We start from the raw sequence: 225,509 nt of genomic DNA on the forward strand, positions 1-225,509 counted from the left end.
AAGGCGCCACCGACCAGGGCGATGTGCGAGGCGCCGGGCAGCCGCCGCAGTTCCTCGCGGACCGTGCGCCAGGTGTTCTGGACGATGTTGAGCGTGATGTAGGCCGACGTGCCGTGCCCGGCGCGCTCGTGGTCCACGCGGGCGCCGAAGCCCCGGATCACCCCGTCCTCGACCAGGCGGTTGATCCGCGCGTAGGCGTTGGCGCGGGAGACGTGGACGCGGTCGGCGACGGAGCGTATCGAGGCGCGGCCGTCCGCCTGGAGGATTCTCAGGATGTCCTGATCTATGGCGTCCAGCGGGCGCGGCGGGGGCAGAGCCGTTCCCGCGTCCAGTCCCTGGGCCATTTGTTCAGGTGTCATGTCCCCCCGCTTCATCGCCGTGGACGTCCTGCGTTCATTCCAGGCTGTGGAGAACCGTTTGTCCACAGCCTGGAGGGGCCAGTAGCCAAAATGCATCGGCGACCGAACAATCGGTAGGTGAGACGGGTCACAGCCGACACGTCTCCCGTAGCCACTCCCACGAGGAGGTGCCGTCATGACGGTCATGGAGCAGCGGGGCGCGTACCGGCCATCGCCGCCGCCCGCCTGGCAGCCCCGCATGGACCCCGCGCCGCTGCTGCCGGATGCCGAGCCCTACCGCGTCCTCGGCACCGAGGCCGCCGCGAAGGCCGACCCGGACCTGCTGCTCCGGCTCTACGCCCAGCTGGTGCGCGGCCGCCGCTACAACACGCAGGCGACCGCGCTGACCAAGCAGGGACGCCTGGCCGTCTACCCCTCCAGCACCGGTCAGGAGGCGTGCGAGGTCGCCGCCGCCCTGGCCCTGGAGGACCGCGACTGGCTCTTCCCGAGCTACCGGGACACGCTCGCCGTAGTCGCCCGGGGCGTCGACCCGGTGGAGACCCTCACTCTGCTGCGCGGCGACTGGCACAGCGGCTACGACCCGCACGCCCACCGCGTGGCCCCGCTCAGCACCCCGCTCGCCACCCAGCTCCCGCACGCGGTCGGCCTTGCGCACGCCGCCCGGCTCAAGGGGGACGACGTGGTCGCGCTCGCCATGGTCGGCGACGGCGGCACCAGCGAGGGCGACTTCCACGAGGCGCTGAACTTCGCCGCCGTCTGGCAGGCCCCGGTCGTCTTCCTCGTGCAGAACAACGGCTTCGCCATCTCCGTCCCGCTCGCCAAGCAGACCGCCGCCCCCTCCCTGGCCCACAAGGCCGTCGGGTACGGGATGCCGGGCCGCCTGGTGGACGGCAACGACGCGGCCGCCGTGCACGAGGTGCTGAGCGACGCCGTACGGCACGCCCGCGCGGGCGGCGGACCCACCCTGGTCGAGGCGGTGACCTACCGCGTCGACGCCCACACCAACGCCGACGACGCCACCCGCTACCGGGGCGAGGCCGAGGTGGAGGCCTGGCGTGCCCACGACCCCGTCCGGCTGCTGGAGAGCGAGCTCACCGCGCGCGGTCTGCTCGACGGGGCCGCCATCGAAGCCGTACGCCAGGACGCCGAGGCGATGGCCGCCGACCTGCGCGAACGCATGAACCAGGACGCCCCGCTCGACCCCATGGAACTCTTCGACCACGTGTACGCCGAACCCACCGCGCAACTGCGCGAGCAGCGCGAGATGCTGCGAGCCGAGCTGGAAGCCGAGCAGGACGGTCCGCAGGGCCCGGGCGCGGAAGGCGGTCGTCGATGACCACCGTGGCCGTCAAGCCCGCCACCATGGCGCAGGCCCTCACGCGCGCGATGCGCGACGCGATGGCCGCCGACCCGAACGTGCATGTCATGGGCGAGGACGTGGGCACCCTCGGCGGTGTCTTCCGGGTCACCGACGGGCTCGCCAAGGAGTTCGGCGAGGACCGCTGCACCGACACCCCGCTCGCCGAGGCGGGCATCCTCGGCACCGCCGTCGGCATGGCCATGTACGGCCTCAGGCCGGTGGTGGAGATGCAGTTCGACGCGTTCGCCTACCCGGCGTTCGAGCAGCTGATCAGCCATGTCTCGAAGATGCGCAACCGCACCCGGGGCCGGATGCCCCTGCCGATCACCGTGCGCGTCCCCTACGGCGGCGGCATCGGCGGCGTCGAGCACCACAGCGACTCCTCCGAGGCGTACTACATGGCCACCCCCGGCCTGCACGTCCTCACCCCGGCCACCGTCGCCGACGCCTACGGCATGCTGCGCGAGGCCATCGCCTCCGACGACCCGGTGGTCTTCCTGGAGCCCAAGCGGCTGTACTGGTCGAAGGACACCTGGAACCCCGAGCAGCCGGACGAGGTCGCGCCCATAGGCCGCGCGGTGGTCCGCCGCACCGGCCGCAGCGCCACCCTCGTCACCTACGGCCCCTCCCTCCCGGTCTGCATGGAGGCCGCCGAGGCCGCCCAGGCCGAGGGCTGGGACCTGGAGGTCGTCGACCTGCGCTCGCTGGTGCCCTTCGACGACGAGACGGTGTGCGCCTCCGTGCGCCGCACCGGACGCGCGGTCGTCGTCCACGAGTCGACCGGCTTCGGCGGGCCGGGCGGGGAGATCGCCGCCCGCATCACCGAGCGCTGCTTCCACCACCTGGAGGCGCCGGTGCTGCGTGTCGCCGGGTTCGACCTCCCCTACCCGCCGCCGATGCTGGAGCGGCACCACCTGCCCGGCGTCGACCGCGTGCTGGACGCCGTGGCCCGGCTCCAGTGGGAGGCCGAGGGCTGATGGCACAGGTACTGGAGTTCAAGCTGCCCGACCTCGGCGAGGGACTCACCGAGGCGGAGATCGTGCGCTGGCTGGTGGACGTGGGCGACGTGGTCGCCGTGGACCAGCCGGTGGTCGAGGTCGAGACGGCCAAGGCCATGGTCGAGGTGCCCTGCCCCTACGGCGGCGTGGTCACCGCGCGCTTCGGCGAGGAGGGCACCGAACTGCCCGTCGGCGCGCCCCTGATCACGGTCGCCGTCGGCTCGGACGAGCCCGCTGGGTCCGCCGAGGCCGCCGGGTCCGCCGGCGAGGAGTCGGGCAACGTCCTGGTCGGCTACGGCACACGGGCGTCCTCGGGGCGTCGGCGCAGGGTGCGTACGGGACTCGGCGCGGTCCCGGGGAGCACACCGGTCGCGGACGGCTCGCCGGGCACCCCGCCCGCGTACCCGCCCCGCGCGGGCGCGTCCCGTCCGCCCGCCTTCCCCGCCGCGTCGCGCCCGCCCGCGCCGTCCACCCCGGCCCGCACCCCGGACCGCGTGGACGCGCTCCCCGCCCACGCCGACGGCCCCGTCGCCGTCATCTCCCCCCTCGTCCGCCGCATCGCCCGCGACAACGGGGTCGATCTGCGCACCCTGCGCGGTTCGGGCCCGGACGGGCTGATCCTGCGCGCGGACGTGGAGGACGTGCTGCGGGCCGAGGCGGCGGTGCGGGAGCGCCCGGAGGCGGCCCCGGCCGCACTGGTCACCCCGGCCGCGAGCCCCGCGGGGCACCGCATCCCGCTCAAGGGCGTGCGCGGTGCCGTCGCGGACAAGCTCGCGCGCAGCCGCCGGGAGATCCCCGACGCGACCTGCTGGGTGGACGCCGACGCGACGGAACTGATGCGGGCGCGGGCCGCCATGAACGCGGCCGGGGCGCCGAAGATCTCCCTGCTCGCACTGCTCGCCCGCATCTGCACGGCCGCGCTCGCCCGGCACCCCGAGCTGAACTCGTACGTGGACACCGAGGCCCGCGAGATCGTCCAGCTCGACCAGGTGCACCTCGGGTTCGCCGCGCAGACCCCGCGCGGACTGGTCGTGCCGGTCGTCCGGGACGCCCACGCGCGGGACGCCGAGGGGCTGACCGGCGAGTTCGCCCGGCTCACCGAACTGGCCCGCGAGGGGAGGCTCACCCCGGCCGACCTCACCGGCGGCACCTTCACGCTGAACAACTACGGCGTCTTCGGGGTCGACGGCTCCACCCCGATCATCAACCACCCCGAGGCGGCCATGCTCGGAGTCGGCCGGATCGTCCCCAAGCCGTGGGTGCACGAGGGCGAACTGGCCGTGCGTCAGGTCGTGCAGCTCTCGCTCACCTTCGACCACCGGGTGTGCGACGGCGGCACGGCGGGCGGCTTCCTGCGGTACGTCGCGGACTGCGTCGAACAACCGGCGGTGCTCCTGCGCACCCTCTGAACCCGACGGGACCGCGCGCACCCTCTGGGCCCGGCGGTGCTCCTGCGCACCCTCCGTGCCGGACGGGACATACTCGGAGGGTGACCGACAACGCCCCCGCCGACCCGAGTCCCGCCACGTCCCCCGCCCCCGGGACCGACACGCCGTACGACGCCGTCGTGCTGGCCGGGGGCGCCGCGCGGCGGCTCGGGGGTGCCGACAAGCCGGGCGTCCGGGTCGGCGGCCGTCCGCTGCTCGACCGGGTGCTCGCGTCCTGCGCCGGGGCGGCCGGGACCGTCGTCGTGGCCGAGCCGCGCCCCACCGCGCGGCCGGTGCGCTGGACGCGCGAGGAGCCGTCCGGTGCGGGACCGGTGGCCGCCCTGGACGCCGGGCTGCGGCTCACGTCCGCCGAGTTCGCGGTCGTCCTCTCCGCCGACCTGCCGTTCCTCGACGAGGCCACGGTGCTGCGGCTGCTGGCCGCGCTGCGCGAGACCGGCGCCGACGCCGCGCTGCTCACCGACGCCGACGGCCGTGACCAGCCGCTCGTGGCCGCCTACCGCACCGGCGCGCTGCGCGAAGCGCTCGACGCCCTCGCCGCCGAGCACGACGGTCTCACCGGGCTCCCGCTGCGCAGGCTGACCGCCGCACTGCGGCTGACCCGCGTCCCGGACGCGCTCGCGTCCTTCGACTGCGACACCTGGGACGACATCGCCCACGCCCGGGCGCGCATCAGGGAGCATGGGCACGTGCTGAACGAATGGATCACCGCAGTCAAGAACGAACTCGGCATCGACCCGGACGTGGACACCCGGGTCCTGCTCGACGTGGCCCGCGATGTCGCGCACGGCGTGGCCCGCCCGGCCGCCCCGCTCACCACCTTCCTCGTCGGATACGCGGCCGCCCAGGGCAAGGGCGACGCCGAGGCCATCGCCGAGGCCGCCGGGAAGGTCGCCTCCCTGGCCCTGCGCTGGGAGGCCGAGCACAGCGGGGGCGACACCGCTCCGGACGCCGGATGACCGCCCCACGCACCCGCGCCGGGTCGTCCGCCGGGGACGAACTCGACGACCTGGACGTGGAGGAGGCGCTGGCCCTCGTACGGCCCGCGCCGACCAGCCCCGCCCATTCTCCCACCGCGTCCGCCCCGGTCGCCTCCTCCGCTCCCGGGACCGGACACCACCCCCACGGCGGACACGCGGCCGCCACCCCCTGGCCCCGCGCCCGTGAGATCGCCGCCCGGGCCGCCCGCGCCCGCTCCACCCCCCGCCCCGAGCCGGTCTCCGTGCACCTCGCCGACGCCCTCGGCAAGGTCCTGGCGGTCCCGCTGGACGCGCTCAGCGACCTGCCCTCCTTCGACACCTCGGCCATGGACGGCTGGGCGGTCGCCGGGCCCGGTCCCTGGCAGGTGCGGGAGTCCGGAGTGCTCGCCGGACACGCCCCGCAGGAGACACTCACCGACGGCGAGGCCGTGCCCATCGCGACCGGCGCCCGCATCCCGGCCGGGGTCACCGCCGTCCTGCGCAGCGAGCACGGCCGCACCGACACTCAGGGCAGGCTGCACGCCACAGGCGACACGCTCCACGGTCAGGACATCCGGCCGCGCGGTCAGGAGTGCCGCAGCGGCGACCAGCTGCTGCCGGCCGGCACCCTGGTCACCCCGGCCGTGCTCGGTCTCGCGGCGGCGGCCGGGTACGACACCCTCGCCGTCGTCCCGCGCCCGCGCGCCGAGATCCTCGTCCTCGGCGACGAGCTGCTCACCGAGGGGCTCCCGCACGACGGCCTGATCCGCGACGCGCTCGGCCCGATGCTCGCGCCCTGGCTGCGCGCCCTCGGCGCCGAGGTGATCGCCGTACGGCGGCTGGGCGACGATGCCAAGGCACTGCGCAGGGCGATCACCTCCTCGCGCGCCGATCTGATCGTCACCACCGGCGGCACCGCCGGGGGCCCGGTCGACCAGGTGCATCCCACCCTCGCGGCCCTGAACGCCGAACTCCTCGTGGACGGGGTCGCGGTACGCCCGGGCCACCCCATGCTGCTGGCCCGGGTCAAGGACGGACGGCACCTCGTCGGACTGCCCGGCAACCCCCTCGCGGCGGTCTCCGGCCTGATCACGCTCGCCGAGCCCCTGCTGCGCGCCCTGGCGGCCCGCCCGGCCCCCGAGCCGTACGCGCTGCCGCTGCGGGAGCCGGTGGCGGGGCACCCGCACGACACGAGGCTGGTCCCCGTGACGTTGCGCGGCGACCATGCCGTACCGCTGCGCTACAACGGCCCGGCCATGCTGCGCGGGATCGCCGCCGCCGATGCGCTGGCCGTCGTACCGCCGGGCGGCTCTCCGCAGGGTGCGGGGGCGGAACTGCTCGACCTGCCGTGGGCGGCGGGCGGAATCGGGGTGTGTTTCACGTGAAACTTCCGGGCCATGACGCTATAGCCCGCCAGACCGGCGACCATCTGGTGACCCATCGGATCAAGCTCCCCAGGAAAGAGGTCGAGCGTCCGATCCGTCAGGTGGCCAAACGGCTGGTCATGGCGCTGCTGGTGCTGGTCGCGACTGCCTTCGTCGTCTACGCCGACCGCGCGGGCTACAACGACAACTCCGACGGCCCGGTGGACCTGCTCGACGCGTTCTACTACGCCACGGTCACCCTCTCCACCACCGGATACGGCGACATCACACCGGTCAGCGACAGCGCCCGGCTCACCAACATCCTCGTCATCACGCCCCTGCGCGTGCTGTTCCTGATCATCCTGGTCGGCACCACGCTGGAAGTCCTCACCGAACGCACCCGTGAGGAATGGCGCCTGAACCGCTGGAGGTCCACCTTGCGCGACCACACCGTCGTCATCGGCTTCGGCACGAAGGGCCGCTCGGCGATCCAGACCGTGTGCGCGACCGGGCTGAAGAGCGAGCAGGTCGTCGTGGTCGACCCCAGCTCCAAGGCCATCGACGCGGCCACCGCCGAGGGCTACGCGGGCGTGGTCGGCGACGCCACCCGGAGCGATGTCCTGCGCCGCGCCGAGGTGCACAAGGCGCGGCAGATCATCATCGCCCCGCAGCGCGACGACACCTCCGTCCTGGTCACCCTGACGGCCCGGCAGCTCAACCGGGGCGCCAAGATCGTGGCCGCCGTGCGCGAGGAGGAGAACGCCCCGCTGCTCAAGCAGTCCGGCGCCGACGCGGTGATCACCAGCTCCGCGGCGGCGGGACGCCTGCTCGGCCTCTCGGTGCTCAGCCCCGCCGCCGGCATGGTGATGGAGGACCTGATCCAGCAGGGCAGCGGCATGGACATCGTGGAGCGCCCCGTGGTCCGCGCCGAGGCGGGCAAGACCCCGCGCGAGGCCGAGGACCTGGTGGTGAGCGTCCTGCGCGGACACCGGGTGCTCGGCTACGACGACCCGGCCGTCGGCACTCTCCAGCTGACGGACCGCCTGATCACCATCGCCCGCGCGACTCCGGCGACCCAGGTCGCCCCGCACCCGCGCCCGCTGCCCAGCGACTGAGCGGGTCCGGTGCCGGGCCGCCGGACCGGGGAGTAGCGTCGCAGGCATGTATGCGATCACCATTCCCGAACCCGGCGGCCCCGAGAAGCTGGTGTGGGAGGAGGTGCCCGATCCCGCGCCCGGCGAGGGCGAGGTGCTGGTCGACGTGGTGGCCACCGCCGTCAACCGCGCCGACATCATGCAGCGGCAGGGCTTCTACGACCCGCCGCCCGGTGCGTCCCCCTACCCCGGTCTGGAGTGCTCGGGGCGGATCGCCGCCCTCGGCCCCGGCGTCTCCGGCTGGTCCGTCGGCGACGAGGTGTGCGCGCTGCTCTCGGGCGGCGGCTACGCCCAGAAGGTCGTCGTCCCGGCGGGGCAGCTGCTGCCCGTGCCCGAGGGCATCGGCCTGACGCAGGCGGCCGCGCTGCCCGAGGTGGCGTGCACCGTCTGGTCCAACGTCTTCATGATCGCCCAGCTGCGTCCCGGCGAGCTGCTGCTCGTGCACGGCGGCTCCAGCGGCATCGGCACCATGGCGATCCAGCTGGCCAAGGCCGTCGGCGCCCGGGTCGCGGTGACGGCCGGGTCCAAGGAGAAGCTGGACTTCTGCGCCGAGCTGGGTGCCGACATCCTGATCAACTACCGCGAGCAGGACTTCGTCACCGAGATCGAGCGGGCCACGGACGGCGCGGGCGCCGACGTGATCCTCGACAACATGGGCGCGAAGTACCTGGACCGCAACGTCCAGGCGCTGGCCGTCAACGGACGCCTCGTCATCATCGGCATGCAGGGCGGCGTCAAGGCCGAGCTGAACATCGGCGCGCTGCTCATGAAGCGGGGCGCGATCAGCGCGACCTCGCTGCGGGCCCGGCCGCTGAGCGAGAAGGCCGCCATCGTGGCCGCCGTGCGCGAGCACGTGTGGCCCCTGCTCGCCTCGGGTGTCGTCCGCCCGGTCGTGGACCGCGAGCTGCCGATGACGGACGCGGCCGGGGCACACCGGGTGGTGGAGGGCAGCGGCCACATCGGCAAGGTGCTGCTGGTCGCGCCCTGAAAGGGGGGCCCGCTCAGCTCCGCAAGAGGGGGCCCGCTCAGCTCCGCCGCACCCGCAGCCCCACGAACGCCAGCGCCAGGCCCAGACCGATCAGCATCAGACCGCTGCCCAGCGGCAGGATGTTGGCCGGTTCGGCCGGGCTCTGGCCCTGGTTCACGGCCGCGGGGGCGGAGGCCGGGGCGCTCGCCGTGGCGGACGCGGTCGGCGTGAGGGCCGGGGCGTCGGCGGTCTCCGGTTCCTCCGGATAGGCGACCCGGCTCGTGGCGGGCCTGGCGGTGTCCGCCGTGTCGGTGTCCTCCTCCTCGGCCGCCGGTCCGTCCGGCCGGCCCGGCCGCAGCCGCCCCTCACCGGCCAGGCTCCCGGCCCGCGAGGGACCCGGGCGGCTGGCGGTGGGCGAGGCGGAGCCGGACGGCCGGGTCCGCGCGGCGGGGGACACGGTGACGCCCCGGGCGGACGGCGAGGCGGAGGCGGAGGCGCCGGGTGGCGCGGGGGAGCCCGGCGGGGCGGATTGGGCGCCGAACGCCATCACCGTGCCGCCCGCGGGCACGGCCGCCGCCGTGAGGACGAGCAGCAGCCGCACGAGGCGGAGCAGAAGTCGCAGCCTTGGAGTCACGTCGGTGACCTCCCGGAACCCAGTGCCGTGTCCGGCGGCGTGCCCGATGCCGTGACCGGCGGAAAACCGACGGAATCCAGCCTCACATTCGGCGCCCGCGCGGGCATTTCGGGATGGGCCGTCAGGTCTACGGCCGCTCCGTCACGGCGACGTACGACCGCTCCGTCACCGCGTCGTACGGCGGCCCGTCACCCCGTAGTACGGCGGCCCGGACCGCGAGACCGGCGGCGCGAGGGGGCGCGGCGGTGATGGGGTGGGGCCGTGCGCGACAATGACGGCATGGAGATGCCGAGGAACGAACGGTCGCCGGAAAATCCCCAGATCCTCGTCGTGGGCCAGGACGGCACGGCGCTCGGAGGCGGCGGGGACGAGGGCTCCCGCGAGATCCCCGTGACGGAGCAGGTGGAGCAGCCCGCGAAGGTCATGCGGATCGGCAGCATGATCAAGCAGCTCCTTGAGGAGGTGCGCGCGGCTCCCCTCGACGAGGCCAGCCGGGTACGGCTCAAGGAGATCCACGCCAGCTCGGTCAAGGAGCTGGAGGACGGTCTCGCGCCGGAGCTGGTCGAGGAGCTGGAGCGGCTCTCGCTGCCCTTCACGGACGAGGTCGTCCCGAGCGACGCGGAGCTGCGGATCGCGCAGGCCCAGCTGGTGGGCTGGCTGGAGGGCCTGTTCCACGGCATCCAGACCACGTTGTTCGCCCAGCAGATGGCCGCCCGGGCCCAGCTGGAGCAGATGCGCCGCGCGCTGCCTCCGGGCATGTCCCCGGAGGGCGACGACGAACACACGGGCGGCCGCTCGGGCGGCCCGTACCTGTAAACCGGCGGCCGGACCGAACCGGCGGCAGGACCCACGAGGACCACACGGAGAAGGGCCCGGCGGACACCCCGCCGGGCCCTTTACGGCGCACGGTCAGGGGTTGCCCGTGGACACGTTGATCTGGATCTCCACGTCCTTGGGGTCGACGTCGGTGTCGGGCTTGGGGAACTGGTCGGTGACGGCCCCCTCGCCGTAGGTGTTCTCGTCGACGTGGACCTCTTTCACCCGCCAGCCCGCGGCCCGCGCGCACTCCTTGACGGACTTCACGTACTTGTAGCGGAAGTCCGGGAGCCGCACCTTGTCCGGGTCGTTGTACGACTCGTCCGGCTCGGTGCACTCGGTCCTGTCGATCGTCTTGCTGGTGTCGGGCCCCCGGTAGCCCGCCGCGTGCCGGGGGGCGGAGGGGGAGGCGCTGCCGCCGCCCTTCGCCCGGTTCTCGTCGCCGCCGCCCCGCAGGGACAGCGCGACGAGCAGCCCGGCGACCGCGACAAGGGCCACGGCGACCGAGGCGACGACCACGGTCTTGTTGCTCCTGCCGGAGGCCGGGGGAGCCGACGGGACCGGGGCACCCGTGCCGTACCCGGGCTGTCCGTACCCCACCGGCGTGGTCGGGTAGCCGCCCTGCTGCGGATACCCGTAGGAGGGGTTGCCGTACGGGTTCTGCGGCGCGACCGGCGTGACCGGTGCGACCGGCTGGTACGGCTGCTGGACGGGGGCGCCCTGCGGGACCGGGCGGGTCTGGTCGACGGGCGGGAACACGGTCGAGCCGACGCCCGCGCCGCTCTGCACGGGACCGGCGCCCGGCACGATGCTCGGCGCCGCCTGCTGGAGCGAGGCCGCCACACGCAGGCACTCCTCGCGCATCGACTCGGCGGTCGGGAAGCGCTCGTTGGGGTTCTTCTTCAGCGCGCGGGCGACCAGCGCGTCCACCGCCGGGGGCAGCGCGCGGTTGATCGAGGAGGGCGCGACCGGCTCCTCCTGGACATGCGCGTACGCGATGGCCAGCGGGGAGTCCGCGTCGAACGGCAGGCGCCCGGTGACCAGTTGGAACAGCATGATGCCGACCGAGTAGAGGTCGGAGCGGGCGTCCACGCCCCGGCCGAGGGCCTGTTCGGGGGAGAGGTACTGGGGGGTGCCGACGACCATGCCGGTCTGGGTCATGGAGGTGACCCCGGACTGCATGGCCCGCGCGATGCCGAAGTCCATCACCTTGACCACACCGCGCGGGGTCACCATCACGTTGCCCGGCTTGATGTCGCGGTGGACCAGGCCCTTCTCGTGACTGATCTCCAGCGCCGCGAGCACGTCGGCGGTGATCCGCAGCGCCCTGTCGGCGGGCATCGCGCCCAACTGCCGTACGTCCTCGGCCAGGACGGAGCCGAGGGGGCGGCCCTCGACGTATTCCATGACGATGTACGGCATACCGTCCGCTTCGTCCTCGCCGGTGTCGAAGACGGAGACGATATTGGTGTGCGTGAGCTTGGCCACGGCCTGGGCCTCGCGGCGGAACCGTTCGCGGAAGGCCTGTTCGCGGCCGAGTTCGGTGTGCAGGGTCTTGACCGCGACCTGACGGTCGAGCACCGCGTCGTAGGCCAGGTGCACGGAGGCCATGCCGCCCTCGCCGAGCAGGTCGCGCAACTGGTAGCGGCCACTGGCGAGCGCCCGTCCCGAGTACCGGCCCTGTGCGCCGTCCTGGCTCATCTCTCCGTGTCCCCCACTGGCCTTCGCGGTGCGCCGCGGAGCGAACGCGCCGTGCGCGTACCTGCCTTGATCGAATGTGTCATTCCCGGCCAAGTCTGCCCCAGGGCGGTGACACGTCAAGCTCGGTGCCCGTTCCGTGACCGTACGCGAAGGAAGCGTCGCGGAAGCGTTACAGCAGGTGTACGGAGGTCGCACGGAATTTGCACGAGGGTGTGGGGTACCGGTTTCATGGCCGATCCGTCTCGGATCGGCCCCGGTCCAGGATCGGGACCGGCGGTCACCTCGAAGGCTGTAGCGTGGCCGACGGAGACCGTAACAACACCGCTTGAAATGCGGGCAGAAACGACGGCGAGGACCGATGGCACAGACGCACGGCGCCCAGGGCCCGTCCGACGACCCCGAGGTGGTCACGGGCGGCATGTCGGACGCGCCGGAGGCGTGGGGCAACGCCGGACTCGTCGGCGACGGCCGCTACCGGCTGACGCACCGGCTCGGCCGGGGCGGCATGGCCGAGGTGTTCGCGGCCGAGGACATCCGCCTGGGCCGCACCGTCGCGGTCAAGCTGCTCCGCGCGGACCTCGCCGAGGACCCGGTGTCCAAGGCGCGCTTCACGCGCGAGGCCCAGTCGGTCGCCGGGCTCAACCACCACTCCATCGTCGCCGTGTACGACTCCGGCGAGGACGAGGTGAACGGCCAGGCCGTGCCGTACATCGTCATGGAGCTGGTCGAGGGCCGCACCATCCGCGATCTGCTGATCGACGCCGATGCGCCGGGCCCCGAGCAGGCCCTGATCATCGTCTCCGGGGTGCTGGACGCGCTCGCCTACTCGCACCAGCACGGCATCGTGCACCGCGACATCAAGCCCGCCAACGTCATCATCACCGACAACGGCGCGGTCAAGGTGATGGACTTCGGCATCGCGCGCGCCCTGCACGGCGCGCAGTCGACGATGACCCAGACCGGCATGGTCATGGGCACCCCCCAGTACCTCTCCCCTGAGCAGGCGCTCGGCAAGGCCGTCGACCACCGCTCCGACCTGTACGCGACCGGCTGCCTGCTCTACGAACTCCTCGCGCTGCGGCCCCCGTTCACCGGCGAGACCCCGCTCTCGGTGGTCTACCAGCACGTCCAGGACATGCCGGTGCCGCCCTCGCAGGTCGCCGCCGGCGCCCCGCCGGAGCTGGACGGCCTGGTCATGCGCTCGCTCGCCAAGGAGCCCGACGACCGGTTCCAGACGGCCGAGGAGATGCGCGGCCTGATCCAGTACGGCCTGCAGATGCTGTACGACCAGGGCAGCCACACCGGCACCTGGAACACCGGACCGGTCGACGCCCCCGAGGCCCGGCACACCCCGCCCGGCGGCTTCGCGGGCACCACGGTGATGCCCCAGGCCGGCGGTTACGGCGGCGGCACCACGCAGATCCCGCAGCCGATCCTGCCGGGCGGTTACGGCCACGGCGACGACGGCGGCTTCGAGGGCAGCGGCAACCGGGGCAGCGGCCGCGGCAAGCTGTGGCTGCTCGCCGCGCTCGCGGTGGTCGCGGTGGTGGCCGGTGTCGCGCTCGCGCTGAACAACTCGGGCGGGAAGGAAACCCCGAAGGACAAGCCGTCGCCGAGTCACTCCCAGACCCAGGACAAGGACGACAAGGCCACCGAGACGCCCGACGACAACGACACCACCGATACGCCCGAGCAGAACACGGGCACGCAGGGCGGCGGTTCGGGCGGCTACAGCGGCGGCGGTTACCGGACGCCGTCGTACCCCCAGAGCCAGCCCACCACCTCGGACCCGACGGACGACCCCACGGACACCACGGACGGCGGCACCTCCGACCAGGGCACCACCACTGGCAGTGGCACGGACCAGGGCACGACGGCAGGCAGTGGCACGGACCAGGGCACCACCGCCGGCAGTGGCACGGACCAGGGCACGACGGCAGGCAGCGGCACGGATCAAGGCACCACCGCCGGCAGTGGCACGGACCAGGGCACGACGGCAGGCAGCGGCACCACCCAGGGCACCGCGACCGCGGGCAGCGCGGGCGGCGACGGGACTTGAAGGCCGTCGGCCCCGGCCCCCACGACGTCGTCGTGACGGGGCCGGGCCGCCGGGGCCGGGCGCCCGGCCCATGAGGGCCACCCGGCTCGTGACGCCCGCTCAGCCCGTGAAGGCGTCGCAGACCGCCTCGTACTCACGGGTCCACCACGCCACGAGGGCGGAGGCGGCCGGGAACTGGCAGTCGGCGCGGGTGTCACCGCGCTCGTAGTGCCAGCGCAGCATCCAGAAGTCGTTCAGGCGCTCCCACCACACCCGGTGCACGGCCGCCGCCAGCTCCGAGGGCGTGGCGCGGGCCGCACGCCGGTACGTGCGGGCGTACGCCCTGACCTTCGGCAGGTCCAGCGTGCCCGCGGGCCGCAGGAAGAAGATCGCGGCGGCGCGGACCGCCTCCTCGGCGCGCGGCTGCACCCCGAGCCGGTCCCAGTCGACGATGGCGGCCGGGGCGTCGTCGACGTAGAGCAGGTTGAACGGGTGGAAGTCGCCGTGCACCCAGCCCACCGGACCGCCGCGCGGCGGACGCCGTCCCGCGTGCTGTTCCAGCAGGTCACGACGTTCCAGCAGCCGGTGTCTTGCCAGTTCGTCGAAGGCGTCGGCGGGCCGGTGGCGGCTGACGTGGCCGAGCAGGTCGTCGATGAGGGCGTGGGTGTCGGCCGGGTCGGCGCTCTCCACGGGGTGCGGGTGCGTGGCCGGGCGGGTGCGTCCCTTGGGCGGCATCACGCGCTCCAGACAGGCATGCACGGCGCCAAGCAGTGCGCCCAGGCGTGCGCTCTGGGCGCGCGTGAGCTGGCCGCCGTGCCGGTGGCCGCCGTCGATCCAGGGGTGCAGGGCGTAGGCGTGACCGCCGATCACGGCGACCGTGCGGCCCTCGCTGTGGGTCAGCGGCTGGGCGACCGGCACCCCGACCGCGGCCAGCCGCCCGGTGGCCCGGTGGCGCCGCTCGATGGCGGCGGGGTCGGCGGTGTCCGGGTCGAAGTGGTGCTTGAGGAAGTAGTGGCCCCGGGTGGTGCGCACCCGGTACCCCCGGTTGAGCAGCCCCTGGTCGACCGGTTCGCAGGCGAGGGCCGTACCGGCTCCGTAAAGGCGTAACAAGGCGCCAAGTGGGGGCGCGTGGGGCACGGGGGGTGGTACACAAAGGCGCTGCACGCGGCAGATGCTAGGGCACGAAAAGCAGCCGTGAGCTGGGCCTTGTCACAGGCAGTCGCCGCCGATCGCATTCGGTCACACGATGTACCGCCGTGAACTCCGGGGCGGTTTTCGAAGGGCGTCCGGGGAATTCCGGAAAAGGGGTGCCGCGCCCGTGCGCCGCCCATGCCGCGCCCGGCGCCGAACCCGGCGGTAAACCCCGCGCCACGCCCGTGCGCACTCGTGCCCGGAGTCTTCCCGTGACCTGGGTGCGCGGGATAACGTGCCGTTGCTCCGGCCTCCTGCAAGGCTGTGACCAGGGAACTTCCGGACTCTGTCGATTTACTTGGATATCCAAGCAAAATCGCAGGTCAGGTGGGGTTTCACAGAAATGTGGAGCACTGGGTAACGTAAATGTCGCAGGGCGCTCGCCGGGGCACCTGTCACGCCTGTTCCCGGCCGAGTGGCACCCACCCCGTGCCCGGTGGACGTGAACAGGTGGCCGCTCCCCCCGGCTCCGACCGAGCAAGGGGGACCTCAGGCTCACCGGCAACCCCGGGAGCCGGAACGACGGAGGAGCACACGTGACCGTGGACAGCAGTGCCGCGCGCAAGCCGCGACGCGGCGCCGCAGGCAAGACCGGGAAGACCGGCGGCAGCACCGCAGCCACCGGCACCGGGCGCACCACCCGCGCCACCCGCAGCACCGCGAAGAAGAGCACCGAGCCCGAGCTGGTGCAGTTGCTGACGCCCGAGGGCGAGCGCGTGGCGAACGCCGAGTTCGACGCGTACGTCGACGGCATCACCCCCGAGGAGCTGCGCGGTCTCTACCGCGACATGGTGCTCACCCGCCGCTTCGACGCCGAGGCCACCGCCCTGCAGCGCCAGGGCGAGCTGGGCCTGTGGGCCTCGCTGCTCGGCCAGGAGGCCGCCCAGATCGGTTCGGGACGCGCCACCCGCGAGGACGACTACGTCTTCCCGACCTACCGCGAGCACGGCGTCGCCTGGTGCCGCGGGGTCGACCCGGCCAACCTGCTCGGCATGTTCCGCGGCGTGAACAACGGCGGCTGGGACCCGAACGGCAACAACTTCCACCTGTACACGATCGTCATCGGCTCGCAGACGCTGCACGCCACCGGCTACGCGATGGGCGTGGCCAAGGACGGCGCGGACTCGGCCGTGATCGCCTACTTCGGCGACGGCGCCTCCAGCCAGGGCGACGTGGCGGAGTCCTTCACGTTCTCCGCGGTCTACAACGCTCCCGTCGTGTTCTTCTGCCAGAACAACCAGTGGGCGATCTCCGAGCCCACCGAGAAGCAGACCCGCGTCCCGCTCTACCAGCGTGCGCAGGGCTACGGCTTCCCCGGCATCCGCGTCGACGGCAACGACGTGCTGGCCTGCCTCGCCGTGACCCGCTGGGCGCTGGAGCGCGCCCGCGACGGCGAGGGCCCGACCCTGGTCGAGGCGTTCACCTACCGGATGGGCGCCCACACCACCTCCGACGACCCCACCCGCTACCGGGGCGACGAGGAGCGCCAGGCCTGGGAGGCGAAGGACCCGATCCTGCGCCTGCGCCGGTACCTGGAGGCCGGAAACCACACGGACGAGGGATTCTTCGCGGAACTGGAGGCCGAGTCCGAGGCGTTGGGCAAACGAGTGCGCGAAGCGGTCCGCGCCATGCCCGACCCGGACCGGTTCGCCATTTTCGAGAACGTGTACGCGGACGGGCACGCGCTCGTCGACGAGGAGCGCGCCCAGTTCGCCGCCTACCAGGCGTCGTTCGCGGACGTAGAGGGGGGCAACTGAGATGGCCGAGAAGATGGCTCTGGCCAAGGCGATCAACGAGTCGCTGCGGCGCGCCCTGGACGAGGACCCCAAGGTCCTGGTGATGGGTGAGGACGTCGGCAAGCTCGGCGGCGTGTTCCGGGTGACCGACGGGCTCCAGAAGGACTTCGGCGAGAGCCGGGTCATCGACACCCCGCTGGCCGAGTCCGGCATCGTCGGCACCGCGATCGGCCTGGCCCTGCGCGGCTACCGCCCGGTGGTGGAGATCCAGTTCGACGGCTTCGTCTTCCCGGCGTACGACCAGATCGTCACGCAGCTGGCGAAGATGCACGCGCGCTCGCTGGGCAAGGTCAAGATGCCCGTCGTCGTGCGCATCCCCTACGGCGGCGGCATCGGCGCGGTCGAGCACCACTCGGAGTCCCCCGAGGCGCTGTTCGCGCACGTGGCCGGCCTGAAGATCGTCAGCCCGTCCAACGCGTCGGACGCCTACTGGATGATGCAGCAGGCCATCCAGAGCGACGACCCGGTGATCTACTTCGAGCCCAAGCGGCGCTACTGGGACAAGGGCGAGGTCGACTTCGAGGCGATCCCGGCCCCGCTGCACAAGGCCCGTGTGGTCCGCGAGGGCACCGACCTGACGCTGGCCGCCTACGGCCCCATGGTCAAGCTCTGCCAGGAGGTTGCCGCGGCGGCCGCCGAGGAGGGCAAGTCCCTGGAGGTCCTGGACCTGCGCTCGGTCTCCCCGCTGGACTTCGACGCGATCCAGACCTCGGTGGAGAAGACCCGCCGCCTGGTGGTCGTCCACGAGGCGCCGGTGTTCTTCGGCTCCGGCGCGGAGATCGCCGCGCGCATCACCGAGCGCTGCTTCTACCACCTGGAGGCCCCGGTGCTCCGGGTCGGCGGCTACCACGCCCCGTACCCGCCGGCCCGCCTGGAGGAGGAGTACCTGCCGAGCCTGGACCGGGTGCTCGACGCCGTCGACCGCGCCCTGGCGTACTGAGGAAGGTTTCGTGACGACGATGACGGAAGCTTCCGTGCGCGAGTTCAAGATGCCCGACGTGGGCGAGGGGCTCACCGAGGCCGAGATCCTCAAGTGGTACGTGCAGGTGGGCGACAAGGTCACCGACGGCCAGGTGGTGTGCGAGGTCGAGACCGCCAAGGCGGCCGTCGAACTCCCCATCCCCTACGACGGGGTGGTGCGCGAGCTGCGCTTCCCCGAGGGGACGACGGTCGACGTGGGCATGTCGATCATCGCCGTGGACGTGTCGGGCGGTGAGGCGCCGGCGGTGGTCGCGGAGCCGGAGGCTGTTGCTCCGGTTGCCGAGGAGGAGGCCGAGCCGCAGAAGCGTCAGCCGGTGCTCGTCGGGTACGGCGTGGCGGCGTCCTCCACCAAGCGGCGCCCGCGCAAGGGCCCCGAGGTGACGGTGTCCGCGGCCGCGCAGGCGGTCCAGTCCGAGCTGAACGGCCACGGTACGGGCGCGACCACGGCCGCGCCCGTGAAGGAGCGCCCGCTGGCCAAGCCGCCGGTGCGCAAGCTGGCCAAGGACCTGGGCGTCGACCTCGCCACGGTGACGCCGTCCGGCCCGGACGGGATCATCACCCGCGAGGACGTGCACGCGGCGGTGGCCCCGGCGGAGCCCGTGACCGAGGTGCCGACGGCTCCCGCTCCCGCGGTGGTGCCGGTGCCGGCGTACGACACGGCCCGCGAGACCCGCATCCCGGTCAAGGGCGTCCGCAAGGCGACCGCGCAGGCGATGATCGGCTCGGCGTTCACGGCGCCGCACGTCACGGAGTTCGTGACGGTGGACGTGACGCGGACGATGAAGCTGGTCGAGGAACTCAAGCAGGACAAGGAGTTCCAGGGGCTGCGGGTCAACCCGCTGCTGCTGATCGCCAAGGCGATCCTGGTGGCGATCCGGCGCAACCCGGACATCAACGCGTCCTGGGACGAGGCCGCCCAGGAGATCGTGCTGAAGCACTACGTCAACCTGGGCATCGCCGCGGCCACCCCGCGCGGTCTGATCGTGCCGAACATCAAGGACGCGCAGTCCAAGACGCTCCCGCAGCTCTCCGAGGCGCTGGGCGACCTGGTGACGACGGCCCGCGAGGGCAAGACCTCCCCGGCGGCCATGCAGGGCGGCACGATCACCATCACCAACGTCGGCGTCTTCGGCGTCGACACCGGCACGCCCATCCTCAACCCGGGTGAGTCCGCGATCCTCGCGGTCGGCGCGATCAAGCTCCAGCCCTGGGTCCACAAGGGCAAGATCAAGCCCCGCCAGGTCACCACGCTGGCACTGAGCTTCGACCACCGCCTGGTCGACGGCGAACTGGGCTCCAAGTTCCTGGCAGACGTGGCGGCGATTCTGGAACAGCCGAAGCGGTTGATGACCTGGGCGTAGTGAGTGCCCTTTTCACCTGCGGAAATGCCGAGACAGTGACCTCCAGTCACTGTCTCGGCATTTTCTCGGCACCGGTCAGTCCCGGCCGAGCACGTACACCGGCGCCCCGTTCTCCGCTCCGCCGCGAGAGCGAATACAGGCGTGTTTGCGGAGCAGGCGCAGGCATTCGTTGACCCGGCGGACGGTCAACCCGGTGCGGGCCGCGATGGATTCGAGGGGCTCGCGGAGTTCTCCCTTTTCGACGAGGACCGGGGCGATGACGACCGCCACGGTCCAGACGTCTTCCGTCACGGACAGCCGTTCGCGCCAGTCGGCCAGGACGGAGGCGGTGGTGGCGTGGCCGGTGGGAGCGGTGACCCGGGTGAGGGTCAGGCCGTCGAGCCGGTCCGCGATCCGCCCCATCGCGTCCGCGATGGCCTGTTGCGCCGTCAGCGTGGCGTGCTGCGTGGCGAGCATCTCCCTTTGCAGCGCCAGTGATTCGCGCTGTGCGCTCGCCAACTCCGCGTCCAGTTGGAGGTTGTGCGCCTCCAGACGGACGATCGCTTCCGCGACCTGGTCCGGCATCGCGTAGGCGATGGGGGATCCGGGAGCGGTCGGCTGTACCTCGGCCTCTTCGAGAGAGTACGAACCCTCTCGCTGTACGGTCTCGATCACTTCCGCGACCCACTCCTTGAAGGGGGCGCAGGCGGGTTTGGTGCAGGCGTTCACCAAGAGGATCAGACCCTGGAGGTCGATCAGATTCATGTCTCGGCGCCACTCTCTACCTGCGGGAATGCTGAGAGCGTAACCTCCAGTTACGCTCTCGATCGTCTCTCGATGGGCCTCGGGGACATGGTCCGAGAGAGCTTTGCGGGCGTTCGTGTGGCCCAGTTGCCGGCACACATCCACCGCCGGGAACCAATGACTCCCGTCCGGCATCGTCAGCCGACGGACGCGGGCTCCGGTCGCCGCGTACACGAAGTCGCTGATGTCGATGGCCTCGTGGTGTGCGGACGCGTCGGGGCGGTTGCTGGGTTCGTTCATGTGCGTCACCTCCGAGCCGGAACGTAGGGCGGAGGAATTCGCATATGCCAGTTGGGGGACGGGATGTTCACGATTGCGAGGGAAGCGGCGTGATTCCCGGGTTTCGGCCTGGCCGGGCGTGCTAGTGAGAAATGGCCCGCATATGCCAGAGGCCCGCCGCGGCCGGAATGGCTGCGGCGGGCCCCTCTCCCCAGGCTGCGGGTGGCGTTACTTGGCGAAGCCGTAGTTCAGGAGCTTCTTCGCGTCCGTCTCGCGCTGGGAGACCGACGTCGAGGCGAGCACCGTGCCGATGACCGTCTTGCCGTTACGGGTGGCGGCGAAGACCAGGCAGTACTTGGCCTCGGGGCCGGAGCCGGTCTTCACGCCGATGGTGCCGCTGTAGTTGTTGAGCAGCGTGTTCGTGTTGGTCCACGCCTTCATCGTGCGCGTGCTGCCGGTCTTGGTGACCGTCTTGGCCGTGTACGACTTGGTCTTGACGATCGTGCGGAACGTGGCGTTCTTCATCGCGCTGCTGGCGATCTTCGTCAGGTCGCGCGGGGTCGAGTAGTTGGAACCCCGGCCGATGCCGTCGAAGGAGTCGAAGTGCGTGTTCTTCAGACCCAGGCTCTTCGCGGCGGAGTTCATCTTGCCGAGGAAGGAGTTCACCCGGGCGGTGTGGGTGGTGCCCGCGCCGAACTTGTCCGCGAGGACGTAGGCCGCGTCGCAGCCGGACGGCAGCATCAGGCCGTACAGCAGCTGACGGACGGTGACCTTGTCGCCGACGATGAGGCCTGCGGAGGAGCCGTTGTTGGCGACGATGTAGTCGCTGGCGCCCTTCGGGATCACGACCTTGGCGTCCAGGTTGAGGTTCGGCTGCGCCAGCACGACCTTGGCGGTCATGATCTTGGTGGTCGAGCCGGTGGAACGCCGGGTGTCCGCGGCCTTCGTGTACAGCGACGCGCCCGTCGAGTTGTTCATCACATAGCCGCCCGCGGCCACGATCGAGGGCGTGGTGACGGCCTGCGCGGGGGCCGCGGTGAGGGCGCCGGTGGTGAGCAGGGCGCCGGACGTCACGGCGACGGCGGCGGCCTTGCGGAGGCGGGAGCCCTTGATGCCGGTAATCAAAGCGAAATACCTCGATTGTCTTGAATGCCCTGTGAATAGCGGCCTGGTTGAGGTGGCATAAAAGCGTGGCCGCACGTGTGTGACACCCGTGAGCGGTGGATGGTTGCGGGGTGCGGAGAGATTTTTTCCGCCGTCTTTACGGGGCGTCATGACCCGGTCCGCATCATGGACGGCACTCCCCGACGGACACCTGTTGTATCTATCCTGTGGCCATGCAAACGGCCACCAGGCAGCCACCCGCCGCGGAACGCGTCTACGCCCACGTCAAACAAGGTGTCCTCGACCGCAGTTACGAGGGCGGCACCCTTCTCACCGAGGGTGAACTGGCCGAGGCGGTGGGCGTTTCGCGCACCCCCGTCCGCGAGGCCCTGCTGCGCCTGGAGGCCGAGGGGCTGCTGCGGCTGTACCCGAAGAAGGGCGCCCTGGTGCTGCCGGTCTCCGCGCAGGAGATCGCGGACGTGGTGGAGACCCGGCTGCTCGTGGAGGAACACTCCGCCCGCAAGGCCGTACCCGCCCCGCCCGCTCTGGTGGAGCGGCTGACCGAACTGCTGGAGCGGCAGCGGGAGCAGGCCGCAGCCGGTGACTTTGCCGAGGCCGCCGTCACCGACCGCCGCTTCCACGCCGAGATCGTCCGCAGCGGGGGGAACGAGATCCTTTCCCGCCTCTACGACCAGCTGCGCGACCGGCAGTTGAGGATGGGCGTCGCCGTCATGCACTCCCACCCGGACCGCATCGCCAAGACCCTCGCCGAGCACGCGGAGATCCTGGACGCGCTGCGCTCCGGCGACGCCGAGGCGGCGGTCGAGGTCGTGCACCGGCACGTGGGCTGGTTCTCCCACCTGGCGCGCGGGGAGGTGCGATGAGCGCGCGCGGAGACGCGATCGGCCGGGGCAGCGTCCTGCCGGGTGACCCGCCGGGCGGCCGACGCGCGGTCGCCGTGTGGTGCACGGGCGTCGCGGTCTACTTCGTCGCCGTCATCTTCCGCACCTCGCTCGGCGTCGCGGGCCTGGACGCGGCCGACCGCTTCCACGTCGGCGCCTCGCAGCTGTCGACGTTCTCGATCCTCCAACTGCTGGTGTACGCGGGGATGCAGATACCCGTCGGCCTCCTGGTCGACCGCCTCGGCACCAAGAAGGTGCTGGGCATCGGCGCCGTCCTCTTCACCGCCGGTCAGCTCGGCTTCGCCTTCTCCCCCTCGTACGGCACCGCCCTCGCCTCCCGCGCGCTGCTCGGCTGCGGCGACGCGATGACCTTCATCAGCGTGCTCCGGCTGGGCACCCGGTGGTTCCCGGCGCGGCGCGGCCCGATGATCGCCCAGCTCGCGGCGCTGGCCGGCATGGCGGGCAACCTCGTCTCCACCCTTGTCCTCGCGCGGCTGCTGCACGGGCTCGGCTGGACCCCGGCGTTCGCGGGCAGCGCGCTCGCGGGTGTGGTCGTGCTGGTCCTGACGCTGCTGTTCCTCAAGGACCACCCCGAGGGGCACGAGCCGGAGCCGTCCCCGCACCACGGTGCCGCGTACGTACGCCGTCAGATCGCCGAGTCCTGGCGGGAGCCCGGCACCCGGCTCGGCATGTGGGTGCACTTCACCACCCAGTTCCCGGCGATGGTGTTCCTGCTGCTGTGGGGCTTGCCGTTCCTGGTCGAGGCACAGGGGCTCAGCCGGGCGGTGGCCGGTGAACTCCTCACGCTGGTCGTCCTGTCCAACATGGTCGTCGGCCTTGTCTACGGCCAGATCGTCGCCCGGCACCACGCGGCCCGGCTGCCGCTGGCCCTCGGCACGGTCGCCGCGACCGCCCTGTTCTGGGCGCTCACCCTCGCCTGGCCCGGTGACCACGCCCCCCTGGTGCTGCTCCTCGTCCTCTGCGTGGTCCTCGGCGCCTGCGGCCCCGCCTCGATGCTCGGCTTCGACTTCGCCCGCCCCGCCAACCCGCCCGAGCGCCAGGGCACCGCCTCCGGCATCACCAACATGGGCGGCTTCATCGCCTCCATGACGACGCTGTTCGCGATCGGCGTGCTCCTGGACGCCACCGGCGACGACTACGCGATCGCCTTTTCCGCGGTCTTCGTCCTCCAGGCCGTCGGCATCGTCCAGATCCTCCGCCTGCGCGGCCGCGCGGCCCGCCGTGAGCGGGAGCGGCTGGTGGCGAGCCGGGTGGAGACGGTGCATGTGCCCGCAGCGTGAGGAGCGGGGTCGACTCCGGGTGCTGTGAAGGGCGCCTGGGCATGGGGGGGCGCCCCGATGGGGCGGAGCCGGTCGCGCGTGCGGGTGGCGCAGCCGGGGGCGGGCGGCCTCGCGGGCTGCTCGTACCGGGCCACCCTGATCAGGTGCGGACGCTCGTACGGGGTGCCCGCTCTGCCCCGCTCGGGGCCTCGACCTGGCGCCTCGACCCGGCGCCTTGGCCCGGGGCCTCGACCTGGGGCCTCGAACCGGGGCCTCGACCGCCTGGTCGGCCCATGGCGCGGGGGCAACCGCTGGGGGTCGACCCACCGCACCACACCGAGGACACCGCTCCCGATCCCCCGCCGAACCGCCGGAGGCTACGGCGTGATGGTGAAGTTCCGCAGGATCGCCGACACCAGCTCCGGGTCGCCCTCCGTCTTCACCCGGTCCGCGACCGACTCCGGGGTCACCCGGCCGCAGGCGAGCCTGAAGTAGGTCTCCCAATCGAGGGTGAAGGAGGCGGCGGGGCCGAGGGCGGGGGCGGTTTCGAGGGTGCCCCGGCCCTGGATGTCGACGCGGATGGTGCGGAGGAACTCGACGGGCCCGTGGACGTCGAAGACGATGGCCGAACTGCGGGGCGCGTCCGCGTTCTTGGCGACGACCTTGGGCAGCGCGAGCAGGAGCACGTCGCGGGTGACGAGCGCGCCCGGGGAGTCGAGGTTGCCGGGACGGCCGAGGGCGGTGCGCAGGTCCTGCTCGTGCACCCAGACGTCGAACGCCCGCCGCCGCATGGCCTCTTCGAGGGTGATCTCCTTGCCGAACGGCCCGCGCACCAGCGTGCCCGGCTCGCGGGACTCGTTGCGCAGCTGGCGGTTGCGCCGGATGATCGTGTACTCCAGCTCGGACGTCATCTCGGGCGCCGTGTGGTGGCGGCGGACGTCGACCTGCATCTCCATGTACCGCTGCTGCTCGTTGGTGACGTGGAAGAGGTCGCGGGGCAGCGCGTGGATCGGCCGGGGGTCGCCGAGCATCTCGCAGTCCAGGCCGATGACGTGCGAGACCACGTCCCGCACCGACCAGCCGGGGCAGGGCGTGCGCCGGTTCCACTCCCCCTCGACAAGCGGGTTGACCAGCTCGGATATCGCGTCGACGGAGTGGGTCCAGGCATCGGCGTAGGGCTGGAGGGTGGGATGCAGACTCACGGAACGGGAACCCCTCGGCGGTCGGTACACGGGCAGGATCGAACGGCTTGCCGGCGGGCGGCGGCTGCACTCGGCGGTGTCTGGAGACTCCTCCGCTCTCGGCTTCGCGTGAGCGGGGGAGACCCCCAAGTTACGCTGCTCGGAGGCCCCCAGGCAGTGCTTTCGTGTGACGATCGTAGGCCCGTGGGAACGACTCGAATGCCAGGACGGTGGTAGTGTGCGCGCCTCGCTGATCCAGATCGCCGTGGACGAGCGTGAATCAGTGGCTGACCGGCGGCAACGCGCGGTCGCACTGGTGCGCGAGCAGGCCGGTGCGGACCTCGTGGTCCTGCCCGAACTGTGGACCACCGGCGCCTTCGCCTACGAGGACTTCGGGCCCGGGGCCGAGCCCCTGGACGGCCCCACCCACGAGGCGATGGCCAAGGCCGCCGCGGACGCGGGCGTGTGGCTGCACGCCGGGTCGATCCCGGAACGCGACCCCGAGGGCCCCCTCTACAACACCTCGCTCGTCTTCTCCCCCTCCGGCGACCTGGCCGCCGTCTACCGCAAGATCCACCGCTTCGGCTTCGACCGGGGCGAGGCCGTGCTGATGGGCGCGGGCAGCGACCTGGTCACGGTCCGGCTGCCGGACACCACCCTCGGCCTCGGCACCTGCTACGACCTCCGCTTCCCCGAGCTCTTCCGCTCGCTGACCGCCGCCGGTGCCGAGACCCTGGTGCTCCCGGCCGGCTGGCCCGAACGGCGGCGCGCGCACTGGACGCTCCTCGCCCGGGCGCGGGCGGTCGAGAACCAGGCGTTCGTGCTCGCCTGTGGAACGGCCGGTACGCACGCCGGAGTTCCGCAGGCGGGTCACTCGATCGTGGTCGATCCGTGGGGCGAGGTGCTGGCCGAGGCGGGCGCGGGCGAGGAGGTCCTCACGGTCGAGTTCGACCCCGCGAAGGTGGCCGAGACCCGCGAGCAGTTCCCCGCCCTCAAGGACCGGGTGCTCGGCCTGGAGCCCCCGCGCCGCTGAAGCCCGGCACCGGCAACGGCGTTACCCCTCCTCCCGCTCCTTCTCCGCCAGGTGGATCACGCACACCGCCACCGCGATCAGGAGCGCCGGGTCCGCGTCGTCCCGTACGACGTCCACGCCGTAGGTCTCCCGCACCGTCAGCAGACGGCGGGAGATCACGGCGAGGAGTTCGCCGTCGTACTCGATCGCGAACTCGCGGTCGAGGATCTTGCCGCTGACGTCGAGTTCGGTGCCGTCGGTCAGACGGACGCGGTAGTGGTTGCGCAGCAGGGAGAAGTGCTTGCGCTTGACGGTGGCCAGGCCCTCGCCGTCCCGTTCGATCACCATGGTGTCGCGCAGGGCGAACATCTTCTTGTGGATGTCGATCAGGACGCGGCCCTGGGCGTCCTTCAGCTCGAAGGTGTCGCGCAGCCGGAGGGCCTTGCCGTCGACGAGGTAGACCTTGCGGCCCTGGTCGTCCTCGATCCAGTAGTCGTCACCGATGCCGAAGATACGGTCGCGTACGAGGAATCTCATGAGGGACCGCTTCCCCGGCGGGGACCGTTCCTCACCGCCCGGCCCGTCCTCGCCGCCCCGTCCGTCCTCGCCGCCCCGCCCGGCGGACCGAAGCGCCTGCGGTACTCCGAGGGGCTCAGCCCCGTCTCGCGCCGCAGCCGGGCCCGCAGACTGGCCGCCGTACCCAGGCCGCTGCGCGCCGCCACCACGTCCAGGCGCAGTTCGCCGCGCTCGATCAGCCGGCAGGCCAGAGCCACCCGCTCGCCGGTGAGCCAGGCCAGCGGGGTCGTGCCCAGCTGGGTACGGAAGCGGCGGTGCAGGGTGGCCGGGGAGAGGGCCGCGCGGGCGGCCAGGTCCGCCACCGTGAGGGGGTCGCCGAGCCGTTCCTGCGCCCAGGCCAGCAGCGGGCCGAGCGAGCCGTCGGGGATCTCGGGCAGCGGGCGTTCCACGAACTGCCGCTGTCCGCCGTCGCGGTGGGCGGCGAAGACCAGACGGCGGGAGACGGCGTTGGCGATCTCGGCGCCGTGGTCGGTGCGCCAGATGTGCAGGCCGAGATCGAGCGCGGCGGCGCTGCCCGACGCGGTGAGCACGTCGCCGTCGTCCACGTAGAGCACGTCCGGCTCCAGCAGGACCTTCGGGTGCAGGTCCCGGAAGGTGTCCACCCAGCGCCAGTGGGTGGTGGCCCGGCGGCCGTCGAGGAGGCCCGCCTCGGCGAGGGCGAAGGTGCCCGTGCAGAAGCTGACGACGCGGGTGCCGCGCGCGTGCGCGTCGCGGATGGCGTCCAGGACGGCGGGGCGGCGCGGGACCACGTTGTCCGGGCGCCCCGGCACGATCAGGGTGTCCGCCTCGGCCGCCGCCTCCAGGCCCGGCACCCCGGTCAGCGTGAAGAAGCCGTGGTTCATCCGCACCTCGGGGGTGGGCGTGCACAGCGTGACCTCGTACAGCGGCCCCGGCAGGCCCAGCTCCGGGCGGGGCAGGCCGAACAGCTCGGTGGCGACGCCCATCTCGAAGGGGTTGGTGCCCTCGTCCACGATCACGGCGACCCGATGGGGGCGTACCCGGTGCGGGCGCACCGGCTCCGGAGGCTGAGAGGATTCTTGCGCCATGTGCGATTTCTAGCACTCGTGCGGTCCCAGCGCGCGCCCGCAGCATGGAGCCATGGCAACCAGTGAACCCCTGTCCCTGGAGACGGTCCTCGCCTCCTTCTCCGACCGGTGGAGCCCGCGCATCGTCACGTCGGTCAACGACTACGACGTACGGGTCGCCAAGGTGGAGGGCGAACACCTCTGGCACGCGCACGACGACACCGACGAGTTCTTCCTCGTGCTCTCCGGCGAGCTGCACATCTCCCTGCGCGAGCCCGCCGGTGAACGCACCGTGACACTGCCCAAGGGCTCGGTCTTCACCGTCCCGCGCGGCACCGAGCACAAGCCGTACGCCCCCGTCCCCACCGAGATCCTGGTCCTCGAACCCACCGGCACGCTCAGCGTCGGCGACCGGCACGAGGAGATCCCGGACCACGTGGACGCGACGACGGGCCACGCGCTGGACTGACCCCGTCCCGTACGGTCGGCTGTATGACAGCGGAGTCGAAGGCCCCGGCGCCCCGGGTGCAGCTCGCCATCGGCATCGTCCGCCGGGGCGAGGAGGTGCTGCTCGTCCGGGAGAGCCTCGGTGCCCACGGCGAGGCGCTCTGGTCGCTGCCCGGCGGCGGGGTCGAGGACGGCGAGCTGATGCACGAGGCGCTCCGGCGCGAGCTGCGCGAGGAGACCGGGCTCCTGGTCGGCGACCCGGTGCGCACCGCGTTCCTCCTGCACATCGACTCCGAGAGCCACCCCTCCGCACTGGCCGTCGCCTTCGAGATCGACCGGTGGGAGGGGGAGGTCGCGCCGGAGGACAGCGACATCGAGCACGCGGCCTTCTTCCCCCTGGCCGAGGCTCTGGAGCTGCTCGGCGCGCTGGACAGCGCCGTGCAGCGGGACCCGGTCGTCGCGTACCTGAGCGGGGCGGCCGCACCGGGGAGCACGTGGATGTACCGCTACCGGGACGGCGAGGAGACCCTGCTCGCCCGCTGGTGACCGGCCGGGCGCCGAGCGTGACGTCGTACGGCGGTTACGGGGTGTTCGCACGCGAGTGGCACCCTTGACACATGACCGACTCCGCACCTCGTCGTACCCGTGTCCGCGCCCCCGAGCTGATCGGCAAGGGTGGCTGGCTGAACACGGGCGACCAGCAGTACACCCTCGCCGACCTGCGTGGACGCATCGTCGTCCTGGACTTCTGGACCTTCTGCTGCATCAACTGCCTGCACGTCCTGGACGAGCTGCGCGAGCTGGAGGAGCGGCACCGGGACACCGTGGTGATCATCGGCGTGCACTCGCCGAAGTTCGTCCACGAGGCCGAGCACCAGGCCGTGGTGGACGCGGTGGAGCGGTACGGCGTGGAGCACCCGGTGCTCGACGACCCGGAGCTGGCCACCTGGAAGCAGTACGCGGTGCGCGCCTGGCCGACGCTCGTGGTGATCGACCCCGAGGGGTACGTCGTCGCGCAGCACGCCGGTGAGGGTCACGCGCACGCGATCGAGAAGCTGGTCGAGGAGCTGGAGGCCGAGCACGAGGCCAAGGGCACCCTGCGCCGGGGCGACGGCCCGTACGTGGCGCCCGAGCCCGAGCCGACCGTGCTCCGCTTCCCCGGCAAGGCGCTGCTGCTGCCCTCGGGGAACTTCCTGGTCAGCGACACCACCCGGCACCAGCTGGTCGAGCTGTCGGCGGACGGCGAGAGCGTCGTGCGCCGCATCGGCTCCGGCGACCGGGGGCTGGCGGACGGCGCCGCCGAGCGGGCGTCCTTCAACGAGCCGCAGGGCCTCGCGCTCCTCGACGACGGCGCGGTGGTCGTCGCCGACACCGTGAACCACGCCCTGCGCCGCCTCGACCTCGCCACCGGCGAGGTGACCACGCTGGCGGGCACCGGCAAGCAGTGGATGCAGGGCAACCCGACCTCGGGCCCGGCCCGCGAGACCGCGCTGTCCTCCCCGTGGGACGTCGCCGTCTTCGGCGGCAAGGTGTGGATCGCCATGGCGGGCGTCCACCAGCTGTGGACGTACGACCCGGCGGCGGGCACCGTCGAGGTCGCGGCCGGAACCACCAACGAGGGCCTGGTCGACGGCCCGGGCACCGAGGCGTGGTTCGCGCAGCCCTCCGGTCTCGCCGCGACCGAGGACCGGCTCTGGCTCGCGGACTCCGAGACCTCCGCGCTGCGCTGGGTCGACCTGGACGGCCATGTCCACACGGCCGTCGGCACCGGGCTCTTCGACTTCGGACACCGCGACGGCGCCGCCGAACAGGCCCTGTTCCAGCACCCGTTGGGCGTCACCGCGCTCCCGGACGGCTCGGTCGCCGTCGCCGACACCTACAACCACGCCCTGCGCCGCTTCGACCCCGCGACCGGCGAGGTCACCACGCTGGCGACCGATCTGCGCGAGCCGAGCGACGCCGTGCTGGTCGGCGAGGACATCGTGGTCGTCGAGTCGGCCCGGCACCGGCTGACCCGGCTGCGGCTGCCCGAGGAGGCGGTCCGGGTGGAGGCGGTCGCCCACCGCACCCAGCGCGCCGCGACCGAGGTTGCTCCGGGCCGGCTGCTCCTGGACGTGATCTTCCAGGCCCCGGCGGGCCAGAAGCTGGACCTGCGCTACGGCCCCTCGACCCGGCTCCTGGTCTCCTCCACCCCGCCCGAGCTGCTGCTCAAGGGCGAGGGCGCGGACACGGACCTGAGCCGCGAGCTGGAGCTGAACCCGGCCGTCACCGAGGGCGTGCTGCACGTCTCGGCGATGGCCGCGTCCTGCGACGACGACCCGGCCAACGAGTACCCGGCCTGCCATGTCCACCAGCAGGACTGGGGCGTCCCGGTCCGCCTCACCGAGGCGGGCGCGGACCGGCTGCCGCTGGTCCTTGCCGGGATGGACGAGCGCTAGGACTCGCCGAGTTGTGGCCGGGACTCCTCAAGTCCCGGCCCGCTCAGACGCCGTAGCCGTCGCTGTACCCGTCGCGGTGCGCGTGGCGGTGGGGTTCCTCCTCGACGACCGGGGTCGTCGGGGGCACCACCACGCGCCTGCGGCGGGCGATCCCGCTGAACGTGGCCAGCCCGATCAGGCCCGTGGCCATGAAGATGACGCCGACCAGGTCGAGATCGACCCCGTTCATGTGCCAGTCGGTGGCGAACGTGAGGATCGCGCCCACGGCGATCAGGATGATGCAGCCTCCGAGACCCATGAGGACTCGCCTCCCCTTCACGGTTCCGGAATCTCCGGTCCCGCTCGGGTACCCGGCATCAGCCCAACTAGCCCTCCAGGAAAGCCGCGAGGGCGTTCGCGAGGAGGAACGGGTCGTCGGCGCCGCACAGTTCGCGCACGCTGTGCATGGACAGGATCGCCACGCCGATGTCGACCGTGGTGATCCCGTGCCGGGCCGCGGTGATCGGTCCGATGGTGGTGCCGCAGGGCATCGAGTTGTGCGAGACGAAGGTCTGGTACGGCACACCGGCCCGCTCGCAGGCGGCGGCGAACAGGGCGCGCCCCGAACCGTCCGTGGCGTAGCGGTTGTTGACGTTCACCTTGAGGATCGGGCCGCCGTTGAGGCGCGGGTGGTGCGTCGGGTCGTGCCGCTCCGCGTAGTTGGGGTGCACGGCGTGGCCGGTGTCGGAGGAGAGGCAGACGGTGCCGGCGAAGGCGCGGGCGCGGTCCTCGAAGGTGCCGCCCCGGGCGAGTACGGAACGCTCCAGGACGGTGCCGAGCAGCGGGCCGTCGGCGCCGGTGTCGGACTGGGAGCCGGTCTCCTCGTGGTCGAAGGCGGCCAGCACCGGGATGTGCGGGAGCGGGGCGCCCGAGGTCGCGGCGGCGATCAGCGCGGCCGTACCGGCGTGCACGGAGAGCAGGTTGTCCATGCGGGGACCGGCGACCAGCTCGCGGTCGCGGCCCAGGTAGGCGGGCGGCTCCACGGGGTACGTCATCAGGTCCCAGCCGGTCACCGAACCGGCGTCAAGACCGGCCTCCTCCTCCAGGAAGGCGATCAGGTCGCCCTCGCGGACGTCGTCGCCGAGACCCCACACGGGCTGGAGGTGGCGCTGCTTGTCGAGCTTGAGGCCGTCGGTGCTCACCGTGCGGTCCAGGTGGATGGCGAGCTGGGGCACCCGCAGCAGCGGCCGGTCCACGTCGACGAGGACGGTGGAACCTCCCCCAGTGCCGAAAGCCTGGGAGGTGCCCCCACGCAGGGTCAGCCGCCCGGCGAGGCCGAGGTCGCGGTCGAGCCAGGAGTTCATCAGCGGGCCGCCGTAGATCTCCACCGCGACCTGCCGGAAGCCGTGCGCGCCGCTGTCCGGCTGCGGCTTGATCCTGAGGCTCGGGGAGTCGGTGTGCGCCCCGACGATCCGGAACGGGGTGTGCGGTTCGGCGCCCTCGGGGACGTACCAGGCGATGATCGCGCCGCCGCGCAGCACGTACCGGCCACCGGTGCCGGTGCCCGCCGGGGTGTCCCAGGCGTCGGTCTCGGCGACCTGCCGGAAGCCCGCCTTCTCCAGCCGCGCGGCGGCGTTCGCCACGGCGTGGTACGGCGTGGGACTCGCCGCGAGGAAGCTCATCAGGTCGTCGGTGTGGCCGCGGTCGAAGCGGGACGGTGCGCTCATGGCGTTTACCTTAACGACGTGCGCGGGCCCGCTCCCGGCAAGAGGGGAGCGGGCCCGCGGCAGTTGGGGAAGAGCCGGAACGCCAGAACTTAGAAGGCGGCCTCGTCCAGCTCCATCAGGTCCAGGTCGACGGTGCCGGCGACCTTGCGGGCCAGGGTCACGCCGGGCAGGACGTTGGCCGCGAAGAACTTCGCCGCGGCGATCTTGCCGGTGTAGAACGGCTTGTCCTTGGCGGAGGCCGTCTCCAGCTTCTCGGCGGCGACGGCGGCACCGCGCAGCAGCAGGTAGCCGACGATCACGTCACCAGAGGCAAGCAGCAGGCGGGTGGTGTTGAGGCCCACCTTGTAGATGTTCTTGACGTCCTGCTCGGTGGCCGCGAGGTCGGTCAGCATCAGACCGACGATGGCCTCCAGCTCCACGGCCGCCTTGGCCAGGTGCTCGCGGGCGCCCGCCAGCTCCTCGCCGCCGGTGCCGAGCGCCAGGAACTTCTTGATGTCCTCGGCGATGCCGTTGAGCGCCGCGCCCTGGTTGCGGACGATCTTCCGGAAGAAGAAGTCCTGGCCCTGGATCGCCGTGGTGCCCTCGTAGAGGGTGTCGATCTTGGCGTCGCGGATGTACTGCTCGATCGGGTACTCCTGGAGGAACCCGGAGCCGCCGAAGGTCTGCAGCGACTGGGCGAGCTGCTCGTAGCCCTTCTCGGAGCCGTAGCCCTTGACGATGGGCAGGAGCAGGTCGTTCAGCGCGTGCTCGGCCGAGGCGTCCTCGCCGTTCGCCTCCTTGACCGCGATCGCGTCCTGGACGGAGGCGGTGTGGAGGACGAGGGCGCGCATGCCCTCCGCGTACGCCTTCTGCGTCATCAGCGAGCGGCGCACGTCGGGGTGGTGCGTGATGGTGACCTTGGGCGCGGCCTTGTCCATGAAGTTCGCCAGGTCCGGACCCTGGACGCGCTCCTTGGCGTACTCCAGCGCGTTGAGGTAGCCCGTCGACAGCGTGGAGATCGCCTTCGTGCCGACCATCATGCGGGCGAACTCGATGATGCGGAACATCTGGCGGATGCCGTCGTGCTTGTCGCCGATCAGCCAGCCCTTGGCGGGGTGGCGGTCGCCGAAGGTCATCTCGCAGGTGTTGGACGCCTTGAGGCCCATCTTGTGCTCGACGTTGGTCGCGTAGACGCCGTTGCGCTCGCCCAGCTCGCCGGACTCGCCGTCGAAGAGGAACTTCGGGACGAGGAAGAGGGAGAGACCCTTGGTGCCGGGACCGGCGCCCTCGGGACGCGCCAGCACGTAGTGGAGGATGTTCTCCTCCATGTCGTGCTCACCGGAGGTGATGAAGCGCTTCACGCCCTCGATGTGCCAGGAGCCGTCCTCCTGCTGGACGGCCTTGGTGCGGCCGGCGCCGACGTCCGAGCCCGCGTCGGGCTCGGTGAGGACCATGGTGGAGCCCCAGGTCTTCTCGACCGCGATCTCCGCCCACTTCTTCTGCTCCTCGGTGCCCTCCTCGAAGAGGATGCGCGCGAACGCCGGGCCGGAGGAGTACATCCAGATGGCGGGGTTGGCGCCGAGCACCAGCTCCGCGTACGCCCAGATCAGGGACGGCGGGGTGTTGGTGCCGCCGATCTCCTCGGGCAGGCCGAGGCGCCAGTACTCGGAGTCCATGAAGGCCTTGTAGCTCTTCTTGAAGGACGCCGGGACCGGCGCGGTGTTCGTCTCGGGGTCGAAGACCGGCGGGTTGCGGTCGGCGTCCACGAAGGACTCGGCCAGCTCGTTCTCCGAGAGCCGGGTCAGCTCCGCCAGGACGGACTTGGCGGTGTCGGTGTCCATCTCCTCGAAGGGGCCGGTGCCGTAGAGCTTGTCGCGGCCGAGGACTTCGAAGAGGTTGAACTCGATGTCGCGGAGATTGGACTTGTAGTGCCCCATGGTGACTCCGTCAGGTCTCGGCGAGGCACTATCTCCTCGCATCTGGTTCACGTACCAACTAGTAGCTCCGATGATGCTACCCGTCGGTAATAAGAAGCAACCCCGCGGGGGTTCGCTGTGCGGAGGCTCCGCCCGGCCCCGGGGGGTGCCCGCCGGCCCGAGCTCCCGACACCCCCTGGCGCCGGGGCTCCGGCTCGATAGGCTTGCGCGCATGTACGGCTACGACCAGAACGTGGGCGCTCAGCAGCAGTACGTCCCACCGCAGCAGCAGATGCCCGGCGGTGTCGGCGGATACGGCCAGCAGCCGCCGCTCTACCCCGAGCCGTCCCCGCCCTCCCTCGCGGACGCGGTGCGCGCGTTCACCACGGGCTCGATGTCCGCCGAGGACTTCCAGCAGGTGTTCGCCACGTCCAAGGTGTACTGCCCGCGCGGCGACACCCCGGGCTTCCTCGCCCTGCACAACACCCAGCAGCCGGTGATCCCGATGTTCACCTCGCTCAAGGAGCTGCGGCGGTACGCGGGCAAGGAGTCCAAGTACTTCGTGATCACCGGCGCCGAGGTGATCGACCTCCTCCCGACCGGCTACGGCTTCGTGGTCGACATGGAGGGCGAGCACCGGATGGTGTTCGACGCGAAGGCCGTCGAGCAGATGGTCGAGTTCGCGATGCGCCGCATGTACGGCGGCTGACGGGGTGACCCACCCCACCCCGGGCCCGGAGGGAATTTCCTCCGGGCCCTCTCTGTTGTGACTGGCGGAAAGTTCAACGCTCAACTAAAGTGGTCCCACAAGGAGGTACCGACCATGCCCGCAGTGACCGTCGAGAACCCGTTGACGCTGCCCCGTGTGACCGCTCCCGCCGACGCCGTGTCGCGTCCGGTGCTGACCGTCGCGACCGCTCCGAGCGGTTTCGAAGGCGAGGGCTTCCCGGTGCGCCGGGCGTTCGCCGGCATCAACTACCGCCACCTCGACCCGTTCATCATGATGGACCAGATGGGTGAGGTGGAGTACGCGCCGGGCGAGCCCAAGGGCACCCCCTGGCACCCCCACCGCGGCTTCGAGACCGTGACCTACATCATCGACGGCGTCTTCGACCACCAGGACTCCAACGGCGGTGGCGGCACCATCACCAACGGCGACACCCAGTGGATGACGGCGGGCTCCGGTCTGCTGCACATCGAGGCGCCGCCGGAGCACCTCGTCGTCTCGGGCGGTCTCTTCCACGGGCTCCAGCTGTGGGTGAACCTCCCGGCCAAGGACAAGATGATGGCCCCCCGCTACCAGGACATCCGCGCGGGCAGCGTGCAGCTGCTCACCTCCCCGGACGGCGGCGCGCTGCTGCGCGTCATCGCCGGTGAGCTGGACGGCCACGAGGGCCCCGGCATCACGCACACCCCGATCGTCATGGTCCACGCGACCCTGGCGCCGGGTGCCGAGATCACCCTGCCCTGGCGCGAGGACTTCAACGGCCTGGCGTACGTCCTCGCCGGACGCGGGTCGGTCGGCACCGAGCGTCGTCCCGTCCACACCGGCCAGACCGCCGTCTTCGGCACCGGCTCCTCGCTGACCGTCCGCGCCGACGAGAAGCAGGACGCCCACACCCCCGACCTCGAGGTCGTCCTCCTCGGCGGCCGGCCCATCCGTGAGCCCATGGCCCACTACGGCCCGTTCGTCATGAACACCAAGGAACAGCTCATGCAGGCCTTCGAGGACTTCCAGAAGGGCCGCCTCGGCACGGTTCCCGCGGTCCACGGGATGACGGAGACGGGGCCGGAGGCCTGAGCCACCGCCCGCTCGCGAACCCCGCCGCCCGGCAGACAACGGCGTCTGCCGGGCGGCGGCGTTTCGACTTACCGGGTTGGGTCGGTCGGGGGCTCGCTTCTCGACTTACCGAGTCGGGCCAGCCAGGGGGTCACTTCTCGACCCGCCGAGTCGGGCGGTTAGGCGGCCCGCTTCTCGACCTACCGAGTCGGCCGGTTTGGTGGCCCACTTCTCGACTTACCGAGTCGGGTGGTGGGTGGGCATAGGCCGGGGGTCCAGGGGGCGGGAGCCCCCTGGGGCGGTGCGTGGAGGGACGGCGCCTCACCCGCCCGGCCCGCCGCAGCACGACAGCCGAGGCCAGCCCATGATCCGCTGAACAAGTGCAGCTACTGCCCGACCCCGTCCGCCGCTTCGCGGCCTGGTGTGTCGTCCTGCTGCTCATCGCCGGGGTCGGCTGGGTAGGCATCCGGCTCTGCGGCGAGCTGAGGACAGCGGTCGTCCCCGTACTCCTCGCCCTGCTGGGCACCGCGCTACTGGGCCCCCTGTACCGCTGGATGATCAGGGCCAAGCTGAACGCCAGCCTCGCCGCGGCCCTGACCTGCGTAGCAGTCGTCGCCGTGGTCGGCGGCGCCGTCTACATCGTCGTCGCCGCCCTCGTGGACACCGGCGACCAGATCATCGCCTCGCTGAGGGACGCCGCCAAGGCGGTCGCCCGGCACTTCGGAGCCGCGGGCACCGGCCTGGACGACCTCGCCGCCAACTCCCGCAAACTGCTGGAGAAGTTCGGCGGCACTGCGGTGTCCAACGTCATCAGCGGCGTCAGCATCGTCGGCGAGTCCATCGCCATCGCCGTACTCGCCCTGCTCCTCGTCTTCTTCTTCCTCCGCGACTCCCACCGCGCCCTCAAGGCACTGCGCACCCTCGCCCCCGGCGGCACCGCCGACCTGCTGGAGGCCATGGCCCGCCGGGCCTTCGAGGCGGTCGAGGGCTTCATGCGCGGGACGACGCTCATCGCGCTCATCGACGCCGTCTGCATCACCATCGGCCTGCTGATCCTGCGCGTACCCGGCGCGGTCGGGCTGGGCGCGCTCGTCTTCGTCAGCGCCTACATCCCCTACCTCGGCGCCTTCCTCTCCGGCGCCGTCGCCGTCCTGGTCGCGCTCGCGGACCGGGGCTTCGTCATCGCCCTGTGGGCACTCGGGGTCGTCCTCGCCGTACAAGTCCTCGAGGGGCACGTCCTCCAGCCGGCCATCCAGAGCCGTACCGTCCAGATGCACCCTGCCGTGGTGATGCTGACGATCACCGCCGGGGCCTCGGTCGCGGGCATCCTCGGCATGCTGCTCGCGGTCCCGCTCACGGCGGCGTTCTTCGGAATCGTCGGCGAACTGCGGACCCGGTACGACGACAGGACCTAGAGCTCGGACGACAGGACCTAGAGCTCGTCGGACAGGCCCCACTCCACGGCGGCCGCGCCCCCGCCCTCCCCACCCTCCCCGTCCTGCTCGTACAGCTCGAACCAGATGCTCTTGCCCTTGCCCTGGGGCTCGACCCCCCAGGCGTCGGCCAGCAGCTCGATCAGCATCAGGCCCCGGCCCGAGGAGGCCAGCTCGCCCGGGCGGCGCTTGTGCGGCAGGTCGGCGCCGGTGTCGGTGACCTGGACCCGCAGCCGTCGTGCGCCGTTCTGCCCGAAGATCTCGGCGAGCAGCAGCGCGTCCGCGTCGGTGTGCACCAGCACGTTGGTGATCAGCTCGGAGACCAGCAGCACCGCCGAGTCCACCTGGTCCGGGGAGACCCAGTCGTGCAGCAGCTCGCGCAGATACTGGCGGGCCTCCGCGATCCGCTCGGGCTCGTCCTGCGCGACCGACAGCAGCGTGCTGCGCACCCGGGTACGCGCTTTCTCCTCCCGCTCGGGCTCCTCGCCCCGGTACAGCAGCAGGACCGCGATGTCGTCCTCGCGGCGGTCGGCCAGCGGGCCCGTCGTGTGGTGGGAGGACGGCCCGTGCACGCCCTGCACCAGCGCGTCCGCCAGCTCCTCCAGACCGCGCTCGCGGTCCACGTCCGGGACGGCGTGCTCCTCCAGGATCGCGCGGACGCGCCGCCAGCCGCTCTCCATGTCGTGGCCGCCGGTCTCGATCAGCCCGTCGGTGCACAGCATCATCGTCTCGCCCGGCTCCAGGGTGAACCGGGTCGTCGGATAGTCGGCGTCCGGATCGACGCCCAGCGGCGGCCCGCCCGCCGTCGGCCGGGTCATCACCGTGCCGTCCGCCATCCGGACCACCGGGTCGGGGTGCCCGGCCCGGGCGACCTCCAGGCGGCCCGTCGCCGGGTCGGCCTCCGCGTACAGGCAGGTCGCGAAGCGCAGCTGGGTCAGATCCTCGTCGTGCGTGATGCCGTGCAGGAAACGGGAGGCGCGGGAGAGCACGGCGTCCGGGCGGTGCCCCTCGGCGGCGTAGGCGCGCAGGGCGATGCGCAGCTGGCCCATCAGTCCCGCCGCCCGTACGTCGTGCCCCTGCACGTCCCCGATGACCAGCGCGAACCTGCCGCCGTCGGTACTGCGCCCGGTGGCCCCGCCGGGCAGCGGGATCATGTCGTACCAGTCGCCGCCGACCTGGAGGCCGCCGCCGGTCGGTATGTAGCGGGCGGCCACGTTCATGCCGGGTATCCCGGCGATCAGCGAGGGCAGCATGGAGCGCTGGAGGCCCTCGGTCAGCTCCCGCTGGGTCTCGGCGGCGCTCGCCCGCGACAGCGCCTGCGCGAGCATCCGGGCCACGGTGGTGAGCACGGCCCGCTCGTCCGGGGTGAACGCCACCGGATAGCTGAACGCCGCCATCCAGGCGCCCATCGTGTGCCCGCCCGCCGTCAGCGGCAGGAACGCCCACGAGCGGCGCCCGAACGGCTCGGCCAGCGGCCAGGCGGCCGGATAGCGGTCCCGGTAGGAGCCGGGCGAGGAGAGATAGACGGCGCGGCCGGTGCGGACGACCTCGGCGGCCGGATAGTTGGTGCTCAGCGGCATATGGGTGAAGGGGCCGTCGTCGCCGGGCGCGTAGCCGTGATGGCCGATGATCGTCAGCCGCTCGCCCTCCACGCCGAACACCGCGAGGCCGTCCGGGGAGAACCCCGGCATCGACAGACCGGCCGCGACCCGCAGCACCTCCTCCGTGGAGCGCGCCTCGGCCAGCGCCCGGCCCGCGTCCAGCAGGAACGCCTCGCGCGAGCGCCGCCAGTCCCCGGTGACCGCGCTGCGCGCCGACGACGTGCCCGGCGCGGGCTCGGTCACCTCCTGGAGGGTGCCGATCAGTTCGTACGCGTGCCGCTCACGGTCGTACGACGGCTTGGAGCGGCTGCGTACGACCCGGAGGACGTGCCCCTGCTCGTCGATGATCCGGATGCGCACCTCGGCCAGCGTGCCCTCGGCCACCGCGAGCGGCACCACTCCGGTGATCTCGTTCCAGTCGTCGGGGTGCAGCCGGGCGCGGGCCCGGGCCTCGGTGAGGGTGGTGGGGCGCGCGGGGAGGCCGAGCAGCCGTGCCGCCTCCGCGTCCACGGTGACCAGTTCCGTCGCCGTGTCCCAGTGCCACAGTCCGGTCGCGAGGGCGGCGAGGATGTCCCCGGTGGACGGAAGCGGCTCGCCTGTGCGCATTGCCCCACTTTATGAAGAGGTGACCAGGGACTGCCACCGTGGATCGGTGGACGGTAATGGTGAGGAGCCGATCTTGGGGTGCCCGGTACCCTTGACGGGTCCGGGCCCCGTGCCCGTACGCAACCGGGAGAGAGCACTCCCGTAGCCCCGAAACACGAAGGACGATGAACGACGATGCATCGGTACAGGTCCCACACCTGCGGCCAGCTCCGCGCCTCTGACGTCGGCACCGACGTCCGGCTCAGTGGCTGGCTGCACAATCGTCGCGACCTGGGCGGCATCCTCTTCATCGATCTGCGTGACCACTACGGCATCACGCAGCTGGTCGCCCGCCCCGGCACCCCCGCGTACGAGGCCCTGGACTCCATCTCCAAGGAGTCCACGGTCCGCATCGACGGCCGCGTTGTTTCACGTGGAACCGAGAACGTGAACCCCGAGCTGCCCACCGGTGAGATCGAGGTCGAGGTCGCGGAGGTCGAGCTGCTCGGTGCCGCCGCCCCGCTGCCCTTCACGATCAACGCCGAGGACGGCGTGAACGAGGAGCGGCGCCTGGAGTACCGCTTCCTGGACCTGCGCCGCGAGCGCATGCACCGCAACATCATGCTGCGCACGGCGGTCATCTCCGCGATGCGCCAGAAGATGTCCGCGATGGGCTTCAACGAGATGGCGACGCCGATCCTGTCCGCCACCTCCCCCGAGGGCGCCCGCGACTACGTCGTGCCCTCGCGCGTCCACGCGGGCCGCTTCTACGCCCTGCCGCAGGCGCCGCAGCAGTTCAAGCAGCTGCTGATGATCTCCGGCTTCGACCGGTACTTCCAGATCGCGCCCTGCTTCCGCGACGAGGACGCCCGCGCCGACCGCTCGCCGGGCGAGTTCTACCAGCTCGACGTCGAGATGAGCTTCGTCGAGCAGGAGGACATCTTCCAGCCGATCGAGAAGCTCATGACCGAGCTGTTCGAGGAGTTCGGCGGCGGCCGCCACGTCACCTCGCCGTTCCCGCGCATCCCGTTCCGCGAGGCGATGCTCAAGTACGGCTCCGACAAGCCGGACCTGCGCGCCAAGCTGGAGCTCGTCGACATCACCGACGTCTTCGAGGGCTCGGCGTTCAAGGCGTTCGCGGGCAAGCACGTGCGCGCGCTTCCGGTGCCGGACGTCGCGGGCCAGAGCCGCAAGTTCTTCGACGGTCTCGGCGAGTTCGCCGTCTCGCAGGGCGCGCAGGGCCTGGCCTGGGTCCGCGTCGGCGAGGACGGTTCACTGACCGGCCCGATCGCCAAGTTCCTCACCGAGGAGAACGTCGCCGAGCTGACCAAGCGTCTGTCGCTGGCCCCCGGCCACGCGGTGTTCTTCGGCGCGGGCGAGTTCGACGAGGTCTCCAAGATCATGGGCGCGGTGCGCGTCGAGGCGGCCAAGCGCGCGGGCCAGTTCGAGGACGGCGTCTTCCGCTTCTGCTGGATCGTCGACTTCCCGATGTACGAGAAGGACGAGGAGACGGGGAAGATCGACTTCTCCCACAACCCGTTCTCGATGCCGCAGGGCGGTCTGGAGGCCCTGGAGACCCAGGACCCGCTGGACATCCTGGGCTGGCAGTACGACATCGTCTGCAACGGCGTCGAGCTGTCCTCCGGCGCGATCCGGAACCACGAGCCGGACATCATGCTCAAGGCTTTCGAGATCGCGGGCTACGACCGTGACACGGTCGAGGACAAGTTCGCCGGCATGCTCCGCGCGTTCCGCTTCGGCGCCCCGCCGCACGGCGGCATCGCCCCCGGCGTCGACCGCATCGTCATGCTCCTCGCGGACGAGCCCAACATCCGCGAGACGATCGCCTTCCCGCTCAACGGCAACGCCCAGGACCTCATGATGGGCGCCCCGACCGAGCTGGACGAGTCCCGCCTGCGGGAGCTGCACCTGAACATCAGGAAGCCGCAGCCGAAGTAGTAAGCGGTGCGCGTGAGACGGCCCGGCTCCCTCAGGAGCCGGGCCGTCTCTGTTTCCGCCTATTCCTCTACTTGATCGGGATCGGCGCCGTCCTCCAGGAGCCGCTCACCGATGTCGTCGGACCAGTGCTGGGCCCAGGCGCGCAGGTCGGAGACGTCCTGTCGCGTGAGCCCGTACCCGATGAAGTCACCGTCCGGATAGAAGTCGGTTCCCGTCAGCCGCTCCTGCAGCGTGGGCAGATCGAACACGTCGTACGCGTGCCGCCGCCCCAGCTCTTCGAGCTCCGGCAACGAGAACCGCCCGGCCGCGGCCCGCGCGTCGACCAGATCGACGGCCGCGCCCCGGTCGTACAGGGCCCGGATCTTCATGCCGACGGCATCCTCCAGCGACAGCGTGGGCCCGTACTCCGTCAGCTCGGGCGGCTCCCACAGCGCCTCCTTGTGCAGCGCCAGCTCGACGGCCTCCCCGCTCGGCGGATCGCCGACGACCAGCTGAGCGGCGAACGAACCGACGCCCCGCACCTCGACCCTCCGCCCCCGCACCTCCAACGCCCCCGCGAGCCCCCGGGCGATCTCCTCCATCCCCACCCCGCTCTCACTGGCGAAGTCCAGGTTCCGATGCGCCCGCCGCACGATCCCATGCGCCTGCAGGGCATACCCCCCGGCCAGCACGAGCCCGTACGGGGCACCCGCGGTGACGGCATCGGCGAGGAGACGACGGTGGGGGTCGGGAAGGTTCACGGCGTGGCCAAGGGGAGCGTTCCTGTGCTGCTCGGACAGCCTGAACTTTCCCAGACCCGACGCGCCGCCACCCTCCGGGGCTCGGTTCCGGGCCCGGATTTCATCCCTCGGGCGCGTCCTCGGAGACCGTAGTGATCAGCTCTTCCGCACGGGTGACCGTGGGAGCGAGGTCGAGCCAGCGGGCCAGGACCTTCAGATCGGTCCGAGTGGCGATGTAGCCGTGGATCTCGTCGGACATGGGGACGTCACGCAGCTCAAGAATCCTGAGGATCGCGAAGGCCCAGCCCTCGGCGTACCCCTGGGTCCAGCCGGCCTTGTGGTCGGCGCTCCAGCGCTGGATCCGGGCGTTCATGTCGGCCAACTCCGCTGCCGAGATCTCGCCCCTCTGCGCGCGTTCCTTCAGACTCGCGCAGAAGAAGTGCGAGATCTTGACCGGATCAATGCCCAAGGCGAGCTGCAGGGCCATGATCCGGAATTCCCCCGCGAGCTCTTCCTCCACTTTGGTGTTCACACGGGCAAGCTAGGGGCCTTGAGGCACTGCGGTCCGGGTGATCAGGGTGCGTTCACTCTTGCGAGTAGCGGGGAGACGTTCGCGCCGGTGTGGAGGGGCAGGCCGTTCGCTCCAGCCGCTCATATGTCCCGCATCTCGAGGGAGACCTCGGCTTTCTCCTGCCAACCGCCGCCCGCGACGCCCCAGCCGGTGACTTCGGGGCTGATCGGAGGGAGTTCCCAGGGTTCCAGGGTTCCGTTGGTGAGCTCTGCCAGGAACTGGACTGTTCCGCCCGCGTAGTGCCACCAGGGGCCGTTGCGGGAGCAGATGGTGACCGGCCAGTGTTCGGGGTCGTCGCCGAGCACGCTCCAGAAGAACACGTCGCCCTCCTTGGAGTCTCCCCAGGAAATCAGGTTCGTCGGGACGAGCTCCGGGGGACGCAGGTCGGCAGGGTAGTCCGAGTACGGCCCGTCGCCTTCCCCGGCCCAGTCGCCTTCCTCGCCGGGCCAGGGAAGGAAGACGCCCAGGAAGTCGTCCAGCTCGAAGGCCGGGTACCACTCGGCGAGCGCCTTGAAGTCGGACGGCAGCCGCGTTCCGAGGGCTTCCTCGACCGCCTTCCAGTCGAAGACGGCCGGTTCCGACCGGCGCAGGGCCACCAGCCCGGGGACAACGCCTTCCAGCACGGCGATCGCCTCGTCCGGGCCGAGGATTCTGTGCGCCGGCTTCTGGGTGCCCATGAGTTCTTCCATGGACGCAGGCTGCCAGACAGTGGCGTGTGGACGGCGGGGAGGTTCACGGCGTCCGTCCTCTGCCGGCGCTTGGCCGGGTCAGCGTTGTTCCGGAGCCTCGGGGATGTCGGGGATGTCGGCGAAGAGGTCCTCGGCGCGTTCGACGGTTCCGGCGCGGTCGAGCCAGTCGCTCACGCGGGCGGGGTCGGTGCAGGTGGTGACGCGCTTGCGGATGTCGTCCGGGATCGGGATGCCGCGTACTTCCAGTACGCGCAGCACGCCCTTGGCCTCACCCCTGGCTTCGCCCTTCGCCTCCCCCTTGGCCTCGCCTTCCAGGTACGTGCGCTCCAGCAGCGTGCCCCGACCGGGAAAGAAGTTCACGAACGACACGATGTTCCTCCACTTGTCGCCTGCGGGAGTTGCCCCGAGGGCGCTGTCCAAGAACTGACCGATGTACAGAGCGGCGTGGGTGGGCATCTGCGGGAGAGCGTTGCCGAGTGCGTCCAGTATGGCGTCGCCCACCGGGGTATTGGCGTGTGTCAGGGCAGAAAAGGCGGCCAAAGCGGGCTTCTCGGCCGCTGTTCGCGCGTCGGTGATCACCGGAAGATTGTCCGGACCGACGACCAGGGGGTACGTGCGCTGGGCGGTCCAGCCACGCGTCCCGCACTCGAAGGGGCCGGTGGCCCACCTGGCGGTGGGCAGGTCGCGGCAGACGACGAGCAGGAGTACCGGCAACTGGTACTTCGACTGGAGATAGGCGACGTAGTACGGCCAGCTCGCGGACTTGTCGTTGTCGCGGCGTTCCTGGGCCTCGATGGCGAGCAGGAAGTCGTCGCCGTCGGACGGCTCGATGCGCAGCACGGTGTCCACGTGCCGGGCGAGCGGCCGGGTCTCCGTCACGTCCGCGGTGACCGCGTACGTGGCCGCCTTCTCGGGGAAGGCGATGCCCAGCGCTTCGAAGACGGGCGCCAGGATCTCGGGGCGCTCCTCGAAGACCCGGTGCATGCCCTCATGGGCTGATGTGACCATGAGCGCACGTTAGGGGCAGGGATGCATGCTCTGTCCGGGTGAACCGTAGGGGTTCACTCGTTCGAGGGGCGAGGGAACGTTCAGCCGGGGATGGTCGCTGACGTGCGACGGCGCCGACCCGAAAGGGGGCCGGCGCCGTCGGAGGGCTACGTCAGGCGGGCTGACCGCCGAAGCGCTCCTTGTACGTCTCCAGGTCCTCGTCCGTCAGCTTGGCGAAGAGGACCGGGGGGACGGTGAAGGGGGTGCCGGTGGGGACGGCCGAGAGGGACTTGGCCTCTTCCTGGGTGATCCAGGTGGCGGTGTCGGAGGGGAGGGCGAAGGCCGCGCGCATCGCCGCCGAGGAGGCCGGGATGAAGGGTTCCGAGACCACCGAGTAGAGGTGGATCAGGTTCATCGCCGTACGCAGGGTCAGGGCCGCGCCCTCGGGGTTGGTCTTGATCTCCAGCCAGGGGGCCTTCTCCTCCAGGTAGGAGTTGCCGGCCGACCACAGGGCGCGCAGGGCGGCGGCCGCCTTGCGGAACTGGAGCGCCTCCATCTGGGTCTCGTACTCCGCGAGCAGCCCGGCGATCTCCTCGCCCAGGCGCGCCTCCGCCTCGCCGGGCTCGCCGCCCGCCGGGACCTCGTCGCCGAAGCGCTTGCGGGAGAAGGACAGGACGCGGTTGACGAAGTTGCCGAGGGTGTCGGCGAGGTCCTTGTTCACCGTGGCGGTGAAGTGCTCCCACGTGAAGGACGAGTCGTCCGACTCGGGGGCGTTGGCGATCAGGAAGTAGCGCCAGTAGTCGGCGGGCAGGATGTCGAGGGCCTGGTCCGTGAAGACGCCCCGCTTCTGCGAGGTGGAGAACTTGCCGCCGTAGTACGTCAGCCAGTTGAACGCCTTGACGTAGTCGACCTTCTTCCACGGCTCCCGCACGCCCAGCTCGGTCGCCGGGAACATCACCGTGTGGAACGGGACGTTGTCCTTCGCCATGAACTGCGTGTACCGGACGGTGTCGTCCGCCTCGTACCACCAGGACTTCCAGTCCCGGTTCTCCGGGTCCTGGTCCGCCCACTCCTTCGTCGCGCCGATGTACTCGATCGGGGCGTCGAACCAGACGTAGAAGACCTTGCCCTCGGCCGCCAGCTCCGGCCAGGTGTCCGCCGGGACGGGCACGCCCCAGTCCAGGTCACGGGTGATCGCGCGGTCGTGCAGGCCCTCGGTCAGCCACTTGCGGGCGATGGAGGACGCCAGCTGCGGCCAGTCCTGCTCGTGCCGGGCCACCCACTCCTCGACCTCGTGCTGGAGCTTGGACTGGAGGAGGAAGAGGTGCTTGGTCTCGCGGACCTCCAGGTCCGTGGAGCCGGAGATCGCGCTGCGCGGGTCGATCAGGTCGGTCGGGTCGAGCACGCGGGTGCAGTTCTCGCACTGGTCGCCGCGGGCCTTGTCGTAGCCGCAGTGCGGGCAGGTGCCCTCCACGTAGCGGTCCGGCAGGAAGCGGCCGTCGGTGGGCGAGTAGACCTGGCGGATCGCCCGCTCCTCGATGAAGCCGTTCTCGTTCAGCTTCCGCGCGAAGTGCTGGGTGATGTCCCGGTTCTCGGCGGAGGAGCTGCGGCCGAAGTAGTCGAAGGCGAGCGCGAAGCCGTCGTAGACCGCCTTCTGCGCGTCGTGCGCCTGGGCGCAGAACTCGTCCACCGCCAGGCCCCGCTCCTTGGCGGCCAGCTCGGCGGGGGTGCCGTGCTCGTCGGTCGCGCAGATGTACAGGACGTCGTGGCCGCGCTGGCGGAGGTACCGGGAGTACACGTCCGCCGGGAGCATGGACCCCACCATGTTGCCCAGGTGCTTGATCCCGTTGATGTACGGAAGGGCGCTGGTGATGAGGTGTCGAGCCATCGGGGGCTGCTCCCAGGTCGCTACGGGTACGAACCTTGAAATCGTAGCCGACGTGTGTATGCCGCCCGCTTCCCGTTTTACGGGGTGGACGCGGGCGGCATACGGGGAGCTCGTGGTGGTGGGTTCCCTTACGGCGGTTCCCTTACGGGCGCCAGCCCGCCAGTACGCCCTCGTACAGCTCGGCGTCCGTCAGCTCGCGGGGGGTGGGGCCCGCGTGGAAGAAGGACGTGTTCGGGGTCTTCAGCTTGCGGAGGTAGTCGAAGGCCTTGTTGTCGTGCTCACCGAAGGCGACGAAGGAGAAGAAGACGTTCGGGTGGGTCTTCGCGGCGTTCGTCAGGGCCTGGGTGGCGGGGGTCTTCGCGTCCGGGGCGCCGTCCGTCTGGAAGATCACCAGGGCCTTGTCGGCGGGGGTGTGGTGCTTGTCGTGGTGGGCGAGTACGGCTTCCACGGCGGCGTGGTAGCTGGTACGGCCCATGCGGCCGAGGGTGGCGTGCGTGTCGTCGACGGTCTGCGTGGTGTCGGGGGTGAGGTCCGTGGTGCCGTCCACTTCCGTGGAGAAGAAAACGACGTGGACGGTGGGGGTGTCGGCCGGGTCCAGCTCCGTCGCGAGGGCGAGGGTCTGGTCGGCCAGGGCCTGGGCCGAGCCGTCCTTGTAGTACGGGCGCATGCTCGCGGAGCGGTCGAGGACGAGGTAGGTCTTCGCGGGGGTGGCGAGGTTGGCCTTGGCGAGGGCGGTGGCGACGGGGGTCGTCGTCTCGGCCTGGTCCGCCTCGGCTTCGCCTTCGGCGGCGGACTCGTTCCCACCCGCACCACCCGTGCGGCTTTCGTTGTCGGGTGCGGGTGGCCCCTGCGGGGTGTGCTCGCCGTCGGCGGCCTCGGGTTCGGCGGTGGTGGCCTCGGGTGCAGTGGTGGCTTCCGCCGGCGCCGGGTGCTGCTCCGGCTGGGGTTCCGCGTCAGTCGTCGGCTCGGTGGCCTCGGACACGACCGTGATGTCGAGTTCGCTCGCCTCGATCTCCGTGCGCTGCGCGGGCACCTGGGGCGTGGCCTCGGGGATCTCGGGCTCGCTCGGCTCCGCCGGGGCCGTCACCTCGGCCGCGGTCTCGGTGACCGCGACGTTCTCCGGCTCGGCCACGGCCTCCGCGAGGTCCGGCTGCGCGACCTCGGTGGCTGCCGTCTCCGGGGCCTCGGCCTCGCCCGGCTCGGCCGCAGTCGCCGCTCCCGCGTCCTTCGTCTCGTCCGTCTCGGCCGGGACCGCCGACGCCTCGGTGATCTCGGGCTTGTCCGTCTCCGCCGCGGCCACGGACGACTCGACGACCTCGGACTCGTACGGCTCCGCGGTAACAGCCGTCTCCGCGACCTCAGCCTCAGCCGGTTCAGCCGTAACCGTCGGCTCCGCCGCAACCGCAGCCTCGGCCGCAGCTTCCGTGACCTTGGGCTCGCTCGGCTCCGTCGCGACCACGGACACCTCGGTGACCTCGGCCTCGTCCAGCTCACGCGTTTCAGCCGTGACCACCGACGCCTCGGCGATCTCGGCTTCCTTCGGCTCAGCCGTCTCGGTGGCCTCGGGCTCGCCCGGTTCCGCCGTAACCGCTTCCTCCGCGACCGCGGCTTCACGCGGCTCCGTCGTAACCGACGTCTCCGCCACCTCGGCCTCGGTCGACTCAACCGATGCCGCGACCTCAACCTCGTCCGGCTTCGCCGCAGCAGCCGCAGCAGCCTCAGCCGTACCCCGGGTCTCCACAGCACCCGGCTCGGCGGCCAGTTGCCTCGGCACCGTTACGTCGTCGAACGCCGCCGAGACCAGCTCGTGTTCGCGGGGTTCCGGGACGGTTGGCGCATTCTCTGGCTCGGCGGGACGCTCTTTGCGGCGGCCGAACGCGTTCCTCAGGAGAGTGAGAATGCCCATGTGCGCAACCCTTCGCGTGAGTTGATGCCGATCGCTGGCCAGGACGGACACGTAAGGTTAGCGGCCCTGAGGCGCGGGTTCCGGCCGCACCGGGGGTGTCGTCAGTGGGGTGTCGCGATCGCGCGGGCGGCGGCGACCTCTTGGCGGAGCGGCTCGAGGACGCTGTCGGAGGGTCCGGTGAGGTCGGTGCGGACGGCGGTGAGGGTGTCGGTCTGCCGTACGGATTCGGCCAGTTCACGGAGTTGGCGGGCCACGTGCTGGACCTCCGCGGGGCACGGGGGCGGGGCTCCGTGGCGTACGCGGACCCGGGCCGCGGTCGTCGCGTCGACGATGCGTTCCACGGCGACCACCAGCGGCCACCAGGCCGCCGCACGGCGTCCCGTGGGCGGTGGTTCGGTCAGGGCGCGCTGGAACTCCGTCCGGATGGTGGACAGATCGCGGTACAGGCGGCGTCGCATCCGGGTACGGGAGGCGGGTGCCGTGGCCGCGCCGAACGCCGCCTCGACGTACGCCGCCGTGTCGGCGACCGCGTCCGCGAGCCGGTCGCCGACCCGGCTGTGCCAGCTCTCCGGCCACAGCAGATACCCGGCGACGAGCGCGATCCCGCAGCCCATCAGGGAGTCGAGGAGCCGGGGCAGCAGCAGGCCGACGCCCTGGTGGTTGAGGATGTCGGAGAGGAGCAGGATGACCGGGGTGATCGCGGCGGTCTGGTAGCCGTAGCCGCGCGGGGTGAGGGCCGGGACCAGCGGGGCCAGCACCATCATCACCGGGACGTCCCACCAGCCGAGCGGTACTTCGGCCAGCACCGCCGCCGCCAGTACGAGGCCCACCACCGTGCCCAGCGCCCGCAGCAGCGCGCGGGAGAACACCGAGCCGAAGTCGGGCTTGAGGACGAAGGTGATGGTCAGCGCGACCCAGTAGGAGCGGGGGACGGGCACCAGGGAGACCAGGGCCTGGGCGATGCCGATGCATAGGGCCAGACGCAGGCCGTAGCGCCAGGAGTTGGCGGACAGCACGACGTTGCGCGCGGCCCGCGAAGTGCGGGCGCGCAGCGGTACGGCGTGGTCGTCCACCCCGAGCGGGTCCACGTGCGGGGCCGCGACCACCTCGGCGGCGTGCCGCAGCGCGTGGTCGAGGGCGCGGGCGGTCTCCGTGGTCGGCGGGGGCGGCTCGGGCAGGTCCAGCCGGCCGGTGCGGCCCGCCGCCACGTCGTCGGCCAGGCGGCGCACCGTCTCCGGGACCTCCGGCGGCAGCGGCTTGCCGGTGAGGTCGACGGCGGGCGCCGCCTCGATCACCGGCGTGATCGCGTTCAACTGGGCGATCAGCCGGGTGAGTTCCGGGCTGCGCGCGTGGTGCAGGGCGCGGTGGCCGAGCAGGACGTCGTACGCCTGGTTCAGCGCGCGGGTGACGTCGAAGCGGGCGGCGACGTACCGCTCGGGAGGTCCGCCGCAGGCGGCCAGCAGGTCGGCGACCCTGCGGTAGGCGAGGGCGACGGAGCCGCGTTCGGGCACCCCGGCGCGCAGCGGCCAGGCGAGCAGGGCGAGCACCAGGACCAGCAGCCCGCCGCCGGTCATCAGCAGCGGCGCCAGCCACCAGGGGCGGGGCAGCGGCAGGCCCGCGCCGACGACGCAGTTGAGCAGGAGCAGTAGGCCCGACACGGAGGCCACCGTGCCGATGGTCGAGATCATCCCGGAGACCAGCGCGACACCGGTGACGACCCCGACCGCCGGCCAGCCCTGCCCGAAGACGAGCGTGCCGAGGATGACGCCGACGGCGCCGACGAGCTGGGGTACGGCGATGGTGATGACGCGCATCCGGTAGGCGTCGGCGGTGTCGCCGATGACGCCGTTGAGCGCGCCCATGGAGGCGAGCGCGCCGTACGCGGGGTAGCCGAGCGCGAACCCGAGCGCCAGGGGGAGCGCCAGGGCGATGGAGGCCCGGGCCACGGCGGCCCAGTTGACCGGCGCGGGCTGTGCGCGGAGGTTCCGTACCAGCCAGTCGGGAGGGGTGAGGCCGATCGGGAACTCTCGGGACATGCGCCCATTATGGTCGCTTCGCCCGGTGATCCTCCGGTTCCCTGCTCTGCGCCCCCCGGTCCCCCGCTCTACGCGTCCACCTCTTCCAGGAACGCCCCCAGCACCCGGTTGAACTCCTCCGGCCGCTCCAGGTTCGGCAGATGGGCCGCGCCGGGTACGACGTGCAGCCGGGAGTTCGTCAGCGCCCGGTGCATCGCTTCCGCGTCCGCGACCGGTGTGTACGTGTCGTCGGCGCCGGCGATCACCAGGGTGGGCGTGGTGAGGTCGGCGAGCAGTGGCCGGTAGTCGGGGCGGGCCGCGCGGCCGCGCAGGGAGGCGGCGGCGCCCTCGGGGTCGGTGCCGGTCATCATGCGGTGCACGTGCGCCTTGACGGCGGGGTCGGCATACGGGGCGACCATCCGTTCCAGCACCTCGTCGGCGTACCCGGTCATCCCCTCCGCGAGCAGTCGGTCGGCCATGGCGTGCCGGGACCGTACGCCCTCGGGGTTCTCGGGCTCGGGGAAGGTGTCCGCGAGGACGAGGCCCCGGACGCGGGCACCGAACCGCCCCGCGCACTCCATGGCGATCTGCCCGCCCATGGAGAGCCCGGCGAGCACGAAGGCGCTCACCCCGAGGTGGTCGAGGAGGCTCTCGATGTCGCGCGCGTGCCGGGAGAGCGGGACCGTGCCGGGGGTCACCGGCGAGGCGCCGTACCCGCGCAGATCGGGGACGATCACCCGGCGCCCGGCGGAGAACTCCGCGAGCTGCGGGGCCCACATCGTGCGGTCGAAGGGGTGACCGTGGACGAGGACCAGGGGCAGGCGGCCGTTTTCGGGGCCTTTGTCGTCGTATGCGAGGAAGGGGGGCATGGGATCGACCCTAGGAGTCGCGTCCGACTCGGTGCAATGAAATCTTTGCCCTCGGTGCAATGGGAACGCCTGGCTGGAGAGGGTGAGTTGTGGACGGGACACGGGGAGTCGGGAACGACTATCGCCGCATCGCCGACCGGATAGCCGCCGACATCGCGCGCGGCCGCCTGCGGATCGGCCAACGCCTGCCTCCGCAAAGGGCGTTCGCCCGCCGCCACGGCATCGCCGCGTCCACCGCCGAGCGGGTCTACGGCGAACTCGCCCGCCGGGGACTGGTGGTGGGTGAGGTCGGCCGGGGCACGTTCGTGCGCGCCACGGTGCCGGACGCGCAGCCCGGGCACGCGCTGACGGAGACTTCCTGCGCTCCCGCGACGGTGAACCTGGAGCTGAACTACCCCTGTGTGGAGGGCCAGTCGGAGCTGCTGGCCCCCGTCCTCGCCGAACTCCTGCGTCCCGATGCCCTCTCCGAAGCACTGCATCTGCCCGCCCCGGCGGCGGGAACGGAAGCGGCGCGGGAGGCGTTCGCCGGACTGTTCCCCCGGGACTCCCTGTCTCCCGACGGAATCGTCTTCACCGGCAACGCCCGCCAGGCCATCGCCGCCACCCTTGCCTCCCTGGTCCGCCCGGGCGGCCGGATCGGCGTCGAGCCGCTGACGTATCCGCTGGTGAGGGAGGTAGCGGCCCGCCTCGGCGCCACGCTGGTCCCGCTGGCCACGGACGAACGCGGCCCCCTCCCCGCGTCCCTCGCCGCCGCACACCGCTCGGCGCCGCTGTCGGCGCTCTACCTCCAGCCGACGCTGCACAACCCGACGTCGCGGACGCCGGACGCGGAACGCAGATCCGAACTGGCGCAGGCGATAGTGGACTTGGGGATACCGGTGGTGGAGGACCGCGTGTGGTCCTTCCTCCACGAGGGTGACGAGCCGCCGTTCTCGGCGCTCCTCCCCGGCCTCGGCCACGTCGTCGACAGCCTGTCCAAGCGGGTCGCCCCGGGCCTCACCGTGGGCTTCGCCGCCGTACCGCCCGCGCGGGCCGGTGAGGTGGCGCGGGCGGTACGGTCCGGCGGCTGGAGTGCGGGGTCGCTGGCGCTGGAGGCGGCGGTGCGATGGATCACCGACGGCACGGTGGACCGCCTGACGACAGCCAAACGCGCGGACGCCCGCCACCGCCAACTCCTCACCACCAAGGCCCTGTCCGGCTTCCCCCTGCTCACCGCCCCGACCTCGTACTTCGCCTGGTGGCCCCTCCCCACCCCCTGGCGCGCGGACACCTTCACGGCGGCGGCCCGCGCCCGGGGCATCGCGATCACCCCGGGCACGGCCTTCGCCACGTCCCCCGCGCACACCCCGGACGCGGTACGGCTGGGGCTCGGCTCGGTGCCGGAGGGGGAACTGGTGCGGGCGTTGGGGGTGTTGGCGGAGGTCGCGGCGGAGGGGCCCGGTGCCTCCGTCACGGGACTTCCAGCTCGGGAAGTCCCAGGAAGCGGGTGATCGCCTCCACCGTGCGTTCCTCGTGGTCGAGTTCGTCGGCCTCGGTGAGGGGATCGGTCAGATGGGCCTCGGTGAGGGCCGGGAGGAAGTGGTCCGGGGCATGGCCGGCTCCGTCGTCGAGGGACTCGAAGCCGAGGGCGGTGTGGAGGCGGCCGTCGCGGTAGTACTCGAACCAGGGGCCGTGGGCCTTCGCCAGGCACGGTTCGGTGACGAAGACCGCCAGTTCGGCGCCGGGCGGGCACAGGGCGGCGTAGTGGGCGCCCTCGTAGTCGCCGGTGGCCGCGGAGTCCCAGGCGTGCATGTCGTGCATGAGGACGCCCCAGTCGTCGCCCTTGCCGTACGCGCGGGGGCGTCGGTGCTGGTCGAGCAGGCCGCGGGTGAGCGCGTCCAGGGAAGTGCCGCGGAAGAAGACGACGTTGGTCTCCTCGCCGGTCATCGGGCGGTCGTTCATCCAGCCGAGGGGTCCGTGTATCCAGTGCCTCATGGGGCGCACGCTAGGCCCCGGCACTGACAGTGCCCGGCCCTCGGTGCCCCGCGTTCAGACCTGGGCCCGGCCGTCCTCCTGGACCTGGTCCGGGGACGTGGGCGGCCGGTTCTTGCGCTTCTCCTCGGGCTTGCGGGGTTCCTCCGGGCGGGCCCGGCGCCGGGTCAGCCAGGTCGTCAGGGCCACCGTCACACCGAGGGTGAGCAGAAGCCAGGAGACCGTGCGGAGGGTGGCGGTGAGGGTGTCGTAGACGGCGGCGGCGACCGGGTGGGGGACGTCGGGCGGCAGGTCGGCCAGGGTGAGGGCGCGGCCGACGGTGAGGGCGAGGGCGAGCAGGGCGCCGCCGAGGGCCGTGCCGAGCGAGGTCGCGACGATCGCGCGGCGGCGGCTGACGGCGAGGGCGATCCCGGCCGAGGCGAGCACGACGGCCGCCACCGGCAGCCAGAAACCGGCGACTTCCAGCATGTGGTACCCCTTGCGGAACCGGGTCAGGTCGCCCGCCGGGAGCACCGGGACGACGGTGTGCTGGACCGGGATGCGGGCGGCGAGCGGTACGTGGTCCCGGGTGAGCTGCTGCTTGACCCGGGCGGTGACGGGGGCGAGGTCGACGGTGACGGCGGAGCCGGGTGCCCCTGTGGTGGGCCCCTCGTCGCGCAGCGCGCGCAGCACCGCGTCGTGGGTGATCCGGTTGCCGGTGTCCCAGGCCAGCCGGAAGGCCGGGGTGCGGGTGAAGGAGCGGACCGCGTCGCGCACGAAGGGCCGTACCGAGGCGCGTACCGGGCTCATGTCCATGCGCTGGTCCGCCGCGCGCAGGATGCCGTCCCCGACCGCCTCCGCGATGGCCTCCCGTACGTCCGGGTCGGCGGCGAGCGGCGCCATGGTGGTGACGTACCGGCCCGTGTCGGTGAGCGTGTACGCCGCCCAGGCCGCCGTCGCGCCGAACGGCACGAGGAGGCAGGCCAGCGCGATCAGCGCGGCCGACACGACGCTCCGGAGACGAGGGGACACCCTTCCAGGCAAGGGGCGGCGGGGGTGGCGCGCGAGCGGACACGGCCCGTACGGGGGAATCCGTACGGGCCGTGTGAGCCGTGTGGGTACAGCCGCGTGGGCTCAGTGGACGCGGTGTCCTGCCGCGTCCTCGCGGGTGTAGAAGCGGTAGAAGAACACGATGAACGTCACCACCGCGACCGCGATCGAGTTCCCCACCGAGCGGTAGATCGAGTCGCCGGTCTGGCTGTAGAGGAAGCCGAACGAGCAGCCGATGAACACCGCCCAGGCCGCCGCGTGCACCTCGCGTCGCAGCCGGGGGGCCACGGTCAGCAGGGCGATGAGCACGACCGCGAACACGAGGGCCGTGAGGAACCCGAAGAGCAGGTTCCAGCCGGTGATGGGGCCGCCGGAGCGCCGGTTGGCCGCCGCCCAGTAGCCGTAGATCAGCCCGAGCAGTACCGGTACGACGATCCTGAGCATCCGGTGGGTGCGGGCGTCGAGCACGTTGGGCGTCGGCCCGGTGCGGGCCGGGCCGCCCCGGCCGGAGGTACGGGCGCCGCCGGTCCGCGCGCCGGACGCGGGTGCCGCGTGAGCCATGAGAGCGCTCCTCTCGCCTGGCATCCCGCCCGACGTCGCCCGACATCGCGTGACGTCGGGCGGGATGCCGCTCCACACTCCAGATCACACCGGGGGCGACGGCCCGGCAACTCGGCGGGGGCCGCCCGTCCCGGTGCCCGGATGCGCGTGACGTGCGTGCGTGTTTCGCTGAAGCCACGCAGGGCCCGGCCGCCCTGCCGCGGACGGGTTCGTGACGGAGAGGGCCTCGTGGAGCGGATCGACCGCCGGAACCGGCAGCGGGAGTGGTTCCGTGTCGGCGGCTGCGACGTGGCGTGGCTGGTGCCGCTGTCGCTGCTCATGGGCATCGCGGCGGTCGACCTCCTCACCAGTGAGCAGTTCCGGATCGTCTCCTGGATCGTCCTGGTGCCCAGCATCGCGGCCGCGCTGTGCGGGGTGGGGGCGACCGTCGTGTTCGCCCTGCTGTCGCTGGTCACGTACGTTGCGGTGGACACGGTGTACCCGGACCAGTACCGGGCCGGGAACGCCGACTTCGTGCTGGTCGCGCTCGGCGGCGCGCTGGCCGTCGTCGCCGCCGAGCTGCGGGTCCGCCGGGAGCGGCGCGAGGGTCACATGCGGGACATCGCGGAGACGACCCGCCGTACGGTGCTGCGCCCGCTGCCCCCGGGCTGGGCGGGGCTTGAGCACGCGGGGGTGTATCTGGCCGCCGACACCGACGCGCGGGTGGGCGGCGACTTCTACGACATCCAGCCGGGCCCGCACGGCACCCGGGTCCTCGTCGGCGATGTGCAGGGCAAGGGGCTCGGCGCGGTGGAGACGGCGGCGGCGCTGCTCGGCACCTTCCGCGAGGCGGCGTACCACGAGCCCGACCTCGCGACCGTCGCGGACCGGCTGGAGATCCGCATGTACCGCCACCGCGGCCACACGGCCGCGCTCGGCCGCTACGACGGAGAGCGCTTCGCCACCGCCGTCCTGCTCGGCTTCTCGGAACCGCACGGCGACACGGTCGAGGTCATCAACTTCGGCCACGAGGCGCCCCTGGCCGTCGGCCCCCACGGCGTACGTCCCCTCCCCGGCACCGCACGTCTCCCGATCGGCTTCGGCCATCTGACGGGGGACCTGGCGAGCGACCTGACGAGCGACCTGGCGGGTGGTCCGGCCGGCACCCCGGCCGGCGCCTCGGCGGAAGCCCCGGCGGCGGTCCCCGCCCCCGAACTCCATCCCGACGAGACCCTCCTCGTCGTCACCGACGGCGTCACCGAGGCCCGCGACCGCGGCGGCGAGTTCTACGCGCTCGTACGCGAGCTGGACCGGGCGGTCACCCGTGACCCGGGGCGCGCCGCCCCGGACCGGCTGGTGCGGGCCGTGCGGGACGGGGTGCTGCGGCACACGCGGGGGCGGCTCGCCGACGACACCACCGTGTTCGCGGTGCGGCGGCTGCCGGACGCGTCCGGGTAGGCGGACGTCCGCCGTCCCGCGCCCGCCCCCGCAGGGGGGACCTTCCCCGTCCCCGGCGTGCCCCCGGCGCCCCACCGGTTACGGTGCTCGCAGGGTGATCCGAACAGGGGAGGCGTGATGCCCGGAACCGTGCTGTTGCTCGCGGCCGCGCCGTTGGGGCGGGGCCGGCAGGTGGACGCGGCCGGGGTGCTGCCGATACTGGCCGCCGTCGCCCCGGGGGTGCTGTCCGGTACCGACACCGCGAACGTGGTCGAGCTGGCCGACCCGCTGGACCCGCAGGCCGTGCTGACGAGGCTGCGCGCCGCCGCGGCCGCGCCCGGACCGCTGACGGTGTACGTCACCGGGCAGCTGCAGCTCGACCGCCGCCAGCACCTGCCGCATCTGGCGCTGGCCCGCACCACGGCGGCCACCGTCCGGTACACCGCCCTGCCCTGGCACTGGATCAGGGAGGAGCTGCGGCTGCGCCCGGCCGGGGCCACCACGCTCGTCGCGGACCTGCACGCGGACGCCGAGACCTGGGGCCATCTGCTCGCGCACCCGCTGGACTCGGGCCGTACGGCCGAGGTGTACGGCCGGATCGCGCCGTCGGCCGCCCGGCGCGGGATCGCGCAGCCGACGTACATGAAGGCGGTGGCCACGCTGCTGCGCAGCGGGCACCGGCCGCCGCTTGCGGAGCTGCACCGGGCGGCCCTGGACCGGATCGCGGACGAGCTGCCCACGAACCTGGTGCTCACCGCGCCGCCGCGTCCGGCGGGCGACCCGCACGCCGAGCTGACCGCCGCCGTGCGCGCGGGACGGCACGCCGAGGCGGACGCGCTGGCCGCGCACCACCAGCAGGCGGCGGCCCACGCGCGCGGCCCGGCCTCCGAGGACGCGCTGCACTGGGCGGAGGTACGGGCCGACCTCGCGATGTTCGCGGGCGACCCGGCGCGCAGCTGCCGGGCCTGGCTGGACGTGGCCGGGGTGCGGCTCGCCGCCGGGCAGGCGCCGGACGCGCCCGCGGTCGAGGCGGCCGCCGACCGCGCCCACCACCAGTGGGGCCGGATCGACGACCCGGCCCGCGCCCGTGAACTGGGGCCCGCGCTGGCCGACTTGAGGCTCCGGGTGCCGGGACGGCGGGACGGTGCCCTGGACCATGTCCGGCGGGAGCTGCACAAGCTGTCGGAACGTCAGGCCGACGTCACCAGGTGAAGCCCTGCTGGATGTCCATGCACGCGTCGGCCTTCTCGCCGTTCAGCACGGCGGCGCTCTCCGGGACCTTCTTCGGCTTGGGCTTCGGGAAGGTGTCCCCGGTGCGCCAGTCCGCGCCGACGACGAGCGTCACGCCCTGGACGTCGTCCGACTGGCGGGCCCGCTTGAGCGGGATGTGCAGGGCGTCGGCCACGGCCTGGGCGTCGCCCTCCTGGTCGGGGCCGGGGTAGAGCACCTCGGTGTCGGGCTCGGTGGCGGGGGTGGTGTCGGCCGAGGCACCGGAGAAGCCCTGGTTCTGGAGGAGCTTGGTGACGGCCGAGGCGCGCTGGGGGGCCGGGGCCTCCATGGCGGTGCCCGTGCCGTTGCGGACCTGTACGGCGATGTCGGCGGGCAGGGCGGCCGGGTCGGTGGAGGTGGCGGCGGGCGTGGGCTTCTTGCCGGCGAGGCCGGTCAGCGCGTCGTCGTCGCGGACCATGGAGATGAGCTGTTCGGCGTCGCCCGGGGCGGGCACGAGCCGGTTGTGGTCCTGGGCCCACTGCACGGTGGGCAGGGTGGTCATGGTGATGCCGTCGGTGGGCACCTTCTGCAGCTCCATCGACAGGTCGTACAGCTTCTTGACCGTGCCGAGCCCGTCGTCCACGGTGAGCGCGTCGGTCGCGGCCTCCGCGAGCTCGCGCATCTCCGTGGGGTTGCCGAGCCGGGCGTTGGCGCGCAGCTGGCGGACCATGGAGTTGATGTACATGTGCTGGGCGTGGGTGCGGCCGATGTCGGTGCCGTCCTCGAAGCCGTAGCGCGTGCGCAGCCACTGCAGGGCCTGCTGGCCCTTGACCGGGTGGGTGCCCTTCTCCAGCTTCAGGCCCGAGCCGTGGCCGTCGGCGGTGTGCGAGTAGACGTTGTCCTTGACGCAGACCGGGACGCCGCCGATGGCGTCCGCCATGGAGACCACGCCGGAGAAGTCGACCATCATGAAGTGGTCGATGTGCACCCCGGTCAGCTCCGTCCAGGTGGCGACCGTGCAGCCGGGGCCGCCCCGGCCCAGGGACTCGTTCGCCATGGAGAGGGAGAGCGCCGGGTACACCTTCCCGGTGTCCGGATCGGTGCACTTGGGGATCGGGATCATGGTGTCGCGGGGCAGGCTGATCACCGACATGTTGCTGCGGTCGGCCGACAGGTGCAGCAGCATCTGCACGTCCCCGAGGGGCGGGCGGCCCACGTCGCCCTTGGAGCCGCCGAGCTTGAGGTCCGAGGCGGTGTTCCGGCTGTCGGAGCCGATCAGCAGGATGTTCAGCGGGGTCTGGCCCGCGGCGTTCGGGGTGGCCTGCGGCACGGGGGCGTCGCCGAGGTTGAGCCGGGCCTTCTTGATGTTGCCGTTGAGGTGCTCGTAGTAGACGAAGCCCGCGCCGGCGGTGCCGATGACCAGCATCGCGAGGGTGGCCGCGGACCACTTCAGTATGCGGCGCCCGCGCCGGGGCCGTCCCGCGCCCTTTCCGGTGCTCTTGGCGTCCTCGCCCGGCCGGTCCGCGAGTCCTGTCGCGAACTCCTCCGCGCGCAGGCTGTTCGCCGTCATCCCGTGACCTCCCACCCCTGGCCCGGACCCCGGGGCCACCGAAAGAATCGCCCATCGCCGGTCAAGCGGTGGGCGATTGAGCCTGTCGGACAGGCCCTGGGCCACACCGGTCCGGGAGCGCTCACCCTAGCCGCGCGGTTCGCTGTCAACCGTCGGCGGTGAGATATTCCACTCCCGTACAACCGGTGTATTGGGCCTGTTTGTTGGGAAAGGCGCGGTTGGTCTTGGCCACAGTTTTACTTGGAGTTCCTCCGCTGGAGCTTGAAAACCCCTTGCGTGTACGGGCGTTGGGTCACCGCTGGGCGGAACGGGCCGGTGGTGCGGAGGGGGTGTCCGGGGTGTGCGCGGGGCCCGCGTTCGCCGCCACGACCAGCGCCGCGACCGCCACCACGGCTGCCACGACACCCCGGGTGAGGGAACCGTCGGCCGCGTCCCGGCGCGGCCGGGGGCGGGGGAACGCGCCGGTGCGTCCAGGGGCGGCTGATGTACGTCCGGGCACGATGACCTCGTTACGGCGGGTGACGAGTCGGGTACGCGTGAGCCGCCGATTAACCTAGGGCTGCGCGCTCCCAACGACAAGGGGGCCCAAGGGAGTTGGGGAGGACGCCCGATGTGCGAGCGGAACGATCCGGCCGCCGTCGCGGAGGGGTTACGGCGACGCCTGGCGGAGGCCCGCCGCGCGCTGGCCGACGGCGCCGCCGAGGAGGCCGGAGCCTGTTACGCCGCCGTTCTCGCCGAGGTCGAGGAGTACGAGGGGTGCGAGGGGTGCGCGGAACATGGGGAAGGCGAGGAGCGTGCCGAACGCGGGGAACACGCTGAACACGGCGGGCACCGCCTCACCGCCGAACGCGCCGCCGCCCTGCTCGGACTCGGTGAGAGTGCCCTGGAGTCGGGCGAACTGACCGACGCCCTCGGCTACTTCGAGCGCGCCGGGGACCTGCTCGCGGACGGGCCCGCCCCCGCCCGCGCACCGGTCCTGCGCGGCCGCGCCGTGGCGCACTACCTCACCGGTGAACTCCGTTACGCCGTACACCTCCTGGAGTCCGGCCTCGCCGAACTGGCCCGCGCCGAACCGCAGGACCCCGACGCCCTGGTGCTGCTCCACGCCACCGCCATCGGGCCGTACATGGACATGGGCGCCCACCACCACGCCGCCCGCGCCGCCGAGTCCGCGCTCGCGCTCGCCCCGCGGGTGTCCGACCCCGCGCTGGTGGCCCGGGCCCACCGCTCGGTCGCCCGTACCCTGCTCGCCCAGGGGCGGCACGCCGAGGCGGACGCCTCCCTCGCGACGGCCGCGGAACTGTACGACCGCCTCGGGCTGCGCACCGAACTCGCCCACTGCCACTGGATGCGCGGCTACGTCCGTGCCCAGGCCGGACAACTGGCGGGTGCCGAGGAGGAGTTGCGGCAGGCGCTGCTGATGCTCGGGGAGACCCGCGCCGCCCTCTACCGCAGCCAGGTCGCCGTGGAACTGGCCGACGTGCTGCACCGGCGCGGCAGTTCGGGCGACGCCGCCGAGCTGCTGGCCGGGGTGCTCGGGGACTTCTCCTCCGAGCGCGGCGCGGTCCACGCGGCCGCCGCGCACCGGCTGCTCGGCATCATCGCCGAGGACGCCCACGACACCGAGGCCGCCGAGGAGCACTACGTCCGCGCGCTCAGCCTTCTGGAGCGGGCCGGGGCGGCCGGAGATCTGGCCGATCTGTGCCGGTTGCTCGGCGACCTGCTGCGCCGCGGCGGCCGTACGGAGGCGGCGCTGGACGCGTACCGGACCGGGCTCGGCCACCGCACCGCGCCCGGCAGCACCACCCTCGGCCCCGCCCAGCTCTGAGCGCGGTCACACCTGGACGCGCCCCTGCTTGCGCACGTCCGCCAGGCGCAGGGCGCCGATCTGGACGGCGGCCTGCGTCGCGTCGTTCGGCACGTCGCCCAGGCCGCCGTTGGTCAGCGCGAAGGCGTCCTGGCCGACCCGTACGGCGGCCACGTCCAGGGTGAGCAGCACGTCCTGGTCGTCCTCGGTCGTGGTGGCGACGCTGACCCGCAGGCCCTGGCGCTTGTCGCCGACCTCGGGCAGCGGGGCGGCGTTCACCCGTACGTCCTCGACCAGGCCGGTCTCGGTCCTGGCGGTGAAGCGGGCGCAGTCGGCGGGCATCGTGCCGAGCCAGGTCAGCGCGGCGTCCACGTCGGCGGGGCGGCGGGCGGCGATCTGGTAGCGCAGCTGGGCGCCGGTGTCGGGGTCGTCCAGGCCGACGGCGACGCGGGCGGGGGCGCCGAGGAGCGTGTCGGCGTAGAGGGCGTCCAGGAGCGGCTGGCACTGCCCCGCGTCGGTGGTGGCCTTCAGCATCCCGTCCCGCCAGGTGGCCGCGCCGTGTGTCGCGGTCCAGGGGGCGCCGAGGTCGGTCTCGGTGAGGAGCGCGGACTGCGCCTGCGCCTCGGTGAGCACCGCCTTGTCGCCGCCGGGCGCGGCCTTGGAGGAGGCGGGCGGCTTCTCGACGGTCGGCAGCGGCTGCCGGGCGGTCGGGGGGTGCTCCAGACCGAGGGTGGCGCAGCCGCCGAGGGTCAGGACACAGGAGGCGAGGAGGGCGCCGCGCACGGATATCGCACCGGTCCGGGTCGGCAGGGCACCACGGGCGCGTGCGGTCATCGGGGGTGCCTCCTGCTCGCGTGCGGAACGGCTGTTTCCCCCTCACGGCACCACCCCGCGCCCCCTCCCACCAGCGCTCCGGTCCGTCCGGGTGAGTGCGGGGCGCCGCTCCGGCCGACGGGGGTAGGTTCGGTGTCCGCGACCGAGAGGAGCTCGACGTGGCCGAGCGGCCCGCCGTCCCCGTGATCATCGACTGCGACACCGGAGTGGACGACGCGCTGGCGCTGCTGTTCGCCGTCCGGCACCCGGGGCTCGATCTGCGGGCGGTGACCTGTGTGGCCGGGAACACCGACGTGGACGGCGTGGTCCGCAACACGCTGACCGTGCTGGAACGGGCGGGCGCGGCCGACGTACCCGTGGCGCGCGGCGCCGAACGCCCGCTCCTCGAACCCGCCCGGATCGCGCACTGGCACGGCACCGACGGCATGGGCGACCTCGGGCTGCCCGCCCCGGACCGCGCACCCGTCCCCATGGACGCCGTGACCCTGCTGCGCCGCGAGATCCTCGCCTCGCCGCGCCCGGTGACCCTGATCCCGACCGCGCCCCTGACCAACATCGCCCTGCTGCTGCGCACCCACCCCGAGGTGACCCGCAACATCGAGCGGATCGTGTTCATGGGCGGCGCGGTGGGCCCCGGAAACGCCACGGCGGTGGCCGAGTTCAACGTCTGGCACGACCCGGAGGCGGCGGCCGTGCTGCTCACCGCCGGGGTGCCGATCACGATGTACGGGCTCGACGTGTTCACCCGGGTCGTCGTGCCCGGAGCGGACGTACGCAGGCTGCGCGCGAGTGCCGAACCGGGCACCCGGCTGGCCGGCGACCTGCTCGCCCACCGGCCCCCGGCCCGGGGAACCGCGCCCCGGGACGAGGCGGCGGGCGGCCTCGGCGACGCGGGCGCGGTCTGCGCGGTGGCCGACCCGGCGGGCCTCACCACCCGCCGCGTCCCGGTCGAGATCGCCCTCGCGCCGGGTCCGGCCCGGGGCCAGACGATCGTCGACCTGCGCGGCCGCGTCGGGGAGTCGGAACTGCACGACGGCGAGCGGGAACGGCCCTTGGTGGACGTGGGGCTGGACGTGGACGTGGACCGGTACGTGGAGCTGTACCTGTCCACGGTGGAGCGCCGTTAGCGGGATACGGCCGCTCCGCGCATGACTGCGCCCCCGGCAGCCGTGGGGCCACCGGGGGCGGAGTGAAGAGGCGGGCGCCGGGCCCGGTCGTCGGCCCTGACCCCGTCGTCCGGGAGGGCGTCCGGCGCGCACGCCTCACGCCGGGGGCGTTGGGGCGCCCCGTGAGGTCGGTGCCGCGTCGCGCGGGCCGGTGCCGCGCGTCGCGGACGTCAGTGCTGCGTCGCGCGCTTGCGACGGGAGACGACCACGGCCGCCGCGCCCGCCGCGACCAGCGCCGCCGCGGCACCCGCGATCAGCCCGGAGCCGTTGCCGCCACCGGTCTCGGCCAGGTCGCCGGAGCCGCCGTTCGCGGACGGGGAGGCGGACGGCGCGGCCGCGGCGTCCTTGACGTCCGCCGAGGGCGACGCGGAGGAACCGGCCGATCCGGACTCGGCGCCGGTGTCCGTCGCGGCCGACTGGGAAGCGGGCGACTCGGACGCGGGCGCCGCGTCCGACGCGGGGGTGGTGGCCGAGGGGGAGGCGGTCTCGGTCTCGGTCCCGGTCTGCGCGGGCGTCGTCGGGGCCTCCGGGGTCGGCTGCGCCGCGATCGAGCACTCCTTCGTGCCGCCGTTCCAGGCCGCGATCAGCTTGTCCTTGATGACGGCGTGGTCCGGGCCCTTGGGCAGGTCGCCGTGGACCAGACCGTCCTTGGCGTCCAGGTCGCCGTCGAACCGGACCGCGCCCCGGTACAGGTCGACCTGCGCGAAGCAGCCCGCGTCCGGCACGGCGATGTCGAGCGAGTCGGTCCCGCCCGGCTTGACGCTCACGGTGTCGAAGCCGACCAGGGCCTGCTGCCCGGAGGTGGCCCAGGTGGCGCCGTGGGCGAGGTAGGAGGCCAGCGAGGCGGTGCAGGACGCGGCGTCGCCGGCGGCGCGGACCTTGATGTGGACCTTGCCGTCCTCGGTCGGCTTCAGGTTCTGGTCGTCCACCTTGACGGAGGCGAAGAAGCGGGTGCCGTCCAGCGAGAACTCGCACGCGTCGGTGCGGGTCTCGGTTCCGGCGCCGGTGCCCGGGGTGAGGTGGCCGCCGGACTTCCAGCCGTCGCCGCCGGGCGCGTCGTGGGCCCAGGCCCCGGAGGCGGCGGCTACGGAGGCGGCGCACAGGGCGAGCGACGCGGCGCCCGTACCCAGCAGGCGGCGCGCGGTGACACGTCGGGCTATGGACATGGACATCCCATCGGATCGGGGGAGAGCACGCGCGGGGCGCGGAGAGATCACAGGAGACAACCGTGGCCTCGACGGACCCATCGGTCTCGTGCGCCACAGTGTGGAGACATCGTGATCGTCCTTGTGAAAGCTGTCAACCTGCGCTAATGCGCCCGGCGTTCGGGTTCGTGGACCCACCCGGTTTCCGTTTCGGGGCGATGTGGACAGATTCCTGTCGAAGCCCCGCCGGACCCCCGGCACCCCGCCCGAACGGAGCCCGCATGGCACAGCCGTCCGCCGACCTCTCCCCCCGGAACCCCGACTGGTGGCGCCAGGCCGTCATCCACCAGGTCTACCCCCGCAGCTTCGCGGACGCCGACGGCGACGGGCTCGGTGACCTCGCGGGCGTCACCGCTCACCTGGACCATCTGGCCGCGCTCGGCGTGGACGCGGTGTGGCTCAGCCCGTTCTACCCCTCCGAACTGGCCGACGGTGGCTACGACATCGCCGACCACCGGGACGTCGACCCGCGCCTGGGCACCCTGGACGACTTCGACGCGCTGATCGCGGAGGCCCACCGGCTCGGCCTCAAGGTGATCGTCGACATCGTCCCCAACCACACCTCGCATCAACACCCTTGGTTCCAGGAGGCGCTGGCGGCGGGCCCCGGCTCCCCGGCCCGCGCGCGGTACGTTTTCCGCTCCGGCCGGGGTCCGCGCGGTGAACTCCCGCCCACGGACTGGCAGTCGGTGTTCGGGGGCAGTGCCTGGGAGCGGCTGCCGGACGGGGACTGGTATCTGCACCTCTTCGCCCGCGAACAGCCCGACCTCGACTGGCGCCACGACGACGTGCGCGCCGACTTCCTCGCCACGCTGCGCTTCTGGTCCGACCGGGGCGTGGACGGCTTCCGTGTCGACGTGGCCCACGGCCTGGCCAAGGACCTCTCCGAGCCCCTGCGCGACGTGGGCGGCGTCGGCGCCACCGGCGAGGACGCCCTGCCCCTGGTCGAGCCCGGCACCCACCCCTACTGGGACCGCGACGAGGTGCACGGCATCTTCCGCGGCTGGCGCCGCCTCCTCGACTCCTACGACCCGCCCCGCACGGCCGTCGCGGAAGCCTGGGTGCCGGACGCGCGCCGCGCGCTGTACGCCCGCCCGGACGAACTCGGCCAGGCGTTCAACTTCGAGTATCTGGAAGCCGGTTGGGGTGCGGCAGAGCTGCGTGCGGTCATCACCCGCTCCCTCGCCACCGCCCGCTCGGCCGGTGCCTCGGCCACCTGGGTGCTCTCCAACCACGACGTGGTGCGCCACACCTCACGCCTATCGCTCCCGCCGGGCACCGACCTGGACGCCTGGCTGCTCTCCGGCGGCACCGAGCCCCCGCTCGACCCGGTCGCCGCGCTGCGCCGGGCCCGCGCCGCGACCCTGCTGATGCTGGCGCTGCCCGGCGCGGCGTACCTCTACCAGGGCGAGGAGCTGGGCCTGCCCGAGGTCGCCGACCTGCCCGCCGAGGTGCTGCGGGACCCGGTGTGGCAGCAGTCGGGCCACACCCGCAAGGGCCGGGACGGCTGCCGGGTGCCGCTGCCCTGGACGACGACGGGACCGTCGTACGGCTTCGGGCCCGGCGCCGCCTGGCTGCCGCAGCCCCCGTCCTTCTCGGCGTACGCCGTCGAGGCGCAGACCGGCACGGAGGGTTCGACCCTGGAGCTGTACCGCGCCGCGCTGAGGCTGCGCCGCAAGCTGCTGGAGGGCGAGGAGCTGACCTGGGCCCCCGAAACCGCCCCGGACGTACTGGACTTCCGGCGCACCCCGGGCTGGCGGTGCGTGACCAACACCGGCGGCACGGCCGTACCGCTGCCGCCGGGTGAACTCCTGCTCTCCAGCGAGCCGTTGACGGTGTCCGGCAGTCTCCCGCCGGACACCACCGTCTGGCTCGACTAACCGACCGTGGGCGTCGGCAGCGGCTCCGTCGTCGCGCCGGGGACGGTCGACGTGCTGTCGCTGCGGGTGTCGTTGGGCCCGGTGATGCCGTTGATGTTCAGCGTGGAGGAGGTGGGGTTCGGCGGCGGGGTCAGGACCACCTCCGGCTGACCCGGCGGCGGCGGGGGCGGGGTCAGGTTGTCCGTGGGCAGCTTGGGCGGGGTGGTCTGCTGGAAGATGGTCTGGTCGAAGTCGACCAGGCCGGTCTTCTCCATCACCGTGATGTGGTCGAGCACCGTGTCGTTGGCCTGGTTGGCCAGCGCCCGCACCAGCGAGTTCTTGGTGGTGGACCGGATCTTCGCGATGGTGTTGAAGATCGAACCGTGCGTCATCCGCAGGATGTTGGCGAAGTCGGTGTCGAACTGCTTGCCGGTCTCGCCCTTCAGCTGCGTCACGAAGCCCTCCTGCTGGGGGCTCGCGATGTTGGGCAGCGTGATGTTCAGCATCGGGGCGATCTTGCGGCAGGAGGCGTCGAGCGCGGCGTGACCGTCGATCAGGTGCTTGCTGGCCTCCTTGACGCCCGGCGTGGTGCCCTTCTGGAGCCCGATCTGCCCGAGCGGGTACTCCCACAGGCCGGCCGCGCGCACCTTGACCACGAAGTCGCGGTCCTGCTCGGTGAGCGGGCCCCACTGCGTGTTGGCGACGATCCGCGTCTGTGACGCCGTGACGGTGTTGAGGCCGAGCATGCTGGGGTAGGCGAGCGCCGCGAGTGTCAGCGTCATCGCACCGCCCACGAAGATCGTTCCCGTCGCGTTCCGCGAAATTCCCACCGTGCCTCCTGCCCGGTCGTGGTTCCGCCGACAGGCGGTTGGGACGCACAGCAGTACGGATGGGGGAGCCGTTCGTCTCGATGGTCGGGGTAACAATTTCGGTTCGGCCGGGATTGGTCAAACGTTGACCCTTCTCGACAGAAGTTGACCGCCTGCCGGGAGAAGTGGGAAGAAGGCCGCCCCTAGATTCGCCCCATGCCCCCACAGCCACCCGCCGGTCGCCCGGCGGCCCTCCCCGTGCTGCCCTACCGCAAGCCCACCAGGGGACGCGACTACTGGGTCATCGACGACGCGCTGCCCGACCCGGACGCGGTGCGCGAGCGGTGCCTGGCCAAGGACGACTGGGCCAGGGGATACCCGTACACCTCCGAGACCTGGCCCGGACTGCGCGCGATGCCCGGCCTCGAACCCGGTGAACTCGCCCATGTGGAACGGCTGGTGAGGAAGGCGACCGGGGCGGGGGAACTGTGGGTGCAGCGGGCGCCCGGCGGCGGCACCCTCAACCACAACTGCGTCCAGGTGGTCGGCGAGGGCGAGAGCGAGCCCCGTCCGCACGCCGACTCGCGCGCGCTGTGCCGGTACGCGGCCGTGCTCTACCTCAACCCGCACGTGCCGAAGTCCTGCGGCACCAGCTTCTACCGCCAGTCCCTGCCCGGCGGCAGGCTCGGCGGCAACGTCGTCCAGGCCCCGCACAACAACCTCGTCGACGCCCTCGGCACCCGCTTCGTCGCCCCGGACGCCTTCGAGGAGGACGTGGACGTACCCCACCGCTACAACCGGCTGCTGCTCTACCACGCCAACCTCGTCCACAGCGCGACCGGCTACGTCGGCCGGACGCTGGAGGAGAAGCGGATGACGGCGGTCTTCTTCTGGATGGCGTGAGGCCCGAGCCGGACGGTGTGAGGCCCGTGCGCCCGCGTTGAACCGCGGGCTTCGGGGGGCGGCCCGCGCCCGGTGCCGTTCACCCGTTCGGCGTAGCCCCCGTGGTCCCCCGGCCGTACCCGCGTGATCGTCGTAGCAACGACCCTCTCGGGGCGACGACGGCGGAGGTACGGCCATGACCCAGCAGCAGCAGACGCAACCGGCACCTCCGGCCCACGGAGGACTCGCCGAGGGCGGCGCCATCTTCGGAGGCGTCCTGATGCTGATGAACGGCATCCTCGCGATCCTCCAGGGCATCTCCGCGATCGCCGCGGACGACGTGTACGCCCGAATAAATGCCTACGTCTACAAGATCAACCTCACCGGCTGGGGCTGGATCCTGCTGGTGCTCGGTGTCATCGCCGTCATCACCGGCGCGGGCATCCTCAAGGGCCTGGAGTGGGCGCGGATGGTCGGCATCCTGCTGGCCTCGCTGAGCATGATCGCCCAGTTCCTGTTCCTGCCGTACTCCCCGATCTGGTCGCTGATCATGATCGGCATCGACTTCTTCGTGATCTGGGCGCTGGCGACGTACCACCCGGAGCGTCGAACAGCCTGATTCCGCCGCGAAAGCCTCTGGTGCCGGGGGAGTTGAGCCGGTCAGAATCGCGTCGTGGACGAACAGGAAACGACATCGACCGCCCCGGCACCGCAGGTGACCGGACTGCGCCCCGTGGAGACCTCGGCCCGCCTGGCCGGCTGGGCCCTGCTGCTCGCGGGGCTCGGCCATGTCCTGCGCGCCGGGTGGGAGCTGGCGCTCTGGACGGCGGGCGAGCCCGCCTCCGGACCGCCCGACCGGGGCGAGGGAGTGCACCGGCCGCTCAACGGCCTGGAGAGCTCCTACCACTTCGTCACCTCCCTCGCGGCCGCCACCGTGGTGATCTGCGCGTTCCTCTTCATCGGGTGGCTGTGGCGGGTGCGGGACAACTCCGTCGCCCTGACGCGCGAGTCGCCCAAGTACCTCGGTTTCTGGGTGTACTTGGGCTGGGTGCTGCCGGTCTTCAACCTGTGGATCCCGCGCGGCGTCGTCGCCGACGTCTACCGCAAGAGCGCGCCGGGGCGCGATCTGCCCGCCGTGCTCAACGTGTGGTGGGTGCTGTGGCTGATCGGCCTGGCCTGCGGCACCGGCCTGATGTACAGCGACGGCCCCGACCGGCTGATCGAGCGCGCGTACACCGATGTGTGGATGCTGCTCTTCAGCGAGGCGGTGATGGTGGGCGCGGCGGTGGCCGGGTTCTTCATGGTGCGCGCGGTGACGAAGGCACAGCTCGACCGCATCGCCTCGCTCACGGCGGAGCAGCGGATCGAGGGGTAACCCGAAGGCAGTAACCCGCCCTGCGGAGCGAGTGGTTGTGGGCCAGCATGAGGCTGTTGGCCGCATTAGCTCTCTCAGAGGGGGCCTCAATGGCTGTCGAAATCCCCCCGCTCATCAAGCCGTCCCGGCTCAGACACCGGGGCGGTCTGGCGGGCGAGATGATGGCGGAGTTCATCGGGACCTTCGTCCTCATCGCGTTCGGCTGCGGTGTGGTCGCCATGGCGGTCGCGGCGCTGCCCGGCTCCGGCCGGGCAGCCACCACCACGACCATCTTCCTGGCGGCGGGTGACTGGCTGCTGGTCGCCTGGGGCTGGGCCCTGGCGGTGACCTTCGGTGTCTACGTGGCCGGCGGCGTCAGCGGCGCCCACCTCAACCCGGCCGTCACCCTCGCGGTGGCCGTGCGCCGGGGCTTCCCCTGGATCAAGGTGCTGCCGTACTGGTTCGCGCAGGTCGCGGGCGCCTTCGCGGGCGCGGCGCTGGTCTATCTCGTCTACCACAACGCGATCGACACCTTCGACGCCGCAGTGCCGGGCCCCAAGACCAACGGGCACACCCTGGCCTCGTTCTCCATCTTCGCCACCTTCCCGGCGCCCTACTTCCACGGGGGCATCTGGGGTCCGCTGATCGACCAGATCGTCGGCGCGGCCTTCCTGGTCATGTTCGTCGTCGCCATCCTCGACCTGCGCAACCAGGCGGTGAAGGCGAACCTCGCCCCGCTCATCGTGGGCTTCGCGGTCGCCGCGATCGGCATGTCCTTCGGCGCGAACGCCGGGTACGCGATCAACCCGGCCCGCGACTTCGGCCCCCGCCTGTTCACCTGGGCGGCGGGCTGGGAGAGCCTGGCGTTCCCGGGCTCGGTGGCGGGCCAGTTCAGCGGGTACTGGTGGGTGCCGATCGTCGGCCCGCTGATCGGCGGCCTGGTGGGCATCTTCCTCTACGACCTGTTCGTCGGTGACGTGCTCTACCTGCGCCACGAGATGGGCGAACTCCCCGAGCCGGGCCGCAGCCGCCCGACGCGGGTCGACGAGGGCGACGAGTGACCGGACCGCGCGAGGAGATCCGATGGGCCGGTACCGGGCCCGGGCGGTGGCCCGGGCCCGGCTGCGTGTCCGGGTGACGGTGCGGGTGCGGGGATTCCGGCTGCGGGTGCGGATACGGGTCCGGGGGCGCGCGGGGGCGCGGATACGGCTCTGAGGGGGCGCGGCGCGGCGTGGACGGCGGGGACGCGCGTTCGGGCGTTCGTCGTGCCGTGTGATACCCGGCGCGGGTGCGCCACCCGGCGTTCCGGTGGGCGTTGGAGTTCCCGTAGCGGTTCCGCAGGAACGATTTCCCCGTGCGTGCCGCCGTGTTGTCGCACAGCGCGAGGGTTTTGGAGTACTGACGAAGTGTGGGCTTACGCCTCGGGCACCGATCGGGCGTCCACGACGGGCCGTCCGGAACCGGGTGTGCTGATCGGCCGCGCGGCGGAGACGGCCGCACTGCGGGAGGGCCTGGCCCGGGGACGGCTGGTGACGGTGACCGGGCCCGCCGGTGTCGGCAAGAGCAGCGTGGCCACGGCGGTGACGGCCTGCGGGGCCTGGGGTCCGGTGGTCCGCGTCCGCTGCCCCGGCGGCAGCCGTACGGCACCGGGCGCGCTGGCGGCGCGGGTCGCCGAGGCGATGGGCGGCGGCCCCCTGGACGCGCTGGAGACCGGACTCGGCGCGAACGGCCGCCCCACGCTGCTCCTGCTCGACGACGCCGACGCCGTACGCACCGAGTGCGCGGGCCTGGTGCAGCGGCTGCTGATGGAACTCCCCTCCGTACGCGTCCTGGTGACCTCCCGCCAGGCGCTCGGACTCGGCGACGAGCGGGTCGTACGGCTCGACCCGCTGGGCGAGGCGGCCGCCGTGGAGCTGTTCCTCGCGCGGGCCCGGCCCCGGACCGTGGAGGAGTACGGCGTGGTGGCCCGGATCTGCCGGCTGCTGGAGGGCCTGCCACTGGCCGTGGAGCTGGCCGCCGAGCAGCTCGAACAGGGCATGGAAGTAAGGGAGTTGGCGGACCGGCTGGAGCGGGACCAGTGCTGGCTGTCCGCGCCGTCACCCGCGCTGCGCAGGCACCGCTCGCTGCGGTCCGCGATCGGCTCGGCCTATCTGCTGTGCGACCGGGCCGAGCGGGCGGTGTGGAGCCGGGCCGCCGTCTTCGCCGGGCCGTTCACCGAACCGTCCGCCGCGTATCTGTGCTCCGGCGCCGGGGTCGCCCCGCACCAGGTCCCGGCGTGCCTGGCCCGGCTGACCGCCGCCGGGGTGCTGCGGACCCTGGGCGAGCCCGGTGGCGTACGGCCGCCGCGCTACGCCATGACCCGGGCCGCCCGTGACTTCGGTGCCGAACGGCTGCGTGCGGCCGGGGAGTTCAAGGTGGCTGCCACCCGGCATGTGCTGCACCACCGGCGGCTGGCCGAGATCGCCGGGAACCTGTGGAGCGCGGGCGAGCAGCGGCAGGCGGCCCGGCTGGTGCGGGACAACGAGGCCGACCTGTCCGCCCTCGTCGACCACGCGCTCGCGCAGCCCGACCCGCCCGCCGGGCAGGTGGCGGCGGCGCTGGCCGGGGTGGTGGACCTGTGGTTCTGGTGGGTGGTGCACGACCATGCCGAGGAGGGCCGCCGCCATCTGGCCCGGCTGCTGCCCCGTCACCGTGCCGACGACCACCTCGCCGCCCGCGCCCGCTGGCTGGCCGCCTGGCTGAGCGCCCCCGGCGACCCGGCCACCGCGCGCGATCTGCTCGGCCAGGTCTGGCCCGCCGCCGTGCTGGCCGGTGACGACGCGCTGATCGGCCGGGTCAGCCATGTCGAGGGCGTACTGGCGTGGGAGCGCGGCGACACCCGTGCCGCCGCCGACTGTTTCCGTCAGGCGGCCGACACCGTCCCGCCGTACGCCCCCGGCGGCCCCGCCCCGGCCGTCAGCCTCGCCGCCCTGGCCGTGCTCCAGGCCCCGCTGACCCCCGCCTCGGCCGGGCGCGACGCCCGCCGCGCCCTCACCCGGCCCGGGGTCCGCGAGGACGCCTGGGCCACCGCTCTCGCCCGCTATGCCCGCGCCTACGCCGACCACCACCAGGGCCACTCCGGCCGGGCCTGGCACCGGGCGCGCCGCGCGCTGGCCGGTCTGGACCCCCACCCCGCCCCGCTCGACACCGCGCCCGACATGCCCCGAGTCCGGGCTGCCCTGCGCGCGTTGCTGACGGAGATCGAGTCCTCGGCGCCTTCGGGCGTGCGCCCGGCGGTCCCGGGGCCGCGCAAGGGCAGTCCGGTCCTGTGATGCAGGTCACTTAAGAATCTCATAAGACTAAGGGCAACCGTTTACCCACGTAACCGGTCATCTCTGCGAACACACCGATCACTCACGCATCCGAGGTTCGCATGAAGCTCCGCCGTTCCCTGGCTCTGGCCGCAGCCACGGCTGCCATCACCCCCGCTGTGCTGCTGGCGGCCCCGGTCGCATACGCCTCCGACGAGGTGCCGGCGGCCACGTCCTCCGAGTCGACGTCGACGGAGGAGAGCCAGACCACCACCGAGACGACTCCGGGTACGGAGGAGACGACGGCGGGCACGGAGGAGACGACTCCGGGTACCGAGGAGACGGCGAAGGGCACCGAGGAGACCACCTCGGGCACCGAGAAGACGGCTCCCGACACCAAGGCGTCCACCCCGGCCGCGGACGCGTCGAAGTCCACCGACGCGTCGCCGTCCGCGCCGGGGGCCGCCCCCTCGCCGTCCGCGTCGGCCTCCGCGTTCCCGACCGAGTGCGACGAGAACACCCAGCCGAAGTTCGACGACAAGCTGCGCACCAGCCTCTCCGGCCTGCCGTCGAAGATCGTGGCGGGCAGCGGGTTCCACAACTTCAAGCTGAACGTGAACAACACCGGCACCCACGCCTACAAGCGGGTCGACCTCGGTGTGTTCGCCGCGGCCGTGAGCGAGGACGACCTCTCCGACGCCAACCACCTCACCCTCCAGTACAAGGACCCGACCACCGGCGCGTGGACGGACATCTCCCTGGACATGGACAGCGACGACGCGGGCTACCTCGGTTACACCGATGTCCAGGCGAAGGAGTCCTTCTCCATCGACCTGCGCCTGGCCGTCGACGCGAAGGCCCCGGACGGCTTCGGCTTCGCCGTCAGCGTCGGCATGTACGCCGACGACAAGGGCAACTGCGTCCAGTCGAGCGACGACAACTTCTACGAGTTCGACGTCCTCAAGGCCGGTGCCGCCCCCGGCAAGCCGACCGAGGCCAAGCCGCAGGGTGGCCGCAAGCCGCTCCCGGCCAAGCCCGCCGGCAACACCCAGATCTCCCCGCAGGGCCACCTCGCCGAGACCGGCGCCAGCTCGGTCCTGCCGCTCTTCGCGCTGAGCGGTGGCGCCGCCGTCGCGCTGGGCGCGGGCGCGGTCTTCGCCGTCCGCCGTCGCAAGGGCGCCGCTTCCGGCATCGTCGCGTAACCGTCGTTTCCCGACGTCCGGCAGCGCCGTACACGCACACGGGGCCTCGTCCACCCACCGGTGGGCGAGGCCCCGCGCCGTACGACCGGTACTCTTCCCTCCGCCGTCAACCGCGCCACCGTGCCCCTGGTTCCGGCGTTCATCAGACCTGGCCGGACGTGTCGTCAAGCCGTCGGCAGCGTGGTCGTCGTCGTGTGGCTCGGCGTGCCGCCGGGAGAGGATCAGCGTGGGTTCCAGGAGCGAGAGCGAATTCGGTGCGGCGGGAAGCGGGTTGACGAGGGGCGGGCCGGACCCGGCCACCCTCCAGATCCGCCTGGTGGACACCGCGTCCCCGGCTCCGGCGGCCGGGCCGACAGCCGGACCGGCGCCCGAACCGGCGGCCGGACCGGCCAAGAAGTCCGGTGGCAAGGCGGCCGGGCTCCTCAAGTCCAGCGCCGTCATGGCCGCGGGCACCCTGGTCTCCCGGCTGACCGGCTTCCTGCGCACGCTCGTGATGGGCGCGGCCCTCGGCGTCGGCACGCTGAACGACTCCTACCAGGTCGCCAACACCCTGCCGACGATGATCTACGTCCTGGTCGGCGGTGGCGCGCTCAACTCCGTTTTCATCCCGCAGCTCGTGCGGTCGATGAAGGAGGACGACGACGGCGGCGTGGCCTACGCCAACCGTCTGATGACGCTGGTCATCACGCTCCTCGGTTCCGTCACCGCGATCTGTGTGGTGGCCGCGCCCTGGCTCATCCGCCTGATGTCGCCGTCCATGGCGTCCCACCCCGACCAGCTGGCCGTGGCGGTCACCTTCGCGCGCTGGTGCCTGCCCACCATGTTCTTCATGGGCCTGCACGTGGTGATGGGCCAGATCCTCAACGCGCGCGGCCGGTTCGGCGCCATGATGTGGACGCCGGTCCTCAACAACATCCTGATCATCGTGGCGTTCGGCTCGTTCGTCTGGGTGTTCGGCTCGGCCGGGCACTCCGGCATCTCGGCCGCCTCCATCAGCCCCGAGGGCGTACGGCTGCTCGGCATCGGCACCCTGCTCGGCCTCGCCGTCCAGTCGCTCGCGATGATGCCGTACCTGCGCGACTCCGGCTTCCGCATCCGGCTGCGCTTCGACTGGCGCGGCCAGGGTCTCGGCAAGGCGCTGGGCCTGGCCAAGTGGACGTTCCTGTTCGTGCTGGTCAACCAGGCGGGCATGGTGGTCGTCACCCGGCTCGCCACGGCGGCGGGTGCGGCGGCCGAGAAGACGGGCCACCCCGGCACCGGCATCACCGCCTACAACTACGCCCTGCTGCTCTGGCAGATGCCGCAGGCCATCATCACCGTCTCGATCATGACGGCGATCCTGCCGCGCATCTCCCGTGCCGCCCACGAGGAGGACTTCGCGGGCGTCCGCGACGACCTTTCCCAGGGCCTGCGCTCCTCGGCCGTCTTCATCGTCCCGTGCGCCTTCGCCTTCCTCGCCCTCGGCGTCCCGCTGATCCAGCTGCTGTACGCGGGCGCCGGTGAGGAGGGTGCCCGCAACATCGGCTTCGTGCTGATGGCGTTCGCGCTCGGCCTCGTCCCCTACTCCGTGCAGTACGTCGTGCTCCGCGGCTTCTACGCCTTCGAGGACACCCGCACGCCCTTCTACAACACGGTGATCGTCGCCGCGGTCAACGCCGCCGGGTCCGTCGCCTCCTACCTGCTGCTCCCGGCCCGCTGGGCCGTCGCGGGCATGGCCCTGTCGTACGGCCTCGCCTACGCGACCGGCGTCCGCGTCGCCTGGACCCGGCTGCGCAAGCGCCTCGGCGGCGACCTCGACGGCCGCCGCGTCACCCGCACCTACCTCCGCCTGATCGGCGCCTGCCTCCCCGCGACGGTGGCGGCGGGCCTCCTCGTCCGCTGGCTCTCCGGCATCACGACGAACCCCGTTCTCTCCTCCGCGATCGCGCTGGCCGCCGGAGGAACGGTCCTGCTCGTCCTCTTCGCCGTCTTCGCCCGTCTCTTCCGCGTCGAAGAGGTCAACGCCGCTCTCGGCATGCTGAAGGGTCGCCTGGGCCGCTAGGGCCTCTCGTTTGGATCAGGCCGGGCTCGCGGGCCCTGGCACCGCGCCTCGCCGCGTTGTCGTCGGTTGCCATGGCTCCGCCATGACGCCCTCCTCCGCCTTGCGATGCACGGCACCAGACCCCACTCCCTGATCCGGCCTGATCCAAACGAAAGACCCTGAGTCACCAGCCGGTCAGCAGCAGATGGTTGACCAGCAGTGCCGTGACCGCCTGGGCCCCGAGCCACACCCGGGGCCCGGGCAGATACGCGCACGCCGGGAGCAGCCACATCGCGAACGGCAGCCAGATGCGCTCCGTCTCGGCCTTGCTCATGCCCGACACGTCCGCGACGAGCAGGGCGAGCAGGGCCGCCCCGGCCAGGAGCGCGAGCCGGGTGGCCGCCGGGTCGGTGCGGCGGGCCAGGGACGAGCCCGCGCGGCCGAGCCCCGCCGCCGTCGCCGGGCCCGTGATGACCGCCGTACAGGCGAGGTTGGCCCAGATCCAGTAGGCGTAGGGGCGTGTGCCGCCGATGCCCTGGTAGTAGCGGATCACCAACAGGTGATAGCCGGTCCACCAGTTGAAGCCGAGCAGCGTGAACACCACGGGGACGACGGCCAGTCCGGCCACCAGCGTCACGAGGAGCAGCGGACGGGCGCGGACCCCGGCGCGGCCGAGCCACAGCACCGCGAGCGCGACGACGGCCATCAGCGTCAGGCCGTAGGAGAGGTAGACGGTCAGGCCGAGCAGCAGGCCGGAGGCGCCCGCCCACAGCGGTGAGCGTCGGGTGACCGCGAGGGCCAGGAAGGCCAGTCCCCAGGCGGCGGCCGCCGCGAAGTAGGCGTCCGCAGAGGCGCCCAGCCACACCGCGGCGGGCGCGAACACCAGGAAGGGCGCCGCTCGGCGCGCCGTCGGCTCGTCCACCAGGGCCCGCAGCGCGACCAGGACGGCCGCGCTCGCCGACGCGCCCAGCACCGCGCACCAGATCCCCGCCCAGGCCCCTCCGCCGAGACCGATCCGGTCCAGGAGCACGAAGGTGACCGTGGCGGCCGGGGGATGCCCGGCGATGTGGGCGGGCCAGGCACCGGGCGTCCCGCTGACGATGTGCTGGTCGAAGTCGCGCAGGGTGGCCGGGATGTCGTGGAAGCGGCCGATCACCCGCAGATACTCGTTGGGGGCGGTGAGCCGGGTCGCGATCCCGGTGTGCCAGCCGTCGACCAGCGCGAGCGAGAAGATCCACGCCGCCGACACCGCCCAGGATGCCCACGGCAGCACGCGCCAGGACAGCCGGGCCGCGAGCGCGGGGCCGTACGCCACCGCGCCCGCCGCGAGCAGCAGCGCGGCCGGGGTGCCCGGGCCCACGTGCGGGTCCCATGTGGCGAACAGTGGCGGCCAGCGCACGAAGAGGGTGTGCCGGGTGTCCTGGATGTGGCGGCCGACCAGCACGGCGGCCGTCACCAGCAGGACGGCGGCGGTGGCGGCGACGAGGTCGCGGCGGGCCACGGGGGACGCGGGGCGCGCGGAGGCGGGGTGCGGGGAGCGGTCGATCACACCGGCACGCTAGGCCGCCCGCGTGCGCCGGGGCCGCCGTACGGGCCGGATGTCAGCGTTTCGTCATGGGTCGCGCACCCGTTCCGGGGGGTCGTCCGGCCTACGGTCGGATCATGCGCGACCACCCCCGGCTCCCCTCCTCCCCCGCCTTCTGGCGCAGCCCGTTGCGCGGCACCCCGTTCACCGCCGTGCTCGGCCTGGTGCTGCTCGGCGGCATCACCGTCATGTTCGTGACGGGCCTGGTGTCGTACGCGGCCTACAGCCCGGACCTGTCGCCGGTGAACGACACGACCCCGGACAAGGGGCTGCTCGGCTTCTACCTGTTCGACTGGCCGGCCGGTCCGTCCTGGCTCTACCGGCTCACCCAGGGCACGCACGTCACGCTCGGCGTCACCCTCGTCCCGGTGCTCCTCGCCAAGCTGTGGTCGGTGGTGCCGAAGCTGTTCGCGCTGCCCCCGGCCCGCTCCCTCGCGCACGCCCTGGAACGGCTCTCCCTGCTGCTCCTGGTCGGCGGCGGGCTCTTCGAGTTCACCACCGGCGTGCTCAACATCCAGCTGGAGTACGTCTTCCCGGGCTCCTTCTACCCGCTGCACTTCTACGGCGCCTGGGTGTTCATGTCTGCCTTCGTCGTCCACGCGGCGCTGAAGGCACCGGCGGCGGTGCGGGCGGTGCGATCGATGCGGGCGGTGGGGTCGGTGCGTGGGGACTCCGGGGTCGCCGACGAGGCGGGCCTGGCCTCTCCTCGCCCGGCCGAGCCCACCGTCTCGCGCCGGGGCGCGCTGCGGCTGGTCGGCGCGTCCTCGCTGCTGCTGTTCCTGACCACGGTCGGGCAGAGCCTGGGCGGCCCCCTGCGCCGTACCGCGCTGCTCGCGCCGCACGGCGGGGCCGACCCGGGCGGCGGTCCGAACGGCTTCCAAATCAACAAGACGGCCGCCTACGCCGGGATCACCGAGGCCGAGACGAGTGCGGACGCGTGGCGGCTCGTCGTCACCGGACCGGCCGGGACCGTACGGCTCAGCCGCGCCGATCTGCTCCGGCTGCCCCAGCACAGCTCCTCGCTGCCCATCGCCTGCGTCGAGGGCTGGTCCACCGCCGACCAGTGGTGGCGCGGGGTGCGGCTGCGCGACCTCGCCGCGCTCGCCGGGTACGACACGGCGGCGGTGGACCTGCTCGTGGAGTCGCTGCAACGGCACGGCGCCTTCCGCCGCGCGGCGCTGCGCGCCAACCAGGTGTCCGACCCGCGCTCCCTGCTCGCCCTGTCCGTCAACGGCGAGCCGCTGTCCCTCGACCACGGCTTCCCGGCGCGGATCATCGTGCCCGCGCTGCCCGGCGTGCACAACACCAAGTGGGTGGCCCGGCTGACCTTCGGAGACCTGTGATGCCCCGGTTCCGCTTCCCGGTCGGCAGCCCGCTGCAACTGCTGCTGCTCGTCTGCTCGTTCACGCTCGCCGCCTACGCGGGCGTCCGGCTGCTCGCCGGTGACTGGCTCGGCGTGGTCCTGTGGATCGTGGGCGCCGCCCTGCTGCACGACCTGGTGCTGCTGCCGCTGTACTCGGCACTGGACCGGGCGCTGGTGGCCGGGTCCGGCGCCGCCGGGCAGCGCTCCCGGGTGCTGTACGTCCGGGTGCCCGCCCTGCTGTCGGGCTTGCTGCTGCTGGTGTGGGCGCCGCTGATCCTCGGCCTGTCCGCCGACAACTACCGGTCGGCCACCGGGCTCGACCCGGACGGCTTCCTCACCCGCTGGCTGCTGATCACCGCCGCCCTCTTCGGTGGCTCGGCGCTGCTGTGCGTCCTGCGGCTGCGCAGGGCGACGAAACACCGCTCGCCCGCCGCCCACTGAGCCTCCGTCCGCCATCCGGCGCCCCGCGCGAGCCGCAGCAACGCCGGGGCGCCGATCCGCGCCCACGGGAACGGCTCGCCCACCGGTCCCCGTCCCTGAGCCAGGTCCACCACCCGCACCAGGGCGCGCTCGTCGACCTCGGCCGGGCTGGTCTCGGCGATCAACAGGCCCCCGGGACGCAGTAGGTCTCGGACCCGGCGCAGCAGGGCGGGCACGTCACCGCCGATGCCCACGTTGCCGTCCATCAGCAGGACCGTGCCCCAGCCGCCCTCGCCGGGCAGCGGGTCGAACACCGAGCGGCGCAGCGCGCGGCCACCGAGCCGGTGGGTGCGGGCCACGGCGGCCGCGCTCACATCGACGCCGAGTACGCGCTCGCCGCGCGCGGCCAGCTCCGCGACCAGCCGGCCGGGGCCGCAGCCCACGTCGAGGACACCGCCCTCGCAGCGGTCCAGTACGGCCCGGTCCACGGCGTCGGCGCCCGCGCACCAGCGCTCCACCTCCAGCGGCAGCAGCCAGCCGTCGTCGCGCCGCAGGAACAGCGGGCCCCGGCCGGTGCGCAGGGCGGTGGCGTACGGGTCGGAGGCGGCCCAGGCGGGCGGTGCCGTCGTGGCGCTCATGACGCACCGCCGTCCGTACAGTCCGCGAGCCGTGCCGCGAAGGCGCCGTGCGGGACGAGGGCGGCGACCGCGCGGGCGTCGGCGGCGGTGTCCACGTCCCGCAGCCGGGGCAGGTCCCGGACCCGCAGCCCGGCGGCGGTCAGCCGCTCGCGCTGCACGGCCCCGGTCTCGGGCACCGACATCGGCACGCCCCGCAGCAGCGCGGGCTCGGGGCGGGCGAGCCCGAGCGCCCAGAACCCGCCGTCCTCGGCGGGTCCGAACCACGCGTCGCAGTCCGCGAAGTCCACGGTCAGCAGCGCGGGGGTGACCTGCGGGGTGTCCATGCCGATCAGCAGCGCGGGCCCCGCGCAGCGGGCGAAGGCGTCCGCGAGCCGCTCGTCGAGGCCGCCCGCGCACTGCGGCACCACCTCGAACCCGTCCGGCAGCCAGGGTCCGGGCCTGCCGTCCAGCACCAGTAGCCGCCGTTCGGCGGGCGCGGCCGCCACCGCGCGCAGCGTGTCCGCGAGCGCGGCCTCGGCGAGCGCGGCGGCCTGCGTCGGCGGGAACGGCGGGGTGAGCCGCGTCTTGACCCGGCCGGGCCGGGGCTCCTTCGCGATCACGAGCAGCGTGGTCATCGCCGTCCTCCCGCCGCCGGGGTCTCGCGCAGTACGCGGCTCATGTCCCGTACCGCCTGCCAGGTGCCGCGCCAGGTGCCCGTCACCTTGGAGTCGCCGGTGCGCGGCAGATACGGCACGTCGTGCTCGGTGACGCGCCAGCCCGCGTCGGCCGCGCGCACCACCATCTGCAGGGGGTAGCCGCTGCGCCGGTCGGTGAGGCCGAGCCCGAGCAGCGCCTCGCGGCGGGCGGCGCGCACCGGGCCGAGGTCGCGCAGGGCGAGTCCGGTGCGGCGGCGCAGCAGCAGCGAGAGGGCGAGGTTCCCGGCGCGGGCGTGCGCGGGCCACGCGCCCCGCCCCTGCGGGCGCCGCCTGCCGAGTACCAGGTCGGCCCGCCCGGCCCGGATCTCCTCGACGAAGGGCACCAGCAGAGCGGGGTCCAGGGAGGCGTCGCAGTCGCAGAAGCAGACCACGTCGGCGGTGGCCGCGAGCAGCCCTGCATGGCAGGCGGCGCCGAAACCGCGCCGCTCCTCGCGGACGACCGTGGCGCCGAGGGAGCGGGCGATCTCCGCGGAGCCGTCGGTGGAGCCGTTGTCCACGACGAGCGCGCGCCAGCCGGCCGGGACGCGCTCCAGCACCCAGGGCAGCGCCCCGGCCTCGTCGAGGCAGGGCAGCACGACGTCCACGCCGGAACGGGCGGGAGAGGGGGAGTTGGTCACGGCCTTCACCCTACGAACCCGAACCGGGGCGAACCGGACTTCGGCACCTTACGAAACGCGGACGTCGGGGCCGCACCGCGCCCCGCCCGGTGGCGTGGTGCGAGGCTGGAGAACATGCAGCAGCCGTACCCCGCCCACCGCCCAGGACCCGCCTCCGCGCGGCCGCCCGAGGCCACCGGACGGATCCTGGTCGTCGACGACGACCCGACCGTCGCGGAGATCGTCACCGGCTATCTGGTCCGCGCCGGACACCTGGTGGACCGCGCCGCCGACGGCCCCGCCGCCCTCGCCCGCGCCGCCGACCACTGGCCCGACCTCGTGGTCCTCGACCTGATGCTGCCCGGCATGGACGGCCTGGAGGTGTGTGCGCGGCTGCGCGAACGCGGCCCGGTGCCGGTCATCATGCTCACCGCGCGCGGCGACGAGGACGACCGCGTCCTCGGCCTGGAGGTCGGCGCGGACGACTACGTCACCAAGCCGTTCAGCCCCCGCGAACTGGTGCTCCGGGTGGAGTCGGTCCTGCGCCGCACCCGGCCCGCGCCCGCCGCCGTGCCCGCCCCCGCTCCGCTCGCCGCGGCCGGGCTCGCCGTCGACCCGGCCGCCCGCCGTGCCACCAAGAACGGCACGGAACTCGCGCTCACCCTGCGCGAATTCGACCTCCTCGCCTTCCTCCTGCGCCACCCCGGACGCGCCTTCGGCCGCGAGGAGCTGATGCGCGAGGTGTGGGGCTGGGACTTCGGCGACCTGTCGACCGTCACCGTCCACGTCCGGCGGCTGCGGGGCAAGGTCGAGGACGATCCGGCGAACCCGCGGCTCATCCGGACGGTGTGGGGAGTGGGGTACCGGTTCGAGCCGGTCGGGTCCTCCGAGGCGGAGGACGGTTCCGGCGGACCGGCGGGCCGTGCTGCGGCCGATGGGTCCGATGGATACGACAGGGCCGACGAGTCCGACAGGGCCGCCGGGCCCGCCGCCCGCGAGGAGGGCTGACATGCGCGACATGCTCCTCATCGCCCTCTACGCCTTCCTCGCCGCCGCGGCCACCGGCCTGGCCGGGGCGGTCGTGCTGCGGCTGATCCGGCGCCGCTCGCTGACGGCCTCCCTCGCGGTGGTGGCGGGTGTCGGGGTGTTCGCGATGCTGGCGGGCACCATGGCCGTGGCCTGGGCGATGTTCCTCTCCCCGCACGACCTCAGGGTGGTCACCACCGTCGTCGCGATGGCCGCCGCCGTCTCCCTGCTCACCGCGCTGCTGCTCGGCCGCCGGGTGGTGGCGCGCAGCCGGGAACTGACCGACGCCGCCCGGCACTTCGGGGACGGCGGTGCCTTCGCCGCGCCCGCCGCCCCGGCCACCGCCGAACTCGCCGAGCTGAGCCGCGAACTGGCCGCCACCAGCGCCCGGCTCGCCGCCTCCCGCGAACGCGAGCGCGCCCTGGAGGCGTCCCGGCGCGAACTGGTCGCCTGGATCTCGCACGACCTGCGCACCCCGCTCGCCGGACTGCGCGCCATGTCGGAGGCGCTGGAGGACGGCGTGGCCGCCGACCCGGCCCGCTACCTCCGCCAGATGCGCACCGAGGTGGAACGCCTCAACGACATGGTCGGCGACCTCTTCGAGCTGTCCCGCATCCACGCCGGGACGCTCCCCCTCAACCCGGCCCGGGTCTCGCTGTACGACCTGGTCGGCGACGCCCTCGACGGTGTCGGCCCGCTCGCCCGCGAGCACGGGGTGCGGCTGGTGGGCGACGGGGTGCAGCCGGTGCCGGTCGAGGTGGACGGCAAGGAGATGAGCCGCGTCCTGGCCAACCTGCTCGTCAACGCCATCCGCCGCACTCCCGCCGACGGCACGGTGGCCGTCGCCGCCCGCCGGGACCCGGAGGGTGTGGTGCTGACGGTGACCGACGGCTGCGGAGGCATCCCCGAGGCGGATCTGCCGCGCGTCTTCGACACCGGCTGGCGCGGCACGGACGCGCGGACACCGCCGGCCGGCGCGGGGCTGGGGCTCGCCATCGTCCGGGGGATCGTGGAGGCCCACCAGGGCCGCGCGAGCGTCCACAACATCCCCGGCGGCTGCCGCTTCGAGGTGACGCTGCCGGCCCCGGCCCACTGAGGCCGGGGCGGCCTGTGAGGCGTCAGCGCGCGTGCGCGAACTCCGCCATGCCCTCCGCGAACCCGACCTCCGGCTTCCAGCCCAGCTCGGCCCGCAGCCGGGAGGAGTCGGCGGTGACATGGCGTACGTCCCCGAGCCGGTACTCGCCGGTGACCACCGGCTCAGGGCCGCCGTACGCGGCGGCCAGCGCCCGCGCCAGCTCCCCGACCGTACGGGGCTCACCGCTGCCGGTGTTGTACGCGCTCAGCGTGCCCGGCCGCTCCGGCGCCTCCAGCGCGGTCACATTGGCGGCGGCCACGTCCCGCACGTGCACGAAGTCGCGCCGCTGGCCCCCGTCCTCGAAGACCCGCGGCGCCGCACCGCGCTCCAGCGCCGAGCGGAAGAACGCGGCCACCCCGGCGTAGGGGGTGTCGCGGGGCATCCGGGGGCCGTAGACGTTGTGGTAGCGCAGCGAGAAGGCCGTACCGCCCGTGGCGCGGGCCCACGCGGCGGCCAGATGCTCCTGGGCCAGCTTGGTCGCGGCGTACACATTGCGCGGATCGGCCGGGGCGTCCTCGCCGACCAGGCCGGGCACCAGCGCCCGGCCGCAACGCGGGCACGGCGGCTCGAAGCGGCCCGCCGCCAGGTCGGCCTCCGCGCGCGGGCCCGGCCGTACGTCACCGTGGACCGGGCAGGCGTAACGACCCTCGCCGTACACCACCATCGATCCGGCGAGCACCAGCCGCCGCACCCCGGTCCGGGCCATCGCGGCGAGCAGGACGGCGGTGCCGAGGTCGTTGCGGGAGACGTACTCGGCCGCGTCGGACACCCCGTCGCCCAGTCCGACCCGGGCCGCCTGGTGGCAGACCGCGTCCACGCCGGTCAGCGCCCGGGACACCGCGTCCGCGTCGCGGACGTCGGCGCCGGGATCGTCTCGCACGTCGTACACCACCGCTTCGTGCCCGCGCGCCCGCAGCGCTTTCACGACATGGGACCCGATGAATCCGGCACCGCCGGTGACCAGTACACGCATACGGCCACGCTAGGCCCGCGTGCCGCCCGGCTCCCCTCGTGACGTCCGCACGTCACGACTCCGTAAGGACGCGGCTCACCCCGTCCACCGCCACCCCGAGGCGTGCAGCGCCTCCGCCCGGTCGACGGCGATCTCCACGCGGAGCCGCGCCTCCTGCTCGTCGCGGAAGTCGGCGGTGGCGGTGTGCTGGGTGGAGTGCTTGCGGTAGAGGGTGCCGGGCGCGGACTGCATCCAGCCGGGGCTGACCGCCTCGCAGCTCAGCACCAGGGCGCCGTCCTCGAAGGCGGGGAGCGCGGGCCAGCCGCCGAGCAGCCGGACCAGACCGGTGCGGGCGGTCAGGGTGGTGCCCACCACCGGCATCTCGCCCCGCTTGGCACCGTCGAGGAGCGCGCGGGCGGGCAGTGGTCCGGGCGCCGGGTCGTACGGGCCCGGGACCAGGCTGCCGTCGGGCAGCAGATCCAGACAGGGGGCCACGGTCCAGCCGTAGGCGGGGCGGTCGATCAGGACCTCGATGTCCCGGGCGAGGGTGTCGGGGTCGGGCAGCAGGTCGTCGGCGTCGACGCAGCGCAGGAGGGTGCCGGTGGCGCGGGCCAGGCCCAGGGTGCGGGCGCGGGCGGCGCCGCCCTGGCGGCCGGTGTCCTTGGAGATCCAGGGCGCGTCCGGCACGGCGGTCAGCGGGTTGCCGGTGCGGCCGTCCTCCTGGAGCACCCACTCCAGCAGCCAGCCCTCGGGCAGCCGCTGCCCGGCCAGACAGTCGTGCAGCTCGCGCAGATAGGCGTGCCCGCCGTCGTGGACGGGCGTCAGAACGGTGAGCGTCGGCATGGAACGGCGCTTCCCTTCGGCGGGCTCGGTGGCTCGATGGCCCTGTGGGCCTACGGCTCTACGGACGACGTCGGCGGAACCGCAGCGGTTCCGCCGACCTCATCGTGCCCTCTGCGCCCTGCCCTCGGAGGCGCTGCCCTGCCCTCGGAAGCGGCGGTCAGCCGCGCGGGGATGTTTCACGTGAAACGGGCAAGGTTTCACGTGAAACACCGAACGGGACATCTCCGGCCAGCGTGATCCGGTGCATGACCCGGTGCTGGTCGCCGTAGTCGCGGTTGGCGTAGTGCGCCGTGCTGCGGTTGTCCCACAGCGCCACGTCGCCCGGCTGCCAGCGGTGCCGCACGATGTGCTCGGGCTTGGTGAGGTGGGCGTAGAGGATGTCGAGCAGGCCCCGGCTCTCGTACTCGGAGACCCCGGCGATGTGCGAGGTGAAGCCCGGGTTCACGAACAGGCCCTTGCGGCCGCTCTCCGGGTGGACCCGGACCACCGGATGCTCCACGGGCACGAGTTCGGTGACGACCTCGCCGTCCCAGAGGTTGCCCTTGCCCTGCCGACGCTGGGCCAGGTAGTAGCCGAAGGCGCGGTTGCCGTCGTGGACGGCGGTGAGGGTGTCGAGGTGGGCCCGCAGGCCCGGCGACAGCGACTCGTAGGCGAGCTGGCTGTCCGCCCAGGTGGTGTCGCCGCCGTGCGGCGGCAGGACGACCGCGCGCAGGATGGAGATCGCGGGCGGGCGCCGTACGAAGGTGACGTCGGTGTGCCACACGTCGGAGAAGCCGTTGTCCTGGCTGTCCAGGGCGTACACCTCCGGCGCCACATCGCCGGAGTCGTGCACCGGGTGCCCGGCGGTGACCTCGCCGAGGCGCCTTCCGAACTCGATCTGCTGGGCGTCGTCGAGGTTCTGGCCGCTGACGAAGAGCACCTTGTGCTCGACCAGGGCCGCGCGGATCGCGGTCACCTCGTCGTCGGTCAGCCGGGCCAGGTCGATGCCGTCGATCTCGGCGCCGAAGCTCGGCCCGAGCTTGGTCAGCGGGAGTTGGACGGCGGTGGCGGGAGAATGGTCGCTGGTGATGCTCAACGGGACTTCCTTTCCTGGGGTTTCGGAGGGTGGCTGTGATGGGTGGTGCGACTGTTTCCGTACGGTCGGGATCAGGCGGCGGCGGACTTCACCGCGTGCGAGACCCGCGCGCGCAGCTCGGCGAACTCCCGTGACTCGCGCAGCGCGTCGGCGGCCACCCCCTCGCGCGGGAGCGGCACCGGCAGATCCAGGGCGACGGTTCCGGGGCTCTTGGACAGCACGACGATGCGGGAGCCGAGGAACACCGCCTCGTCGGCGGAGTGGGTCACGAACACGGTGGTCCGCCCGGTCCGGGAGGTCACCTCGCGCACGTCCTCCTGGAGCCGTTCCCGGGTCAGCGCGTCCAGCGCCGCGAATGGCTCGTCCAGCAGGAACAGCGGGTGCTCGGCCGCGAGCGCGCGGGCGATGGCCACGCGCTGGCGCTGACCGCCCGAGATCTCCCACACCCGCCGCCGCTCGGTGCCGCCGAGCCCGACCCGCTCCAGCAGCTCCGCGCGCCGCTCGGCCCGGCGCTCGCGCTCGACGCCCGCGTAGCGCAGGGCCAGATCGACGTTCCCGCCGACGGTGCGCCAGGGGAACAGCCGGGGCGTCTGGAACACCACCCCCGCCGCGTGACCGGGCCGGGGCTCGGCGCCCGCCACCCGCACCGCGCCGCTGGTGGGCCGCTCGAACCCGGCGATCAGCCGCAGCAGCGTGCTCTTGCCGCAGCCGGAGGCACCGACCAGGACCAGGAACTCCCCGGCGGGCACGGTGAGATCGACGGGCCCGACGGCGGTGAAGGCGTCGCGCCCCTGGCCGTAGCGATGAGTGACCCGGTCGAGCCGTACGGCCTCGGCGCCCTCCGTCCGTACGCCCTTCTTGGACTCTTCAAACAGCTCACTCGAGGCCATCGGGCAGTCCCTTCAGATAGAAGGCCGAGCGAACGGCCCGCTCGGTGGGGGCGTCGTCGATCTGCTTCTGACCGGCCAGGAAACGGCCGGTGTCGACGACGTAGTCGAGCAGCTTGCCGGGATGGCCATCGGTGCCGAGCCAGTCGGCGGACGCGACCTGCTCCGGGGTGAGAAAGACACCCTGGGAGAGCTGCGCCCTGGCGTCGGCGGTGCTGATACCCAGCTCGGTGGCGACGTCCCTGACCGAGCCGTCCGGGTCGGACCTGAGCAGCCGCAGGGCCTCGGCCTCTGCCTTGCGCCAGGCGTCGACCACCTTCGGGTCCCTGGCGATCAGGTCGTCCGACACCACGGCGAGGTCGAGCGTGGGCTTGCCCCCGGCGCCGATCTCCTTGCTGCTGGTGAGCTGGGTGCCGGTCTTGCGCAGCTCGTCCAGCGTCGGCAGCCAGACGTACGCCGCGTCGATGTCCCCGCGCTGCCAGGCGGCGAGGATCGCCTGCGGCTGGAGGTCGACCAGCTTCACGTCGGACGCCTTGAGCCCGGCCTTGTCCAGCGCCGCGAGCAGGCTGTAGTGCGAGGTGGACGCGAACGGCGTCGCCACGGTCCGCCCCTTGAGCCCGGCCACGTCCTTGATGCCGAGCTTCCTGCGCGCGACCAGCGCTTCGTTCTCCCCGGCCACGTCGAGCACGAACGCGACCTTGTAGGGGATCGGCGAACTCCCCGATATCCCACGCGCGAAGGGGCTGGAGCCGAGCGCCGCGATGTCCAGCGACTTGCCGAGGAACGCCTGGTTGACGCTCGCGCCCGAGTCGAACTTGACCCAGCTGACCGAGTAGCCGGGCAGCGCCTTCTCCAGCAGCTTTCTGTGCTTGACCAGCAGATCGCCGCTGGGGAAGGCGAAGTAGCCGATGCGCAGCCGCTTGCCGCCGCCCTCGCCGTCACTGGCCGAGGAGCACCCGGTGACGGCGAGGGCGGCGGTGCCGAGCGCACCGGCGAGGAGCAGCCGGCGGGAGGGGCGGGAGAGGGAGGAGGACATGGCGCGACCGTTTCTCTGACGGGGAGGGACAGCGGATCGAAGGAGAGGGAAAGGGGAGTTCAGTCCCGCCCGCGCCACGGCACGACGGCGCGTTCCAGCCGCAGCAGCAGGGTGTCGATGACCAGCCCGGACACCCCGATGGTGATGATGCCGACGAGCACCACGGGGGTGTTGTTGTAGTTGGCGGCGTCCTTGACCATGCCGCCGATGCCGGGCAGCCCGTTCACCAACTCGGCCGCCACCAGGGAGGAGTAGGCCACGCCGACGGCCAGCCGGACGCCGGTGAAGGTCTCCGGCAGCGCGGACGGCACGATCACGTCCTTCACCACGTCCCACCGCGAGGCCCCGAGCGCGCGGGCCGCTTCCACGAGCGCGCGCGGTACGGCCGCGACGGCCGCCGTGGTCGACACCGCCACCGGCGGGAACGCGGCCACCGCGAGCAGCGTGATCTTCGGCTCCTCGTCGATGCCCAGCCAGATGATGAGCAGCGAGAAGTACGCCAGCGGCGGCAGCGTGCGCAGGAAGGTGATCCAGGGCTCGAACAGCGCGCGCAGCGGGCCCACCGTCCCCATCAGCAGCCCGAACACCACCCCGGCGACGATGCCGAGCCCGGCGCCGAACGCGATGCGCCGCAGGCTGATGCCCAGGTGCTCGACGAGCGTCGTGCCGTTGTAGCCGCGCGTCCCGTCGTACGTGGTGGACACGTCGACGAACGCCTTCCACACCTTGGCGGGCGGCGGCACCAGAGTCTCGCTCCAGGTCCCGGCGGCCGCCACCGCCTGCCACAGCGCAAGGAAGAGCAACAGCGACCCGACCGGCAGCGCGAGCCGCCGCACCCGGGACCACACAGCACGCGCACGCCCGCCGTCGGGTACGCCGACGGGCACGGCTTCGGACAGGGAACGTGTCGTGGACACAGGAAACCTCCCCACGGCACCGGACACCGGCGCTGGAGATCAAAAGGGGGCCGAACCGGCCGCGACCCCTTACGGGTACGGCAGGCTCAAGAGCAAACGAGAGAAGAACGCAACGCCGACCGCGCGGGAATCAGCAACATCCGCGCCGGCGGGACAAGTTCAGCGACAACACGCGGCCGGGCGTCGGCACAGGTCGATGACCAGGCGTCGCACCAACGGCTCGTGATTCATGGCGCCCATTTGTACAGCAGCCGCCCCCACCCATCAACAGCCCGCCCACTCCGTGGACAGCCCGTCCCCTGTCGGAGCAGCGCGCTCGCCTTCGTCCACCGGAGCGCGCCGCGCGACCACGACACTCGCGTCCCGCTCCTCGCACTCCACCACCCGGGCGTCCAGCCCCGCGGCGGCGAACACGCCACGCGTGAGCGGAGCCTGCCGCTCACTGGTCTCCACGAGCAGGTGACCGCCGGGCGCCAGCCAGTCCAACGCCCCGTCCGCGACGCGCCGTTGAGCGGCCAGCCCGTCCGGACCGCCATCGAGACTCAGGACCGGCTCATGGTCACGGGCCTCGGCGGGCAGGGTGGCGATGGCATCGCAGGGAACGTACGGAGCGTTGGCCACCAGCAGCTCGACCCGGCCACGCAACACGGCCGGCAGGGCGTCGTAGAGGTCGCCCTCGTGGACGGACGCCCGGTCCGCGAACAGCGCGAGATTGCGGCGCGCGTACGCCGTCTGCACCGGGTCGATGTCGGCGGCGTGCAGCTCGGCGCGCGGCAGCCGTACCGCCAGCGCGGTGGCCAGTGGCCCGGCCCCGCAGCACAGGTCCACGACCACGGCCGCGTCCCGCCCGACCCGCAGCGCCTGCTCCAGCAGGAACTCGGTACGCCGCCGGGGCACGAACACCCCCGGCCCCACCGCGATCCGCAGCCCCCCGAACGCGGCCCAGCCGACGACGTGTTCCAGGGGTTCACCGGTGCGGCGCCGCTCGACCATGCGGTCGACGAGTCCGCCGGACGCACCGGGCCCTGCCGCATCGAGGATCATCGCGGCCTCCTCCTCCGCGAACACACACCCGGCGGCGCGCAGCCGCGAGGCGACGGAGGAGAGGGAAGGAGCGGAACCGAGAGAAAAGGAAGAAGTATCAGCAGCCGTACGAGCGGCATCCAGCAGCGTGTCGTCCACGACGAGCCCTCCAGAAGGGAATCCCGACCATTACCGCGTTGATGGGACTCACCTCCTCGGGCCGTCGCCGGCGGAGTGCCGACGAATACGCGCGCCAACTATAACGACGCCCTCTGCCCGGGGCACCCGATTACCGAGCCCGCCGGACGCCCCTCTGACCGTCCCTCATATCCGCTCACTCTTGTCACAGGCATGCCATACGCTGCCCTCCACGCCACCATCCACGCACCCACACCCGGTGCGAGGGGGGACAGGTGGTGTTTCGTCTTCGTCCGGGGAGCACCGGACATTCCCATGGGGGTTCACATCACTGTGCGCAGGCGCAGCATCTCGATCGCGACGGCGCTCGCGGTAGTTCTCGGTTCCGCGGCCCTGACGGCGGGCGCGGCCGGTACCGCGGCGGCGGACTCCGCCAAGGTCCTGCCGGTGACGTCGGTCGGCGACATGATCGTCGACGGCGCTCACCAGCGCGTGTACGTCACCGACCCGAGCAACGGCAGGATCGTCGTCACCGACTACTCCGGCACCGTGAAGGCCACGCTGGCCGGCCTCTCCGGTGTGACCGGCCTCGCGCTTTCCGCCGACTCCGGCCAGGTGTACGCGGCCGTGAAGAACAGCGACCGGATCATCGCGGTCGACACGGGCACGTACGCCCAGACCGCGAGCTACCCGGTCGGCGCCGCCCCGAGCGACCTGGAGGTCGTGGACGGCCGCATCTGGTTCAGCCAGAACGCCGACTTCGGCTCGCTGGACGTCTCCGGCGCCGAACCCGTCGTCCGCCTCTCCCAGCGCGGCGACGTCGGCTTTTCCGACGGCTACGGCATGTTCCTCGCCGCCGACCCGGCCGTCCCCGGCGTCCTGGTCGTGGGCAACGGCACCAACCTCGCCGTGTACGACGTCACCGCCGACGGCGCCACGCTCCGGGCCAAGGGCCGGATGGAATCCGGCGTGAAGCAGCTGGACCTGACACCGGACGGCCGCCAGGTCCTGACCTCCTGGGGCGCCGGCGACGGTTACTCCATCGGCGCCTACTCCACCACCGACCTCACCCAGGAGACGGGCTACCCCGACGACGCGTACCCGAACGCCGTACGGGTCGCTCCCGACGGCACCGTCGCCGCGGGCAGCTTCTCCTGGTACGAGCCCGACGTCCACATCCACCGCCCCGGCGACCCGGTGCCGGTACGGACCTACGACTTCCCCAACACCGGCAACAGCAGCGGCGCCGACACTCTCGTGGCCGGCGCGCTCGCGTGGGCGCCGGACTCGAGCCGGGTCTTCGCCGTCTCCGAGAACACCTACGGCAGCCTGACCCTGCGCACCCTGACCGACCCGGTCAAGGAGTTGCCCACGCTCACGGTGGCCGCCCCCGCGAAGGCGAACCGCGCGAAGAAGCTCACCGTCACCGGCAGGCTGGCCTCGAAGACGCTCCCGGCCGCGGGCACCGCCCTGACGGTGACCCGTACGGACGTCGAGTCGCCCAAGGGCAGGACGCTGGCCGCCGCCAGGACGAAGGCGGACGGCACCTTCTCCTTCACCGACACCCCGCCCGCCGGCGGCAAGGTCACCTACAAGGTCTCCTACGCGGGCGACACCGCCCACGCCTCCGCCGCCGCCTCCGACGCGGTCACGGTCTCCCGCCAGGCGACCTCACTGAGCCTCGGCAACAACGGCAAGCTGTACGCGTACGGCAAGGACGTCGTCTTCACCGCCCACCTCGGCACGACGTACAAGAACCGCACCGTCTCCCTCTACGCCGACCCCTTCGGCTCCGACAAGCCCAGGAAGCTCCTCAGGACCGCCAAGGTCAACTCCAAGGGCAACGTCTCCGCGACGGTCGACATGACCCGCGACACCACCGTCACCGCCGTCTTCTCCGGCGACGCCCGCTACGCCGACAGGACCGTCAAGTCCGTCGCGTACGCCAGGGCCAGGATCTCCACCGCCGTCTCCCACCACTACAAGACCGGCCGGATCGGCTCCCAGACCTACTACTACTTCCACAAGAACACCGACCCGGTCTTCACCACGACCATGAACTACTACAAGGGCCGCAGCCAGCGCCTCGAGCTCGCGGTCTACTACCAGGGCACCTGGCACCAGACCGCCGCCGAGTACTTCGCCCTCGCCCCCAACGGCACCTCCGCCGTCCGCCTGGAGGCCCCCGGCGAATCCGGCATCCGCGCCCGCATCCGCTCGTCGTACGTCAACGGCACGTCCGGCGACAACGTCAACTCGACGACATACGGGGCGTGGACGTACTTCACGTTCACCAAGTGACCTGATCCGGAACGGGTACGGCCTCGCACACGGCGGGGCTGTACCCGTTCCGGCGTGCGACTACCAGGCCAGCGCGTCCGCCGCGTTGTCCTGCCAGTACGTCACGGTGGCCGCGCTGTTGAAGAAGGCGCCGCCGTTCGGGAGGTTCAGGGTCTTCTCCTTGCCGGTGCCGCCGGCGTTCCTGTCGGTGAAGTACACGCCCAGGGTCTTCTCGGTGCCGCCGCCCTCGCCGTCGGGGGAGTACGTCAGGATGCCGGCGTACGCGGACTGGCCGGGCTTGAGCGTCACCACGGCCTGCGGCTTGGTCTCCTCGGCCCACGCCAGCGGGGCCTGCGCGTCGGCCCCGGCCCGCAGGAAGGGCGCGTAGTGGGCGTTGCAGGTCTCGGTGCCGGTGTTGGTGGCCTTGAGCAGCAGGTGGTTGATCGGGCGGGAGACCTCGGTGACGGTCAACTTGGTGTTCGCCGTGGTGCACGTGACCGTGGACGCCTTGGCGGTGGCGGAGGCGGTCGCCCCGGCGGCCTGGACGCCGACGAGTGCGAGCGCGGCGGCGACGACCATGGAGGAAGCGACGCGGGAAGCGGGACGAGTGGCGATACGCATGAGTCGACTGCTCTCTCTGTGCATGGAGTGTGGGTCCGAGCGCGCCCGGAGCGCGGCCCGTGAAGCGGAAACCGAGCGGGGGCCGTCACCGTGTCCGGCGGGGCTCCGTGCTTGGATGGCTCAAGCCTGTGCCACCCGCCGTCCCACCCGCCATTCCATCGGGAGTTTCGGGACGCTGGGATGCTCGCACCGGCTCTGACCTGGGGAAACGTGACCTCCCTGGGATGCCGAACGGAATGGGGAACCGGTGGGGGCGGCTGACGAGAACGACGGTTTCGCCGCGCTGTTACGCGAGTTGAAGCAGCGCTCCGGGCTGAGCTACGAAGCTCTGGCGAAACGTGCGCACATGAGCACCTCGACGCTGCACCGGTACTGCAAGGGGGAGGGCGTACCGGCCGACTACGCGGTCCTCTCCCGCTTCGCCCGCCTGTGCGGGGCGACCCCCGAGGAACTGGTCGAGCTGCACCGGCGCTGGGTCCTCGCCGACGCGGCACGGGAACGCGGCCGCCGGGCCGCGACGGACCCGGCACCGGACTCCGCGGACGGGACGGCGACGCCGGCGCCGCGGCCACGCGCGGGAGAGCCAGAGCTCGTGCTCGAGCCAGAGCCAGAGCCCGAGCCGGAGACCGCGCCCGCGCCCAGCTCGGCGGACGAGCCCGTGGTCACCCCCACCCCCACCCCCCGCCCGCTCCTCCGAACCGCCCGCAAACGATGGATCCCGATCGCCGCGGCCGTGGCCGCCGTCGTCGCCGTGTCCACCGCGCTCGTGCTCGACCCGAAGGACTGGGGGTCGCAACCGACGGCGGAAACCCGTCCGACCGGCACCGGCACCGGCACCTCCTCCGCCCGCCCGGGCCCCACCGCCCCCACACCACACCCATCGAGGTCGGCGTCGGCGTCGCCGTCGCCGTCCGAACGGCCGAGCAGCTCCCCGTCCCCGGCCTCCAGCACACCCCCCGCCAAGGCACCGGCACCCGGCACGGGCCCGACCCGCACCACCCCCGACGTCCCCCTCACGGTGAGCACCCGCACCTACGGCTGGGACGACCCGCAGTGCGAGGCGAAGTACCTGATCAACCGGCCTCCCGCCCAAGTGGCGCCCCCGGTGATGGGACAGGACGTGCCGGGCTGGGTGACGGCGCACGGCGCCGTGGCCGCCGACGAGCAGCGGGTCGCGCTGACCGTCCAGGGCACCGGTGACGAAACCGTCGTCATCGAGTCCCTGCATGTCGTCGTGGTCGACTCGAGCGCACCGCCCGCCTGGAACGCGTACCTGGGCTCCACGGGCTGCGGCGGGGGCGTGGAGACGAGGTCCTTCGACACGGACCTCGACGCCGTCCACCCCGTCATCGTCCCGAAGGCAGGCCAGCGCGGCTTCCCCTACAAGGTCAGCCGGTCCGACCCCGAGGTCCTCTACATCACCGCCCACGCCGACACCCACGACGTCAGGTGGTACGTGGACCTCCAGTGGAACAGCGGCGGCCGCCAGGGCACCATCCGCATCAGCGACCACGGCATCCCCTTCCGCACCAGCGGCAGCCGGGGCCGCCCGGTCTACGAGTACCTGGTCGGCGGCACCCACTGGTACAAGAACGCCGAGAACTGACCCCACGACGACAGACGGCGAGGGCCCGGGTCGACGACCCGGGCCCTCGCCGTGTACCACCGCGCTCGTCAGCCGACCGGCACGGTCACGGTGCCGGTCTCGCCGTACGGCGAGTAGTTCCCGGCCGCGTCGTAGGAACGGGCCCGGTACTCGTAGGTGCGCCCGTCGGACGGCAGCGCGTCGCAGACGGTGGCCGTGGCGGTGTAGAAGCGCGGGTCGAAGCCCTGGTGCAGGACGACCGACCAGGTGCCCGCCGGCGCCTCGCGGCGCTCGATCTCGAAGCCGTTGAAGTCGCGGATCGGGGCCGGTGTGCTGTCCGACGCGGTCGCCCGGACGCCGCCCGCGCAGATACCGAGGGTCAGTTCGGGGGCGCGGTAGGGGGCGATGCCGTCGGGGATGCCGAGCCAGAGCTCATTGGCGGCGGTGGCGTCGAGCCCTCGCGCACCGTAGGTGGTGGTGCCGCCGTCATTGGTGACGAGGACGCGGTAGTGACGCCACTCGCCGTCGGGGGTGACGGGGTTGGTGGTCCAGGTGTGGCCCTTGGTGGTGCCGAGCTGGACCCAGACGTTGTAGCCGTTCACCACGTCGTAGCTCAGGACCGTGTAGTGGTCGAACTGCGACTCGGTGTTCTGCGGCCAGTTCAGCGTGACCTTGCCGGTCGCCTTGTCGTACGCGCCGGTCAGGGACGTGACGACCGGCAGCGGCCGGACGATGGTGTCCGCGCTGCCCGCCGACGTGTTGGCCGCCTTGTCCGTGGCGCGGACCTCGTAGTAGTACGGCGTGCGGTCGTCCGGGTTCACGAGGGGATCGGTGTAACTGCGGGCGGTGGTCGTGGCGACCTTCGTCCAGGTGCCGGAGTTCTCGGTACGCCGGTAGAGGGAGTAACTCGCCAGATCCATCTCCTTGTTGGCGGACCAGGAGACGGTCGTCCTGCGGGTGGTGGTGTTGTAGGCGGTCTTGACGCCGGTGGGCGCGAGCGGCTTCGTCCGGTCGTACGTGGCCGAAGTGCGGGGCGCGTACGTGTACTTGACCTTCGCGGCGCCGCCCCAGTTCACGTAGTCGACGCGGAGGGTGTGCCTGCCCGAGGGGACGGTGAGGTTGACGCTCCTGGCGCGGGCAGTGTTGCCCGTGCCCGTCCACAGGTCGATCTTGCGGACGTTGTCGAGGTAGACGCGGACACCGTCGGTGGCGGAGGCGGCGAACGTGAACGGGCCGCCGGAGCCGAAGTCGCGGGTCACCGACCAGCGGACACCGAAGTTGTCCGCCGGCATGCCGGAGAAGGGCCTGCCCGACCAGTTCTGGTCGATGGCCCCGTCGCAGTCGGTCCGCACCGGCGAGCCCGAGAACGAGGTGTTCTTGAAGAACGTCCGCTGGTAGACGTTGGCGGAACAGGTGACACCGGCTGCTGCCGCCTGCGGGGCGGCCGCGAGCAGGGTGCCGAGGACGACGGCGGACATGGCACCACCGGTCACGGCGGCGACGAGATTCTTCTGGCGCACGGGGACCTTTCACGCTGTGCGGGCAGGCGTACGGCGTGGAGACCCACCAGGCGGGAGGAAGGTTGCACGCGGCGCCCCCGGCTACCATCGCCGGGTGTTGAGTGAAGGCGGCCCCACGAGGAGGGTCCTGATCACCGGCGGGGCCGGTTTCATCGGTTCGCACCTGGTGCGGGCGGTTCTCGCGCCGGACCGGCCGCTGGGTGCCGTGCGGGTGACCGTGCTGGACAGCCTGACCTACGCCGGGAACCGGGAGAACCTGGACGCCGTGCGGCATCATCCGGGGTTCCGTTTCGTGCGGGGGGACATCACCGACGCGGTGGTGGTCGACCGGCTGATGGCCGAGCACGACGCCGTGGTCCACCTGGCGGCCGAGTCCCATGTGGACCGCTCCATCGCCGCCGCCCACGCCTTCGTCCACACCAATGTGCTGGGCACGCAGACCCTGCTGGACGCCGCGCTGCGGCACGGCACGGAGCCGTTCGTGCACGTGTCGACGGACGAGGTGTACGGCTCCGTGCCGTCCGGCAGCGCGACCGAGCAGCACCCGCTGGCGCCCAGCTCGGCCTACTCCGCGTCCAAGGCGTCCAGCGACCTGCTGGCCCTCGCCTGCCACCGCACCCACGGCCTCGACGTGCGCGTCACCCGCTGCTCCAACAACTACGGCCCCCGCCAGTACCCGGAAAAGCTGATCCCCCGCTTCGTCACCCGGTTGCTGCGCGGCGAGAACGTCCCGCTGTACGGCGACGGCGAGAACGTACGGGACTGGCTCCACGTCGACGACCACTGCCGAGCTCTGATCGCGGTGCTCACCCGGGGCCGGCCGGGCGAGGTCTACAACATCGGGGGCGGTACGGAACTGACCAACAAGGAACTGACCGGCGCCCTGCTCACCGCCTGCGACGCCGGATGGGACCGGGTCGACCGGGTCGCCGACCGCAAGGGCCACGACCTCCGCTACTCCGTGGACTGGTCGAAGATCCACCGCGAACTCGGCTACGAACCACGGCGCGACTTCGACTCCGGCCTCGCCGAGACCATCGCCTGGTACCGCGAGCGCCACGCCCCCTGAACGGGAACGACCGCACCATGTGGCATGGGCGTGTGTTCACTCTGCACGCCCATGCCATTCTCATCGCCCCGAGCGGGCAGGCGTCCGGTCAGACTGCGTCGAGGGCTTCGGCGATCTTGCGGGTCATCTCGGCCATGACGGGGCCGGCCTTGCTCTGGTGGGCCTGGGCGGCTTCGACCGCGACGAGGACGGTGCGGCGGAAGTTGTCGGCCTCGGCGGGGTCCTGCTTGGTCAGCAGGCCCATGGCCGCGGTCAGGGCCGGCAGGACGCGGTCGGCGATCTCGGCCGCGGACCTGCCCGCGAGGTCCTTGCCTTCGGGGTGTTCGGCGAGCACGTGGCCGACCAGGCCGGTCGCCGAGGCCAGGGCCAGGGAACCGTTCTTGGCGATCTTGTGGGGTTTGTCGGTGGCGCCTACGGAGGCAAGCAGCGTGACGGCGCCGTAGGCGGCGATCCGCAGGGTGGTCTCGTCCTGCTCGGTGAGGGTGATGGACACGGCGCGCTCCTTGGAACGATGGGCAGGGTCGATGGGCGTGGGCGGGGCACCCGCCCAGGGGATCTCCGCCCGCGGCGGGTCAGGCGTCGTCAGTCGTCGATCGCCTGGTAGAGCGTGGTCCAGAAGTCGTGCATGAGCCGCACCGGATCCGGGACGGACGCCCCGACCTGGGTGAGCAGGATGCCGATGAGCCCGTTGACCGGGTCGGCGTACGTCGACGTACCGCTTCCGCCGTCCCATCCGAACTGGCCGATCGGTGCGTAGTCGCCGCGATAGGTACGCACCGCCATCCCGAAGCCCCAGCCGCCGTGCTGGCCCTGGCCGTGGGAGATGTGGACGTTGTTGACGGCCAACTCATGGCGGGCGGCCTGCTGTTCGGGCGTGAGGCGGTTGGTGGTCATCAGCTCGACGGCAGCCCGGGACAGGATCCGCTCACCACCGTGCGAGCCGCCGTTCAGCAGCATCCGGAAGTAGGCGTGGTAGTCGTCGGCGGTGGAATTCAGTCCGCCACCGCCACCCTGGAACGCCGGAGGCGCGCTGTGCCGTCCCCCCTCGGCCGCGTCCCACACCACGAACTCGCCGGTCTGCGGGTCGGGCGCGTACAGAGGCGGCAGCCGGTCCATCTGGCCGGCGGGCACATGGAAACCCGTGTCCTTCATGCCGAGCGGTCCGAAGACGCGCTCCCGCAGGAACGTCTCGTACGACTGGCCCGTGACCCGGGCGACGAGCACGCCGAGCAGATCGCTCGCGATGTGGTACTGCCAGCGCTCGCCGGGCTGGTGCATCAGCGGAAGCTCTCCGAGACGGCGGATCCACTCGTCCGGCTCAGGCATCGGCTCCGGCAGATTGGGGGTGAGCCCCCGCTCGAAGACCGTGTTCATGACCGGGGTGCCCAGCGACGTCATATCCATGCCGAGCCCGAACGTGGAGGTCAGCACGTCCCGCACGGTGACCGGCCGCCGCGCCGGCACGGTCTCGTCCAGCGGGCCGTCGAGCCGCTTGAGCACCTGACGGTCGGCGAGTTCCGGCAGCCATTCCTGCACCGGGTCGTCGAGACGCAGTCTGCACTCGTCGAGCAGGACCATCGCCGCCGAGACCGAGACCGGTTTGGACGTCGAGGCCATCCGGAAGATCGTGTCCCGGCGCATCGGCGCGCCACCGTCATGGCGCATCGTCCCGAGCTCCTCGACATGCGTCTCGTCGCCCCGGCTGAACAGCGCGACGGCCCCGGGAATCCGTCCGGAATCGACATGTCGGGCCAGCACGTCGCGCACTCGCTGCAGCCCTGTCTTGGAGAAGCCTCGGTGCTGGTCGGTGAGACCGATGGACATGGTTGTGTGCTCCTTTGACTCAACGGACGGATGGTGGACGCGGTGCTGTTCGCGTCCGGCCTGGAAGTGAGAGTGATGTGTCAGCAGCCGAGCCGGTCGGCGATCACAGCCAGCACCTGCTTCAGATCGCGTGACATGCGGACCTGCAGGCCGATCTCGGCGATCCCGGCCGCGAACCCGGGATGGTCGGGGAGAACCCGGTGGACGCGATGGGTCACGCGGGTGCCGTCGGAACAGGCCGTGACGGTGTGCACCCCGGCGTACCAGCTCCGCACCGCCAGCCTGGACCGGGCCCGGTCCACCTGGATCTCCACCGGCTCCACCGGCCCCGCGAACTCGGCGCGATACGTGTCGGCGCCGGAGTCGGACACGACGGTCATCGCCCCCTGTCGAGCGGCCGAAGCCCTGGCCAGCACCAGCAGGTTGTCGTCGCCGACCCGCCCCTCGGTGACGGCGAGCAGGAGCGCGGCGACCACGGCGACGGGCGCGGCGAGCGTCCCTTGCACCTCCCATGGGGCGGGGAGCGCGTCCAGTTCGGCGAGCAGGGAAGGCGTGGTGTGCATGCGAGAAGGCTCGTCGCGGCGTCCCGCCAGGGACAGCACCTGCCGCGCCCCCGGGACGGGGGACACCCCACCGACACCGGGCTGACCTGCGCTGATCACGTCGGCGTACAGCTGCGTTGCGGGTGTCCCGGGACGGGACGGGACATCCCCCGGGCCGACTGGACATCCTCGGGCCGGCTCCGGGACTGGCTCAGGACACCCGCGCCAGCCCTGAACGCGCCGTCGACACCAGATAGGTGACGCCGTGCGCGACGGCGATCTCCAGCGCCTGCCGGAAGTGCCGCGCCGCGGCTTCCCGGTCGTCCATGGCCAGGCATGCCTCCGCGTACGGGAGGAGGCTGCGCACCATCCGATGAGACTCGCCGGCCTCTTCGAGCAACGCCATGGCCTCGGCGTGGACGGCCATCGCCTCCTCGGTGTCACCGAGGTGGCGCAAGGCCACGGAGACGTCCGTCCGGCTGATGGCCTCCAGGACCGGATGACGGGTCTCCCGGCTGATCGTGACGGCCTGCTCCGCCAGGTCGAGCGCGGTTCGGGCGTCACCCCGGCCGAGTGCCGACCGGCCGAGCACGTCCAGGCACATGCGTACCTTCTGCCGGTCCAGCTCGCGCGCGATCTCCAGCAGGTCCGAGACGACCTCGTGGGCTTTTCCGTACTCTCCCCGCAGCACCAGGGCCCGCCCGAGGCGTACGCCTATGTACACGCGGACGGCGTCCTCGCGGGGTGGCACCAGTCCGGCTGCCTCGCGCAGGAGTTCCATGGCACCGTCGGCGTCGGCGGCGTACAGCCGGACCTCCGCCAGCTGTTCGACGGCCAGGGCTTCGCCGACGACGTCGCCCTCCGCGGCCATCAGCGTGCGTGCCGCCTCGAGCTCCGGCACCGCCTCCTCCAGCCGGCCCACCCGTAGCAGCGCGGCGCCCAGCAGATATCGGTGAGAGGCGAGTATCCGGCGCTCGCCGAGCGCTTCGGCGGCGGGTCTGCTGACCTCGAGCCCGCGGCACAGCTGCGGCATGCCACCGCGCCGCCCGAGGGAGATCACGAAGGCGTACTGGGCGAGCCCGACGGCGGGTTCGTCGACGCGCAGCTCCACGGCGAGCGAGAGCGTCGCGGTGACGTTGACCCACTCGATGTCCAGCCAGTCGAGGGCTTCGTCATGGGAGAGGTCGGGAAGCGCGGGAGGGCGCTGCGACACGATGACCGGTACGGGCACGACGACCAGTTCGATCACCTCCGTCGTGGCCAGCATGCCGCTCAGGTAGTAGTCGGCCAGCCGGGCGATCGCCGGTCCGGGGTCCGCCGCCGCGTCCTCGGCGCGGGCGGCCTGCCGCAGCAGGTCATGCATCCGGTAACGGCCTGCCGCCGACTCCTGCAGCAGATGGACGTCGACCAGGTCCTCCAGCAGGGAACGGGCGTTGGCCAGCGGGATCCCGGCCAGGGCCGCCGCGCCGTACGCATCGATGTCCTCGCCCGGCACCAGGCCCAGCAGTCCGAACATCCGCCGCTGACCGGAGTCGAGCTGCCGCAGCGACATCTGGAACACGTCCGACACCGCCAACTCGCCCTCGCGCAGCCGCTCCACCAAGGTATCGAGGGTCCACGCGGGCCGGTGCCTCAGCCGTGCGGCGGCCACCCGGATGGCCAGTGGCAGGTTCCCGCAGCGGCGCAGCACCTCGCCGACATCGCCAGGACGAGCCCCGCCCGCGGACTCGACGAACAGCGCCGCCGCCTCCTGGGTCGGCAGGACATCCAGCGACAGCGGCTGGACGTCGTCCAGCCCCACCATCCGCCGACGGCTGGTGATCAGGACGAAGCTCTGACCGGCGCCGGGCAGCAGATCACGCACGTGATCGGCGTCGGCGGCGTTGTCCAGCAGCACGATCGCGCGGCATGCTGCCAGCTCCGACCGCCACAGCGCGGCCCGTTCAGTGACCCCGTCGGGAATCCTGCCGGGCGGCACCCCGAGCGCGGCCAGCAGCGCCCGCAACGCCTCCGTGGGCTCGACCGGCTCCCGGCCCGGAGTGAACCCGTGCAGGTCCAAATAGAGCTGGCCACCGGGGAATTCAGCGGTGAGCAGATGCGCCCCGTGCACGGCCAGCGCGGTCTTGCCCACCCCACCCATACCGTCGATCGCCACCATCGTCGTGGTCCGCGCGGCGCCGAGGAGCGCGGCCAGCTCCTCCCCGCGCCCGGTGAACGCGGTGATGTCGTGCGGCAGATCGTTGCGCACAGGCGCGATCGCGGCGGTGACGCTCGGCTGGGACTCGTTCTTGGCCCGCTCCCACACCTCGCGCAGCGGCCTCGGGTCGCGCCCGGCCGCCTTGCACAACGCGACCACCGTCGGCCAAGGCGGAACGGCCTGCCCGGAGAAGTACCGCGACAACGAGGAACTGCTCCCGCGCACATCACGGGCCAGCTCTCGCAGACTCCGCCCGGTCATATCGCGCAACTGCCGCAACTGTCCCGCTAAAACGTCACGCACGCTTGCCAGCCCCCTCCAGCTTCACGCGAGCTTCACGCGCTGATCCTAGAGGGAGCGAAGTCGACCGAGGCTGGTCCCAGGGCACTCCCGCGCAGATCGCGCGGACGGGGACCCGGCGGGGGGCCAACAGAGATCCAGAGGGAACCGCATCCGATGACCAGGAGACGCCGAAAGTCAATGGTGCGGTTGCGGTGCACACCCCGCCCACCGGTCCAGACAACAATCAACCCCCGGGTCAATGACCTGGGGGTTCGTATGGGAGCGGGTGACGAGAATCGAACTCGCGCTCTCAGCTTGGGAAGCTCCGGTCATCTACCGGCGAATTGTCGGGGTGACCTGCGGTGAAGCGGCGCCAGAGCGGGGCTGACAAGCGAATTGATTACCCATCATTCCCCGCTCTTCCCCGCACGATCTGGCACGGGTGTGGCACGGGGAGCTTCCGGCCCGTAGCTCTGCAGTCAGGGGCGATGCACCCGTGACTCAAGCGCACCGCCCCTGCTGCCCACTTCGAGTTGCGACCTCATCCTTGTCAGGTCGATCACAGACGGCTTGGAGATTCGCCGTTGTTGGTGTCAGCCGTTGGTGTCGGAATCGCCGACCTGCCTTGACAAGGCTCCGGTCATCCTCCCGAGCACAACTGCGGCTACCGCCCGCACGATGATCAGAACAGTAATGGCCACGACCAGCCAGGTTCCCTGATACAGGATGTTGGTCATGGTGTCGCCGTTCATTACGCAGCTGATCACGCAGCCGAGAGCCGCTGTCGCGGTAATCACGGCTTTGTTGCGGCCGTCAGTTCCGCGTGCGACAGTTTGGAGCAGGTGACTCACGACAGCAGTCGTGCCACCGCGATCCGGGACGAGCACTAGTTCCTCCCTGATTGTTTCGAGGGCGCGCCCGATGCCTCTTCCCCAAGAGCGGGCGCGCCCTTCGGCTTTGACGGTCCAAAGGTAGGGCACAACCCGGCCAGCAGATTCCTGATCGGCACGTCACGCAGATGTCGACATGGCGGCCCATCAAAGCCGACTCTGGCTAAGCGGAGTTCTCTAGAACTGCGAAACTCCAGGGCCCTGACCTTGCCTTTCGTGACCCCATACCACATCAGTCAGACATGTGATGTCCGAACCCCACCCTTATGCACCCCTAGGTGCATCTCGAATTTCCTGACATTAGATGCTTTATGAGTAGTGCAAAAAGTGACCGAGATCACATAAGTCAATCCCTGAGGTGAGTCCGTGCCAAGACTGTTCAACGGGGTGAGGTCAACCACTCAGGTAATCTATGAAGGCCCATTGCACCTGTTACCTGTGGATAACTCCTGTTGCATCAGGTCGAGTTGAAGCCCACGGCAAGGCAGCTCTCTGGTTGAGCTGCCATTCGCCTAGCGTCTGGCTTTGCTCTCGCCCTCAGCCATCACCGTCCCCAGCTCCCGTCCCGTACGCCGTCGACCCACACACCGTGGAGCGGGCGTGGCTCATGGCGTCCAGGTGGAGCGCGCCACTGTACGAACGACCTGGACGCCATGGGCCGCGTCTGCTCGGCTCTGCCTGGGTCGATGGCGTACGGGACGGGAGCACCCCACGCTCGCCACGACGTGCCCGCGGGCGGGAACGGCGCCCCCTCCATCCCGGTGCCGGCCGGTCCCCCGCCGGGGGCATCGTCTTGACCGTGGTCCGCTCTATGCAGTGCTCGCCTCATGGCCTCCGGCCCTATCCATGTGTGGGCGCGCGTCGGCGCAGCGCGGGCGGAGCGGGCCGAAGGCAGGAGCGTCGTCCGCGGCGGAGCCGGGAAGCGCGCCCGGCGGAGCGCCAGCGCAGCCGGGGCTTGATGAGGTAGAGAAACCTGTAACAGCCCGCGTTGGCTCACGCGTCGAAGTCGTACTCCAGGATGTACGAGGCGGCGTCCAACGTCATTTCGTTGACCTCTACGGGGCGCCCTTCATCCGCGAACGCGGTACGGCAGATGAGGATGACCGGCGTGCCCGCGGACATGCTCAGCCGTGCGGCCTCGTCCTTCGACGGCATCCGGGAGCGGATCTCCTCGCGGAAGTGCACCGGCTTGTGTCCGAGTTCGGCAAGCCTGGCGTAGGTGCCGCCTGGTCCGGTGTCCTCCTGAGTGATCGCGGACCCGGCGACCACCGACATGGGCAGATAGCTGGTGGCCAGCAGCACGGCCTTGTCGTCTAGGACGAAGCGCCGCCGCCTGACGCACACCGTGTCGTCGTCGCCCAGATCCAGGACAGCGCTGATGTGGTCGGGAGCCGTCTCCTCGGACACGGTGACCTGGTCGACTTCCAAGGCGCGGTTCTCGATGTCTGCGGACCAGATGGACCGGCCGCTGCCCCACTGCTCTTGTGAGAGCCGCTGGATGCCTCGGCGTCGAAGCGGGCGGAAGACTCGAACGAACACACCGGCGCCCTTGCGGGCCTCGGCCACGCCCTCGTCGCGGAGCACGCTCAGTGCCTGCCGGGCGGTCATGCGGGCCACGCCATGCGCGGCCATCAACTCGTTCTCCCCCGGAAGCCGATCACCCGGACCGTACTCGCCCGACTGGATCGCCTCGCGCAGGGTGTCCGCGATCCGCTGGTACTTCGGCCGACGGTCGTCGTCGGTGTTGGCCATTCCGGAGCCCTCCTCTCTTCTCTAGACAGCCTAGGCCATAGCTAGGTCGCCTGCTCTTTGCGTGTGACCGCGATCGAGGTCAACCAACATCTCTATACATCTCTCTTGACATCTCTAGACAGGTGACGCCAAGCTGAAGATGTCTAGAGAGGTCGCGAAGGGTGGCCTCCCAGAGCGAGGGATGTGCTGTATGCCGTCGTTCAAGATCGACGTTTCGACCGCTGTGGTGTTCGTGGCGACCGCGCCGACGCCGAAGCTGGCGAACGCCAAGACCGGTGAGCGTGCGATGGACCGGGAGACCGGGGCCCCGCTCTCGACCGTGGGTCTGCTGGTCTCCGACGAGGGAGAGGGCAACCTCTACCAGGTCACCATCCCGGAGACCGGCTACCAGGAGGGTCTGACGCCGGGCACCCCGGTTCGGGTGGTCGGGCTGAAGGCGCGGGACTGGGAGAACGAGTTCAACGGGCAGAAGCGGCACGGGATCTCGTTCCGCGCGGTCGCGATCACCCCGGCGGTCTGACCATGACCGACCTGTCCACGGTGCTGGAGACCACTGGCGTCCTCGCGGGCGCTGGCGGTCTCGGGTACGCGAAGGTGTACGCGCCGCGTGTGTATTGGTCTCTGGTAGGTCTGCCAGTGACTTGGGGCCGGTTCACGGTCTCCTACCGGTCCACGATGGATGTGTGCGGGCTGACGGTTCAGCCGTCCCGCCTGCGGGCGTTCCTGGCCCGGAACGTCGCCCACCGTGAGGTTCTGCCGGTCCCGCCGAAGGTGCGCCGGGTCCGGGGGACCGCGACCGGGCTGCGGGTGACGCTGCGCCTGCCCGCCGGTCTCGAACCGGCCGACCTGGTGGCTGCCTCGGAGCGGCTGCGTCACGCCTGGGGCGTGCACTCGGTGACCGTGGCGGAGACCAAGCCCGGCCACGTCGAGCTGCGGATGACCGGCTATGACGTGCTGCGCCGGGTCCGGATGCCGCGCGGGGCCCGGGCTGACGGGCTGGCGGTTCCGGTGGCGCTGCGGGAGGACGGGACCGCGTTCGTGCGGGACTACCGCAAGGTGCCCATGGCGCTCACCCTCGGGGCGAACAACTCGGGGAAGTCGGTCTACCAGCGCAACCTCATCAAGGGCTTGGCGAAGCTGCCGGTGGCCTTGGTCGGGATCGACTGCAAGCGCGGTGTCGAGCAGTCCGCGTACGCGCCCCGCCTGTCGGCACTGGCGACCACGCCCGATGCTTCCGCGTCGCTGCTGGACGTGCTGGTTGCGGAGATGGAGTCCCGGTTCGACCTGCTGAGTCGACACGGCGTCTCCGACATGTGGGACCTGCCCGCCAGTTTGCGTCCCGTCCCGGTCGTCGTCCTTGTCGATGAGGTGGCGGAGCTGTTCCTGATCTCCTCCAAGAAGGATGAGGAGCGCCGGGAGCGGATCGTCACCGCCCTGATCCGGCTCGCGCAGATGGCCCGCGCGGTCGGCATTCACCTGGAGGTGTGCGGGCAGCGCTTCGGCTCCGAACTCGGACGCGGCGCGACCATGCTCCGCGCGCAGCTCACCGGTCGCGTGGTGCACCGGGTCAACGACAAGCAGACCGCCGAGATGGGGCTTGCGGACGTGGCCCCCGACGCTGTGCTGACGGCCTCCATGATTCCCGCCGAGCGTCCCGGTACGGCGGTGGCCACCGACTCGACCGGGGGTTGGGCGAAGATCCGCACCCCGCACACCTCGCGCACCGAAGCTGCCACCGTGTGCCGGGAGTTCGCCCACCTCGTCCCGGACCTTCCCGCCCTCGACCCGTACCGCCCGCACGTGCCCGCGACCGTCCCGGAGCCGGGTCCGCCGCTGGTCAAGCCGGTCCCGGTCACGGACTGAGAGGGGGCTTCCATGGCCACGCGCAAGAAGATCCCGCCGAAGCCGGTCCCCTGCCCCGACTGCGACGGCAGGGGTGAGGTCACCGAGACCGTTCGCGTCGGCGCCCGCAAGGGCCGCGCCACCGATGACCGACAGGCCGCGCTTTGCCTGTCCTGCCTCGGGTCGGGCGAGGCCCCGGCCGGTGGGGAGTGATCGCCGTGAACCGCCCGATCCGACTCGACGCCGTGCTGATCCAAGCCGTGATCGCCGGGGCGCTGTCCTTCGCTCACCTGCATGACCTGGCCGCTGCTGCCGGGCAGTCCGGGTGGAAGGCATGGGCCTACCCCGTCTCCGTCGACCTCCTGCTGGTGGCCGCCTGGCGTCGGCTGCGCGCAGGCCGGGACCGGTCCTCGTGGACCTGGTTCGCCATCGCGCTCACGGCCTCGCTCGGCGCCAACGTCGCCACCGCGGGCCTGCTCGATCTCGACCAGGTGCCCGCCTGGCTGCGCATCCTCGTCGCCGGGTGGCCCGCGCTCGCGTTCCTCGGCGGCACTCTCCTGGTCCACGCACCCCGACCGGACGCCCCACCCGAGGACTCCGAGCCAGAGGCACCGGAAGTCGAGATGCACCGCACCGACACCACCCCGGCTCCGGCGTCTGCGCCCGCTCCTGCGGAGCTGGCTCCGGCCCCGGTCAAGCCGCCTGCTCCGGTTCCCACGGTCCCGGCGGCCCTGCTCGACCACGCCCGCTCCATCGCGGACGCCCACCGCAAGTCGACCGGCGAGCCGATCACCGCCGACGCGCTCACTGCCCGGCTCGGCCTGCCCGCCCCGACCTGCCACGCCATCGTCACGCAACTCCAACTCTCCTGACCCGGAAGGGAGGTTGATCCCGTGAGCGTGTACCGCCGGTTCCGTGACGTGCGCCGCTTCGGCCCGGTCACCGTCGCCACCTACCACGACGGCCGGGGCCACACCCGGCACACCGCCGCCTGCTCCGCCCCCGGCTGCGGCTTCTCCACCGACTACGCCGACCGCTCCGCCGCCGAACTCGCCGCCCGCACCCACCGCTGCAACCCCTGACAGGAGGACAGACCTGATGTTCACCCCGAAGTACCCGCCCACCGACACCGCCCCGGCCGTGCCCGCCCCGGCGCCCACGACCGCCGCGAACACCCCGGCCACCACCACGTCGACCCCGGCCCCGGTCGCTCCGGCCCCGGCGTCGAACCGGCCGGTGGTTCAGCTCACCCCCGGCAGCACCCTGGCGCTCGTCGGCGGCGGCACCGCCGTGGTCCTCGTCGTCGGCGCCGTGCTGGTCTCCATGCTCCTGGCGGTCGCCATCACCGGCGTCTCCGTCGCCATCTGCGCCGTCGTCCTGCGCTCGCTCGTCAAGGACTCGCACAACCACCGCTGAACGGCCCCCGGAGCGGCCTCGGTCGCCAAACTTCCGCCGCTCCGGGCGCCTTCCCACCTTCCAGATCCAAAGGACCCGAAAGGGAAGCCCCATCATGCCTCAGCACGCCCCGACCCCGCGCGTGTGCCGCGACTGCGACGGCCATGCCTCGGCCATGGTCACCACCGGTACCCGCAAGCTCGACGGCACCCGCGTCCTGCTCCGCGTCGACTGCCCCACCTGCCAGGGCACCGGCCACCTCACCCCGGTCTCCGCGCCCGTCGTGGCGCACGCCGGGAGGTGGCAGGCGTGAAGCGTCCCAGCCGCGCTAACCCCGGGCTTCACATCTCCGCCCCGTCCACCGACGAACGCGCCTCCGGCTACGGCCAGTCGCCGAGTCTGCTGGAGCTGTCCGGCAATGTGCCCAGCGAACTGGCCGGACAGCCGAACGCTTCCTACGCGTGCCACTGCGGCGCAACCGCTGAAGCCTCTGGGGTCCGGGGTGTTCAGGCCGTGGTGAAGAGCTGGAACGACCACGGCCGCGCCTGCCCCGAAAAGACCGAGCGTCCTTGGGAGCGCCACGGACGGCTCCTGCCTCCGCGCTCGAACGAGGGGCGGTGACTGCCGTGGCTCTCCTCGACTGGCGCTCGCCCGAGCACTTCGACCACAGCGGCGACAAGCCGTGCGTCCTCTGCGACAAGCCGACCCCGCTGCGCTCCGACCGCGGCAAGCCCGTCCACAAGGTGTGCGCCGAGCAGTGGATCGACGCCCACGCCGACGGGGAGGATGGTAAGTGATCGACACCGCCTCTCCGGCGGGCCTGGACCCGGCCACCCTCGCTGACGTGCTGAGGCTGGCCGGGTCTCCCGGCTTCGACCGCATCCAAGACCAGATCCGCCGCACTGGTGGCTGCACCGACCCCATCCACCTGCAAGGCTCGACCGTCACCCGCGACGCCTCGACCGGGCACGTCCTGCACCGCTACTCGACCGACACCGAGCCCGGCGGACGGCTCCGGATCGCCTGCGGCAACCGGCGGGCCTCCCGCTGCCCCTCCTGCGCCTGGACCTACGCCGGGGACACCTACCACCTGATCCGCGCCGGACTCGTCGGAGACCCGGACAAGGGCACCCCGCACACCATCCGCGACCACCCGCGGGTGTTCGCCACCCTCACCGCCCCGTCGTTCGGTCCGGTCCACAACCGGCCCGGCACCCGGCCCTGCCGCTGCGGCACCCGCCACCCCGAGGACGCCCCGGAGCTGGGTACCCCGCTCGACCCCGACAGCTACGACTACGCGGGCGCGGTGCTGTGGAACAACCACGCCTCCGACCTGTGGCGCTACTTCACGATCTACCTGCGCCGCGAGATCGCCCGCATGGCCGGGCTCACCCAAAAAGCCGCCAAGGAAGAGTCCCGGGTTTCCTTTGGGAAGGTCGCGGAGTACCAGAAGCGCGGCGCCGTCCACTTCCACGCCGTGATCCGCTTCGACGGCCCCGAAGGGCCCGACGACCCGCCGCCGCCCTGGGCCACCGGCGAACTCCTCGACGCCGCAATCCGCGCCGCCGCCGCCCGCGTCGCCGTCGACGTCGACCCCGCCGGGGACCAGCCCGCCCGCACCCTCCGGTGGGGCGAGCAGATCGACGTACGCCCGATCCGCGCCTTCGGGGACGGCTCCGAGATCACCGAACAGGCCGTGGCCTCCTACGTCGCCAAGTACGCCACCAAGGCCGCCGAGACCACCGGCACCGTGGATCGCCGGATCGGCAACAAGGAAGCGCTCGCTCTGCTCGACGTGCCCGAGCACCCGGCCCGGCTCATCGCCGCCTGCCTCGACCTCCACCCGCTCTACCCGGACCGCAAGCTGCGCGACTGGGCCCACATGCTCGGCTTCCGGGGCCACTTCTCGACCAAGTCCCGCCGTTACTCCACCACCCTCGGTGCCCTCCGCCAGGTCCGCGCCGACTACCGCGCGAGCCAGCAACGCGCCGCCCTTGGCCTGCCCGACCCCGACAGCGAAGAGGCCACCACCCTCACCCTCGCGCACTGGGTCTACGCAGGACACGGCCACACCCCCGGCGAATCCTGGCTCGCCGCCAACATCCGCCGCGAGATCACGCAGAACCGCGAAGTTGCCCGCGAGGAACGGCACAACGTGCCCGACCTGGACTCCGAGGGGGAGTGGTGACCATGGACCGATTGCTCACCGTGCGGGAAGTCGCTGACGTGCTCGGAGGAGAGCGCTACGTACGGCGCCTGATCGAGGAACGGCGGATCGAGTACGTCAAGGACCGCCGGAGGGTCTTCATCGCGGAATCGGTGGTCAAGCAGTACATCGCCTCGCGCACGGTCCCGGTGAGGAGGGCGGCCTGATGGCGAACAACAGGGGCCGACGTCGCCGCTTCGGTGCGATCAGGCGGCTTCCCTCCGGCCGGTTCCAGGCCCGGTATCCCGGACCGGATGGTGTGATGCGTCCGGCGCCTCGGACCTTCGAGACGATGACCGAGGCGGACGACTGGCTTGCCGAGAAGCAGACTGAGGTCCGCAAGGGTGATTGGCGAGACCCAGAGGCAGGCGCGGTCAACTTCCGTGTCTACGCCGACAAGTGGGTTGAGGACCGCGAACTCGGCGTCCTCACGGTCGACCTGTACCGCTATCTCCTCGACGCGCACCTCCTGCCGACCTTCGGTGACGACAACCTGGATGAGATCACCCCTCCACGAGTCCGGGCCTGGCGTACCGAACGGCTCCGCACTGGAGCCAAGACCGCGACCGCGAAGGCGTATCGGCTGCTCAAGGCAGTCATGGAGACCGCAGTCGATGACGAGCTGATTCGTCGCAACCCCTGCCGGATCAAGGGCGCGGGAGCCGAGAAGGCGAAGGAACGCCCCATCGCGACCGTCGCCCAAGTCGATGCCCTGGCCGACGCCATCGGTGTGCGGTGGCGCCTCATGGTCTACCTCGGGGCGTACGGGCCGACCAGGCCGGAAGAGTTGGCGGGTCTCCGCCGCCGTGATGTCGATCTCGATGCCTTGAAGGTCACCATCCGAGTCGCCGAACCCGAGCGGACAAACGGCCGACGCGCCCCCGGTGAGACCAAGTCGGAAGCGGGCGTCCGCACGATCCATCTGCCGTCGTTCCTTGAGCGCGAGGTGCGCTGGCACATGGAGTCGTTCGCGGAAGACGGGCCCGATGGATTGGTCTTCGTCGGGGAGCGCGGTGCGCCCTTCCGTCGCAGCACCTTCGGCCGGTACTGGCGCAAGGCTCGCGCGGTGGTCGGGCTCCCGAGCAACTTCCGCTTCTACGATCTCCGGCACACGGGGCACACCCTCTCGACCCGCTCGGGCGCCACGCTCAAGGACACGATGACTCGGGCTGGCCAGTCGTCGGAGAAGGCCGCTATGCGCTACCAGCACTCCGAGGACGCACGCCAACAGGAGGTCGCGGGAATGCTCGACCGGAGCGTGCGGAAGGCTCGCCGGGCTGTGGCACGGAAGTCGAAGGATCAAGCTTCTGGCACAGATGTGGCACGCGATGACTGAGAGGTATCGAACAGCAAAAAGGCCCGGGTCGATGACCTGGGCCTTTGTCGTGGAGCGGGTGACGAGAATCGAACTCGCGCTCTCAGCTTGGGAAGCTGATGTTCTACCATTAAACTACACCCGCGCAAGACGGACATATCGGCCAAATCGCCTCGATGTCCGAGCGCCCGCTCACTGTACCCCATCCCTCGCTCCGGGTGCCTCGGCATGTGCGTGTCGGGGGCGTATCGCGGTAAGGGGGCGTGAAGTTGGGGCGTACCGTGGGGGGCTCGGAGAGGGCTCGGGTGGGGGCGGAGTGCCGCCTGGAGGGGCTTCCCGGTCATCCCGTAATGTGCCTTTTGTCGTCGGGGTTGATGGCCCGACGAGGCTCCTGGGGAAGGGACTTGAGGGACTTGATGGAACGCACCGTCGTCCGCTGCGTGGACGGCCACGTCTTCAGCACCGCTTCGTTCCCGATGCAGCAGGCCGAGCGGCTCGGCCCCGGCCGGCTTCTGCGGTGCCCGCGGTGCGCCCGGCTCCGCAGCGTCGTACCGGTCACGCTCGAGAAGCGGTAGCGAGAGAGACAAGAGAACAGCAGGGAACAGCAGGAACAGGCGTGAACGCGCGGCCGTCTCCGTCCCCCGGAGGTGGCCGCGTCGCGTGAGCGGCGCGCGCACGCGACCCTCACGATTGTCCGCCCTCCGTACCCCTTGCGTATCCTCGGGACGTGCTTCTCTCAGACAAGGACATCCGGGCCGAGATCGACGCCGGACGGGTGCGGATCGATCCCTACGACGAATCCATGGTGCAGCCGTCCAGCATCGACGTGCGGCTGGACCGCTACTTCCGCGTGTTCGAGAACCACCGGTACCCCCACATCGACCCCTCCGTCGAGCAGGCCGACCTCACCCGGCTGGTGGAGCCCGAGGGCGACGAGCCCTTCATCCTGCACCCCGGCGAGTTCGTGCTGGCCAGCACGTACGAGGTCATCACGCTGCCCGACGACCTGGCCTCCCGCCTGGAGGGCAAGAGCTCGCTCGGCCGGCTCGGCCTCGTCACGCACTCCACCGCCGGGTTCATCGACCCCGGCTTCAGCGGCCATGTGACCCTGGAGCTGTCCAACCTCGCCACCCTGCCGATCAAGCTCTGGCCCGGCATGAAGATCGGCCAGCTCTGCATGTTCCGGCTCAGCTCGCCCGCCGAGCACCCCTACGGCAGCGAGCGCTACGGCTCCCGGTACCAGGGCCAGCGCGGCCCGACCGCCTCGCGCTCCTTCCTGAACTTCCACCGGACCCAGGTGTGAGCATGAGCGGTGCACGCGAGAACCTGACCTACGAGCGCTTCGGCGAGGCCGTCCGCGAGCTGGCGCAGACCATCGCGGACGACGGCTACGAGCCGGACATCGTGCTGAGCATCGCCCGCGGCGGCGTCTTCGTGGCCGGTGGTCTCGCCTACGCCCTGGAGTGCAAGAACATCCACCTGGTGAACGTGGAGTTCTACACCGGCGTCGGCACCACCCTGGAGATGCCGGTCATGCTGGCGCCCGTGCCCAACGTGATCGACTTCTCCGACAAGAAGGTCCTGATCACCGACGACGTCGCCGACACCGGCAAGACGCTCAAGCTGGTGCGGGACTTCTGCCTGGAGACCGTCGCCGAGGTGCGCACCGCCGTCGTGTACGAGAAGTCGCACTCGCTCGTGAAGTGCGAGTACGTCTGGAAGCGCACCGACGCCTGGATCAACTTCCCGTGGAGCGTGCTGCCCCCGGTGCGCAGGCAGGGTGAGCCGGTGACGCCGTCCAAGGACGCCCTCTGAGCCCGGCCGGGGGTCTTCGGCCAGGCTCGGAGGACCGCGTACGGCTCGGTCAGGCGCGGCGCACCTTCACGCCGTTCGCCTCGAAGTCGTAGACGTTGTTGTTGATGCGCAGGCCGTCGACCGCGCCGGTCCACAGGTGGTCGCGGCCCTTGCCGACGGCCGCCGTGTGGATGAGCGGTGCCGCGCCGCCGTCGTTCAGCGAGGCCTTGACCTGCGCGAACGTGCAGGGGGCGGCCTGCGTGCAGGCGGTCTCGCCGCCCGTGAGGAACCAGGTGCCGGTGGTCGTGGCGTCCAGGTAGCCGCTCCAGCGGTCGGTCGTCGTGACCGGTCCCGGCACCCACACCAGCGTGGAGTAGGTGTCGCCGGGGTGGGCGGCGACGTTCGGGTTGATCTCGAACTTGATGTTGGGCAGGTTCCGGTCGCCGCCGTACGTGACGTTCTCGCCGGTCTGGAAGACGCGGAAGCCGACCTGGGTGAGGCCGAGCACCGGGTTGCCGTGGAAGTCGACCTCGTTGCCGAAGTCCACCTTCTCGCTGGGCGGGGTCAGCGAGGTGGAGTTGTCCGCGACCTCGATGCCGAGGCTGCCGGTGCCGAAGGGCGGGCGGGCGGCGGCGCCGGTGACGCCGAACGAGCCGTAGGGGCCCTCCCGCAGGGCGGCCACCGGCGAGCCGATGGTGTTGCGGGTGATCACACCCCAGTGGTCCGCGCTGCTCCCGCCCCCGGTGCCACCGGCGGCCGTGGCCGGTATCTGGAGGGCCGTGGCGGCGAGGGTGGACAGTGCGGCGATCGTGAGCGCCTTTGCGCGGCTCACGCCAAAGCGAGCTTTCACACTCACTCCCTGATTCGTGTCGAAGAAGAGGCACGCACCGGCTCCTCGGCCGGTGCGGCGTTCTCAACGTATCGGGAGATAAATGGACATATCAGCTCTGCATATGCCGAACGAGTGTATGCCGTTCGGGTGTTTCCCGGGCATATGTCCGAGTGTCGGGCTCAGAAGGTGCCGAGCTTCACGATCGACAGCAGCGCGATCAGCTGGATCGCGGACGCGCCCAGCGCCTTCGGCCACGGCAGGTCGTGGGAGCGGGACACCATCAGCGTCAGCAGGGCACCCGCGCCGAGCCAGGTCGCCCAGCCGATCGCCTGGACGAAGCCCGCGTCGCCGCCGGCGAACATCGCGAAGACGAGCCGGGGCGCGTCCGTGAGCGACATGATCAGCATCGACAGGCCGACGGTCGGCTGCCAGTTGCCGTTGCCGCCGAGCTGGCGGGCCAGGGTGTGGGTGACCACGCTCAGGACGAAGATGCTGAGCACCATCGCGACGGCGGTGACCAGCACGATCGGGATGGCGTTGGTCAGCGTCGCGCCGATGGCGTCCGCGCGGGCGCCGTCGAAGCCGAAGACCGCGAGCAGGCCGTAGAGGAAGGTGACGATGAGGGCGGGGCCCCACATCGTGTAGTCGCGCATCCGCAGGAAGGTCTGGTTCGGGGACAGGACGATCCCCTTCAGCAGTTCCTTCCAGTGCAGCGGCGGGCCCGTCGGCCCGGAGGGCTCGGCGGCACCGGCGTGGTAGGTGTCGCCCTGGGTGTAACCGGCCGCGTCGTCGATCGAGAACGCCTGGGTGTGGCCCGGGTTGTCGGCCGCGTACGGGCTGTGCGGCGCCGGGGGCCCCGGGTGGTGGCCGCCGTCGCCGAAGTACTCCGGCCCGTCGGCGGGCTGTCCCGGGTAGCCGTACGAGGGGCCGCCGGGGCCCGGCTGTCCCGGGCGGGGGTACGCCTGCTGCTGCGGGTACGTCGGGCCGCCCTGCGGGTAGCCGTAGGACGGTCCCTGCTGTCCGTGGCGCGGGGCGGGGCCGCCGCCGTACGACGGGCCCTGCGGCGCCTGCTGTCCCTGCGGGGAGCGATTGTCGTGGTCCCCGCGTCCGATCCTGAATCCAGCCACCCGTCGAACGTACCTGGTCCGGGGCGGTCGCGGGCCGGGCCCAGGGGGCTGGGCCCGGCTTTGCGGCCGACCTGTGACATCCCCTAAGGGACCGTCAGGGGGGAATCGGGGGTGGCCGGGGGTTTTCAGTTGGCGAACATGCTGCCGAGCTGCGGGGTGCCGGAGGCGGAGATGCCCAGGTTGCCGACGCCGGTGTAGCGCGAGCCGGTGGCGGTGATCTTCTTGCCGTTGGACGGCAGGTAGGTGAGGGAGCCGTCGCCGCCGTTCTCGGAGGAGCCGACGACCAGGTCGGCCTTGCCGTCGCCGTTGACGTCGTCGAGCTTGACGTCCATGCCGAAGCGGTCGGCCTTCTCGTCGTTCTCCGGGACGCCCGCGGTGCTCTGCGCGAAGGACTGGGCGCCGGAGGCGGTGTTCACCCCGGACTTGGAGCCGTACAGGACGGTGACCATGCCCGCGTCGGCGAACTTGCCGATGTCCTCGAACGGGCTGCCGATCGCGATGTCCTGGTAGCCGTCGCCGTTGACGTCGCCGAGGTCCAGGTCCCAGCCGAACTCGTCGCCCTTCTCGGAGGCGCCGGGGACGTTGCCGGTGTCCTGGTTGATCATGGCAGTCCGGGCGGGGCCCGAGGCGGACCCGTAGGTGATGTTGACGCGGCCGCCGGTGGAGGAGTCGGGGACCGGCGTCCCGTCGGGCAGCTTGGCCCAGTCCCAGCCGGCGCCGCTGACGATGTCGCCGTAGCCGTCGCCGTTGATGTCCCCGATGCCGGTGACGATGCCGGACCTCAGGCTCTTGATGGAGGACGAGGACAGGCCCGACGCGGTGCCGGGCAGCCAGTAGTTGGTGTTCCAGCCGTAGGCGGTCCTGGTCTCCCAGCCGTTCACGATCAGGTCGGTGCGGCCGTCGCCGTTGACGTCACCCGCGGTGAGGTTGATCGGACCGGCGTCGCTGGCCGCCTGGATCGGGACGCCCACGGTGGTGCGGCTCGCGGCCGTGCCGGCGGTGTTGAAGCCGCCCCGGTAGACGTAGAGGACGGAGGACGTGCTGCCGACGACCAGGTCGGCGCGGCCGTCGTGGTCGTAGTCGCCCGCGGCGAGGGTCCGGCCCCACTGGTCGTGGGAGCCGGGGGACGGGTCGGCCACGGTCACGCCCTTGCCGGTGAGACCGGTCTTGGAGCCCCACAGCAGGGTGACGGTGCCGCCGTCGGCGTCGGAGCCGACCTTCTCGTGCGGGGTGCCGACGACGAGGTCGTCGTAGCCGTCGCGGTTGAAGTCGCCGTACGCCAGCGCGTACCCGAACCCGTCGCCCGCCTCGGAGCTGTCGGGGACGTTCGCGGAGTTCTGGCTGAACGTGATGTGCTTGGCGCCGCTGACGCCGGAGGCGGTGCCGTACAGGATGGAGACCTGGCCGGCGTCCTTGAGGCCGGCGACGTAGCCGCCGGGGGCGCTGGTGGCCACGTCGCCGTAGCCGTCGCCGTTGAAGTCGGCGCGCGCGACCCTGACGGAGTCCGCGGCCGTGGCGGGCGCGGCGGCGACGGTGAACAGACCGCCCGTCAGCGCGGCCGCGGTGGCCGTCGCGAGGGCGAGCCTGTGAGGTGCGTACATGCGGTTTCTCCTGCGGCATACAGGGGACGCCGGGTCGGGCATCCGCAGTCGGCTGAAGCCGCCGCCCGCTTCCCCCTCGGTCCGCCCAAGGGGGTGTGCGAGGCGGTCGACGATCATGAGACCGGCCTCAAGGCGCAAGGGTTGTACGTGAGTTCGGGAAAAGTTCGGGCTGCCGTGACCGGCGGGGCCGAGGGGGCGGCCGCGGTCGCCGGTGTCGGGGACGCGTGGCGGGGGCGGCGGGGGCAGGATGGGGGCATGAGCGTAGTCAAGATCAATGTGCTGACCGTTCCCGCCGAGCAGCGGGAGGTGCTGGAGAAGCGGTTCGCCTCGCGGGCCCACACGGTGGAGAGCTCGGACGGGTTCGAGTGGTTCGAGCTGCTGCGGCCGGTCGAGGGGACCGACCAGTACCTCGTCTACACCCGCTGGCGCGACGACGCGGCCTTCCAGGCGTGGATGGAGGGCCCGATGAAGGCGGCCCACCAGGGGACCGGCGGTGGCGGCGAGGGCGGCGAGAAGCACCGGCCCGCCGCGGCCGGCTCGACCCTGTGGTCCTTCGAGGTGGTGCAGCAGGCGGCGCCGAAGGAGGCGTAGTCCTTCTCGCCCGCCGGTGAAACGGACGGCGCCCCCGGCCATGGCTGGCCGGGGGCGCCGTGTCGTTGTTCCGCGGCGGTTACTTCACCGGCTCGGGCTCCGGCTCGTTGGCGGGCTCGTCGTCCTCGGCCGGGTCCACCGGGGTCTTGACCGACTCCAGCAGCAGCTGGGCGACGTCGACGACCTTGATGGACTCCTTCGCCTTGCCCTCGTTCTTCTTGCCGTTGACCGAGTCGGTCAGCATGACCAGGCAGAACGGGCAGGCGGTGGAGACGATGTCGGGGTTGAGGGAGAGGGCCTCGTCGACGCGCTCGTTGTTGATGCGCTTGCCGATCCGCTCTTCCATCCACATCCGCGCGCCACCGGCGCCACAGCAGAAGCCGCGCTCCTTGTGGCGGTGCATCTCCTCGTTGCGCAGACCCGGGACCTTGCCGATGATCTCGCGCGGGGGCGTGTAGATCTTGTTGTGGCGGCCCAGGTAGCAGGGGTCGTGGTACGTGATGAGGCCCTCGACCGGGGTCACCGGGATCAGCTTGCCCTCGTCCACCAGGTGCTGGAGCAGCTGGGTGTGGTGGATGACCTCGTAGTCGCCGCCGAGCTGCGGGTACTCGTTGCCGAGCGTGTTGAGGCAGTGCGGGCAGGTGGCGACGATCTTCTTGGCGGACTTGGGCTTGCGCGACTCGTCGGTGACCTTGCCGTCGTCGTCCATCTCCTCGCCGAAGGCGGCGTTGAGGGACATGACGTTCTCCATGCCGAGCTCCTGGAAGAGGGGCTCGTTGCCGAGGCGGCGGGCGGAGTCACCGGTGCACTTCTCGTCGCCGCCCATGATGGCGAACTTGACGCCCGCGATGTGGAGCAGCTCCGCGAAGGCCTTGGTTGTCTTCTTGGCGCGGTCCTCCAGGGCGCCGGCGCAGCCGACCCAGTAGAGGTACTCGACCTCGGACAGGTCCTCGATGTCCTTTCCGACGACCGGGACCTCGAAGTCGACCTCCTTGGTCCACTCCAGGCGCTGCTTCTTCGCCAGGCCCCAGGGGTTGCCCTTCTTCTCCAGGTTCTTGAGCATCGTGCCCGCCTCGGACGGGAACGCGGACTCGATCATCACCTGGTAGCGGCGCATGTCGACGATGTGGTCGACGTGCTCGATGTCGACGGGGCACTGTTCGACGCAGGCGCCGCAGGTGGTGCAGGACCACAGGACGTCGGGGTCGATGACGCCGTTCTCCTCGGCGGTGCCGATGAGCGGGCGCTCGGCCTCGGCGAGGGCGGCGGCGGAAACGTCCTTGAGTTGCTCCTCGCTCGCCTTCTCCTCGCCCTCCATGGTCTTGCCGCCACCCGCGAGCAGGTACGGCGCCTTGGCGTGGGCGTGGTCGCGGAGCGACATGATCAGGAGCTTCGGCGAGAGCGGCTTGCCGGTGTTCCACGCGGGGCACTGCGACTGGCAGCGGCCGCACTCGGTGCAGGTGGAGAAGTCCAGCAGGCCCTTCCAGGAGAACTGCTCGACCTGGGAGACGCCGAAGACGTCGTCGTCACCGGGGTCGGTGAAGTCGATCGGCTTGCCGCCGGAGGTCATCGGCTGGAGCGCGCCGAGGGCGGTGCCGCCGGTGGCCTCGCGCTTGAACCAGATGTTCGGGAACGCGAGGAAGCGGTGCCAGGCGACGCCCATGTTGGTGTTGAGCGAGACGACGATCATCCAGATGAACGAGGTCCCGATCTTGATCATGGCGACCAGGTAGACCAGGTTCTGCAGCGTGCCGACGCCGAGCCCCTTGAAGGCGAGGACCAGCGGGTACGAGGCGAAGTAGGCGGCCTCGTAGTGGCCGACGTGGTGCAGGGCGCCTTCCAGGCCGCGCAGGGTGTAGATCGCGAGGCCGATGGTGAGGATGACGTACTCGACGAAGTACGCCTGGCCGGCCTTGGAACCCGCGAAGCGGGACTTGCGGCCGGGGCGGGACGGCAGGCTCAGCAGCCGGATGACCATGAGCACGGCGATGCCGAGGATGGTCATCACGCCGATGAACTCGATGTACAGCTCGAACGGCAGGAAGTCGCCGATCAGCGGCAGCGTCCAGTCGGCCTTGAAGAGCTGGCCGAAGGCCTGGGCGAGCGTGGGCGGCAGCGTCAGGAAGCCGATGGCCACGAACCAGTGGGCGATGCCGACGATGCCCCACCGGTTCATCCGCGTGTGACCGAGGAACTCCCGCACCAGGGTCACGCTGCGCTGGTACGGGTTGTCGGTCCGCGTCCCGGCGGGCACGGGCTGGCCCAGTTTGAAGTACCGGACGAACTGACCGACGGCGCGGGCCAGCAGCGCGACGCCGATCACGGTCAGGACCAGCGACACGATGATCGCGGCGAGTTGCATGAGGGGCTCCTGAGGCGGCCTCGAAATTACTAAGCGGTAACTTATGCAGTCCGTCTGAGACTACCCTCATCTTCCGTCGCGATGCAGCCGCGCGCGGGGTGACGTGGATCGCTGAGGGTTGCCTTTCCCTGCCCGGGGGGTTCGGGGGGAGGGGGTTGGATTCTCCCACTTGGGGGCGGGGCGAGGGGATGTGGTCGGCGGGGGGCGGGATGCGGTGCGGGTGGGTGCACGGCGGCTGCCCGGATCGCCTGCCGGGGGTGCCGTCTGGGGGAGGGTTCCGGGCTGCGTGTCTGAAGGGGCCGCGTTCTGGGGGCGCTGGGTTCTCGGGGTGCCGGATTTCGGAGGTGCTGGGCCGCCCCGCAAAGTGCTGAAGCCGCTGCCGGGGGATGGCACCGCGCCGATTCCTGATCCCGGTTCATTGGTGCGGCCGGGTGACATCCGACGCCCATCGGGGTGCGTGCGCGCGACTGGAAAGGGGTCGCACCCTTTCGGTGCCGGTGCCGGTGCCGGTGCCGGTGCCGGTGCGGGTGCCGGTGCCGGTGTGGGTGATCCGCCGACGCTCCGATGCCGGTGAGGGCCCGGACGGGGAGGGGGTCGGTCTCCGCGCTCCCCGGCCCCTCTGTCCGGATGCGCCCTTCCCCGCGGTCGTCTCCCGGCTCCTCGGTCGGGGCGCGCCCTGCCTCTTTCCCGTCACGGACACCTCGCCCTCCGCGTGGACGTGTCCCTGGCGGGGAGCCGAAGGTGCCGGTCGCGGTTTCCGGGTGGAGAGTGGTGGGGGGCGGCCGGCGCGGCCGGGCGTCGGCGGGGTGCCCCCGGTCCGGCGGGACCGCGACCGCCAACTCCCGCACCGGTCCCCGCGTCACGTCCGCACCCACCCCGTACGCCGAGCCGTCGCGCGTCCGCGTGCGGGACCGCCCTCAAGCCGCCTCGTATCCCCCCCCCGCTTTCGGGCGGCACAAGTCGTCCCGCGTCGGCGCCCGTATCCGGCTGTCCCGAGTCGTCCCAGGCCGGCACCCGACCTCAGCCGTCGCGGGTTGCCCCGCGCCCATACCCGCGCAGGGGTCGTCCCGGCCGAGGTCGACGAACCCTGGGCGTCGAGTCGCCGACGCCGCCCCGCGGCCCTGCGGTTCCTCCCGCGTCCGGCGCCGGGGGAGATGTCCCCGCAGTGACGCCCGAACGCTCGCCCCGGCCCACAAGTCACCACCCGCACCCCGTCTCCCCATCGCCCCCGGCTCCCCGGACTCTCCAGGACACGCCCCGTGAAGCGCCCCCGCACACTCCCCCAACTGGGAAGATCGCCCCGACTTGCCCCCGCCCGGAGGGTGTTGCGTGTAGGGGTTGGATAAGAGTTGAGCCGGGTTCGCTCATGTCTGTTGACGCCGCGGGGCGGGAGTGTCACACTTGAGTCCGTTGCACTCAAGTCAGCTGGAGGAATCAACCATGGCACGTGCGGTCGGCATCGACCTGGGCACGACTAACTCCGTCGTGAGCGTTCTGGAGGGCGGCGAGCCCACCGTCATCACCAACGCCGAGGGTGCCCGGACCACGCCGTCCGTCGTCGCCTTCGCGAAGAACGGTGAGGTGCTCGTCGGCGAGGTCGCCAAGCGCCAGGCGGTCACGAACGTGGACCGGACCATCCGCTCCGTGAAGCGCCACATGGGCACGGACTGGAAGATCGAGCTCGACGGCAAGAGCTTCAACCCGCAGCAGATGAGCGCCTTCATCCTGCAGAAGCTGAAGCGCGACGCCGAGGCGTACCTGGGCGAGAAGGTGACCGACGCGGTCATCACCGTCCCGGCGTACTTCAACGACTCCGAGCGTCAGGCGACGAAGGAGGCCGGCGAGATCGCGGGCCTGAACGTCCTGCGCATCGTCAACGAGCCGACCGCCGCCGCCCTGGCGTACGGCCTCGACAAGGACGACCAGACCATCCTCGTCTTCGACCTCGGTGGCGGCACCTTCGACGTGTCCCTCCTGGAGATCGGCGACGGCGTCGTCGAGGTGAAGGCCACCAACGGTGACAACCACCTCGGTGGTGACGACTGGGACCAGCGCGTCGTCGACTACCTGGTCCAGCAGTTCAAGTCCGGTCACGGCGTGGACCTCGCCAAGGACAAGATGGCCCTCCAGCGCCTCCGCGAGGCCGCCGAGAAGGCCAAGATCGAGCTGTCCTCGTCCTCCGAGACCTCGATCAACCTGCCGTACATCACGGCGTCCGCCGAGGGCCCGCTGCACCTGGACGAGAAGCTCACCCGCGCCCAGTTCCAGCAGCTGACCGCGGACCTCCTGGAGCGCTGCAAGACCCCGTTCTTCAACGTCATGAAGGACGCCGGCGTCTCCATCAACGAGATCGACCACGTCGTCCTCGTCGGTGGCTCCACCCGTATGCCCGCCGTCGCCGAGCTCGTCAAGGAGCTGACCGGCGGCAAGGACGCCAACAAGGGCGTGAACCCGGACGAGGTCGTCGCCATCGGCGCCGCGCTCCAGGCCGGTGTCCTCAAGGGTGAGGTCAAGGACGTCCTGCTCCTCGACGTGACCCCGCTGTCCCTCGGTATCGAGACCAAGGGCGGCATCATGACCAAGCTCATCGAGCGCAACACCACGATCCCGACCAAGCGGTCCGAGATCTTCACGACGGCCGAGGACAACCAGCCGTCCGTGCAGATCCAGGTCTACCAGGGCGAGCGCGAGATCGCGGCGTACAACAAGAAGCTCGGCATGTTCGAGCTGACCGGTCTGCCCCCGGCGCCCCGCGGCGTCCCGCAGATCGAGGTCGCCTTCGACATCGACGCCAACGGCATCATGCACGTGACCGCGAAGGACCTGGGCACGGGCAAGGAGCAGAAGATGACCGTCACCGGCGGCTCCTCGCTGCCGCGCGACGAGGTCGACCGCATGCGCCAGGAGGCCGAGCAGTACGCGGAGGAGGACCACCGCCGCCGCGAGGCCGCCGAGACCCGCAACCAGGGCGAGCAGCTCGTCTACCAGACCGAGAAGTTCCTCAAGGACAACGAGGACAAGGTCCCGGGCGAGATCAAGACCGAGGTCGAGGGTGCCATCGCCGAGCTGAAGGAGAAGCTCAAGGGCGAGGACAGCGCCGAGATCCGCACGGCCACCGAGAAGGTCGCGGCCGTCTCGCAGAAGCTCGGCCAGGCCATGTACGCCGACGCCCAGTCCGCCCAGGCCGCCGGTGGTGCCGCCGCCGGTGACGCCAAGGCCGACGACGACGTCGTGGACGCCGAGATCGTCGACGACGAGCGCAAGGACGGTGCCGCGTGACGGAGGAGACCCCGGGCTTCGAGGAGAAGCCCGACGTCCCCTCCGGCGCCACCCCCGACGACGCCGAGCCGAAGGCCGCCCCCTCCGAGGGGGCGGCCCCGGCCGGGGACGGAGCAGCGGACGCGGCCCTGGTGGCCCAGCTGGACCAGACGCGCACGGCGCTCGGCGAGCGCACGGCCGACCTCCAGCGTCTCCAGGCCGAGTTCCAGAACTACCGCCGCCGTGTCGAGCGCGACCGGGTCGCGGTCAAGGAGATCGCCATCGCGAACCTCCTGACCGAGCTCCTGCCCGTGCTGGACGACATCGGCCGCGCGCGGGAACACGGCGAACTGGTCGGCGGCTTCAAGTCGGTGGCCGAGTCGCTGGAGACCGTGGCGGCCAAGATGGGCCTGATGCAGTTCGGCAAGGAGGGCGAGCCCTTCGACCCGACCGTCCACGAGGCCCTGATGCACTCCTATGCGCCGGACGTCACCGAGACGACCTGCGTGGCGATCCTCCAGCCCGGGTATCGCATCGGCGAGCGCACCATCCGCCCCGCGCGGGTGGCCGTGGCCGAGCCGCAGCCCGGCGCGCAGACCGTCAAGGCGGAGGACGCCGAGGAGAGCGCGGCGGACGACAAGGAGAACGGTGGCCCGGAGGAGGGCTGACGTAATCACGAAGGACCGGAAGGAGGGACGTCGGGGATGAGCACCAAGGACTTCATCGAGAAGGACTTCTACAAGGTCCTCGGCGTCCCCAAGGACGCCACCGAGGCCGAGATCAAGAAGGCGTACCGGAAGCTCGCCCGCGAGAACCACCCGGACGCCAACAAGGGCAACGCCAAGGCCGAGGAGCGCTTCAAGGAGATCTCCGAGGCGAACGACGTCCTCGGCGACCCCAAGAAGCGCAAGGAGTACGACGAGGCCCGCGCCCTGTTCGGAGGCGGCGGTTTCCGTCCGGGTCCGGGCGGCGGCGGCCAGTTCAACTTCGACCTCGGCGACCTCTTCGGCGGTGCCGGCGGCGCCGGTGGCGCGGGCGGGGGCGGCGGCCAGGGCGGCTTCGGCGGCGGCATCGGGGATGTCTTCGGCGGCCTGTTCAACCGGGGCGGCGGTGCGGGCACGACCCGTACGCAGCCGCGCCGGGGCCAGGACGTCGACACCGAGGTCACCCTCAGCTTCACCGAGGCCATCGAGGGGGCGACGGTCCCGCTGCGGATGACGTCCCAGCAGCCCTGCAAGGCGTGTTCGGGCACCGGCGACAAGAACGGCACGCCGCGTGTGTGCCCGACCTGTGTCGGCACCGGACAGGTCGCGCGGGGCTCGGGCGGCGGCTTCTCGCTCACCGACCCGTGCCCGGACTGCAAGGGCCGCGGCCTGATCGCGGAACACCCCTGCCTGGAGTGCCACGGCAGCGGGCGCGCCCGGTCCTCGCGCACCATGCAGGTCCGCATCCCGGCGGGCGTCACCGACGGGCAGCGCATCCGGCTGCGTGGCAAGGGCGCGCCCGGCGAGCGAGGCGGTCCGGCCGGTGACCTGTACGTCACCGTGCACGTCGGCGACCACCCGGTCTTCGGCCGCAAGGGCGACAACCTCACGGTCACCGTCCCGGTGACGTTCGCGGAGGCGGCGCTCGGCGGCGAGGTGCGGGTGCCGACGCTCGGCGGTCCCGCCGTCACGCTGAAGCTGCCGCCGGGCACGCCCAACGGCCGCACCATGCGGGCGCGGGGCAAGGGCGCGGCGCGCAAGGACGGCACCCACGGCGATCTGCTGATCACCGTCGAGGTGAGTGTCCCGGGGGACCTCTCGGGGAAGGCTCGTGACGCGCTCGAGGCGTATCGCGAGGCGACCGCGGACGAGGATCCGCGGGCGGAGCTGTTCGAGGCCGCGAAGGGAGACTGAGCCCCAATGGACACACCCGGACGTCGCCGCAATCCTTATGAACTGACCGAGGAGACCCCGGTCTACGTCATCTCGGTGGCGGCGCAGCTCTCCGGTCTCCATCCGCAGACCCTGCGTCAGTACGACCGCCTCGGTCTGGTCTCCCCGGACCGCACGGCGGGCCGTGGCCGGCGCTACTCGGCCCGTGACATCGAACTGCTCCGCCAGGTGCAGCAGTTGTCGCAGGACGAGGGCATCAACCTGGCCGGTATCAAGCGCATCATCGAACTGGAGAACCAGGTCGCCGCGCTCCAGTCCCGCGTCGCGGAGCTGGAGTCGGCCCTGGACGGCGCGGCGGCCACGATGCGCCAGCGTGAGGCCGCCGTCCACGCCTCCTACCGACGCGATCTGGTGCCGTACCAGGAGGTGCAGCAGAGCAGCGCGTTGGTGGTGTGGCGGCCCAAGCGGCAGCAGTCCAGCGACTGACGACCGTGCTCGAAGGGGCCGGAGGGATTCAATCCCTCCGGCCCCTTCGGCGTATCCGAGTACCCGTGTGCCTCAACTGCCAACAGAGGAAGGTAAGTTGGGGCCATTAAGCGACGTGGCGCGGCATCTGGCCGAGTTCGTTCGTTCAGGAGTGCGGAACTGGTGGAGCGTGTGGGGCCGGGGGTCAGAAATTGGTGAAGGGACGGTGACCAGGGTTTACAGGGAGTGGCATCCAGGTGCGCGATCTCTTCACGTTCTAAACGCAGAGTGATGTTGCCATCTCGTTAAGTTGTATTGCTTGACGGCGGGTAGCGCCTCCAAGTTGTCTTTTCAGACACCCGGGGCGGAAGCATCACCTCCGTGGCCCCCTCCTCTTGAACGCACCTGAAGTGAGCCCTCGCATGCGTCGTATCGCCATATCCGTGGCCGTATCCACGATGTCCCTCTCGCTCGCCGGCTGCGGCGTGCTGAACGCGGCGGGGGACGGCGCGAGCGCCAGCCCGACGATGGGTGACAACGTCACCGTCGGACTGCTGCTGCCGGAGAAGGCGAACACCCGCTACGACAAGTTCGACTACCCCATCATCGACAAGAAGGTGGCCGAACTGACCAAGAAGAAGGGCCGGGTCAAGTACGCCAACGCGGACGCGGACGCCGCCAAGCAGGCCGAGCAGATGCAGCAGATGATCGACGACAAGGTCAACATCATCCTGCTCGACGCGGTCGACTCGCACGGCATCGCCCCGCAGGTCAAGAAGGCCAAGGACGCGGGTATCCCGGTCATCGCCTACGACCGTCTGGCCGAGGGCCCGATCGACGCGTACATCTCCTTCGACAACGAGCTGGTCGGCGAGGTGCAGGGCCGTTCGCTGCTGGAGGCCCTGGGCCCGACGGCCGGCCTCTCCGACAAGATCGTCATGGTGAACGGCTCGCTCACCGACCCCAACGCCAAGCAGTTCAAGGAGGGCGCGCTCTCCGAGCTGAACGGCAAGGTGACGATCGCGGACACCTCCGACACCAAGGAGTGGAAGCCCGAGGTCGCCGAGGCCCACATGACCGAGGTGATCAACAAGATCGGCCGCAGCAGCATCGCGGCCGTCTACGCCGCCAACGACGGCATGGCGGGCGGTGTCATCAAGGCCCTCAAGGCCGCGGGCGCCACGAAGATGCCCCCCATCACCGGCCAGGACGCCGAACTCGACGCCGTGCAGCGCATTCTGATCGGCGAGCAGTACATGAGCGTCTACAAGTCCTACCCGGACGAGGCCGAGGCCGCCGCGCAGATGGCCGTCGCCAAGGTCCAGGGCAAGGACATCCAGTTCGACGCCCTGACCCAGGACCACGTGGACAGCCCCACCAACAAGGACATCCCGTCCCAGCTGGTCCAGGTGAGCGCGCTGACCAAGCGCAACATCAAGGACACCGTCGTCGCCGACGGCATCTACTCGGTCGACGAGATCTGCACCACCGGCTACAAGTCCGCCTGCGCCGCCGCCGGCCTCCGCTAGTCCCGGTCCACCCGAGCCCCCTCGAACGCCGTGCCGAGCAAGCCGGTTGGCGCCCCCACCGGCTCCGTAGGCCCTGCTTCCGGGGGCCCGGGCGATTCCGGGTCATACCCGTACTCCGCGCTCCCGGGGGCGCGGAGAGCCGTGTTGCGGACCCGCACCGGTCCGCGCATAGTTGCGCTGCGGAAGTGGCAGCAACCGGGGGTGGAATGGTCGATGGCCGGGCACGCGACGGAGGAGCATCCCCACGGCGCCGACCGGTTGTGCGGGCCGGGGGACCGCGTGTACTCGCTCGCCCTGAGCCGGGGCCGGGTGCCACGCGCCGAGGCCGAACCGGTCCCCTGTCTGCTGGACCTGGCCCTGCTGCACCCCGACCCGGACGACATGGACTGGCTGGTGCCCACCTCCCCGCAGGAGGTCATGTCCCGGCTGCTGCGCGAGCTGTACGACGACGTCACCGAGAGCCGGCGCCGGGTGGGCTCGGCGGTCACCGCCTTCGACCGGTACGCCGGGCTCGGCCGTGAACCGGCCGGCGGTGCCGCGCCCGCCGAGGGCACCGCGATCCGGGTCCTGGACGGACTCTCCCGCATCCAGGCCGCGATGGACGCGGCGACCGAGGCGTGCACCACGGAGGTGCTCACCGTGCAGCCCGGCGGCATCCGGCGCGAGGCCGAGCTGACCGAGGGGCTGCACCGGGCACTGGAGCTGCGCGGCCGGGGCGTCCGGATGCGGGACCTCTACACGCACGTCGCCCGGCACGGGCAGGGGCTCCTCACCTACCTGGAGCTGATGGGCGACGCGGTCGAGGCGCGCAGCCTGGACGAGGTGATTGACCGGCTCATCCTCTTCGACCGCACGGTCGCCTTCATCCCCGCCAACACCGACCGCACGATGGCGCTGGAGCTGCGGCACCCGGCGCTCGTGGAGTATCTGGTGACCGTCTTCGAGCGGCTGTGGCGGCTCGCGATCCCGCTGACCGCGCCGCTGCCCGACACCGGCATCGAGGGCATCTCCCACCGCGAGCGCTCGATCGCCGCGCTGCTCGCCGAGGGCCACCAGGACGCGGTGATCGCCGAGCGGCTCGGCATCAGCGTGCGCACCTGCCGCGCGCACATCGCCCGCCTCTCGGAGACCCTGGGCGCGACGAGCCGTACCCAGCTGGGCGTACGGATCGCCCAGGCGGGCCTGGAGGGGCCCCCGCGCACGGCCGCGGCGGCGGGCCTCGACCGCGAGCTGTGAGGCGGGTACGCGGGGCGTGAGGCGCGCGGGGAGTCGGTCAGTTCTCCTGGTTCAGGATGCCCGACTGGGCGATCAGGAAGCCGAGTTGGGCCCGGCTGCCGCTGCCGAGCGCCTGCGCGAGCTTGGCGATGTGGGCCCGGCAGGTACGGACGTTCATGCCGAGGCGGCGCGCGATGGCCTCGTCGACATGACCCTCCACCAGCAGCTTGGCGATGGAGTGCTGGATCTCGGTGATGCCGTCCGGCGCGGTCTCGTAGGGGGTGCCGGCGGTCAGCGGGACCGCGCGGTTCCACATGAACTCGAAGACCTTGATGAGGTAGAGGACGAGGCCGGGGTGGCGGACCTCCAGGGCTACCTGGCGGTCGTCGCGTATCGGGACGAAGGCGACCGTCTCGTCGCAGATGATGAGCCGCTCCACCAGCTCGTCGATCGTGCGGTACTCCACCTTGCCGGCGGCGACCCGGTCGGCGTACGCCAGGCGCTCGGGGCTGTAGCGGGCGGTGTGCTGATACAGGGTGCGCATCCCCACACCACGTTCGATCAGGGGGCGGTCGCGCTCCAGCGCCTCGATGAGCCGGTGTTCGGGCCGGTGGGCGGTCGGCTGGACGGTCAGCATCTCGGTACGGCACTGACTGGTCGCCAGGTCGATGGCCGCGTTGATGCGGTCGAGCCCTTCGAGGACGGTGATGGAGTGGGTGGGGGGCGTGTCCTGGGCGGTGAGCGACATGAAGGGCTCGAAGGCCTCCGCCAGCTCTATCGAGGTGCGTCTGCGCTCGGTGATCTCCCGCTCGATGGGGTTGAGCCGCTGGGCGAGCGCGACGGACGGGGAGACCGGCCGCAGCCAGTCGGCGTCGTCCAGGTCCGGGTGGAGCAGGGCGAACTCCATCAGACAGGGCGCCTTCTCGGCGTCCGCGCGCGCGATGCGGCCGGAGCGCAGTGCGGTGGCGTAGAGCCGCCTTCCCTCCTCGCACAGTTCAGTGAGCGCATGGGGATGTGTCGTATCCGCCGGATTTAGTGTCAAATCTCCACCCCCCAGGGTCCTGAACATGCAGGAACATGATGCACTGATTGTGTGGCGATGACGTGCCTGAATGAGCCATCGTCTTATCCGACGGGGGAGTGAGGGGACCTTCAAGTGAGGACGAAGCCGACTATGCGTAAGAGAATGCTTCGCTCGGTGATTGTCGCCGCCTTCTCCGCCCTTGTGGCCTTCGGGACTCTGGCTGGACACGCGGACGGCAGCCGCTCCGTGGCGGTGACGGAGACCGTGAGCGCGGACGACTCCGGCACGGTGTACACACCGAACGACAGTAGCTGGGCCTGACATGACGACGCCGCCTGACGACCGTTCCTTCCGGCGAGAGATGGCCACGGCCTACCGGTCCGGCTGGCACTTCATCGACCTGGTCACCGCCCTCCCCCACAGCGGTGACTCGTTGATGGTGACGGTGTTCGGCGAGCCGGTCGTGGTCACCCGCGACGAGGACGAGGGCGTCCGTGCCTACCGGTGCCTGCGCAAGCCGCGCGGGGCGCCGCAGCCGGTGCGGTGTGCCGTCCGGTACGGCATGATCTTCGTCAATCTGGACCAGCGCGATCACCGGCTCACCTCCCCGGAGGTCGCCGACCTGAGAACCACCTCGGCCACCCCCCGCAGTGCCTGACGCGATTCCCCCGTCGTAAAAGATCGCTCAGGCGCTTCCCCCAGCAGCGGCGTCACCGTGACCTGAACACGGTGACGCCGCTGCAGTTTCCGCCGACATCTCCCCGTATGCCCCAACCGGCCAACTGGCCGAAACTGTTCATCGCGGGGTTTCGGCGGGGTGTCCGCCCGGCCCCGCCCGCCGCCTGCCGGCCGCGCTGACGCGCCCGGCCTCCGGCCGCCGGGCCACTGTGCCGGCGAGCGTCGCCACTCCGGCCCTGCCCACCGTCCTGCCCGGTGCCACCGGGGCGCCTTCGGCTGCCCGGACGCCGCGGCAGCGGGTGTCACGGTTCCCGGCGCCGCCGGACGTTCCGCCCCGGCCTGCCGTACGCCGGCCGCCGACCCCGAGGGGTCCCCGAACCGCCGGAGGCGTCCGTCAGGCGTGGCCCAGGGTGCGGTCCACCTCGATCTCCAGCACCACGCGGGTCGGGTTCTCGCGCGGCACGCGGCCGTACCGCTCGGCGTAGCGGTGTACGGCGTCGGCGACGCGGGCCGGGTCCGTCACCACGTGGGCGCGGCCCTCCAGGGTGGCCCAGCGGCGGCCGTCCACCTGGCAGACGGCGACGCGGGCGCCGTCGGGACCGGCGGCGCGGATGTGGGCGGCCTTGGCGGTGGCGGTGTCGGTGATGACGCGGGCGAGGCCGGTGGTGGGGTCGTACGTCACGCCCACCGGGACCACGTGGGGGGTGCCGTCGCGGCGGAGGGTCGTCAGGGTGCACAGGTGCCGCTCGCGCCAGAAGGCGAGGTACGGCTCGTCCTGATTCACGGAGGTCATGACCGAAACCTAGTCAGATTCAAACGACCTCCGCTTAATTGAGTGCACCCGGCTCAAGTTTGTGTACACTGATGAAGTCATCAGTGGAGGACGTGTCGAGGAGGAGAACACGAACGTGGACGCCGAGCTGACCAACAGGAGCCGGGACGCGATCAACGCGGCCAGCCAGCGGGCCGTGACCGAGGGGAATCCGGATCTGACGCCCGCGCACCTGCTCCTCGCGCTGCTCGCGGGGCAGGACAACAGCAACATCACCGACCTGCTCGCGGCCGTCGAAGCCGACCAGGCCGCCGTCCGCACGGGCGCCGAGCGCATCGTCGCGGGCCTGCCCGGCGTGACCGGCTCCACCGTGGCCCCGCCGCAGCCCAGCCGGGACCTCCTCGCGGTCCTGGCGGACGCGGACCGGCGGGCCAAGGAACTCGGGGACGAGTTCCTGTCCACCGAACATCTGCTGATCGGCATCGCCGCGAAGGGCGGCGCCGCCGGAGAGGTGCTCCAGAAGCAGGGCGCCGACGCGAAGAAGCTGCAAGAGGCCTTCCAGAAGGCCAGGGGAGGACGCCGCGTGACCACTGCCGACCCCGAGGGCCAGTACAAGGCCCTGGAGAAGTTCGGCACCGACTTCACCGCCGCCGCCCGTGAGGGTCGCCTGGACCCGGTCATCGGCCGGGACCACGAGATCCGCCGGGTCGTGCAGGTGCTGAGCCGCCGTACGAAGAACAACCCCGTCCTCATCGGCGAGCCGGGCGTCGGCAAGACCGCCGTGGTCGAGGGCCTGGCCCAGCGCATCGTCAAGGGTGACGTCCCCGAGTCCCTGAAGAACAAGCGCCTGGTCTCGCTGGACCTCGGCGCGATGGTCGCGGGCGCCAAGTACCGCGGCGAGTTCGAGGAGCGGCTCAAGGCCGTGCTCTCGGAGATCAAGGACTCCGACGGCCAGATCATCACCTTCATCGACGAGCTGCACACGGTCGTCGGCGCGGGCGCGGGCGGCGACTCCGCCATGGACGCGGGCAACATGCTCAAGCCGATGCTGGCCCGCGGCGAGCTGCGCATGGTCGGCGCGACCACGCTCGACGAGTACCGCGAGCGGATCGAGAAGGACCCCGCCCTGGAGCGCCGCTTCCAGCAGGTGCTGGTCGCGGAGCCCACCGTCGAGGACACCATCGCGATCCTGCGCGGCCTCAAGGGCCGGTACGAGGCGCACCACAAGGTGCAGATCGCGGACAGCGCGCTGGTGGCCGCCGCGACGCTCTCCGACCGGTACATCACCTCCCGCTTCCTGCCCGACAAGGCGATCGACCTCGTCGACGAGGCCGCGTCCCGGCTGCGCATGGAGATCGACTCCTCGCCCGTCGAGATCGACGAACTCCAGCGCTCCGTCGACCGGTTGAAGATGGAGGAGCTGGCGATCGGCAAGGAGACCGACCCCGCCTCCCGCGAGCGTCTGGAGCGGCTGCGCCGCGACCTCGCCGACAAGGAGGAGGAGCTGCGTCACCTCAACGCCCGCTGGGAGAAGGAGAAGCAGTCCCTCAACCGGGTCGGTGAGCTGAAGGAGCGCCTGGACGACCTGCGCGGCCAGGCCGAACGCGCCCAGCGCGACGGCGACTTCGACACTGCGGCCAAGTTGCTCTACGGGCAGATCCCGCAGCTGGAGAAGGAGTTGGAGGCCGCCTCGGAGGCCGAGGAGGAGGCCGCCCGCGACACCATGGTCAAGGAGGAGGTCGGCTCCGACGACATCGCGGACGTCGTCGCCGCCTGGACCGGCATCCCGGCGGGCCGCCTCATGGAGGGCGAGACGCAGAAGCTGCTGCGCATGGAGGACGAGCTGGGCAAGCGGCTCATCGGCCAGCGCGAGGCGGTGCAGGCCGTGAGTGACGCGGTACGGCGCTCCCGCGCGGGCATCGCCGACCCCGACCGTCCCACCGGTTCCTTCCTGTTCCTCGGCCCGACGGGTGTCGGCAAGACCGAACTCGCCAAGGCGCTCGCGGACTTCCTCTTCGACGACGAGCGGGCCATGGTCCGCATCGACATGTCGGAGTACAGCGAGAAGCACAGCGTGGCCCGCCTGGTCGGCGCGCCTCCCGGGTACGTGGGGTACGAGGAGGGCGGTCAGCTCACCGAGGCCGTGCGGCGCCGCCCGTACACCGTGGTCCTGCTGGACGAGGTCGAGAAGGCCCACCCCGAGGTCTTCGACATCCTGCTCCAGGTGCTGGACGACGGCCGCCTCACCGACGGCCAGGGCCGCACGGTCGACTTCCGCAACACCATCCTGGTGCTGACCTCCAACCTGGGCAGCCAGTACCTGGTCGACCCGGCGCTGGACGACGCGGACAAGCGGCAGCGCGTCCTTGACGTGGTGCGGGCCTCCTTCAAGCCGGAGTTCCTGAACCGCCTTGACGACCTGGTGGTCTTCTCCGCGCTCGACGAGCAGGAGCTCGCCCGGATCGCCCGCCTCCAGCTCGACCGCCTCGCGAAGCGCCTGGCCGATCGCCGCCTCACCCTGGACGTCACCCCCGACGCCCTGGCCTGGCTCGCGGAGGAGGGCAACGACCCGGCGTACGGCGCCCGCCCGCTGCGCCGCCTCGTCCAGACCGCCATCGGCGACCGCCTCGCCAAGGAGATCCTCTCCGGCGAGATCAAGGACGGCGACACGGTCCGCGTGGACCGCTTCGGCGACGAGCTGATCGTGGGACCGGCGACGGCGAAGACGCTGTAGGCGCCGTAGCGGAACCCGTGACGCGGGCCCCCGTCCGTACCTTCCGGTGCGGACGGGGGCCCGCGCGTGTTTCACCGACGCCGCCGGGTGTCACTCGCTCATGAGGACTCCATGCCCTGGAAGGCGGTCCACGCCGCCCAGGCGAACCAGATGATGAACAGCAGACAGCCGGTCCACAGGGTCCACAGGACCCATCGCACCACTCTTGGTATGCGCATGGCGGAATCATGCCGGACGGCCGCCGCCGGTCCGGGGACTCCGTGTCCGCCGAGGGCTTACAGGGCGCGGCGGGGCTTGCCAGGGGCCTCCCCTTCTGGGGGAGGATGGCGGTATCCGTACGAAGGGAAAAACACGGTGAGCATCGACCCGTCCTCGATTCCGAATTTCGGGGGCCAGCCCGACCCGCAGCCCCAGGGACCTGTGGGCCCCGTCGTCCCGGATCAGGACCTCGTGAAGCAGCTCCTCGAGCAGATGGAGCTGAAGTACGTCGTGGACGAGGAGGGCGACCTCGCGGCTCCGTGGGAGCAGTTCCGCACGTACTTCATGTTCCGCGGTGAGGACGAGCAGGCGGTCTTCTCCGTACGGACCTTCTACGACCGTCCCCACAAGATCGACGAGAAGCCGCAGCTGCTCGAGACGGTCGACGAGTGGAACCGCCGCACCCTGTGGCCGAAGGTGTACACCCACACCCACGAGGACGGCACCGTCCGCCTCATCGGCGAGGCCCAGATGCTGGTCGGCACCGGCGTCGACCTCAACCACTTCGTCTCCTCCACGGTCAGCTGGGTCCGCGCCGCGATCGAGTTCGACAAGTGGATCGTGGAGCAGCTCGGCCTGGAGCAGGAGGTCGACGAGATCGACGACGCGGAGAAGCCGGGCGAGGACGAGGACTAGTCCCCGCCGGTCCGCACGCGGACTTCGAGGGGCCCGGGGTGATGCCACCCCGGGCCCCTTCGTCGTACCTGCGGCGCTGATTAAGGAACGATTGTTCTTGACTGAACGTTCCTCAACTGGCTACGGTCGGCGCATGGGACGACCAAGAGGGTTCGACGAGGCCGAGGTGATCCGCCGGGCCGCCGCGCTCTTCTCGGTGCGGGCGTACGACGGAACGTCGATCGACGACCTGGTGGCGCACCTCGGCGTGCACCGCAACAGCCTGTACAAGACCTTCGGCAGCAAGCGCGGGCTCTATCTGGCCGCGCTGCGCTGGTCCGTCGAGCACCTCTTCACGCCGTTCGCCGACCGCCTCGCCGAGCAGGCGGGGGTGCGGGGCGCCATCGAGGAGGCCCTCGCCGGTCCCGGCGCGGAGAACGGCGTCGACCTGCTGCTGATGGCCGCGATCGAGCGGGCCCCCGTCGACGCCGAGGTGGGCGAACTCGTCGCCACGGCGTTCGCCGCGCTGGACGGGGCCTTCGGCACCGCCGCGCACGCCGGGGACGACGGTGACTCCCCGGGAGTGGCGGGCGCGGCGACCGCGGTGACCGCCACCCTGCTCGGGCTGCGCGTCCGGGCCAGGGCCGGTGCCTCGAACGACGATGTGCTGCTCGCGGGGACCGCCCTCGCACGGAGCCTCACCTCCCACGGCTGAGCCGTCCCCACCCACCCCGTTCACCGAAAGAGGCCGACATGGCACGCATCACCGTCGAGGGCTCCACCCTGGTCGTGGAGATGGAAGGGCTCGACAAGCTCTGGGCGCTCAAGAGCCGGCTGGACATACCGCTGGCGAACGTCCGGGGCGCCACCGCCGACCCGGGCATCGTCAAGGAGCCGAAGGGCCTCCGCGCCCCGGGCTCCCACTTCCCCGGCCTCCTCGTCGCGGGCTCGTTCCACACCAAGGGCGAGTGGGTCTTCTGGGACGTCAAGGACGGCGCCAGGGCCGTGGTCGTCGAACTCGCCGACGAGCGCTACGCACGTCTCGTGGTCGAGGTCGACGACCCCCGGGCGACGGTGGACCTCATCGAGCGGAGCCTGTCGGCACACTGAGGCCGTGCCCGCTGGTATCCGCCGCTCACATGCCGCGCAGCCGCACCGCGGCCTCGCGCAGCACTGATGGCGGGGGCGCACTAGAAGTCAGAGCACGATCTGAGTAGGCTCTGATTATGTCTAGTGTGCGTCTGGAAGCAGAAACGGAATCCGTCTCCTTCACCGATCTCTCCCGCAACCCCAAGGGGGTCGCGGCCAGAGCGGCCGCCCTGGGGCGTCTCCGTGTCACGCATCGGGACGCGCCGGACATGGTGCTGACCACGGCTGTCCGGGCGGAGCACGACGAGGAGAACCTGACCACCGCCTCACGGCTCTTCCTTGCGCTGATGAAGCAGGACGAGGGTGCCAAGTCGCTTCTTCTCGCGCTTCCTGAGGTGTTCCCCTGGGTGCGGCACCTGGACGCGGAAGAGGTTCGGGCCTTCACCGTCGAGCTTCTCGAAGCGCTGTCGGACGCCGCCGAACTAGGTGCGGGAGAGGCCGTGCATCGGGCGATCATCTCCTGGCGTTCCACGGCTCGCATCAATGCCGATCCCGACCAGCTCAGGGAGTCGGTGCGTGCACTCGATGGTGATGACCTCGGCTCGGTCGAGGTGCGTGGGTGAGCCCGAAGAAGGGTGACCGGGTCAGTGTTCCGCCCCTCGACGGCTGGAACGTCGTCTTCGGCACGACGGAGGCGGTGACCGGCTGGGAGGAGCTGTGCCGTGTCGCGTTGCCGAGCACGCATCGCTGCCTGGACGCCCTCCGAAGCGATCCCCTGTCCCGGTCCAACTGGAGTCGCCAGCATCAGCTACGAGGCAGGCACGCGACCAAAGTATGGAAAGGCTCCGACCTTGAGCAGTGGGAGTACGAGGTCACCAGTGGCGGTCGAGTGCGTTACCTCGTCAGCTCGGAGACTTCCACCGTGATCCTCGTGTACGCCTCGCCGCGGCATCCGAAAGATACCGAGTGAGCCTGAGCCGTTTCTGGGGCGGGACCCGCGAGCAGACCCCGCCCCTGCCCCTCGGCGGACCTCCTTCCACGCGCTCCGTCAGACCGCCAACTGCTTGAGGCGGGCAACCGCTTCTTCCAGCACACCCGTCCGCTTGCAGAACGCGAAGCGGACGAATGGCGCGCCCGCCTCGCGGTCGTCGTAGAAGACGGCGTTGGGGATGGCGACGACGCCCGCGCGTTCCGGGAGGGCGCGGCAGAAGGCGAAGCCGTCCTTCTCGCCGAGGGGGCGGATGTCGGCGGTGACGAAGTAGGTGCCGGCGGGACGGAAGACGTCGAAGCCCGCCTCGGCCAGGCCCGTCGCGAGGAGGTCGCGGCGGGCGCTCATGTCGCGGCGGAAGTCGTCGTAGTACGACTCGGGCAGCGCCAGCGCCTCGGCCACCGCGTACTGGAACGGGCCCGCCGAGACGAAGGTGAGGTACTGCTTCGCGGAGCGCACCGCGCTCACCAGCCCCGGCGCGGCGGTCACCCAGCCGACCTTCCAGCCGGTGAAGGAGAACGTCTTGCCGGCCGAGCCGATGGTCACCGTGCGCTCGCGCATCCCGGGGAACGTGGCCAGCGGGACGTGCTCGGCGTCGTCGAAGACCAGGTGCTCGTAGACCTCGTCCGTGACGACCAACAGGTCGCGCTCCACGGCCAGTTCGGCGATCGCGGCCAGTTCGGCGCGGGTGAGGACGGTGCCGGTGGGGTTGTGCGGGGTGTTGATCAGCAGCAGACGGGTGCGGTCGGTGACGGCGGCGCGCAGCTCGTCGAGGTCGAGCGTGAAGCGGCCCGCGTCGGGCCGCAGCGTGACGGGCACCCGCCGCCCGCCCGCCATGGCGATGCTCGCGGCGTACGAGTCGTAGTACGGCTCCAGGGCCACGACCTCGTCGCCCGGCTCAAGGAGCGCCAGCAGCGTCGCGGCGATGGCCTCCGTGGCGCCCGCCGTGACCAGTACCTCGGTGTCGGGGTCGTACGTCAGCCCGTACCGGCGCCGCTGGTGCGCGGCGATGGCGTTCCGCAGCTCGGGTACGCCGGGCCCCGGCGGGTACTGGTTCCCCCGTCCGTCCCGCAACGCCCGCACCGCCGCCTCCCTGATCTCCTCGGGCCCGTCGGTGTCGGGAAACCCCTGCCCGAGATTGATCGATCCGGTCGCCACGGCGAGGGCGGACATCTCGGCGAAGATCGTCGTCCCGAACTCGGCGAGGCGGCGGTTGAGGTACGGGCGTGCGGTGGAGGTCATGCGGTCATCCTGCCCGGGAACTCAAGTCCGGCTCAAGTTCCCCGGATTTTCTTGACGATCACTCGGGCGTCCCGTGCTGGTTATGGCCGTTCCGCTGGCGTCCTGGCGCGAAGAAAAGGGGATTCACTGTGAATGCCGCATTACCCATTCGTGATCCGGGAGCGACCGTGTGAAGTCTTTCCTGCGAGGCGTCACGCTTCCCGTGTCGGTGGGCGGAGTGTCGTCCGTGACCGCGATGTGGAGTTGCGCGGGACCGGCCGGGTTCAGCATTGTCTCGGCCGGAAAGATCCTCGCGGCGTCCGGATGCGGTGACGGCGGTGGGGTGTTCACCGCCCGGATTCCGCGCGTCCCTTCGCGTGCATCGGCGTGGAAATTCTCGGCACCGGATGCGGTGATCTGGCGGGTCGCTGTCGTGTTGCCGGCCGAGGGTTAGCTCGGGCGGGGGTGCTGCGGGCGGCGGTCGTGTGCGCGTCCCCGTGTGCCGGCCGGGCGCCGGGTGCGGCGACTGCTGCGGAGGCGGCCACCCGGAGTTTTTATGGCGACAAAATGGGCGGTCGGCTCAAGTTTTCCTCAGAGAAAAGAGAACGCGGTTGTCGTGATTTTGCGAGCTCCTTACCGTGTGGCGCACTGGTTCTTGTGGCTCGACGAGTTGGGGGCAGGAATGAAGAAATCCTCGGTGATCAAGGCAGCGATCACGTCGGCGTTCGCCGCAGTGCTGGCGTTCAGTGTGGTCACACCGGCGCAGGCCACGACCACCAAATGGTGCACCCTCATGCAGGGGACCGCGGGTTACGGGTGTTTCTACTCGGACGGCGACAAGTTCGCGGTCCAGGACTACATCGCCGACGGCAAGCGCGTGATTCTCTGGTGGACCCTCATCAACGGCCCGCAGAAGGGCAGGTCGGGGTCCTGCACCGACGCCAATGGCGCCGCCAACGGATTCACCTGGTGCGACTACGACTTCCCTGAGGGCAGCAACTACGCGGTGACGTTCGCGACGACAGCCCGCGACGGAGCGAACGGAGAGGACGAGCACCCGAACTATCCCCTGGTCATCGGGTACGTCTCCGGACACGCCTGACGAACGCCGAGGGGTCGGGAATCGATCGGCCCCGACGACCAAGCCCGGTGCCCGCGGCCTTCTCCGCGGGCACCGGGCTTGACCGTTTCGGGTCAGGTCAGAGGCCGTTTACCGGGGCCAATCCTCAGAAGTTGCTCAACTCTGCTTTGGCCGTACGGCGGGCCGGGCATCCCCCGGTCACCGCGTCGCACGGCGCGGTGACGAGGCGCCCACGGGGGGCCGCTTCGGGGGAACGGAAAGGGGATGACGCCATGGTTGTCGGCATTGTCCTGGTGGTGGCGCTGCTGATCGTCGTGGCGGCGGCGTCGAAGTCGCCGGCGCGGCGGCGCGCGCGGGGGAACGTCTCGCTCGGCAAGCGGCGCGGAGGTGTGGGGTCGCGGTCGTCGTACCGCTCCTCGTCGTCCTCGTCGTCCTCGTCGGACGCCGGGACGAGCTGGTGGGTGGCCGGAAACGACTCCGGCTCGTCGGGTGGCGGTGGCCACCACGGGGGCGGTCACCACGGCGGCGGTCACTCCTGCGGCGGCGGCCACTCGTCGTGCGGCGGGGGTTCGTCGTGCGGGGGCGGCTCGTCCTGCGGCGGTGGGGGCGGTTGCGGGGGCGGCAGCTGAGGGTGGCTGGACGGGGAGCGGCGTAGCCGGGGGCGGGGCGTCGTAGCGACAGTGGGCGAATCGGGGTGCGGCGCGAGCCCCGCGGCACCGGCCGTGACGCCCCACCCCGGCCCACCGTCACCACGCTCCACTCCAGTCCCGCCAACACCCCTCCCCAGGCTCCCGGTCGGCCCCCGGATGGCGTCGTTGAACAGTTGAGCTGTGGGGCCCTCTGAGGGATGGAAACCCTACGAAGTTGGGTAAAAACGCTGTGGCACGGCCACAGTTCATGATTCCCTCTAAATCACCACCGCAGCCCTCGGGCGTCCCAAGGACACCCCCCTCCAGCCGGGCCGAGCGGGCCGACCGCCCCGGTGTCCGCCGAGGTGCGCCGGACTGCCCTCTCCCTCATGCGTGTTAGCGGAGCCGATCCATGCTCACGACCCTGAACACCTCCTACACAGATACGCGCGCTGCCGACCTCGCCTGGGCCCTCGGACGCGAACCGCTCCCGGCCCTGGCCACCCTCGACCTCGAACTGAGCGGGGCGAGACTTCAGTTGAGGCTCCTCGGCGCCTCCCACCAGGTCCTCCTCGAAGAAGAGAACGGCAGTTGCTCGGAGACCGTGGCGTGCATGCCCGGCTCCAGCACGCCCCTCCCGCTCGGCGTCGCCAAGCGGATCGGTGACTGGGAGTACGAGTTCGCGGCGCGCGTGGAGATGCTGACGCCGGGCCAGTTTGCGGGCCGCGCCCAGGAGTTGCTGGCCCTGGTCTCCGACCACCCGCACGGACTGGCCGGTGTCTTCCCCGGCAGCCCGCACGCCTTCACCGCGCTGCTCGCCCAGCGGCAGGGCGGTCAGGTGCACTGGCGCACCTGGCATGCCTACCCGCAGGACGGCCAGTTGGTGGCGACCAGGACCCGCGTCGGCGTACGCGTGCCCGCCGGGCAGCCCGGCTGACCCCGGCCTCAAGTCAACCAACTCTGGCCGCCGTAAACCGATCGCGCTGCCAGACGCCCGAGTTCCACACGTGTGGGTGACGAAGCGTGCGTACGCCGTGACGTAACGTCGCAACGTGATCGAACCCCACGCCCCCGTGTCCCCGGGTGCCCCGCCCTGGGCCGAGCCCGCGTGGCTGCCCGTGCGGCCCGGCACCGGGCGGTTCCTGGTCCTCGCGTGCGTCTTCGTCTGCGCGGCCTGCGGACTGGTGTACGAGCTGGAACTCGTCGCGTTCGCCTCGTACTTGATGGGTGACTCGGTCACCCAGGCGTCCGTCGTGCTGTCCGTGATGGTGTTCGCGATGGGCATCGGCTCGCTCGCCGCCAAACGTCTGCGCTGGCACGCGGCCGTCGGCTTCGGCGCGATCGAGACCGCGCTCGCGCTGGTCGGCGGCTGCAGCGCCATGGCGCTGTACGCGGTCTTCGCGTGGACCGGCGGCTGGGGCGGCGTGTGGGCGGACGGACCGCGCTGTCTGCTGGTCGCGTTCTCGCTGGCCATCGGACTGCTGGTCGGCGCCGAAGTGCCGTTGCTGATGGAGCTGATCCAGCGCATCCGGCGCCAGGACGCGGGCGGCGCGGTGGCCGACCTCTTCGCGGCGGACTACGTCGGCGCGCTGGTCGGCGGCCTCGCCTTCCCCTTCCTCCTGCTGCCGTTCCTGGGCCAGTTGACCGGCGCGCTGCTCACCGGCTCGGTGAACGTGGTCGCGGGCAGCGCCCTGGTGCTCGGCCTCTTCCGCCGCGATCTGAGCCGTCGCGCGCGGTGGGTGCTGCTCGTCGTGGGGCTCGTGGTGCTCGGCGTCCTCGCCTCGGCCGCCGCGCTCGCGGGCGACTTCGAACGGGCCGCGCGGCAGGCGGTGTACGGCGGTGGCGTACGGGTCGCGCTCCAGACCGACGTCCAGGAGGTCGTCCTCGCCGGGGGCACCGACGGCAAGCCGCTCGACCTCTTCCTCGACGGACGGCTCAGGGTCGGCGGCCGGGACGAGCGGCAGTACCACGAGGCGCTGGTCCACCCCGCGATGTCCGGCCCGCACGCGCGCGTGCTGATCCTCGGCGGCGGGGACGGACTGGCCGCGCGCGAGGTGCTGCGGTACGGCGGAGTACGGCGCGTCGACGTGGTCGAGCTGGACGCCGGGCTGCTCCGGCTCGCCCGCAGCGACCCCGGCCTCGCCGCGCTCAACGCGCACGCCCTCGCCGACCCGCGCGTCCACGTCACCACGGCGGACGCGCTCGGCCGGCTGCGCCTCGCCCCCGCCGGACGGTACGACGTGGTGATCGCGGACCTCCCCGACCCCGGCATCACCGCCAGCACCAAGCTCTACTCCCAGGAGTTCTACGGTCTCGCCCGCCGCGCCCTCGCCTCCGGCGGCCGCCTGGTGGTCCACGCGGGCCCGGTCACCACCCGCCCCCGCGTCTTCTGGACGGTGGCGACGACCCTGCGCGCGGCGGGCTTCTCGGCCTCCCCCTACCGCGTCCTCGGCCACGACTCCGGCTTCCCGGCGGGCCCCGACCGCTCGGCCGCCCGCGCCGGCACCCCGCCCGACTGGGGCTACCTCCTGGCCACCCCGGGCCCCTCCCCGCCCCGCCTCCGCCTCACGGGCCCCCGCCCCCGCACCCTGACCCCGGCCGAGCTGACGGCCGACGCCCGGGCGGCCCGCCGTACGCGGATGACGGGACTGGTGGCGTCGACCCTGGCGCACCCGAGGTACTGAGGGCTCCCACCGGGCCGGCCGCATTCCAGGGTGAAAATCCGCGCCCACTCGGTAGGCTCGGGCGACATGGAGCACCAGGTCTTCGTCCCGGTTCCGGCCGACCGGCTCAGGGAGGCCCTGGCGGACCCCGTAAGGGTCGCCCGGGCGGTACCCGGGCTTCAGCAGGACGCCACCGCCGACCCGCTGACCGGCAGGCTGAAGCTGCGCGTGGGCGGGTACTCGGTGACGTACCGGGGTACGGCCGGGGTCACGCGCCACGAGGACGGCAGCTACACGATCAAGGGCGAGGCGACCGAGTCCCGGGGCACGGGCAGCGCGGAGTTCACCGTGACCGTACGGCTCGCGGAGGCCGCGGACGGTACGACGGCCGACCTGACCGCGACGGCGACGACCACGACGGGCGCCCGTACGGCCGAACTCCCCGCGGACCAGCTGACCTCGGCGGCGGCCCGCCTGCTGACCCGTTTCCTGGAGGGCCTGGCCGAGGAGCCGCGGGAGTCGAGCGCGCCCCCGCCCCCGGAGGCGCCGGAGCAGCCGGAGGAGTCCGGCCCCGAGGAAGCGGCCGCCGACGCCCACACCTCCGTCTTCGACACCGAGGTCCCCCCGTCCTCCCTCACCCCCGACCCCGAGGACACCCCTACGGGTTTCACCGCCCCCGCCGAGCCCCCCGCCGGGCCCGCCGAACCCCCCGCCGGGCCTCCGGCGGAAGCCGCGCACGCGCGCCGCACGATGATCGGCCGCAGCGCCGAAGAGGTGGACCACGCCCCGCCGCGCGGCCGCTACGCCCCCGTCCCCGCCCCCCAGACGGTCGCCGCCGGCTCGACGCTCCGCTGGGCGGCTCCCGCCGCCGCCTTCGCGCTCGCCTCCGCGATCGTCGTCACCCGGGCCCTGCGCAAGCGCCGCTGAGACGCGAACGCCGTTGGGACGACGGCCCGTAGACCACGGGCCCGTACACCACGGGCCCGCCGCCCGTACGCGAGTAGGGTCGTCCCGTGAGTGACGAAGACATTGTGTTGGCCGCGGGTGACGCGGAGGTCGTGGTCCGGCCCGGGAAGGGCGGACGGGTCGCCGGGCTGAAGGTCGGCGGCACGGAGCTGCTGCGGCAGGGCGAGCGGTTCGGGTGCTTCCCGATGGTCCCCTGGTGCGGCCGGATCAGGGACGGCCGGTTCCTGGACGGCGGTGTCGTACGGCAGATGCCGCTCAACTCCCCGCCGCACGCGATCCACGGCACCACCCGCGACGGCGCCTGGCGCACCGCCCGCGTCTCGGCGGACGAGGCCGTCCTGACGTACGAGCTGACCGACCCCTGGCCGCACCACGGCAGGGTCACCCAGATCGTGAGCCTCGGCGAGGACAGCCTGACGCTGACCATGGCGGTGGAGACGTACGAGGACTCGTTCCCGGCGCAGATCGGCTGGCACCCCTGGTTCAACCGGACCCTGGGCGGCGAGGGCGTACGGATCGACTTCACCCCGTCCTGGCAGGAGGAGCGCGGCGAGGACCACCTGCCGACCGGCAACCGGATCGATCCCCGGCCGGGCCCCTGGGACGACTGCTTCGGGATGCCCGAGGGCGTGGACGTCACCCTGACCTGGCCCGGACAGCTGGAGCTGAGGCTGACCAGCCGCGAGCAGTGGGCCGTCGTCTACGACGAGCAGGACGCCGCCGTGTGCGTCGAGCCGCAGACCGGGCCGCCCAACGGACTCAACACCGCGCCCCGCCTGGTGACCCCGCTGGACCCGCTGGAGACGTCCACGACCTGGAGCTGGCGCCGCCTCTGAGCCGTCCGCCGTCACGCCGGAGCCGCCTCTAAGCTGGCCGTATGACGACCGACGCACGTGGCGAACTGCTGGAACAGATCAAGGACAAGGCCGTGGTGCACGGCAAGGTGACCCTCTCCTCGGGTCTGGAGGCCGACTACTACGTCGACCTGCGCCGCATCACCCTCGACGGCGAGGCCGCCCCGCTGGTCGGCCAGGTGCTGCTCGACCTCACCGCCGACCTCGACTTCGACGCGGTGGGCGGTCTGACCATGGGCGCCGACCCGGTGGCCGCGGCCATGCTGCACGCCGCCGCCGCGCGCGGGAAGAAGCTGGACGCCTTCGTGGTGCGCAAGGCCGCGAAGGCGCACGGTCTCCAGCGCCGTGTGGAGGGCCCGGACATCGCGGGCCGGCGCGTGCTGGTGGTCGAGGACACCTCCACCACCGGCGGTTCGCCGCTGACCGCCGTCGAGGCGGTGCGCGAGGCCGGTGCGGAGGTCGTCGCGGTGGCGACGATCGTGGACCGCGCGACGGGTGCGGCGGAGAAGATCGAGGCCGGAGCGGGCGTTCCGTACCGGTTCGCCTTCTCGAAGGATGAACTGGGTCTGGACTGACGGCCCGCCACGGCGTGGAATTTCCTGGCCATGACCGCCAGGCCGCCCGCCGGGCCGGGTCTGGAAAGATGGGCACGACGCTGACGTCGTCGCCCCCTGGGTCCAAGTTCAGGGCCGCCACGCAGAACGCCAACCCGCAACACGAGGAGCGGACAGATGCCCATCGCAACCCCCGAGGTCTACAACGAGATGCTCGACCGGGCGAAGGCAGGCAAGTTCGCCTACCCGGCCATCAACGTCACGTCGAGCCAGACCCTGAACGCGGCGCTGCGCGGCTTCGCCGAGGCGGAGAGCGACGGCATCGTCCAGATCTCGACCGGTGGCGCGGAGTTCCTCGGCGGCCAGTACAGCAAGGACATGGTGACCGGCGCGGTCGCGCTCGCCGAGTACGCGCACATCATCGCGGAGAAGTACCCGGTCAACATCGCCCTGCACACCGACCACTGCCCCAAGGACAAGCTGGACGGCTATGTGCGTCCGCTGCTCGCGCTGTCCGAGGAGCGCGTGAAGGCGGGCCGCCACCCGCTGTTCCAGTCGCACATGTGGGACGGCTCCGCCGAGACCCTCGCGGACAACCTGGAGATCGCCCAGGAGCTGCTTGAGCAGGCCCGCCGCGCCAACATCATCCTCGAGGTGGAGATCACCCCCACCGGTGGCGAGGAGGACGGTGTCACGCACGAGATCAACGACTCCCTGTACACCACGGTGGACGACGCGATCCGCACGGTCGAGGCCCTGGGCCTGGGCGAGAAGGGCCGCTACCTGCTCGCCGCCTCCTTCGGCAACGTCCACGGCGTCTACAAGCCGGGCAACGTCGTGCTCCGCCCCGAGCTGTTGAAGGAGCTGAACGACGGCGTGGCCGCCAAGTTCGGCAAGCAGTCCCCGTTCGACTTCGTCTTCCACGGTGGCTCCGGCTCCTCGGAGGAGGAGATCCTGACCGCGCTGGAGAACGGCGTCGTGAAGATGAACATCGACACGGACACGCAGTACGCGTTCACCCGTCCGGTCGCGGGACACATGTTCTCGAACTACGACGGCGTCCTGAAGATCGACGGCGAGGTCGGCGACAAGAAGGCCTACGACCCGCGCACCTGGGGCAAGCTGGCCGAGGCGTCGATGGCCGCGCGTGTCGTGGTGGCGGCGAACAACCTGCGGTCGGCGGGCAACAAGATGAAGTAGGTCCTTGGGGAGTCCGCAGCGACCCCTCAGGGATACCCGTAGTGGACCCGGTGCCTGTTCAGGCACCGGGTCCACTACGTATGTCCGGGGTATATCTGGGTCATGCCCGATGTCCGGCTGGCCTCGTCCAAGGGCAGATGGATCCTGTTCACCACCGTGCTCGGCTCCAGCATGGCCCTGCTGGACTCGACCGTCGTCAATGTCGCGCTGCCCCGCATCGGCCGTGACCTGGACGCGAGCCTCTCCGCGCTCCAGTGGACGGTCAACGCGTACATGCTCACCCTGGCGGGGCTTATCCTGCTCGGCGGCTCGCTGGGCGACCGTTACGGCCGTCGCAAGGTCTTCATGATCGGCGTGGTGTGGTTCGCGGCGGCCTCGCTGCTGTGCGGGCTCGCGCCGAACCCGGCCGTGCTGATCGGTGCCCGCGCCCTCCAGGGCATCGGCGGCGCGCTGCTGACCCCGGGCTCGCTCGCGCTGATCCAGGCGTCCTTCCACCCCGACGACCGCAGCCGCGCGGTCGGCCTGTGGTCCGGGTTCGGCGGTGTGGGCGCGGCGGTGGGGCCGTTTCTCGGCGGCTGGCTGGTGGACGGTCCCGGCTGGCGCTGGGTGTTCCTGCTGAACGTCCCGCTCGCGCTGGTGTGTGTCCCCGTGGCGCTGCGGCACGTGCCCGAGTCGGACGCGGAGTCCTCCGGCGAGGGCGCGCCCCCGGGCCGGTTCGACGTGCTCGGCGCGGTCCTCGGCGCGCTGGCGCTCGCCCTGCTGACGTACGCCCTGATCGAGGCGCGCTCGGCGTCCGTGGGCGTGGTGGTGAGCGCGGTCGCGGGCGTGGCGTCGGCGGTGGCGTTCGTGTACGTCGAGAAGCACCGGGCCGCTCCGATGCTGCCGCTGGACATCTTCTCCTCGCGGCAGTTCACGGCGGTCAACATCGTCACGCTGTGCGTGTACGCGGCGTTCGGCGGCTTCTTCTTCCTCACTGCGCTCCAGCTCCAGGTGGTGGCGGGGTACTCGCCCCTTCAGGCGGGTACGGCCCTGCTGCCGACGACCGTCCTGATGCTGCTGTTCTCGTCCCGCTCGGGCGCGCTGGCCGACCGGATCGGGCCCCGGCTGCCGCTGACGGTGGGTCCGCTGCTGTGCGCGGTGGCGATGCTGATGATGGTGCGGGTGGGGCCGGACGCGGACTACCCGACCGACGTGCTGCCCGCGCTGCTGGTGATGGGCACCGGCATGGTCACCCTGGTGGCCCCGCTGACCGCGACCGTCCTCGCCTCGGTGGACACCGCCCGCGCGGGCGTGGCCAGCGGCATCAACAACGCGGCGGCGCGCGCGGCGGGCCTGATCGCGGTAGCCGCGCTCCCTCTCCTGACCGGCATGGGCCCGGACGCCTACCGCTCCGCGGCCGCCTTCAACCGCTCCTTCGACCGCGCGATGCCGATCTGCGCTGGGGTGCTGGTCCTGGGGTCGGTCCTGGCCTTCACGCTGGTGCGCCGCCGTCCGACCCCGGAGTGCGCGCACCCGGAGTGCCGGACGCACGGAAGCCTCACGGCTCCGCCGCTGGAGCGGGGGGTGAAGTGAGGGGCTCGAAGCCGGGGTTTGGAGCCGTGGTTTGGAGCCGAGGTTTGGAGCCGGGGTTTTGGAGCCGAGGTTTTGGAGCCGGTGTCTTGGGGTCAGGCGCGGCGTGCGGGTCCGCTGGTGAGGGGAAGGACGATGTCGTCCACGATCTCCTCGATCACGTCGTCCGGCACGGGCTGGAGGGTGGTCAGGACCTCGTGGCGGAAGAGGTCGAAGGGCAGGGCGGTGATGCGCGCGGTGACCTTCTCGGCGGGGACCTCGCCCCGGTCGACGGCCCGCTGGAGGATGGTCTCGGCGGTCGAGCGGTCGTTGCCGAGGACGCGTCTGCGCAGCTCGGCGGGGCTTGTGCCGGTCTCCTCGAAGTAGGTGCCGAGGACCGCGGTGAGCGCCGCGAGCAGGTCGACGCGGGTCTCGTTGGCGCGCCGCATCATGGCGATGAGGTCGCCGCGCAGAGAGCCGGTGTCGGGGGCCTCGGTCGTCCGGGTCGTGGCGGCGTGGGTGACGGCCGCGGTGACCAGCTCGTGCTTGTTGGCCCAGCGGCGGTAGAGCACGGGGGTGCTGGTCCCGGCGCGCTGGGCGACGGACTCCACCGTGAATCCCGCGTACCCGCGCTCGGCCAGCTCCGCCCACGCGGCGTCGAGCAGCGCGTTCTCCAGCTGCGGGCCTCTTCGTCGTTGCATGGTTCCCCCTTAAGACGTACTTGCACATCTTACCGGCCAGCCCTACAGTCGAATGAGAAGCACCAGTGCATCTTAAATCCGATGGGAAGGGTGAGCCGGTGACCGACGACAACGCGTCCGCCGTGACGGTCCTGATCGAGATCCACGCCAAGGACGGCGCGGAACAGGAGGCCCGCGACGCCCTGGTCCACGCGATAGAGACCTCGGTGAAGCCCGGCTTCCTCGGCTCCCGCGTCTACGCCGACCTCACCGACCCCGGCGCCTTCTACTCGGTCCAGCAGTGGGAGAGCGCCCGCGCCTTCCACGCCCACATGGCGGAGGCCCGCGAGGGCATGGCCGAGGCGACGAGCATGCTGAGCCGACCGCCGAGGACGACGGTGCTGAGCCACATAGCCTGACCGGCGGCCCGGCACCGGGGGCGGGATCGGTCGCCGTCCCCCGGATACCTGGCCGGTGTCGCACCGGTCCGGCTAGCGCATCAGCTCCTCGTACGCCTCCTCGCTGCTGTCCCGCAGGAACTGGCGGCAGCGCTCGGCCTCGTCCTTCTCGCCGATGGAGTCGGCGGCGCGGGTGAGGGCGGCGAGGCAGCGCAGGAAGCCGCGGTTGGGGCGGTGGCTCCAGGGGATGGGGCCGTGGCCCTTCCAGCCCGCGCGGCGCAGCTGGTCGAGGCCGCGGTGGTACCCCGTCCGGGCGTAGGCGTACGACTCGACCACGCGCCCCGCCTCGAAGGCGTCGTCGGCGAGCATCGCCCAGGCCAGGGAGAAGGTCGGGTACTTGGCCACGACCTCGGCCGGGGCGAGCGAGTCCTCGGCCAGCAGCCGGTAGGCGTCCTCGTTCTCCGGGAGGAGGGTCGGCTCCGGGCCGCCGAGCAGGTTCTTGTGCGTCGTCATGGATGCAGTCTGCCACTGGGGGAGCGGCGCCCACGGTCTCCCTCCGGGGTCACGCCGTCCGCTCGTAGACCGTCACCCGCCGGCCCCGCACCCATTCGTCCGCGACCGCCGTGAAGTACTTCCCCAGCACGTCCCGCTTCACCCTGTCCCGCCGTCCCGACACCGGCCGTGCGACCTTCGGCGCGTCCGTGACCAGCAGAATCCGCCGCTCACGCAGCATCGCGGCCCGTATCCGCCCGGGCTCCGCCTCCACGCCCTTCAACGTGCCGGACTCCACCGGCCCCTCCGTGAGCGCGATGTCCCGCAGCCCCGCGAAGGCACCGGGAGAGACCAGCGCCGTGTCGCGGCGGGCGGCCGGCACGAACAGCACCGCGTTCCCGTCCCGCTTCAACCGCTCGACCCGCCCAGCCACCGCGAACACGTCGTCCACCCGGCTCGCCGGGGACCGCTTGGCGAGGGAGTACGGCAGCAGAGCCGCCACCGCGACGGCCAGGACGACGGGGAGCACGAACGGCGCGCCCCGGGGAAACCGTGGCCGCACCGCCCGCACAGCCGCGCCCAGCCCGGCCCCGGCCAGCAGCGCGAGCCCGAGCTGGCTGAACAGCACGTACCGGTCCAGGAACAGGGGTTTGACCAGGGAGAGGAGCACGAGACCGAGGTGCGGGACGGCGAGGAGCGGGAGTCCGACGACGCCGAGGGAGAGACGGGCGGGGCGGGGGCCGGCGCCTGCCCGGTTCCCGCGAGCCCGGTCCGCCAGGGCCCCCAGGCATCCCACTCCCACCAGCACCGCCGGGCCGATCAGCATGTGCCACGTCAGGGGCGGTATCCACGAGATCTGGGCCGACTGCCGGTGGCTGAAGAGGACCAGGGGAGCGGTACCGGCCACGGCGACGGCGGAAGCCACCGACCAGCGGGCCCATGTGCCGCGCCCCGCCCGGGACAGGGCGAGGGTGAGGGCGTGGGCGGGGAGAGTGAGGAGGGAGAGCCAGTTGAGGAGGCCGCAGAGGAGGATCGTGCCGCCGTAGGCCGTCCAGCGTGCCGTACGGGCGCGGTCGGTCAGCTGGGTCACCAGGAGCAGGGTGGAGATGCCCGCACCGGCGGCGACCAGTGCGTAGGGGCGTCCCTCCTGGAGATAGGACTGCACCGCGGGGAGCAGCCCCAGAGCCAGCCCCGCGCCGAGTCCGGCCCACCGGCCGGCGAGCCGTGCGCCGATGGCCGTCACGCAGGCCGCCGCCACCGCCATCGCCAGGACGGAGGGCAGCCGCAGGGTGGCGGTGCCGGGGCCGAAGCACGTGAAGAGGGCGTGCATCAGGAGGTAGTAGAGGCCGTGGACGGCGTCGACCTGGCCGAGCATGTGCCAGATGTCGGAGGTGTCGCGCAGGGCCACCTGCCAGGTCGCGGCCTCGTCGCGCCACAGGCTGTGCCGCCGGGGCAGTCCCCACAGGCCGAGCGCGGTCGTCCACAGCATGGGGACGAGCCAGAGCGGCACCCGGCGCGGGAACGCGGACGCGGACGTGGGCGCGGGCGCGGTGGTGGTGCCGGGGCGGCGCGTGCCGAGGGAGGTCATCGGCCGGTGCGGGGGACGGAGCGGCCCGGTTCCGGCGTACCGCCGCGCTGCCTCGGTGTCCTGCCTGGTCCCGCCGTACCGCCCGGTTCTGCCGTCCGTGTGCGCGCGTGCAGCATCGCGTTCCCCCGCGTTCCCCGTAGCCGGTCGTTGGCCGTGATCCCCGCCGCGACGATAGGCGATCACGTTCGGCGAGGGAATGAGGTTTCGAGGACGTACGAGGCTCCTGGGACGGCAGGTGGAGCAGACAGCCCTTGCCGTATCCGGGGGGATTGCGCAGGATTCGAGCTGGGGACCGGGGCCCCCGTGCCGGCATCGGCAGGGGCGGACCGCTACCCGTAGTTCGACAGGAGACAGCGATGTCCCAGCAGGCTCACCTCCCTTCCGAGGCCGCTGAGCCCGAGACTCCGCATCTCGATTTCGCGGGCACGACGCCGTACGAGGACTACGTACGGGCCGATGTGCTCACCCACCTCCAGCACACCCTCTCCGACGACCCCGGGGAGATGGTCTTCCTGGTGACGACCCAGGTGATGGAGCTGTGGTTCACGGTGATCACGCACGAGTGGGAGACCGCCGCCAAGGCGCTCCGCTCGGACGACGTGCCGACGGCGACGGCCGCGCTGAAGCGTTCCGTGCGCGAGCTGGAGGCGCTGAACGCGTCCTGGCGCCCGCTGGCGCAGCTGACCCCGGCCCAGTTCAACTCATACCGCTCGGCGCTCGGCGAGGGCTCCGGGTTCCAGTCGGCGATGTACCGCCGGATGGAGTTCCTGCTCGGGGAGAAGTCGGCCTCGATGCTCGTCCCGCACCGGGGCAGCCCCCGCGTGCACGCGGAGCTGGAGAAGGCGCTGCACGAGCCGAGCCTGTACGACGAGGCGGTGCGGTTCCTCGCGCGCCGGGGACATGAGATCCCCGTCCCGGTGCTGAACCGGGACGTGTCGAAGCGGTACGAGCCCGCGCCGGAGGTGGAGACCGCCTGGGCGGCGGTGTACTCCGGTGACCCGGACGCCGACACCGCCCGCCTCGGCGAGGCGCTGACGAACGTGGCCGAGCTGGTGTGGCGCTGGCGCAACGACCACCTGGTGGCCACCCGTCGCGCGATGGGCGCGAAGACCGGCACCGGCGGTTCGGCCGGGGTGGCGTGGCTGGAGAAGCGGGCCCGGAACACCGTGTTCCCCGAGCTGTGGACGGCGAGGTCGTATGTCTGAGTCGAACGAACTGACGCTGGTGGCGGAGAAGTTGGATGCCGCCGACGAACTGGCCGCGCTGCGCGACAAGTTCACCCTGGACGACGTGGTCTATCTGGACGGCAACTCGCTGGGCGCCCTGCCCGCGCACGTTCCCGACCGGATGCGGGACGTGCTGTGCCGCCAGTGGGGCGAGCTGCGCATCCGCTCCTGGGAGGAGTCCGGCTGGTGGACCGCGCCGGAGCGGATCGGTGACCGCATCGCCCCGCTGATCGGCGCGGGACCGGGGCAGGTCGTGGTGGGTGACTCCACAAGTGTCAACGTGTTCAAGGCACTTGTGGCCGCCGTCCGGATGGCCGGGGAGGACCGGGACGAGATCCTGGTCGACGCGACGACCTTCCCCACCGACGGCTACATCGCGGAGTCGGCGGCCCGCATGACCGGCCGCACGCTCCGCGCGCTGACCCCGGCGGAGATCCCGGCCGCGCTCGGCCCGCGTACGGCGGCGGTCCTGCTCAACCACGTCGACTACCGCACCGGCCGCCTCCACGACCTCCCCGCGCTGACGGCGGCGGTCCACGAGGCCGGTGCTCTGGTCGTCTGGGACCTGTGCCACAGCGCGGGCGCGCTGCCGGTCGGTCTGGACGCGCACGGGGTGGACCTGGCGGTCGGCTGTACCTACAAGTACCTGAACGGCGGACCGGGTTCACCGGCGTACCTCTACGTCCGCCGCGACCTCCAGCCCCGCTTCGACTCCCCGCTGCCGGGCTGGAACTCGCACGCGGAGCCGTTCGGGATGAGCACGGAGTACCGGGCGGCACCGGGTGCCCCGCGCGGCCGGGTCGGTACGCCGGACATCCTGTCGATGCTGGCGCTCGACGCGGCCCTTGACGTGTGGGACGGGGTCCAGGTGGAGGCGGTGCGGGCCAAGTCGCTCGCGCTGACGGACTTCTTCCTGCGCTGCGTGACGGAGTACACGGAGCCGGGGCGTCTGGAGTGCGTCACACCGCTGCGGCACGAGGAGCGGGGCAGCCAGATCGCCCTGCGCTGTTCCGACGCCGCCGAGGTCATGCCCCGGCTGATCGAGCGGGGTGTGGTGGGCGACTTCCGCCATCCCGACGTCCTCCGCTTCGGCTTCACTCCGCTGTACGTGGGCTTCGCGGACGCGGAGCGGGCGGCGCGGGTGCTGGCGGGGGCGCTGACGTAGGCGGGGGGCGCTGACGTAGGCAGGTGCGTCCGGGGGCCGCTCGCGGGGCGGCCCCCGGGCCACGCGGAGGTACAAAAACGGCAGGTGCTCCCATTAGGTGACCCTGCGTGACATCCGCATGTCGGGGCATGTGTCCGGCCTGGTACCGTCCGGCCAACGGCGGGGTGGTCGCAGCCGATCCCCGAATTCCGTTCCTTCGCTGAGAGGTTGGACATGCCGGACGACGACGCCGCAGCAGCCCGCGCCGCCGCCGAGGAGGAGTCGGCGTTCGCGCACGATCCGGTCGAGCCGGACGCCACGGCCGCGTACGGGGACCACCCGGACCAGGTGATCGACTTCTACGCGCCCCGGACGGAGGCGGCGGAGCCCCTGTCGGCCCCCCTGGTCGTCGTGTTCCACGGCGGTGCCTGGCGCGCCCGCTACGACCGCCGTCACATCACCCCGTTCGCCGACTACCTGGCCCGGCGCGGCTTCGTGGTGGCCAACGTGGAGTACCGGCGCGGGAGTTCGGCGGACACCGGTCACGAGGCCGGCCGCTGGCCGGAGACCTTCGACGACGTGGCCGCCGCCCTCGACGCCCTCCCCGCGCTGGCCCGTGAGGCGCTGCCGCAGGCGGACACCCGCCGCATGGTCCTGACCGGTCACTCGGCGGGCGGCCACCTGGCCCTGTGGGCGGCGGCGCGCCATGTCCTGCCCGCGGGTTCCCCCTGGCGTACGGACCACCCCGCACCCCTGCGCGGAGTGGTCGCCCTCGCCCCGATCGCCGACTTCGCCCTGGCGGCGAAGCTGGAGGTCTGCGAGAACGCGGTGGTCCAACTCCTGGGCGGACCCGATCTGTTCACCGAGCGCAGTCCCCACGTCGACCCCTCGCTGCTCCTCCCCACCGGCATCGCCACCACCCTGGTCCAGGGCCGCGGCGACGTGGACGTGCCCGAGCCGGTCTCCGAGGCATACGCCGAGGCCGCGGCCAAGGCGGGCGAGGTCGTCGGCCTCACGCTCCTGGAGGACGTCGGCCACTTCCCCCTGATCGACCCGGCGGCGGACGCGTGCGCGGTCGTGGCGGAGGAGATCGCCCAACTGGCCTGGTAGAGAGCCGAGTCGGCGCTCAGGCGGCCGAACCGGGCGCGGCCGAACCGGGCGCGGCCCGGGCCTTTTTCCGCATGACGACCACGATCACCGTGCCGATGGCCGCGAACACGCTCCCGATCCCGCTGAAGATCACCGGTAGCAGCCACAGCGAGAGGAACCCGTTGATCCGCGCGTCCTCGGGGGAGTCCGCGCGGTAGAGCACCTCGACGCGCTCCCCCACCTCGTACGCGGGCGGATTGGACCCCGAGCTGTCGCGGAACGTGTGCTTCTCCCCGTCCTTCGCCGTGAACGCGATCACCGGATACGCCGAGGGCCCACTGCTCTGCCTGTTCCGCGACGACCCGCTGTAGTGACTGTGCGAGCTGCGCCACTCCAGGTCCACCACCGTGCCCGGAGCCCGCTCTGCACTCGACAGGTACGAGGCCGAATCCACCGCCACCGCCACTCCGATGCCGACGAACAGCGTCCCGAACGCGATGAACGCCCACGCTATTCGCCGGAGGATCTTCGCGTCACGCACCTGCTTGTTCACGACACTCCTCTCGTCGGCGGCCCCCGTTGGACCGCCCGGAGTGATTAGACCGTGTCCCCGGGGAAGAGGCGGCGTCGGCCGGTGCCCGGCACGTGCTCCTGCCGGGGCGGCCCGCTATTCCTTGACGGGGTCGGCGCCCGGCCGCTTGACGATCCGGTCGCCGACGGCGACCTCCTTCCAGAGCCGGCGACCGACCCTGACCTTCGTGGACTCGCCGCCGGAGAGGCGGAGTTCGACGAAGTGGTACATGTTCGAGCCGTCGAGCATGCCTCGTGACTTGTCGGTGACGACCCCTTCCCAGGAGTCGTCCTGTCCTGCTTTTCGGGATGTGGACATACGGCGAGCCTACGAAGACGGGCGGCCGCCGGGGCAGTGTCCGGGGGCACCTCCCGGAGATGACACCTGTCATCCAGGAAGCGGACGAAACCGCCGGACGGCAGGGCGCCCCCCTGGTCACACCCCCGCACCCCGGTTAGCGTCCCCCCATGTCAGCGACCTTCGACCCCGCCTCCCCGGACTTCCTCGCCGATCCCTACCCCGCCTACGCCGAACTCCGGGCGCGGGGGCGGGTGATCAGGTACGAGCCCTCGGACCAGTGGCTGGTGCCGCACCACGCCGACGTGTCCGCGTTGCTGCGGGACCGGCGGCTGGGGCGGACGTATCAACACCGGTATGCGCACGAGGAGTTCGGGAGGACTCCGCCGCCGCCCGAGCACGAGCCGTTCCACACGCTCAACGATCACGGGATGTTGGACCTGGAACCCCCGGACCACACCCGCATCCGGCGCCTGGTGTCGAAGGCGTTCACACCGCGGACGGTGGAGCGGTTGCGGGGGTATGTGGAGGTGCTGGCCGACAGGCTCGTCGCGCGGCTGGTCGCGGAGGGCGGCGGGGATCTGGTCGCGGCGGTGGCGGAGCCCCTGCCCGTGGCGGTGATCGCGGAGATGCTCGGCATTCCGGAGGGGGACCGGGGGCCGCTCAGACCGTGGTCGGCGGACATCTGCGGGATGTACGAGCTGAACCCGGCGCCGGAGGTGGCCACGCGGGCGGTGCGGGCGTCCGAGGAGTTCTCGGCGTATCTGCGCGAGCTGATCGCGGCCCGCCGCGCCGACCCCCGCGACGACCTGATCTCCGCGCTGATCGCCGCCCACGACGAGGAAGACCGCCTCACCGAGCAGGAGCTGGTCTCCACCGCCGTACTCCTGCTCAACGCGGGCCACGAGGCCACCGTCAACGCCACCGCCAACGGCTGGCTCGCCCTCTTCCGCCACCCCGACCGGCTCGCCGCCCTCCGCGCCGACCACTCCCTGATCCCGTCCGCCGTGGAGGAGTTGCTCCGCTACGACACCCCGCTCCAGCTCTTCGAGCGCTGGGTCCTGGACGACATCGAGATCGACGGCACCCGTATCCCGCGCGGCTCCGAACTCGCCCTCCTCTTCGGCTCCGCCAACCACGACCCGGCCGTCTTCGAGCACCCCGACCGCCTGGATCTCACCCGCCGCGACAACCCCCACATCTCCTTCAGCGCGGGCATCCACTACTGCATCGGCGCGCCCCTGGCCCGCCTCGAACTGGCGGCCTCGATGCGCGCCCTCCTCACCCGGGCCCCCGCCCTCACCCTGGCGGCGGAGCCCGAACGCAAACCGGGATTCGTGCTGCGCGGCCTGAACGAACTGGTGGTGTCCGCCGTCTGAGGAACGCATCGACCGGAACGGCTGAGGGGTGTGGCGGATGAGTCGGTACCGAAGGGACAGAGCACTGGGGGCGCTGCTGGCGGCGGCCGCCGTCGCGCTGTGCGCCTCCTGCACGGGGGCGTCCGCCGAGGTGGACGGGGGTGCGGCGGCGTCCTGCGCGTATCGCGTCGAGTACGACAAGCGGCAGTACGCGGATGTCGCCCACGCCCGGTTCGAGGTCGGGGAGAGGCTGGGGCCCGCCGTCGTCCCGCCGTGCGACGACACCCCGAACGCCGGGGACGGGCCGGAGTCGCCGGAGCCGAGGGTCGCGTACGCGGTGAAGGGGATCGACCCCCGGGTCGCCATCGCGATCGACGACGCGCCGGAGGGCGTGCTCTTCGTCGCCGTCGATACGAAGGGCGCCCTTCCGGCGGAGGTCCGGAAGCTGATCCGGCACGACTGAGGCCGGGGCCGGATACGGGCTCGTAGTACGGGTGCGTAGTACCTGAGGCGGACCCCCGGAAACCCCTCTGCGAGGGGACGACCGCGGGGTCGGCCGCGGCCTACCGTCTCCCACGTGACCGAGACGACGACGCACCCCCAGACACCGCCCCCGCGCGGCGAGGACAGGCCGCGCAGCCCCGAGTTCCGGCTTGCCGCGGACGCCCTGCGCGGGCTGCGGCAGGACCTGTTCAGCGACGCCTTCGCCTACCGCCCGCTGCCTCCCGCGGGCGTCGATGGTCTGCCGGCACGTGTGCTGCCCGAACGGCTTAAGGAGTACGGGGTGTGGGCCCCGCACATAGCCGTCGCGGCCCTCGGCGGCCTCGCGGCGCTGGTGTCACTGTCCAGCACCTATGACGGCCCGATCGCCCTGCTGTGCGCGCTGCTGGCCCTCGCGCCGGTCCTGCTCACTCTGGCGCGTCCGGTGGCCGCCTTCTGGCTGTCGTTCCTGGCGACGACGATGACCGCGGTGGTCGCGGGCGGGTACTGGGGCTCCTGGCCGTGGACGCCGGGCAGTTTCCTGTCCCACCTGACCGTGCTCACGGTGGTCGCGATCCGCACCCGGCCGCGCACCGCCGCGTGGATGTGGGCGCTCACCGCGATGTACGGCTGCCTCGCGGAGACCGGCTTCGCCTGGCACGAGTCCACCGACGTCGCCCCGATGCTGTTCCTGTCCGCGCTGCTCCTGCTGGCCGTCACGGTCCGGCACACCCGCCGCCAGGCCCGGCGGGAGGTGACCGCCCAGCGGACGGCGACCGCGCACGAACGCTCGCGGCGCACCCTGCTGGAGGAGCGCTCGACCATCGCCCGCGAGCTGCACGATGTGGTGGCCCACCACATGTCGGTGGTCGCCATTCAGGCGGAGGCCGCGCCGTACCGGGTGCAGAACCCGCCGCCGGAGCTGGAGAAGGCGTTCGCCACCATCCGGGAGAACGCGGTGGCGGCCCTGACCGAGCTGCGCCGGGTGCTCGGCGTGGTCCGCGCGGAGGACTACGAGGCGCCGGACGCCCCGCAGCCCACCCTCGCCGACCTCGACACCCTGCTCGCCAATGTGCGGGACACGGGCCTGGAGGTCGGTAGGACGACGACCGGCGCGGTACGCGAACTGCCCCAGGGCGTCGAGCTGTCGGCGTACCGGATCGTGCAGGAGGCGCTCAGCAACACCCTGCGGCATGCGCCGGGGGCGACCGCGCGGGTCGAGATCGCGTACGTACTCGGCGGGTTGGGTGTCCGCGTGGTCAACGGCCCGCCGCCCGCCCCGAGTCTGATCAAGCCCTCGCCGGGCGCCGGCCATGGCATCACGGGCATGCGCGAGCGGGTGACCATGCTGAACGGCGAGATGACCGACGGCCCGACGGACGAGGGCGGTTACGAGGTGACGGTGTTCCTGCCGGTGCCGACCCCGGGCGCCGGGTCCGGCCTGTTCGAGGGCCGGGCATGACGATCCGGGTGGTGATCGCGGACGACCAGATGATGGTGCGCGAGGGCTTCTCCGTCCTGCTGAACGCGATGCCGGACATCGAGGTCGTCGGCGAGGCGGTGAACGGACGCGAGGCGGTGACGCGGGTACGTGAACTCGCCCCGGACGTCGTGCTGATGGACATCCGCATGCCCGAACTGAACGGCATCGAGGCGACCCGGGAGATCGTCGCGGCGGACGCGGCGGCGAAGGTGCTCGTGCTGACCACGTTCGACCTGGACGAGTACGTGTACCAGGCCCTCCGCGCGGGCGCCTCCGGCTTCCTCCTCAAGGAGGCCTCCGCCCGCCAACTCGCCGACGCGGTAGCGGTGGTGGCGTCCGGCGAGGCCCTGCTGGCCCCCTCCGTCACCCGCCGCCTGATCCACGAGTTCTCCCGCCTCTCCGACACCCCCCGCCTCATGCCCTCCGCCCACGCGGCCTACGGCGAACTCACCGAACGCGAGACCGAGGTGCTGGTCCTCATCGCCCAGGGCCTCTCCAACTCGGAGATCGCCGCGCGGCTCGTCGTCGCGGAGTCCACGGTGAAGACCCATGTGAGCCGGATACTGGTGAAACTGGGCCTCAGGGACCGTACCCAGGCGGCGGTGTTCGCGTACGAGGCGCGGTTGGTCACGCCGGGGTGAGGCGGGGTCGCCAACGGCGGAGAGGACCAAGGATGGACATCGAGATCACCCCCCATGCCGGTGCGGGCGCCTTCCGGCTGGGGATGTCGGTCGCGGAAGCGCGTGAAGCGGCGATTGCCCGGGGGCTCTTCCGGATCGTCGCGAGCGACCCGGAGCCGGGACAGGTCCAGTGCTCGCACGACGAGTCCGGGCTGGGTGTCGTTCTCGGGTTCACCAAGGGTGAGTTGAGCGGTGTGGCGCTGTACCGGTTCTTGCGGGAGGACGCGGGTGTACGGGTGCTTCTCGACGGACTCGATGTCTTCCGCATCCCGAGCGAGGACCTCTTGGAACGGCTCGCGGAGCGGGGGCACGCCGTTGAGGAGAACGACCTCGGCTTCGACGCGCTGCCGGAGTTGAAGGTGATCTTCTCGAACGTGAGCAGCTACGAGTATCCGGTGGATGAGGACGGCGACCCGGTCTACTTCGACTATGTGCTGGTGACTTCCGAGGCCGCGGCCGGCCGATAGCCTGCGGGGACCAACCACCGTCCCGTCCCCGAGCAGAGTGCGAGTGTGTGTGCCGTGGTCCGAGACCTGTACAACGTCCAGATACGGCCCGCCGAGGATGCCGTCACCCCGCTGACCGATGAAGAGGAACTCCGTTACCGGAACGTCCTGTTCAGCGAACTCGGCCACCAGATCTCCGAACAGGGCTGGGCCCGCTACCCCGCCCACACCCCGGAGGACCGCCGCCGACTGATCGCGGTCGCCCAGCGGCTCACCGCCCACTGGGGGCAGGAGGTCCTCTTCGAGGCGGAGGACACGACCCGGTTCCGGCTCTACCTGCGGGGGGTGGCGGGATGAGCCAGGACTTCATCCTGGGCGACGAGACCCTGTGGAACCCGTCCAACGGGGCGGCCCGCCTCTTCCGGCGACAAGTGGAATTGTTCGAGGTCGAGTTGGGGCTGCCGTCAGGTATCGGCCCCATGGAATGCGACGAGGCCCGAATCGATCCCGCCCTCTTCGGCGCCTTCGTCCACGCCCTCCTCGCCCGCCACCGCCGCACCAGCCACACCATCATCCTGACCCTCTCCGAAGGCTTCACCGCGACGGTGCTGGCCCTGGCGGAGCGCGCCGGAATCGAGCTGGACTGGGCGGAGTTGGCGGCGATGCCTCGGGGTGCGCGGAGTGACGTGCAGATCTCCGCGGGTACGGGGATGCCGACGCCGGCGGAGCCGGATGCCTGGGCGGCGGCGTTGCGTGAGAAGGCGGCGTACGTGAGCCGGCACATGGCCCGCTGACCGTCCGCGCCTCCGGCCTCCGGCCGGGCCGGTTCCGGCGGCTGCCAGGTGGTCTACAGCTCCACCAGCCGAGGCCGCGCACCCGCCCGCCCAAACGCCAACACCTGGGCGAGCACCTCCCGCATCCGCTCGATGTCCTCGTCCGAGGCGTCGAGTTCGACCTCGATCTCAGGGTCGTCCAGTTCCAGATCGTCCAGCGAGGCCGGGTCCAGCGACACCGTGAGCAGCCTGCCCGACAGGGTGACCTCGCGGACGCAGCCGTAGGCCGTTCCCTGGTCCGGGGTCACAAGGCAGTGGCTGTCGAGACCGAGTGAGACGTTCTGGCGGGACGGTTCGCTCAGGTTGCTCATGAACAGCAGGAAGAAGCCGTCGCCGTCCTCGTCTTCGGCGACACCCGCCCGTATCAGGTCGTTGCCGGGATCGATCTCTGCCACGACGGCATGGGCGATGAATCTGCGAGTCATGGCACGGTTCTAGCAGGAGTGGCCTTCGCACCGTCGGGCCCTCACGAACCCGGGCTCCGGCGGGCGAAGCGCGTGAGCCTGGCGGCGAACTCCTCGGTCAAAACGCGGAGTTCGGGTGGGCCGTCGATGACGAACGGGCTGTCCAGCGAGGCAAGGGCCGCGGGGAGCCAGTCGAGGTGGGCGACGCGTAGGGCGACGTGGGACCAGTCGTCCGGGGGTGAGGGGGGCGTCACGGTCGCGAGGCCGGGGGGCAGGCGGGTGTGGATGTGGGCGGGGGGTGCCTGGATGCGGAGGGTCACCTTGTGGGGGTGCGGGGCGGTGGCGAGGGCGGTCAGGACGCGTTCGGCCGGGGCGGGGGCGAGGGGTGGCTCGAAGGAGCCGGGGAGGGTGCGGGCGTCGGTGATGCGGTCCAGGCGGAAGGTGCGGTCCTCGTTGGAGGAGAGGTCCGCCGCCGTGACGTACCAGCGGCCCGCGTGGGCCACGATGCCGTACGGGTGCAGGGTGCGCTCGCTGCGGCGGCCGTCGGCGGCGGTGTAGCGGATCGAGACGGGGCGGTGATGGTGCACGGCGTCGGCGATCGGGAGGAGGATCGCGGGGTCCGGGGCGGTCGGCGTTCTGGCGGGTGACTCCGTGAAGGCGAGGGAGGCGAGCACCGCGTCGAGTCTGCGGCGCAGCCGCTCGGGGAGTACCCGCCGGATCTTGGCCGTCGCCGTCTCGCTCGCCGTGTCGGTGGCCGCCGCCAGGCCCGAGCGCCGGCCGGCGGCCAGGCCGAGCAGCACGGCGAGCGCCTCGTCGTCGTTCAGCATGAGCGGGGGCATGCGGTATCCGGGGCCGAGCCGGTAGCCGCCGTAGCGGCCGCGCACCGACTCCACGGGTACGTCGAGGTCGACGAGCTGCTGCGCGTAGCGCCGTACGGTGCGTTCGTCGACGCCCAGCCGGCCGGCGAGTTCGGACACGGTCCGGGTGCCGCCCGACTGGAGGAGCTCCAGGAGGGTGAGGACGCGGGCGAGGGGTCGGGGCATGGCCGGAATTCTCCTCCGGATACCGGGCGGGTTCCGTCCGGTATCGGTCGTAGCGTGCGATCACCAGGCCAGCAGCGGCCGCACCTCAGAACCTCAGAGGAGAATCCCGTGCACTTCGTCTCCACCCGCGTCATCACCGACGACGTCCCCCGCCTCGTCCGCTTCTACGAGCGCGCGACCGGCGTGTCCGCCACCTGGGCCAACGAGGACTTCGCGGAGGTGAGGACCCCGTCGGCCACCCTCGCGATCGGCTCCACCCGCACAGTCCCCCTGTTCGCCCCCGGCTCCGCCCGCCCGGCCGACAACCACAGCGTCATCCTCGAGTTCCGCGTCGACGACGTGGACAACGTGTACGAGAACCTCAGCGGCTTCGTCGAGGACTTCGTCAACGAGCCGACCACGATGCCCTGGGGCAACCGCTCGCTCCTGTTCCGCGACCCCGACGGCAACCTCGTCAACTTCTTCACCCCGGGTACGCCACGTGCGGCCGCGCCTGCGTGACCACCCCGGCGCCTACGTGACCACCCCCGCGTCCGCGTGACCACCCCGCGCCTACGACCGCCGCCGTGCGCCGCCGTACTGCTCCTCCGTCACCGCCTCCGCCCACACGGTCTCGGGAGACCCGTCCCCGGTGCCCTCCCACATCGCGATGTGCTCCATGAAGTGGTCCGGGGTGGCGCCGTGCCAGTGCTCCTCTCCCGGGGGACACGCGACCGTCTCCCCGGGGTGGGCCTCCAGGATCACGCCGTCCCGCGTGCCGATCAGGGCGACGCCCGAGACGACATGCAGGGTCTGCCCCACCGCGTGCGCGTGCCAATTGGTTCGCGCCCCCGGCGAGAACCGGACCAGGTTCGCGCGCAGCCGGGACGGCGCCTCACCCGCGACGATCACGTCCCACCACACGTCCCCGGTGAACCAGTCGGCCGGGGCCTTGCTCGTGGCGGTGCGCTTGATGAATTCCATGATTTTCCTTTCGGGTATGCGGACGCGGGAGATCAGGTCGGGAAGGTAGAGGTGGACCGGCGCCGGTCCACCTCGCACCCCGACCTGCGGGAAGAACGACTCCTGCCCGTCGCCGGACGGCGGGGACGCACCCCGCCACTCCACCCATGCAACCCCGGTCCCGCCCCCGCAGCGAGTCACGGACAAGGGGTGTACCACCAGTACATCCCTCCCCCCCCCGCCCCCACGACGTACCGTCGATGACGTGGACAACCGTGCCGAAGTCCGCGAGTTCCTCACCTCGCGGCGAGCGAAGATCAGCCTGGAGCGGGCGGGGCTGCCGACGGGCAGCAGGCGGCGCGTGCCCGGGCTGCGGCGGAGCGAGGTCGCGGCGCTGGCGGACGTGAGCGTGGAGTACTACGCGAAGCTGGAGCGCGGGAACCTGGCCGGAGTCTCGCCGTCCGTGCTGGAGTCCGTCGCCCGGGCCCTCCAGCTGGACGACGCCGAGCGCGCCCACCTGCTGCACCTGGCGCAGGCCGCCGACGGCTCCGACGCGCTGACCCGCCCCCGGCGCCGCGCGACCCGGCAGTGGACGGCGCGAAGCAGCCTCCAGTGGACCCTGGACGCGATCACGGCGGGCCCGGCGTTCGTACGCAACGGCCGCCTGGACCTCCTCGCCGCGAACCCCCTCGCACGCGCCTTCTACGCCGACCTCTTCGACGGCCCCCAGCCCCCGAACCTGGCCCGCTTCACCTTCCTCGACCCCCGGTCCCGGCGCTTCTACCCGGACTGGGAGTACTTCGCCGACACCTCCGTCGCCATCCTCCGCACGGAGGCGGGCCGCGACCCCTACGACAAGGACCTGCACGACCTCGTCGGCGAACTCTCCACCCGCAGCGAGGAGTTCCGCACCCGCTGGGGCGCCCACAACGTCCGCCACCACGGCACCGGCACGAAACGCTTCCACCACTCCGCCGTGGGCGACCTCACCCTCGCCTACGAGGGCCTCGAAATGACCGCCGAACCCGGCCTCACCCTCACCATCTACACCGCCGAACCGGGCTCCCCGTCGGAGGAGTCCCTACGGCTCCTGGCGTCGTGGGCGGCGACGGCGGAAACGGCCACGGGCACGGCCACGGAGGGGTCCCGCACGGCCGGGGAGTGACACCCGGGCCACCTCCGGGGGCGACGCCCGGGCCACCCCCGGACCCCGGATCAGCCCTCGCGCCGCGCGTCCCGGTGTGCCCGCCACCGCTCCATGAGTCCCGCCACGTCCTTCTCGATGAACTCGAAGAACTCCAGCGTCTCGGCCAGCCGCCGCCCCGCAGGGGAATCCGCGCCGAGGGTGGAGACGCCGTCCCGCAACGCCTCCTCCCACCGCTTGATGATCGCTTCGCGGTTGGTGAGGGCCTCGTACCACTGGTCGGAGTGGACGCGGTAGCGCTCGCGGCGGGAGCCGGGTTCGCGTTCGCGGGAGACGAGGTGGACCTGGGCGAGGTAGCGGACGGCGCCGGAGACGGCGGCGGGGCTGATGCGGAGCTGTTCGCCCAGCTCGGCGGAGGTGAGGGTGCCGGTGTCGGAGGAGAGCAGGGCGGCGAAGACGCGGGCCGGCATGCGTGGCACCCCCGCTTCCACGAGCTGCGCGGCGAACCGCTCCACGAAGCGCGACACCACCTCCGGGTCGCGGCCGCCCCCACTCTCCACCTTCGCCTCCGTCATGGCTCCACCCTAGCTCTGCTTTATACGATTCCTTAACTTCACAAATTTCTGAAAGAAGCGTACGTTCGCCTTCATGACGAAGGCCATCACGGTCTCGGGACTGCACAAGTCCTTCGGCCGTACCCACGCCCTCACCGGCCTCGACCTGACCGTCGAGCGCGGCGAGGTGCACGGTTTCCTCGGGCCCAACGGCGCCGGGAACCCCACCACAGGACTAGGGCTCACTTTTTGCCACACATTTACGCGGCTGATTGCCCGGTTTGTTCAGGTCTGGGGATGGTTCGCCCAGGCCCCAACAGTACGGCCAACCGCGCGCGTTGCGCAGTCGTGAGCGGGGGCGAGGCTTCCATAATCGCGTCTATGGCGCGCTGTATGGCTTCCTCCGCGGCTCGCTCCGCGCGGTGCATCTCATCGAGCGTCGAGCCTGCCCCGCGCTCCCCTGCGGCTGTCTCCGTGGCTTCCTCCGGCATCGGTTCCCCCCAGGGTCCCTAGTCCCGTTTGTGGGCGTCCGTGGCACCCCTGGGCGCTACAGAGCGTCGTACGGGGCCGGTTGAGCGTCGCTGCACGGACAGGCGCCCAGGGGGCGGCAAGGCGGGTGCGTGTCGAGCGTCCCCCAAGACGCAAGCCACGTACCCGCCTACCGTGCAATGACAGAGGGGTGCGCAGCCACGGGCGCCACGCCTTATGCGGGACGTTCACCAGTCGCACCCCTTGATGTTGTGATGATTCGGATTCGGTCGCATTAACGGCCCCAGGGTCGCCGGCCGCCGTTCATGCGGGGGTGCGCACTCAAATCCCCACCCGAGTGCGCACACGATTTCGCTTTCTTTTCTAACCCGCTACCTGTGCCCACGTACATCGTCGCGGCTCCGGGGTGCCCCGGGCATTCGCTGATACGCGCCATGTCCTAGCGGATTACCGGTGACAGTCTGGCCATGCAGTGCGCTCTACCGCATGACGGCTCTTCCAACCGGCCCAAGCTATGCAAAAGTCAGGTCCTACCAGGGCTTACGCTCCGGAAGGGCTCCAACACTCTGCCGGGAGAAAGCGCATGTCAAGGGGGGTCGTGGGGTCCCTGTGAAGAAAGTTGCTGACGACTCGTCAACACATAGTTGCCCCTAGCAAGTTGGTAAGAATTTCGTGTGAAGGTTTAAGACTGCACGTCTTGGGGGACCCCCTCTGACCTGCGAACTTAGATGAACCTTTGTCAGGTCATGAGGACAGCAAAGCGCCCCCGCCCGAACGGTTCCGGACAGGGTCCGAACGTGTCTGAGCGGGGGCGCGTGGCTCTCGGCCAGCGACGTCTACGCGTCGCCTGCCATGTGGTCGAACTCGCCCGCTTTGGCGCCTGCGAGGAACGCGCGCCACTCGCGCGCGTTGTAGGCGAGTGCCGGACCGTTCGGCGCCTTGCTGTGGCGCACGACAACCCCACCGTTGTAGGGCGCAGCCTCAACGCAGTCGCCATTGGAACCGGTGAACGATGCTTTCTGCCACTCGACGCCCAGCGTCGAAGCGTCCTCAATTACGTAACTCACGACTTACCCCTTGCGGTAATCGTCTGCATACTTGCGGATTAGCTCGATTGATTCAGATTCTCTGAGAGAGTCCGTAACCATGAGCCGACGAAACAGATTGCTGTATTCCTTGACCTCTCCGGCTGCCTCAAGGAAGCGAGTCGACGTGTACCCCTCTACGTACACAATGTCAGGCTCCCACCTCTCCGGAAAAGACAGGATCACGAACGGGCCGAATAGGGCTGCATGGCTCGCGGCCTTTTTCGGCAGAACTTGAATCGTGATGTTGTGCGGGTATTCCTCGCACAGGTCTAGCAAGTGGTCAAGTTGGTCCGCCATGACTTGGGGAGATCCCAAGACATGCTCAAACACGGACTCACTGATGACGCCCCAGAACATTAGAGGGTTGGGACGCTTGAATACCTCCTGCCTCCGTGCGCGGATAGCTAGCCGTTCCTCGCGCCCCTCCTCTGAAATATCCGGCGTGTGTTGATCCATTACCGCGGACGCGTAGTCAGGGGTGTGCAACAAGCCCGGAATAGCGGTTAGTTGAACGTTGTACGCAGATTCCGCGTCCCCCTCGTACCCGATCAAATCGGCGTACGCGGCAGAGACAGCCCGAACCTGCGTTTCCCAACCGCGCTCATTGCCACGGTGCTTGAGGTGAAGGATGTACGCCTTGAGGCCCTGATCTGTGACCCCGTACAGGGTCAACAGGCGCTCTAGGTCCGCCTCAGAGATCCCCAGGCGCCCCGACTCGATGCGGGATGGCTTGGACGCGCCCCCCTTCCAGTCAAGGGCGCTCGCTACCTCCCGTTGGGACATGCCTGCGTCCTTGCGCAGTCCCTCAAGGACGTGCCCGAGGCGTACTTGACGGGCCGTTGGTTCGTCGTAGCGCCAACCCCGTTCCGTCACGCACCTACCTCCCTTCACCTCTCTGACCTGCGTCAACAGTGTCAACCTTCCAGCCGGCCACGCTAGTTGAGCGTCCCCCATGAGGGGGGAACTTCCCTAGCAACGTTGCAAGGCGCCCCCGCTTGTGCAACATTGCAAGTCGGCCCACGTCCCGTGACCGGACGCCAACCGTCCGCGCACAGGTCCCCAAGCCACATAGGGGTGAGCTATGCCCGAACAGTCCACGCGTCGCCAGTATCCCACCCATCCGGCAGCCGTCGCCCAGGTGCGTACCGACTGCCGCACGTTCTTAGAGGCGTGGGGAATTTCTGACGCTAGCGATTCTGCAAGCGCCATTGTGCTTGTCGTTAGCGAACTCGCGACCAACGCCGTTAGGCACAGTGATTCGGGAATGGCTTTCACCGCGTCCTTTGAAATGTACGGCGAGATATTCCGTGTGGCCGTACGTGACTACTGGGGCGCCACCCGTGGCGAGGAACCGCAGGCGCGCGAGGCGGAGGCGAACGCGGAATCGGGCAGGGGCCTGTTTCTGGTCGAGGAATTTGCGAATCACTGGGGGTGGACGCCAGAGGTACTAGGCAAAACCGTTTGGGCAGAGTTCGAAATCAAGATACCCACACAGGTTTGAGGGCGGCATGTATCGCGTCAGAAACGTGAACGATCCGGAGGGAGTGACCTGCGGCAGCACTGGTCAAGCTATTCGGGCAATGGCGGGAATGGTCCGCGCGCTGGACATGACCCGTGGCGAGCGAGGCGCCTTTGATCGCTGGTTTCACTACCAGAATTACCGGAGTCTGACGCTCGCCCTCTGGGATGGCCGCACCTATGAAATCGGAGTCATGGCGCGAGGCGTGCGGCAACGGTTCGTCATCGAACAACCTCCGCCCCTGCCCCATGAACACCCGACCCAAGCGCCCGTTGAGCGCGAGCTAATCCCCGTTCCCGCGGAAGAACGGGGCGCGCTCAACGGGTCAGAGGCTCCACACCATGGTGCCCCCGACTAGGTGTGTCGAGCCTCGCACGCGCCCAGGTGATTAGGCACCTGGGCGCGTGGTCGCCCCTTCACGGCAGGCAACGCCGTTCGGGGGCACGTCCGAACCTTTGCAAGGAAGGAACGAACGCACAGTGACAGAGCTTATCGGCTGCGCAGGCGCGGTAGTAGGCGCCGTGGCCTTACTGGGTGTGTGGCTCGGCCTCCGCCCGGAGGGGCAGAGCAAGCGCAAGGCAGCGCCCGACGTCGCCCAGGCGCCCAGCGCCCCCGACCCGTACGTATACCGCCTGCCGGACCCCCGTGACGCCCGTTGGCGCCGTTGGTCCCGCAGGGCGACGCTCCGCGTTCATGGGCCGGAACCGTTAATGCCCCTCGCAGAGGAATGGGAGCGCTGGGGCGACGGGGGCGCATGGCAGGGCCCCCACCCCATCCAACGGGCCGTAGAGCACATGGCGCCCTTTGAGGACCAGGGCGTTCCGGTCCGGCCCTATGTCGAGCGGCTACCAGGAAGGCACCGACGCACATGAACGACAAGGACCACGTGACCCCCGTGCACCTGCCGGATGAGGCGGAGTACCTTGCATGGCTCGAACATGCACGGCACTGCAAGCGGGAGTGCCGCACCCTGGGGCGTGACTGCCCGGAAGCCGTCGTGTTGCGCGCGGCCCTACAGCGCGCACGCGAGGCGTCCGCCCCCACATCGAGCTGAACACCTGACGGCTAGCCATTCCGGAGTGCCGACCGAAACCGGGCGAGTAATCGACCTGGGAATAGGCGGAGCGCGCCCCCAGCGCTGGGCTAGGAAGAACCCTGGGGCACACAGACGCTCGCCCCCTTGCCTTGACCTCCGGGCAGGGGGGCGAGTCATTTATGGGAGGGATCATGGACCGTTACAGATGCACGCGATACGAGGAACTTGCCGCTAAATACGACCGACACCGGGGATTCGATGCAGAAAGAGCCGTGAGCAACGAGCGTGATGTATCAGCCCAGTTGGCGGCAGCAGATGTAGGGATGAACAAGCGGTCAAAGGCTCGCGCCCTGCAAAAGCACATGAACTCATGCCCCTTATGCCGGTAGGGAGAGACGATGGACCAGAGGCAAGAAACAGAGTCGACGGAAAACGCCTGCGTCTTTCACCTCTTGGCAGGACGCACGATTGAGCTACTGGCCAACGGCGACTGTCCTTTGTGCATCAAGGCGCCCAGCGATGCGGAACAGGTGGCGTCCCACATGTTCCGCGAGGATGACGACGACGGAGACGACGGAGACGACGGATACACCTGGGCTTAGGCCCAACGCAGAAAAACGCCCCCCTCGCCTGAGCATGGCGAGGGGGGCGTTTCTGTGCGTTGGGTTACCGGGTGACGCTGGGCGCTTCCTTGTCTCCAAAGGGCTGCGCGAGCATGCCGTAGACGGCTCGCACGCCTGCGCCGATGGCTGCACCTAGGGCGCCCTGGGTGAGGCTGTAGCCGGATGCCGCCCAGGCTGCGAGGGCGCCACCCAGGGCAGCCGCTAGCGCCTGTTCCGCGAGCCGTACGAGATACCTACTCATGGTCGTACCTCCCCTGAGTGCAGGGTGATGGTTGTTGCGTTGATGGCTGCCTGTAGGGCGCCCAGGGCGCCGGACACGTCGAGCTGCGCGAGCGAGGATGTGAGGGCGTCGAGCTTGGCCGCAACGTCCTTGAGGGCGGCATTGTTGGCTGCCGCTATGGCACGGACCGCGGACAGTTCCGCCTCAAGGACGCGGACCCTGTTCCCCGTGTCCTTGAGCCACGATTGGGGTTGCCATGTGGCGTTCGTGGCCCTGTCCGGCGCCGTGTCCGGGGCGGCAACCTGATCTGTCTTCCAGACGGCATCAAAGGTCTGTTGAGCGGTGAGCGCCACGCTTCCCCCTCCGGTTGTCGGGTTGTCGGGCGTAGCCGGCCTGAGTCCGTTAGCCCACGTTCGGAGCGCGTCACGAGAGGGGAAGTTGGCAACGTCCCTGTCGATTCCCCCAGCGCTCGAATACTGGTGATACAGCCACGCGTGTTTGATCCGCGGTTGGCCGATCGGGCTACTTGGGTCGGCTATCCAAAGGCCATCACCCGCATAGCTTGTCTTGTCGTGCGTAAGCCAGAACGAAGTATTGCAGTACAGGACTACGCGCTGAGTGGGCGCTAGGCGCTTGCACTCCCGTATGAACCTGTCCTTTTCCTCGTTACTGGGGTACGTCCCATCGGGGGCGGACTCCCAATCACACGCGAGGATTTCACCTGGGCGTGCGCCTGCCCTGCTTACGAAATAAGCCGCCTGCGCCTCCGGGTTGCCCTTCCTCTGGAAGTGATAGAAACCCGTGACTAGCCCTGCCTCGCGCGCCCTCGCAACCTGCGCAGGCATCTTCGGATTCGCGTACGACGTGCCCTCTGTGGCCTTGACAAAAACAAAGTCGAGGCCCTTGAGGTCATACGTACTGGACTGATAAGCGGCGACGTCAACGCCCTTGATGAGATCCGCCATGGGGTCACCTCAATACCGCGGAGAGTACCGCTGTAATGGCAGAGGCAGCGCTCAGCACTGCCGTAGTCGGCAGGGCGTAGCGCCATCTTTCGAGCGCTGTAATGCGCGCCTCATGGGTTGTGGTCGAGTGCGCCTCAAGGGCACGCAAGCGCCCCTCATGGTCCTCTTGCTGCCTCAGAGCGATATCTAGCTTTGTCTCGATGCGCACTAGCAAGAGCTGTGATTCTCCCGTGTCATTCATGCGCCGGCCTCCGCCGCTAGTCGACAATGAACGGTAGGTGTAGGCGGAGGTTCGCCCCTGTATTGATGTTGTCTGACGCCGTTCTGAGAGTGCAGATTCCGTCCGTGCCGCAGACGAAATCCCCGCCCTCGACGCCACTACCCCAAAAGCCTTGAGTAGTGCCCGACGTCGGACGCCAACCGCTAGGTAGGGTGCATATCTGGGTGTCCGCAATGTTGCCGGTTGTGGCCGTGATATCAGCGCCGGACCGTTGGGCATATACGCGTATCTCGATGATGTTTCCAACGCGGTAGCCCGTAAAGTCGTTGAGCGTAAAGCCGCTCGCCATCGAGATTCCGGACGTCGTCTTAGTCGGCCCCGTATCGCCCAGGCGAGCCGCCGTGATGAGCATTCCTGCTTTCCATGTGGTCATGCCGTCCCCCAGTCGAGGGGCACATAGGCCCGATCCCACAGGTGGACGTCTGCGCCTATCACCTGATTCTTGGATACGCCGTTTATCGAGCGCGTCACGGACCAACGCTGTACAACGACGTTTTCAAAGTCGTCGTACGACACAACCGGGTTTGTGTTGGTATTCGAGGCGGACGATATCGACCGCATGCCAACGATCCCGGCGTCTTGAAATGTCGTGTCCGTTACCTGTAGGTCCCAGACATCAGGCTCAGTATCCGTGGCTAGCCATATCTTGGCCTTAAGGCTTGTGCCTGCGCCGTAGAAACGGAGGCGGAACCATGTACCCGCGGCATGCACTAGACCTGTCTTAGTGACAGTGGCTAGCTCTGTTTCCGTGGCGGTTAGGCGTTCACGAATCGACAGGGTCACAGTCTGATCTGTGTTGAATGCCACGCGCGCCGTATAGAGGTTGTCTCCGTCGACATAGCGCGCGACTAGGCCACCCGACAGAAAGCCGCCTGTAGCGAGGGCGCTTGTTTTGACGGATGTGTAAAGGTCGAAATCGTTGAAGACGACAGGTCCCAGCTTGCAACGGCGCGAGACATCAACGGTCGAGAGTGTGTGATTGCCTACGCCACTCGACACGCTGTAGTCACTCGCAACGCCTCCGACTAGTGACCAGGTGCCCCCGACGTCCGCCGTTCCCCAGTCGTTAGAAACGGTACGACCGAAATGGTCGACCTCCGTTCCCGTGCATGTGTTGACCCTTACTCGCTCGCCCTCAACGTTCACATCAAAGGGAAAGTCGGATGGGCTATCGATTGAGTTGACCCATAGCGGACCAGTCTCGATGACGACATACATGTCTGTGAAAGCGGCAGAGGCGTTGGCCACTAGGTGAGATCCGGACGTGTCCGCCCTCGCGGTACCGGCCTGGGCGACATAGGACCAGGGTCCGCCCGGAGTGCAGTTATATGTAATGTCCCATTCGAGTTGCTTGATGACCTCCGTATAACCCTGTACGAGTAGGTCGATACTGTCCGGCGGCAGCCATGACGGAGGATTGGAAACCGTCGCTCTGTCGCCCACATCTGCCGCCGTGACGTCATCAATGAGCGAGGGGCCTGCGGCAAGGTCGACATGCAATGTCGGGTATCGCGCCTCATCCCAGGTGCCCAGGTACAGCAACCATTCCGCAGCCTGGGCAGGTTGGGTGTCGTCGTACAGGTTGAGTTCCTGGGAGTCCTGATAGCGGCCAACTCCGTTGGGGGGCGCCTGCGTTGAGAGGGCGCCCGTAGTGAGTTCGCTTACCGCGGAGGCGCCATCCTTACGCGTAACCGTGATTTCGTTCTTCACTAGTTGGTCATCGTCAACAGGCTTGAACGGAGGGGCCACATGCCCCGCGGTTTGGTAGTTGAGGGCGAGCCGCACGCGCTGATTGAAGAGCGTTGACTTATCCCGGTAAATGAGTCCGGCTGCGGCCCTCTGTTCGTAGAGGATTCCTCCGTCTGCCTCCGCGCAGTCCCTCAAGATTTCGAGGACGGTAGCCGGCCTCTGCGGCCCTTGCTGCGCCTGTATCGACGTGTCACCACAGACAGACATGGCTATGGATTCCTCGCCTGCGAGGCGAGCGAGGCGGACGCCTGCGCGCTCCCCGTTCTGCCCCGTGTCGACGGAGTTGTAAGCGGTCGACTGCGAGGGAGAGAACACGGACACATGCCCAATGGCCATGCTGCCCAACTCCGACGAATAGCCGGAATCGGGGGAGCCGACGCCAACGACCGTGCCGATACTCCCTGAGTATGTGCCGGTTGCCGTTCCGCCTGCCCCGCCAATGTTGGTCCACGTGGTGACGTACGTAACCGTGCCGCCGCTCACGCTCACTCGATGCTGCCAACGGTTCCAACGTCCGTCGCTCAGGTCCGACCCAACGGAGCGCGCGTCATTCACGACTAGCGTTCCATCCTCGTCATAGCCCAGGACGCGAGCGAGCGTGTTACCGGATATCTGTAGGTACCAAGTGCGGACCGTGCCGGTACCGCAGTTGATAACCATGAGCGTGCGGTATGCGGTCGTTGTGGCGTCGAGGTTATAGACAAACTCGACTTGCCAACTTGTCTGCGTCGAGCTGGGCGCAGGCACAATCCCGTCAATGACTGCCCCGCTATTGAGCGTTGGCAGGGCGCTCGATCCGGCCAACGTGCCGTTAGCGGCAAACGTAAGGCCCGACGTCGTCATAGCGGCAATGCCCTTGATGGGCGAATAGGCAACCGTCGAGTTGGCCCCATCTTCCATGGGCCAGTAAGCCAACGGGCCCAACGTCGGAATGCGTCGGGTAAGCGTCGACTTGATAGGACTGTTGCCCTGGGACAGGCGACGCAGGATGCCCGACGCCGTGACCTGCGTATAGACGTCCTTCCCGGACACGTCCCATTCAGCCGGCCACTCGCTCACCTCACCCACGAAACGCACCTTGCGATTGGTGATCGAGGCGTTTCCCGCGAGCGTCCATGTGCGCCCAGCACTGTCACTGAAAGAGGTTGCGCCGGACGCCTGGGCGGAGAAATCCGGGTTGGCAACTACGGTCCCGGCAATGCCGTTCCGTACCTGGGCAGCGTGCACAGAACCTTTGGCAGGACCAAAGACGAACGCGGTTGCGTCGCCTATCCGCAGGGCCGTTGTCGAGTTGAAAATGGACGTCGTACCGGACTGCGTCACGACGTCGCCCAGTTGCACCCATGTACCGCTCAAGGTGTCCGCCGTATAAAACGTGACCGTGTTCCCAGAGGCGCCGTTATCTACGTCGAGCGTCACCCGCACGGCCATGCGTGTATCTGGTCCCGCGGGAAGAGGGATGGTCGAGGACGCGCTAAGCACGTTGCTGCCGTCCGCGCTCCACTCGAAATAGAGCTTGTACCCGCGGATAGCGAACATCCAAGATTTTTGGGGAGACGCCCCCAGCTTGGCTATCAACTCGATGTTCTTCAAACCGGACGTGTCCCCCTGGGGGTCCGTCCAATTGCTCAGCGTCGCATCAAACCGAATGTCGATATCCCCCGTGACATCTAGAGACGCGTCATCCGGAGTAGAGGCATAGTCCCCCGTGGCGCCCGGAAGATCGAGCGCCACGGACCCAGCCATAACCGACACCCGCAGGGGCGTATTACGGCCGATCTTTCCGTAATACGTCCCTACCGGGTTTCGAGGGGAATACTTGCCCGATGTGTTGTTGAGCGTGAGCGTGCAACGCGAGGGGTCAACGTCCTCGCCCTGCGCCGTGCGTCCCCTTGTGATGGTGATGGGATCACGCTCATAGACGTCATTCGAGATATCTGCCCAGGCCCCATCAACGAACAGTTCGGTTTTCGTCGCGAGGGGGGTGTTAGGGAAAGTCACGCGCTCCCCCTCCCTAGGGCTTTCTGTACGTTGCCCCCGGAAATCCGCTGGATTTCTCCGCGCAGATGGTCAATGAGGACAGAGGCCAATACCCGTCCGTCGACTTGCAGGTTGGCCACGATCGGGCGCCCAGGTGCCGCGCCCCCGCCTCCGCCCAGGACAGGCGTAGTGCCGCCCCTCGCAGGCGTAGCCGTGCCCTCGCGGACAGGCTTGACCATGTCGACCGCCCAGCGCCGTAGGTCCGTTTCGAGCCTGGGCGTCCGGCGCTTGATGCCTTGCCAGACTCCGGACGGCACGTGAGCGCCTACCTCATCCGCCATGAGGGTTGAGGGACTGTGAATGCCAAGAGCTTTCTTGATGGCTTTCGCCATGCTCTTAGCTATCTTGGTCATCTGCGCATCAATCTTTTTCTCTTGGGATTGCAGGCCCTTTACAAGGCCCTGCGCAGCCTTAATCCCGGAGTCGTACATGGCGGAGCCGGCCGCGTTCCCCGCGCTACCGGCTGCCTTGGTCAATATCTGCTGTTGCTTGTTTATGTCCTTGATTTGCTGGGCGCTTGCCGTCGAAAGTGCCTGGGCGGATGCCATGCCGCCCTCGACGCCTGCGTTGGCTATCTGCGCCACAAGGGCACCCGACACGCCCTTTTTCTTGAGCGCGTTGAGCAGAGACGCGAACTTGAGCGCTTCCTGAGCTTTCCGCTTCAACCCGTCAAGGATGTTCAGCGCCCCCATTCCGGGTTTGAGATCATCCCCAACCATCGAGGTGATATCAGCGCCCTGCAAAATGTTGCTCTTGACGTTCGCAGCGATCTCGCTACGCGCCTTGATGAGGTCCGCAACCTTCTTTTGCGCAGCCTTGAGCTTGGCCGCAACGCTCGCTTGCTTGTTGGCGAGCGAGATAAGGCGCTTAGAGTCATCGTGGATCAGGTCTAGTAGCTTGCTGCGTTTCTTCCCCTTGGGCAGGGCGTCACGGACAATGTCCGCAATCTTTGTAGCGGCAGCCTTTACCTGTTTCGCGTTGCCTGTCAGTCCAACGACTAGGCCCCTGACTATCCACTTACCCTGAGCGGCAGTGACTTTCGAGGGCGAGAAAATCGAGAGTGCGTTATCGATGGCGCCCTTGATCGTGTCTTTGGCAAAGCTCTTCACCTTGGACCAAAGCCAACCGCCCATGCCCTTAATGCCATTCCACAGGCCCTGTACGACGGAACGCCCCTTGGAATACAGGAGACTTCCCAGGCTGCCTATGCCGCTCGATATGCGCCCAGGCAAGCCCTTGACCCAGGAAACAAGCTGGGACGCTACCTGAATACTGCCGCTCTTTATCCGGCCCCAATGCTTGATGATCAGTCCGGGCAAGGTCCAGTTGAGGAAGAAACTAACGAGCTTCCCAGGTATGCCCTTGACCCAGGACACAACGGCATTCCAGACGCGGACCGTTCCCGACTTGATGGCGTCCCAATGCTTGATGATCAGTCCGGCAATGGTCCAGTTGAGAAAGAGATTCCAGACCTTAGAAGCTATGGACTTGATGTGTCCCCAAAGCCAATTCCAGATTTTCAGGGTCCACTTTTTCACCGTGTCCCAGTTGGCAATGATCAGAACGACCAATGCCACTACGGCAGCGATGATCCAACCAATGGGCCCCATGGCGATAAGCCATTGAGCGGCCATGGTTGCTGCCCAGATGACTGCGCGAGCGGCCATGAGGGCGAACTGAGCGACCGCGGTAACGGCTGCGCGCACGACTGCGGCAACGAATGTACCGATGGACGTGAGGGCGGAGCCGACCCACGCGGCTGCGGTCGTTGCCGCGGAGGCCACGGCAGCCGCAGCCGTACGGGCCATGGCCATAAGGCCAACTCCCATGAGCCGCAGGTAGCCGGCCACGGACCGCCAGAGGGCGCTTTGGCGTACTGTCTCGGCTGCGCTCGCTATGGCCGTGTACGTGGCGTACACGCGTTGTGCTGCCGTCACTGTGACGATGACTGCGGCAACGGCGCCCAGGGCGATAGCAAGGCCCTTGACTAGCCCTGTGTGTTTCATGGCGAATGAGGCAATGGCGCCACCCGCTACCGCGAGTTGGGTTGTCACGGCGCGCTTGAAATGCTCCATTTCCTTGGCCGGACTACTGCCTAGCGTCTTGGCTGCCTTATCGGCTGCGCCGCCCACCTTGCCCAGGGCTGCGGTTGCCTTGCTGGGGTCAATGGAGTTGAGCGCCTTTTGCATGTCCTCCGACTGCGTACCGAAGATGGCCGCAGCCACGGAGGCTTTCTTACTGTCATCCGGGTACTTCCGGAGGGCGTCAAGCGTCTTCTGTAGCGCAGCCGTGGCGCGCGGTCCGCCTGCCGCTACGTCTGCGGCCATCTGCTTTGCGTTGAGGCCCAGCGCCTTGAATCCCGCGGGGGCAGTCGAGGTGATGTCTCGCGCGCGGAGGTTGAATTCCTTGAGCGAGTCTGCAACTAGGTCCGCGTCCCTCGCGCCGCCCTTGAGGCCCTGAGACAGAATGCCCATAGCCGTCTGACCATCGAGGCCCAGGGACTTGAATTGAACGCTGTACTCATTGAACGTGTCCAAAAGATCATCAGCCTTATTGACTCCCTTTTGGAAACCAACCGTGATGATGTCAAGGGCCTCATTGGCATTCTTCGCTAGCCCTGTCTTGAGCATCTGCCCGACTGCGGCAGACACTCCGCCTAGGTCTTGGTCGAATGCCTCTGAGAGCGCCATTACCTTTGTGGTGACGCCCTCTAGTCCGCCCTTGACTTTGGATACGTCACCTATGTTTTGGTAAACGCCCTTGATGGCCTCATTCACATCTGCCGCAGATTCGCCCCAGGCGTTTTGGTAGACGTGCGCGGACACCTTTGCAAGGTTGGCGGCCTCCGCGTTGCCGATGCCCAATTGAGTTTGGAGCTTGGCATTAGCCGCGCTCATATCCATAGCCTGAGCTACGCCCACCCCCAGGGCGCCGGCCACGCCTGCGCCAATGGCCGCGGATGCCGTCGACAGGCGCTCTTGCATACGGCTTAGCGTTGGGCTTGCCTCATCCCGCGCAATCAGCCGGAAGATAAGGGAGGTATCCGACGACACGGATTCACCTCCGTTTCAATTGGGCCTCCGCCTCATCGATTTGCCTGCCGTATTCGTCGAGCCAATCAAGCAACGCGTCCGCTTGCTCGACCGTGAGTAGGTCCCACTCCCAGGGCCGCACGTGCAACAGGTGGGCAGCATTCCCGAGTTGGGTTAGCCTGCGATCGGCAGACTTGCTTTTCCCTCTTCCTCGCTCTCGTCAATAGCCGTGGCTATCTGTTCATCGAGCTGGGCGAGGGTTGCCGCGCGCTCATCACCAGTCGTGTTCTCTGAGACTGCCTCGCGCATCTGGGTTAGCTCTTGCTTGCTGTACTCCAACCGGAGTTCATCCCAGGCGAAATCAACATCGTCCCAACGGATCGTTGGGTGTTCGCGCTTGAGGAACATATAGAGCAACGCCCTACGGCAGAGGGAATTGCCGGACAGCACGGCGCTTGTGAAGTCTGAGAAATCCTTGCCTGTCTTGCGCTCCAACATTTCCCGCTCGGGGCTCATGAGCTTGCGCGGGTTGTACTTGAACCGCTTAGGTTCCTCGGAACCTTCCGGCTGATAGACGAGATACATAGGCTTACTCGCTCCGTACTCTGCTAGCTATCCTGTCGGCCATTTCGTTTACGGCATCAGCTATGGCCGCTTTCGCCTCCGGGGCAACACCCCTCATGGCGTCGTCAAACCAACCGATCTTTCCGAATTGGACGCGCCATTGGCCATTGCCCCATGACTGCGTCCGGAAGCCCTTCCGGGAGTTCATGCGCTTAGGCGCGTTGGCGAAATCTCGGATGCGAGGCGTACGCCTCGCACGGATAGACGCGCCTGCCCCTCGCATCGTCATGTTGACGCGCGGCTGAATGCTCTTGGCGATAGCCGGCCTGAGCTGGGGGCGCGTTGCGGAGCCGCCCGACGGAATCGCAAGGGCGCCGTTCCGGGCGCGCTCAGCATGGGGCCTGAGCGCGTCCCGTAGCGTCTTGGCAAGTTCCTTGCGGAGTTCCCTGCCGTCCGCCTCCGCGCGCATGGCGCGGATGAGATCCCGCAGGCTGTCTTGCGTGACCTCGACGCGTACCGGTCCGTCCGTCATGCGGTCGCGCGGGTGACTGCGCCGGACGTCGGGAAGCTCACGGACTGCGAGGCTTCGTCTCCGACGCCACCCTGAATGGGCTTGAGTTCCTTGATGAGGACGGAGCCTGTCCACTTGGGGTTAGAGGTACCAACCGCGGCAGACGTCGGGCGTACCTCGAACGTGACGACGGTTCCGAACAGGGGCCAAAGGATCGAGTCGAGGGCGGCAGCGGCAAAGTCTTGCTTGAACTCAATTGCAAGGCCACCGCTCTTGAGTCCGCCTATGACTTGCTTCCATCCGGCACTGCCATAAGTCGTGACGTCCTTTTCATCAACCTCGACGGTAAGTTCTGCCTTGCTCGCGTACGCGCTCAGGTCCGTTGCGTTGAGCGATACGAATTCCGACGTGAGGACCATAAAGGCCATGAGGGTTCACCCCTTACACCTGTATGCCGAATGCCACGGCAAAGAGAAATGAGGGAGTCGTTCCGCCGATGGTCCACTTGACGCGGTACCAATCGTCAGTAATCGCCGTGCCATCCGTGCGCAGGATTTGTCCGCTAATCGCGTTCGCCTGCGTGAAAGTGAGTTGGGTGATGGGTGAGGGGAAGCCGCTGCCGTTGTCCGACTCAATGACTACGTCGAGAGTGGGAGTCGTGCCGCTCACGCCCAGGACGTGAAGCGAGGCGTACAGACGTCGCCCGGACGCCACGGCGCCCAGTTGCACCCCTGTGCCTGTGCCGCTCGACGTACGCGCCGTACCGGGCGGGTGGCCGAACTGTCCGCGGACCAGGGGCCACGCGGAGGACGCCTTAGCCTTCCAAGGGGCAATGTCGCCCACCTGTCCGCCAAAGTTGTAATCGGCTCGCAGGGCCCTTACTAGGTACGCGAGATCCCCAACGGAAGCGCCTACCGGCCCCACAGACCATGGGCCCGTACCTCCGATTTGGGACCATGACGCGTCATCAACTTTGCTCGCGTCGAGCGCTTCCCAGAGTCCTTCCCCCATGATCTCTGCGGAGCCTAGTCCGGCCATGACCTCTTTCCAGCCGTTAGAGCCGTAAGTAGTCTTGTCCTTTTCCTCGTACTCTCCGCTTAGCTCGACCTTGTTTGAGGCGCCCGTAAGGTCTGCGCCAACGGCAAACAGACGGACGCCCGTAAGAACGACGAATGACATTTACGCGCTCCCGTCCCCTATCACTTCAATCGTGATTTCGGCGCCTAGGTATTGCAGTCCGTTGTGTTCGTAGAGGCGTAGACCCTGCATGCGCATGACGCGCAAGTCATGGGCGTATCCGTTGAGGGCGGCACTTCCGGGGGCGCCTCGCGCGTCCTCGATGACGCCCTTGAGGGACGCTGCCCCGGAGCCTGAAAGCATGGCGTCGAGTAGCTTTTGCCCCGCGAGATCATCGGCACGACTCACCAGAATGCGAGCCGTGAACGTGACTACGTCGAGCTTGCGTTTCATCACCTTGTCAAACTCAATGGTGTAGTCCGCAATAAAGAAACACGGCTCCGTGATGGCGTCCGGCATGTAGCCGGTACACGTGAGCGAGGCGTTAGGCAGGACTACCGCGGAGGCCGCTAGGGCGAGTTGCGCCCGAACGTTATAGATATCCATGCGTCCCCCTAGAACCCAGGCAGCATGAACCGTTTGCACAGTTCGTAAACGTCAGGGTCTACGCGCCCCACGCGGACGGCTCCCCACTCCGCGGAACCTAGGACGCCCTCCGGACTGTCCTTGCGCTTGTAGAGCCGTAGAGCTTGCAAAATGGTGGCTTGCGTGATCTCGTCCGGCACTGCCGGCCAACCCCATTTCGCGGTTACCTGTACGCGCGCCGTGCCTGTGGTCCCCCAGGTTCCGGAGTGCCGTAGCAACCCGGTTATGGGTAGGCCCAGGGCTACCGCATTCTCAGGCCATGTTTCGTAATCGGTAATCGTCGTGTAGGCGCCCCCGACGTCGCCGGTTGCTACGACTAGCCCGGTAGTCGAGCCGATATCGTCAACGATCAGGAGTTGCCCCGTGTCGTAACTGACAGTCCGAAACTCCGGGTTGAACGTCCTAGCCGTGGCGCTGCTGTCCAGCCAAAACCGCCGACCGCAGTTCTTATCGATGCCCCGCGAGGCTGCCGCAATGGCAGCCGTAAGCAAGGCGTCCCGTGTGGTGTCCGACGTGTTGAGCGCGAGTTTTAGGGTTGCCGCGGTTGTGTATTCGTTGGCCATGGCGCCACGCCTCCGTTACCGGGTTTCGACGTCGCGCTTACGCCTAGTTGCTCGCTCGACAGGGGCAGGCTCTTTTACGCGCTCCGCCATTCCGCAGGCGATAAGCGCTTGCCCCTCTCCCTCCGGAATATCGACAACTGCCCCGCGGCTAGGCCATTCCTTGCCGTTGCGGGTACCGGAGATATCGCCCAGGATGCGAATTCGCATGGTCGTCCCCCGTTAGTCCTGCGCAATGATTCCGGCGCTACGCAGGGCGGCAAGAATGCTAACAACGGCATTGCGTACCGCTACCGCCTCCGCCTGTACGTAAGAGGCTCCGGGCGAGGCAGGATCGGCAACGGCAGCGCCGTGCACATAGCTGTTTGTGTCCTCATCCCATACGGAAGGTGTGGGCATGGTGGTTTCCTCCCTAAAGAAATGGTCCGACCGTACGGGAAAGTACGGCCGGACCAGATAAAGCGACGGATTACGCAGCGCCCTGGAAAACCTTTACGGCGCCGGTAAGGTCGACAAGCGCAGCGTCCGCGCGCAGGAGTGCCCGGAAGGTGACAAGGTCGGACGAGAAAGCGAAATCGTCGGACCGCTCGAAACGGATTCCACCCGCGAGGCGAACGAAATACTGAGACATGTCACCGAAGACGACAGACTTAGCGGTCGAACCGACCGCGGCAACGTTCGGATCGGTCACGATGGGCTTACCCAAGAGCATGTCCGGCGCACCTGCCACTAGCGACGGCTGCCAAATGTACTGACCATCCGTGCCCTTGAACTTGCGGATAGTGGCAAGGGTGGCGTCCTTGACAATCCAGTAGCAGGAAGAGGACGCGCGGTAAGGCGCAATGACCGAATACTGAAGGTCAATCAGGTCATCGGTCGCAATGAGTCCGCCTGCCGTTGCGCCTGTTTTGCCAACGGTGGCGTCCGTGACGATGCCTCGCGGCTGCGCGGTACCGGTACCGGTCACCATGTGCGTTCCGAATGCGTTGCCCAGCGCGCGGCCGGCCTGCATCGAGAGATAACCCTCAAGGTCGACACCTGCGTCTGTGAGGAGTTCCCTCGACACCTGAATAAGCGTGCCGTACTTGAACGCCCCAAGGGTGATCTGACCGAATGCAGGATCGGACGCGGAGATAGTTCCCGCCTCCGTGACGATGGCAGCCGTAGAGTGCGCCGTAGTCTTGGGCACCTGTACCGACTCGCCCGACGTCGTGTTAAGGACGGTCGGGTTGGTCTGGAGTACGGCAGAGGTTTCGATCAGGTGCGCCATAAGCCGCGTGTAGAAATCGGTGGGAACGACGTTGCCGCCTGCGCCTGCCGTGAGCTTGGAAAGCGTGCGGAAGTCGACAGGGCCGTTGGGTACGACGTCGAAATACCGCGCCCCCTCGCCACGCAGGAACGTGCGCAGCTCTTCACTACCCTGCGCCTGCGGACCGTTGTTGGCTGCCTTACGCGGCTCACCGCGGAGGCGGGACATTGCGTCTTCCGCGTCCTTTGCGCGCTGCTCTCCGTCGAGCACGTTCTTAATGCGCTTGTCGAGCGCGTCAAGCTCTGCGTTGAGAGCCTGCCACTCGCCCTCTTCCTCTCCGGAAAGCGCGCGGTTTTCGTCGGCTGCCTTATCGGCAAGCGCCTTTGCCTGCTCCCACACGTTGGCGCGGCGCTCGCGCAGCCGCTTTACAAGTTCTGACATGACGGGACTCCCGTTGGAATGAATGGGGATTTCCAACGGGAGTCCGTAGCGCCCTGCACTCTTATCGAGTGCCTGTGTCCGTCGCCCTCTGCAAACGGAAGTCGCCCGGTTGTTCACCGTGTTACGCGTGCCGACGGGGTTTCCAATCGGCAGACAGGCAGTAGCCGGCCACGGTCGCTAAACCGTCGCGCCATATTCCTTGTTCGGTTATGTGTAAGGGTCCTCGCGCCGTGCGAGTAGAGCCATTCGAGCCGCCGCGCCATATACCTTCTTCTTAGGCGCGCTGGGTCGGTCGGATCGTTGGAAGAACTTTCGGAGTTCGTCCCGCTCCGCCATCGATCGAACTTCCTCGACGTCCGCGCCCACGTGGCGCGCGAGGGAGCGCAGACCTGCGGTTGAGTCGGGATACGCAGGGGTGTTGACGGGGGCAACGTCGACTAGCCGCACCTTGACCAGGGTTCGCATGGGAAAGCCCTGATCGGTCACGCCCCAATCGTCCTCGATGGTCTGAAACGCAAAGCTCGACTTGCGGACGTCGCCACGCTGGACAAGCTCAAGAATGTCGCCACGCGCTTTGGGCGGCTCAACCTCATAGTCAAGCCCTGTGCCATCAATGGCGAGGCTTAGCGTTCCGCCCCCTGTGGAGCCAAGCAACATGTTGTCATCGTGGTTATAGCGAGCGATGACGTCGGGCCATCCGTCGCCCCGACTCGCGTTGAATGCGGCAGGGTTGACTATCTCAACGAATCCGCCGAGATTGTGACTCTGCCGGTTGAAGACTGCGGCATATCCCCCAATGCGCTGCCGTTCCGCGCGTGCGCGCAGCTCGACGGGCACCTTGGTAAACCGCCTCTCAATATCTGCCATGGCGGGAGACTCCCTTTACTACGCAGCTTTGTTGTCGGTTGGTCCTGGGCTAGGGAGTCCGTAAGCCTGTCCCTCGCCATTGGGCAGGGGCGGCAAGTCCTCAAGCGCCCGGATTTCGTCACGGTTCCGCCACCCCTGGTCAAGCGCCATACCGTGAGCCGTATAGCGGTCAATGAGAGAGGTACGGATCATGGCGTCAACGTTGAACTTGACGAACTCCCGCCCAGGCATGAGCCGCGTGAATTCCGTTTCGAGGCGCACAAGCCATGGCCGCAACGTCACGGATACAAGGTGAATCATGTTCTGTTCGGGAGAGCTATAGCTCAGGGGTCCGCCACTGTCGCCCCCTACCATTTCCGGGGGAATCCCGAAGATGGCCGCTATCTGAGTCGCGTTGAGTCGCATGGTTTCGATGAATTGCGACTCTTCCGGGTTCACCTGTAGCGCGTTGAAATCCCAGTCATTACCGAATACGAGAGGCTTGCGTGCGCGCATGGCGGCAGACAAGCGGCCCTGAATCTCTCGCGACTCATCAGGGTTGATGGTCTTTGCGTTGTTCCTCATGGTGGCGGGTGGCGTTCCGCCGTTGTCGAACCAAGAGAGTCCGTATTCCGTGGCGGAGAGACCTACTCCGATGGTCCGTGCGAATGCCTGAATAGGCGACAGGCCAACGACGCATCCCGGCATGACTACCCATGTCAGGTGAATGATGTCTTCCGTCGGCACCTTGTTACCCTGCCAGTAATAGACAGGCAGGGTCGGGCGCGATTCATCTACCCATATCTCATCGGGGTGCAGCCATTCCACCATGATTGGGAAACCCAGGTCATCACGCTTGACGACTAGGCCATACGCGTTGCCTCGCAGGGCGAGGGACACGATGCATTTGTGCAGCCATTGAAAGAGGTTGTCTCTCGCGGCAGGTTCCCAAAAGAGCTGGGGTATGTAACTGACTGCCTCGCGGCTCGCGCCGTTGCGCCGGTATAGCTGAATCGGGAGCGAGGCGACACTATCCGCGAGGATGCGAACGCAGGCGAATAGCGGGATGAGCGATATAGCGCGCTCCGACGTGACGACAGTCGGGCGCCTGGGTCCCCCCGCAACCCAGGGCAGTGACGTGATGGCGCGCGACTCGACAAAGCGTGTCCATGCGCGCCGGAATGATTCCGTGAGTCGAGACATGCGCGCCCCTATAGGACAGAGTCCAAGACGTCGTAATCGGATTGGGCCGCGTCCTCACGTTCGCGCAGGGCCCATAGCGCGTTCGTGGCAGCAACAAGGGGGGAGATATCGACGCTCTCTGAGCGCGAGCGGGACCATGCCCACGCGTCGCCCAGGGGGCGCGTCCTCGCGCCGTTCATAGCGCCCGTGAGGGCAGGCTGATCGATGTGCACCGTTGTGCCTCGACGGACCGCGTCCGCGAACTGTCCGCAGGCAACGGCGACGTCGGGCGTGCGCAACACGGCTAGGTCCCCTACACGCGGCTTTTCAGGGTCCTCCGGGGGCGTTATGCCGTAGCCGGCCAACTCCCCCAAGAGCGAGGCGACAGGGCCTTTGGAGTCAATGCCTATGGCTATCGGCTGCCGCAGCTCCCGCAGGCGAGCGAGGGCGGGAGCCGCCCAATCGGTACCGGGGCGTCGGTCAACAAGCTCGACGTGAACCGTGCCGTCCGGCAGGGGCGAGACTGCGGCAATGGAAGTCCAGTCGCGCAGGGGGGCAACGTCGACCGCGAGGGCGAGCCTCGACGTGTCCGGGCGCGAGTCGGGCCGGACGCAGCGCGCCCATTCGTCCCTGGGAACGTTGGGGTCCGCGGGGGGCCGTGCCTCTTTGGTTCGGTTGAGGTACGCCCGATCGAACTCTGACGCGTCCATGGACTCAAGCTCTGTCCGGATAATGTCCGGGGTGACCGTGTAACCCAGCGCAGGCATGCACGTAAACCACGTGGCCGGATCACCCCGCGGCAATTCGTCCGGGGCGAACCATTCGAAATACGCAACCGCAGGCCACTCGCCCGTAAGCCACGCGCGCTCGATTAGCTCACGGCCCGACTTCCGCTTTTCATTGAGGAACACGCTCGCATCCGTGCCGCCTGCGGACGCCCACCACATCTGAGCATTCGGGCGGGTGAGCATGGCCGGACTCATGGCTTGCTCAACGCGGTCATCCTTATGGGCAAAGCTCTCATCGATCACGCCCAGGTCGAGGGGCGGACCGTGTCCCGCTTTCTCTGTGGTCGACACGATGCCCAACCGGCTGCGCGTCGACTTCCAGATGATTGCCTCATTGCCCGTTGTCTTGCGCGGGTGATATTTCCCCTTGAGCTGCGATGCGTCGAGCTTGGCAAGGAATTCGTCCTCCCACCTCTTCCGCGCGTCTATTCGCGTCTGGGCGGTATAGGACACGTTCTGCCTGTCCCAAGCCATGATCCGGTGAACCATGACGGTAAGGACTGTCTCTGTCTTGCCTTGCTGCCGCGGAACGGAAAGCCCAACCTTGCGATACGCGAGGCGCCCGGTAGCCGGATCGATTTCTAGGGCCACGTCGAGGACGTACCGTTGCCACGGCATGGGCGGGGAGCCGACCAACGCGGCCATCACCTTTGCTGCCTTGCCGCCCAGGGTCGGACGCGCCCAGTTTCGAGGGGTGCCCCACCGCGGAGGACAGGTCAAGCCGTACCGCTCGCGCAGTTCCTCCGCGTAGTCAGTCGGGGGCGCCCAGGTCCCCAAGGAAGTCATCTGCGCCCCCCGCGTGTCCGTCGACCAATTGGCCCAGGGCTAGGCGCAGTTCCCGCGAGAGAGCGGCCATTTGCCGCCCCTCCGGTCCGCCTCCGTCGTCTATCTCGCGCGCTACTCGGTACGCCAATTCGGCAAGCGTCCGTTCGGTCCCTAGTAGCTCCCCCAGGGCGCCAACGTCCGCCCTCACGGCGCTCTCAATGGGGCCCATGAATGCACCCCCCTAAATGGGCGTCGAGGCGCGTCACGGCGCGGCCAACCAAGATCACTCCGGCCGAACTCGCCCCGCGCAAAAAAATGGAAGTTTGGGCCGGGGCTGGGAAGGGCTCCGGCTAAAAGAACGGCTCCGCTCTGACCTGGGCAAACGTCCTACAGAATGCAAACGCGCAGGTCAGAGCGTTGTAATGCGCGTGCGAGGGCGCCGGTTTGGGCTGCGCCTGGGGGTTGTCGAGCGTCCGGCCAAATCGGCAGGTGATTTCGACGGTTGCAAGCCTCTGACCTGCATGTTTGTGCAGTCGAGGGCATATGCCCTGGTCAGAGGGCTGGATGCATCGCGTCGCCCTGGTCCTGGTCCTCAATGACGTCGAGCGTGCACCCCATCTGACCTGCGCCTTTGCGTGCGCGGATGCGCCGGCCTCGCCAATTCGAGGCGGGTTGCTGCGCGTCCTGGTCCTGCCGGTTGGGTAGCGCACGCCCCCAGCTCGACGCGCGCGAGGGGCAATGGTCGGGCCTTGCCGACAGGACCAGGGGCCTAGGTGCGCCGGTACCAATCGATCGAGGTACGCAGTAGGTCACACTCACTGGGGAGCTTGTCCCCCTTGAGGTTGTTGCACTTGCGCAGGCAGGTGGGGCAGCCGCGTACTCCGTGTATGGGCCCTAGGTTGTCGAGGGCGTACGGGTCGCCTCCGCGGCTCACGGGGGTGATGTGGTCGGCTGCGTCTGCGCCTGGGTGTCCGCACCATATGCACGTGTCGGAGGCTGCGAGGACTGCGGCCCTGTTCTGCCGATACCTGTAGTCCGTCAGTTCCTTGCGTCCGCTCACGGCCCACCCCCAGACATGCGTAAGGCCCCTGAGTCATGCGAGGACTCAGGGGCCTAGGCCCTTTGTGTGGCGCTTCCGCTCCGCTCACGGCGGGGAGCTGGGGCGGTTGCCGCTCAGGGGGGCCGTGTCCGGGCATGCCGAACACGGCTCAATCTTCGGTTACGGATTGGTCATCGTCAAGGGGAGTTCGGGGGCGAGGGAATCGAACAGGTGGCGGGGGCGGTAGGGGTGGGCATTCGGCCCCCTCGACGCAATGCGGGGTGCACAGGTGGCGATACCGGGGGAGTTCGTCTAGGTCCCATAGGGCGCCTCTGGGTCCGGGTTTTCCGTAGTTGCGTATTCGCCCCTCACTTGCCCACCTGTGCAGTGTGCCGATTGGGCGACTGGTCCACAGTTGGGCAACGGCGGTATCAACTAGGCGCCTCTTAACGGTCGTGTTCATCAAGGCCCCTCAGATAGTCCTCTATTTGCTGCCATGTGTATTCGGTCCCACATGGCGCGCTCTCGCCTATGCGCCCTATGCAGACGGCTGCGCCATGGTGGAGCTTGAGGGCGCCTGCGCATTCGCCACACACGGCGCCTCGTACGATCGAGGACGGAGGGACGTCATAGCCGAGTGTCTGACGCGCCCTGCGCACCCAACTGCGCATGTCTCGCTTGAGTTCGTCTATGAGCGCTAGGGCCTCGAAATCGCCTGGGAATGGGCTTTCAACCCGTGTTGCGGAGCGTCCTCCGGAATCTGTCGAGGTAGCCGGCGCGGCTATAGCGGCTTGCAACTGAGCGATCAGGGGCGCATGCCGTACGGTCCTCGCGCGCGTCTCTATGGTGCTGGGACAGTCGCACTCTGCCCAGGTGGGGCGTGATCCTGTGCAGTCCTCCGTGTGCGTCTTGACGCGCAACTGATACTCAACGCGCTCATCAAAGCCGTTCACTAGTTGCTCTGTGAGCTGGGCTATGTACTCAAGGTCAGAACTCATTACCTCTCGACTTTCGGGCACGCGTCATGCAGGGCCCATATGTACGTCCCGCATTCGATGCCCCAATAGGCGTCCTGCGGTTTGATGAACTCTCGGCACGCATCGCAGCGCACGCGCCTAGAACGGGGGCGGATCACAGGTGTTGCAAGAGGTTGGGTTGTCCCCCTGCGAGCCTCCGCGGAGACAGAGGGGCGGTCCGGGCGCCCAGTAGCGCTCACAGGGGGTGGGAGAGGGGGCGGAGCGGCCTCAAGGAAGCTCTGAGCGTCCATGGGGTGGCCTGCGCACGCGTGGGCGCCCAGTAGGGGCGTACCGGCTGCCACGTCCCGCGGTGAGGCCACGGTGAGCGCCTGGGCGCGTCCGGCTGCCGTGCGGAGTCGATACACGGTCCGGCCGGACAGGAGTACCGCGCGCAGCTCGACCGCGGAGAGGGGCGCCGTGTCGACTCCCGCCCATGCTCCGGACACGTGGGCCGTGAACACCCAGGCGCGGCACCTGACACAGACGCCCAGCTTTGGCGGAGTATCGATCAGATGTTGAGCCATTCATTCACTCACAATCTGCAACACCTGTCCGGCACCTGTCCTACCTGTCCGCCCCTATAGGGGGGCGGACAGCGGACAGGTAACCGGTGCCGTTTGCGGACAGTTTTAGAAACCTGTCCGGGACAGGTCTGACCTGGGCGTTTGTCAAAACCTGTCCCCATGATCCCGGACAGGTCGAATAGGCACCTGTCCCCATGATCGCGGACAGGTCGAGGCTACGCAGAGTAATTCTTAGTCGTCTGCGAGCGGCAAAGGGGTGTCTGAATCCTGGGCGCTCTTTTCCGGCTGCCTCGACGCCTCGCGCCTTTTTCGATAGGCAATGGCAGGGGCAAGAACAGTGTTGCCTATTGCTATCTCTCGATCTGTGAGCCATGCGCGCATCCTGTCTCTGCCCAGCTCTATGGGCGCGTTGTGTTTGTCGAGTAGTTGAACGGCTGCGCTTATTACAGGGTCGAGCCCTGGGATTCCGAACGTTGCCGCAGCCTCCGGGACCAGGACAACGGAGGTTTCTGGGGAGCCGTTGCGCCGAGTCATGCCGTGTACGGCCACGACGCGCGGGAGTAGGCGAACCTCCGCGGAGTCGTCGTCATCCTTGGTCTTATCGATCCGTACCGATATGACACGGTCCGCGCCCTTGCCCTCTTTCTTCACTAGTAGCTCTGTCTGGACTGCGCCCAGGACGTTGGAGGCTCCGCGGCCATGCTCGCCCACGTGTCCTGTGTGGTGTACGAGCAAGGCGCAGGCGTCCGACTCCCGCGCAAGGCGCTCGATCCTGTTGAAGATCACGGACATGCGCTCATTGCTCGATTCCTCTATGCCGACCGTGGCGCGCGCCTGGGTGTCGACGATGACAAGCGCAGGTCGGAGGCGTTTGCATGCCTCTTCCAACACAAGCCATTCGATGCCGGCCACCTGTATTGGGCGGGGCAGGAAGTGAACGCCAGACATGCGGCAGCCTCTTTCTTGCTCCCATGCCCGGACGCGTTTTTTGATGCCCCCTGCGCCCTCCGCTACTAGGTAGATCACCTCTCCCTTGACGACGTCCCGCCCTGCCCATGGCATGCCGTTAGCGACGCATCCCGCCATGTCGAGGGCAACAAAGGATTTCATCGATCCTGGCTTGCCATTGATGCGCGCGACTGTGCCCCGATACAAGAGGCCATCGATTACCGGGCACAGTTCCTCTATGCCGTCTAGCGCGTCCGTCGTAAGCGTCTCTGACAAGAGAGCGTCGACCATGGCGGAGACGCGCGAGCGTTGTTCCTCTTCCTCGATCGTGAGGGCACGCTCTTTGGCGCGGTTATAGCTAGCTATCTCCTTTGCTTTGTCTATCTCGGCTGCCTCGCGCCTGTGCGCCTCTATAAGGGCCTGTGTTCTATCGTCGGCACTCATAGAGGGGAGCTTGGCGGAGAGGACGCTTACAAGCCTCTGTACGTCCTCATTGAATGACTCAAGCGGAGCGGCCTCCGGGTTGAGTAGCCACCAAAGCGCGAGGCGCGCGTTTACCTCTGATTGGGGAAGCTCTGCACTCCCCTGGGGTTCAATCGACACGGTCACCCCTGCCCCTGCCTAGATGATGGGCGCAGGGATGATCTCTATTCCGGTCCATGCCCAGACGCGCATAGGGCGCTGAGCGAAGAGCTTGTGTGTTTTGGTCCACCTGAAACGGGCGCCTCGATAGTCGATATCGATGCACGCGCGGATGACGAACCTACGGGCAGCATCGGCATTGGACGCAACGCCTCTGATCTTCCCGTTGTCCGAGATCACCCATGCGCCCCCATCGTCGTTGCCGTCCATGCCGCGGCATCCTCCTTTGGCTTCCCTGTGCGCCTCCGTCGATATCGATTACGTGTCTGCGGAACATCCCTTGACGTGATCCGCCCTGCCGCCCATAGGACGCTCACCGCGTGCGCCTCAGACCAGGACATGAGCGGATCGAGCAACCGCCACAGGGCTTGCTTGTGCCCCTTGTGCGGCAGGCGCTCCCCGCGGACCAGGGCGCGCACGTCCTCAACGTGCCTGGGGGAGATCCGGCGCGGCAGGCGCTTAGCCGTGGCCCTGTCCGCCCGGAGGACACCCCGCTTGAGGCCCTGCGCCACGGCTGCCGCGTTGCTCGACACGCCCCACTTACGGCGCAGCTCGACCATGCCGTTGTGAACCGTGTTGGGCGTGACGTGTTCCCGCTCCGCTATTTCCTCGACGCTCAGGCCATCGGCCAACGCCTGTACGTACGTGATCTGTTGGGGATTAGGACGGTAGGCAATCGGATGCCCTCTGACCTTGTAATTTTGGGCGTAGCGCTTGCGCCGGCGGAGCCTTTGCCAAGGGTCCTTGGCCCTGTGCGGCCCGACCCATTCGAGTTGTTCCCACCATGGCCGCGGAGGGGATTTCACGGCCCGTTCCTGCGCCTGCCGTGCGTTGTACGCGCGCTTGCGAGCGAGGGCGCAGGGGCGGCACTTGCGCCGGTACTGGTCCCGTGACTTGTCATAGACGACGTAATAGTTGGCAGGGTCCTCGAATGAGTGCAGTCCCTTGCCGCAAGCCGCTTGTCTAGGTCGAGGCATCCTCTCCCTCTTCCTGTGGTCGAGGCGCAGGCAGGCGGAGGGAGCCTTTACAGGTGACCTCTGCCCAACCGTCGCCCTTGTGGGTCGTGTGCGAGGCGAGGCGCCCGTTAGGGCGCAACTCGACTTCCCGCTTACAGCACTCGCAATAAGCCCAATCAACGTCCCCCAGGTCACCCCTGGGGTTGAGAGTCATAGTCGTTGCCTCCGTCCGGCAGACAGGCGCTCTCGCCCGGAAACAAAACCTCTGCGTGAAACTCGCGGCACTGCCCCACCCAACTAGCGTCCGGCCACGTGATAGCCACTGACCTACCGCAGTCGGGACACGCCCATATCTCGATGGCGCCATGGCTACCGGAGGGAAATAGCCTGTGCACGCTTACCGCTTTCGTCGGGTATTGCGGTTGGCCATGTCTTGCCCCGCCACCAAACGGGCGGACGTTCGCACGTGAATAGCCCTGTCCGGCCGTGGCGCCATGCGCCGTTCCGCCCTGTGGCGGTAGGCCATTTGTTGGTAACCCATTGCTTGAAAATGCGGCATCTCATGGCGCACGGTCCTTTTCCTTGTCTATGAGTCCTCCGGGACACACTTCCCTTACGCGTGCCCCAGGGTCGCCCAGGATGGCCGTAAGGGCGGAAGACAAGAAATGCGGTTCAACGTGGCTTCCCACGATGACCGCAACGTGTCTGTCTCGGCTCTTCCCTGCCACTTGTCCGCAGGCGGGGCAGTAATAGCGGCTAGGCATCCTCGCTCGACTCCGCCCAGGCAATGAGCGTCCGGTAGTCGAGCGCCATAGCCGTTGCACGCTGCCGCTCCAAGTGGCGTCTACTCGCACCCAGGGACACGCGCTCACCCGGTACGCGGTAGTCGAGTTGTTCCGCTTTCAGCTCTAGTTCCGCGGCACGCTTACGGAGTTCGGCCAACACAAGGGGGTGCGTCACAGTGGCCACCCCTCACGCCCGCAGTCGTCGCACCTGCCCTTGAGTTCGCCTGTCGTGTTGGACTCCGCGAACACCTGCCGCCAGTCATAGGAATGCAGTCCGAACACGTGGCAGCGCACCCATTTACGCAGGTGGGCGCAGCCGGCCAAGAGTTGTTCTCTCATGATTCCTCGCCCAACTTCCGGTAGTCCTGGGTGATCCGTTCGACTTTTCCGGCGGCCTCGCGGAGGGCAGAGGCACGATTCATGAACCATATTTCTCTGACCTCCGCCTCTTTCTTTGCCTGCCGGTAGTGGTCCGCCCAGGTGTCGAAAAAGGCAGCCATAGCGCGGATGCGCTCGACTGCCTCATCTGGTGATGTGTGGAATTCCTGCGGCTCATCCATCGGGGCGCCTCCGCCTGGGCGTCCTGCGGGATGCGTTGTTGCGCGGGTCCGGGTTTGGTACCTCTCCGCGGAGATAGGCGCCGTGAGCGCGTGCGCCCTCGATTGCCTGTACGAGAGCCGTTGTGGCGTCGAATGCCTCGCGCACGGTCAACACGCAAAGCTCACTGCCGATGGTGATTACGACGCGTTCCCCATCGTGGTCAATTTTCATTGCACCCCCCGCAGCACAGGGGCTTAGCGGCAATGAACCTGCGGACCAGGGTTGAGCACTCGGGGCAGAGCTGCGCGCTAACTTCCGCCTCCGCGTAACGGTCACGGCCCATGGCAAGGCGCTGCCAACCCTCCGGCAGGATGGAATAAGGCTCCGTGACAGTGACACCGTGCGTTGTGCCGCACCTGTCGCACTTGATTTGGTAGCTCATTGCGCGGAGTCCTCCGGCCATGCGAATCGGGGACTAAATAGGTTGGACAGAGGTACCGCGCGCCACTCGATAGCGACGTCTAGCCGTGCCGCTATGGCCTCCGCAATGGTCAGCCTGAGCGCGTGTTCTACCTGGTCACGGGCCGTTCTGTCATTCCACACAGGCGCCGGCACATGGTTTACCGCCGTGACTTTCTCGCCGTTCCAAACGGCCGTAGCGCGTACAACAACGGAATCGTCGTCAGCCATCAAAACCGCCCCCCTGTCACGAAATGAGCCGTGAGCCACACCATGGCCAGCAACAGGAGAGTCCGCCTAAAGCCAACCCATCCGATACGGCGCTTATCCCGGACGGCAAACCACTTCCATATGTGCTCGCTCAGCGTGTCGCCACGCTCTTTGTTGACCAATGCAGCTAGCTCGACAAGGGCGCAGGCCCCCAAGAGGGACACCCAAGCCCAAGACCAAATGGACATGACTAACTGACCTCCGTTCGTAACGGTTGTGCGACAAAGAAGGGACCAAAGGCGCTTGCAATGTTGCAAGTGGCTTTAAGGCGCGCTAGCTTGGGCAGCGCAAGACAACGACAACGCGGAGGGGCACACGATGAACGACAAGGTTTGGGCAGGCACGGCAACCGGCTCGACGTTCCACGCTTTCCCGGAGGGCAAGGGCCTCTGCAACGCGCGCATCCGGCCGTACCTGCGCCATCTCAACGCGGAAAGCAACCACAAGGACTACCGGACCATGGATGAGGTCAAGGCCCTGGGCGCGGAAGACAGGGTTTGCGAGCGTTGCGCGTTCCGCATGGCGCACCTTGCGCGTAAGGCGGAGGCGGAGGCCAACCCGATTCAGGCGCTCACCCCGGAGGACGCCCAGGCGCTTGCCGACGACAAGGGCCGTGTCCTGTTCGAGGGCAACGCCAACACCCACAAGAAGCCGCAGGGCTTCCCGGAGCCTGTGACCATCGAGCGCGAGGGGCGCGTGTGGGTCCTGCGGAGCGAGGACGGCACGGAGCGGCTGCGGGTGCGGGGCACGACCAAGCTCTATGTCCGGCGCTGCCCGGAGGGGTACGACGACATGCGCGCCCAGGCTCGCGCGGAGGCGGAGGCCCTTGCCGAGTCGTTCACCATGGTCGAGGTTGCCGCCCCCATCGAGGCTGCGGAGCGCAAGGCGGAGGACACAGGGGTTGTCTCGGCGGACGTCACGGCGGCATCGGTTGACGCCTGGGTAAAGCGGGAGTTCCCCGCCCTTGCCCAGCTCGACGCGGACCAGGACCAGGGCGCCAACGAGTATCCGAACGTCGCTCATGGCGACCTTGACGACGTCGAGGTTTCCGCGCAGGACATTGCGGATGCTGCCCTTGCCTCCGGAGAGTGCGAGTGGACCGACGAACAGGTTGCGGACGCTGCCCAGGCGGGAGCGCGTGTTGTCGAGGCTGCGGAGGCGCTTACCAAGGAAGCCGCCCAGGGCGCCCGGTACGCCGTTGGTCAGACGGTCGACTACACCCGCGGGGGCGACGTTCCCGCGGGCATCCCCAACGGGCGAGTTGAGGTCACGCGGGTTGTCGACCATGGCCCGGAGGCGGCATACCGCGAGGGCGGACGCTTCACGTACGTCGTGCGGATTCCGGGCGTGCCCCAGGCGACGCAGGGCGCGTCAGAGGACGAACTGACCGCCATTGAGGGCGCTCCACAGCTCGACGCCCACGCAGTCACCCAGGAACAGGCGGAGGCCGCGCGCGAGGCGGACGCGCGAGGGGTGCGCGCGGAGGCGAAGGCGCGCGAGGCTGCCGCCCTGCGCCTTGAGGCCCTGCGCGGTCCGGAGGTTGAGGCGGACGTGCCCTTTGTGGGCGTTCACCGGAACGTGAGTTACATGATCACCATGGCGCCCAACGAAAAGGCGCGTGCGTCTTGGAAGCGCGTTTCTCTCGCTTCCTACTTCGCTCACCACGTCAAGGCGCACGCCCAGGCCAATTCCGGCAACGGTTGGGACGTCATCGTTGAGGGGTGGACGGATGGCGAACTCAACGTGTTGATGCTGGAAGGCAACCCGCAGTCGACGGAAGAGGCAATTGCCTACGCGCGCACCATGGTTGTTGACCCGTACCGCGAGCGTGAGGCGGACGCCCTCATTTCCGCCTGGGGTTTCTGATCAGTCGCCCCTTACCGGCGCCCCTGCCAATATGCGAGATTGGTAGGGGCGCTGTTGCGCTTAGGGAGTGATCACATGGCGAACACAAAGAGGGCAGGCGTCGAGGCGCGCAAGGACGCGGACCGACCCTGCCTGATCAGTAACACGGTGCGTGACTACCTCTTGTCTCAAGAGCTGGGCGAGGACGCGCGCGGGTTGGTCGAGGGCGCCGTGTGGCGCGAGGACCGTTCCTGTTGGGTGATGGCGTGCCCTCCGTTCTCAACTCTCGGCGAACTAGCGGACGTTGCCGCGTAGCCCAGCTCGACGCACAGGCGCCCCCTGTCGCACGGCGGGGGGCGCTCGCGTGTTCTCTGGCCTACAGCCCTGCATACGGGTTGTCGGGCCCAGGTGAACGGCACTCCTCCACTTGGCACCACTCATGCCGCGGGTGATTCCACGTGCCGCAGTCTGAGCATTCCCAGTAGTCGGAATAGATGTCCTCGCACGGACATAGCCTGTCGTGCAATGCGTGCATGACGTAGCGCAGTAGGTATCTCACGGGTCATCCCGTCCGCCCCTGTAGCCGGTAGGCGCTGCGTATGGTCGCCTCCGCCTGCCTGTGCCCTCCGTCGCCCTGTGCGGCTGCGTACGCGTCCGACAGAGGCTCTAGAACGTCGTCTAGGGGGACTCCGTCCGCGCAGGCTGCGCGAGCCGCCCACAAGAGAGCCTGATTGCGGTTGCCCTCCGTGGCTTGCTCGACCGTGGCGATAAGGCCCGACAGGGCGCCCGTACGCCCAGGCTGCCGGAATGGCGAGGACACCCGTACAGGCTCGCGTCTGCGGCACAACTCGACTAGCCACCCAGGCGCCGGCCTCACGGGCGCGGCATTCTCGGCAAGGTACGCGCCTTTGGTCGTGACGCTGCCTGCGCCCAGGACGTACCCGCCCCACTCGCCTGCGTTACAGCGAATGTCGACTAGGCCCTTGACTATGGATGCCTGCGAGGCTTCCGCGGACCTTATGCCCTGGGGCCACAGGTAGTAATAGTGGCAGCCAAGGGAGCCGGTACAGACGCGGTACGTGTCGTACGCCTCCGCCCACGATCCCCCCAGGGACTCACAGACGTGCCGGAAGACGTCCGTACCGTCAACAAGAGGCCCAAGGGAGTCATGCAGTCCCGCGTACTGAGTACCCGTCAATTGGTACTCACGCTTTGGTATGTCGCAGTCGACCACGATGAGGCCCGATGGCTTGCAAGCCACTCCGATATTCGAGTCTGGCCAACGGCGCCAATAGTCAATGATCCGGCCTAGGTTGTTGGTCGCAGCCTCGCCCCATCGGAGCGTATACGGCTGCCCAGGGGTGAGCGTGTGAGGCGTTTTCTCATTCGGCTCAACCGGAAAGACATGGAAACCGCGCGCCCTCGCCTGTAGCGCGTAGGCAATGAGGTTCACACGCTCACCCCTCTCGACTAGTTCAAGCCCGAACTGAGGACGAACTCAAGGCGCTTGCGTACGTACTCCCGCTCATCCTCCGGAATCGGATATCCGGCGAGTTCGTACACGGGCGCCACGTTCGACGTGAGGAAGTCAAAGGCTTCCATAGGGGAAAGCTCCCTGTTGCGAACCTTGATGGCTGCCTCATTCGCTGCGTGCGTCGCCACAGTGTTTAGGGCGTGCGCGGCAACGCGGCTCAGGTACTCCGTCTTGCACCCCTCGCACTCGATGGCGTCCAACCCTGCGTCTATCAGCGCGTGCAATGTCTGTCGGTCCATGCGTCCTCTTAGGTAAGACACAGGGGCCTGTCCCTCGCGCGACAGGCCCCATGTGTGTTGGTTGTTAGCTCTGTACGGCGGCAAGGGCCGCGTCGAATGCGCTCTTGGATTCGGTCAGTTCCGCGTGCGCGTCCTTGAGATCCGACTCATGGGAGTCGAGGCGCGCGCCACGTTCGGTAAGCCGTTCCATCTGTACGCGGATCTTTTCCCGCTCCGCCTCGACGTCCGTTGCCTCAAGGCGCTCGACGCGCACCTTGGCCCGTTCGTACTTGGCCGCGAGAGTCGGCAGCGTGAGGGGCGCGCGCCCCCGCCTCTTGGGGGCGTTCACCACGTTGTCTGACGTGTCCTCCGCGGTAGCCGGCCCCTCTTCTATCGAGCCGTCCCAGTCGTCATCCTCCGTGTACGGCTCCGCCGTTACCTCCGTCATGTCTACAACCTCCGCGGTTTCCTGTGCCTTACGGCGCCTGGGGGGCATGTGCTCTCCCTTGGTTGAATTACTGGAAGGGTGCGCAGTTCCCTACTCCCTGCGCGTCCGGACGTTTTCCCACCCGCCATGTGGGGGCATGGCCTCCGGCCCGTATTGCTCGGTTACTTAAAGGGGTTGTCCGGGAATGTGGCTGCGATCATCCGCATTTGGTCCTCGCCCATTCCGGCCACGGGAACGCCCTTGCCCATGAGGAACTGAGCGAGGGGCGAGGGCGCGGCCTCCGCGGGTGCGGGAGCTGCGGCAGGCTGCGCCGTGATGACCTGTCCGGGCAGGGCCCCAGGGGGCGCGTACACCTGCGCAGGCTGCGCCTGGGGAGCCTGGGCAGCCTGCGCCTGGGTGTTCTGCCATGGGTCGTACGGGAGCGCCTGAGAGGCGTACTGCGGGGCAGGCGCCTGGGCTACCGGCTGCGGCTCCGCGGCAGGCTGCGCGAATTGCTGAGTCCGCGGGTTGGCGTTCACGTAGCCCGTGGCCATGGCCGCATCCTGCGGGGTGAAATCCGCGAGGACGTACGCCCCATCCTTCTGACCCTGTGAGGGCAACTTGTTGAGGCGTCCCAGGACCATTGACCCAACCATCTTGCGGAGTTGGGGAACCAACCCCTTGCCCCCGATACGCGCCCCCGAGAGCTTTGTAGGCTGCCCTGTCTGGGGGTCCGGCAGATCGATGATTATGACGTCTGCGGTAACGACGTCGGACGTTTCCTGCGTGCCGTCCGGGCGATTGAAAGTCTGGGGCGTACAGGCGTCCGGGTAGATCAGGAACAGGCGCCCCAACCATTGCGGGTTGTCCCTGGGCGCGAACTTATCCGCCTTGCCGGGTTGCTGAAACTGCGGAGGTGTCGTCAACTCTTTCTCTCTCTCATGAGGTACCGATAGGCCCTGTATGCCTGTAGCGGTACGGCTGCGTTACCGATGGCGCGTAGGGCTTCCGTCCGGTCCATTCGCGGAACTCCGGAAACCCAGGCGCGAGGCAAGCCCATGAACCATTCGACAAATCGAGGGGCAAGGCGCTTGCCGCCTCGCGGACCCAGCTCGATGGGCGGGGGCGCAGGCTGCCGAGTGATGCGCTCCCAACGCTCGATTGCGGGGGCGTAGCGCCCCCAATCCGTGACCGTGCCTCCGTCGCCCAGGCGCGCGAGGGCGGTAACTAGGTCGTCACCTCCGGAGCCTGGGCGTTCGGCTCGCGCGTAATCAGGGCCGCGGATGTTGTCGGCTGCCGTTGGCGTCGGTAGGAGAGGCAACGGCAAACCATCGGGTGCGGACGTGCGCGGCTCCCACAGAGGCAGCGCGTAGGCATACCCATTCGAGGTCATACCCGCAGCCGGCCAAGTCTCCGGCAACGACGTCAAGGCCCCTTGTCCGGATGGCTGACACGTTTTCCAGATACGCGCGTCTGGGTCGTATCTCGCGAATGGCTGTAGCGACGTAGGACCAGAGTCCGGAGCGTCTGCCACCTATTCCCCCTCTGTGGCCTGCGTGGCTTATGTCTTGGCAGGGGAAACCCGCCACGATGGTTGTGATATCGGGATGCTCGACCGCTACCGCAGCCCAATCAACCTGGGTCATGTCGCCCAGGTTCACCGCGTCCGGGAAGCGTCGAGCCATGACCAGTGATGGCCAATAGGCTTTCTCGGCATAGAGCGTTACCCGCTCGCCTGTAAGCCGCTCAACGGCGTAATCGAGGGCGCCCACCCCTGAGCAGAGAGACAGGATCACGGGAGTTCCCGCGAGACTGCCCCGCACACGCGGCAAGTCCATGAGAGCGGACCGCGGTTGGCAGGCGTCGAGGTTTCCGCCCAGTCATGCAGAGAGGGCGCCACCCAATGGGTAAGCGCCCTCAACGTGATGAGTAGCCATGCAATCACTTGCACCTATCCGGACCGTGGCGCTTGCCACAACAGGCACGACGTTTCCATGCCTTGCCGTTCCGCCGTTGGTCGTTACGCTCGCCCTTGTGTTTCTTGGGCTTTTGGTTCTGCGCCATATCGCCTACCAATCATCGGGGGAGTCTCCCGCTATCCAGTAACCAACGCGCTGCCTCACGGCCCATATGACGTCCCAGACGCGATAGCGCACACGGCGCCCAAACGGGATGCGGACAGGCGGGGGCGGCTCCGTACCGGGCGGCAACGGCACACCTGCGTCTATTAGTTGCTCGACGCTAACCGGCACGTAGTGCACTACCTTGACGGCATTCATTGACAGGTCGGTTATCTCTATGGCGCCGTGCCGGACAGAGCACAACTCGCAGCCGGTACACAGACCCAGGCGCCATCCGCATTCGGGCGCGTCACCGCTTGCCATTGCATCCCCTCTCGCCCTCGCTATCGCCTGGGGCGTAGAACGGGCAGAAACGGCAGTCATCGGCCATGGGCAATTCACGCGCTACCGCGGTAGCCGGCCCCTCAAGTCCCTTGATGCGCTGGGCTATTCGCTCGACGCGCTCAAGGGCATTTATCGCAATGCTCGGATCGTAAGGTTCCGTCCACACGTAAAGGTCATCAAGCGTGCCTGCCTCGCGCGGCCAACCGATGATTGCAACGTGATCAACCTTTTCGCCCTTGAGGCGTGCGCCATAGGCGTACGTGTGCACCTGTACCCGGTACGTGGGCGAGGGGCCCTTAGTGCTCAGCTTGTCCAACGACCAACGCCCCATAAGTTTATGGTCGAGGAACATGCAAAGCGTCCGGTCGAGCAAGTCACCTGTTCCGTGCGGGACATAGGCGTTGGGGAATTTCAGCGGTACCTCTACCGCGTACCTACCTGTACCGGTATTCGCCCACACAAACATTTCAGCAAGCCCAGCGTGAACGCAGGTGCCAACGAATGAGGCCCAGTTATCACCCCCCGGATTGGTAGGGGGCACCCGCAGTAGGGACATTGCAATACGCCTGTCGCAGGGACTACCAATCTCGCTAGGTCCGAGCGTTTCTTGTTGATTGCGTGCGAGCCTGTTCGTATACGCATAGAACGTTTCCTTGAGGCGTGCGGCAATCTCTCTGCCGTGTTCTGTCATGGGTACGGCTTCCGCGAGGACGCGAGCCGTCCGCGCCGGTTGCTCGAACGGCGGGGCAGGCTGCCGGAACTCAAGCGGCCCAGGCTGCGGAGTCGTCTCCGTCGACACAGGCGCGCTGCCGGTTGCTGGGGCAGCCTCCGTAGCAGCGTCCATCGGAGGCAAAGGGACAGTAGATATCGCGCGAGTCGCTGTCTCTGCGTTCCAACTCTGGGCGTTCCGGTATGCCTCCAGTTGCCGCCTCGCTAGATCCGGGGCAGAGGGTTCGGTCTGGCTCCGCGTAGGTTCCGACGTTGATTCCTCCGGGGCATCCGCAGGTGTCGGGGGCGCATCGTTCGTCGTGCCGTCCGGGGTGGGGGCAGTCTCCGGGCGGGAGTCCCTTGCCTGCGGGGTGTCGTTGCTTGGCTCGCTCGATGGCTGCCGCGTAGTCATCAACGCCTGGGATGGGGTTTTCTCGCACGGCTCCGATTCCTCTCCGCCGTTGCCGGCCTGGGCGTATTCCTTGCCGGACATGGGGCATTCCTCGCTTCCGCGAGGCACGATCAGGTGACGCCCATACCGCCCCTCTTTGTCGAGGATGGGCGTCCGTCCGCATGCGGGGCAGTCGGCATAGTCACGGCCCTTTACCGGCGCGTCTGAGTTGTCCGATGGCCCAGCGTCGAGGACGTGTTTAGGGACGATGACCCCGGACATGTCGCACTCGACGCCCGACGTCTTGTCATGCTTGCGGAACTTGCCTGCCGCAGTCGGGGCAATGTCCTTGCGGCATACGGGGCACCTGTATTTAGCGGCCATACATTGCCGCCAAGTGCTCAACCTCAATGGTCATGTACCGGATTTCGCCCAGCACTAGAACGGGGGTGAGGTACCGGCGACGTCGCCACCCATGCACGCGCCGGACCTTGACCCCCAAATAGCGGGCAACTTCCTCGACGGTCATGAGTTCGCCTGTCGGCTGCGGGGGCGCCTCGCGTTCCTCTCGCGGCTTACGCTGCCGCGGTTGCCTGCGCGTCATTCTTCCGCCCATCTTGCTATGTGGCGCTGCATGATGAATCGCGCCTGTGGTCCTGTGATGGCTATTGGCCCCATCCGGTACCGGCCCAGGTGCGCCGAATCGACGTACCATTTCCAACCCTCCGGAGTGGCTTTCCCTGCGCGCTTATGGCACAGGAGAGGGAGCGCGAGCGGACTACGGCGCTCGACGGTTTCCGTGATGTCCGCCCACCATTTGGCGAATAGCTCTGTCTGCATGTGCAGTTCGTGACGCTGCCGACAGTGAGGGCAATAGGCGCCCTCTTTGCCGTCCTTGACAGAGATGATTACCGGGGGAGCTGCGGACGGTACCGGCTCGACGTCCCCAGGGTCGAAACGACCGCCCAGGGTGTTTCGCCTCGCGTCGAGGAATCCGCAGCTCTCCCGCAACCAATCAACAACGGCAGTTTCAGCGGCAGTCCCCTTCTGTTTGTTCCGATTGGACATGGGCCCCTCTCTCGTAAGCGTGGACAGGCAGGGGGCGCGCTTCCCCTCAACAAACACATCAGTCATTGGGCGCCCTCATGAGGCGCGTTCCCTGTGTTGGCAGTCGCAGCCGGCGCACGCCTCATGGCCGCGCGGCTTAGGCGTCTTGCCTGGGCACCAAAACCCTTTTGGGTATCCATTCCGTAGAGAAATCCTGTGGCGACTCAGGCGCGCGCTACCGGGGCGCGCATAGGCGACTGTCCGGCCACACGTGGCGCATTGGGTCGGAGGCAACTTGCCGTCCGCAGCCTGGGCGCAGGGCTTACAGATCATGGGTGATTCCTTTGGTGTCGAGTGGCGCAGGGCCACAACCCGCCGGACGATGAGAGGCAGAGGGAAATGAGAGGGGTGAGCGCCTGTGCCGGACATGACGCACCCGCTTGAGACATTCGATGGCAGGGACGCAAAGGAAGAGGCGGAGAAAGCCGCGGAAAAGATTTGGCGCCCACGGGCGCAACGCATGGGCTATGACGTCGAGGTGAGGACGGTTGAGCACTCCGCGCGCCGGTACGGCGGCACGATCTATCAGCGCGCCACGTGGGGCGTGTTCCTCGCGCCCCTCAAGCCGCAGGGCGAGGACGCCCAGGGGGAGCCTGCGCAGCCCAGCAACGGCGCGCAGTAGGGAGCGCTAGGGTTTCCCTCAGCAACCGACCCAGGGGGGTAGCCATGGCCGCAGACGACGACGCACAGGCGGAGGCGATACGGCGGATAGTCGACGCCTCGCCCCCGCTTTCGGCGGAGGATCGAGAGAGGTTGGGTGCACTACTCGCCCCCAACGACACAGACGACGACTCGGAGACATGACAAGGGCCCCTGCCGCTCGCATTGGCAGGGGCCCTGTGTCTGACCTACTGGGGATCTCTACAGAGGTCTAGGTCATTCTCTCTGTCGAATCGCCTGTTGGCCGATCCGTCAAAGGTATTCCAGACGATTGTGATTACTACTCGCCTCTCTAGGTTCACGCACAACACGATGCGTTCCGTATGGATCAGGTGGCATCCGTTGTACTTCCGCGAGGCTATCGCCCTCACAGGGCGCTCTATCGCCTCTCGCAGTTGCTCCGGATCTAGGGCCATGTCTACTGCCCGACTAAGCGCGTGATGAGAGAAAGTCCATTCATCTGCGTTCCGTCGTGCGGACATGGCTACCCCTTACGCGGCTTGTGTGTGATTCACCTGCCTCACCATGAATGGAGACAGGTCTATCGGACGTGCGCCCTCAACCTTGGGCGTGATGATGAGTTTGGAGAGGTCAAGTTCTTCCGCGGGTGCACCCTTGGGGCGTCGCCCCATCCGGCGCATTACCGGTTTCAGCTCGATGCGATACAACAGGCGCAGGATTTCCCGCCTGCGCGCGAGTGACAGGCCCTGCCACGTTTCCGCGGCAGCCGCGTGATTGGCTGCGAACGGCGCCAACGGGTCATCCTGTACCGCGTCGACCATTTCCGAATTGATCTCTTCAACGCGCGCGTTGAGCGTTGCGCGTGCCGTTTTCCATTCGGCCATGGTGAGTTCTTTTCGGCCGTACTCTTCCGCAAGCTCTGTCTTGCGCGCCTCGATTTCCGCTAGTTCCTCGCGCAGGGAGTCAAGGTCAATGTCCTTGACAGGCTTGACGAGATCCGCAATATCAGGGCGGGACAGGCGAGCGATCACAACGCGATTCATGAACGCGTCGAGCAAGCGCGCGGACTGACGTCCCCTGCCGCATTTCTTGCAGCGGTACACGTCGACAGCAGTAGCGCTCTTGCGCACAGTGCACGTGACAGGCTCATCCGGGTTGGTCGTGCAATGGGGGCACTCATAGATGAGGCTCCCAAACCATTTGGGGACGTTGCTCCCAGCGGTCCGGCGCGCAGGGTCATTGAGTAGGACGATGAGCGCCTTACGCCTCTCGTCCGGGATGATCGGAGGAAACGCGTTGTACTTGACGATTTCGCCCCTATACACGGCGTGACCGGACACCCGCGGACTCAAGAGAATCTGCTTAACCGTGCGGCCCGACCAATTCCCGCCCTCGAATTCCTTGTTGCCGCGCCGATACTTGCGCTTGTCCTTTGCCGAGACAGTCAACACGCCCCGTTCGTGCAAGGTGCGAATGAGCGCGGACACGTTGCCCTTAGTGGCGGTTAGGTCAGTTTCCCAACCCTGAATCTCTTCCGCCTCTTCCCCGTTGTGCTGGGTCATGTCCAACACGGGGCGTTCCTCGTACACGCGCTCAGCAATAGGCGCTTTGGGGTTGATGCATCGGTTGGTCACGCGCCCAGTGTCGACACCCCACCCGTACGCGCGGACGCCTCCGCCCCATTCACCATTCCTCGCCTGCCGCAGTCGAGCGAGGGCGACGCGCTCACCCTTGTGCGCCGATTCCTTGTTCGCGTCGACAATGTCATGCAGGAAATCAGCCTTACCCTGCGCGCGCCGGAAGTTGTACTCTCCGCCCCTTTGGACGGAGTACAGGCGGACGCCATGCTTAATGCACAGCTCGATGAACATGAGCGCTTCCGCAGGGTCACGCGTCAAGCGGTCCGCGTGCCACACGGTCACAGTGCCGATGACGCCTGCGACCATGTCACGGCACAGGCGGTTGAAGTCTGGGCGCTCGACTCCGCTGTACGCGGAGATTCCGACGTCTGAGTACCTGCGATCGAGGGGGCGCCCCCAGGTGTCGAGCGCAAACGCCTCGTTCTCGTCGTTCTGTGAGTCCGTGCCCCGCCCCGTCTTCTGTTCGTCGAGGCTGACACGGTCGTATGCGACGTTGAGTTTGTCGGCTGACCTGCGGATACTTGGTTCCTGAGTGGTTGCTGTGGCCATGGGGGACAAAGTAAGCCCTAGTCCAGTAGTGGGGAAGTCGACCACCATCCGCGTCCTGCTCGGACTCCTGCGCGCGGACTCCGGTGCCGCGCAGGTGCTGGGCCGCGACCCGTGGACCGACGCCGTGGAGATCCACCGCCGCATCGCGTACGTCCCCGGTGACGTCACCCTGTGGCGCAACCTCTCCGGCGGCGAGGTCGTCGACCTGTACGGCAGACTCCGCGGCGGCCTGGACGAGCGGCGCCGCGCCGAGCTGACCGCGCGGTTCGAGCTGGACCCGACGCGGAAGTGCCGTACGTATTCCAAGGGCAACCGGCAGAAGGTCGCCCTGGTCGCCGCGTTCGCCTCGGACGTGGATCTGCTGATCCTGGACGAGCCGACCTCGGGCCTCGACCCCCTGATGGAGGAGGTCTTCCAGTCCTGCGTGGCGGAGGAGCGGGACCGGGGCCGTACGGTCCTGCTCTCCTCCCACATCCTCAGCGAGGTGGAGACGCTGTGCGACCGGGTCAGCATCGTGCGCAAGGGGCGCACGGTGGAGACCGGTTCGCTGGCGGAGCTGCGGCATCTGACCCGGACCAGCGTGCGGGCGGAGCTGCGCGGGGAGCCGGCCGGTCTCACCGGTCTCCCCGGCGTGCACGACCTCGACGTACAGGGCCACCGTGTCCACCTCCAGGTGGACACCGATCAACTGGACGGCGTCCTGCGGGCGTTGACCGCCGTGGGCGTCCGCTCGCTGACCTCCACCCCGCCGACTCTGGAGGAACTGTTCCTGCGGCACTACGAGGAGGCCCCGGCGGAGGACCGGGAGGACCAGGAGGACCAGGTGGCCGCACGATGACGACCACGGCCCCCGAACTCCACCCGGCCTCCACCCCGGCCGCCCCCGCCTCCACCCTCACCGCCACCCCCGCCCTCCTCCGCTTCGCCCTCCGCCGCGACCGCGTTCAGATCCCCGTCTGGGCCGGGGTGAACGCCCTGATGGTCCTCTCCATGCCTGGCACCCTGAAGGGCCTGTACGCCACGGCGGCCGAACGCGCCTCCCTGCGCACGCAGATGACCGCCAACGCCTCGCTGCGCGCCCTCACCGGCCCGCTGCTCGACGACTCCGTGGGCGGCCTTACGGCGTGGCGCGCGGGCGTGTACGCCGGGCTGCTCGCCGCCGCGATGAGCCTGCTGATCGTCGTACGGCACACCCGGGACGAGGAGGAGAGCGGGCGGGCGGAACTCCTCGCGTCGGCGGCGGTGGGCCGCAGGGCCCCGCTGACGGCGGCGCTGCTCGCGGCGGCGGTCGCGAACGGCGTGCTGGCGTTGCTGCTCGTCGCGGGCATGGCGACGTACGGCGCTCCCGGCGCGGTGGCGCTCGCGCTCGGCGTCGCGGGGACCGGCCTCGTCTTCGCCGGGGTCGCGGCGGTCGCGGCGCAGCTCACGCAGAGCGCGCGGCTGGCGCGGGGACTGACGTCGGCGGTGCTGGGGGCGGCGTTCGTCCTGCGCGCGGCGGGCGACTCGGCCCGGGCGGACGGCTCCTCCGTGCTGACCTGGCTGTCGCCGCTGGGCTGGCAGGAGAACCTGCGGGCGTACGCGACGGAACGCTGGTGGGTACTGCTGCTGTTCGCGGCGGCGATCCTGTCCCTCGGCGCCCTCGCCTTCACCCTCGCGGCCCGCCGCGACCTGGGGATGAGCTTCCTGCCGACCCGTCCGGGCCCGGCCCGGGGGCGCCTGAGCAGTGCCGCCGCCCTGGCCTGGCGCCTTCAGCGGGGCGCGCTGCTGGGCTGGAGCGTCGGGTTCTTCCTGGCCGGGGTGGTCTACGGCGGCCTCACCCAGGGCGCGGCGCAGATGATGGGCGACAACGAGGGGGTACGGCAGATCCTGGAGCGGATGGGCGGCCGCGCGGGCGCCGAGGACGCGTTCCTCTCCGCGATGACCGGCATGCTGGGCCTGGTCGCCGCCCTCTACATCGTCTCCTCGGTCCTCCGCCTGTCCTCGGAGGAGACCTCGGGCCGAGCGGAACCGATCCTCGCCTGCGCGGTCGGCCGTCTCCGCTGGGCGGCGGGCCACCTGACGGTGTCCTTCGCGGGCTCGGCCCTCCTGATGCTCCTGGCCGCGCTCGGCCTCCTGGCGGGCTACGGCCACCGCCCAGGCGCCCTCTTCTCGGCCTGCCTGATCCAACTCCCCGCCATCTGGACGCTGGGCGCCCTGACGGTTTTGCTCTACGGCGTCCTCCCCCGAGCGGCGACGATCGCCTGGGCGGCAGCCGGGGCGACCCTCCTCCTCGGCTGGGTGGGCCCCGCCCTGAACGCCCCCCAACTCCTCCTGGACCTCTCCCCCTACGCCCACCTCCCCAAGCTCCCGGCCGCCCCCATGGAGTGGACCCCGGTAGCAGCCCTCCTGACCCTGACGATCGCACTGACGTACGCGGGGCTAACGGGCATCCGGAGACGTGACATGGCGGGCTGAGGGGCCCGCCCCGGGAGGGCTCAGCCGACCACCGGCTCGTCCCCCTCCACCCGGGGAACACCCCGCGACGGCTGGTTCGGCGGCCCGGGCCGCGCGTGCTTGCCCATGCGCGCGATGCTCCCAGGTCAGCAGCCCGCCTCGGGGCCTCCCCGCGGCACCACCAACCCCCAAGCCCCCTCCGCCACCCGCCAGGTCCGTCGCCGCACCGGACCGGAGGTCACCGCGTCCGCGCGGTAGTGGAAGTTCTCCCCGGTCACCGTGATCGTGCGGGCGGAGGTGCGGACGGAAGGGGTGGAGTCCGCGAAGGGGTGGATCTCCACCGAGGCCAGGCCGTGGCCGGAAGGAGTCACGGAGACCGTCTCCACCGGATGGTCCAGGTCCGTCACCGTCTCCCCGTCGATCTCCACCCGGAGCCGGGCCGCAGGGCGGGACGCCAGGGTGCGGACCAGGGTGCGGTAGGTGGAGCGGAGCCAAGGGTGAGCCGGGGGTGCGCCGACCGGCTCGGGGACGGCCGCGCGGACCGACGCCGGCGGTATCCCCAGGCAGCCGAGGACCACCCCGTCGCTGTCGTCCACCAGGAGGTCCAGGCGCCGCACGGAACCCTCCAGGACCGCCCGCGCCGCCGCGACCGCGCCCGGAGGCACCCCCAGGGACTGGGCGAGCCCCGTCGACCCCACCGGCACCACCGACAGCGCGCAGTCCGACAGCTCCCGGTGCCGGTGCAGGAAAGTCACCGCGCGCACGAGGGCGCGGTCGTCACCGACCACCACTGGCCGCCGCGACCCCCGCCGCCCCAGTACCCGCGCGAACTCCTCCGGACCGTCCGGCAGGCACACCTTCGCCGCCGCACCCGCGCTGAGCACGTCTTTCGCTATCCGGACGGACTCCCCGTCCCCCTGCCGTGCCGCCGGATCAATGATCACAAGGAGCTGTTCGGACGTCGCGGAAGTCGCCACCTCGGTCCTGCCTCGCTTCCTCGGGTAGCATCTTTGTGCAAGAGCCCCTTGCGCTATTGCGCCAGGGGCTTCGTCTATTCCGGGGCATCCGGTCCGACGGGTTGTGCGGCCAATGACGGTCGCGGGCGGTACACGGCGACGAGGCGACGAAACCTCGCGCCCACGCCCCGACCTTGGACATGCCCCGCCCGGAAGGGGTGTACGCGCGTGCCCGCACTTGTGCTGCTCGGTGCTCAGTGGGGTGACGAAGGCAAGGGGAAGGCGACCGACCTGCTCGGTGGCTCGGTGGACTATGTAGTGCGCTACCAGGGCGGCAACAACGCCGGCCACACGGTCGTCGTGGGCGACCAGAAGTACGCGCTCCACCTGCTCCCTTCCGGAATCCTCTCACCCACCTGTACGCCGGTCATCGGCAACGGTGTCGTCGTCGATCCCTCGGTCCTGCTCTCCGAGCTGAGCGGTCTGAACGAGCGCGGCGTCGACACGTCGAAGCTCCTCCTCAGCGGAAACGCGCACATCATCACGCCCTTCAACGTGACGATGGACAAGGTCTCCGAGCGCTTCCTCGGCAAGCGCAAGATCGGTACGACCGGCCGCGGCATCGGCCCGACCTATGCCGACAAGATCAACCGCGTGGGTATTCGGGTCCAGGACCTGTACGACGAGTCGATCCTCCTCCAGAAGGTGGAAGCCGCGCTCGACGTCAAGAACCAGCTGCTCACCAAGCTCTACAACCGCCGCGCCATCGCCGCCGACCAGGTGGTCGAGGAGCTGCTGGGCTACGCGGAGCAGATCAAGCCGTACGTCGCCGACACCGTCCTGGTCCTCAACCAGGCGCTGGAGGACGACAAGGTCGTGCTGTTCGAGGGCGGTCAGGGCACCCTGCTCGACATCGACCACGGCACGTACCCCTTCGTCACCTCCTCCAACCCGACCGCCGGCGGCGCCTGCACCGGCTCCGGCGTCGGCCCGACGAAGATCAGCCGCGTCATCGGCATCCTCAAGGCGTACACGACCCGCGTCGGCTCCGGTCCGTTCCCGACCGAGCTGTTCGACGAGGACGGCGAGGCGCTGCGCCGCATCGGCGGCGAGCGCGGTGTCACCACCGGCCGTGACCGCCGCTGCGGCTGGTTCGACGCGGTGATCGCCCGCTACGCCACGCGCGTCAACGGCCTCACCGACTTCTTCCTCACCAAGCTGGACGTGCTCACCGGCTGGGAGGAGATCCCGGTCTGCGTCGCGTACGAGATCGACGGCAAGCGCGTCGAGGAGCTCCCGTACTCGCAGAGCGACTTCCACCACGCGAAGCCGATCTACGAGACGCTGCCGGGCTGGTCCGAGGACATCACCAAGGCGAAGTCCTTCTCCGACCTGCCGAAGAACGCGCAGAACTACGTGAAGGCGCTGGAGGAGATGTCCGGCGCGCCGATCTCCGCCATCGGCGTCGGTCCCGGCCGCGACGAGACGATCGAGATCAACTCGTTCCTGTAAAGGGACATCGTTCCTGTAAGGGGACATGGGGAAGGGGCCCGCACCGACCGACCGGTGCGGGCCCCTTCTTTCTGCGCGCTCCCGGGTCAGGGGCGCTTGACGTCGACGGTGACCGCCTTCGTCTTCTCGTGGTTCTGGGCGTAGTCCACCGAACGGAACTTCAGCACGTGCTTGCCCTTGCCGTGCACCGTGACGGGTGACGTGTACTTCTTCCAGCCGCCGCCGTCGAGCTTGTACTCGGTCCTGGCCACGCCGGAGATGCGGTCCTTGGCGATCAGGGTGACGCACACGTCCGAGCGGTTCGTGCCGTACCCGGGGCGGCACGGCGCGACGCGGGCCTTGGTGACCGGCGGCTCGGTGTCCAGCGGGAGGTTCAGCGCGGCGTCGCTCGGGGTCAGCTCGTCCTCCCGGGTCGGGGGCGGTACGTCGCCGGAGGCCTGGGTGCGGCCGACGGCGCCGACGCGGAGCAGAAGGTTGTTCCAGTCGTTGAAGCCGGTGAGCGTCGTCTGCTGGCCGTCGTTGTTGACGTCGAAGGAGACCGGCGCGGTCTCGATCATGCCGTTGCAGTTCCAGTCGACCTGGCCGTCCGCGGCGGGCACCATGACGAAGGAGCCGCCGTTGCTGCCCGGGCACCAGTGCCGGACGTCGTAGTTCCCGCTGCTGGCGGGGTACGTCCGCTCGTTGAGGCTGGTCTCGTTGAGCGAGGCGTTCTGGCGGGAGAGGTCGGTGAGTCCGCTGGTGGTCCCGGAGGTCAGACCGAACTGGTACAGGTAGTTCATCACGCTGAAGTACTGCGGCTTGTTGTTGACGTTCTGGTCGCCGCCGTGCTCCAGGTTGAGGTTGTGGCCCAGCTCGTGCATGAACGTGCCCGCCTGCTCGGCGACCGTGCCCACCTGGTTGGCGAAGCTGCCCAGGCTGATGATGAGGTCACTGCCCGGGGTGGGGGCGATGCCGCTGGAGTCGGTGCCGGAGTTCAGGTTGTGGGCCGAGATGGCGTAGTGGAAGATCGGCGCCCGGCCGGTGCTGGTGAAGCCGCCGGTCTGGTTCTTGATCGTGTTGAAGGCGTTCCACTGGTACAGGCCGCCCACCGCGGTGCCCAGGTTGGTCTGCTCGGTGAGCGAGCGGGCCTTGCTCAGGGTGCCCCAGGTCGTGTTGTCCGCGAAGTTCATGATGCTGTCCGGCCCCGCGTCCACGTGCAGGTTGATGCCGGTGGTGGGCGAGTGCCGTGAGTAGGGCGAGTTCGCGAAGGCGTCGACCACCTGCTTGATGGCCGCGGGGGCGAGCGCGTGGCTGTGGTTGGCGTTCGCCATCCAGTCGAGCTGGACGAAGACGTCCGGCTTGTTGACCGTGGCCCCCATCGCGGGCAGGTCGACGAACTGCAGACCCGGCCCGGGCGCGGTGTGGGCGCTGCCGTTGGCCGGGTTGATGTAGATGCCGTTCTGCTTCCAGCTGTCCGGGATGCCGTCGCAGGTCGTGGAGTTGCAGTCGAAGGTGAAGTCGACGGTCGGGTTGAAGCCCTGACCGCCGCTGCGGCTGATCACATAGCCGTTGGGCGCCGACTGGGTGTAGGTGGCGTCCCCGACGACGGGCGCGTCCCAGGTGATCTGGGTGCGGTTGGTCTCCCGGTAGATGTTGAAAGCGACGGTCCCGAAGTTGCCTCGGGGGTCGCCGCAGGCATCGAGGTTCCAGCTGGCCGTGGCGCCCGCGTTGATGCGCTCCGGCAGAGCTGCGGGGCAACCGTTGTAGCTGTTGGGCCCCAGGGTCAGATCGCGGTCGCTGTTGTTGGTGAACCTCACCGTGAGCAGCGTGCCCGCGCGCTGCGCGGCGGCCGACGCTCCGGCCGCCGCCAGGGTGAGCAGGACGACGGCCAGGGCCGTGATGCCCAGTGCCGTACGCCTGTGGTGACGCTGTGTTTGCATGCCCGCACGGTATGGCTACGCTGCGTGTCTGCCCCGTGCGGCTCGTCGTACAGTCACTCTGCTGGCCGCCCACCACGTGCGGGGTGCCGTCCGGCGGGGTGCGATCGGTGGATGAGCGGCGAGCGGGGTGTGCTGTGCCGGGGGCCCTACGGCGGGGAGGGTGTCTCCCCCGGCGGGGGGCCCGACTGTGCCGACCCGGGCGTGTTCGAGGTCGTACGGCAGGGGCGGGCGCCGCTCGTGGTGTGCCCGCTGCATCTGGGGCCGTCGCTGTTGGTGGGGACGGGGGTGCTGTGGCCGCCGGTGATCAGGCTCGTCGGGCGCCCGTGAGGAACGAGGTCCACGCCGTGGTGGAGACGGTGAGGTGGGGGCCGTCGGGGACCTTGGAGTCGCGGACGTGGATGTCGTGGGGGCAGGTGGCGACCTCGACGCAGTTGCCGCCGCCGCTGTCGCTGTACGAGGACTTGTGCCAGGCGTAGGCGGTTTCCAGGCACTGGCCGCCGCTGTCGTTGCTGTAGCTCGACTTGAACCACCGCAGAGTGCTGGTCATGTCCGCTCTTCTCCTGCCAACTTCCGGATAAAGCTCAGCGATTCGTCCGGGCTCATAGCCTGTGACCGGATCTTCGCATACCGGTGGCTGAGACGCGCCACCTTAACCGGATCACTGATGAGGTTGCTCTCGTCCTCAATCTCCAGGTAGACGACGTGTTCGTGATCCTTGGTCACGACCAACACCATGTCGCCTTGGGTGCCTGCATGACTACCCTTCGCGCCCCGGCTCATAGACATCACTTGAAGGCTGACGTTGTCCCGCTCCGCGTCCTCCAAGAGCGCGTACAACTGGGCCCGTTGAATGTCCCAGCTTCCTACTGGTCGTTTGAGCGCCGCCTCGTCCAGGATCAACTCGATCATGGGCGTCGGGTTGGCGCGGTCGAAGAGCGCCTTTCGCGCTATGCGTGCGTCGACCAGCTCGTCCACCGTTGCCTCGGCGAGCGGTGGGTAGCCGCCTCCGATCAGGGCTCGTGCGTACTCCGGAGTCTGGAACAGACCATGGACCACGTACGTTTGGTAGGAGGACAACGTCACCGCCTCCGCCTCCATAAGGGCGAAGTCCTGGAACTGCGGCGGGTACTTCTCCATCAGCATGAGCTTGCGGGCCTTCTCGAAGAGGCCCAACCCGCCACCGATCGCCTTCTCCAGCGCCACCAGCATCGCGTCACTCGCGGGCTGCGCACACGTTTCCATCGCGCTGATGGCGGACGCGGTATAGCCCGTCATCTTGCCCACTTCTTCCTGCGTCAGCCCCAGCTGTTCTCGCAGTGCTTTCGCGAGAGCGGCGACCATGCGCGCCGCACCACCTGCCTGAGCCTTATTCGCCGCCCGCGCCATTGCGGTCACCCCCGGACTCAACCGAACTCAACCGGTCACCATTGCCCACCGCCCGTGCCCGACTGTTTCGAGGTATCGACGGAGAGTCATGGAAAACGGTAGCGCTCGCCACTGACACTGTCCCCATGAATACGCAAAGTCACCTGGCGATCCAATGGCTGCCCACCAGCGGCATCCACCTCCGCAAGGCGGGGGTTCAGTTCGACGCCGTACGGCTGGACGGCGATCCGGGACGGCGTATCGCCGACCGGCTGGCGCGGATGACGGGGGGTGAGCCGGGGCCGGTGGTGGAGTCGGGGAGCGGGCGGCGGAGCGTGTACTTCCTCGTGGAGGCGGGGAGTACGGCGCATCACGCGTGGCCGCCGGAGGTGACCCGGCTGACGAGCGGGCCGTTCCGGGTGAGCTACATCCCGGTGCCCGCGCTGAACGGACCGACGTGGCCGTTGAGTTGGCGGTTTCCTCCGACGGCCCCCGACCGGTTCGTGCACACGATGCTGCTGCGCACGGCCCTGCTGAACAGCCCGGAGGGGCTCAGCTGAAGACGATCATCGAGCCCTGGGCGAGGGAGCGGGTGGCGGCGGCGTGCAGGCCGAGCCAGACGTGCCGTTCGCGGGCGAAGGGGCTGGGGTCGTAGGGCGCGGGCGCGGCGGCCTCTTCCAACTCGGTGGGTGCCGTCGGGGGTTGGGGGGCGGCAGGCGGATTGGCGGGGTCGATGCCGATCGCGGGGGCGATGTGCTCCAGCTCGCGCAGGAGGGAGTGGGTGGAGCCCAAGGGGCCGCCGCCCGCGAGGAGTTCGTCGTTCGACAGCGGGTGCGGGAAGTCCACGGGGACGTACGCGCCCGCGTGGTCGTAGTGCCAGACCAGGTGCGAGTGCTGGGCGGTGGTCTCGAACATCTCCAGCAACTGTTCGTAGTCGCCGCCGAGTTCGTCCACGGGGGTGACGGGCAGACCGCAGACCTGGAGCAGGTAGACGCGGCGCAGGAAGTGCAGGGCGTCGTAGTCGAAACCGGCCACGGGGGCGACATCGCCGGACAGGCCAGGCATGTATGGGAAGACTGGCACCGAGGGGAGCCCGGCGTCGGTCAGCGCGCTGTTGTAGTGCGCGAGTTCCTCGGCGAACGGGTTGTCCGGGGCGTGGCACAGCAAGTCCACGAGAGGGACCAGCCACAGGTCGCAGGCCAAGGAAAGCTCCTCGCACGTGTCGGGGGCGCGTCGGGTGTCACGGGGTTGACAAGCGTAATGCTTGACATCCTTCCTCTCTCAAAAGAGGGGGATTCCGGCCCGGGTGGGTTGAGCGTCCCCGCAGGCGCGCCTTGGACCACGCCATCAGGAGGACCCGTGTCGTACCCGCAACCGCGCACCCCCGAGGAGGGGCTCGCCGACGCGAAGAGGCTGTTGAGCCTCCCGCGCATCGTCGCGATCTGCGGCTCCACCCGCTTCATGGCCGAGATGGCCGAGGCCGATCTGCGGGAGACCAGGGACGGAAGGATCGTCGTCAAACCGGGCTGTGACCTGAAGTCGCCGCACGCACTCTGGTCCGACCCCGCCGAGGCCGAGGCGCTGAAGGCCCGGCTCGACGAGCTGCACCGGGCGAAGATCCGGCTCGCCGACGAGGTGCTCGTGGTCGGCGACTACATCGGGGACAGCACCCGGGCCGAGATCGCCTACGCCCGGTCGCTGGGCAAGCCCCTGCGGTTCACCCACCCCGAAGTCGACCCCGGCGCCTGACTGTTCACCCCTCCCACCCTCAAATCGGGTCGCTCCGGTGCGAGGGCGCTGCTAGCTTCGCCGCCGTGATCGTTTACCCCCTGTGGCATGTGGGCCACCAGAACGAGGCCGGCGAAGACGGTTCGACCGTGCACGTCGACCAAGACGGCGTGTTCTGCGACGAGTTGGACGGCGACGACCTGAAGCTGCTCGGCATCTATTCCAGTGTCGAGCGGGTGGAGGAGCGGCTGCGGCAGGCCCGCCTGCTGCCGGGCTTCCGCGACGAACCGGACTGCTTCTACTACGACCCGTACGAGCTGGACGAGGACGAGTGGACCAGCGGTTTCGTCCGGGTCATGCCGGGGGAGTAGGTGCGGGGCGGAGAGGGGTACCGGGGGGCGCCCCGGCAGAACCATGGAGGACGACGTGTCGGAGCAGGACGCCATCGCGGGGCCCGGCACCGCGCCGACGGCCCCGCGTACGGCGGGCACCATGTTCGCCGCTCTCTACGGCGAGCTGATCCCGTACTCCTGGCACGATCCTGCGTCCGAGCACGACGCGTACCAGTTGTTCCACCAGCGGTCGCTCGCCATGGGGTGGCTCGACGAGCGGGCGAGCATGGGCGAGGCGTCCGGACTCTGGGCCATGAACGACGCCGGATGGGGGCACCCCCGCAACGCCTCCGAGACAGATCTGATCTCGTGGTTCCAGGTCGAGGCCAGTGGAGTGGCGGGTGATCGACCACTCCCCGTACAGCCGTTCCTGCGCTGCGCCTGGGACACCACGGCACATATCGGAACGGTGCGTCTCTCCGCGGCCCAGGTCCTCTTGCCGGTGCAGGGGCTCGACGCCACGGCACGCCCGCCCCAAGCGGCCGTGCCGTCCTTGCAGACGATCGACTGGTTCGGCGAGCACGACCCACAAGCGCGGGCAACCGTGACGATCCGCGTCGACATCGGCCAGGACCCGTCGGTCTCCACGAGCGCGACACAACTGGTCGACTGCCTGGCCCAGTTGGACCAGAGCCTCTTCGGGTTCCGGGCGGACGAACCCGCATCCCCGGACCCCGCCCCCGCCCCGCCCTTCGACGACAGCTTCTGGAACGGGCCCTCCCGCCACGCCCTGACGCTGCGCGGCGAACTCCCCGAGTGGTCCTGTGACGCCGTCGGATGGGTCGCCGAGACAGTCGCCGACTGCGCCGCCCACCTCGGCGTCCGCGCACCCCTGCTGCTCACCGTCACGCGAAACCGAGCTGTTCCGGCGTGAGGGCGTTGTAGGTGCTGGGGCGGGGACGATGTCGTCGCGTTGTCGGTCGGGGGCGGCAGATGTCGGGGGTTTGTCGGCGGGGGTTGGGACGTTGGGTGCGGAGCCTGCCGGGTCGTCCGGCGGGTGTGAACCCCGCGAGGTATCACCATGAGCACGCACGTCACGATCATCGGCGCCGGACTGGGCGGCCTCACGCTCGCCCGCGTGCTGCACGTCCACGGAATCGCGTCCACGGTCTACGAGGCGGAGACCTCCCCGGCGGCGCGTGCGCAGGGCGGGCTGCTCGACATCCGTGACTACAACGGGCAGTTGGCGTTGCGGGACGCCGGGCTTTATGAGGAGTTCCGCTCGCTCGTCCTGGAGGGGCGCCAGGCGACGCGGGTTCTGAGCCGGGACGGCGAGGTCCTGCTCGACCTGCCCGACGACGGCACGGGCCCCAACCCCGAGGTGCCGCGCGGCGAGCTGCGGCAGCTGCTGCTCGACTCGCTGCCGGAGGGCACCGTGCGGTGGGGGCACAAGGTCACCGGGGTCCGCGGCCTCGGCGGCGGACGGCACGAGGTGACCTTCGCCGACGGCACCGCCGTGGAGACGGAGTTGCTGGTGGGCGCGGACGGCGCGTGGTCCCGGGTCCGGCCGCTGCTGTCCGGCGCGACACCCGAGTACACCGGCATCTCCTTCATGGAAACCCAGCTGCTCGACGCCGACACCCGGCACCCGGACAGCGCGAAGCTCGTCTGCGACGGCTCCACGATGGTGCTCGCGCCGGGCAAAGGCGTCCTGGTGCACCGGGAGCGGGGCGGGACCCTGCACACCTGGGTCATGCTCGCCCGGCCGCGCGACTGGTTCGACGGGGTCGACTTCTCCGACTCGGCCTCGGCGCTCGCACGGATCGCGGACGAGTTCGGCGACTGGGCGCCGCGGCTGACCGCGCTGATCGCCGACGGCGACACCGCGCCGGTGCCCCGTCACATCCACGCCCTGCCCGCCGAGCACCGCTGGGACCGGGTGCCGGGCGTGACGCTCCTCGGCGACGCCGCCCACCTCACGGCCCCGAACGGCGAGGGCGCCAACCTGGCCCTCTACGACGGCGCCGAACTCGGCAAGGCCGTCGCCGCGCACCCGGGCGACGTGGAGGCCGCGCTCACCGCGTACGAGCGGGCGATGTTCCCGCGCAGTGCCACGGCCGCCCTTGAGGGGGTCGATCTCCACGAGATGCTGGGCGACGACGCGCCGTACAACCTGATCGGCATGTTCGCGGAGTAGCGGGGGTTAGCGGAGTAGCGGGGTCCCGGGCGGGGGTTACTCCGCCGCCAGCCGCTCCACCAGCGACAGCGAGTGCGCGTTGGCCTCGGCGACGATCGCGCGGGCCGCCTCCGCGTCGCGGCGGGACAGGGCGTCGATGAGGTCCGTGTGGCCCGCCCAGAGGCGGCCGCGGATCTCGTGGGGCTCGGGACGGCGGCGCAGATGCTGGACGGCGCAGACCCAGGAGCGCAGGCGGAGGCGGTGGAGGAACTCGGCGATGTACGGGTTGCCGAACAGCACGCTCAGCTCGCGCCAGAAGCGGAGGTCGTAGCCGACGAGGACGGTCAGGTCGCCCGCCGCGTTCGCCCGCTTCGCCTCCTCGCCCCGGCGGCGGACCGCCGCGAGCGCCGCCGCCGTACAGGGGTCGTCCGGGTCGGCGAACGCCGTGTGGCCGTCCCGCAGCGAACGGAACATCCCCTCCGTGACCAGGCTGCGCGCCTCGATCATGGAGCGGTAGTCGGCGAGGGAGTACTGGGGGACGCGGAAGCCCCGGTGCTGGTCCGCCTCCAGGAGGCCCTGCGCGGACAGGTCGACCAGCGCCTCACGCACCGGGGTCGCGGAGACGCCGTACTGGTCCGCTATCTCCTTGACCGTGAACGCGCGGCCCGGCCGCAGCCGCCCGGCCAGCACCTCGTCGCGCAGCGCGTCCGCGATCTGCTGGCGCAGAGTGCTGCGCGTCACGCCACCGGTGGAGGCCATCGTCCGGGAGTCTCCTCACACGATCGGGCGCGGTCGTCGTACATGCTCGCCGGTCTGTTCACTCTTGTCACTCTTGCTTACGAGCAAGAAACCTTACGCGTTCGATTCCGTCGGCCGGCAGCCGTGGTCCGTCCAGCGGGCCTCACCGTCGACGACGGTGGCGGAGGGTGCGAGACCCAGCGCCCGCGCCACCGCCATGGAGGCCGCGTGACCTGGGTGGATGTACGCGCTCAAGGCGCTCACCCCGCTCGCCCGCAGCCACTCCGCCATCGCCCGCGCCCCCTCCCGCGCGTACCCCTCCCCCTGATACGCCACCCCCGTCACCCACGCCACTGCCGCCTCCGTACCGCCCCCGGGCACATGACTCACCGTCGCCTGCACGGTCCCCACCAGCCGCCCGTCCGTCCTCCGCCGCACCAGCCAGTTCAGCCAGCCCTGCGTGCCGTCGGGGGACTGTCCCTTCGCCTGCCGGGCGTACCGCGCCTCCAGCTCCGGCAGCGTGTCGGGCACCCCACCCGTCCAGACGTGCAACCGCACGTCGTCCAGAAACCCGAATGCCTCGCGCGCGTGCTCCGCGCGGAGGGGTTCGAGGTGGAGGCGGGGGGTGGTCAGGGGGAGCGCGGCGGGCCAGGGCGCGGGGCGCCGGCCTTCTGCCGCAGGGGGCGTCACCGCGGCCGATCCATCAGCTGGGCCAGGCCGTCCATGATGCGGTGCAGGCCGAAGGTGAAGGCGTGTTCGGGGTTGTACATGCCCTGGTGGGCCGCGCCCGCCGCGCTTCCGACGCGGGCCGCGAGGGGGAAGCGGGCGGGGTCGAAGACCTGCGCGAGGAGGGGTTCGTTGGCGGCCCACCACTGCGCGTCGGACATGGCGCTGTCGCGGGCCGCGGCCTTGGTGTCGAGGGTCGCGCGGGCGACGGAGCGGACGAAGTCGAGCAGGAAGGTGAGGGCCGCGTCCATCTCCACGTCGTCGAGGCCCAGGCCGTCGAAGGCGGCCAGTTCGTGCTCGTACTTGGCCATGAGGCCGGGGCCCAGCGGCGGGCGCGCGGTGGACATGGTCGCCACCCAGGGGTGACGGTCGTACAGGTCGCGGTTCTCGCGCGCGACGGCCTCGACCTTCTCGCGCCAGGGGGCGGCGGCACGGTCGCCGCGCGGCATCCGCAGGTACACGAAGTCCAGCATGAGGTCGAGCAGTTCGGCCTTGCCCGGGACGTAGGTGTAGAGCGTCATGGGGGTGACGCCCAGGCTCTGCGCGATGTTCCGCATGGTCAGGGCGTCCAGGCCCGCCGAGTCGGCGAGTTCGACGGCGGCCTGGACGACCGCGTCGACCGTCAGGCCCTGTTTGGGGCCGCGCCGGGAGTCCTCGCGCCCCGGTACGCGCCACAGCAGTTCCAGAGTGCGGGCCGGATCGCTTGCGCCCCGTTGTTCCTTGACCATGGGCGCCATTCTTCCGGCCGAACCCGCCCGGCAATACTCTGTATGCCGTACAGTATACGACGTATAGAGATTGACTCCGGCTACCAGGGCAGGCCATGAAGATCACTTCCAGCGCCATCTGTCTGACCGTCGACGACGTCCCCGCCTCCGCCGCCTTTCTGACCCGGCACTTCGGCTTCGACGAAGCCATGGCCGCCGAGGGCTTCGTCTCGCTGGCCCGCGAGGACGCCCCCAACGTCGTGTTCCTCCGGCGCGGGATCGAGGTGCTGCCCGAGGGCTTCCGGGAGCAGCACGCGGCGGGCGTGATCGTCGCGTTCGTCGTCACCGACCTGGACGCCGAGTACGAGCGGCTGCGGGGCGAGGACGCCCCCATCACCATGCCGCTGCGCGAAGAGCCCTGGGGCGAGCGCCTGTTCCAGGTCACCGACCCGAACGGCGTCGTCGTCCAGCTCGTCGCCTGGGGCGACCCCGAGCACCCGTGAGCCACGGGCCGGCCGCTGAGCACCTGTGACGGCAACGGGCCGACCGCCATGCCGGCGGTCGGCCCGAGCTGTGCGGACGGGCGGCGGACGCGTGGTCCGGCCGGTGTCCTGAGGAGAGGTCAGCCGACCATGAAGTCGTCCGCCGTCTTCAGTGCCGCGTCCAGCGCCTCCAGCCCCTCCTTCAGTTCCGCCTCGGTGATGTTGAGGGGCGGGACGACGTGGGTGCGGTTCATGTTGACGAAGGGCCACAGGCCGTTCTTCTTCGCGGTGTTGGCGAAGGCCAGCATGGGGGCGCCCGACGCGGCGGAGGCGTTGTACGGGATCAGCGGCTCCTGGGTCTCGGTGTCCCGGATCAGGTCCAGGGCCCAGAACATGCCCGTACCGCGCACCTCGCCCACGCTCGGGTGCCGCTCGGCCAGCGCGGCCAGGCCCGGGCGCAGGACCGTCTCGCCGAGCCGCTTGGCGTTCTCGACGATCCCCTCCTCCTCCATCACGTTGATCGTGGCGACGGCGGCCGCGCAGGCCAGCGGGTGGCCGGAGTAGGTCAGGCCGCCGGGGTAGGGGGTCGTGGCGAAGGTGTCGGCGATCTCCGGCGAGATGGCGACACCGCCGAGCGGCACGTAACCCGAGTTCACGCCCTTGGCGAAGGTCATCAGGTCCGGGACGACGTCGAAGAGGTCCGCCGCGAACCACTCGCCGGTGCGGCCGAACCCGGCCATCACCTCGTCCAGGATGAACACGATGCCGTTGCGGTCGCAGATGTCGCGGACCCCGGCGAGGTACCCGGGCGGCGGGACCATGATCCCGGCGGTGCCCGGGATCGTCTCCAGGATCACCGCGGCGATCGTGCCGGGCCCCTCGAAGGCGATCGTCGTCTCCAGGTGCTCGAGCGCCCGCGCGCACTCCTCGTCCTCGGTCTGCGCGTAGAAGCGGGAGCGGTAGAGGAACGGCGCCCAGAAGTGGACGACACCGGCCGTGCCGTTGTCGGAGGGCCAGCGGCGGGGGTCGCCGGTGAGGTTGACCGCCTGCTGGGTGCCGCCGTGGTACGAGCGGTACGCCGAGAGCACTTTCGGGCGCCCGGTGTGCAGCCGGGCCATGCGGATCGCGTGCTCGACCGCGTCGGCGCCCGCGTTGGTGAAGAAGATCTTGTCCAGTTCGCCGGGGGTGCGCTCCGCGATCAGCCGGGCCGCCTCCGAGCGGGCCTCGACGGCGAACGCGGGCGCGAACGTCGTCATCTTCGCCGCCTGCTCCTGGATCGCGGCGACGACCTTCGGGTGCTGGTAGCCGATGTTGGTGAAGACGAGCCCGCTGGTGAAGTCCAGGTAGCGCTTGCCGTCGTAGTCCCAGAAGTACGAGCCCTCGGCGCCCGCCACGGCGAGCGGCTCGATCAGCTCCTGCGCGGACCAGGAGTGGAAGACGTGGGCGCGGTCGGCGGCCTTCACGGCGCGGCCGAGGGCGGGGTCGGGGGTCGCGTGCGGCTGTGGCTGTGCCTGCGGCTGTGACGTCATGCCGGGGAGGGTATGCGGCGCGGGGTGGCCCGCGACATCGGCGGGCTGCCTGCCGGGTGGCTCCGCCGCGCGACAGACTGTCTGTTCCCGGACCGTGGGCCACGACTTCGCCCCCGGTCCGGCTCGCCCCACTATTCTCGGAATCCGCGCATGTGCGGGGGATTTCCCGGGTGCGCCTGGGTCGCGCGTACGGGGGTGCGCGCCTTGGGGGAGGGCGGGCTGTCGTGGACCGTTGGGGGCCGGAGGAAGTCGAGCACGGAGCCGTCGGCGACGGCGACCGGGACCACTGGCCGACCGCGTCCGGCGGCGGTGGCCCCTACGACCACCCCCAGGCCCACTCCTACGGCCCGCCCGGCGCCGCCCCGCCCGGACCTCGGCGCGGCACCCCCTCCACCGTCCTGCTCGTCGTCGTGGCCCTGGTGGTCGCCCTCGGCGCGGGCGGCACCGTCTACGCCCTCCTCCACGAGGGCGGCGGCACCGCCACCGCCACTCCGCCGATCGCCTCCGAGGAGTCCGTCCCCGCCGCCTACGTCGGCACCTGGCTCTCCCCCGCCCACCACCTGACCCTCACCCGGGGCCGCCTCGGCGACCCCGTCCTCACCCTGGTCACCGACACCCCCGCCCACCACTGTGTCTCCACCGCCCCCCTGACCGCCGTCACCCCCCACTCCCTCCACTTCGGCTCCGCCACCCCCCACCTCGCCACCTGCGCCCCCGGCCCCCCGGTCACCCTCACCCTCCTTCCGGACGGCCGCCTGAGAAGCGCCCCGGAGGGCGGCGGGAAGAGCGTGACGTTCACACGACGGTGAGGGCCGCTCACTCGTCGTTCGCAGGAGCCCGGCGCGGCCGTCAGCGGGGCTCCGGAGGCCGCTGGCGGGGCATGTTCGGGCGGGGGCTCGGCGGGGAGTGCAGGGGACGTGGCGGGGGGACGGAGGGGTCGGGGCGGGGCAGGCGGGGCGTGGTGTGCGGGGTCAGCGGGGAGGGGGCCGCCCGGAACTCGGACATCCAGTCGGAGGTCTCGGCCCGGACCAGTTCCGTCACGTCCTCGGAGAAGCGGCGCAGGACGTTCAGGCAGCGGTCGGCCGCCTCGCCCGCGGTGCCCTCCGCAGGGCCGAGGACCTCGCGGACGCACTCGGAGGCCCAGTCGAACTGGAGGGTCTGGAGGCGGCGTTGAACCGCCTGCGCCGTGGCGATGTCGCGCGTCCAGCCGGAGGACACGCCGAAGTAGCGGTCCAGGCCGGTGCAGGCGAGGGCCAGCACGAACGCCACGTACCCCCAGGGCGCCACGCCCGGGACGGCGCGCGTCAGGTCCAGGAGCGGCAGCACACAGCCCGTCGCCACCCCGACCGTCGTGCCGAGGCGCAGCAGGCGGGCCGTGCGGCGGCGCCAGAGGCGGTCGCGCAGGTACCAGGCCGCCGTGCGCAGCGCGCCGTCCTCCACCCAGCGGTACAGCTCGTCCAGCCGCTCCGCCGGTTCCCCCCAGTCGCCCAGCGGCAACGCCCGGCCCGTCAGGTCGGCCGTGCCCCCGCCCCACCCGTCCTGCGGCGGACCCTCGGGCTGCATCTCCGCCTGACCCACCCGGAACTCCCTACTGAAACGACCCACTCCACAACGACCCACTCCATGACGCGCGCGCCACCCTTCCTACCGCCCAATGGGTGGCCAAGTGGTGGCTTTCCCGGGCAATCCGCCCGTAAGAGGGTCTTGATCAGGTATAGGGCCGGGGCCGTTCTCACCCGAAAGAGTGGCGGGGCGAGGGCCGCCCGGAGCACGTAGGCTCGTGCCAGAGCGGCGTACGCGGCGCCGGTACGGACAGGAGCTGATCGTGATTCCCGGTGGTGGCCAGCCCAACATGCAGCAGTTGCTCCAGCAGGCGCAGAAGATGCAGCAGGATCTTCAGCGGGCCCAGGAGGAACTGGCGGCCACGGAGGTCGACGGCCAGGCGGGCGGCGGCCTGGTGCGGGCCACCGTGACCGGCTCCGGCGAGCTGCGCGGCCTGAAGATCGACCCGAAGGCGGTCGACCCCGAGGACACCGACACCCTCGCCGATCTGATCGTCGCGGCCGTGCAGGCGGCCAACGAGAACGCGCAGACCCTCCAGCAGCAGAAGCTCGGCCCGCTGGCCCAGGGCCTGGGCGGCGGTGGCATCCCCGGGCTGCCGTTCTGACGCCGGGGCAACTACCGTACGTACCGAAAGGTCTCCAGGAAGGGCAGTCCGTTGTACGAAGGCGTGGTCCAGGACCTCATCGACGAGCTGGGGCGACTGCCCGGCGTCGGTCCCAAGAGCGCGCAGCGGATCGCCTTCCATGTGCTCCAGGCCGAGCCGACGGACGTCAAGCGGCTCGCCCAGGCACTCCTGGAGGTCAAGGCCAAGGTCCGCTTCTGCGCGGCCTGCGGCAACGTGGCGCAGGAAGAGCTGTGCAACATCTGCCGCGACCCGCGCCGTGACCTGTCGGTCATCTGCGTGGTCGAGGAGCCCAAGGACGTGGTCGCCATCGAGCGCACCCGCGAGTTCCGGGGCAAGTACCACGTCCTCGGCGGCGCCATCAGCCCCATCGAGGGCGTCGGCCCGGACGACCTGCGCATCAGGGAGCTCCTGGCCCGGCTCGCGGACGGCACCGTCACGGAGCTGATCCTCGCCACCGATCCCAATCTCGAAGGCGAGGCCACGGCGACGTACCTCGCCCGCATGATCAAGCCCATGGGTCTGAGGGTCACCCGCCTGGCCAGCGGCCTTCCGGTCGGCGGTGACCTGGAATACGCGGACGAGGTGACCCTCGGCCGCGCCTTCGAGGGGAGACGACTCCTAGATGTCTGACGCCACGCTGCACGCCACGACGCAGAACCCGGACGACTTCGCGGTCCAGATCGCCGACCAGGTCGAGAGCTTCCTGGTCGCCGTCACCGAGGTGGCGAAGGGGGACGAGCCCGGCTCGACGGTCCCCTTCCTGCTGCTCGAGGTCTCCCAGCTGCTCCTGGCGGGCGGCCGGCTCGGCGCGCACGAGGACTTCGTGCCCGACGAGCGCTACGAGCCCGACCTCGGCCCCGAGCCGGACGTCGACGAGCTGCGCGAGAACCTCGCCCAGCTGCTGGAACCGGTCGACGTCTACTCCGAGGTCTTCGACCCGTACGCGCCCAGCAAGGCACCCGTGCCCGCCCGTATCTCGGACGACATCGCGGACCTCATCACCGACCTGCGCCACGGCATGGCCCACTACCGCGCGGGCCGCACCACCGAGGCCCTGTGGTGGTGGCAGTTCTCCTACTTCTCCAACTGGGGCCCCACCGCCTCCGCCGTCCTGCGCGCCCTGCAGTCCGTCCTCATCCACGTCCGCCTGGACCAGCCCCTGGAGGAGCTGGACGGCCTCGACACCGACCAGGAGCCCATGGGCGACGAGGTCCTGGAGATCGAGGCGGGCCGCGTCATGGCGGAGGAGATCGGCACGCCGCTCGGCATTCGTCAGGTGCAGTAGGAGGCATCCGACGCGGGTACGGCAGCCGCGTACCCGTCGCCGCAGTTCCTGAGCGGGGGTCAGCCGGCCGGTGAGTCGCTGACCTTGCTCACCGGGCTGATCTCCAGCTTCCCGCCGTCGTTGCCGTCGGTGACGGGGAGCGTGCCCGCCGGCCACCTCAGGGTGACGTGCTTGGTCTCGTTCGGGGGCGTCACCACCATGTCGGTCAGCCGCACGCCGGAGCCGCCGCTGTTGTTGACCGGGAACGTGACGTTGAAGGCGGCGGTCTCGCCCTCCTTGAGGATTTGCGGCAGGGCCTGCTCGCCGTTGCGGTCCACGGAGACGGTGTCGCCCAGGGACGTCTTCAGGTCGACACCCGCGAAGCCGCTGATGCGGCAGGTGCCGCCGCCGCTGTTCTTGAAGGAGACGGTGACGACGCCTTCCGTCTTGTCCGTGGTGTTGTCGGCGGCGGCGACCTCGAGCTCGTCGGTGCGGCAGATGCCGACCTTGCCGCCGCTGTTGCCACCGGTGCTGGTGCCGGCGCCCTGGTCGCTCCCGCCGGTGCCGGCGCTCTGGCCGCTCCCGCCGGTGCTGCTGCCGGTGCTGGTGCCGGCGCTCTGGTCCGCCTGGTCCGCCCCGCCGGTGCCGCCCGCCTTGTCAGCCGACGCGGTGGGGCTGGCCTGCGTGCTGTCCGACGCGCTGTCGTCGCCGTTGCAGGCGGTGAGCGAGAGTGCGGCCACGAGGCCGATGGCGGTGGCGACGATCTTGCGGGTGTGCAGCATGATTCCCCCGGGATGCGGTGCGGTCTGTACGGTCTGGGTGATGCCGTGGTGCGTACTTATTCGTACCGCGCGGTCAGTCACCAGCCGTCAGCGATCATGTCCGCGTTCAGTCACAGATGGGACCGCGCCCCGGTGGCCAGGCCACCTGCACCGCGTGCGGAGTCGACTGACCGCCTCACCCCCCTGTGAGTCACTGCACACCCGTGCACGTACCGCCATCACTCGCGTGAGACTGGGCAGGGTGTACGGCAGCGGACGGGTGTCTCACCATGCGATACCCAAGAGGTGGGATTCCCCCGCTCGATAGACTGAGCCGACACAAACGAACCGAGCGAGGAGCGCACGTGGGCCTTGTCGTGCAGAAGTACGGAGGCTCCTCCGTAGCCGATGCCGAGGGCATCAAGCGCGTCGCCAAGCGGATCGTGGAAGCGAAGAAGAACGGCAACCAGGTGGTTGTCGTCGTTTCCGCGATGGGCGACACGACGGACGAGCTGATCGATCTCGCCGAGCAGGTTTCTCCGATGCCTGCCGGACGTGAATTCGACATGCTGCTGACCGCCGGAGAGCGTATCTCCATGGCCCTGCTGGCCATGGCGATCAAAAACCTGGGCCACGAGGCCCAGTCGTTCACCGGCAGCCAGGCAGGCGTCATCACCGACTCGGTCCACAACAAAGCCCGGATCATCGACGTCACGCCCGGCCGCATCCGCACCGCGCTCGACGAGGGCAACATCGCGATCGTCGCCGGGTTCCAGGGCGTCAGCCAGGACAAGAAGGACATCACCACGCTCGGGCGCGGCGGGTCCGACACCACGGCCGTGGCGCTGGCCGCCGCCCTCGACGCCGAGGTCTGCGAGATCTACACCGACGTGGACGGCGTGTTCACCGCCGACCCGCGCGTGGTGAAGAAGGCCCGGAAGATCGACTGGATCTCCTTCGAGGACATGCTGGAGCTGGCCGCGTCCGGCTCCAAGGTGCTGCTCCACCGCTGCGTGGAGTACGCCCGCCGGTACAACATCCCGATCCACGTGCGCTCCTCCTTCAGCGGGCTGCGCGGCACGTGGGTCAGCAGCGAGCCGATCGAGCAAGGGGTACAGCAGGTGGAGCAGGCCATCATCTCCGGTGTCGCGCACGACACCTCCGAGGCCAAGATCACGGTCGTCGGCGTGCCGGACAAGCCGGGCGAGGCCGCCGCCATCTTCCGCACCATCGCGGACGCCGAGATCAACATCGACATGGTGGTGCAGAACGTGTCGGCCGCCTCCACGGGCCTGACCGACATCTCCTTCACCCTGCCGAAGACCGAGGGCCGCAAGGCCATCGACGCCCTGGAGAAGAACCGCTCCGGCATCGGCTTCGACTCCCTGCGCTACGACGACCAGATCGGCAAGATCTCCCTCGTCGGCGCCGGGATGAAGACCAACCCGGGTGTCACCGCCGCCTTCTTCGAGGCGCTGAGCGACGCGGGCGTCAACATCGAGCTGATCTCGACCTCCGAGATCCGCATCTCGGTCGTCACCCGCGCCGACGACGTG

General features: G+C 70.0%; 213 protein-coding genes, 1 tRNA gene and 1 pseudogene (2 of these 215 cut by a window edge). 113 read left to right on the forward strand and 102 right to left on the reverse strand.

Annotation, left to right across the window (positions count from 1 at the left end):
* On the reverse strand, positions 1-359 hold the 5' portion of the coding sequence (locus tag AB0E91_RS10300; RefSeq protein ID WP_361778080.1) for an Lrp/AsnC family transcriptional regulator. It extends 142 nt beyond the left edge of the window; 359 of the gene's 501 nt are visible here — the first part of the coding sequence; its start codon is at positions 357-359; the stop codon falls past the left edge of the window.
* 175 nt (positions 360-534) lie between these two features.
* Here AB0E91_RS10300 and pdhA (AB0E91_RS10305) point away from each other — a divergent pair, with 175 nt between their 5' ends.
* The 7 genes from pdhA (AB0E91_RS10305) (at position 535) to AB0E91_RS10335 (ending at position 8,627) form a co-directional block, all read left to right on the forward strand.
* Positions 535-1,695: a pyruvate dehydrogenase (acetyl-transferring) E1 component subunit alpha gene (gene pdhA, locus AB0E91_RS10305; RefSeq protein WP_361778083.1), complete on the forward strand. Its 1,161-nt coding sequence runs from the start codon at positions 535-537 to the stop codon at positions 1,693-1,695.
* Positions 1,692-2,696, forward strand: a complete 1,005-nt coding sequence (locus AB0E91_RS10310) for an alpha-ketoacid dehydrogenase subunit beta (protein WP_361778086.1) — start codon at positions 1,692-1,694, stop codon at positions 2,694-2,696. Before pdhA (AB0E91_RS10305) ends, AB0E91_RS10310 begins: the two co-directional genes overlap by 4 nt.
* Positions 2,696-4,126 (forward strand): dihydrolipoamide acetyltransferase family protein, encoded by a 1,431-nt coding sequence (locus AB0E91_RS10315; protein WP_361778089.1) that lies wholly within the window; start codon positions 2,696-2,698, stop codon positions 4,124-4,126. The genes AB0E91_RS10310 and AB0E91_RS10315 overlap by 1 nt, the downstream gene beginning before the upstream one ends.
* A gap of 80 nt (positions 4,127-4,206) precedes the next feature.
* Complete coding sequence (locus AB0E91_RS10320) at positions 4,207-5,121, forward strand: NTP transferase domain-containing protein (protein WP_361778092.1); 915 nt, start codon at positions 4,207-4,209, stop codon at positions 5,119-5,121.
* Positions 5,118-6,506, forward strand: a complete 1,389-nt coding sequence (locus tag AB0E91_RS10325; protein WP_361778095.1) for a molybdopterin molybdotransferase MoeA — start codon at positions 5,118-5,120, stop codon at positions 6,504-6,506. The genes AB0E91_RS10320 and AB0E91_RS10325 overlap by 4 nt, the downstream gene beginning before the upstream one ends.
* Positions 6,503-7,600 carry a potassium channel family protein gene (locus AB0E91_RS10330; protein ID WP_361778098.1) on the forward strand — a complete coding sequence of 366 codons (1,098 nt, stop codon included), beginning with the start codon at positions 6,503-6,505 and terminating at the stop codon, positions 7,598-7,600. The genes AB0E91_RS10325 and AB0E91_RS10330 overlap by 4 nt, the downstream gene beginning before the upstream one ends.
* A gap of 46 nt (positions 7,601-7,646) precedes the next feature.
* A complete protein-coding gene (locus AB0E91_RS10335) occupies positions 7,647-8,627 on the forward strand; it encodes an NAD(P)H-quinone oxidoreductase (RefSeq protein WP_361778101.1) in 981 nt (326 codons plus the stop codon).
* A 37-nt stretch (positions 8,628-8,664) separates the two neighbouring features.
* Here the strand turns inward: AB0E91_RS10335 and AB0E91_RS10340 are convergent, their stop codons facing one another.
* On the reverse strand, positions 8,665-9,240 hold the full coding sequence (locus AB0E91_RS10340; protein WP_361778104.1) for a hypothetical protein: 576 nt from the start codon (positions 9,238-9,240) through the stop codon (positions 8,665-8,667).
* A gap of 279 nt (positions 9,241-9,519) precedes the next feature.
* Between AB0E91_RS10340 and AB0E91_RS10345 the strand changes: the two genes are divergently transcribed.
* A complete protein-coding gene (locus AB0E91_RS10345) occupies positions 9,520-10,056 on the forward strand; it encodes a bacterial proteasome activator family protein (RefSeq protein ID WP_361113169.1) in 537 nt (178 codons plus the stop codon).
* A 93-nt stretch (positions 10,057-10,149) separates the two neighbouring features.
* Here AB0E91_RS10345 and AB0E91_RS10350 read toward each other — a convergent pair whose 3' ends face one another.
* Complete coding sequence (locus tag AB0E91_RS10350; protein ID WP_361778107.1) at positions 10,150-11,757, reverse strand: protein kinase; 1,608 nt, start codon at positions 11,755-11,757, stop codon at positions 10,150-10,152.
* A 358-nt stretch (positions 11,758-12,115) separates the two neighbouring features.
* Between AB0E91_RS10350 and AB0E91_RS10355 the strand changes: the two genes are divergently transcribed.
* Complete coding sequence (locus tag AB0E91_RS10355) at positions 12,116-13,816, forward strand: protein kinase (RefSeq protein ID WP_361778110.1); 1,701 nt, start codon at positions 12,116-12,118, stop codon at positions 13,814-13,816.
* Between the two features lie 99 nt (positions 13,817-13,915).
* Here AB0E91_RS10355 and AB0E91_RS10360 read toward each other — a convergent pair whose 3' ends face one another.
* On the reverse strand, positions 13,916-14,932 hold the full coding sequence (locus tag AB0E91_RS10360; protein WP_361778113.1) for a phosphotransferase: 1,017 nt from the start codon (positions 14,930-14,932) through the stop codon (positions 13,916-13,918).
* Between the two features lie 590 nt (positions 14,933-15,522).
* Here AB0E91_RS10360 and pdhA (AB0E91_RS10365) point away from each other — a divergent pair.
* From pdhA (AB0E91_RS10365) to AB0E91_RS10375, 3 genes are read left to right on the forward strand one after another with little or no spacing between them, the layout of a single operon-like run.
* Positions 15,523-16,743, forward strand: coding sequence for a pyruvate dehydrogenase (acetyl-transferring) E1 component subunit alpha (pdhA, locus tag AB0E91_RS10365; RefSeq protein ID WP_361778116.1), 1,221 nt, complete (start codon positions 15,523-15,525; stop codon positions 16,741-16,743).
* Between the two features lies 1 nt (position 16,744).
* On the forward strand, positions 16,745-17,722 hold the full coding sequence (locus AB0E91_RS10370; protein ID WP_161182423.1) for an alpha-ketoacid dehydrogenase subunit beta: 978 nt from the start codon (positions 16,745-16,747) through the stop codon (positions 17,720-17,722).
* A gap of 10 nt (positions 17,723-17,732) precedes the next feature.
* Complete coding sequence (locus AB0E91_RS10375) at positions 17,733-19,124, forward strand: dihydrolipoamide acetyltransferase family protein (protein ID WP_361778119.1); 1,392 nt, start codon at positions 17,733-17,735, stop codon at positions 19,122-19,124.
* Positions 19,125-19,199: 75 nt separating this feature from the next.
* Here the strand turns inward: AB0E91_RS10375 and AB0E91_RS10380 are convergent, their stop codons facing one another.
* Together AB0E91_RS10380 and AB0E91_RS10385 are read right to left on the reverse strand one after the other, a co-directional pair.
* The gene (locus AB0E91_RS10380) at positions 19,200-20,147 is read right to left on the reverse strand and encodes a Bro-N domain-containing protein (protein WP_361778122.1); all 948 of its coding nucleotides are present in this window, start codon (positions 20,145-20,147) and stop codon (positions 19,200-19,202) included.
* Positions 20,148-20,354: 207 nt separating this feature from the next.
* Positions 20,355-21,251 carry a D-alanyl-D-alanine carboxypeptidase gene (locus AB0E91_RS10385; protein WP_361778125.1) on the reverse strand — a complete coding sequence of 299 codons (897 nt, stop codon included), beginning with the start codon at positions 21,249-21,251 and terminating at the stop codon, positions 20,355-20,357.
* Positions 21,252-21,463: 212 nt separating this feature from the next.
* On the opposite strand from AB0E91_RS10385, the gene AB0E91_RS10390 reads away from it, so the two are divergent.
* On the forward strand, positions 21,464-22,114 hold the full coding sequence (locus AB0E91_RS10390) for a GntR family transcriptional regulator (protein ID WP_361778128.1): 651 nt from the start codon (positions 21,464-21,466) through the stop codon (positions 22,112-22,114).
* A complete protein-coding gene (locus tag AB0E91_RS10395) occupies positions 22,111-23,433 on the forward strand; it encodes an MFS transporter (protein ID WP_361778131.1) in 1,323 nt (440 codons plus the stop codon). Before AB0E91_RS10390 ends, AB0E91_RS10395 begins: the two co-directional genes overlap by 4 nt.
* A gap of 356 nt (positions 23,434-23,789) precedes the next feature.
* On the opposite strand, the gene AB0E91_RS10400 is transcribed toward AB0E91_RS10395, so the two are convergent.
* Positions 23,790-24,614 carry a maleylpyruvate isomerase family mycothiol-dependent enzyme gene (locus AB0E91_RS10400; protein ID WP_361778134.1) on the reverse strand — a complete coding sequence of 275 codons (825 nt, stop codon included), beginning with the start codon at positions 24,612-24,614 and terminating at the stop codon, positions 23,790-23,792.
* Positions 24,615-24,831: 217 nt separating this feature from the next.
* Here AB0E91_RS10400 and AB0E91_RS10405 point away from each other — a divergent pair, with 217 nt between their 5' ends.
* Entirely contained in the window at positions 24,832-25,626 is a 795-nt protein-coding gene (locus AB0E91_RS10405; RefSeq protein ID WP_361778137.1) for a carbon-nitrogen family hydrolase, read from the forward strand.
* Between the two features lie 21 nt (positions 25,627-25,647).
* On the opposite strand, the gene AB0E91_RS10410 is transcribed toward AB0E91_RS10405, so the two are convergent.
* Together AB0E91_RS10410 and AB0E91_RS10415 are read right to left on the reverse strand one after the other, a co-directional pair.
* Positions 25,648-26,142 carry an LURP-one-related family protein gene (locus AB0E91_RS10410; protein ID WP_361778140.1) on the reverse strand — a complete coding sequence of 165 codons (495 nt, stop codon included), beginning with the start codon at positions 26,140-26,142 and terminating at the stop codon, positions 25,648-25,650.
* Positions 26,139-27,227, reverse strand: a complete 1,089-nt coding sequence (locus AB0E91_RS10415) for a helix-turn-helix domain-containing protein (RefSeq protein WP_361778143.1) — start codon at positions 27,225-27,227, stop codon at positions 26,139-26,141. The genes AB0E91_RS10410 and AB0E91_RS10415 overlap by 4 nt, the downstream gene beginning before the upstream one ends.
* A gap of 52 nt (positions 27,228-27,279) precedes the next feature.
* Between AB0E91_RS10415 and AB0E91_RS10420 the strand changes: the two genes are divergently transcribed.
* The 3 genes from AB0E91_RS10420 (at position 27,280) to AB0E91_RS10430 (ending at position 30,091) form a co-directional block, all read left to right on the forward strand.
* Positions 27,280-27,675: a cupin domain-containing protein gene (locus AB0E91_RS10420; protein WP_361778146.1), complete on the forward strand. Its 396-nt coding sequence runs from the start codon at positions 27,280-27,282 to the stop codon at positions 27,673-27,675.
* Positions 27,676-27,698: 23 nt separating this feature from the next.
* A complete protein-coding gene (locus tag AB0E91_RS10425; RefSeq protein ID WP_361778148.1) occupies positions 27,699-28,199 on the forward strand; it encodes an NUDIX hydrolase in 501 nt (166 codons plus the stop codon).
* A gap of 71 nt (positions 28,200-28,270) precedes the next feature.
* Positions 28,271-30,091, forward strand: a complete 1,821-nt coding sequence (locus tag AB0E91_RS10430; RefSeq protein ID WP_361778150.1) for a thioredoxin-like domain-containing protein — start codon at positions 28,271-28,273, stop codon at positions 30,089-30,091.
* A 43-nt stretch (positions 30,092-30,134) separates the two neighbouring features.
* Here AB0E91_RS10430 and AB0E91_RS10435 read toward each other — a convergent pair whose 3' ends face one another.
* The 3 genes from AB0E91_RS10435 to AB0E91_RS10445 form a co-directional block, all read right to left on the reverse strand.
* On the reverse strand, positions 30,135-30,389 hold the full coding sequence (locus AB0E91_RS10435) for a DUF6458 family protein (protein WP_361778152.1): 255 nt from the start codon (positions 30,387-30,389) through the stop codon (positions 30,135-30,137).
* A gap of 67 nt (positions 30,390-30,456) precedes the next feature.
* The gene (locus AB0E91_RS10440) at positions 30,457-31,797 is read right to left on the reverse strand and encodes a M18 family aminopeptidase (protein ID WP_361778155.1); all 1,341 of its coding nucleotides are present in this window, start codon (positions 31,795-31,797) and stop codon (positions 30,457-30,459) included.
* Between the two features lie 89 nt (positions 31,798-31,886).
* Positions 31,887-33,713, reverse strand: a complete 1,827-nt coding sequence (locus AB0E91_RS10445) for an acyl-CoA dehydrogenase (RefSeq protein WP_361778158.1) — start codon at positions 33,711-33,713, stop codon at positions 31,887-31,889.
* A 211-nt stretch (positions 33,714-33,924) separates the two neighbouring features.
* Here AB0E91_RS10445 and AB0E91_RS10450 point away from each other — a divergent pair, with 211 nt between their 5' ends.
* From AB0E91_RS10450 to AB0E91_RS10460, 3 genes are all read left to right on the forward strand, one after another.
* Positions 33,925-34,401 carry an SseB family protein gene (locus tag AB0E91_RS10450; protein ID WP_018547734.1) on the forward strand — a complete coding sequence of 159 codons (477 nt, stop codon included), beginning with the start codon at positions 33,925-33,927 and terminating at the stop codon, positions 34,399-34,401.
* 114 nt (positions 34,402-34,515) lie between these two features.
* Complete coding sequence (locus tag AB0E91_RS10455; RefSeq protein WP_361778162.1) at positions 34,516-35,493, forward strand: pirin family protein; 978 nt, start codon at positions 34,516-34,518, stop codon at positions 35,491-35,493.
* A gap of 359 nt (positions 35,494-35,852) precedes the next feature.
* Positions 35,853-36,887 carry an AI-2E family transporter gene (locus AB0E91_RS10460; protein ID WP_361778165.1) on the forward strand — a complete coding sequence of 345 codons (1,035 nt, stop codon included), beginning with the start codon at positions 35,853-35,855 and terminating at the stop codon, positions 36,885-36,887.
* Between the two features lie 17 nt (positions 36,888-36,904).
* Here the strand turns inward: AB0E91_RS10460 and AB0E91_RS10465 are convergent, their stop codons facing one another.
* Positions 36,905-39,112 carry a SpoIIE family protein phosphatase gene (locus AB0E91_RS10465; RefSeq protein ID WP_361778168.1) on the reverse strand — a complete coding sequence of 736 codons (2,208 nt, stop codon included), beginning with the start codon at positions 39,110-39,112 and terminating at the stop codon, positions 36,905-36,907.
* Positions 39,113-39,286: 174 nt separating this feature from the next.
* On the opposite strand from AB0E91_RS10465, the gene aspS reads away from it, so the two are divergent.
* Positions 39,287-41,050, forward strand: coding sequence for an aspartate--tRNA ligase (aspS, locus tag AB0E91_RS10470; RefSeq protein WP_361778171.1), 1,764 nt, complete (start codon positions 39,287-39,289; stop codon positions 41,048-41,050).
* Between the two features lie 59 nt (positions 41,051-41,109).
* Here aspS and AB0E91_RS10475 read toward each other — a convergent pair whose 3' ends face one another.
* From AB0E91_RS10475 to AB0E91_RS10510, 8 genes are all read right to left on the reverse strand, one after another.
* Entirely contained in the window at positions 41,110-41,790 is a 681-nt protein-coding gene (locus AB0E91_RS10475) for a hypothetical protein (protein ID WP_361778174.1), read from the reverse strand.
* A 100-nt stretch (positions 41,791-41,890) separates the two neighbouring features.
* A complete protein-coding gene (locus AB0E91_RS10480; protein ID WP_361778177.1) occupies positions 41,891-42,301 on the reverse strand; it encodes a hypothetical protein in 411 nt (136 codons plus the stop codon).
* A 119-nt stretch (positions 42,302-42,420) separates the two neighbouring features.
* Entirely contained in the window at positions 42,421-43,029 is a 609-nt protein-coding gene (locus AB0E91_RS10485) for a hypothetical protein (RefSeq protein WP_361778180.1), read from the reverse strand.
* A 78-nt stretch (positions 43,030-43,107) separates the two neighbouring features.
* Entirely contained in the window at positions 43,108-44,037 is a 930-nt protein-coding gene (locus tag AB0E91_RS10490; RefSeq protein WP_361778183.1) for a hypothetical protein, read from the reverse strand.
* Between the two features lie 151 nt (positions 44,038-44,188).
* A complete protein-coding gene (metG, locus tag AB0E91_RS10495; protein WP_361778186.1) occupies positions 44,189-45,904 on the reverse strand; it encodes a methionine--tRNA ligase in 1,716 nt (571 codons plus the stop codon).
* Positions 45,905-46,046: 142 nt separating this feature from the next.
* Complete coding sequence (locus tag AB0E91_RS10500) at positions 46,047-47,810, reverse strand: VWA domain-containing protein (RefSeq protein WP_361778189.1); 1,764 nt, start codon at positions 47,808-47,810, stop codon at positions 46,047-46,049.
* Between the two features lie 101 nt (positions 47,811-47,911).
* Positions 47,912-49,846, reverse strand: a complete 1,935-nt coding sequence (locus tag AB0E91_RS10505) for an FUSC family protein (protein ID WP_361778192.1) — start codon at positions 49,844-49,846, stop codon at positions 47,912-47,914.
* 68 nt (positions 49,847-49,914) lie between these two features.
* Positions 49,915-50,694, reverse strand: coding sequence for an alpha/beta fold hydrolase (locus tag AB0E91_RS10510; protein ID WP_361778195.1), 780 nt, complete (start codon positions 50,692-50,694; stop codon positions 49,915-49,917).
* An 89-nt stretch (positions 50,695-50,783) separates the two neighbouring features.
* Between AB0E91_RS10510 and AB0E91_RS10515 the strand changes: the two genes are divergently transcribed.
* Positions 50,784-52,184, forward strand: coding sequence for a PLP-dependent aminotransferase family protein (locus AB0E91_RS10515; protein ID WP_361778198.1), 1,401 nt, complete (start codon positions 50,784-50,786; stop codon positions 52,182-52,184).
* Here the strand turns inward: AB0E91_RS10515 and AB0E91_RS10520 are convergent.
* The 3 genes from AB0E91_RS10520 to AB0E91_RS10530 all read right to left on the reverse strand — a co-directional run bounded on the left by AB0E91_RS10520 (position 52,144) and on the right by AB0E91_RS10530 (position 54,255).
* Entirely contained in the window at positions 52,144-52,668 is a 525-nt protein-coding gene (locus AB0E91_RS10520; RefSeq protein WP_361778201.1) for a hypothetical protein, read from the reverse strand. The two genes, AB0E91_RS10515 and AB0E91_RS10520, sit on opposite strands and share 41 nt — an antisense overlap.
* Positions 52,669-52,722: 54 nt before the next feature.
* Positions 52,723-53,676 carry a hypothetical protein gene (locus AB0E91_RS10525; RefSeq protein WP_361778204.1) on the reverse strand — a complete coding sequence of 318 codons (954 nt, stop codon included), beginning with the start codon at positions 53,674-53,676 and terminating at the stop codon, positions 52,723-52,725.
* Between the two features lie 102 nt (positions 53,677-53,778).
* Positions 53,779-54,255 (reverse strand): hypothetical protein, encoded by a 477-nt coding sequence (locus AB0E91_RS10530; protein ID WP_361778206.1) that lies wholly within the window; start codon positions 54,253-54,255, stop codon positions 53,779-53,781.
* Positions 54,256-54,483: 228 nt separating this feature from the next.
* Here AB0E91_RS10530 and AB0E91_RS10535 point away from each other — a divergent pair, with 228 nt between their 5' ends.
* Both AB0E91_RS10535 and AB0E91_RS10540 read left to right on the forward strand, forming a co-directional pair.
* Positions 54,484-55,692 (forward strand): PP2C family protein-serine/threonine phosphatase, encoded by a 1,209-nt coding sequence (locus AB0E91_RS10535; RefSeq protein WP_361778209.1) that lies wholly within the window; start codon positions 54,484-54,486, stop codon positions 55,690-55,692.
* A gap of 117 nt (positions 55,693-55,809) precedes the next feature.
* Positions 55,810-56,883: a hypothetical protein gene (locus tag AB0E91_RS10540; RefSeq protein ID WP_361778212.1), complete on the forward strand. Its 1,074-nt coding sequence runs from the start codon at positions 55,810-55,812 to the stop codon at positions 56,881-56,883.
* On the opposite strand, the gene AB0E91_RS10545 is transcribed toward AB0E91_RS10540, so the two are convergent.
* Positions 56,873-58,450: an LCP family protein gene (locus tag AB0E91_RS10545; RefSeq protein WP_361778215.1), complete on the reverse strand. Its 1,578-nt coding sequence runs from the start codon at positions 58,448-58,450 to the stop codon at positions 56,873-56,875. The two genes, AB0E91_RS10540 and AB0E91_RS10545, sit on opposite strands and share 11 nt — an antisense overlap.
* Positions 58,451-58,742: 292 nt before the next feature.
* Entirely contained in the window at positions 58,743-58,949 is a 207-nt protein-coding gene (locus AB0E91_RS10550) for a hypothetical protein (protein ID WP_361778218.1), read from the reverse strand.
* Positions 58,950-59,060: 111 nt separating this feature from the next.
* Between AB0E91_RS10550 and AB0E91_RS10555 the strand changes: the two genes are divergently transcribed.
* Entirely contained in the window at positions 59,061-60,278 is a 1,218-nt protein-coding gene (locus AB0E91_RS10555) for a tetratricopeptide repeat protein (protein ID WP_361778221.1), read from the forward strand.
* A gap of 6 nt (positions 60,279-60,284) precedes the next feature.
* Here AB0E91_RS10555 and AB0E91_RS10560 read toward each other — a convergent pair whose 3' ends face one another.
* Entirely contained in the window at positions 60,285-61,091 is an 807-nt protein-coding gene (locus AB0E91_RS10560; protein WP_361778224.1) for a hypothetical protein, read from the reverse strand.
* Positions 61,092-61,249: 158 nt separating this feature from the next.
* Between AB0E91_RS10560 and AB0E91_RS10565 the strand changes: the two genes are divergently transcribed.
* On the forward strand, positions 61,250-62,218 hold the full coding sequence (locus tag AB0E91_RS10565; protein WP_361778226.1) for a nucleoside hydrolase: 969 nt from the start codon (positions 61,250-61,252) through the stop codon (positions 62,216-62,218).
* Between the two features lie 209 nt (positions 62,219-62,427).
* On the opposite strand, the gene AB0E91_RS10570 is transcribed toward AB0E91_RS10565, so the two are convergent.
* Positions 62,428-63,423, reverse strand: a complete 996-nt coding sequence (locus AB0E91_RS10570; RefSeq protein WP_361778229.1) for an LAETG motif-containing sortase-dependent surface protein — start codon at positions 63,421-63,423, stop codon at positions 62,428-62,430.
* A 260-nt stretch (positions 63,424-63,683) separates the two neighbouring features.
* On the opposite strand from AB0E91_RS10570, the gene AB0E91_RS10575 reads away from it, so the two are divergent.
* Positions 63,684-65,342, forward strand: a complete 1,659-nt coding sequence (locus AB0E91_RS10575; RefSeq protein WP_361778232.1) for a glycoside hydrolase family 13 protein — start codon at positions 63,684-63,686, stop codon at positions 65,340-65,342.
* Here AB0E91_RS10575 and AB0E91_RS10580 read toward each other — a convergent pair.
* Positions 65,339-66,115, reverse strand: coding sequence for a DUF4142 domain-containing protein (locus AB0E91_RS10580; RefSeq protein ID WP_361779053.1), 777 nt, complete (start codon positions 66,113-66,115; stop codon positions 65,339-65,341). The genes AB0E91_RS10575 and AB0E91_RS10580 overlap by 4 nt on opposite strands.
* A 231-nt stretch (positions 66,116-66,346) precedes the next feature.
* Between AB0E91_RS10580 and AB0E91_RS10585 the strand changes: the two genes are divergently transcribed.
* From AB0E91_RS10585 to murJ, 8 genes are all read left to right on the forward strand, one after another.
* On the forward strand, positions 66,347-67,033 hold the full coding sequence (locus tag AB0E91_RS10585) for a DUF6445 family protein (RefSeq protein WP_361778235.1): 687 nt from the start codon (positions 66,347-66,349) through the stop codon (positions 67,031-67,033).
* A 175-nt stretch (positions 67,034-67,208) separates the two neighbouring features.
* Positions 67,209-67,631 carry a hypothetical protein gene (locus tag AB0E91_RS10590; RefSeq protein WP_161178104.1) on the forward strand — a complete coding sequence of 141 codons (423 nt, stop codon included), beginning with the start codon at positions 67,209-67,211 and terminating at the stop codon, positions 67,629-67,631.
* Positions 67,632-67,685: 54 nt separating this feature from the next.
* Complete coding sequence (locus tag AB0E91_RS10595; RefSeq protein WP_361778238.1) at positions 67,686-68,387, forward strand: DUF4328 domain-containing protein; 702 nt, start codon at positions 67,686-67,688, stop codon at positions 68,385-68,387.
* 89 nt (positions 68,388-68,476) lie between these two features.
* Positions 68,477-69,427: an MIP/aquaporin family protein gene (locus tag AB0E91_RS10600; protein ID WP_361778241.1), complete on the forward strand. Its 951-nt coding sequence runs from the start codon at positions 68,477-68,479 to the stop codon at positions 69,425-69,427.
* 22 nt (positions 69,428-69,449) lie between these two features.
* Positions 69,450-69,581 (forward strand): hypothetical protein, encoded by a 132-nt coding sequence (locus tag AB0E91_RS10605; RefSeq protein WP_361778244.1) that lies wholly within the window; start codon positions 69,450-69,452, stop codon positions 69,579-69,581.
* A gap of 251 nt (positions 69,582-69,832) precedes the next feature.
* Positions 69,833-71,677: a hypothetical protein gene (locus tag AB0E91_RS10610; RefSeq protein ID WP_361778247.1), complete on the forward strand. Its 1,845-nt coding sequence runs from the start codon at positions 69,833-69,835 to the stop codon at positions 71,675-71,677.
* Between the two features lie 101 nt (positions 71,678-71,778).
* Complete coding sequence (locus AB0E91_RS10615; protein ID WP_361778250.1) at positions 71,779-72,858, forward strand: LPXTG cell wall anchor domain-containing protein; 1,080 nt, start codon at positions 71,779-71,781, stop codon at positions 72,856-72,858.
* A gap of 271 nt (positions 72,859-73,129) precedes the next feature.
* Positions 73,130-74,899 (forward strand): murein biosynthesis integral membrane protein MurJ, encoded by a 1,770-nt coding sequence (gene murJ / locus AB0E91_RS10620; protein ID WP_361778253.1) that lies wholly within the window; start codon positions 73,130-73,132, stop codon positions 74,897-74,899.
* A 163-nt stretch (positions 74,900-75,062) separates the two neighbouring features.
* Here murJ and AB0E91_RS10625 read toward each other — a convergent pair whose 3' ends face one another.
* Positions 75,063-76,427, reverse strand: coding sequence for a hypothetical protein (locus AB0E91_RS10625; RefSeq protein ID WP_361778256.1), 1,365 nt, complete (start codon positions 76,425-76,427; stop codon positions 75,063-75,065).
* 113 nt (positions 76,428-76,540) lie between these two features.
* Between AB0E91_RS10625 and AB0E91_RS10630 the strand changes: the two genes are divergently transcribed.
* Complete coding sequence (locus tag AB0E91_RS10630; protein ID WP_361778259.1) at positions 76,541-77,806, forward strand: molybdopterin-dependent oxidoreductase; 1,266 nt, start codon at positions 76,541-76,543, stop codon at positions 77,804-77,806.
* Positions 77,807-78,122: 316 nt separating this feature from the next.
* Here the strand turns inward: AB0E91_RS10630 and AB0E91_RS10635 are convergent, their stop codons facing one another.
* From AB0E91_RS10635 to AB0E91_RS10645, 3 genes are read right to left on the reverse strand one after another with little or no spacing between them, the layout of a single operon-like run.
* Complete coding sequence (locus AB0E91_RS10635) at positions 78,123-78,884, reverse strand: methyltransferase domain-containing protein (protein ID WP_361778262.1); 762 nt, start codon at positions 78,882-78,884, stop codon at positions 78,123-78,125.
* Positions 78,881-79,498 carry a DUF2064 domain-containing protein gene (locus tag AB0E91_RS10640; RefSeq protein ID WP_361778265.1) on the reverse strand — a complete coding sequence of 206 codons (618 nt, stop codon included), beginning with the start codon at positions 79,496-79,498 and terminating at the stop codon, positions 78,881-78,883. The genes AB0E91_RS10635 and AB0E91_RS10640 overlap by 4 nt, the downstream gene beginning before the upstream one ends.
* Positions 79,495-80,205: a glycosyltransferase family 2 protein gene (locus tag AB0E91_RS10645; RefSeq protein ID WP_361778268.1), complete on the reverse strand. Its 711-nt coding sequence runs from the start codon at positions 80,203-80,205 to the stop codon at positions 79,495-79,497. The genes AB0E91_RS10640 and AB0E91_RS10645 overlap by 4 nt, the downstream gene beginning before the upstream one ends.
* A 105-nt stretch (positions 80,206-80,310) precedes the next feature.
* Between AB0E91_RS10645 and AB0E91_RS10650 the strand changes: the two genes are divergently transcribed.
* On the forward strand, positions 80,311-81,183 hold the full coding sequence (locus AB0E91_RS10650) for a response regulator transcription factor (protein WP_361778271.1): 873 nt from the start codon (positions 80,311-80,313) through the stop codon (positions 81,181-81,183).
* Between the two features lies 1 nt (position 81,184).
* Positions 81,185-82,297 (forward strand): HAMP domain-containing sensor histidine kinase, encoded by a 1,113-nt coding sequence (locus AB0E91_RS10655; RefSeq protein WP_361778274.1) that lies wholly within the window; start codon positions 81,185-81,187, stop codon positions 82,295-82,297.
* A 22-nt stretch (positions 82,298-82,319) separates the two neighbouring features.
* Here AB0E91_RS10655 and AB0E91_RS10660 read toward each other — a convergent pair whose 3' ends face one another.
* The 7 genes from AB0E91_RS10660 to AB0E91_RS10690 all read right to left on the reverse strand — a co-directional run bounded on the left by AB0E91_RS10660 (position 82,320) and on the right by AB0E91_RS10690 (position 89,132).
* Positions 82,320-83,309, reverse strand: a complete 990-nt coding sequence (locus tag AB0E91_RS10660) for an NAD-dependent epimerase/dehydratase family protein (RefSeq protein WP_361778277.1) — start codon at positions 83,307-83,309, stop codon at positions 82,320-82,322.
* Positions 83,310-83,384: 75 nt separating this feature from the next.
* Positions 83,385-84,131, reverse strand: coding sequence for a GltA (locus AB0E91_RS10665; RefSeq protein WP_361778280.1), 747 nt, complete (start codon positions 84,129-84,131; stop codon positions 83,385-83,387).
* Positions 84,132-84,288: 157 nt separating this feature from the next.
* Positions 84,289-85,206 (reverse strand): TauD/TfdA family dioxygenase, encoded by a 918-nt coding sequence (locus AB0E91_RS10670; protein WP_361778283.1) that lies wholly within the window; start codon positions 85,204-85,206, stop codon positions 84,289-84,291.
* Positions 85,207-85,277: 71 nt separating this feature from the next.
* Positions 85,278-86,096 (reverse strand): ABC transporter ATP-binding protein, encoded by an 819-nt coding sequence (locus tag AB0E91_RS10675; protein WP_361778286.1) that lies wholly within the window; start codon positions 86,094-86,096, stop codon positions 85,278-85,280.
* Positions 86,083-87,129, reverse strand: coding sequence for an ABC transporter substrate-binding protein (locus AB0E91_RS10680; protein WP_361778290.1), 1,047 nt, complete (start codon positions 87,127-87,129; stop codon positions 86,083-86,085). Before AB0E91_RS10680 ends, AB0E91_RS10675 begins: the two co-directional genes overlap by 14 nt.
* 59 nt (positions 87,130-87,188) lie before the next feature.
* Entirely contained in the window at positions 87,189-88,016 is an 828-nt protein-coding gene (locus AB0E91_RS10685; RefSeq protein WP_361779056.1) for an ABC transporter permease, read from the reverse strand.
* A gap of 294 nt (positions 88,017-88,310) precedes the next feature.
* Entirely contained in the window at positions 88,311-89,132 is an 822-nt protein-coding gene (locus AB0E91_RS10690; protein ID WP_361779060.1) for a putative protein N(5)-glutamine methyltransferase, read from the reverse strand.
* A 390-nt stretch (positions 89,133-89,522) separates the two neighbouring features.
* Here AB0E91_RS10690 and AB0E91_RS10695 point away from each other — a divergent pair, with 390 nt between their 5' ends.
* Positions 89,523-91,508 carry an Ig-like domain repeat protein gene (locus AB0E91_RS10695; RefSeq protein WP_361778293.1) on the forward strand — a complete coding sequence of 662 codons (1,986 nt, stop codon included), beginning with the start codon at positions 89,523-89,525 and terminating at the stop codon, positions 91,506-91,508.
* 60 nt (positions 91,509-91,568) lie between these two features.
* On the opposite strand, the gene AB0E91_RS10700 is transcribed toward AB0E91_RS10695, so the two are convergent.
* Positions 91,569-92,108, reverse strand: coding sequence for a DUF4232 domain-containing protein (locus AB0E91_RS10700; RefSeq protein WP_361778296.1), 540 nt, complete (start codon positions 92,106-92,108; stop codon positions 91,569-91,571).
* A gap of 247 nt (positions 92,109-92,355) precedes the next feature.
* Here AB0E91_RS10700 and AB0E91_RS10705 point away from each other — a divergent pair, with 247 nt between their 5' ends.
* Entirely contained in the window at positions 92,356-93,714 is a 1,359-nt protein-coding gene (locus AB0E91_RS10705; RefSeq protein WP_361778299.1) for a helix-turn-helix transcriptional regulator, read from the forward strand.
* A gap of 68 nt (positions 93,715-93,782) precedes the next feature.
* On the opposite strand, the gene AB0E91_RS10710 is transcribed toward AB0E91_RS10705, so the two are convergent.
* Positions 93,783-95,213, reverse strand: a complete 1,431-nt coding sequence (locus tag AB0E91_RS10710) for a PA14 domain-containing protein (protein WP_361778302.1) — start codon at positions 95,211-95,213, stop codon at positions 93,783-93,785.
* A gap of 94 nt (positions 95,214-95,307) precedes the next feature.
* On the opposite strand from AB0E91_RS10710, the gene rfbB reads away from it, so the two are divergent.
* Complete coding sequence (gene rfbB / locus AB0E91_RS10715; protein WP_361778305.1) at positions 95,308-96,282, forward strand: dTDP-glucose 4,6-dehydratase; 975 nt, start codon at positions 95,308-95,310, stop codon at positions 96,280-96,282.
* 88 nt (positions 96,283-96,370) lie between these two features.
* Here rfbB and AB0E91_RS10720 read toward each other — a convergent pair whose 3' ends face one another.
* The 6 genes from AB0E91_RS10720 to AB0E91_RS10745 all read right to left on the reverse strand — a co-directional run bounded on the left by AB0E91_RS10720 (position 96,371) and on the right by AB0E91_RS10745 (position 103,769).
* Positions 96,371-96,775: a hypothetical protein gene (locus AB0E91_RS10720; protein WP_361778308.1), complete on the reverse strand. Its 405-nt coding sequence runs from the start codon at positions 96,773-96,775 to the stop codon at positions 96,371-96,373.
* An 89-nt stretch (positions 96,776-96,864) separates the two neighbouring features.
* Complete coding sequence (locus AB0E91_RS10725; protein ID WP_361778311.1) at positions 96,865-98,106, reverse strand: serine hydrolase domain-containing protein; 1,242 nt, start codon at positions 98,104-98,106, stop codon at positions 96,865-96,867.
* 80 nt (positions 98,107-98,186) lie between these two features.
* Entirely contained in the window at positions 98,187-98,669 is a 483-nt protein-coding gene (locus AB0E91_RS10730; RefSeq protein ID WP_361778314.1) for a hypothetical protein, read from the reverse strand.
* 190 nt (positions 98,670-98,859) lie between these two features.
* Entirely contained in the window at positions 98,860-101,148 is a 2,289-nt protein-coding gene (locus AB0E91_RS10735; protein WP_361778317.1) for a tetratricopeptide repeat protein, read from the reverse strand.
* 572 nt (positions 101,149-101,720) lie between these two features.
* The gene (locus AB0E91_RS10740; protein WP_361778320.1) at positions 101,721-101,978 is read right to left on the reverse strand and encodes a hypothetical protein; all 258 of its coding nucleotides are present in this window, start codon (positions 101,976-101,978) and stop codon (positions 101,721-101,723) included.
* A gap of 1,032 nt (positions 101,979-103,010) precedes the next feature.
* Entirely contained in the window at positions 103,011-103,769 is a 759-nt protein-coding gene (locus tag AB0E91_RS10745) for a GntR family transcriptional regulator (protein WP_361778323.1), read from the reverse strand.
* A gap of 190 nt (positions 103,770-103,959) precedes the next feature.
* Here AB0E91_RS10745 and AB0E91_RS10750 point away from each other — a divergent pair, with 190 nt between their 5' ends.
* The 12 genes from AB0E91_RS10750 (at position 103,960) to AB0E91_RS10805 (ending at position 110,548) form a co-directional block, all read left to right on the forward strand.
* A complete protein-coding gene (locus tag AB0E91_RS10750; RefSeq protein WP_361778326.1) occupies positions 103,960-104,289 on the forward strand; it encodes a hypothetical protein in 330 nt (109 codons plus the stop codon).
* Between the two features lie 2 nt (positions 104,290-104,291).
* Positions 104,292-105,632 (forward strand): FtsK/SpoIIIE domain-containing protein, encoded by a 1,341-nt coding sequence (locus AB0E91_RS10755; RefSeq protein WP_361778329.1) that lies wholly within the window; start codon positions 104,292-104,294, stop codon positions 105,630-105,632.
* A 12-nt stretch (positions 105,633-105,644) separates the two neighbouring features.
* Positions 105,645-105,824 (forward strand): hypothetical protein, encoded by a 180-nt coding sequence (locus tag AB0E91_RS10760; protein ID WP_361778332.1) that lies wholly within the window; start codon positions 105,645-105,647, stop codon positions 105,822-105,824.
* 5 nt (positions 105,825-105,829) lie between these two features.
* Complete coding sequence (locus AB0E91_RS10765) at positions 105,830-106,483, forward strand: DUF2637 domain-containing protein (protein ID WP_361778335.1); 654 nt, start codon at positions 105,830-105,832, stop codon at positions 106,481-106,483.
* Between the two features lie 21 nt (positions 106,484-106,504).
* A complete protein-coding gene (locus AB0E91_RS10770; RefSeq protein WP_361778338.1) occupies positions 106,505-106,693 on the forward strand; it encodes a mobile element transfer protein in 189 nt (62 codons plus the stop codon).
* A 16-nt stretch (positions 106,694-106,709) separates the two neighbouring features.
* Complete coding sequence (locus AB0E91_RS10775) at positions 106,710-107,027, forward strand: SpdD protein (RefSeq protein ID WP_361778341.1); 318 nt, start codon at positions 106,710-106,712, stop codon at positions 107,025-107,027.
* A gap of 94 nt (positions 107,028-107,121) precedes the next feature.
* The gene (locus AB0E91_RS10780; RefSeq protein ID WP_361778344.1) at positions 107,122-107,319 is read left to right on the forward strand and encodes a hypothetical protein; all 198 of its coding nucleotides are present in this window, start codon (positions 107,122-107,124) and stop codon (positions 107,317-107,319) included.
* Entirely contained in the window at positions 107,316-107,627 is a 312-nt protein-coding gene (locus AB0E91_RS10785) for a hypothetical protein (RefSeq protein ID WP_361778347.1), read from the forward strand. The genes AB0E91_RS10780 and AB0E91_RS10785 overlap by 4 nt, the downstream gene beginning before the upstream one ends.
* Positions 107,624-107,803, forward strand: coding sequence for a hypothetical protein (locus tag AB0E91_RS10790; RefSeq protein WP_361779088.1), 180 nt, complete (start codon positions 107,624-107,626; stop codon positions 107,801-107,803). The genes AB0E91_RS10785 and AB0E91_RS10790 overlap by 4 nt, the downstream gene beginning before the upstream one ends.
* Positions 107,800-109,194 carry a replication initiator protein RepSA gene (gene repSA, locus AB0E91_RS10795; RefSeq protein WP_361778349.1) on the forward strand — a complete coding sequence of 465 codons (1,395 nt, stop codon included), beginning with the start codon at positions 107,800-107,802 and terminating at the stop codon, positions 109,192-109,194. The genes AB0E91_RS10790 and repSA overlap by 4 nt, the downstream gene beginning before the upstream one ends.
* 2 nt (positions 109,195-109,196) lie before the next feature.
* On the forward strand, positions 109,197-109,379 hold the full coding sequence (locus tag AB0E91_RS10800; protein WP_361778352.1) for an excisionase family DNA-binding protein: 183 nt from the start codon (positions 109,197-109,199) through the stop codon (positions 109,377-109,379).
* Entirely contained in the window at positions 109,379-110,548 is a 1,170-nt protein-coding gene (locus tag AB0E91_RS10805) for a tyrosine-type recombinase/integrase (protein ID WP_361778355.1), read from the forward strand. The genes AB0E91_RS10800 and AB0E91_RS10805 overlap by 1 nt, the downstream gene beginning before the upstream one ends.
* Before the next feature lie 50 nt (positions 110,549-110,598).
* Here AB0E91_RS10805 and AB0E91_RS10810 read toward each other — a convergent pair.
* Positions 110,599-110,672 (reverse strand) — tRNA-Gly (locus AB0E91_RS10810).
* Positions 110,673-110,931: 259 nt separating this feature from the next.
* Between AB0E91_RS10810 and AB0E91_RS10815 the strand changes: the two genes are divergently transcribed.
* From AB0E91_RS10815 to AB0E91_RS10825, 3 genes are all read left to right on the forward strand, one after another.
* A complete protein-coding gene (locus tag AB0E91_RS10815) occupies positions 110,932-111,102 on the forward strand; it encodes a hypothetical protein (protein ID WP_237525499.1) in 171 nt (56 codons plus the stop codon).
* A gap of 152 nt (positions 111,103-111,254) precedes the next feature.
* Positions 111,255-111,830 (forward strand): dCTP deaminase, encoded by a 576-nt coding sequence (gene dcd, locus AB0E91_RS10820; RefSeq protein ID WP_361778358.1) that lies wholly within the window; start codon positions 111,255-111,257, stop codon positions 111,828-111,830.
* Between the two features lie 2 nt (positions 111,831-111,832).
* The gene (locus AB0E91_RS10825) at positions 111,833-112,342 is read left to right on the forward strand and encodes a phosphoribosyltransferase (RefSeq protein WP_361778361.1); all 510 of its coding nucleotides are present in this window, start codon (positions 111,833-111,835) and stop codon (positions 112,340-112,342) included.
* A 49-nt stretch (positions 112,343-112,391) separates the two neighbouring features.
* On the opposite strand, the gene AB0E91_RS10830 is transcribed toward AB0E91_RS10825, so the two are convergent.
* The 3 genes from AB0E91_RS10830 to AB0E91_RS10840 form a co-directional block, all read right to left on the reverse strand.
* Complete coding sequence (locus tag AB0E91_RS10830) at positions 112,392-113,153, reverse strand: hypothetical protein (RefSeq protein WP_361778364.1); 762 nt, start codon at positions 113,151-113,153, stop codon at positions 112,392-112,394.
* Between the two features lie 179 nt (positions 113,154-113,332).
* Positions 113,333-114,280 (reverse strand): YIP1 family protein, encoded by a 948-nt coding sequence (locus tag AB0E91_RS10835; RefSeq protein WP_361778367.1) that lies wholly within the window; start codon positions 114,278-114,280, stop codon positions 113,333-113,335.
* A 125-nt stretch (positions 114,281-114,405) separates the two neighbouring features.
* The gene (locus tag AB0E91_RS10840; protein WP_361778370.1) at positions 114,406-115,881 is read right to left on the reverse strand and encodes an FG-GAP and VCBS repeat-containing protein; all 1,476 of its coding nucleotides are present in this window, start codon (positions 115,879-115,881) and stop codon (positions 114,406-114,408) included.
* 255 nt (positions 115,882-116,136) lie between these two features.
* Between AB0E91_RS10840 and AB0E91_RS10845 the strand changes: the two genes are divergently transcribed.
* Positions 116,137-116,472, forward strand: coding sequence for an antibiotic biosynthesis monooxygenase (locus AB0E91_RS10845; RefSeq protein ID WP_361778373.1), 336 nt, complete (start codon positions 116,137-116,139; stop codon positions 116,470-116,472).
* A 79-nt stretch (positions 116,473-116,551) separates the two neighbouring features.
* Here AB0E91_RS10845 and AB0E91_RS10850 read toward each other — a convergent pair whose 3' ends face one another.
* Positions 116,552-118,834 (reverse strand): (Fe-S)-binding protein, encoded by a 2,283-nt coding sequence (locus AB0E91_RS10850; protein ID WP_361778376.1) that lies wholly within the window; start codon positions 118,832-118,834, stop codon positions 116,552-116,554.
* A gap of 1,440 nt (positions 118,835-120,274) precedes the next feature.
* Between AB0E91_RS10850 and dnaK the strand changes: the two genes are divergently transcribed.
* The 6 genes from dnaK to AB0E91_RS10880 all read left to right on the forward strand — a co-directional run bounded on the left by dnaK (position 120,275) and on the right by AB0E91_RS10880 (position 127,199).
* The gene (gene dnaK, locus AB0E91_RS10855; RefSeq protein WP_161178741.1) at positions 120,275-122,113 is read left to right on the forward strand and encodes a molecular chaperone DnaK; all 1,839 of its coding nucleotides are present in this window, start codon (positions 120,275-120,277) and stop codon (positions 122,111-122,113) included.
* A complete protein-coding gene (grpE, locus tag AB0E91_RS10860; protein ID WP_361778380.1) occupies positions 122,110-122,760 on the forward strand; it encodes a nucleotide exchange factor GrpE in 651 nt (216 codons plus the stop codon). Before dnaK ends, grpE begins: the two co-directional genes overlap by 4 nt.
* Positions 122,761-122,796: 36 nt before the next feature.
* Positions 122,797-123,990, forward strand: coding sequence for a molecular chaperone DnaJ (gene dnaJ, locus AB0E91_RS10865; protein WP_361778383.1), 1,194 nt, complete (start codon positions 122,797-122,799; stop codon positions 123,988-123,990).
* A 6-nt stretch (positions 123,991-123,996) separates the two neighbouring features.
* Positions 123,997-124,455, forward strand: a complete 459-nt coding sequence (locus AB0E91_RS10870; protein WP_361778386.1) for a helix-turn-helix domain-containing protein — start codon at positions 123,997-123,999, stop codon at positions 124,453-124,455.
* 401 nt (positions 124,456-124,856) lie between these two features.
* Positions 124,857-125,963, forward strand: coding sequence for a substrate-binding domain-containing protein (locus AB0E91_RS10875; protein ID WP_361778389.1), 1,107 nt, complete (start codon positions 124,857-124,859; stop codon positions 125,961-125,963).
* Between the two features lie 213 nt (positions 125,964-126,176).
* On the forward strand, positions 126,177-127,199 hold the full coding sequence (locus AB0E91_RS10880; RefSeq protein WP_361778391.1) for a helix-turn-helix transcriptional regulator: 1,023 nt from the start codon (positions 126,177-126,179) through the stop codon (positions 127,197-127,199).
* Positions 127,200-127,236: 37 nt separating this feature from the next.
* On the opposite strand, the gene AB0E91_RS10885 is transcribed toward AB0E91_RS10880, so the two are convergent.
* A complete protein-coding gene (locus AB0E91_RS10885; RefSeq protein ID WP_161178747.1) occupies positions 127,237-128,247 on the reverse strand; it encodes a helix-turn-helix transcriptional regulator in 1,011 nt (336 codons plus the stop codon).
* Positions 128,248-128,524: 277 nt separating this feature from the next.
* Between AB0E91_RS10885 and AB0E91_RS10890 the strand changes: the two genes are divergently transcribed.
* On the forward strand, positions 128,525-128,860 hold the full coding sequence (locus tag AB0E91_RS10890; RefSeq protein WP_161178748.1) for a hypothetical protein: 336 nt from the start codon (positions 128,525-128,527) through the stop codon (positions 128,858-128,860).
* Between the two features lie 414 nt (positions 128,861-129,274).
* Here AB0E91_RS10890 and AB0E91_RS10895 read toward each other — a convergent pair whose 3' ends face one another.
* Positions 129,275-129,673, reverse strand: coding sequence for a TIGR03618 family F420-dependent PPOX class oxidoreductase (locus AB0E91_RS10895; RefSeq protein ID WP_361778396.1), 399 nt, complete (start codon positions 129,671-129,673; stop codon positions 129,275-129,277).
* 115 nt (positions 129,674-129,788) lie between these two features.
* Between AB0E91_RS10895 and clpB the strand changes: the two genes are divergently transcribed.
* From clpB to AB0E91_RS10925, 6 genes are all read left to right on the forward strand, one after another.
* Positions 129,789-132,386, forward strand: coding sequence for an ATP-dependent chaperone ClpB (gene clpB / locus AB0E91_RS10900; RefSeq protein WP_361778399.1), 2,598 nt, complete (start codon positions 129,789-129,791; stop codon positions 132,384-132,386).
* A 354-nt stretch (positions 132,387-132,740) separates the two neighbouring features.
* Positions 132,741-133,280 (forward strand): YbjN domain-containing protein, encoded by a 540-nt coding sequence (locus tag AB0E91_RS10905; protein ID WP_161181442.1) that lies wholly within the window; start codon positions 132,741-132,743, stop codon positions 133,278-133,280.
* A gap of 133 nt (positions 133,281-133,413) precedes the next feature.
* Positions 133,414-133,974, forward strand: a complete 561-nt coding sequence (locus AB0E91_RS10910) for a helix-turn-helix domain-containing protein (protein ID WP_361778403.1) — start codon at positions 133,414-133,416, stop codon at positions 133,972-133,974.
* A gap of 38 nt (positions 133,975-134,012) precedes the next feature.
* Entirely contained in the window at positions 134,013-134,369 is a 357-nt protein-coding gene (locus AB0E91_RS10915; RefSeq protein ID WP_361778406.1) for a hypothetical protein, read from the forward strand.
* 125 nt (positions 134,370-134,494) lie between these two features.
* The gene (locus tag AB0E91_RS10920) at positions 134,495-134,971 is read left to right on the forward strand and encodes a prevent-host-death family protein (protein ID WP_361778409.1); all 477 of its coding nucleotides are present in this window, start codon (positions 134,495-134,497) and stop codon (positions 134,969-134,971) included.
* A complete protein-coding gene (locus tag AB0E91_RS10925) occupies positions 134,968-135,318 on the forward strand; it encodes a hypothetical protein (RefSeq protein WP_361778412.1) in 351 nt (116 codons plus the stop codon). The genes AB0E91_RS10920 and AB0E91_RS10925 overlap by 4 nt, the downstream gene beginning before the upstream one ends.
* 78 nt (positions 135,319-135,396) lie before the next feature.
* Here AB0E91_RS10925 and AB0E91_RS10930 read toward each other — a convergent pair whose 3' ends face one another.
* Positions 135,397-136,578 carry a pyridoxal phosphate-dependent aminotransferase gene (locus tag AB0E91_RS10930; RefSeq protein WP_361778415.1) on the reverse strand — a complete coding sequence of 394 codons (1,182 nt, stop codon included), beginning with the start codon at positions 136,576-136,578 and terminating at the stop codon, positions 135,397-135,399.
* Between the two features lie 535 nt (positions 136,579-137,113).
* Between AB0E91_RS10930 and AB0E91_RS10935 the strand changes: the two genes are divergently transcribed.
* The 9 genes from AB0E91_RS10935 (at position 137,114) to AB0E91_RS10975 (ending at position 146,076) form a co-directional block, all read left to right on the forward strand.
* Entirely contained in the window at positions 137,114-137,659 is a 546-nt protein-coding gene (locus tag AB0E91_RS10935; RefSeq protein WP_361778418.1) for a hypothetical protein, read from the forward strand.
* Positions 137,660-137,910: 251 nt separating this feature from the next.
* Entirely contained in the window at positions 137,911-138,267 is a 357-nt protein-coding gene (locus AB0E91_RS10940; RefSeq protein WP_361778421.1) for a hypothetical protein, read from the forward strand.
* Positions 138,268-138,679: 412 nt separating this feature from the next.
* Complete coding sequence (locus tag AB0E91_RS10945) at positions 138,680-139,204, forward strand: DUF2617 family protein (RefSeq protein WP_356100402.1); 525 nt, start codon at positions 138,680-138,682, stop codon at positions 139,202-139,204.
* A gap of 115 nt (positions 139,205-139,319) precedes the next feature.
* Positions 139,320-140,951, forward strand: coding sequence for a polyamine aminopropyltransferase (locus AB0E91_RS10950; protein WP_361778425.1), 1,632 nt, complete (start codon positions 139,320-139,322; stop codon positions 140,949-140,951).
* Positions 140,952-141,017: 66 nt separating this feature from the next.
* Entirely contained in the window at positions 141,018-141,857 is an 840-nt protein-coding gene (locus AB0E91_RS10955) for an SRPBCC domain-containing protein (protein WP_361778428.1), read from the forward strand.
* 86 nt (positions 141,858-141,943) lie between these two features.
* Positions 141,944-142,732: an aldose 1-epimerase gene (locus tag AB0E91_RS10960; RefSeq protein ID WP_361778431.1), complete on the forward strand. Its 789-nt coding sequence runs from the start codon at positions 141,944-141,946 to the stop codon at positions 142,730-142,732.
* 41 nt (positions 142,733-142,773) lie between these two features.
* Positions 142,774-143,325 (forward strand): orotate phosphoribosyltransferase, encoded by a 552-nt coding sequence (gene pyrE, locus AB0E91_RS10965; RefSeq protein WP_361778434.1) that lies wholly within the window; start codon positions 142,774-142,776, stop codon positions 143,323-143,325.
* 156 nt (positions 143,326-143,481) lie between these two features.
* Entirely contained in the window at positions 143,482-144,504 is a 1,023-nt protein-coding gene (fbaA, locus tag AB0E91_RS10970; RefSeq protein ID WP_361778436.1) for a class II fructose-bisphosphate aldolase, read from the forward strand.
* A gap of 102 nt (positions 144,505-144,606) precedes the next feature.
* Positions 144,607-146,076, forward strand: a complete 1,470-nt coding sequence (locus AB0E91_RS10975) for an MFS transporter (protein ID WP_361778439.1) — start codon at positions 144,607-144,609, stop codon at positions 146,074-146,076.
* Positions 146,077-146,168: 92 nt separating this feature from the next.
* Here AB0E91_RS10975 and AB0E91_RS10980 read toward each other — a convergent pair whose 3' ends face one another.
* Positions 146,169-146,753, reverse strand: coding sequence for a TetR/AcrR family transcriptional regulator (locus tag AB0E91_RS10980; protein WP_361778442.1), 585 nt, complete (start codon positions 146,751-146,753; stop codon positions 146,169-146,171).
* A gap of 98 nt (positions 146,754-146,851) precedes the next feature.
* Between AB0E91_RS10980 and AB0E91_RS10985 the strand changes: the two genes are divergently transcribed.
* Complete coding sequence (locus tag AB0E91_RS10985) at positions 146,852-147,151, forward strand: antibiotic biosynthesis monooxygenase (protein WP_361778445.1); 300 nt, start codon at positions 146,852-146,854, stop codon at positions 147,149-147,151.
* A gap of 72 nt (positions 147,152-147,223) precedes the next feature.
* Here AB0E91_RS10985 and AB0E91_RS10990 read toward each other — a convergent pair whose 3' ends face one another.
* Positions 147,224-147,643, reverse strand: a complete 420-nt coding sequence (locus AB0E91_RS10990) for a DUF3151 domain-containing protein (RefSeq protein WP_361778448.1) — start codon at positions 147,641-147,643, stop codon at positions 147,224-147,226.
* A 49-nt stretch (positions 147,644-147,692) separates the two neighbouring features.
* Positions 147,693-149,111, reverse strand: a complete 1,419-nt coding sequence (locus AB0E91_RS10995) for a hypothetical protein (protein ID WP_361779063.1) — start codon at positions 149,109-149,111, stop codon at positions 147,693-147,695.
* Positions 149,112-149,566: 455 nt separating this feature from the next.
* On the opposite strand from AB0E91_RS10995, the gene AB0E91_RS11000 reads away from it, so the two are divergent.
* The 3 genes from AB0E91_RS11000 to AB0E91_RS11010 all read left to right on the forward strand — a co-directional run bounded on the left by AB0E91_RS11000 (position 149,567) and on the right by AB0E91_RS11010 (position 152,690).
* Positions 149,567-150,415 (forward strand): tryptophan 2,3-dioxygenase family protein, encoded by an 849-nt coding sequence (locus tag AB0E91_RS11000; protein WP_361778451.1) that lies wholly within the window; start codon positions 149,567-149,569, stop codon positions 150,413-150,415.
* The gene (gene kynU / locus AB0E91_RS11005; RefSeq protein ID WP_361778454.1) at positions 150,408-151,601 is read left to right on the forward strand and encodes a kynureninase; all 1,194 of its coding nucleotides are present in this window, start codon (positions 150,408-150,410) and stop codon (positions 151,599-151,601) included. Before AB0E91_RS11000 ends, kynU begins: the two co-directional genes overlap by 8 nt.
* A 213-nt stretch (positions 151,602-151,814) precedes the next feature.
* Complete coding sequence (locus tag AB0E91_RS11010; RefSeq protein ID WP_361778457.1) at positions 151,815-152,690, forward strand: alpha/beta hydrolase; 876 nt, start codon at positions 151,815-151,817, stop codon at positions 152,688-152,690.
* Positions 152,691-152,706: 16 nt separating this feature from the next.
* On the opposite strand, the gene AB0E91_RS11015 is transcribed toward AB0E91_RS11010, so the two are convergent.
* Together AB0E91_RS11015 and AB0E91_RS11020 are read right to left on the reverse strand one after the other, a co-directional pair.
* Positions 152,707-153,222 (reverse strand): DUF3592 domain-containing protein, encoded by a 516-nt coding sequence (locus AB0E91_RS11015; protein ID WP_361778460.1) that lies wholly within the window; start codon positions 153,220-153,222, stop codon positions 152,707-152,709.
* Positions 153,223-153,336: 114 nt separating this feature from the next.
* The gene (locus AB0E91_RS11020; RefSeq protein ID WP_361778463.1) at positions 153,337-153,558 is read right to left on the reverse strand and encodes a hypothetical protein; all 222 of its coding nucleotides are present in this window, start codon (positions 153,556-153,558) and stop codon (positions 153,337-153,339) included.
* A gap of 149 nt (positions 153,559-153,707) precedes the next feature.
* Between AB0E91_RS11020 and AB0E91_RS11025 the strand changes: the two genes are divergently transcribed.
* The 7 genes from AB0E91_RS11025 to AB0E91_RS11055 all read left to right on the forward strand — a co-directional run bounded on the left by AB0E91_RS11025 (position 153,708) and on the right by AB0E91_RS11055 (position 158,778).
* Entirely contained in the window at positions 153,708-154,916 is a 1,209-nt protein-coding gene (locus tag AB0E91_RS11025) for a cytochrome P450 (protein ID WP_361778466.1), read from the forward strand.
* A 37-nt stretch (positions 154,917-154,953) separates the two neighbouring features.
* Entirely contained in the window at positions 154,954-155,358 is a 405-nt protein-coding gene (locus AB0E91_RS11030; protein ID WP_361778469.1) for a DUF6281 family protein, read from the forward strand.
* Positions 155,359-155,472: 114 nt separating this feature from the next.
* Complete coding sequence (locus tag AB0E91_RS11035) at positions 155,473-156,837, forward strand: histidine kinase (protein WP_361778472.1); 1,365 nt, start codon at positions 155,473-155,475, stop codon at positions 156,835-156,837.
* On the forward strand, positions 156,834-157,499 hold the full coding sequence (locus tag AB0E91_RS11040) for a response regulator transcription factor (RefSeq protein WP_361778475.1): 666 nt from the start codon (positions 156,834-156,836) through the stop codon (positions 157,497-157,499). Before AB0E91_RS11035 ends, AB0E91_RS11040 begins: the two co-directional genes overlap by 4 nt.
* A gap of 32 nt (positions 157,500-157,531) precedes the next feature.
* Complete coding sequence (locus AB0E91_RS11045) at positions 157,532-158,005, forward strand: hypothetical protein (RefSeq protein ID WP_361778478.1); 474 nt, start codon at positions 157,532-157,534, stop codon at positions 158,003-158,005.
* 54 nt (positions 158,006-158,059) lie between these two features.
* A complete protein-coding gene (locus AB0E91_RS11050; protein WP_361778481.1) occupies positions 158,060-158,341 on the forward strand; it encodes a hypothetical protein in 282 nt (93 codons plus the stop codon).
* Complete coding sequence (locus tag AB0E91_RS11055) at positions 158,338-158,778, forward strand: DUF6086 family protein (protein WP_361778484.1); 441 nt, start codon at positions 158,338-158,340, stop codon at positions 158,776-158,778. The genes AB0E91_RS11050 and AB0E91_RS11055 overlap by 4 nt, the downstream gene beginning before the upstream one ends.
* A gap of 53 nt (positions 158,779-158,831) precedes the next feature.
* On the opposite strand, the gene AB0E91_RS11060 is transcribed toward AB0E91_RS11055, so the two are convergent.
* Complete coding sequence (locus AB0E91_RS11060) at positions 158,832-159,242, reverse strand: Imm10 family immunity protein (RefSeq protein ID WP_361778487.1); 411 nt, start codon at positions 159,240-159,242, stop codon at positions 158,832-158,834.
* Positions 159,243-159,283: 41 nt separating this feature from the next.
* Positions 159,284-160,264, reverse strand: coding sequence for a YafY family protein (locus AB0E91_RS11065; protein WP_361778490.1), 981 nt, complete (start codon positions 160,262-160,264; stop codon positions 159,284-159,286).
* A gap of 108 nt (positions 160,265-160,372) precedes the next feature.
* On the opposite strand from AB0E91_RS11065, the gene AB0E91_RS11070 reads away from it, so the two are divergent.
* Positions 160,373-160,765 carry a VOC family protein gene (locus AB0E91_RS11070; protein WP_361778493.1) on the forward strand — a complete coding sequence of 131 codons (393 nt, stop codon included), beginning with the start codon at positions 160,373-160,375 and terminating at the stop codon, positions 160,763-160,765.
* Between the two features lie 51 nt (positions 160,766-160,816).
* Here AB0E91_RS11070 and AB0E91_RS11075 read toward each other — a convergent pair whose 3' ends face one another.
* The gene (locus AB0E91_RS11075) at positions 160,817-161,227 is read right to left on the reverse strand and encodes a cupin domain-containing protein (protein ID WP_361778496.1); all 411 of its coding nucleotides are present in this window, start codon (positions 161,225-161,227) and stop codon (positions 160,817-160,819) included.
* Positions 161,228-161,471: 244 nt separating this feature from the next.
* Between AB0E91_RS11075 and AB0E91_RS11080 the strand changes: the two genes are divergently transcribed.
* Positions 161,472-162,371 carry a helix-turn-helix transcriptional regulator gene (locus AB0E91_RS11080; RefSeq protein WP_361778499.1) on the forward strand — a complete coding sequence of 300 codons (900 nt, stop codon included), beginning with the start codon at positions 161,472-161,474 and terminating at the stop codon, positions 162,369-162,371.
* Between the two features lie 50 nt (positions 162,372-162,421).
* On the opposite strand, the gene AB0E91_RS11085 is transcribed toward AB0E91_RS11080, so the two are convergent.
* Positions 162,422-162,925 (reverse strand): MarR family transcriptional regulator, encoded by a 504-nt coding sequence (locus tag AB0E91_RS11085; protein ID WP_361778502.1) that lies wholly within the window; start codon positions 162,923-162,925, stop codon positions 162,422-162,424.
* A gap of 73 nt (positions 162,926-162,998) precedes the next feature.
* Here AB0E91_RS11085 and AB0E91_RS11090 point away from each other — a divergent pair.
* Positions 162,999-163,136 (forward strand): annotated as a pseudogene (locus AB0E91_RS11090) (ABC transporter); the annotation flags it as partial.
* A 1,093-nt stretch (positions 163,137-164,229) separates the two neighbouring features.
* Here AB0E91_RS11090 and AB0E91_RS11095 read toward each other — a convergent pair.
* Positions 164,230-164,460 (reverse strand): DUF397 domain-containing protein, encoded by a 231-nt coding sequence (locus tag AB0E91_RS11095; RefSeq protein ID WP_361778505.1) that lies wholly within the window; start codon positions 164,458-164,460, stop codon positions 164,230-164,232.
* A gap of 3 nt (positions 164,461-164,463) precedes the next feature.
* Positions 164,464-165,372, reverse strand: a complete 909-nt coding sequence (locus AB0E91_RS11100; RefSeq protein WP_361779066.1) for a helix-turn-helix transcriptional regulator — start codon at positions 165,370-165,372, stop codon at positions 164,464-164,466.
* A 190-nt stretch (positions 165,373-165,562) separates the two neighbouring features.
* Between AB0E91_RS11100 and AB0E91_RS11105 the strand changes: the two genes are divergently transcribed.
* Both AB0E91_RS11105 and AB0E91_RS11110 read left to right on the forward strand, forming a co-directional pair.
* Positions 165,563-165,982 (forward strand): ATP-binding protein, encoded by a 420-nt coding sequence (locus AB0E91_RS11105; protein WP_361778508.1) that lies wholly within the window; start codon positions 165,563-165,565, stop codon positions 165,980-165,982.
* 886 nt (positions 165,983-166,868) lie between these two features.
* Positions 166,869-167,054 carry a hypothetical protein gene (locus AB0E91_RS11110; protein ID WP_361778511.1) on the forward strand — a complete coding sequence of 62 codons (186 nt, stop codon included), beginning with the start codon at positions 166,869-166,871 and terminating at the stop codon, positions 167,052-167,054.
* 842 nt (positions 167,055-167,896) lie between these two features.
* On the opposite strand, the gene AB0E91_RS11115 is transcribed toward AB0E91_RS11110, so the two are convergent.
* From AB0E91_RS11115 to AB0E91_RS11190, 16 genes are all read right to left on the reverse strand, one after another.
* Positions 167,897-168,844 carry a GH25 family lysozyme gene (locus AB0E91_RS11115; protein WP_361778514.1) on the reverse strand — a complete coding sequence of 316 codons (948 nt, stop codon included), beginning with the start codon at positions 168,842-168,844 and terminating at the stop codon, positions 167,897-167,899.
* A 649-nt stretch (positions 168,845-169,493) separates the two neighbouring features.
* The gene (locus tag AB0E91_RS11120; protein WP_361778518.1) at positions 169,494-172,874 is read right to left on the reverse strand and encodes a hypothetical protein; all 3,381 of its coding nucleotides are present in this window, start codon (positions 172,872-172,874) and stop codon (positions 169,494-169,496) included.
* Entirely contained in the window at positions 172,871-175,897 is a 3,027-nt protein-coding gene (locus AB0E91_RS11125; RefSeq protein WP_361778521.1) for a phage tail tape measure protein, read from the reverse strand. Before AB0E91_RS11125 ends, AB0E91_RS11120 begins: the two co-directional genes overlap by 4 nt.
* Positions 175,898-176,119: 222 nt before the next feature.
* On the reverse strand, positions 176,120-176,530 hold the full coding sequence (locus AB0E91_RS11130; protein WP_361778524.1) for a hypothetical protein: 411 nt from the start codon (positions 176,528-176,530) through the stop codon (positions 176,120-176,122).
* Between the two features lie 507 nt (positions 176,531-177,037).
* Entirely contained in the window at positions 177,038-177,448 is a 411-nt protein-coding gene (locus AB0E91_RS11135) for a hypothetical protein (protein WP_361778527.1), read from the reverse strand.
* 13 nt (positions 177,449-177,461) lie between these two features.
* Positions 177,462-177,689 (reverse strand): hypothetical protein, encoded by a 228-nt coding sequence (locus tag AB0E91_RS11140; protein WP_361778530.1) that lies wholly within the window; start codon positions 177,687-177,689, stop codon positions 177,462-177,464.
* A gap of 510 nt (positions 177,690-178,199) precedes the next feature.
* Complete coding sequence (locus tag AB0E91_RS11145; RefSeq protein ID WP_361778533.1) at positions 178,200-178,643, reverse strand: hypothetical protein; 444 nt, start codon at positions 178,641-178,643, stop codon at positions 178,200-178,202.
* Between the two features lie 8 nt (positions 178,644-178,651).
* A complete protein-coding gene (locus AB0E91_RS11150; RefSeq protein WP_361778536.1) occupies positions 178,652-179,245 on the reverse strand; it encodes a phage gp6-like head-tail connector protein in 594 nt (197 codons plus the stop codon).
* Between the two features lie 466 nt (positions 179,246-179,711).
* Positions 179,712-180,932 carry a phage major capsid protein gene (locus tag AB0E91_RS11155; protein ID WP_361778539.1) on the reverse strand — a complete coding sequence of 407 codons (1,221 nt, stop codon included), beginning with the start codon at positions 180,930-180,932 and terminating at the stop codon, positions 179,712-179,714.
* 207 nt (positions 180,933-181,139) lie between these two features.
* Positions 181,140-181,799 (reverse strand): HK97 family phage prohead protease, encoded by a 660-nt coding sequence (locus AB0E91_RS11160; RefSeq protein ID WP_361778541.1) that lies wholly within the window; start codon positions 181,797-181,799, stop codon positions 181,140-181,142.
* An 18-nt stretch (positions 181,800-181,817) separates the two neighbouring features.
* Complete coding sequence (locus AB0E91_RS11165; protein WP_361778544.1) at positions 181,818-182,981, reverse strand: phage portal protein; 1,164 nt, start codon at positions 182,979-182,981, stop codon at positions 181,818-181,820.
* 8 nt (positions 182,982-182,989) lie between these two features.
* Positions 182,990-184,393 (reverse strand): terminase family protein, encoded by a 1,404-nt coding sequence (locus AB0E91_RS11170; protein WP_361778547.1) that lies wholly within the window; start codon positions 184,391-184,393, stop codon positions 182,990-182,992.
* A gap of 2,930 nt (positions 184,394-187,323) precedes the next feature.
* A complete protein-coding gene (locus AB0E91_RS11175) occupies positions 187,324-188,643 on the reverse strand; it encodes an AAA family ATPase (RefSeq protein ID WP_361778549.1) in 1,320 nt (439 codons plus the stop codon).
* 18 nt (positions 188,644-188,661) lie between these two features.
* A complete protein-coding gene (locus AB0E91_RS11180; RefSeq protein WP_361779090.1) occupies positions 188,662-188,892 on the reverse strand; it encodes a hypothetical protein in 231 nt (76 codons plus the stop codon).
* The gene (locus tag AB0E91_RS11185) at positions 188,859-189,659 is read right to left on the reverse strand and encodes a LuxR C-terminal-related transcriptional regulator (protein ID WP_361778552.1); all 801 of its coding nucleotides are present in this window, start codon (positions 189,657-189,659) and stop codon (positions 188,859-188,861) included. Before AB0E91_RS11185 ends, AB0E91_RS11180 begins: the two co-directional genes overlap by 34 nt.
* A gap of 1,099 nt (positions 189,660-190,758) precedes the next feature.
* Positions 190,759-190,983 carry a hypothetical protein gene (locus AB0E91_RS11190; protein ID WP_361778555.1) on the reverse strand — a complete coding sequence of 75 codons (225 nt, stop codon included), beginning with the start codon at positions 190,981-190,983 and terminating at the stop codon, positions 190,759-190,761.
* Between the two features lie 1,027 nt (positions 190,984-192,010).
* On the opposite strand from AB0E91_RS11190, the gene AB0E91_RS11195 reads away from it, so the two are divergent.
* Positions 192,011-193,558 carry a hypothetical protein gene (locus tag AB0E91_RS11195; RefSeq protein WP_361778558.1) on the forward strand — a complete coding sequence of 516 codons (1,548 nt, stop codon included), beginning with the start codon at positions 192,011-192,013 and terminating at the stop codon, positions 193,556-193,558.
* A gap of 541 nt (positions 193,559-194,099) precedes the next feature.
* Here AB0E91_RS11195 and AB0E91_RS11200 read toward each other — a convergent pair.
* The 7 genes from AB0E91_RS11200 to AB0E91_RS11230 form a co-directional block, all read right to left on the reverse strand.
* Positions 194,100-194,990: a bifunctional DNA primase/polymerase gene (locus AB0E91_RS11200; RefSeq protein WP_361778561.1), complete on the reverse strand. Its 891-nt coding sequence runs from the start codon at positions 194,988-194,990 to the stop codon at positions 194,100-194,102.
* A 17-nt stretch (positions 194,991-195,007) separates the two neighbouring features.
* A complete protein-coding gene (locus tag AB0E91_RS11205; RefSeq protein ID WP_361778564.1) occupies positions 195,008-195,310 on the reverse strand; it encodes a hypothetical protein in 303 nt (100 codons plus the stop codon).
* Positions 195,311-195,374: 64 nt separating this feature from the next.
* On the reverse strand, positions 195,375-195,737 hold the full coding sequence (locus AB0E91_RS11210) for a hypothetical protein (RefSeq protein ID WP_361778567.1): 363 nt from the start codon (positions 195,735-195,737) through the stop codon (positions 195,375-195,377).
* A 161-nt stretch (positions 195,738-195,898) separates the two neighbouring features.
* A complete protein-coding gene (locus tag AB0E91_RS11215) occupies positions 195,899-196,642 on the reverse strand; it encodes a hypothetical protein (protein WP_361778570.1) in 744 nt (247 codons plus the stop codon).
* A gap of 345 nt (positions 196,643-196,987) precedes the next feature.
* Complete coding sequence (locus tag AB0E91_RS11220) at positions 196,988-197,554, reverse strand: DNA cytosine methyltransferase (RefSeq protein WP_361778573.1); 567 nt, start codon at positions 197,552-197,554, stop codon at positions 196,988-196,990.
* 532 nt (positions 197,555-198,086) lie between these two features.
* The gene (locus AB0E91_RS11225; RefSeq protein ID WP_361778576.1) at positions 198,087-198,812 is read right to left on the reverse strand and encodes a hypothetical protein; all 726 of its coding nucleotides are present in this window, start codon (positions 198,810-198,812) and stop codon (positions 198,087-198,089) included.
* Positions 198,813-199,593: 781 nt separating this feature from the next.
* Positions 199,594-199,935: a helix-turn-helix domain-containing protein gene (locus AB0E91_RS11230; protein WP_361778579.1), complete on the reverse strand. Its 342-nt coding sequence runs from the start codon at positions 199,933-199,935 to the stop codon at positions 199,594-199,596.
* An 870-nt stretch (positions 199,936-200,805) separates the two neighbouring features.
* Here AB0E91_RS11230 and AB0E91_RS11235 point away from each other — a divergent pair.
* Positions 200,806-200,949 (forward strand): hypothetical protein, encoded by a 144-nt coding sequence (locus AB0E91_RS11235; protein WP_361778582.1) that lies wholly within the window; start codon positions 200,806-200,808, stop codon positions 200,947-200,949.
* A 529-nt stretch (positions 200,950-201,478) separates the two neighbouring features.
* On the opposite strand, the gene AB0E91_RS11240 is transcribed toward AB0E91_RS11235, so the two are convergent.
* Positions 201,479-203,137: a recombinase family protein gene (locus AB0E91_RS11240; protein ID WP_361778585.1), complete on the reverse strand. Its 1,659-nt coding sequence runs from the start codon at positions 203,135-203,137 to the stop codon at positions 201,479-201,481.
* 28 nt (positions 203,138-203,165) lie between these two features.
* On the opposite strand from AB0E91_RS11240, the gene AB0E91_RS11245 reads away from it, so the two are divergent.
* Together AB0E91_RS11245 and AB0E91_RS11250 are read left to right on the forward strand one after the other, a co-directional pair.
* Entirely contained in the window at positions 203,166-203,975 is an 810-nt protein-coding gene (locus tag AB0E91_RS11245) for an ABC transporter ATP-binding protein (RefSeq protein WP_361778588.1), read from the forward strand.
* On the forward strand, positions 203,972-205,591 hold the full coding sequence (locus AB0E91_RS11250) for an ABC transporter permease (RefSeq protein ID WP_361778591.1): 1,620 nt from the start codon (positions 203,972-203,974) through the stop codon (positions 205,589-205,591). The genes AB0E91_RS11245 and AB0E91_RS11250 overlap by 4 nt, the downstream gene beginning before the upstream one ends.
* 125 nt (positions 205,592-205,716) lie before the next feature.
* Here AB0E91_RS11250 and AB0E91_RS11255 read toward each other — a convergent pair whose 3' ends face one another.
* Positions 205,717-206,547: a diacylglycerol kinase gene (locus tag AB0E91_RS11255; RefSeq protein WP_361778594.1), complete on the reverse strand. Its 831-nt coding sequence runs from the start codon at positions 206,545-206,547 to the stop codon at positions 205,717-205,719.
* A 207-nt stretch (positions 206,548-206,754) separates the two neighbouring features.
* Between AB0E91_RS11255 and AB0E91_RS11260 the strand changes: the two genes are divergently transcribed.
* Positions 206,755-208,038, forward strand: coding sequence for an adenylosuccinate synthase (locus tag AB0E91_RS11260; RefSeq protein WP_361778596.1), 1,284 nt, complete (start codon positions 206,755-206,757; stop codon positions 208,036-208,038).
* Between the two features lie 86 nt (positions 208,039-208,124).
* Here the strand turns inward: AB0E91_RS11260 and AB0E91_RS11265 are convergent, their stop codons facing one another.
* Entirely contained in the window at positions 208,125-209,957 is a 1,833-nt protein-coding gene (locus tag AB0E91_RS11265) for a hypothetical protein (protein ID WP_361778599.1), read from the reverse strand.
* 111 nt (positions 209,958-210,068) lie between these two features.
* Between AB0E91_RS11265 and AB0E91_RS11270 the strand changes: the two genes are divergently transcribed.
* Positions 210,069-210,284, forward strand: a complete 216-nt coding sequence (locus AB0E91_RS11270; protein ID WP_361778602.1) for a hypothetical protein — start codon at positions 210,069-210,071, stop codon at positions 210,282-210,284.
* Here AB0E91_RS11270 and AB0E91_RS11275 read toward each other — a convergent pair.
* Positions 210,262-210,504: a DUF397 domain-containing protein gene (locus AB0E91_RS11275; protein ID WP_361778605.1), complete on the reverse strand. Its 243-nt coding sequence runs from the start codon at positions 210,502-210,504 to the stop codon at positions 210,262-210,264. The genes AB0E91_RS11270 and AB0E91_RS11275 overlap by 23 nt on opposite strands.
* Entirely contained in the window at positions 210,501-211,343 is an 843-nt protein-coding gene (locus AB0E91_RS11280) for a helix-turn-helix transcriptional regulator (protein WP_361779068.1), read from the reverse strand. The genes AB0E91_RS11275 and AB0E91_RS11280 overlap by 4 nt, the downstream gene beginning before the upstream one ends.
* 125 nt (positions 211,344-211,468) lie before the next feature.
* On the opposite strand from AB0E91_RS11280, the gene AB0E91_RS11285 reads away from it, so the two are divergent.
* Positions 211,469-211,882 carry a hypothetical protein gene (locus AB0E91_RS11285; protein WP_361778608.1) on the forward strand — a complete coding sequence of 138 codons (414 nt, stop codon included), beginning with the start codon at positions 211,469-211,471 and terminating at the stop codon, positions 211,880-211,882.
* Here the strand turns inward: AB0E91_RS11285 and AB0E91_RS11290 are convergent.
* A complete protein-coding gene (locus AB0E91_RS11290) occupies positions 211,875-212,525 on the reverse strand; it encodes a hypothetical protein (RefSeq protein WP_361778611.1) in 651 nt (216 codons plus the stop codon). The genes AB0E91_RS11285 and AB0E91_RS11290 overlap by 8 nt on opposite strands.
* Before the next feature lie 156 nt (positions 212,526-212,681).
* Here AB0E91_RS11290 and AB0E91_RS11295 point away from each other — a divergent pair, with 156 nt between their 5' ends.
* From AB0E91_RS11295 to AB0E91_RS11310, 4 genes are all read left to right on the forward strand, one after another.
* A complete protein-coding gene (locus tag AB0E91_RS11295; protein ID WP_361778614.1) occupies positions 212,682-213,071 on the forward strand; it encodes a hypothetical protein in 390 nt (129 codons plus the stop codon).
* A 65-nt stretch (positions 213,072-213,136) separates the two neighbouring features.
* The gene (locus tag AB0E91_RS11300) at positions 213,137-213,421 is read left to right on the forward strand and encodes a hypothetical protein (protein ID WP_361778617.1); all 285 of its coding nucleotides are present in this window, start codon (positions 213,137-213,139) and stop codon (positions 213,419-213,421) included.
* A 55-nt stretch (positions 213,422-213,476) separates the two neighbouring features.
* Positions 213,477-214,316 carry a hypothetical protein gene (locus AB0E91_RS11305; protein WP_361778620.1) on the forward strand — a complete coding sequence of 280 codons (840 nt, stop codon included), beginning with the start codon at positions 213,477-213,479 and terminating at the stop codon, positions 214,314-214,316.
* Positions 214,317-214,463: 147 nt separating this feature from the next.
* Entirely contained in the window at positions 214,464-215,579 is a 1,116-nt protein-coding gene (locus AB0E91_RS11310; protein WP_361778623.1) for an NAD(P)/FAD-dependent oxidoreductase, read from the forward strand.
* A gap of 36 nt (positions 215,580-215,615) precedes the next feature.
* Here the strand turns inward: AB0E91_RS11310 and AB0E91_RS11315 are convergent, their stop codons facing one another.
* The 3 genes from AB0E91_RS11315 to AB0E91_RS11325 all read right to left on the reverse strand — a co-directional run bounded on the left by AB0E91_RS11315 (position 215,616) and on the right by AB0E91_RS11325 (position 217,750).
* On the reverse strand, positions 215,616-216,317 hold the full coding sequence (locus AB0E91_RS11315; RefSeq protein WP_361778625.1) for a GntR family transcriptional regulator: 702 nt from the start codon (positions 216,315-216,317) through the stop codon (positions 215,616-215,618).
* 93 nt (positions 216,318-216,410) lie between these two features.
* Positions 216,411-216,986 (reverse strand): GNAT family N-acetyltransferase, encoded by a 576-nt coding sequence (locus AB0E91_RS11320; protein ID WP_361778628.1) that lies wholly within the window; start codon positions 216,984-216,986, stop codon positions 216,411-216,413.
* The gene (locus AB0E91_RS11325; RefSeq protein ID WP_361778631.1) at positions 216,983-217,750 is read right to left on the reverse strand and encodes a TetR/AcrR family transcriptional regulator; all 768 of its coding nucleotides are present in this window, start codon (positions 217,748-217,750) and stop codon (positions 216,983-216,985) included. Before AB0E91_RS11325 ends, AB0E91_RS11320 begins: the two co-directional genes overlap by 4 nt.
* 95 nt (positions 217,751-217,845) lie before the next feature.
* On the opposite strand from AB0E91_RS11325, the gene AB0E91_RS11330 reads away from it, so the two are divergent.
* On the forward strand, positions 217,846-218,232 hold the full coding sequence (locus tag AB0E91_RS11330) for a VOC family protein (RefSeq protein WP_361778634.1): 387 nt from the start codon (positions 217,846-217,848) through the stop codon (positions 218,230-218,232).
* A 119-nt stretch (positions 218,233-218,351) separates the two neighbouring features.
* Here AB0E91_RS11330 and AB0E91_RS11335 read toward each other — a convergent pair whose 3' ends face one another.
* Entirely contained in the window at positions 218,352-219,740 is a 1,389-nt protein-coding gene (locus tag AB0E91_RS11335; RefSeq protein ID WP_361778637.1) for an aspartate aminotransferase family protein, read from the reverse strand.
* A gap of 224 nt (positions 219,741-219,964) precedes the next feature.
* On the opposite strand from AB0E91_RS11335, the gene AB0E91_RS11340 reads away from it, so the two are divergent.
* Complete coding sequence (locus AB0E91_RS11340) at positions 219,965-220,549, forward strand: hypothetical protein (RefSeq protein ID WP_361778640.1); 585 nt, start codon at positions 219,965-219,967, stop codon at positions 220,547-220,549.
* Positions 220,550-220,589: 40 nt separating this feature from the next.
* Here AB0E91_RS11340 and AB0E91_RS11345 read toward each other — a convergent pair whose 3' ends face one another.
* Complete coding sequence (locus AB0E91_RS11345) at positions 220,590-221,318, reverse strand: SLATT domain-containing protein (protein ID WP_361778643.1); 729 nt, start codon at positions 221,316-221,318, stop codon at positions 220,590-220,592.
* A gap of 247 nt (positions 221,319-221,565) precedes the next feature.
* On the opposite strand from AB0E91_RS11345, the gene AB0E91_RS11350 reads away from it, so the two are divergent.
* The 3 genes from AB0E91_RS11350 to AB0E91_RS11360 are packed head-to-tail and all read left to right on the forward strand — an operon-like array spanning position 221,566 to position 223,213.
* On the forward strand, positions 221,566-221,907 hold the full coding sequence (locus AB0E91_RS11350) for a YbaB/EbfC family nucleoid-associated protein (RefSeq protein WP_026248919.1): 342 nt from the start codon (positions 221,566-221,568) through the stop codon (positions 221,905-221,907).
* Between the two features lie 51 nt (positions 221,908-221,958).
* Entirely contained in the window at positions 221,959-222,558 is a 600-nt protein-coding gene (recR, locus tag AB0E91_RS11355; protein WP_361778646.1) for a recombination mediator RecR, read from the forward strand.
* Entirely contained in the window at positions 222,551-223,213 is a 663-nt protein-coding gene (locus AB0E91_RS11360; RefSeq protein ID WP_361778649.1) for a DUF5063 domain-containing protein, read from the forward strand. Before recR ends, AB0E91_RS11360 begins: the two co-directional genes overlap by 8 nt.
* A 59-nt stretch (positions 223,214-223,272) precedes the next feature.
* On the opposite strand, the gene AB0E91_RS11365 is transcribed toward AB0E91_RS11360, so the two are convergent.
* A complete protein-coding gene (locus tag AB0E91_RS11365; RefSeq protein ID WP_361778652.1) occupies positions 223,273-223,974 on the reverse strand; it encodes a DUF4232 domain-containing protein in 702 nt (233 codons plus the stop codon).
* Between the two features lie 344 nt (positions 223,975-224,318).
* Between AB0E91_RS11365 and AB0E91_RS11370 the strand changes: the two genes are divergently transcribed.
* On the forward strand, positions 224,319-225,509 hold the 5' portion of the coding sequence (locus tag AB0E91_RS11370) for an aspartate kinase (RefSeq protein ID WP_161179992.1). It continues 87 nt past the right edge of the window; only the first 1,191 of its 1,278 coding nucleotides appear in the window; its start codon is at positions 224,319-224,321; its stop codon lies beyond the right edge, outside the window.

The organism is Streptomyces sp. NPDC026659 (genome assembly GCF_040638245.1).
Classification (GTDB): Bacteria; Actinomycetota; Actinomycetes; order Streptomycetales; family Streptomycetaceae; genus Streptomyces.

What these genes read in the sequence shown, in the direction of transcription:
- AB0E91_RS10845 (WP_361778373.1), top strand. Translation starts at nt 116,137, where the DNA reads ATGAGCGTAGTCAAGATCAATGTGCTGACCGTTCCCGCCGAGCAGCGG.
- AB0E91_RS11335 (WP_361778637.1), bottom strand. Translation starts at nt 219,740, where the DNA reads ATGACGTCACAGCCGCAGGCACAGCCACAGCCGCACGCGACCCCCGAC.
- AB0E91_RS11240 (WP_361778585.1), bottom strand. Translation starts at nt 203,137, where the DNA reads ATGGCCACAGCAACCACTCAGGAACCAAGTATCCGCAGGTCAGCCGAC.
- AB0E91_RS10875 (WP_361778389.1), top strand. Translation starts at nt 124,857, where the DNA reads ATGCGTCGTATCGCCATATCCGTGGCCGTATCCACGATGTCCCTCTCG.
- AB0E91_RS10895 (WP_361778396.1), bottom strand. Translation starts at nt 129,673, where the DNA reads ATGACCTCCGTGAATCAGGACGAGCCGTACCTCGCCTTCTGGCGCGAG.
- metG (WP_361778186.1), bottom strand. Translation starts at nt 45,904, where the DNA reads ATGGCTCGACACCTCATCACCAGCGCCCTTCCGTACATCAACGGGATC.
- AB0E91_RS11010 (WP_361778457.1), top strand. Translation starts at nt 151,815, where the DNA reads ATGCCGGACGACGACGCCGCAGCAGCCCGCGCCGCCGCCGAGGAGGAG.
- AB0E91_RS10675 (WP_361778286.1), bottom strand. Translation starts at nt 86,096, where the DNA reads ATGGCCTCGAGTGAGCTGTTTGAAGAGTCCAAGAAGGGCGTACGGACG.
- AB0E91_RS10940 (WP_361778421.1), top strand. Translation starts at nt 137,911, where the DNA reads ATGGTTGTCGGCATTGTCCTGGTGGTGGCGCTGCTGATCGTCGTGGCG.
- AB0E91_RS10800 (WP_361778352.1), top strand. Translation starts at nt 109,197, where the DNA reads ATGGACCGATTGCTCACCGTGCGGGAAGTCGCTGACGTGCTCGGAGGA.
- AB0E91_RS10775 (WP_361778341.1), top strand. Translation starts at nt 106,710, where the DNA reads ATGTTCACCCCGAAGTACCCGCCCACCGACACCGCCCCGGCCGTGCCC.
- AB0E91_RS10655 (WP_361778274.1), top strand. Translation starts at nt 81,185, where the DNA reads ATGCGCGACATGCTCCTCATCGCCCTCTACGCCTTCCTCGCCGCCGCG.
- AB0E91_RS10540 (WP_361778212.1), top strand. Translation starts at nt 55,810, where the DNA reads ATGCCCGGAACCGTGCTGTTGCTCGCGGCCGCGCCGTTGGGGCGGGGC.
- AB0E91_RS11170 (WP_361778547.1), bottom strand. Translation starts at nt 184,393, where the DNA reads ATGGCCGCGTTGGTCGGCTCCCCGCCCATGCCGTGGCAACGGTACGTC.
- AB0E91_RS10930 (WP_361778415.1), bottom strand. Translation starts at nt 136,578, where the DNA reads ATGACCTCCACCGCACGCCCGTACCTCAACCGCCGCCTCGCCGAGTTC.
- AB0E91_RS10555 (WP_361778221.1), top strand. Translation starts at nt 59,061, where the DNA reads ATGTGCGAGCGGAACGATCCGGCCGCCGTCGCGGAGGGGTTACGGCGA.
- AB0E91_RS10630 (WP_361778259.1), top strand. Translation starts at nt 76,541, where the DNA reads ATGCGCGACCACCCCCGGCTCCCCTCCTCCCCCGCCTTCTGGCGCAGC.
- AB0E91_RS11030 (WP_361778469.1), top strand. Translation starts at nt 154,954, where the DNA reads ATGAGTCGGTACCGAAGGGACAGAGCACTGGGGGCGCTGCTGGCGGCG.
- AB0E91_RS11160 (WP_361778541.1), bottom strand. Translation starts at nt 181,799, where the DNA reads ATGGCAGATATTGAGAGGCGGTTTACCAAGGTGCCCGTCGAGCTGCGC.
- AB0E91_RS10440 (WP_361778155.1), bottom strand. Translation starts at nt 31,797, where the DNA reads ATGAGCGCACCGTCCCGCTTCGACCGCGGCCACACCGACGACCTGATG.
- AB0E91_RS10445 (WP_361778158.1), bottom strand. Translation starts at nt 33,713, where the DNA reads ATGGGGCACTACAAGTCCAATCTCCGCGACATCGAGTTCAACCTCTTC.
- AB0E91_RS10850 (WP_361778376.1), bottom strand. Translation starts at nt 118,834, where the DNA reads ATGCAACTCGCCGCGATCATCGTGTCGCTGGTCCTGACCGTGATCGGC.
- AB0E91_RS10520 (WP_361778201.1), bottom strand. Translation starts at nt 52,668, where the DNA reads ATGAGGCACTGGATACACGGACCCCTCGGCTGGATGAACGACCGCCCG.
- AB0E91_RS10315 (WP_361778089.1), top strand. Translation starts at nt 2,696, where the DNA reads ATGGCACAGGTACTGGAGTTCAAGCTGCCCGACCTCGGCGAGGGACTC.
- AB0E91_RS10780 (WP_361778344.1), top strand. Translation starts at nt 107,122, where the DNA reads ATGCCTCAGCACGCCCCGACCCCGCGCGTGTGCCGCGACTGCGACGGC.
- pdhA (WP_361778083.1), top strand. Translation starts at nt 535, where the DNA reads ATGACGGTCATGGAGCAGCGGGGCGCGTACCGGCCATCGCCGCCGCCC.
- AB0E91_RS10990 (WP_361778448.1), bottom strand. Translation starts at nt 147,643, where the DNA reads ATGACGACGCACAAGAACCTGCTCGGCGGCCCGGAGCCGACCCTCCTC.
- dnaK (WP_161178741.1), top strand. Translation starts at nt 120,275, where the DNA reads ATGGCACGTGCGGTCGGCATCGACCTGGGCACGACTAACTCCGTCGTG.
- AB0E91_RS10730 (WP_361778314.1), bottom strand. Translation starts at nt 98,669, where the DNA reads ATGCACACCACGCCTTCCCTGCTCGCCGAACTGGACGCGCTCCCCGCC.
- AB0E91_RS11065 (WP_361778490.1), bottom strand. Translation starts at nt 160,264, where the DNA reads ATGCCCCGACCCCTCGCCCGCGTCCTCACCCTCCTGGAGCTCCTCCAG.
- AB0E91_RS10955 (WP_361778428.1), top strand. Translation starts at nt 141,018, where the DNA reads ATGGAGCACCAGGTCTTCGTCCCGGTTCCGGCCGACCGGCTCAGGGAG.
- AB0E91_RS10585 (WP_361778235.1), top strand. Translation starts at nt 66,347, where the DNA reads ATGCCCCCACAGCCACCCGCCGGTCGCCCGGCGGCCCTCCCCGTGCTG.
- AB0E91_RS10390 (WP_361778128.1), top strand. Translation starts at nt 21,464, where the DNA reads ATGCAAACGGCCACCAGGCAGCCACCCGCCGCGGAACGCGTCTACGCC.
- AB0E91_RS11205 (WP_361778564.1), bottom strand. Translation starts at nt 195,310, where the DNA reads ATGGACCGACAGACATTGCACGCGCTGATAGACGCAGGGTTGGACGCC.
- AB0E91_RS11190 (WP_361778555.1), bottom strand. Translation starts at nt 190,983, where the DNA reads ATGGATGAGCCGCAGGAATTCCACACATCACCAGATGAGGCAGTCGAG.
- AB0E91_RS11165 (WP_361778544.1), bottom strand. Translation starts at nt 182,981, where the DNA reads ATGTCTCGACTCACGGAATCATTCCGGCGCGCATGGACACGCTTTGTC.
- AB0E91_RS10935 (WP_361778418.1), top strand. Translation starts at nt 137,114, where the DNA reads ATGGCGACAAAATGGGCGGTCGGCTCAAGTTTTCCTCAGAGAAAAGAG.
- AB0E91_RS11210 (WP_361778567.1), bottom strand. Translation starts at nt 195,737, where the DNA reads ATGACGGAGGTAACGGCGGAGCCGTACACGGAGGATGACGACTGGGAC.
- AB0E91_RS10325 (WP_361778095.1), top strand. Translation starts at nt 5,118, where the DNA reads ATGACCGCCCCACGCACCCGCGCCGGGTCGTCCGCCGGGGACGAACTC.
- AB0E91_RS11275 (WP_361778605.1), bottom strand. Translation starts at nt 210,504, where the DNA reads ATGACCAGCACTCTGCGGTGGTTCAAGTCGAGCTACAGCAACGACAGC.
- AB0E91_RS10345 (WP_361113169.1), top strand. Translation starts at nt 9,520, where the DNA reads ATGGAGATGCCGAGGAACGAACGGTCGCCGGAAAATCCCCAGATCCTC.
- AB0E91_RS10975 (WP_361778439.1), top strand. Translation starts at nt 144,607, where the DNA reads ATGCCCGATGTCCGGCTGGCCTCGTCCAAGGGCAGATGGATCCTGTTC.
- AB0E91_RS10915 (WP_361778406.1), top strand. Translation starts at nt 134,013, where the DNA reads ATGGCACGCATCACCGTCGAGGGCTCCACCCTGGTCGTGGAGATGGAA.
- AB0E91_RS11230 (WP_361778579.1), bottom strand. Translation starts at nt 199,935, where the DNA reads ATGGTACGTCGATTCGGCGCACCTGGGCCGGTACCGGATGGGGCCAAT.
- AB0E91_RS10415 (WP_361778143.1), bottom strand. Translation starts at nt 27,227, where the DNA reads ATGGCGCAAGAATCCTCTCAGCCTCCGGAGCCGGTGCGCCCGCACCGG.
- AB0E91_RS10435 (WP_361778152.1), bottom strand. Translation starts at nt 30,389, where the DNA reads ATGGGTCTCGGAGGCTGCATCATCCTGATCGCCGTGGGCGCGATCCTC.
- AB0E91_RS10805 (WP_361778355.1), top strand. Translation starts at nt 109,379, where the DNA reads ATGGCGAACAACAGGGGCCGACGTCGCCGCTTCGGTGCGATCAGGCGG.
- AB0E91_RS10650 (WP_361778271.1), top strand. Translation starts at nt 80,311, where the DNA reads ATGCAGCAGCCGTACCCCGCCCACCGCCCAGGACCCGCCTCCGCGCGG.
- AB0E91_RS11220 (WP_361778573.1), bottom strand. Translation starts at nt 197,554, where the DNA reads ATGGACTTGCCGCGTGTGCGGGGCAGTCTCGCGGGAACTCCCGTGATC.
- AB0E91_RS10945 (WP_356100402.1), top strand. Translation starts at nt 138,680, where the DNA reads ATGCTCACGACCCTGAACACCTCCTACACAGATACGCGCGCTGCCGAC.
- AB0E91_RS10700 (WP_361778296.1), bottom strand. Translation starts at nt 92,108, where the DNA reads ATGCGTATCGCCACTCGTCCCGCTTCCCGCGTCGCTTCCTCCATGGTC.
- AB0E91_RS10885 (WP_161178747.1), bottom strand. Translation starts at nt 128,247, where the DNA reads ATGTTCAGGACCCTGGGGGGTGGAGATTTGACACTAAATCCGGCGGAT.
- AB0E91_RS11365 (WP_361778652.1), bottom strand. Translation starts at nt 223,974, where the DNA reads ATGCTGCACACCCGCAAGATCGTCGCCACCGCCATCGGCCTCGTGGCC.
- AB0E91_RS10825 (WP_361778361.1), top strand. Translation starts at nt 111,833, where the DNA reads ATGAGCGGTGCACGCGAGAACCTGACCTACGAGCGCTTCGGCGAGGCC.
- AB0E91_RS10450 (WP_018547734.1), top strand. Translation starts at nt 33,925, where the DNA reads ATGTACGGCTACGACCAGAACGTGGGCGCTCAGCAGCAGTACGTCCCA.
- AB0E91_RS11315 (WP_361778625.1), bottom strand. Translation starts at nt 216,317, where the DNA reads ATGGCCTCCACCGGTGGCGTGACGCGCAGCACTCTGCGCCAGCAGATC.
- AB0E91_RS11115 (WP_361778514.1), bottom strand. Translation starts at nt 168,844, where the DNA reads ATGGCGGATCTCATCAAGGGCGTTGACGTCGCCGCTTATCAGTCCAGT.
- AB0E91_RS11280 (WP_361779068.1), bottom strand. Translation starts at nt 211,343, where the DNA reads ATGGCGCGGGCGGCGAATAAGGCTCAGGCAGGTGGTGCGGCGCGCATG.
- AB0E91_RS10980 (WP_361778442.1), bottom strand. Translation starts at nt 146,753, where the DNA reads ATGCAACGACGAAGAGGCCCGCAGCTGGAGAACGCGCTGCTCGACGCC.
- AB0E91_RS10615 (WP_361778250.1), top strand. Translation starts at nt 71,779, where the DNA reads ATGAAGCTCCGCCGTTCCCTGGCTCTGGCCGCAGCCACGGCTGCCATC.
- AB0E91_RS10350 (WP_361778107.1), bottom strand. Translation starts at nt 11,757, where the DNA reads ATGAGCCAGGACGGCGCACAGGGCCGGTACTCGGGACGGGCGCTCGCC.
- AB0E91_RS11270 (WP_361778602.1), top strand. Translation starts at nt 210,069, where the DNA reads ATGAGCGGCGAGCGGGGTGTGCTGTGCCGGGGGCCCTACGGCGGGGAG.
- AB0E91_RS11325 (WP_361778631.1), bottom strand. Translation starts at nt 217,750, where the DNA reads ATGGTCAAGGAACAACGGGGCGCAAGCGATCCGGCCCGCACTCTGGAA.
- AB0E91_RS11225 (WP_361778576.1), bottom strand. Translation starts at nt 198,812, where the DNA reads ATGACAGAACACGGCAGAGAGATTGCCGCACGCCTCAAGGAAACGTTC.
- AB0E91_RS11075 (WP_361778496.1), bottom strand. Translation starts at nt 161,227, where the DNA reads ATGGAATTCATCAAGCGCACCGCCACGAGCAAGGCCCCGGCCGACTGG.
- AB0E91_RS10500 (WP_361778189.1), bottom strand. Translation starts at nt 47,810, where the DNA reads ATGGGCATTCTCACTCTCCTGAGGAACGCGTTCGGCCGCCGCAAAGAG.
- dnaJ (WP_361778383.1), top strand. Translation starts at nt 122,797, where the DNA reads ATGAGCACCAAGGACTTCATCGAGAAGGACTTCTACAAGGTCCTCGGC.
- pyrE (WP_361778434.1), top strand. Translation starts at nt 142,774, where the DNA reads ATGACGACCGACGCACGTGGCGAACTGCTGGAACAGATCAAGGACAAG.
- AB0E91_RS10505 (WP_361778192.1), bottom strand. Translation starts at nt 49,846, where the DNA reads ATGTCCCGAGAGTTCCCGATCGGCCTCACCCCTCCCGACTGGCTGGTA.
- AB0E91_RS11180 (WP_361779090.1), bottom strand. Translation starts at nt 188,892, where the DNA reads ATGGACGGCAACGACGATGGGGGCGCATGGGTGATCTCGGACAACGGG.
- AB0E91_RS10870 (WP_361778386.1), top strand. Translation starts at nt 123,997, where the DNA reads ATGGACACACCCGGACGTCGCCGCAATCCTTATGAACTGACCGAGGAG.
- AB0E91_RS10880 (WP_361778391.1), top strand. Translation starts at nt 126,177, where the DNA reads ATGGCCGGGCACGCGACGGAGGAGCATCCCCACGGCGCCGACCGGTTG.
- AB0E91_RS11125 (WP_361778521.1), bottom strand. Translation starts at nt 175,897, where the DNA reads ATGCAAGAGCGCCTGTCGACGGCATCCGCGGCCATTGGCGCAGGCGTG.
- AB0E91_RS10355 (WP_361778110.1), top strand. Translation starts at nt 12,116, where the DNA reads ATGGCACAGACGCACGGCGCCCAGGGCCCGTCCGACGACCCCGAGGTG.
- AB0E91_RS10510 (WP_361778195.1), bottom strand. Translation starts at nt 50,694, where the DNA reads ATGCCCCCCTTCCTCGCATACGACGACAAAGGCCCCGAAAACGGCCGC.
- AB0E91_RS11330 (WP_361778634.1), top strand. Translation starts at nt 217,846, where the DNA reads ATGAAGATCACTTCCAGCGCCATCTGTCTGACCGTCGACGACGTCCCC.
- AB0E91_RS11285 (WP_361778608.1), top strand. Translation starts at nt 211,469, where the DNA reads ATGAATACGCAAAGTCACCTGGCGATCCAATGGCTGCCCACCAGCGGC.
- AB0E91_RS10560 (WP_361778224.1), bottom strand. Translation starts at nt 61,091, where the DNA reads ATGACCGCACGCGCCCGTGGTGCCCTGCCGACCCGGACCGGTGCGATA.
- AB0E91_RS11130 (WP_361778524.1), bottom strand. Translation starts at nt 176,530, where the DNA reads ATGTATCTCGTCTATCAGCCGGAAGGTTCCGAGGAACCTAAGCGGTTC.
- AB0E91_RS10725 (WP_361778311.1), bottom strand. Translation starts at nt 98,106, where the DNA reads ATGTCCATCGGTCTCACCGACCAGCACCGAGGCTTCTCCAAGACAGGG.
- AB0E91_RS10395 (WP_361778131.1), top strand. Translation starts at nt 22,111, where the DNA reads ATGAGCGCGCGCGGAGACGCGATCGGCCGGGGCAGCGTCCTGCCGGGT.
- AB0E91_RS10455 (WP_361778162.1), top strand. Translation starts at nt 34,516, where the DNA reads ATGCCCGCAGTGACCGTCGAGAACCCGTTGACGCTGCCCCGTGTGACC.
- AB0E91_RS11135 (WP_361778527.1), bottom strand. Translation starts at nt 177,448, where the DNA reads ATGGCCTTTATGGTCCTCACGTCGGAATTCGTATCGCTCAACGCAACG.
- AB0E91_RS11000 (WP_361778451.1), top strand. Translation starts at nt 149,567, where the DNA reads ATGTCCCAGCAGGCTCACCTCCCTTCCGAGGCCGCTGAGCCCGAGACT.
- AB0E91_RS11185 (WP_361778552.1), bottom strand. Translation starts at nt 189,659, where the DNA reads ATGCCTCGACCTAGACAAGCGGCTTGCGGCAAGGGACTGCACTCATTC.
- AB0E91_RS10890 (WP_161178748.1), top strand. Translation starts at nt 128,525, where the DNA reads ATGACGACGCCGCCTGACGACCGTTCCTTCCGGCGAGAGATGGCCACG.
- AB0E91_RS11020 (WP_361778463.1), bottom strand. Translation starts at nt 153,558, where the DNA reads ATGTCCACATCCCGAAAAGCAGGACAGGACGACTCCTGGGAAGGGGTC.
- AB0E91_RS11155 (WP_361778539.1), bottom strand. Translation starts at nt 180,932, where the DNA reads ATGTCAGAACTTGTAAAGCGGCTGCGCGAGCGCCGCGCCAACGTGTGG.
- AB0E91_RS11150 (WP_361778536.1), bottom strand. Translation starts at nt 179,245, where the DNA reads ATGGCCAACGAATACACAACCGCGGCAACCCTAAAACTCGCGCTCAAC.
- fbaA (WP_361778436.1), top strand. Translation starts at nt 143,482, where the DNA reads ATGCCCATCGCAACCCCCGAGGTCTACAACGAGATGCTCGACCGGGCG.
- AB0E91_RS11025 (WP_361778466.1), top strand. Translation starts at nt 153,708, where the DNA reads ATGTCAGCGACCTTCGACCCCGCCTCCCCGGACTTCCTCGCCGATCCC.
- AB0E91_RS11250 (WP_361778591.1), top strand. Translation starts at nt 203,972, where the DNA reads ATGACGACCACGGCCCCCGAACTCCACCCGGCCTCCACCCCGGCCGCC.
- AB0E91_RS11055 (WP_361778484.1), top strand. Translation starts at nt 158,338, where the DNA reads ATGAGCCAGGACTTCATCCTGGGCGACGAGACCCTGTGGAACCCGTCC.
- AB0E91_RS10995 (WP_361779063.1), bottom strand. Translation starts at nt 149,111, where the DNA reads ATGCTGTGGACGACCGCGCTCGGCCTGTGGGGACTGCCCCGGCGGCAC.
- AB0E91_RS10680 (WP_361778290.1), bottom strand. Translation starts at nt 87,129, where the DNA reads ATGTCCTCCTCCCTCTCCCGCCCCTCCCGCCGGCTGCTCCTCGCCGGT.
- AB0E91_RS10910 (WP_361778403.1), top strand. Translation starts at nt 133,414, where the DNA reads ATGGGACGACCAAGAGGGTTCGACGAGGCCGAGGTGATCCGCCGGGCC.
- AB0E91_RS11085 (WP_361778502.1), bottom strand. Translation starts at nt 162,925, where the DNA reads ATGACGGAGGCGAAGGTGGAGAGTGGGGGCGGCCGCGACCCGGAGGTG.
- AB0E91_RS10570 (WP_361778229.1), bottom strand. Translation starts at nt 63,423, where the DNA reads ATGTCCATAGCCCGACGTGTCACCGCGCGCCGCCTGCTGGGTACGGGC.
- AB0E91_RS10425 (WP_361778148.1), top strand. Translation starts at nt 27,699, where the DNA reads ATGACAGCGGAGTCGAAGGCCCCGGCGCCCCGGGTGCAGCTCGCCATC.
- AB0E91_RS10410 (WP_361778140.1), bottom strand. Translation starts at nt 26,142, where the DNA reads ATGAGATTCCTCGTACGCGACCGTATCTTCGGCATCGGTGACGACTAC.
- AB0E91_RS10635 (WP_361778262.1), bottom strand. Translation starts at nt 78,884, where the DNA reads ATGAGCGCCACGACGGCACCGCCCGCCTGGGCCGCCTCCGACCCGTAC.
- AB0E91_RS10755 (WP_361778329.1), top strand. Translation starts at nt 104,292, where the DNA reads ATGACCGACCTGTCCACGGTGCTGGAGACCACTGGCGTCCTCGCGGGC.
- AB0E91_RS11310 (WP_361778623.1), top strand. Translation starts at nt 214,464, where the DNA reads ATGAGCACGCACGTCACGATCATCGGCGCCGGACTGGGCGGCCTCACG.
- AB0E91_RS10335 (WP_361778101.1), top strand. Translation starts at nt 7,647, where the DNA reads ATGTATGCGATCACCATTCCCGAACCCGGCGGCCCCGAGAAGCTGGTG.
- AB0E91_RS10605 (WP_361778244.1), top strand. Translation starts at nt 69,450, where the DNA reads ATGGGCCGGTACCGGGCCCGGGCGGTGGCCCGGGCCCGGCTGCGTGTC.
- AB0E91_RS10545 (WP_361778215.1), bottom strand. Translation starts at nt 58,450, where the DNA reads ATGACGGCGAACAGCCTGCGCGCGGAGGAGTTCGCGACAGGACTCGCG.
- AB0E91_RS10640 (WP_361778265.1), bottom strand. Translation starts at nt 79,498, where the DNA reads ATGACCACGCTGCTCGTGATCGCGAAGGAGCCCCGGCCCGGCCGGGTC.
- AB0E91_RS11145 (WP_361778533.1), bottom strand. Translation starts at nt 178,643, where the DNA reads ATGGATATCTATAACGTTCGGGCGCAACTCGCCCTAGCGGCCTCCGCG.
- AB0E91_RS11040 (WP_361778475.1), top strand. Translation starts at nt 156,834, where the DNA reads ATGACGATCCGGGTGGTGATCGCGGACGACCAGATGATGGTGCGCGAG.
- AB0E91_RS10665 (WP_361778280.1), bottom strand. Translation starts at nt 84,131, where the DNA reads ATGCCGACGCTCACCGTTCTGACGCCCGTCCACGACGGCGGGCACGCC.
- aspS (WP_361778171.1), top strand. Translation starts at nt 39,287, where the DNA reads ATGCATCGGTACAGGTCCCACACCTGCGGCCAGCTCCGCGCCTCTGAC.
- AB0E91_RS10840 (WP_361778370.1), bottom strand. Translation starts at nt 115,881, where the DNA reads ATGTACGCACCTCACAGGCTCGCCCTCGCGACGGCCACCGCGGCCGCG.
- AB0E91_RS10420 (WP_361778146.1), top strand. Translation starts at nt 27,280, where the DNA reads ATGGCAACCAGTGAACCCCTGTCCCTGGAGACGGTCCTCGCCTCCTTC.
- AB0E91_RS10370 (WP_161182423.1), top strand. Translation starts at nt 16,745, where the DNA reads ATGGCCGAGAAGATGGCTCTGGCCAAGGCGATCAACGAGTCGCTGCGG.
- AB0E91_RS10380 (WP_361778122.1), bottom strand. Translation starts at nt 20,147, where the DNA reads ATGAACGAACCCAGCAACCGCCCCGACGCGTCCGCACACCACGAGGCC.
- AB0E91_RS11360 (WP_361778649.1), top strand. Translation starts at nt 222,551, where the DNA reads ATGTCTGACGCCACGCTGCACGCCACGACGCAGAACCCGGACGACTTC.
- AB0E91_RS10745 (WP_361778323.1), bottom strand. Translation starts at nt 103,769, where the DNA reads ATGGCCAACACCGACGACGACCGTCGGCCGAAGTACCAGCGGATCGCG.
- AB0E91_RS10590 (WP_161178104.1), top strand. Translation starts at nt 67,209, where the DNA reads ATGACCCAGCAGCAGCAGACGCAACCGGCACCTCCGGCCCACGGAGGA.
- AB0E91_RS10430 (WP_361778150.1), top strand. Translation starts at nt 28,271, where the DNA reads ATGACCGACTCCGCACCTCGTCGTACCCGTGTCCGCGCCCCCGAGCTG.
- AB0E91_RS10530 (WP_361778206.1), bottom strand. Translation starts at nt 54,255, where the DNA reads ATGGCTCACGCGGCACCCGCGTCCGGCGCGCGGACCGGCGGCGCCCGT.
- AB0E91_RS10660 (WP_361778277.1), bottom strand. Translation starts at nt 83,309, where the DNA reads ATGCGTGTACTGGTCACCGGCGGTGCCGGATTCATCGGGTCCCATGTC.
- AB0E91_RS10750 (WP_361778326.1), top strand. Translation starts at nt 103,960, where the DNA reads ATGCCGTCGTTCAAGATCGACGTTTCGACCGCTGTGGTGTTCGTGGCG.
- AB0E91_RS10600 (WP_361778241.1), top strand. Translation starts at nt 68,477, where the DNA reads ATGGCTGTCGAAATCCCCCCGCTCATCAAGCCGTCCCGGCTCAGACAC.
- AB0E91_RS11110 (WP_361778511.1), top strand. Translation starts at nt 166,869, where the DNA reads ATGAACGACAAGGACCACGTGACCCCCGTGCACCTGCCGGATGAGGCG.
- AB0E91_RS10760 (WP_361778332.1), top strand. Translation starts at nt 105,645, where the DNA reads ATGGCCACGCGCAAGAAGATCCCGCCGAAGCCGGTCCCCTGCCCCGAC.
- AB0E91_RS11265 (WP_361778599.1), bottom strand. Translation starts at nt 209,957, where the DNA reads ATGCAAACACAGCGTCACCACAGGCGTACGGCACTGGGCATCACGGCC.
- AB0E91_RS10695 (WP_361778293.1), top strand. Translation starts at nt 89,523, where the DNA reads ATGGGGGTTCACATCACTGTGCGCAGGCGCAGCATCTCGATCGCGACG.
- AB0E91_RS11060 (WP_361778487.1), bottom strand. Translation starts at nt 159,242, where the DNA reads ATGACTCGCAGATTCATCGCCCATGCCGTCGTGGCAGAGATCGATCCC.
- AB0E91_RS10575 (WP_361778232.1), top strand. Translation starts at nt 63,684, where the DNA reads ATGGCACAGCCGTCCGCCGACCTCTCCCCCCGGAACCCCGACTGGTGG.
- AB0E91_RS11195 (WP_361778558.1), top strand. Translation starts at nt 192,011, where the DNA reads ATGAACGACAAGGTTTGGGCAGGCACGGCAACCGGCTCGACGTTCCAC.
- AB0E91_RS10310 (WP_361778086.1), top strand. Translation starts at nt 1,692, where the DNA reads ATGACCACCGTGGCCGTCAAGCCCGCCACCATGGCGCAGGCCCTCACG.
- AB0E91_RS10485 (WP_361778180.1), bottom strand. Translation starts at nt 43,029, where the DNA reads ATGGAAGAACTCATGGGCACCCAGAAGCCGGCGCACAGAATCCTCGGC.
- AB0E91_RS10490 (WP_361778183.1), bottom strand. Translation starts at nt 44,037, where the DNA reads ATGGTCACATCAGCCCATGAGGGCATGCACCGGGTCTTCGAGGAGCGC.
- AB0E91_RS11105 (WP_361778508.1), top strand. Translation starts at nt 165,563, where the DNA reads ATGCCCGAACAGTCCACGCGTCGCCAGTATCCCACCCATCCGGCAGCC.
- AB0E91_RS10465 (WP_361778168.1), bottom strand. Translation starts at nt 39,112, where the DNA reads ATGCGCACAGGCGAGCCGCTTCCGTCCACCGGGGACATCCTCGCCGCC.
- kynU (WP_361778454.1), top strand. Translation starts at nt 150,408, where the DNA reads ATGTCTGAGTCGAACGAACTGACGCTGGTGGCGGAGAAGTTGGATGCC.
- AB0E91_RS11045 (WP_361778478.1), top strand. Translation starts at nt 157,532, where the DNA reads ATGGACATCGAGATCACCCCCCATGCCGGTGCGGGCGCCTTCCGGCTG.